The organism is Exiguobacterium sp. s160, assembly GCF_018617575.1.
Taxonomy (GTDB): domain Bacteria; phylum Bacillota; class Bacilli; order Exiguobacteriales; family Exiguobacteriaceae; genus Exiguobacterium; species Exiguobacterium aestuarii_A.
Genome location: NZ_JACSKK010000001.1, coordinates 827,467 through 1,023,278, shown reverse-complemented (window position 1 = coordinate 1,023,278; position 195,812 = coordinate 827,467). Strand labels below are relative to the sequence as shown.

Annotated in this window: 192 protein-coding genes, 1 tRNA gene, 1 other RNA gene, 2 pseudogenes, 3 riboswitches and 1 other annotated feature (1 of these 200 running past the window's edge); of the genes and pseudogenes, 145 read left to right on the top strand and 51 right to left on the bottom strand. The window is 49.0% G+C overall.

The annotated features are described in order from the left end of the window. The 5 genes from hag to KNO86_RS05225 form a co-directional block, all read left to right on the top strand. Positions 1 to 813, top strand: an 813-nt coding sequence (hag, locus tag KNO86_RS05245; protein WP_214693625.1) for a flagellin Hag, incomplete at its 5' end; no start/stop codon positions are given. A 380-nt stretch (positions 814 to 1,193) separates the two neighbouring features. Beyond that, a complete protein-coding gene (locus KNO86_RS05240; RefSeq protein WP_214693621.1) occupies positions 1,194 to 1,550 on the top strand; it encodes a flagellar protein FlaG in 357 nt (118 codons plus the stop codon). Positions 1,551 to 1,562: 12 nt separating this feature from the next. Then, positions 1,563 to 3,230: a flagellar filament capping protein FliD gene (gene fliD / locus KNO86_RS05235; protein WP_214693619.1), complete on the top strand. Its 1,668-nt coding sequence runs from the start codon at positions 1,563 to 1,565 to the stop codon at positions 3,228 to 3,230. Between the two features lie 14 nt (positions 3,231 to 3,244). Beyond that, the gene (gene fliS, locus KNO86_RS05230) at positions 3,245 to 3,619 is read left to right on the top strand and encodes a flagellar export chaperone FliS (protein ID WP_214693617.1); all 375 of its coding nucleotides are present in this window, start codon (positions 3,245 to 3,247) and stop codon (positions 3,617 to 3,619) included. Further along, the gene (locus tag KNO86_RS05225) at positions 3,619 to 3,969 is read left to right on the top strand and encodes a flagellar protein FliT (protein ID WP_251126895.1); all 351 of its coding nucleotides are present in this window, start codon (positions 3,619 to 3,621) and stop codon (positions 3,967 to 3,969) included. The genes fliS and KNO86_RS05225 overlap by 1 nt, the downstream gene beginning before the upstream one ends. Positions 3,970 to 4,011: 42 nt before the next feature. On the opposite strand, the gene KNO86_RS05220 is transcribed toward KNO86_RS05225, so the two are convergent. Continuing rightward, positions 4,012 to 4,389, bottom strand: a complete 378-nt coding sequence (locus KNO86_RS05220; protein ID WP_214693616.1) for a DUF3021 family protein — start codon at positions 4,387 to 4,389, stop codon at positions 4,012 to 4,014. Positions 4,390 to 4,547: 158 nt separating this feature from the next. On the opposite strand from KNO86_RS05220, the gene KNO86_RS05215 reads away from it, so the two are divergent. Continuing rightward, entirely contained in the window at positions 4,548 to 4,733 is a 186-nt protein-coding gene (locus KNO86_RS05215) for a hypothetical protein (RefSeq protein ID WP_214693614.1), read from the top strand. A gap of 135 nt (positions 4,734 to 4,868) precedes the next feature. Beyond that, a complete protein-coding gene (locus KNO86_RS05210) occupies positions 4,869 to 5,495 on the top strand; it encodes a hypothetical protein (RefSeq protein ID WP_214693613.1) in 627 nt (208 codons plus the stop codon). 104 nt (positions 5,496 to 5,599) lie between these two features. On the opposite strand, the gene KNO86_RS05205 is transcribed toward KNO86_RS05210, so the two are convergent. The 9 genes from KNO86_RS05205 to KNO86_RS05165 form a co-directional block, all read right to left on the bottom strand. After that, positions 5,600 to 6,148: a DUF998 domain-containing protein gene (locus tag KNO86_RS05205; RefSeq protein WP_214693612.1), complete on the bottom strand. Its 549-nt coding sequence runs from the start codon at positions 6,146 to 6,148 to the stop codon at positions 5,600 to 5,602. 1 nt (position 6,149) lies between these two features. Then, positions 6,150 to 6,650, bottom strand: a complete 501-nt coding sequence (locus KNO86_RS05200) for a DUF1572 family protein (protein WP_214693610.1) — start codon at positions 6,648 to 6,650, stop codon at positions 6,150 to 6,152. A gap of 106 nt (positions 6,651 to 6,756) precedes the next feature. Then, on the bottom strand, positions 6,757 to 7,422 hold the full coding sequence (locus KNO86_RS05195) for a DUF2225 domain-containing protein (protein ID WP_214693609.1): 666 nt from the start codon (positions 7,420 to 7,422) through the stop codon (positions 6,757 to 6,759). A 9-nt stretch (positions 7,423 to 7,431) separates the two neighbouring features. Further along, positions 7,432 to 7,875, bottom strand: a complete 444-nt coding sequence (locus KNO86_RS05190) for a YaaR family protein (protein ID WP_214693607.1) — start codon at positions 7,873 to 7,875, stop codon at positions 7,432 to 7,434. Positions 7,876 to 7,899: 24 nt separating this feature from the next. After that, positions 7,900 to 8,802, bottom strand: a complete 903-nt coding sequence (locus KNO86_RS05185) for a flagellin N-terminal helical domain-containing protein (RefSeq protein WP_214693605.1) — start codon at positions 8,800 to 8,802, stop codon at positions 7,900 to 7,902. Beyond that, positions 8,786 to 9,166, bottom strand: coding sequence for a flagellar export chaperone FliS (locus KNO86_RS05180; protein ID WP_214693603.1), 381 nt, complete (start codon positions 9,164 to 9,166; stop codon positions 8,786 to 8,788). Before KNO86_RS05180 ends, KNO86_RS05185 begins: the two co-directional genes overlap by 17 nt. After that, positions 9,163 to 9,453 carry an EscU/YscU/HrcU family type III secretion system export apparatus switch protein gene (locus KNO86_RS05175; protein WP_214693601.1) on the bottom strand — a complete coding sequence of 97 codons (291 nt, stop codon included), beginning with the start codon at positions 9,451 to 9,453 and terminating at the stop codon, positions 9,163 to 9,165. The genes KNO86_RS05180 and KNO86_RS05175 overlap by 4 nt, the downstream gene beginning before the upstream one ends. A gap of 9 nt (positions 9,454 to 9,462) precedes the next feature. Further along, the gene (locus KNO86_RS05170) at positions 9,463 to 11,178 is read right to left on the bottom strand and encodes a hypothetical protein (RefSeq protein WP_214693600.1); all 1,716 of its coding nucleotides are present in this window, start codon (positions 11,176 to 11,178) and stop codon (positions 9,463 to 9,465) included. Positions 11,179 to 11,252: 74 nt separating this feature from the next. After that, on the bottom strand, positions 11,253 to 11,747 hold the full coding sequence (locus KNO86_RS05165) for a competence protein ComK (RefSeq protein WP_214693598.1): 495 nt from the start codon (positions 11,745 to 11,747) through the stop codon (positions 11,253 to 11,255). A 272-nt stretch (positions 11,748 to 12,019) separates the two neighbouring features. Here KNO86_RS05165 and cspD point away from each other — a divergent pair, with 272 nt between their 5' ends. From cspD to KNO86_RS05105, 12 genes are all read left to right on the top strand, one after another. Further along, a complete protein-coding gene (cspD, locus tag KNO86_RS05160) occupies positions 12,020 to 12,217 on the top strand; it encodes a cold-shock protein CspD (protein WP_012726946.1) in 198 nt (65 codons plus the stop codon). Between the two features lie 303 nt (positions 12,218 to 12,520). Continuing rightward, positions 12,521 to 13,084, top strand: a complete 564-nt coding sequence (gene hpf, locus KNO86_RS05155) for a ribosome hibernation-promoting factor, HPF/YfiA family (RefSeq protein ID WP_214687196.1) — start codon at positions 12,521 to 12,523, stop codon at positions 13,082 to 13,084. Positions 13,085 to 13,223: 139 nt separating this feature from the next. Then, complete coding sequence (gene secA, locus KNO86_RS05150) at positions 13,224 to 15,746, top strand: preprotein translocase subunit SecA (RefSeq protein ID WP_214693597.1); 2,523 nt, start codon at positions 13,224 to 13,226, stop codon at positions 15,744 to 15,746. 55 nt (positions 15,747 to 15,801) lie between these two features. Beyond that, positions 15,802 to 16,902 (top strand): peptide chain release factor 2, encoded by a 1,101-nt coding sequence (prfB, locus tag KNO86_RS05145; protein ID WP_214693596.1) that lies wholly within the window; start codon positions 15,802 to 15,804, stop codon positions 16,900 to 16,902. Between the two features lie 61 nt (positions 16,903 to 16,963). Then, positions 16,964 to 17,821 carry a YitT family protein gene (locus tag KNO86_RS05140; protein WP_214693594.1) on the top strand — a complete coding sequence of 286 codons (858 nt, stop codon included), beginning with the start codon at positions 16,964 to 16,966 and terminating at the stop codon, positions 17,819 to 17,821. 108 nt (positions 17,822 to 17,929) lie between these two features. After that, a complete protein-coding gene (cccB, locus tag KNO86_RS05135) occupies positions 17,930 to 18,265 on the top strand; it encodes a cytochrome c551 (RefSeq protein ID WP_012726941.1) in 336 nt (111 codons plus the stop codon). 113 nt (positions 18,266 to 18,378) lie between these two features. Next, positions 18,379 to 19,986, top strand: a complete 1,608-nt coding sequence (locus tag KNO86_RS05130; RefSeq protein ID WP_214693593.1) for a BCCT family transporter — start codon at positions 18,379 to 18,381, stop codon at positions 19,984 to 19,986. Between the two features lie 354 nt (positions 19,987 to 20,340). Further along, positions 20,341 to 21,027, top strand: a complete 687-nt coding sequence (gene ftsE, locus KNO86_RS05125; RefSeq protein ID WP_214693591.1) for a cell division ATP-binding protein FtsE — start codon at positions 20,341 to 20,343, stop codon at positions 21,025 to 21,027. Further along, positions 21,017 to 21,919 (top strand): permease-like cell division protein FtsX, encoded by a 903-nt coding sequence (ftsX, locus tag KNO86_RS05120; RefSeq protein ID WP_214693589.1) that lies wholly within the window; start codon positions 21,017 to 21,019, stop codon positions 21,917 to 21,919. Before ftsE ends, ftsX begins: the two co-directional genes overlap by 11 nt. 23 nt (positions 21,920 to 21,942) lie before the next feature. Then, entirely contained in the window at positions 21,943 to 23,283 is a 1,341-nt protein-coding gene (locus tag KNO86_RS05115; protein ID WP_214693588.1) for a murein hydrolase activator EnvC family protein, read from the top strand. 101 nt (positions 23,284 to 23,384) lie between these two features. Then, positions 23,385 to 24,788 (top strand): S41 family peptidase, encoded by a 1,404-nt coding sequence (locus KNO86_RS05110; protein WP_214693586.1) that lies wholly within the window; start codon positions 23,385 to 23,387, stop codon positions 24,786 to 24,788. 43 nt (positions 24,789 to 24,831) lie between these two features. Continuing rightward, on the top strand, positions 24,832 to 25,971 hold the full coding sequence (locus KNO86_RS05105; protein ID WP_214693585.1) for a PDZ domain-containing protein: 1,140 nt from the start codon (positions 24,832 to 24,834) through the stop codon (positions 25,969 to 25,971). 68 nt (positions 25,972 to 26,039) lie between these two features. On the opposite strand, the gene glpK is transcribed toward KNO86_RS05105, so the two are convergent. Both glpK and KNO86_RS05095 read right to left on the bottom strand, forming a co-directional pair. Next, a complete protein-coding gene (gene glpK / locus KNO86_RS05100) occupies positions 26,040 to 27,557 on the bottom strand; it encodes a glycerol kinase GlpK (RefSeq protein WP_214693583.1) in 1,518 nt (505 codons plus the stop codon). A 28-nt stretch (positions 27,558 to 27,585) separates the two neighbouring features. Beyond that, a complete protein-coding gene (locus tag KNO86_RS05095) occupies positions 27,586 to 28,293 on the bottom strand; it encodes an MIP/aquaporin family protein (RefSeq protein ID WP_214693582.1) in 708 nt (235 codons plus the stop codon). 452 nt (positions 28,294 to 28,745) lie between these two features. On the opposite strand from KNO86_RS05095, the gene uvrB reads away from it, so the two are divergent. From uvrB to KNO86_RS05080, 3 genes are all read left to right on the top strand, one after another. After that, positions 28,746 to 30,716: an excinuclease ABC subunit UvrB gene (gene uvrB / locus KNO86_RS05090; RefSeq protein WP_214693580.1), complete on the top strand. Its 1,971-nt coding sequence runs from the start codon at positions 28,746 to 28,748 to the stop codon at positions 30,714 to 30,716. Further along, positions 30,717 to 33,590: an excinuclease ABC subunit UvrA gene (gene uvrA, locus KNO86_RS05085; RefSeq protein WP_214693576.1), complete on the top strand. Its 2,874-nt coding sequence runs from the start codon at positions 30,717 to 30,719 to the stop codon at positions 33,588 to 33,590. Positions 33,591 to 33,655: 65 nt separating this feature from the next. Next, a complete protein-coding gene (locus KNO86_RS05080; RefSeq protein ID WP_214693575.1) occupies positions 33,656 to 34,825 on the top strand; it encodes a DUF4097 family beta strand repeat-containing protein in 1,170 nt (389 codons plus the stop codon). A gap of 38 nt (positions 34,826 to 34,863) precedes the next feature. On the opposite strand, the gene KNO86_RS05075 is transcribed toward KNO86_RS05080, so the two are convergent. Further along, positions 34,864 to 35,220, bottom strand: coding sequence for a hypothetical protein (locus KNO86_RS05075; RefSeq protein ID WP_214693574.1), 357 nt, complete (start codon positions 35,218 to 35,220; stop codon positions 34,864 to 34,866). Between the two features lie 148 nt (positions 35,221 to 35,368). On the opposite strand from KNO86_RS05075, the gene hprK reads away from it, so the two are divergent. The 13 genes from hprK to KNO86_RS05010 all read left to right on the top strand — a co-directional run bounded on the left by hprK (position 35,369) and on the right by KNO86_RS05010 (position 46,232). Next, a complete protein-coding gene (gene hprK, locus KNO86_RS05070; protein WP_214693573.1) occupies positions 35,369 to 36,304 on the top strand; it encodes an HPr(Ser) kinase/phosphatase in 936 nt (311 codons plus the stop codon). Between the two features lie 2 nt (positions 36,305 to 36,306). Next, positions 36,307 to 37,125, top strand: coding sequence for a prolipoprotein diacylglyceryl transferase (gene lgt, locus KNO86_RS05065; protein WP_074033649.1), 819 nt, complete (start codon positions 36,307 to 36,309; stop codon positions 37,123 to 37,125). Further along, positions 37,125 to 37,775, top strand: coding sequence for a pyrophosphatase PpaX (gene ppaX, locus KNO86_RS05060; RefSeq protein WP_214693572.1), 651 nt, complete (start codon positions 37,125 to 37,127; stop codon positions 37,773 to 37,775). The genes lgt and ppaX overlap by 1 nt, the downstream gene beginning before the upstream one ends. Beyond that, positions 37,768 to 38,250, top strand: a complete 483-nt coding sequence (locus KNO86_RS05055) for an acyltransferase (protein ID WP_214693571.1) — start codon at positions 37,768 to 37,770, stop codon at positions 38,248 to 38,250. Before ppaX ends, KNO86_RS05055 begins: the two co-directional genes overlap by 8 nt. A 294-nt stretch (positions 38,251 to 38,544) precedes the next feature. Then, positions 38,545 to 40,017, top strand: coding sequence for a tetratricopeptide repeat protein (locus KNO86_RS05050; protein ID WP_214693570.1), 1,473 nt, complete (start codon positions 38,545 to 38,547; stop codon positions 40,015 to 40,017). 68 nt (positions 40,018 to 40,085) lie between these two features. After that, positions 40,086 to 41,039, top strand: a complete 954-nt coding sequence (gene trxB / locus KNO86_RS05045; protein ID WP_074033640.1) for a thioredoxin-disulfide reductase — start codon at positions 40,086 to 40,088, stop codon at positions 41,037 to 41,039. Positions 41,040 to 41,159: 120 nt separating this feature from the next. After that, positions 41,160 to 42,032: an RNase adapter RapZ gene (rapZ, locus tag KNO86_RS05040; protein WP_074033636.1), complete on the top strand. Its 873-nt coding sequence runs from the start codon at positions 41,160 to 41,162 to the stop codon at positions 42,030 to 42,032. Position 42,033: 1 nt separating this feature from the next. Next, the gene (locus KNO86_RS05035; RefSeq protein WP_214693569.1) at positions 42,034 to 43,029 is read left to right on the top strand and encodes a gluconeogenesis factor YvcK family protein; all 996 of its coding nucleotides are present in this window, start codon (positions 42,034 to 42,036) and stop codon (positions 43,027 to 43,029) included. A 34-nt stretch (positions 43,030 to 43,063) separates the two neighbouring features. Then, positions 43,064 to 44,017, top strand: a complete 954-nt coding sequence (gene whiA / locus KNO86_RS05030; protein WP_074033630.1) for a DNA-binding protein WhiA — start codon at positions 43,064 to 43,066, stop codon at positions 44,015 to 44,017. 84 nt (positions 44,018 to 44,101) lie between these two features. Then, a complete protein-coding gene (locus KNO86_RS05025) occupies positions 44,102 to 44,341 on the top strand; it encodes a CopG family transcriptional regulator (protein WP_074033629.1) in 240 nt (79 codons plus the stop codon). A 90-nt stretch (positions 44,342 to 44,431) separates the two neighbouring features. After that, complete coding sequence (locus KNO86_RS05020; RefSeq protein ID WP_074033625.1) at positions 44,432 to 44,947, top strand: DUF2179 domain-containing protein; 516 nt, start codon at positions 44,432 to 44,434, stop codon at positions 44,945 to 44,947. Between the two features lie 89 nt (positions 44,948 to 45,036). Then, complete coding sequence (locus KNO86_RS05015; protein ID WP_337874580.1) at positions 45,037 to 45,480, top strand: hypothetical protein; 444 nt, start codon at positions 45,037 to 45,039, stop codon at positions 45,478 to 45,480. A gap of 56 nt (positions 45,481 to 45,536) precedes the next feature. Beyond that, positions 45,537 to 46,232 (top strand): MerR family transcriptional regulator, encoded by a 696-nt coding sequence (locus KNO86_RS05010; RefSeq protein ID WP_214693567.1) that lies wholly within the window; start codon positions 45,537 to 45,539, stop codon positions 46,230 to 46,232. Between the two features lie 43 nt (positions 46,233 to 46,275). Here the strand turns inward: KNO86_RS05010 and clpP are convergent, their stop codons facing one another. The 3 genes from clpP to KNO86_RS04995 form a co-directional block, all read right to left on the bottom strand. Next, positions 46,276 to 46,851 (bottom strand): ATP-dependent Clp endopeptidase proteolytic subunit ClpP, encoded by a 576-nt coding sequence (gene clpP, locus KNO86_RS05005; protein ID WP_012726916.1) that lies wholly within the window; start codon positions 46,849 to 46,851, stop codon positions 46,276 to 46,278. A gap of 126 nt (positions 46,852 to 46,977) precedes the next feature. Continuing rightward, a complete protein-coding gene (locus KNO86_RS05000) occupies positions 46,978 to 48,873 on the bottom strand; it encodes a 3'-5' exonuclease (RefSeq protein WP_214693566.1) in 1,896 nt (631 codons plus the stop codon). A 137-nt stretch (positions 48,874 to 49,010) separates the two neighbouring features. Beyond that, a tRNA-Arg gene (locus KNO86_RS04995) sits at positions 49,011 to 49,083 on the bottom strand. A gap of 118 nt (positions 49,084 to 49,201) precedes the next feature. Here KNO86_RS04995 and KNO86_RS04990 point away from each other — a divergent pair. The 22 genes from KNO86_RS04990 to KNO86_RS04885 all read left to right on the top strand — a co-directional run bounded on the left by KNO86_RS04990 (position 49,202) and on the right by KNO86_RS04885 (position 71,003). Continuing rightward, the gene (locus tag KNO86_RS04990; protein ID WP_214693565.1) at positions 49,202 to 50,347 is read left to right on the top strand and encodes an RNA polymerase factor sigma-54; all 1,146 of its coding nucleotides are present in this window, start codon (positions 49,202 to 49,204) and stop codon (positions 50,345 to 50,347) included. Between the two features lie 5 nt (positions 50,348 to 50,352). Then, positions 50,353 to 50,610 (top strand): glutaredoxin family protein, encoded by a 258-nt coding sequence (locus KNO86_RS04985; RefSeq protein ID WP_251126893.1) that lies wholly within the window; start codon positions 50,353 to 50,355, stop codon positions 50,608 to 50,610. A 109-nt stretch (positions 50,611 to 50,719) separates the two neighbouring features. Next, positions 50,720 to 51,748 (top strand): sugar-binding transcriptional regulator, encoded by a 1,029-nt coding sequence (locus KNO86_RS04980; protein WP_251126892.1) that lies wholly within the window; start codon positions 50,720 to 50,722, stop codon positions 51,746 to 51,748. Between the two features lie 59 nt (positions 51,749 to 51,807). Next, positions 51,808 to 52,815, top strand: coding sequence for a type I glyceraldehyde-3-phosphate dehydrogenase (gap, locus tag KNO86_RS04975; RefSeq protein WP_214693563.1), 1,008 nt, complete (start codon positions 51,808 to 51,810; stop codon positions 52,813 to 52,815). A gap of 97 nt (positions 52,816 to 52,912) precedes the next feature. Further along, positions 52,913 to 54,097 carry a phosphoglycerate kinase gene (locus KNO86_RS04970; RefSeq protein ID WP_214693561.1) on the top strand — a complete coding sequence of 395 codons (1,185 nt, stop codon included), beginning with the start codon at positions 52,913 to 52,915 and terminating at the stop codon, positions 54,095 to 54,097. 18 nt (positions 54,098 to 54,115) lie between these two features. Then, positions 54,116 to 54,868, top strand: a complete 753-nt coding sequence (gene tpiA, locus KNO86_RS04965; RefSeq protein ID WP_034778525.1) for a triose-phosphate isomerase — start codon at positions 54,116 to 54,118, stop codon at positions 54,866 to 54,868. Further along, a complete protein-coding gene (gene gpmI / locus KNO86_RS04960) occupies positions 54,869 to 56,407 on the top strand; it encodes a 2,3-bisphosphoglycerate-independent phosphoglycerate mutase (RefSeq protein ID WP_214693552.1) in 1,539 nt (512 codons plus the stop codon). 36 nt (positions 56,408 to 56,443) lie between these two features. After that, a complete protein-coding gene (gene eno, locus KNO86_RS04955; protein ID WP_214693550.1) occupies positions 56,444 to 57,736 on the top strand; it encodes a phosphopyruvate hydratase in 1,293 nt (430 codons plus the stop codon). Between the two features lie 294 nt (positions 57,737 to 58,030). Then, positions 58,031 to 58,828, top strand: coding sequence for an aminoglycoside phosphotransferase family protein (locus KNO86_RS04950; RefSeq protein ID WP_214693549.1), 798 nt, complete (start codon positions 58,031 to 58,033; stop codon positions 58,826 to 58,828). Positions 58,829 to 59,059: 231 nt separating this feature from the next. After that, complete coding sequence (gene galU / locus KNO86_RS04945) at positions 59,060 to 59,941, top strand: UTP--glucose-1-phosphate uridylyltransferase GalU (protein ID WP_214693547.1); 882 nt, start codon at positions 59,060 to 59,062, stop codon at positions 59,939 to 59,941. A gap of 21 nt (positions 59,942 to 59,962) precedes the next feature. Then, complete coding sequence (locus tag KNO86_RS04940) at positions 59,963 to 61,171, top strand: glycosyltransferase family 4 protein (protein WP_074033967.1); 1,209 nt, start codon at positions 59,963 to 59,965, stop codon at positions 61,169 to 61,171. After that, positions 61,168 to 62,508: a glycosyltransferase gene (locus tag KNO86_RS04935; protein ID WP_214693545.1), complete on the top strand. Its 1,341-nt coding sequence runs from the start codon at positions 61,168 to 61,170 to the stop codon at positions 62,506 to 62,508. Before KNO86_RS04940 ends, KNO86_RS04935 begins: the two co-directional genes overlap by 4 nt. A gap of 48 nt (positions 62,509 to 62,556) precedes the next feature. Then, positions 62,557 to 63,444, top strand: a complete 888-nt coding sequence (locus KNO86_RS04930; protein WP_083600113.1) for a YitT family protein — start codon at positions 62,557 to 62,559, stop codon at positions 63,442 to 63,444. Positions 63,445 to 63,517: 73 nt separating this feature from the next. After that, entirely contained in the window at positions 63,518 to 63,742 is a 225-nt protein-coding gene (gene secG, locus KNO86_RS04925) for a preprotein translocase subunit SecG (RefSeq protein ID WP_012726902.1), read from the top strand. Between the two features lie 102 nt (positions 63,743 to 63,844). Beyond that, entirely contained in the window at positions 63,845 to 64,585 is a 741-nt protein-coding gene (locus KNO86_RS04920; protein ID WP_074033592.1) for an alpha/beta hydrolase, read from the top strand. Between the two features lie 15 nt (positions 64,586 to 64,600). Beyond that, positions 64,601 to 67,006: a ribonuclease R gene (rnr, locus tag KNO86_RS04915; RefSeq protein ID WP_214693543.1), complete on the top strand. Its 2,406-nt coding sequence runs from the start codon at positions 64,601 to 64,603 to the stop codon at positions 67,004 to 67,006. Between the two features lie 54 nt (positions 67,007 to 67,060). Continuing rightward, entirely contained in the window at positions 67,061 to 67,531 is a 471-nt protein-coding gene (gene smpB / locus KNO86_RS04910; RefSeq protein ID WP_214693541.1) for an SsrA-binding protein SmpB, read from the top strand. 49 nt (positions 67,532 to 67,580) lie between these two features. Then, positions 67,581 to 67,936: a transfer-messenger RNA gene (gene ssrA / locus KNO86_RS04905) on the top strand. 114 nt (positions 67,937 to 68,050) lie between these two features. Beyond that, positions 68,051 to 68,194: a hypothetical protein gene (locus KNO86_RS04900; RefSeq protein ID WP_012726898.1), complete on the top strand. Its 144-nt coding sequence runs from the start codon at positions 68,051 to 68,053 to the stop codon at positions 68,192 to 68,194. Between the two features lie 173 nt (positions 68,195 to 68,367). Next, positions 68,368 to 68,970, top strand: a complete 603-nt coding sequence (locus KNO86_RS04895; protein ID WP_214693539.1) for a hypothetical protein — start codon at positions 68,368 to 68,370, stop codon at positions 68,968 to 68,970. A 71-nt stretch (positions 68,971 to 69,041) separates the two neighbouring features. Further along, a complete protein-coding gene (locus tag KNO86_RS04890; protein WP_214693538.1) occupies positions 69,042 to 70,001 on the top strand; it encodes an HNH endonuclease in 960 nt (319 codons plus the stop codon). 537 nt (positions 70,002 to 70,538) lie between these two features. Then, positions 70,539 to 71,003 carry a GNAT family N-acetyltransferase gene (locus tag KNO86_RS04885; RefSeq protein WP_214693536.1) on the top strand — a complete coding sequence of 155 codons (465 nt, stop codon included), beginning with the start codon at positions 70,539 to 70,541 and terminating at the stop codon, positions 71,001 to 71,003. 90 nt (positions 71,004 to 71,093) lie between these two features. On the opposite strand, the gene KNO86_RS04880 is transcribed toward KNO86_RS04885, so the two are convergent. After that, complete coding sequence (locus tag KNO86_RS04880) at positions 71,094 to 71,594, bottom strand: hypothetical protein (RefSeq protein ID WP_214693535.1); 501 nt, start codon at positions 71,592 to 71,594, stop codon at positions 71,094 to 71,096. An 81-nt stretch (positions 71,595 to 71,675) separates the two neighbouring features. Beyond that, the gene (locus tag KNO86_RS04875; protein WP_214693533.1) at positions 71,676 to 71,864 is read right to left on the bottom strand and encodes a hypothetical protein; all 189 of its coding nucleotides are present in this window, start codon (positions 71,862 to 71,864) and stop codon (positions 71,676 to 71,678) included. A 135-nt stretch (positions 71,865 to 71,999) separates the two neighbouring features. Here KNO86_RS04875 and KNO86_RS04870 point away from each other — a divergent pair, with 135 nt between their 5' ends. After that, positions 72,000 to 73,412 (top strand): NAD-dependent epimerase/dehydratase family protein, encoded by a 1,413-nt coding sequence (locus KNO86_RS04870; protein ID WP_214693528.1) that lies wholly within the window; start codon positions 72,000 to 72,002, stop codon positions 73,410 to 73,412. Positions 73,413 to 73,440: 28 nt separating this feature from the next. Here KNO86_RS04870 and KNO86_RS04865 read toward each other — a convergent pair whose 3' ends face one another. Then, on the bottom strand, positions 73,441 to 74,094 hold the full coding sequence (locus KNO86_RS04865) for a hypothetical protein (RefSeq protein ID WP_214693526.1): 654 nt from the start codon (positions 74,092 to 74,094) through the stop codon (positions 73,441 to 73,443). A gap of 196 nt (positions 74,095 to 74,290) precedes the next feature. Here KNO86_RS04865 and KNO86_RS04860 point away from each other — a divergent pair, with 196 nt between their 5' ends. Then, positions 74,291 to 75,847, top strand: coding sequence for a SulP family inorganic anion transporter (locus KNO86_RS04860; RefSeq protein ID WP_251126891.1), 1,557 nt, complete (start codon positions 74,291 to 74,293; stop codon positions 75,845 to 75,847). Here the strand turns inward: KNO86_RS04860 and KNO86_RS04855 are convergent. Beyond that, on the bottom strand, positions 75,844 to 76,173 hold the full coding sequence (locus tag KNO86_RS04855; RefSeq protein WP_214693522.1) for a YolD-like family protein: 330 nt from the start codon (positions 76,171 to 76,173) through the stop codon (positions 75,844 to 75,846). The genes KNO86_RS04860 and KNO86_RS04855 overlap by 4 nt on opposite strands. Continuing rightward, positions 76,170 to 77,465, bottom strand: coding sequence for a Y-family DNA polymerase (locus KNO86_RS04850; RefSeq protein ID WP_214693521.1), 1,296 nt, complete (start codon positions 77,463 to 77,465; stop codon positions 76,170 to 76,172). The genes KNO86_RS04855 and KNO86_RS04850 overlap by 4 nt, the downstream gene beginning before the upstream one ends. Before the next feature lie 252 nt (positions 77,466 to 77,717). Here KNO86_RS04850 and secA2 point away from each other — a divergent pair, with 252 nt between their 5' ends. The 6 genes from secA2 (at position 77,718) to KNO86_RS04820 (ending at position 86,765) form a co-directional block, all read left to right on the top strand. Further along, positions 77,718 to 80,084 carry an accessory Sec system translocase SecA2 gene (secA2, locus tag KNO86_RS04845; RefSeq protein WP_214693519.1) on the top strand — a complete coding sequence of 789 codons (2,367 nt, stop codon included), beginning with the start codon at positions 77,718 to 77,720 and terminating at the stop codon, positions 80,082 to 80,084. Then, complete coding sequence (locus KNO86_RS04840) at positions 80,084 to 80,890, top strand: SLAP domain-containing protein (RefSeq protein ID WP_214693514.1); 807 nt, start codon at positions 80,084 to 80,086, stop codon at positions 80,888 to 80,890. Before secA2 ends, KNO86_RS04840 begins: the two co-directional genes overlap by 1 nt. A gap of 129 nt (positions 80,891 to 81,019) precedes the next feature. Beyond that, a complete protein-coding gene (locus tag KNO86_RS04835) occupies positions 81,020 to 83,305 on the top strand; it encodes a bifunctional 2',3'-cyclic-nucleotide 2'-phosphodiesterase/3'-nucleotidase (protein WP_251126889.1) in 2,286 nt (761 codons plus the stop codon). Between the two features lie 175 nt (positions 83,306 to 83,480). After that, positions 83,481 to 84,923, top strand: coding sequence for a carbon starvation CstA family protein (locus KNO86_RS04830; RefSeq protein ID WP_214693513.1), 1,443 nt, complete (start codon positions 83,481 to 83,483; stop codon positions 84,921 to 84,923). A gap of 95 nt (positions 84,924 to 85,018) precedes the next feature. Beyond that, complete coding sequence (gene trhA, locus KNO86_RS04825) at positions 85,019 to 85,690, top strand: PAQR family membrane homeostasis protein TrhA (protein ID WP_051829405.1); 672 nt, start codon at positions 85,019 to 85,021, stop codon at positions 85,688 to 85,690. Positions 85,691 to 85,847: 157 nt separating this feature from the next. Then, a complete protein-coding gene (locus KNO86_RS04820; RefSeq protein WP_214693511.1) occupies positions 85,848 to 86,765 on the top strand; it encodes a proline dehydrogenase family protein in 918 nt (305 codons plus the stop codon). Between the two features lie 15 nt (positions 86,766 to 86,780). Here KNO86_RS04820 and KNO86_RS04815 read toward each other — a convergent pair whose 3' ends face one another. From KNO86_RS04815 to KNO86_RS04805, 3 genes are all read right to left on the bottom strand, one after another. Continuing rightward, positions 86,781 to 87,353 carry a YcxB family protein gene (locus KNO86_RS04815; protein WP_214693509.1) on the bottom strand — a complete coding sequence of 191 codons (573 nt, stop codon included), beginning with the start codon at positions 87,351 to 87,353 and terminating at the stop codon, positions 86,781 to 86,783. A gap of 70 nt (positions 87,354 to 87,423) precedes the next feature. Further along, on the bottom strand, positions 87,424 to 87,972 hold the full coding sequence (locus tag KNO86_RS04810) for a YcxB family protein (protein WP_214693506.1): 549 nt from the start codon (positions 87,970 to 87,972) through the stop codon (positions 87,424 to 87,426). 123 nt (positions 87,973 to 88,095) lie between these two features. Continuing rightward, complete coding sequence (locus KNO86_RS04805) at positions 88,096 to 88,998, bottom strand: SDR family oxidoreductase (protein WP_214693504.1); 903 nt, start codon at positions 88,996 to 88,998, stop codon at positions 88,096 to 88,098. 214 nt (positions 88,999 to 89,212) lie between these two features. On the opposite strand from KNO86_RS04805, the gene KNO86_RS04800 reads away from it, so the two are divergent. The 6 genes from KNO86_RS04800 (at position 89,213) to gcvH (ending at position 96,267) form a co-directional block, all read left to right on the top strand. Continuing rightward, positions 89,213 to 91,624 carry a 3-hydroxyacyl-CoA dehydrogenase/enoyl-CoA hydratase family protein gene (locus KNO86_RS04800; RefSeq protein WP_214693502.1) on the top strand — a complete coding sequence of 804 codons (2,412 nt, stop codon included), beginning with the start codon at positions 89,213 to 89,215 and terminating at the stop codon, positions 91,622 to 91,624. Positions 91,625 to 91,642: 18 nt separating this feature from the next. Further along, complete coding sequence (locus tag KNO86_RS04795) at positions 91,643 to 92,815, top strand: acetyl-CoA C-acetyltransferase (protein WP_012726865.1); 1,173 nt, start codon at positions 91,643 to 91,645, stop codon at positions 92,813 to 92,815. 13 nt (positions 92,816 to 92,828) lie between these two features. After that, on the top strand, positions 92,829 to 94,613 hold the full coding sequence (locus KNO86_RS04790) for an acyl-CoA dehydrogenase family protein (protein WP_214693500.1): 1,785 nt from the start codon (positions 92,829 to 92,831) through the stop codon (positions 94,611 to 94,613). 89 nt (positions 94,614 to 94,702) lie between these two features. Then, the gene (locus KNO86_RS04785; RefSeq protein WP_214693493.1) at positions 94,703 to 95,434 is read left to right on the top strand and encodes a hypothetical protein; all 732 of its coding nucleotides are present in this window, start codon (positions 94,703 to 94,705) and stop codon (positions 95,432 to 95,434) included. A 47-nt stretch (positions 95,435 to 95,481) separates the two neighbouring features. After that, positions 95,482 to 95,835 (top strand): arsenate reductase family protein, encoded by a 354-nt coding sequence (locus KNO86_RS04780; protein ID WP_214693491.1) that lies wholly within the window; start codon positions 95,482 to 95,484, stop codon positions 95,833 to 95,835. Positions 95,836 to 95,883: 48 nt separating this feature from the next. After that, positions 95,884 to 96,267, top strand: coding sequence for a glycine cleavage system protein GcvH (gene gcvH / locus KNO86_RS04775; RefSeq protein ID WP_026825478.1), 384 nt, complete (start codon positions 95,884 to 95,886; stop codon positions 96,265 to 96,267). 46 nt (positions 96,268 to 96,313) lie between these two features. Here gcvH and KNO86_RS04770 read toward each other — a convergent pair whose 3' ends face one another. Further along, on the bottom strand, positions 96,314 to 97,369 hold the full coding sequence (locus tag KNO86_RS04770) for a PTS sugar transporter subunit IIC (RefSeq protein WP_251126888.1): 1,056 nt from the start codon (positions 97,367 to 97,369) through the stop codon (positions 96,314 to 96,316). Between the two features lie 180 nt (positions 97,370 to 97,549). On the opposite strand from KNO86_RS04770, the gene KNO86_RS04765 reads away from it, so the two are divergent. The 13 genes from KNO86_RS04765 to KNO86_RS04705 all read left to right on the top strand — a co-directional run bounded on the left by KNO86_RS04765 (position 97,550) and on the right by KNO86_RS04705 (position 110,042). Next, positions 97,550 to 97,807 (top strand): thioredoxin family protein, encoded by a 258-nt coding sequence (locus KNO86_RS04765; RefSeq protein ID WP_214693488.1) that lies wholly within the window; start codon positions 97,550 to 97,552, stop codon positions 97,805 to 97,807. 450 nt (positions 97,808 to 98,257) lie between these two features. Beyond that, a riboswitch (SAM riboswitch) is annotated at positions 98,258 to 98,364 on the top strand. A 77-nt stretch (positions 98,365 to 98,441) separates the two neighbouring features. Then, on the top strand, positions 98,442 to 99,470 hold the full coding sequence (locus KNO86_RS04760) for a methionine ABC transporter ATP-binding protein (protein ID WP_214693486.1): 1,029 nt from the start codon (positions 98,442 to 98,444) through the stop codon (positions 99,468 to 99,470). Continuing rightward, positions 99,460 to 100,122, top strand: a complete 663-nt coding sequence (locus tag KNO86_RS04755) for a methionine ABC transporter permease (RefSeq protein ID WP_012726857.1) — start codon at positions 99,460 to 99,462, stop codon at positions 100,120 to 100,122. Before KNO86_RS04760 ends, KNO86_RS04755 begins: the two co-directional genes overlap by 11 nt. Before the next feature lie 30 nt (positions 100,123 to 100,152). Then, positions 100,153 to 100,986, top strand: a complete 834-nt coding sequence (locus tag KNO86_RS04750) for a MetQ/NlpA family ABC transporter substrate-binding protein (protein ID WP_214693484.1) — start codon at positions 100,153 to 100,155, stop codon at positions 100,984 to 100,986. Between the two features lie 100 nt (positions 100,987 to 101,086). Continuing rightward, entirely contained in the window at positions 101,087 to 102,301 is a 1,215-nt protein-coding gene (locus tag KNO86_RS04745) for an MDR family MFS transporter (protein WP_214693483.1), read from the top strand. A 178-nt stretch (positions 102,302 to 102,479) separates the two neighbouring features. Beyond that, positions 102,480 to 103,241, top strand: a complete 762-nt coding sequence (gene sufC, locus KNO86_RS04740; RefSeq protein WP_214694014.1) for a Fe-S cluster assembly ATPase SufC — start codon at positions 102,480 to 102,482, stop codon at positions 103,239 to 103,241. A gap of 12 nt (positions 103,242 to 103,253) precedes the next feature. Next, a complete protein-coding gene (gene sufD / locus KNO86_RS04735) occupies positions 103,254 to 104,522 on the top strand; it encodes a Fe-S cluster assembly protein SufD (RefSeq protein WP_214693478.1) in 1,269 nt (422 codons plus the stop codon). 1 nt (position 104,523) lies between these two features. Beyond that, the gene (locus KNO86_RS04730) at positions 104,524 to 105,744 is read left to right on the top strand and encodes a cysteine desulfurase (RefSeq protein WP_031422927.1); all 1,221 of its coding nucleotides are present in this window, start codon (positions 104,524 to 104,526) and stop codon (positions 105,742 to 105,744) included. Further along, the gene (gene sufU, locus KNO86_RS04725; RefSeq protein ID WP_026825487.1) at positions 105,734 to 106,168 is read left to right on the top strand and encodes a Fe-S cluster assembly sulfur transfer protein SufU; all 435 of its coding nucleotides are present in this window, start codon (positions 105,734 to 105,736) and stop codon (positions 106,166 to 106,168) included. The genes KNO86_RS04730 and sufU overlap by 11 nt, the downstream gene beginning before the upstream one ends. Before the next feature lie 19 nt (positions 106,169 to 106,187). Then, positions 106,188 to 107,585 (top strand): Fe-S cluster assembly protein SufB, encoded by a 1,398-nt coding sequence (sufB, locus tag KNO86_RS04720; protein WP_047795116.1) that lies wholly within the window; start codon positions 106,188 to 106,190, stop codon positions 107,583 to 107,585. Between the two features lie 69 nt (positions 107,586 to 107,654). Continuing rightward, positions 107,655 to 108,089 carry a hypothetical protein gene (locus KNO86_RS04715; protein WP_214693476.1) on the top strand — a complete coding sequence of 145 codons (435 nt, stop codon included), beginning with the start codon at positions 107,655 to 107,657 and terminating at the stop codon, positions 108,087 to 108,089. After that, complete coding sequence (locus KNO86_RS04710; RefSeq protein ID WP_251126887.1) at positions 108,086 to 108,508, top strand: DUF6678 family protein; 423 nt, start codon at positions 108,086 to 108,088, stop codon at positions 108,506 to 108,508. The genes KNO86_RS04715 and KNO86_RS04710 overlap by 4 nt, the downstream gene beginning before the upstream one ends. A gap of 550 nt (positions 108,509 to 109,058) precedes the next feature. After that, complete coding sequence (locus tag KNO86_RS04705; RefSeq protein WP_214693474.1) at positions 109,059 to 110,042, top strand: L-lactate dehydrogenase; 984 nt, start codon at positions 109,059 to 109,061, stop codon at positions 110,040 to 110,042. A gap of 36 nt (positions 110,043 to 110,078) precedes the next feature. On the opposite strand, the gene KNO86_RS04700 is transcribed toward KNO86_RS04705, so the two are convergent. Beyond that, positions 110,079 to 111,461, bottom strand: a complete 1,383-nt coding sequence (locus KNO86_RS04700; protein ID WP_214693472.1) for an alanine/glycine:cation symporter family protein — start codon at positions 111,459 to 111,461, stop codon at positions 110,079 to 110,081. A 92-nt stretch (positions 111,462 to 111,553) separates the two neighbouring features. Here KNO86_RS04700 and KNO86_RS04695 point away from each other — a divergent pair, with 92 nt between their 5' ends. From KNO86_RS04695 to KNO86_RS04660, 8 genes are all read left to right on the top strand, one after another. After that, entirely contained in the window at positions 111,554 to 111,826 is a 273-nt protein-coding gene (locus KNO86_RS04695; protein ID WP_214693470.1) for an acylphosphatase, read from the top strand. A 203-nt stretch (positions 111,827 to 112,029) separates the two neighbouring features. After that, a complete protein-coding gene (brnQ, locus tag KNO86_RS04690; protein ID WP_214693468.1) occupies positions 112,030 to 113,349 on the top strand; it encodes a branched-chain amino acid transport system II carrier protein in 1,320 nt (439 codons plus the stop codon). Between the two features lie 105 nt (positions 113,350 to 113,454). After that, entirely contained in the window at positions 113,455 to 114,636 is a 1,182-nt protein-coding gene (locus KNO86_RS04685) for an MFS transporter (RefSeq protein ID WP_214693467.1), read from the top strand. Positions 114,637 to 114,647: 11 nt separating this feature from the next. Next, a complete protein-coding gene (locus tag KNO86_RS04680; protein WP_214693465.1) occupies positions 114,648 to 115,493 on the top strand; it encodes a DUF72 domain-containing protein in 846 nt (281 codons plus the stop codon). A 9-nt stretch (positions 115,494 to 115,502) separates the two neighbouring features. Continuing rightward, on the top strand, positions 115,503 to 116,849 hold the full coding sequence (locus tag KNO86_RS04675; protein ID WP_214693463.1) for a bifunctional metallophosphatase/5'-nucleotidase: 1,347 nt from the start codon (positions 115,503 to 115,505) through the stop codon (positions 116,847 to 116,849). A 48-nt stretch (positions 116,850 to 116,897) separates the two neighbouring features. Further along, a complete protein-coding gene (locus KNO86_RS04670) occupies positions 116,898 to 117,266 on the top strand; it encodes a YutD family protein (protein ID WP_074033531.1) in 369 nt (122 codons plus the stop codon). A gap of 163 nt (positions 117,267 to 117,429) precedes the next feature. Beyond that, on the top strand, positions 117,430 to 117,735 hold the full coding sequence (locus KNO86_RS04665) for a hypothetical protein (RefSeq protein WP_074033530.1): 306 nt from the start codon (positions 117,430 to 117,432) through the stop codon (positions 117,733 to 117,735). Between the two features lie 103 nt (positions 117,736 to 117,838). Beyond that, positions 117,839 to 118,510: a DUF975 family protein gene (locus KNO86_RS04660; protein WP_214693461.1), complete on the top strand. Its 672-nt coding sequence runs from the start codon at positions 117,839 to 117,841 to the stop codon at positions 118,508 to 118,510. A 42-nt stretch (positions 118,511 to 118,552) separates the two neighbouring features. Here the strand turns inward: KNO86_RS04660 and glpX are convergent, their stop codons facing one another. Next, complete coding sequence (glpX, locus tag KNO86_RS04655) at positions 118,553 to 119,533, bottom strand: class II fructose-bisphosphatase (RefSeq protein ID WP_047795127.1); 981 nt, start codon at positions 119,531 to 119,533, stop codon at positions 118,553 to 118,555. A gap of 158 nt (positions 119,534 to 119,691) precedes the next feature. On the opposite strand from glpX, the gene KNO86_RS04650 reads away from it, so the two are divergent. Further along, positions 119,692 to 120,135 (top strand): DUF86 domain-containing protein, encoded by a 444-nt coding sequence (locus KNO86_RS04650; protein WP_214693459.1) that lies wholly within the window; start codon positions 119,692 to 119,694, stop codon positions 120,133 to 120,135. A 4-nt stretch (positions 120,136 to 120,139) separates the two neighbouring features. After that, positions 120,140 to 120,919: a TIGR01457 family HAD-type hydrolase gene (locus KNO86_RS04645; protein ID WP_214693457.1), complete on the top strand. Its 780-nt coding sequence runs from the start codon at positions 120,140 to 120,142 to the stop codon at positions 120,917 to 120,919. A 19-nt stretch (positions 120,920 to 120,938) separates the two neighbouring features. On the opposite strand, the gene KNO86_RS04640 is transcribed toward KNO86_RS04645, so the two are convergent. Continuing rightward, complete coding sequence (locus KNO86_RS04640; RefSeq protein ID WP_012726833.1) at positions 120,939 to 121,166, bottom strand: NifU family protein; 228 nt, start codon at positions 121,164 to 121,166, stop codon at positions 120,939 to 120,941. Between the two features lie 128 nt (positions 121,167 to 121,294). On the opposite strand from KNO86_RS04640, the gene KNO86_RS04635 reads away from it, so the two are divergent. Beyond that, positions 121,295 to 121,582, top strand: coding sequence for a YuzD family protein (locus tag KNO86_RS04635; RefSeq protein WP_224861643.1), 288 nt, complete (start codon positions 121,295 to 121,297; stop codon positions 121,580 to 121,582). 227 nt (positions 121,583 to 121,809) lie between these two features. On the opposite strand, the gene KNO86_RS04630 is transcribed toward KNO86_RS04635, so the two are convergent. Then, entirely contained in the window at positions 121,810 to 123,240 is a 1,431-nt protein-coding gene (locus KNO86_RS04630; protein WP_214693454.1) for a S8 family peptidase, read from the bottom strand. A 243-nt stretch (positions 123,241 to 123,483) separates the two neighbouring features. After that, positions 123,484 to 124,539, bottom strand: a complete 1,056-nt coding sequence (locus tag KNO86_RS04625; protein ID WP_214693452.1) for an NAD(P)/FAD-dependent oxidoreductase — start codon at positions 124,537 to 124,539, stop codon at positions 123,484 to 123,486. Positions 124,540 to 124,637: 98 nt separating this feature from the next. Here KNO86_RS04625 and KNO86_RS04620 point away from each other — a divergent pair, with 98 nt between their 5' ends. After that, positions 124,638 to 124,874, top strand: coding sequence for a YuzB family protein (locus KNO86_RS04620; RefSeq protein WP_074033523.1), 237 nt, complete (start codon positions 124,638 to 124,640; stop codon positions 124,872 to 124,874). A gap of 202 nt (positions 124,875 to 125,076) precedes the next feature. Then, positions 125,077 to 126,288 (top strand): NupC/NupG family nucleoside CNT transporter, encoded by a 1,212-nt coding sequence (locus KNO86_RS04615; protein ID WP_214693450.1) that lies wholly within the window; start codon positions 125,077 to 125,079, stop codon positions 126,286 to 126,288. 40 nt (positions 126,289 to 126,328) lie between these two features. Here KNO86_RS04615 and KNO86_RS04610 read toward each other — a convergent pair. Both KNO86_RS04610 and KNO86_RS04605 read right to left on the bottom strand, forming a co-directional pair. Beyond that, positions 126,329 to 126,901: pseudogene (locus tag KNO86_RS04610) on the bottom strand (nucleotidyltransferase family protein). Between the two features lie 71 nt (positions 126,902 to 126,972). After that, positions 126,973 to 127,560, bottom strand: coding sequence for an ECF transporter S component (locus KNO86_RS04605; protein ID WP_214693438.1), 588 nt, complete (start codon positions 127,558 to 127,560; stop codon positions 126,973 to 126,975). A gap of 163 nt (positions 127,561 to 127,723) precedes the next feature. Next, positions 127,724 to 127,866, bottom strand: a riboswitch (FMN riboswitch). A 98-nt stretch (positions 127,867 to 127,964) separates the two neighbouring features. On the opposite strand from KNO86_RS04605, the gene KNO86_RS04600 reads away from it, so the two are divergent. Together KNO86_RS04600 and KNO86_RS04595 are read left to right on the top strand one after the other, a co-directional pair. Continuing rightward, positions 127,965 to 128,321: a HesB/IscA family protein gene (locus KNO86_RS04600; protein ID WP_074033519.1), complete on the top strand. Its 357-nt coding sequence runs from the start codon at positions 127,965 to 127,967 to the stop codon at positions 128,319 to 128,321. Between the two features lie 111 nt (positions 128,322 to 128,432). After that, positions 128,433 to 129,287 (top strand): NAD-dependent epimerase/dehydratase family protein, encoded by an 855-nt coding sequence (locus tag KNO86_RS04595; RefSeq protein ID WP_214693430.1) that lies wholly within the window; start codon positions 128,433 to 128,435, stop codon positions 129,285 to 129,287. Between the two features lie 39 nt (positions 129,288 to 129,326). Here the strand turns inward: KNO86_RS04595 and KNO86_RS04590 are convergent, their stop codons facing one another. Beyond that, complete coding sequence (locus KNO86_RS04590; RefSeq protein WP_074033516.1) at positions 129,327 to 130,304, bottom strand: NAD(P)/FAD-dependent oxidoreductase; 978 nt, start codon at positions 130,302 to 130,304, stop codon at positions 129,327 to 129,329. Between the two features lie 263 nt (positions 130,305 to 130,567). Between KNO86_RS04590 and KNO86_RS04585 the strand changes: the two genes are divergently transcribed. The 6 genes and pseudogenes from KNO86_RS04585 to KNO86_RS04560 all read left to right on the top strand — a co-directional run bounded on the left by KNO86_RS04585 (position 130,568) and on the right by KNO86_RS04560 (position 138,032). Next, a complete protein-coding gene (locus KNO86_RS04585; RefSeq protein ID WP_214693428.1) occupies positions 130,568 to 131,779 on the top strand; it encodes an NAD(P)/FAD-dependent oxidoreductase in 1,212 nt (403 codons plus the stop codon). Positions 131,780 to 131,906: 127 nt separating this feature from the next. Continuing rightward, positions 131,907 to 132,224, top strand: coding sequence for a YuiB family protein (locus KNO86_RS04580; RefSeq protein WP_012726819.1), 318 nt, complete (start codon positions 131,907 to 131,909; stop codon positions 132,222 to 132,224). Between the two features lie 104 nt (positions 132,225 to 132,328). Further along, on the top strand, positions 132,329 to 133,174 hold the full coding sequence (gene glcT / locus KNO86_RS04575; RefSeq protein ID WP_214693426.1) for a glucose PTS transporter transcription antiterminator GlcT: 846 nt from the start codon (positions 132,329 to 132,331) through the stop codon (positions 133,172 to 133,174). A 221-nt stretch (positions 133,175 to 133,395) separates the two neighbouring features. Then, a pseudogene (gene ptsG / locus KNO86_RS04570) lies at positions 133,396 to 134,895 on the top strand (glucose-specific PTS transporter subunit IIBC); the annotation flags it as partial. A gap of 136 nt (positions 134,896 to 135,031) precedes the next feature. Next, positions 135,032 to 137,071 carry a glucose-specific PTS transporter subunit IIBC gene (ptsG, locus tag KNO86_RS04565; RefSeq protein WP_214693422.1) on the top strand — a complete coding sequence of 680 codons (2,040 nt, stop codon included), beginning with the start codon at positions 135,032 to 135,034 and terminating at the stop codon, positions 137,069 to 137,071. Between the two features lie 127 nt (positions 137,072 to 137,198). After that, positions 137,199 to 138,032, top strand: coding sequence for an aldo/keto reductase (locus tag KNO86_RS04560; RefSeq protein WP_214693420.1), 834 nt, complete (start codon positions 137,199 to 137,201; stop codon positions 138,030 to 138,032). 50 nt (positions 138,033 to 138,082) lie between these two features. On the opposite strand, the gene ptsP is transcribed toward KNO86_RS04560, so the two are convergent. After that, the gene (ptsP, locus tag KNO86_RS04555; RefSeq protein ID WP_074033510.1) at positions 138,083 to 139,801 is read right to left on the bottom strand and encodes a phosphoenolpyruvate--protein phosphotransferase; all 1,719 of its coding nucleotides are present in this window, start codon (positions 139,799 to 139,801) and stop codon (positions 138,083 to 138,085) included. Positions 139,802 to 140,126: 325 nt separating this feature from the next. Between ptsP and KNO86_RS04550 the strand changes: the two genes are divergently transcribed. Next, on the top strand, positions 140,127 to 141,569 hold the full coding sequence (locus KNO86_RS04550) for a leucyl aminopeptidase (RefSeq protein WP_214693413.1): 1,443 nt from the start codon (positions 140,127 to 140,129) through the stop codon (positions 141,567 to 141,569). Between the two features lie 132 nt (positions 141,570 to 141,701). Continuing rightward, entirely contained in the window at positions 141,702 to 142,361 is a 660-nt protein-coding gene (locus KNO86_RS04545) for a DUF429 domain-containing protein (protein ID WP_214693406.1), read from the top strand. A 10-nt stretch (positions 142,362 to 142,371) separates the two neighbouring features. Here the strand turns inward: KNO86_RS04545 and ytvI are convergent, their stop codons facing one another. Continuing rightward, on the bottom strand, positions 142,372 to 143,505 hold the full coding sequence (gene ytvI, locus KNO86_RS04540; RefSeq protein ID WP_214693404.1) for a sporulation integral membrane protein YtvI: 1,134 nt from the start codon (positions 143,503 to 143,505) through the stop codon (positions 142,372 to 142,374). A gap of 85 nt (positions 143,506 to 143,590) precedes the next feature. Here ytvI and KNO86_RS04535 point away from each other — a divergent pair, with 85 nt between their 5' ends. Then, positions 143,591 to 144,373 carry a MazG nucleotide pyrophosphohydrolase domain-containing protein gene (locus tag KNO86_RS04535; protein ID WP_251126886.1) on the top strand — a complete coding sequence of 261 codons (783 nt, stop codon included), beginning with the start codon at positions 143,591 to 143,593 and terminating at the stop codon, positions 144,371 to 144,373. Positions 144,374 to 144,499: 126 nt separating this feature from the next. Continuing rightward, positions 144,500 to 146,413: an N-acetylmuramoyl-L-alanine amidase family protein gene (locus tag KNO86_RS04530; protein WP_214693400.1), complete on the top strand. Its 1,914-nt coding sequence runs from the start codon at positions 144,500 to 144,502 to the stop codon at positions 146,411 to 146,413. A gap of 103 nt (positions 146,414 to 146,516) precedes the next feature. On the opposite strand, the gene KNO86_RS04525 is transcribed toward KNO86_RS04530, so the two are convergent. Genes KNO86_RS04525 through KNO86_RS04515 form a run of 3 tightly spaced genes read right to left on the bottom strand, consistent with a single transcriptional unit; the run spans position 146,517 to position 150,310 of the window. Beyond that, positions 146,517 to 147,557, bottom strand: a complete 1,041-nt coding sequence (locus tag KNO86_RS04525; RefSeq protein WP_074033504.1) for a ribonucleotide-diphosphate reductase subunit beta — start codon at positions 147,555 to 147,557, stop codon at positions 146,517 to 146,519. Continuing rightward, complete coding sequence (locus KNO86_RS04520; RefSeq protein ID WP_214693399.1) at positions 147,514 to 148,020, bottom strand: flavodoxin domain-containing protein; 507 nt, start codon at positions 148,018 to 148,020, stop codon at positions 147,514 to 147,516. The genes KNO86_RS04525 and KNO86_RS04520 overlap by 44 nt, the downstream gene beginning before the upstream one ends. A 49-nt stretch (positions 148,021 to 148,069) precedes the next feature. Further along, positions 148,070 to 150,310, bottom strand: a complete 2,241-nt coding sequence (locus KNO86_RS04515) for a ribonucleoside-diphosphate reductase subunit alpha (protein WP_214694010.1) — start codon at positions 150,308 to 150,310, stop codon at positions 148,070 to 148,072. A 546-nt stretch (positions 150,311 to 150,856) separates the two neighbouring features. Between KNO86_RS04515 and KNO86_RS04510 the strand changes: the two genes are divergently transcribed. From KNO86_RS04510 to KNO86_RS04455, 12 genes are all read left to right on the top strand, one after another. Further along, positions 150,857 to 151,087, top strand: coding sequence for a DUF1871 family protein (locus KNO86_RS04510; protein WP_214693397.1), 231 nt, complete (start codon positions 150,857 to 150,859; stop codon positions 151,085 to 151,087). Positions 151,088 to 151,100: 13 nt separating this feature from the next. After that, positions 151,101 to 151,349, top strand: a complete 249-nt coding sequence (locus KNO86_RS04505) for a NifU N-terminal domain-containing protein (RefSeq protein WP_012726804.1) — start codon at positions 151,101 to 151,103, stop codon at positions 151,347 to 151,349. Beyond that, complete coding sequence (locus tag KNO86_RS04500; protein WP_214693395.1) at positions 151,346 to 152,146, top strand: glycosyltransferase family 2 protein; 801 nt, start codon at positions 151,346 to 151,348, stop codon at positions 152,144 to 152,146. The genes KNO86_RS04505 and KNO86_RS04500 overlap by 4 nt, the downstream gene beginning before the upstream one ends. 2 nt (positions 152,147 to 152,148) lie before the next feature. Beyond that, positions 152,149 to 152,643 carry an Lrp/AsnC family transcriptional regulator gene (locus KNO86_RS04495; protein ID WP_074033499.1) on the top strand — a complete coding sequence of 165 codons (495 nt, stop codon included), beginning with the start codon at positions 152,149 to 152,151 and terminating at the stop codon, positions 152,641 to 152,643. Then, positions 152,640 to 153,824, top strand: coding sequence for an aminotransferase (locus tag KNO86_RS04490; protein ID WP_214693393.1), 1,185 nt, complete (start codon positions 152,640 to 152,642; stop codon positions 153,822 to 153,824). Before KNO86_RS04495 ends, KNO86_RS04490 begins: the two co-directional genes overlap by 4 nt. A 58-nt stretch (positions 153,825 to 153,882) precedes the next feature. Next, positions 153,883 to 155,127, top strand: coding sequence for a lysine N(6)-hydroxylase/L-ornithine N(5)-oxygenase family protein (locus KNO86_RS04485; RefSeq protein ID WP_214693391.1), 1,245 nt, complete (start codon positions 153,883 to 153,885; stop codon positions 155,125 to 155,127). Positions 155,128 to 155,324: 197 nt separating this feature from the next. Next, positions 155,325 to 155,717, top strand: coding sequence for a S1 domain-containing post-transcriptional regulator GSP13 (yugI, locus tag KNO86_RS04480; protein ID WP_074033496.1), 393 nt, complete (start codon positions 155,325 to 155,327; stop codon positions 155,715 to 155,717). Between the two features lie 101 nt (positions 155,718 to 155,818). Further along, positions 155,819 to 156,811 (top strand): Gfo/Idh/MocA family protein, encoded by a 993-nt coding sequence (locus KNO86_RS04475; protein WP_214693390.1) that lies wholly within the window; start codon positions 155,819 to 155,821, stop codon positions 156,809 to 156,811. 74 nt (positions 156,812 to 156,885) lie between these two features. After that, positions 156,886 to 158,049 carry an iron-containing alcohol dehydrogenase gene (locus KNO86_RS04470; RefSeq protein WP_214693388.1) on the top strand — a complete coding sequence of 388 codons (1,164 nt, stop codon included), beginning with the start codon at positions 156,886 to 156,888 and terminating at the stop codon, positions 158,047 to 158,049. Positions 158,050 to 158,155: 106 nt separating this feature from the next. Beyond that, positions 158,156 to 159,508, top strand: coding sequence for a glucose-6-phosphate isomerase (locus KNO86_RS04465; protein ID WP_214693386.1), 1,353 nt, complete (start codon positions 158,156 to 158,158; stop codon positions 159,506 to 159,508). 99 nt (positions 159,509 to 159,607) lie between these two features. Continuing rightward, positions 159,608 to 160,081: an RNA deprotection pyrophosphohydrolase gene (gene ytkD, locus KNO86_RS04460; RefSeq protein WP_074033492.1), complete on the top strand. Its 474-nt coding sequence runs from the start codon at positions 159,608 to 159,610 to the stop codon at positions 160,079 to 160,081. Next, a complete protein-coding gene (locus KNO86_RS04455; protein ID WP_214693384.1) occupies positions 160,062 to 160,826 on the top strand; it encodes an alpha/beta hydrolase family protein in 765 nt (254 codons plus the stop codon). The genes ytkD and KNO86_RS04455 overlap by 20 nt, the downstream gene beginning before the upstream one ends. 25 nt (positions 160,827 to 160,851) lie before the next feature. On the opposite strand, the gene pckA is transcribed toward KNO86_RS04455, so the two are convergent. Continuing rightward, a complete protein-coding gene (gene pckA / locus KNO86_RS04450; protein WP_214693382.1) occupies positions 160,852 to 162,423 on the bottom strand; it encodes a phosphoenolpyruvate carboxykinase (ATP) in 1,572 nt (523 codons plus the stop codon). Positions 162,424 to 162,745: 322 nt separating this feature from the next. After that, positions 162,746 to 162,865, top strand: a riboswitch (SAM riboswitch). Positions 162,866 to 162,997: 132 nt separating this feature from the next. Here pckA and metK point away from each other — a divergent pair. Continuing rightward, positions 162,998 to 164,206 (top strand): methionine adenosyltransferase, encoded by a 1,209-nt coding sequence (gene metK, locus KNO86_RS04445; RefSeq protein WP_214693380.1) that lies wholly within the window; start codon positions 162,998 to 163,000, stop codon positions 164,204 to 164,206. Between the two features lie 43 nt (positions 164,207 to 164,249). Here metK and KNO86_RS04440 read toward each other — a convergent pair whose 3' ends face one another. Next, the gene (locus tag KNO86_RS04440; RefSeq protein WP_214693378.1) at positions 164,250 to 164,771 is read right to left on the bottom strand and encodes a hypothetical protein; all 522 of its coding nucleotides are present in this window, start codon (positions 164,769 to 164,771) and stop codon (positions 164,250 to 164,252) included. Positions 164,772 to 164,935: 164 nt separating this feature from the next. On the opposite strand from KNO86_RS04440, the gene KNO86_RS04435 reads away from it, so the two are divergent. Together KNO86_RS04435 and KNO86_RS04430 are read left to right on the top strand one after the other, a co-directional pair. After that, entirely contained in the window at positions 164,936 to 165,406 is a 471-nt protein-coding gene (locus KNO86_RS04435; protein WP_214693376.1) for a GNAT family N-acetyltransferase, read from the top strand. 88 nt (positions 165,407 to 165,494) lie between these two features. Then, positions 165,495 to 166,208, top strand: a complete 714-nt coding sequence (locus KNO86_RS04430; RefSeq protein WP_214693374.1) for an alpha/beta hydrolase — start codon at positions 165,495 to 165,497, stop codon at positions 166,206 to 166,208. A 30-nt stretch (positions 166,209 to 166,238) separates the two neighbouring features. On the opposite strand, the gene mnmM is transcribed toward KNO86_RS04430, so the two are convergent. Next, entirely contained in the window at positions 166,239 to 166,811 is a 573-nt protein-coding gene (gene mnmM, locus KNO86_RS04425) for a tRNA 5-(aminomethyl)-2-thiouridylate-methyltransferase MnmM (RefSeq protein WP_214693372.1), read from the bottom strand. Further along, complete coding sequence (mnmL, locus tag KNO86_RS04420) at positions 166,765 to 167,739, bottom strand: tRNA modification radical SAM protein MnmL/YtqA (RefSeq protein WP_214693370.1); 975 nt, start codon at positions 167,737 to 167,739, stop codon at positions 166,765 to 166,767. The genes mnmM and mnmL overlap by 47 nt, the downstream gene beginning before the upstream one ends. Positions 167,740 to 167,918: 179 nt before the next feature. Here mnmL and KNO86_RS04415 point away from each other — a divergent pair, with 179 nt between their 5' ends. The 5 genes from KNO86_RS04415 to KNO86_RS04395 all read left to right on the top strand — a co-directional run bounded on the left by KNO86_RS04415 (position 167,919) and on the right by KNO86_RS04395 (position 174,736). Then, positions 167,919 to 169,109, top strand: a complete 1,191-nt coding sequence (locus tag KNO86_RS04415; protein ID WP_243834736.1) for an MDR family MFS transporter — start codon at positions 167,919 to 167,921, stop codon at positions 169,107 to 169,109. Between the two features lie 39 nt (positions 169,110 to 169,148). Further along, positions 169,149 to 169,364 (top strand) — a binding site (T-box leader). A 39-nt stretch (positions 169,365 to 169,403) separates the two neighbouring features. Further along, positions 169,404 to 171,809, top strand: coding sequence for a leucine--tRNA ligase (leuS, locus tag KNO86_RS04410; protein ID WP_214693368.1), 2,406 nt, complete (start codon positions 169,404 to 169,406; stop codon positions 171,807 to 171,809). A 117-nt stretch (positions 171,810 to 171,926) separates the two neighbouring features. After that, complete coding sequence (locus KNO86_RS04405) at positions 171,927 to 173,054, top strand: hypothetical protein (RefSeq protein WP_251126885.1); 1,128 nt, start codon at positions 171,927 to 171,929, stop codon at positions 173,052 to 173,054. 17 nt (positions 173,055 to 173,071) lie between these two features. Further along, positions 173,072 to 173,584, top strand: a complete 513-nt coding sequence (locus KNO86_RS04400; RefSeq protein WP_214693364.1) for a pyrophosphohydrolase domain-containing protein — start codon at positions 173,072 to 173,074, stop codon at positions 173,582 to 173,584. Positions 173,585 to 173,743: 159 nt separating this feature from the next. Beyond that, complete coding sequence (locus KNO86_RS04395) at positions 173,744 to 174,736, top strand: DUF2268 domain-containing putative Zn-dependent protease (protein WP_214693362.1); 993 nt, start codon at positions 173,744 to 173,746, stop codon at positions 174,734 to 174,736. Between the two features lie 117 nt (positions 174,737 to 174,853). On the opposite strand, the gene KNO86_RS04390 is transcribed toward KNO86_RS04395, so the two are convergent. Then, positions 174,854 to 176,119, bottom strand: a complete 1,266-nt coding sequence (locus KNO86_RS04390) for a BaiN/RdsA family NAD(P)/FAD-dependent oxidoreductase (RefSeq protein ID WP_214693360.1) — start codon at positions 176,117 to 176,119, stop codon at positions 174,854 to 174,856. 143 nt (positions 176,120 to 176,262) lie between these two features. Here KNO86_RS04390 and KNO86_RS04385 point away from each other — a divergent pair, with 143 nt between their 5' ends. Further along, positions 176,263 to 177,960: a putative polysaccharide biosynthesis protein gene (locus tag KNO86_RS04385; protein WP_214693358.1), complete on the top strand. Its 1,698-nt coding sequence runs from the start codon at positions 176,263 to 176,265 to the stop codon at positions 177,958 to 177,960. Then, positions 177,960 to 178,670: a pseudouridine synthase gene (locus KNO86_RS04380; RefSeq protein ID WP_214693355.1), complete on the top strand. Its 711-nt coding sequence runs from the start codon at positions 177,960 to 177,962 to the stop codon at positions 178,668 to 178,670. The genes KNO86_RS04385 and KNO86_RS04380 overlap by 1 nt, the downstream gene beginning before the upstream one ends. Before the next feature lie 70 nt (positions 178,671 to 178,740). Here the strand turns inward: KNO86_RS04380 and KNO86_RS04375 are convergent, their stop codons facing one another. Together KNO86_RS04375 and KNO86_RS04370 are read right to left on the bottom strand one after the other, a co-directional pair. Continuing rightward, entirely contained in the window at positions 178,741 to 179,367 is a 627-nt protein-coding gene (locus KNO86_RS04375) for a DUF3885 domain-containing protein (protein WP_214693353.1), read from the bottom strand. 103 nt (positions 179,368 to 179,470) lie between these two features. After that, complete coding sequence (locus tag KNO86_RS04370; RefSeq protein WP_074033475.1) at positions 179,471 to 179,692, bottom strand: DeoR family transcriptional regulator; 222 nt, start codon at positions 179,690 to 179,692, stop codon at positions 179,471 to 179,473. Positions 179,693 to 180,000: 308 nt separating this feature from the next. On the opposite strand from KNO86_RS04370, the gene pepV reads away from it, so the two are divergent. From pepV to KNO86_RS04340, 6 genes are read left to right on the top strand one after another with little or no spacing between them, the layout of a single operon-like run. Next, a complete protein-coding gene (gene pepV, locus KNO86_RS04365) occupies positions 180,001 to 181,389 on the top strand; it encodes a dipeptidase PepV (RefSeq protein ID WP_371743045.1) in 1,389 nt (462 codons plus the stop codon). 59 nt (positions 181,390 to 181,448) lie between these two features. Next, on the top strand, positions 181,449 to 182,600 hold the full coding sequence (locus KNO86_RS04360; protein ID WP_214693350.1) for an MFS transporter: 1,152 nt from the start codon (positions 181,449 to 181,451) through the stop codon (positions 182,598 to 182,600). Positions 182,601 to 182,605: 5 nt separating this feature from the next. After that, the gene (gene thpR, locus KNO86_RS04355) at positions 182,606 to 183,181 is read left to right on the top strand and encodes an RNA 2',3'-cyclic phosphodiesterase (protein WP_214693348.1); all 576 of its coding nucleotides are present in this window, start codon (positions 182,606 to 182,608) and stop codon (positions 183,179 to 183,181) included. Next, the gene (locus KNO86_RS04350) at positions 183,151 to 183,990 is read left to right on the top strand and encodes an NERD domain-containing protein (RefSeq protein WP_214693346.1); all 840 of its coding nucleotides are present in this window, start codon (positions 183,151 to 183,153) and stop codon (positions 183,988 to 183,990) included. The genes thpR and KNO86_RS04350 overlap by 31 nt, the downstream gene beginning before the upstream one ends. Positions 183,991 to 184,009: 19 nt before the next feature. After that, entirely contained in the window at positions 184,010 to 186,175 is a 2,166-nt protein-coding gene (gene pulA / locus KNO86_RS04345; protein ID WP_214693344.1) for a type I pullulanase, read from the top strand. 50 nt (positions 186,176 to 186,225) lie between these two features. Continuing rightward, positions 186,226 to 187,020: a phosphotransferase family protein gene (locus KNO86_RS04340; protein WP_214693342.1), complete on the top strand. Its 795-nt coding sequence runs from the start codon at positions 186,226 to 186,228 to the stop codon at positions 187,018 to 187,020. 36 nt (positions 187,021 to 187,056) lie between these two features. Here KNO86_RS04340 and KNO86_RS14865 read toward each other — a convergent pair whose 3' ends face one another. Continuing rightward, a complete protein-coding gene (locus KNO86_RS14865; protein WP_012726769.1) occupies positions 187,057 to 187,167 on the bottom strand; it encodes a hypothetical protein in 111 nt (36 codons plus the stop codon). A gap of 138 nt (positions 187,168 to 187,305) precedes the next feature. Between KNO86_RS14865 and trmB the strand changes: the two genes are divergently transcribed. Together trmB and KNO86_RS04330 are read left to right on the top strand one after the other, a co-directional pair. Next, on the top strand, positions 187,306 to 187,953 hold the full coding sequence (trmB, locus tag KNO86_RS04335) for a tRNA (guanosine(46)-N7)-methyltransferase TrmB (protein WP_074033469.1): 648 nt from the start codon (positions 187,306 to 187,308) through the stop codon (positions 187,951 to 187,953). 105 nt (positions 187,954 to 188,058) lie between these two features. After that, the gene (locus tag KNO86_RS04330; RefSeq protein WP_251126055.1) at positions 188,059 to 188,568 is read left to right on the top strand and encodes a hypothetical protein; all 510 of its coding nucleotides are present in this window, start codon (positions 188,059 to 188,061) and stop codon (positions 188,566 to 188,568) included. A 39-nt stretch (positions 188,569 to 188,607) separates the two neighbouring features. On the opposite strand, the gene dhaM is transcribed toward KNO86_RS04330, so the two are convergent. The 4 genes from dhaM to KNO86_RS04310 all read right to left on the bottom strand — a co-directional run bounded on the left by dhaM (position 188,608) and on the right by KNO86_RS04310 (position 190,961). Then, positions 188,608 to 188,958, bottom strand: a complete 351-nt coding sequence (gene dhaM / locus KNO86_RS04325) for a dihydroxyacetone kinase phosphoryl donor subunit DhaM (protein ID WP_256441180.1) — start codon at positions 188,956 to 188,958, stop codon at positions 188,608 to 188,610. Between the two features lie 10 nt (positions 188,959 to 188,968). Beyond that, a complete protein-coding gene (dhaL, locus tag KNO86_RS04320; RefSeq protein ID WP_214693332.1) occupies positions 188,969 to 189,559 on the bottom strand; it encodes a dihydroxyacetone kinase subunit DhaL in 591 nt (196 codons plus the stop codon). Between the two features lie 19 nt (positions 189,560 to 189,578). Beyond that, positions 189,579 to 190,556, bottom strand: a complete 978-nt coding sequence (dhaK, locus tag KNO86_RS04315; RefSeq protein WP_214693331.1) for a dihydroxyacetone kinase subunit DhaK — start codon at positions 190,554 to 190,556, stop codon at positions 189,579 to 189,581. 102 nt (positions 190,557 to 190,658) lie between these two features. Continuing rightward, the gene (locus KNO86_RS04310; RefSeq protein ID WP_012726763.1) at positions 190,659 to 190,961 is read right to left on the bottom strand and encodes a PepSY domain-containing protein; all 303 of its coding nucleotides are present in this window, start codon (positions 190,959 to 190,961) and stop codon (positions 190,659 to 190,661) included. 138 nt (positions 190,962 to 191,099) lie between these two features. Between KNO86_RS04310 and KNO86_RS04305 the strand changes: the two genes are divergently transcribed. Beyond that, entirely contained in the window at positions 191,100 to 192,173 is a 1,074-nt protein-coding gene (locus KNO86_RS04305) for a M42 family metallopeptidase (RefSeq protein WP_214693329.1), read from the top strand. A gap of 153 nt (positions 192,174 to 192,326) precedes the next feature. Further along, positions 192,327 to 193,343 carry a PTS sugar transporter subunit IIC gene (locus KNO86_RS04300; protein ID WP_214693327.1) on the top strand — a complete coding sequence of 339 codons (1,017 nt, stop codon included), beginning with the start codon at positions 192,327 to 192,329 and terminating at the stop codon, positions 193,341 to 193,343. Between the two features lie 38 nt (positions 193,344 to 193,381). On the opposite strand, the gene KNO86_RS04295 is transcribed toward KNO86_RS04300, so the two are convergent. Then, complete coding sequence (locus tag KNO86_RS04295; RefSeq protein ID WP_214693325.1) at positions 193,382 to 193,714, bottom strand: hypothetical protein; 333 nt, start codon at positions 193,712 to 193,714, stop codon at positions 193,382 to 193,384. A 116-nt stretch (positions 193,715 to 193,830) separates the two neighbouring features. Between KNO86_RS04295 and KNO86_RS04290 the strand changes: the two genes are divergently transcribed. The 4 genes in view from KNO86_RS04290 to KNO86_RS04275 are tightly spaced (at most 54 nt apart) and all read left to right on the top strand, a layout consistent with a single transcriptional unit that may run on beyond the window. Continuing rightward, positions 193,831 to 194,142, top strand: a complete 312-nt coding sequence (locus KNO86_RS04290) for a thioredoxin family protein (protein WP_074033461.1) — start codon at positions 193,831 to 193,833, stop codon at positions 194,140 to 194,142. A 6-nt stretch (positions 194,143 to 194,148) separates the two neighbouring features. Then, positions 194,149 to 194,943, top strand: a complete 795-nt coding sequence (locus KNO86_RS04285) for a DUF1444 family protein (RefSeq protein WP_214693323.1) — start codon at positions 194,149 to 194,151, stop codon at positions 194,941 to 194,943. 54 nt (positions 194,944 to 194,997) lie between these two features. After that, entirely contained in the window at positions 194,998 to 195,612 is a 615-nt protein-coding gene (gene ytpR / locus KNO86_RS04280; RefSeq protein ID WP_214693316.1) for a YtpR family tRNA-binding protein, read from the top strand. 54 nt (positions 195,613 to 195,666) lie between these two features. Further along, positions 195,667 to 195,812 carry the start of a hypothetical protein gene (locus KNO86_RS04275; RefSeq protein WP_214693314.1) on the top strand. It continues 562 nt past the right edge of the window, so only the first 146 of its 708 coding nucleotides appear in the window; its start codon is at positions 195,667 to 195,669; its stop codon lies off the right edge, out of view.

The window sequence follows — 195,812 nt, the reverse complement described above, 5'->3', positions numbered from 1 at the left end:
ATGGAGAAACTGTCTTCAGGTCTTCGCATCAACCGTGCTGGTGACGACGCGGCGGGTCTCGCCATCTCTGAGAAGATGCGCGGACAAATCCGTGGTCTCGACATGGGAGCAAAGAACGCACAGGACGGAATCTCGTTGATCCAGACGGCTGAGGGCGCATTGAACGAGACGCACTCGATCCTCCAACGCATGCGCGAGCTTGCGGTTCAGTCTTCGAACGATACAAATACGGATGCTGACCGTGGAGAAATCCAAAAGGAAGTAGATGAGTTAGCAAAAGAAATTACTCGTATCGCTAACAATACAGAATTTAACACGAAAAAATTACTTGATGGTTCAGCAAGTACAGGTTCTGGTGTAACTGACGCGGCGGATTTAACATTCCATATCGGAGCTAACACAGGGCAATCACTTACACTTAAAATTGGTGCAATGGATGCTCAAACGCTAGGTGTTTCTGGGGCAGGTGGTGCAGCAGCTACAGCAGGAACAGCAGCAATCACAGTAGCTGGTATTGCGGTTAATACGCAAGGAACAGCTAATACTGCGATTACTGCAATTAATACTGCTATCGAAAAAGTATCATCAGAACGTTCGAAACTAGGTGCCACGCAAAACCGTCTCGAGCACACGATCAATAACTTGAGCACGTCAGCAGAGAACCTCCAGGCTGCTGAGTCACGTATCCGTGACGTCGACATGGCGAAAGAGATGATGAATTTCACGAAGAACAACATCTTGAACCAAGCAGCGCAGGCGATGATGGCCCAATCGAACCAACAACCGCAAGCTGTACTACAACTTCTCCGATAAGATTTATTCAACTTTTAAATAGTTTCGACCAAAATCCAGTTGAAAAATGTCCGTCTTTCGATGTTCGAATGACGGACATTTTTAATATTGTCTATAACTGACGAGTTATAAGCCAATAGAGCTCCAATAATGTACCTTTTCAAATATAGTTATACAGCTTCACTTTATATTAGTTGATTCAGAAAAGGCATAAAAGAATATTAAAAATAAACCTAAAAATAGTTATATGAGTTAATAAATATAAGTAACATAATTATACATACTAGATTGCTATTGGATTCTTTATACATAAATTTATGTTCATTTATTGAAAAAGTAAAAAGAAAGAAGTAACAAACCGATATACTCCATGAGAACAATTACAAGAGGAGTAGACACATATGAACCCGACCATTTCAGAAGTCCGGCTTCACCTACCTTCTTCCGTCTTGCCGTATGAACAAACGAAAAACGTGTTCGTTGAAGCGAATCAAGCAAAGCTCGCCGACGAAGGCATCGTCATTCTTCCGACGCCTCAACACGTCACCAAGTTAGAGACGGCCGTCGAGAAGGCGAATCAAGTGCTCGAACAACAACGTACGGGCTTGAAGTTTATGAAACATGAAAAATTGAACGACTACTATATTCAAATCGTGGATACAAACAACGAAGTCATCCGCGAAATTCCAAGCAAGAAATCACTCGATTTCTTTGCGGCGTTCATGGAGTTCAATCAACTCTTTGATGAACGGGTATAAAGGAGGATTCTCATGACGACACCGATCCGATTTGGCGGACTCGCCAGTGGAATCGATACGGATACGATTATTAAACAGTTGATGCAGGCCGAGCGTGTACCAGTTGATAAACTTGAACAGAAGAAACAAACAACGGAATGGAAGCGCGATGCGTATCGCGAAATTAACCGATCTCTTATGACTCTTCGAAATAGTGCGGTCGACTTGATCTTTAGTCGAAATTTTTATGCGAAGACGTCTAGTTCATCGGATGAGTCACGTGTCTCGGTTGTGGCAGGTCCATCGAGTGGGAATGCGGCACTTGAAATTCAAAGCGTAGAAAAATTAGCGACATCTGCTAGTCATATCGTTGAACTAAGAGATAAAAACAACAATTTGGTTACGCGAGATACTGCTGTGAAAGATTTGAATCTTGATGCGAGTACAAAAACGCAAACGATAACAGGAACTCCGACCGAAGTGACTCTCTCAACAAAACTAAATGATAGTGGGAAAATCTTCATTAATAATGTTGAAGTTGACCCGTCTAACTATACGTATGACTCAGCGACAGGCAAGGTGAATTTTTCAACACCTCTTGCTGACGGTGATGAATTAAAATTCGAATCTGGCTATAAAGTTGAATACATCAATAAGAGTGGTGGGACACCTTCTGAATTGACGGTCAGTGCCGAGGCAAAATTCAGTGATGTATTGACTCAACTTGGCTCAAAAAACACGAATTTTTCTACATTCTTTGATGATGCATCAGGTAAATTGGCACTCACTCAACGAAACACAGGTAGCGATTCAACGATTGCTTTCACAGGAGCTGCGGCAACATTCTTCCAAGCAAGTGTCACTGATGATATTAAAGGAGAAGATGCAGTTTTTAATGTGAATGGAATCGAACTGACAAGAAGTACGAATACCGTCACAATTGATAACATGACAATTACTTTGAAATCTGAATTTAAAGCAGTTGATAACCCTGCACCGGTTACACTAAGTGCTTCTACTGACACTCAAAAAATCTTTGACAACATCAAAGGTTTTGTAGATAAATACAATGAGACGATCGATCTCATGAACAAGAAGACACGTGAAGAACGCTTCCGTTCGTTCGCACCGCTCACACAGGCACAGCGTGATGAGTTGTCGGAAGACGAAATCAAGAAGTGGGAAGAGAAAGCGATGAGCGGGATGCTCCGTGGGGACACGATCCTTCGCGGAACGATGGACACACTTCGTAGCAAATGGTCAGGCGCGACATCTACTACGAATGACCTAGATATGTCTCGTTTATTCCAGATTGGTCTCTCGACCGGTTCTGACTTCACGAACGGTGGAAAGATCGAGCTGAATGAAGAGAAGTTAAAAGCGGCCATCGAGAAAGATCCGGAACAAGTGTATAAACTTTTCACGGATGAAAATACAGGACTTCTTCCACAAATCCGTGACACCGCGAAAAACTCACGTGAGACGATCACGCGTATCGCCGGTGCGGACGGTGCTGGTGCTCCGACGTATTCAATGGGTCGCGAGATGACGCAGATGGATACGCGAATCAAACGATTAAACGATTTATTGATTGATAAAGAAAATGCCTACTACCGTCGCTTCGCGGCGATGGAAACGGCGATGAACCAGGCGAACTCGCAAGCCGCTTCACTTCAACAGTTTTTAGGCGGAGGCATGTAAGAGGAGGAATTTAAATGGTAGCCAATCCATATGCAGCTTATCAAAACAATGCGGTCACGACCGCGAACCCACAGGAACTGACGCTTATGCTTTATGACGGGGCGCTCAAGTTCATGCGCCTCGCCAAGCTTGCGATCGACCAGGGCAACCCTGATTTGAAGAACATCAATATCCAAAAGACACAAGCCATCTTCCAAGAGCTTCGTCTCACACTCAATAAAGACATCGCCATCTCGGCGAACTTGGACTCGCTCTATGAGTTCATGTGGCGCCGTCTCGTCGATGCGAACGTCAAGAACGACACGACGATCCTCGACGAGGTACTCGATTTCACGACGGAACTCCGCGACACGTGGAAGGAAGCGATGAAACTCGCGAAGCAGTCATGATGCCGATTGATGAAATTATCTTAAAGACGCAGCGTCTGAAAGAGTTGCTGGCGCAAGTCCCAGAAGAGCCGACGTATGACACGTGGATGGAACAAATCCACGAGCTCTTGGACGACCGAGAACAGTTGCTGGCGGTGCACGGTCCTGACTTGGAGAAAGCCGATCAGACGGTCCTCCGGCAGCTCGTCGACGACAGTCAAAAGATTGCGCGTCTCATTGAGGCCGAACACCAGCGTCTCGGAATGACGCTCGGGACGGCCCGAATGGAACGGAAGACGGTCAAATCGTACGTCGACCCGTATGAAGACGTCGATTCCAATTTCTCTGGTCTATTCGACCAGCAGACATAAAAAAGCTCGGAGGCATATCATATGCCTTCGAGCTTTTGTGCGTTAAGAGGTTTTGACTTGGCGACGCATCCGAATGATGAAATAGGATATGGTAAACAAAATCAGCCCACTTACCGTAAAGTTTAAATAGAGACGGACGGCATCTTGAAGTGATGTGACCGGTGTAGACCCACCGAACCAAAGGAGTGGCAGGATTGTCACGTGCATGACGCACCAGTGAATGAAAATCTGCTTTTTGAACGACCATTGCCGGACTTCATAAATGACGCTCGTGAACCCGAGAAAGAAAGCGACCCCAGCGTAGACGAGCATGGCGTGTACGCCGTCCATACTTCTTGACCAGCCTTGATAGAGCGCGAGGATCGCGAACGGAAGCGACCATAAGAGACTCCGCACGACCCCTTTCTTCACTAATTGCATATGTATCATCCCTTTTTTAATCGTTATGAATATATACGAACATCATGCAAAAAGGTTTCAGAAAAAAACCGAGGATGAAATGACGTCTGTTTTCCGCTATAATCGGGTAAACATCATTGTAGCCGTTGCTTCTTTTCTGGAAAGAGGAGGGAAACGAAATGCGTGAGAAAGAGTCCAAACCGGTATCGTCACGGAAACGCCGTTATTTCGTCTATGGTCCAGAAGGAGCGTACGATGAGTATGTGGAACGGGACCCAAAACTCGAGGCGTATGTCGAGGACGATACGCCGCTTGAAGATCGTCCGGACCCATACGAAGAAGAAGAACTGAAATCAAGAGGATAAGTGTATATGTCAAGGTCCAATTGTGGACCTTGGCTTTTATTTTGCCTGGAACTTTTTCTTGTCACGGTACGGATTGCCAATTCGTTATATTCGTCTTAACACATCACTTGGATTGAGGAAAAGGGAGAGATGAAGATGAACATGAAACGATTTGGCTTACTAGTGGCGGTACCGCTCGCACTACTCGTCGGATGCGGGGAGGCAGATGAATTGAAGACGACGGTGACGGATACAGAAGAAGTGGCAGAGGCGGAAGCGAGTGCTCCGGAGGAGGCGACTGCTGAAGAGACGGACGTTCAAGAAAGTGAACTCGGGACGAACAAAATCTATATGAAAAACAAGGCACTCACGATTACGGAAACGATGGGACCGATTCAGTTCGCAATCGACAAAGTGCAGACGTCACGCCTCACAGTCGCGGAAGCTTATAGTGATTCATTCGATGGACAAGAAGAGGTGACGGTCGTCGCGATGAATATGTTGGTCGAGAACACGGTCGACGAGACGATGAGTTTCCATCCGAACCAGGCGACGCTCGTGACGAACACGGGGGAGCAGGTGTCTTCGGACTTATGGTTCTCAGATGACGTCGGTGGCGAATTTATGGGGAAAGTGAAGAAAGAAGGAAATGTGCTCTTCTTCGTGAAGGCGAAGCCAGAAGAGCTGACGGACTTGAAAGTTGTCATCGATGGACCGTTTAACGAGAACTTCGACAAAGTGGCGGAAGAACGCTACGAATATACGATCAACGTGACGAAATAAGATTAAGCGTGCCGAACGAGTGTCGGCACGTTTTTTGTATGGTCATTGAAGAATAAGACGAAATACAACGAACGGACCCATTTCTCTATGGATCCGCTTCATGATTAAACAGAGAGTCCGCTAGGTGGCTTCATATAAAAGAACAACCACCAAAATGCACTAATAAACATCACGCGCTGCAATATTCCCATGATTTCAGGAATACCGAACATCGCAATGGGGATGACGATCGCCACGGTTGTCATGATGAGGGCGACCCACCGTTGGGCACCACGAGACATCACGGTGTGTCCCGCTGCCAGCAATGTAAATCCAATCCCGGTCGTCGTCGCAAAGATGGAGTGCCATGTATCTTGCCAGACGATTGTCGTGATTCCATCTACAATTGGGGCGTGACGGAATAATCCTGTGAAACAGAGACTTATCCCAAACACACCACCCCAAACTCGGTAGTACCAGATGCGCGTTTGCCAGGTGACCAAAATGGCCATGAAGCCTAAAAGGACAAAAGTGATATTCATCACCCATGCAAAGGGAGCACCTTGTGATCCTAAGTGACTCGTCGTATGACGAACGATTTGATAACCGTCAAAACTGATCAGCGGAAGAAGGGATGTGACGAGAAGGAACGTCACAAACACGAAGATGCGCATCTCACTTCCGCTGATGCGGTAACGGGATCGACAACACGTCCCACTCGCTACCAGCAAATAGTTTCGATAGGTAAACGATCTGTCCGACATGATAGCCGTAATGCGACACTTGTCGCTCAATCGCATCGATCACGGAGTGGGCTTCTCCGCGAATCATGACGTTTTTCCCTAAATCCTCTGGTGTCAGGTCGGCCAAGACGTCGTCCAACAGTTGCCAACGCTCGTCCCACACCTGCATGAGTTCGTCCCGGGACAATTGTTGGTCCTCGAACTCGGCATCGCGATTCCGATCCGGTTTCTCGCCGTCCGTCGTCAAGAAGTCGGTCCAGCGCGACTTCATATTGTTCGCCATGTGCTGGATGATGAGGGCAAGGGAGAGTGTATCGGGCGCGAGCGTCTTGTGCAGGTCCTCGTCACTCACTTGGACGAGTGCGCGCTCTGCCAATTGTTTCTGACTTTTGAAGGTGGCGCGTACGGTATCGAGATATTGTGTTTCAAACATGAGAAATCCTCCTTTAGTATGTAAGCTATTTGTTTATACCCCATCATCGAACTTCTCAATGATGACCACGAAAAAAAGCGTAGGATTTAGCGTCCTACGCTTTCGTTTACGCATGTTCCAACCGAAAATCTTCCCAGTGCGTCCGTGCCTGATTCCGAATCCGCTCCGATACTTCCTTACTGCTGAGGAGAATCCCATACCAGCGACGCGCGTCTTCATAATAGTCGAGCGCAGCCGAAAGATCGGCAATCCGCAGCATGAGCTGGTCGTACGGCAGTCCGGTCCGAATCGGGTCCGTATATGCCTCTTGCACCTCATTGTATTTATCGAGTGTGCGTTGCATCCATTCCTTCTCAGACGCCGTATCTCCCATCAACCGATACATCCAGACGATTCGCATCCCGAGCATGGCGACAACGGACGGCTTTTGTCCGCTCAACTGGGCCGTCATAACGGCAAACTTATAAAGGAGGATGACGTGCTTGTTCGTCCGGTCACCTTTCAACACGTCCGGGTTCACTTGTTTGAAGTAATGCGTCTCGAGTGCCTCCCGGTTATGCTTTCGCACCTTGTCGAACGAGTCATGGAAGACGAGGTGACAATGATCGCAGACGGTCGGTTCATAGTAATACGGGTTCGGTCCATCATACGCCGTATATCCATCCTTTTCGACTTCGAGCGGACGGATGTGACGCGACAACACACGCTGGGTCTTGCTTTCCTGTAAACAATATGGGCATTTGACTTTCTTCAAAAACAAATGTTCTGCCATCTCGACACCTCACACATAGACGTTGACGAGCAATCCGCGAATCTCACCGACCTGGTCGAGGAGGGAGAGGCGAGAGGCTTCCCCTGAGATGACCTGGTCTGTCAGCGCGAGGAGTTTCTGGTCGACTTGTTCGACGACCTTGTAGATCTTCGCACGTCCCCGGCGGTTGAATCCGCGTTTGTCCTCGAGGCGGAGTGCCGCGTCAACGGCCTCTTTCATAAAGTCTTTGATCATTTTCTTATAATCTGCGAGCGCCTCGACCGTCTGGCTTTCGGCAAGCAACTCTCCTTGTTCCTGGATCGCGGCGATTTGACGATGGAACCGCTCGTGTTCGCGGTCTTCACGCTTTTGACCAATGACGTTTTGGAAGGAGACGCCGGGTTCGACCTCGGGGCGTTTCGCCTTACTTGAGCCGAGGAGCGATTGCGTCTCCATGATGCGACGAATGTCCATATGGGCAACCGTCCTTTCTTTAGGTTAGTTCAATAATTGTAACACGCCTTGCGGCAATGCGTTCGACTGCGCAATCATCGCCATGCCGGACTGATTCAAGATGTTCAGTCGGGCGAAGTCCATCATTTCACGGGCCATATCGGCATCACGAATTCGTGACTCGGACGCCGTCAAGTTCTCAGAACCGATGGCGACGACGCTGACGTTCGCCTCAAGCCGGTTTTGAATCGCCCCGAGCTTCGAACGTTCAAGTGATACACGGTTGATGGCCGCATCGAATTTCGCGATTGCTTCTCCCGCTTTGTCTGGCGTCAATACGCTGAGGGAGTAGTAAGAAACATCTGCTGTCGCTTGATCGTTGTCATGGTCGACAGGAGATAACGCTCCGCCTCCCGCTGTCGTCGTCGTGATGCCGAGCGCGTGCGAGCGCATGTCTTCGACGTTCAAAACGACGGCCTCGTTATTGCCGGCCCCGATTTGGAAGAAGAGCGTATTCGCGCCCTGCATGTATTCCCCGTTCATGATTTTCTTCGAGTTGAACTCGGTCGTCTCGGCGATTCGTGTCACTTCTTCCGTCAAGGCGTTGATTTCTTCTTGGACGGCTTTCGCATCGTCCTCGCTGAGCGTCCCGTTCGCCGCTTGGACTGATAGTTCACGCATGCGCTGGAGGAGGGAATGCGTTTCGTTCATTCCGCCTTCGAGCGTCTGCGTGAGCGAGATGCCGTCGAGCGTGTTGCGCTCAGCCATCGAGAGCGAGTCGAGGCGCATCCGCATCTTCTCGGAGATGGCGAGTCCTGCCGCGTCATCTGACGCCTTATTGATCCGGACACCGCTTGAGAGACGGTCCATCGTCTTCTTCATCGACGCCTGGTTCAACGAGAGTGACGTATAGGCCTTCAACGCTTGGACGTTATTGGTAATTTTCATAGCGGTTTCCTCCAGTCGGGACAGATTGTGTTTTCGCGCGTTCCATCGCCTCGCTCCACGTCTTGTCGAGGTCGCTAGCGAGCGTATGTAGTTCTGCGATTTTTTGTTGATCCTGGTCGATGATCGCCTCGACGCTGGCGTTCGCCATATAAAGATAGATTTCATCGAGTTGTGCCGCGATGATGCCACCGCCGTCATGAAGTCCTTGATGGAGCTTGACCAACAGCTCGCGCGCTTGGCGCAGGTGACGATTTCGTTCAGCGATTGTCGAGCCTTGGGCGCGTTCGTAATGATACGTGAGTGCGTGTAACATCGCCTGTGTCAGTTCTTCAGGCCTCATTTCATATAACTGGGTTGGTTTCATCTTGGTTCTCCTTTAATGGAATCGAGTTCTTCTATCAATAGCAACACTTCCGCCATCACGTCATACAGCTGCGGGGGGATGGCGTCCCCTAAGTCGAGGTCGAGCAGGTGTCCGAGCAAGGAATGGTCGTTCTCGACCGCCACGCCTCGGGCACGTGCCTCTTGTAGAATTTTTTCAGCGACGGCTCCCGTTCCACGGGCGACGATGACGGGCGCTTTGTCCGTCGATTCGTCATAGCGGACGACCGCGGCCGTCTTTCGTTTCGTCAAATCCATGCGTTGGTACATCGTGGCCTCCTAAATTCTGAAGTCATAGCCGGTCGTCGGTGTTACCGTAGGCTCATCGACAACGCGTTCGGCTTTCGTGAGCGGTTTGAACTGGGTCGTCACGCTCTTATAGCCGATCGTCTCGAGCGTCTGTTCGATCTTGCCGAGGAGCGGGCGGGCGAGTCGTTCGACCGTCGCATCGTCATGCTCGAGCGTGAGGCGGAGGTTCCGGTCTTTCGCTTCGAGTTTGACACCGATTTCGCCGAGCCGAGGCGTCTCTAAGCGGATATAGAGGACGCTGTTCTCCCAGTCGACGACGTCACCGGCCTCGCGGTTTTGGATATGGACGTGAATCCCGGTGTCGATCTCCTGTACTTTCGCCGGAAGGGCGAAGAGGAGCTGGTGGAGCTGCCCACCATCGAGGCGGTTGAGCGTCTGTTGGACCTGAAGGAATGACGCGAGTCGCTGCGCTTCGGGGTTCGTCGTGTCACTTCGCACCGATAGAGCGGACGTCGGCATGTTGTTCGCCTGTGCGAGCTGCGACTGTGCCTGGACGCGTTGTGTAACTTCCTGGACGTGCCGACCGGATAGTGTCGCATCAAGTTTCAGCGGCGTGACGCTCGGGATTTCTCCGGCGCGCATCGCACCGTGAGGGATATATTCAATCCGTGCCTGGTTCGGTGCGTAACGGAAGTCGTTCAACGTCGCCCGGACGTCTTTGACGAGTGCCGCGCTCTCTTGTGGCTTTGTCGAGAGTAACGACAAGGCGAGGTCGAGCTTCGCGGTCATGGCGACGAGTTGCTTTTCTTGCGTCACATCCGTGTGGAGGAGCGCGTCCGTTTTTTGGACGAGTTGCGTCAAGCGGGTCGAGACGGTCTCAAGCGCGGGGCGTGCCGTATGAGGATTCGTTTCGATGAGTGCTGAGACCTGGCCGAGTTGTTTCGTCACCGTCGCCTGTTCGTTCCGGAACGTGTTCGTCACGTTCGCGAGATGGCTTGTCACTTCCTTAACCATCACCTGTCGTCCGTTCACCGGAGGGATCGGCAACGGTTCGGTGCGCTCCATCTTCGGTGGGGTTGGGAAGTCACGGATGACCCGGTCGATCGTCTCCTGAGTCGGTGTCACCCGTTCGCTCACGGGACGTGACAAGTTGACGAGTTCGACGTATCGCTCTTTTTGAGGGTACGGCGCGTCTGGTGATGGTGGTGTGAGGAGTTGTCTCGCCTCACTTAATGAAAGGACTGCGATTTCTCGTGCGACCTCACGCGGGACAGTCGACGTGTCGAGCGTCTTTAGATGAAGGATGGCGTCGCGCATGTCTCCTTTAAAGGCCGTTTCGAGCAAGCGTACCGTGTCCTCGTTCATCGGCAAACGCCCGGACTGGAGCAGACGACTGACGGCGCTTCGGACTTCGGGTGGAAGGGAAGCGAGGAGCGTCTGGATCTTCGCGTCGAGCTTTGACGATGCAGGTGGTGCGGGTTCAAGCGTCTCTTCCTTTTGTGGAACGACGGTCGCGAGCAAGACGCCGTCCTGTTCGGCAAGCGTCACGTGGAACGGGTTCGTCTTCGGAAGCCCGTCTTTGAATGTGACATCGACTTCTTCGCCGTTGATTTTGACGATGGCGGAGTCGGGTCCTGTCTGTTTGACGAGCTCGGCCTTGTACGTCCGGTTCGTCTGGATGCCTGGTAAGACCGAACTGACGGCGGTCGCTTGGGCTTGAATTTGCATGTTTGTCACCTCGACCATAATATCGACCTCTTTTTCAAAAAATGAAGCAAAATAAACGAAAAAAACCTTCCGTCTTTTCGACGGAAGGCGTGTCATGTTTCAAGCGCTGGGCTCGCATTCAATTGTTGGAACCGGGCGACGAGTTCTCCTGTCGCTTTCAGTTGGTTCCGAAGGACGTACGGTGTCGCGTTCGTCTGGATTTGATGTCCATCTTTTGTGAGGACGAGGCCGTTCGGCTCCTCCTCGATGTTCAGTATGTCTCGAATATGGGACCAGGCATACCATTCACAATCGTCTCGCTTCGGAGACTTCGTCGGGAAGAAGACGAGTCCGGTTGTCGGTTCGATCACGACAGGGACTTTCCCTTTTACGCCGGCGACGCGTTTGGCGATGAAGATTCGTTCCTCGATCGAGCTGTTGTACTGGCGGCAAGAAAGTTGCAACAACTGGTACGGCCGGAGCGGGGTTGAAATCTCGGTGCCATCCTCGAGAATGATCCGTGACTGCTTCATAATGTCAAAGCAAGGGAGAATCGCCACGGTTCGCTTTGTGATGCGATATTTTTCCTCAGAATAGTAGGAGCGCATACGCTGCACCATCCTCCTCGTATTAGATTTTCAGGATCGGCTAAATGACAAACGGCACAAACCTAAATCATCCCTTCAATGATATATCACAAAAAATGTAAATTCAACAAGACAATATGAAAAGTAGGGAAATAGAATTCCAATGAAAGCCAAATGACGAAACGTTTACAAATATTTGAGAAAGTGTTTGTCACGCTTACAAGAAGGTGGTAAGATTAGCCGTAGAGGACAACCCTCTGTATTCTCCAATGGTGAAAGGAATGGATTTACACATGGTAGGTAAAGTAAAATGGTTTAACTCAGAAAAAGGTTTTGGATTCATCGAAGTAGAAGGCGGCAAAGACGTGTTCGTACACTTCTCAGCAATCCAATCTGAAGGCTACAAATCACTTGACGAAGGTCAAGACGTAGAGTTTGAAATCGTTGATGGCGAGCGTGGCCCACAAGCGGCTAACGTTGTAAAATTATAATTTCAAACCGTGAAGCCGGCTCCCTCGGGAGTCGGCTTTTTATTTTGTCTATATAATTAAAAAACGCGTTTAAAAATGGGTGGAATGGGTATTTTCTTTCTATACCTTTCGCTCGTTGTAGGAAATGTTGAATTCGGAACAAAATTGTCATTATTTTCTGATGATAACGTTTTCAAACATAGCGATTTCGGGGTATAATATTAGTGAACCACCTGGTTCCACTTTCTTTTAGAAATGAAGCAGGAGATTCCGTCTCGTTCGACGAATCATTGGTTCAAGCGGTTATTTTAAGGAGGAGTTCAGATGATTTATAACATTCGCGGCGAAAACATTGAGGTCACACCAGCAATCAAAGACTATGTCGAGAAAAAGCTGGAGAAGTTGACTCGGTATTTCACAACTCCTACGGATGCACAGACGGCTTACGTCAACTTAAAAGTGTATAACGAGAAACAAAAAGTGGAAGTGACGATCCCGATGCCGAACTTGTTGCTCCGTGCCGAGGACATCAACCTCGACATGTACGCGGCAATCGACCTCGTCGTCGATAAATTGGAACGTCAAATCCGTAAACACAAAACGAAACTCAACCGTAAAGGACGCGGAAAAGAAGGTGGCGTCGGCGAGTACTTCAAGTCCCTCGAAGGACCTGATGATGCACCGGCCGTCTACGATGAGGACGAGGCAGAACTCGAACTCGTACGTACGAAACGCTTCACATTGAAACCGATGGACACGGAAGAGGCGATTCTTCAAATGGACATGCTCGGTCACAGCTTCTTCGTCTTCTCTGACGCGGAAACGGGCAACACGAACGTCGTCTACCGTCGTAAAGATGGGAAGTATGGCTTGATCGAACCAGAATAATATACTTGACCTTACACGACCCTCCGGCTTCGGGGGGTCGTTTCGTTTTGCCTTTCCTTGAAAGGTGGCACCACTTCGGTTAAACTGTACATTAGGGAAAAAACATGCATTTTTTAGTGAGTGCAGAGGAGATATGAGTATGGCGAACTTTTTGAAAGAGTTATTTGCTCCACAGAAACGAGTATTGAAAAAAGCAGAGAAAGCGGCCGACTTGATCGAGTCGTTCGCCGAACCAATCAAAGCATTGTCAGACGAACAGCTTCAAGCGAAGACGGAAGAGTTCCGTGCACGCCTAGAGAAAGGTGAGACGCTCGACGATATCTTGCCAGAGGCGTTCGCGGTCTGTCGTGAGGCATCAGAGCGTGTGCTCGGCATGCGTCACTATCGTGTCCAGCTCATCGGGGGTTACGTGCTCCACAACGGTGACATCTCCGAGATGAAAACCGGTGAAGGGAAGACGCTCGTCGCGACACTTCCGGTCTACTTGAACGCGCTCACGGGCCGTGGCGTACACGTCGTAACGGTCAACGAATACTTGGCGAAGCGAGATAAAGAACTCATGGAGCCGCTCTATTTCGCACTCGGTCTCTCGGTCGGCCTTAACGTGTCGAACATGGACCGTGTCGAGAAGCAGGCGGCCTACAACTGTGATATCACGTACTCGACGAACAACGAACTCGGATTCGACTACCTCCGTGACAACATGGTCCTTTATAAGGAAGACCGTGTGCAACGCGAGCTCTACTATACGATCGTCGATGAAGTCGACTCAATCCTCGTCGATGAGGCGCGTACCCCGCTCATCATCTCAGGATCGGCTCAAAAATCGACGGAACTCTATACGCGTGCCGATGCGTTCGTCCGTACGTTAAAAGAGGAAGACGATTACACGGTCGACGTGAAGACGAAATCCGTTCTCTTGACGGACCAAGGGGTCGACCTCGCCGAGAAGTTCTTCGGCATCGACAACCTGTTCGCGATTGAGCACGTCGCGGTCAACCACCATGTCGGGCTCGCCCTTCGTGCGAACGCGGTCATGCATCACGACATCGACTATATGGTACGTGACGGACAAGTCATGATCATCGACCAGTTCACCGGTCGTGTCATGGACGGACGTCGCTACTCGGAAGGTCTTCACCAGGCAATCGAAGCGAAAGAAGGCGTCGAGATTCAGCGTGAATCGATGACGCTTGCGACGATCACGTATCAGAACTACTTCCGTATGTACGAGAAGCTTGCCGGGATGACTGGTACGGCGAAGACAGAGGAAGAAGAGTTCCGCAACATCTACAACATGCAAGTCGTGACGATTCCGACGAACAAACCGATTCTTCGTGAGGACCGCTCAGACCTCATCTTCAAGTCGATGGAAGGGAAGTTCAAAGCCGTCGTCGAGGAGATCGCGACGGTCCATGCGACTGGTCAACCGATCCTTGTTGGTACGGTTGCCGTCGAAACGTCTGAATACTTGAGCAAGCTCTTGACGAAGAAAAAGATTCGTCACGACGTCTTGAACGCGAAGAACCACGCGCGTGAGGCGGAAATCATCGAGAACGCCGGTCAAAAAGGCTCGGTCACGATCGCGACGAACATGGCCGGTCGTGGTACCGACATCAAGCTTGGCGAAGGTGTCATCGACCTCGGTGGTCTCTATATCATCGGGACAGAGCGTCACGAGTCACGCCGGATCGATAACCAGCTCCGTGGTCGTTCAGGTCGTCAAGGGGACCCGGGTAAATCCCAGTTCTACTTGTCGCTCGAAGATGAGCTCATGCGTCGCTTCGGAACGGACAGCCTCCAGAACATGATGGAGCGTCTCGGGATGGACGACACGCAACCGATCGAGAGCCGCATGGTCTCGAAAGCCGTCGAATCGGCTCAAAAACGCGTCGAAGGAAATAACTACGATGCACGTAAACAGCTTCTCGGTTACGATAACGTCATGGCTGACCAACGGAAGGTCATGTATAAAGACCGCTCGAGCATCCTCGAGAACGAGTCGGTCACAGACATCGTCCGTTCGATGATGGCGCAGACGGTCGAACTCGGTGTCGGTCAATATACGCCGATCGAACTTGTGCCGGAAGAGTGGAACATCGACGAGCTCGCGCACTGGGCGAACCAGACGCTCGCGCTAGAGCGTACGGTCGAAGGCAAAGACTTCTTCGGCAAAGAACGCGAAGAGATCATCGAACTCCTCATGGAGCGCGTGAACGAACAGTACGAGGCGAAACGTCAACTCGCACCGCCTGAGCGCTTCAACGAGTTCGAGAAAATCATCGTGCTCCGTGCTGTTGACTCGCACTGGATGTCTCACATCGACCATATGGATCAGTTGCGTCAAGGGATTCATCTCCGTGCATATGGACAGAACGATCCGCTCCGCGAGTATCAGGCGGAAGGGATCAACATGTTCGATGCGATGAACGCAGCCATCTCAGAAGAAGTGACAGGCTTCGTGCTCCGTGCCGAAGTCGGGGACAACCTCCGACGCGAGAAAGTCGTCGAAGAAGAAGTCGCCGTCTCAGGCAAGGAAGACGCACCGGTCAAGAAGAAACCGGTCCGTCGTTCGAAAGAAGACAGCATCGGCCGGAACGATCCGTGCTGGTGTGGGTCTGGTAAGAAGTTCAAGAACTGTCACGGTAGACAACAGGCTTAATTATTGAAGAGGCGGGTCCGCTCGCCTCTTTCCTACGGAAAGGTGAATCAACACTATGGAAATTTCAGATATTCGGAACGAACTTGAGGCAATGGCGAAGCGCCTCGAGAACTACAGAGCTTCGCTCAACTTAACGGAGAAGGAAGCACGCATCGCCGAGCTCGAAAACGAGATGACGTACCCTGACTTTTGGGACAACCAAGAGAAGGCGCAAAAAGTCATCGACGAGTCGAACGGCCTCAAAGCGATGGTCGACAAGTATCAAGACCTCGCGACGCAACATGAGGACGGCGAAGTGACGCTCGAACTCATCAAAGAAGAGCCGGATGCCGAGATGCAAGAAGAGCTCGCAGAGACGATTCAATCGCTCAAGAAAGAGTTCGATGATTTCGAGCTCGAGATCCTCTTGAACGGACCGTACGATGCGAACAACGCAATCTTAGAATTACACCCGGGTGCGGGCGGTACCGAGTCACAGGACTGGGCATCGATGCTCCTTCGGATGTATCAGCGCTTCGCAGACAAGCAAGGCTGGAAAGTCGAGACGGTCGACTACCTTCCTGGTGAAGAAGCGGGCGTCAAGTCGGTCACGCTCCGTATCGTCGGGCACAACGCGTACGGCTACTTGAAAGCAGAGAAAGGGATTCACCGTTTGGTCCGCATCTCGCCTTTCGACTCGTCAGGCCGTCGTCACACGTCGTTCGTGTCATGTGACGTCATGCCAGAATTCGATGACGACATCGAAATCGAAGTACGGACAGAAGACCTCCGCATCGACACGTACCGCGCGTCAGGTGCCGGCGGACAGCACATCAACACGACAGACTCAGCCGTCCGGATCACGCACGTTCCGACAGGCGTCGTTGTTTCATGTCAGACAGAACGTTCACAGATCAAGAACCGTGAGTCGGCAATGAAGATGTTGAAAGCGAAATTGTACCAACGCGAACTCGACGAGCAACAACGTAAGCTCGACGAGATCCGTGGAGAGAAAACGGACATCGGTTGGGGTAGCCAAATCCGTTCATACGTCTTCCACCCGTATTCGATGGTCAAAGACCACCGTACGAACCACGAGGTCGGAAACACAAGTGGTGTCATGGATGGCGACGTCATGCCGTTCATCGATGCTTACCTTCGTAAAACAAATATGTGATGCATGTGGCTCAAAGACTCCTGTCTTTGGGCCACGTTGTCTGTAAAGGAGAATTTCTTTAATGAAGCAAATCGTCAAAGACTATCTATATTTGTTGACGGGCTCGGTGTTTGTCGCCTCGGCCTTCAGCTTGTTCCTGTTGCCGAACAACCTCGCGTCGGGCGGGGTGAGCGGGATCTCGGTCATCACGTATGAACTGTTCGGCATCTCGCCGGGGGCGTTCCAGCTCGTGGCGAACGTGTTGCTACTTATCATCGGATGGGCCATCCTCGGTCTCGGCTTCGGCGTGAAGTCGCTCGTCGGCTCCATCTTTTTACCGGGTGTCATCCTCTTTTATGAGGCAATCGATGCGGGAGCTGCCGTGAACGATACGTTACTCGCCGCCATCTTTGGTGGAGTCGGTGTCGGTGTCGGCCTCGGACTCATCTTCCGAGGACGTGCCTCGACAGGCGGAATGGACTTGATCGCACAGATCTTACATAAGTTCACGCACATCCCGCTCTATCTCTGTATCGCCATCCTCGATGGCATGGTCGTCTTGACCGCTGCTGTCACGTTCTCGTTCTCGACCGGGCTCTATGCACTTATCGCGTTATTCATCACGGTCAAGATGATCGACTTTGTCCAGCTCGGGTTCACGCAGGACAAGATGGCGTATGTCATCTCGGAGAAGCGGGACTTCATCGTCCGAGCCGTCTTTGAGGAGCTCGACCGTGGCGCGACGGAGATTCAGGCGATCGGGGCGTATTCTCGTCTCGACCGTCCGATGCTCATGATCGTCGTCCGTCAGAGCGAGGTGAGCCGTCTGAAAGAGATCATCCGTCGGATTGACCCGGAGGCGTTTCTCGTCTTCAGCGAGGCGCACGAGGTGCTCGGACAAGGGTTCACGTCGGATAAACGCTATATCAATGTTCCGTAAGTTGTGGAATCTTTGTGTACTTTTCGTGAGATTAGGTTAGAAAGTATACGTGAACGGCTATAATGGTAAATGTAGGTCATTTCTACAACTTAGGAGGGGAACATGGTTATGAAAAAATGGATGATGGCCATCGGCCTCGGCGCCATGCTGACACTCGGCGCATGTGGCGGCGGCGAAGAAGAGGACACGTCGAGCAACGGGGATTCGGGCTCGAACACGGCATCGGTTGACGCGGAAGCGGTATACGCACAAAACTGTGCGGCATGTCACGGTGCGAACCTTGAAGGAATGAGTGGTCCGTCACTCGAGCAAGTCGGTGCTCGTCTGTCGGCAGAAGAGATTGAAAACGTCATTCGTAACGGTCAAGGCGCGATGCCTGCGAACGTTCTCGAAGACGATGAAGAGATCACGGCAGTTGCCGCTTGGCTCGCTGAGAAAAAATAAGACACGTAAGCATGAGGTGAATATTTACCTCGTGCTTTTTTGTTTGGGGTGTTATTGCTTGAGGAATTATTGTTAGGGTAGTAGTAGATGTTATAGAAATGGAGTGATGACAATTGAAGACGAAACTGATTGACTGGCCGACTTTTATCGGCTCGTTTGTATTACTGTTAGGGGTGACGCTACCGCTCATCTTCTTCCCAGAGACCGGTAAGGCCTGGGTCGGGGCGGCGAACGAATACATGACCTCTAACTTCGGAATGTTGTACTTAGCGATGGGATTAGGTGCATTCGGATTTTTGATCTTTATTGCCTTTAGTAAGAATGGCCACATCAAGTTAGGTCGTGAAGATGAAGAACCCGAATTTAGTACGTTCTCGTGGGCAGCGATGTTGTTTGCTGCCGGCATCGGGTCGAGTATCCTTTATTGGTCAGTCATTGAATGGGTCTACTATTATGAGGGACCACCGTTCGGATTGACACCAGAGTCACCTGAAGCCATCCAATGGTCGACGGCATACGGCATGTTCCACTGGGGTCCGATTGCCTGGGCAATCTATACGTTACCGGCATTGCCAATCGCCTATTTCTTCTATGTCCGTAAAAAGTCAGTACTGAAAGTCAGTGAAGCGGTACGTCCCGTGATTGGCAAATGGGCGGACGGACCACTCGGCAAATTGATTGATATCTTATTTATTTTTGGGTTATTAGGTGGTGCCGGGACGACGCTCGCGCTCGGGACGCCGATGATTGCCGAAGGGGTCAACGAATTGACTGGGATTCCGGTCACGCTCGGCATGCAAGCCGTCATCATGTTGATTTGTACCGTCATCTTTGCCGTCAGTTCATATATCGGACTGAAGGGCGGAATCAAAGTACTGAGTGACTTGAACATCTGGCTCGCGCTCGGGATTTTGACGTTCGTCTTCATCTTTGGACCGACACGCTTCATTTTGGAGACGACATTCAACGGGGTCGGGATTGTCATGGACAACTTCTTCCGCATGGCGACGTGGATGGAACCGTTCGGTGACTTCGGCGGATTCACGACAACGGGGTTCCCTGAGTCGTGGACCGTATTCTATTGGGCATGGTGGCTCGTGTACGCACCGTTCGTCGGACTGTTCGTCGCCCGCATCTCGCGCGGCCGGACGATTCGGAATATGATCTTCGGGACGATGGTGTACGGGACGCTCGGATGTATCCTGTTCTTTGGAATTCTCGGGAACTACGGACTATACCTCCACTTGAGTGGCACGTTCGATGTCGTCGGCTATATGGCGGCGAACGGACCAGCTCCGACCATCATCGCCATCATCAGCCAGTTGCCGTTCGGTAAGGTTGTCGTCGGCGTCTTCACGCTTCTCGCCATCATCTTCTTGGCGACGACGTTCGATTCATCGTCTTACATTTTGGCATCGGTCACACAGAAACATGTCGAGGACGAGCCGATTGTCTGGAACCGTCTCTTCTGGGCGTTCGCACTCGCGATCATGCCACTCACGCTCATGTTCCTCGGTGGACTTGATACGCTGCAGACGGCGAGTATCGTCGGTGGATTCCCGCTGATCTTTATCATGTTCCTCCTGGCCTGGTCGTTCGTCCGAGTGTCGAGTCGGGATATCCGAGCCTCCGATGATTATGAATCGTCGACGATCCATATCAAGTATCGGAAGCGGAAAAAGTCTCCGTTTGACGCATTGAAAGAAAAACCACATGACTAATTATTGACGATATCGTGAAGGGTGTTCCTACGGGAGCACCCTTTTTGAAGTGCGGTTTCAACTTTTTCTTACATATAGAGAAGGCGAGGTTCTTCGCGACATTTTCCCACCGAACTCAATCGAACTGAAACACTCCTGTAATGGTCTTTTAAAAGTTGGATTGATATAATTGTAGTCGCTTCAACTATGCCCTAGATGAATTTTTGACCAGGCGAACGTGAAAAAACGACACCTTGACAGGAGGAGTCGATTCCTGTAAAAAAGACTCTAGGCGAAATATACAGTAACTAAAACAATTGATTCAACTTCGTCATAGATGCATAAAAATATTTTAAAAAGGGTAGGGAATACGTTATGATTTCGATGCAAAAAGTCAGTAAAGTATATCCAAACGGCGTCGTAGCCATGGATGACCTCGATTTAGAGATTCGCGACGGCGAGTTCCTTTATGTGGTCGGGCCTTCCGGTGCCGGAAAGTCGACCTTCATGAAGATGATTTATCGTGAGGAGAAACCGACGGCCGGTCAATTGTTGATTGACGGACTAGATGTCGGAAAATTGAAGGACCGGCACGTACCGAAGCTACGCCGCCAACTCGGTGTCATCTTCCAAGACTTCAAGTTGCTTCCGACACTCACTGTCTATGAGAACGTTGCGTTCGCATTAGAAGTCGTCGGGGCAGACGCGACGTCGATTCGTAAACAAGTCATGGATGTGTTGAACCTTGTCGGATTGAAAAACAAGGCGCGCAACTATCCAGATGAACTCTCAGGAGGAGAGCAGCAACGTGTCTCAATCGCACGGGCAATCGTGAACAAACCAAAACTCATCATCGCCGATGAGCCGACAGGGAACTTAGACCCGGAAACGGCATGGGGCATTATGGAAGTGTTTGAAGAAATTCACCGCCGCGGAGCGACGATCGTCATGGCGACGCACAACCGTGACATCGTTGATAAGATTCGTCACCGCGTCATCGCGATTGAGAATGGGAAAGTAGTTCGCGATGAAGAGAAAGGAGCATATGGCTATGATGTTTAAGAGTGGATTGCGCCATTTGCGTGAAGGGTTCAAAGGAACACTTCGTAATGGATGGATGTCGTTCGCGGCGATCAGCGCCGTAACAATCACCTTGTTGCTTGTCGGTGTCTTCGCACTCGTCATGTTCAACGTCAATGAAATCTCGGACAACGTCGAGAACGATGTCGAGATTCAAGTGTTCATCACCCGGACAGCGGATGAGAACTCGGTAGAGAAACTCGGACAGAACATTGAACAGGTGCCGGGCGTCTCGACGGTCACGTTCAGCTCGAAAGAGGATGAATTGCAGAAGTTCCAAACCCAACTCGGGGACGATGCGGCAGCATACGGAACGGTTGAGAAAGACAACCCTCTCCATGCCCGTTATATCGTCAAAGCGCAAGACCCGACAGAACTAGAGGAAGTGGCCAAGTCGGTCGGTTCACTCGAAAATGTCGACGATGTGAAGTACGGAAAAGACTACATCGACAAAATGTTTGCTTTCTTCAACGGGATTCGCATCGGTGGACTCGCGTTGATCGTCGGATTGACATTGATGGCGATGTTCTTGATCTCGAACACGATCAAGATGACCATCTTCTCGCGTCGTCGTGAGATTGAAATCATGCGACTCGTTGGAGCGAAGAACAGCTTCATCCGCTGGCCGTTCTTTATCGAAGGACTGCTTCTCGGTATGCTTGGTGCTCTCGTCCCGATTCTCGTCATTTATTTCGGATATGACGTCGCATATAGTGCTTTACAACCATCGCTTGATCAATTGAATAGTGATATATTTAAGTTGATTGATCCATCGACGCTCACGGTACAAGTATCGCTCGTCTTACTTGCACTTGGTGCGTTCATCGGGATCTGGGGATCGACGACATCGCTCGGTCGCTTCTTGAAAATCTAACTTAAATAAGGAGGAGTTGGCGGATGAAACGTTCGCTTGCGCTAGGGTTGTGTGTATCGTTACTTGCCATGCCGGTCATGGCGACAGAGAAAGACACGTTAAAAGCTCGACAAGACCGACTGTCCAATGAATTGGAGGAGTCGAAAAAAGCGCAGGCCGAGACGGATGCCGAGCTCGAGGTCACCGAGGCAGAACGGGATGCCGTGCAGACGGAAATTCTCGTCGTCGATGACCGCTTGAATGATTTGAGTGAACAAATCGCGATTCAACAACACGAGGTCGATACGGCCCGTGAAGAGCTTGAGGCGACCCGCCAACAACTTTCCGTTCAGGAAGAATACTTGGAAAGTCAGAAGGAACTGTTGAACGAACGCCTTCGCGTCTTACAAGTGCATGAAGATTCTTCTTATTTACAAGTCATTTTTGAGTCCCGTTCCTTCGGCGATTTCGTGACTCGGGTCATGACGGCCCGCACGATCGCCGAGCAGGACCGGGAGCTCATACATAATTATATGAGTGAGATGGAACGTCTCGAGTCGTTAGAGACGACACAACGCACCCAGCTCTCCTTCATCAAACAAAAAGAGCGTGAGCTCGTCATCACGAAACAAGACCTTGACCGGACGGTTGAGAAGAAACGCGACTTATTGGTCGAACTGAACGAACAAGTCGAGCAGCTCGAACTCGAAAAAATGACGCGCAGCGAAGAACAAGCCGTCATGGCCGAACAGAACCGGATCATCAGTGAACAGCTTGAGGCAATCGCGACAGCTGAACGAGAAGCCGCTGAAGCGGCAGAACGTGCGAAGCGAGAAGCCGAGGCACGCGCAGCTGAAGAACGGGCACGCGCCGAAAGAGAGGCGCGGGAAGCGGAGACGGAAGTCGCGGCACCTGAAGTGACGCCACCGCCAGCACAGCCTGCTGAAACGCCGACGAACGTGTCCACCTCGACTGGATTCGTCCGTCCCGTTTCCGGTTACGTCTCGAGCCCGTTCGGTCCACGGAACAATCCGTTGACAGGTGTCCCTGAGATTCATAAGGGGATTGACCTCGTTAACGCCCAAGGAACACCGATCGTCGCGAGTGCGCCAGGTGTGGTCATCAAGGCGGCTCCGGCGACCGGATATGGGAACGTTGTCTTCGTCTCCCATGTTATGAACGGAGAGATTTGGACGACGGTCTACGCCCATCTGGATGCGATCACGGTCGGTGCCGGTCAACAAGTCGCAGCAGGGCAGACGGTCGGGACACTCGGCAACACCGGCTGGTCGACTGGACCGCATCTCCATTTTGAGCTACATCGAGGAAAATGGGCACCGGGACAACCGAATGCGATTGACCCAGCCCCGTATATTGGATACTGACTAAAGCGGACGCGTCCCAAATATGTGGAACGCGTCCGCTTTTCCTCTCGTTTTTGCTATACTAATGAAAAGACTTACAAAGAGAAATGAGGGACCAACCCGTGAAAAATTCAACCGCAGGACTACTCGCTGGCACAACGTTCGTGGCTGGGGCCGGTGCAGGCCTTGCGACGATGGCGTTTACAGACACATCACTTCCGATTCAGACGAATGCGGAAGGCTGGGATAAAGTCGACCAAGTGCGTGATTTGATTGAGGAACATTCGTTACAAGACATCTCGGAAGAGGATTTATTGACCGGTGCGCTCGATGGTATGACGGCAGCACTCAATGACCCGTATTCGGATTTCTTGGACGCGGAAGAAACATCGCAATTTACCGACTCGATTGAATCGAGTTTTGAAGGAATCGGCGCGACTTTGGAGAAGAAAGGAGAAGACATCTTAATCGTCGCTCCAATCAAAGGCGCTCCAGCCGAGGAGGCGGGTCTTCGTCCCGGTGATATCATCACGGCGGTCGACGGGGAGTCGATCGAAGGGATGGACGTTCAGGAAGCTGTCCAGCTCATCCGTGGGGAAAAAGGGACGACCGTCACGTTGACGATTCGCCGTGGCAGTCAGACGGCGGATTATGAGATCACGCGTGACACGATTCCGATTGAGACGGTGTTCTCAGAAGTGAAGGAGCAAGACGGTAAAAAAATCGGCTATCTTCAAGTGACGCAGTTCTCAGAACCGACGGCCGACGAGTTCCTTGAACAACTCGAGCAACTCGAGTCAGAAGATATCGACAGCTTGATCATCGACGTACGTGGAAACCCGGGAGGTCTCTTGCCGGCCGTCATCGAGATGTCGGAAGGATTCGTACCGACATCAAAACCGGTCGTTCAAATCGAAAATGCGGACGGGGACCGTGACGCACAGAATGGACGCGCCCGCGAAGCAAAGCCGTATGAGTTATTCGTCTTGACGGATGAGGGCTCTGCCTCGGCATCCGAGATTTTGACGGGTGCGATGAAAGAAGGGGCAGGTGCGACGATCATCGGGACGAAAACGTTCGGAAAAGGCGTCGTCCAGACTGCGTTCGATTTAGAGGACGGCAGCAACTTGAAGTTGACGACGAGCAAATGGCTCACGCCGGACGGGAACTGGATCAATAAAAAAGGGATTGAGCCGGACATCGAAGTGAAACAACCGGATTACTTCAATGTGACCCGAGTGTTGACAGAAGAAGAGTCACTGCAAGTCGGCGATTACGGCGATGCCGTCTCGAACTTGCATAAAATCTTGACGGGAATCGGTTATGAGCCAGGCGGTCAACCAGGATACTATGGCGACACGATGGCAGATGCCGTGAAAGCATTCCAGACAGACAATGGTCTCGAGGCTTCTGGGACAGTCGATGAAGAGACCGCTTCGGTGCTCGAATCGAAATTGCTCGAGGCGATTCAAGATGAGGCGAACGATGCCCAATTGAACCGGGCGCTCGAAGAAGCCGCAAAATAATGTTGAATGAAAGAAAGGATTGGACCGCGTGGAAGTTGTACGAATGAGTGTTACGGCTTTATTGACGTTGTTAGGTAGTCCGCTGTTTTGGGTGACGCTCGTCGCCCTTACATACATATCGATGACACGAGTCAAACGAGAACGAGCCATGTTTCGTTCGAGACGACGCTCGCCGAAATCGGAATGGAAGCATTTCATCTGGCCGAGTCTTCTTCTAGCGGTCCTCTCATCGGCCGCGACGATTCTACTTGAGACGACCATCACGTTTGAATGGGCCGTCTCGTTCACGGTGCTCTATACGCTCGTGGTGTTGACGATGCATCCGAGATTCTTCAATCCGGTGCTTCCACTCTTTGCCTTGTTCGCGGTCGTCATGTTGCGAGATGTCGTCTCTTACGGGGCGCTCAGTGATTGGGTGAGAGAGCTCGCCCGGGTCGATTGGACGGTCTACGCGCTCACGTTCGGACTCGTCACACTCGCGGAAGCGATTCTCTTGCGCTGGAACGGGTCGAAAGAGACGTCCCCGACACTGATTTTATCGAAACGTGGTCAGTTCATCGGGGGGCATGTCGTCAAACGCATTTGGTTTTTCCCGCTCGTCGTCTTCTTGCCACCGACATTCGGTCTCGACTGGCCGATGGTGCCGATCATTCTTCCGATTCCGATCGGTGTCAGCTTACTGTCGACTGGAGCCTTACCAGGGACGCTTCTCGCACGATTGAGCAACTATCGCGCGGTGCTCGCCTTGATCGCTCTCGGTCTATTCGGTCTCTCGTATGTATGGGAGATTCCGCATGTCGACTATGCGCTGTTCGCCTTGTTCGTTCTCTATGAGCTTGGGCTTCAGTGGATCAAACGAGAGAATCGGGGTACGACACCTGTCTTCATCAATGGGAATCGTGGGGCGGTCATCGTGGACACGCTTCCGAATTCACCGGGAGAGGCGATGCAGCTCATTCCGGGTGAGTCCATCTATAAAGTGAATGGCACGATCATCACGGGAGGGCATAGCTTTTATGAGGCGCTCCAGCAACATAAACCGTACATCAAGCTCGAGGTGTTGAATCTGAACGGAGATATCCGTTTCGTTCAACGGGCGATGTATGAGACCGATCCACACGAACTCGGTATCTTGTTCGTCGGGGAGCCGACGAGCCCGCGTGTCCGACTTCGTAAATTGTAAGAGTATCCTTCACGGGGTACTCTTTTTTTTGCATACGAAAAGGGCACCCGTGAGGATGCCCTTGCCACTTATACGTCAAGTTTTGATGGTTTGAATGCCATCGTTGCTTCGACCGCGTGTTGCCAACCTTTGTAGAGTGCTTCGCGATGAGACTCGTCCATGCTCGGTTCGAACTTCTTGTCGAGTTTCCATTGTTCTTTGACTTCCGCTTGGTCTTTCCAGAAACCGACGGCGAGACCTGCCAAGTAGGCGGCACCGAGTGCAGTCGTTTCACTTACTTCCGGACGTTCGACCGGTACATTGAGGATATCCGATTGGAACTGCATGAGGAAGTTGTTGCTGACGGCTCCACCATCGACGCGAAGTGTCTTCAAGTTAATTCCTGAATCGTTCTCCATCGATGTGAGGACGTCGCGTGTCTGATAAGCGAGTGATTCAATCGTCGCACGGACGAATTGTTCTTTCTCCGTTCCGCGTGTGAGACCGAAGATGGCACCACGCACGTCAGAGTTCCAATATGGTGCACCGAGACCAACGAAGGCAGGTACGACATAAACGCCCTCTGTAGATTCGATTCGCGTCGCATACTGTTCCGAGTCTTTTGCTGATTTCAACATACGTAATCCGTCACGGAGCCATTGGATTGCCGAACCGGCGACGAAGATCGAACCTTCGAGCGCATATTCGACTTTTCCGTTATAGCCCCACGCGATTGTCGTCAATAGACCGTGATCTGATTTAACAGCTTCTTCGCCGGTGTTCATGAGCATGAAGCAACCTGTACCATAGGTGTTCTTTCCTTCACCTTTTTCGAAGCACGTCTGACCGAACAAGGCAGCCTGTTGGTCACCTGCGGCTCCGGCGATTGGTACTTCGAATCCGAAGAAGTGATACGGAATCGTATTCGCATAGACTTCACTAGAAGGCTTGACTTCAGGAAGCATCGATTTTGGTACCGTCAAGATCTCGAGTAACTCGTCATCCCACTTCTGTTCGTAAATATTGTACATGAGTGTACGTGATGCGTTCGAATAATCTGTCACGTGTGCTTGACCACCTGAGAGTTTCCAGATGAGCCATGTGTCGATTGTTCCGAAGAGAAGTTCACCGTTCTCGGCTTTCTCACGAGCGCCTTCGACGTTATCCAAGATCCATTTGACTTTCGTACCTGAGAAGTAGGCGTCGATGAGAAGACCCGTTTTGTCACGAACCATGTCCGAGTGACCTGCCGCTTTTAGCTCTTCACAGATATCAGCAGTTTGACGTGATTGCCAAACAACCGCGTTGTAAACAGGACGTCCTGTTTCTTTCTCCCAAACGACCGCAGTCTCACGTTGGTTCGTGATCCCGATTCCTGCGATTTCATTCGGGTCGATATCCGCCGAACCGAACGCTTCCGCCATAACGGCGAGGACAGAACCCCAGATCTCATTGGCGTTATGCTCAACCCAGCCTGGTTTTGGGAAGTATTGTTTGAATTCGCGCTGTGCGACTGTGACGATTTTTCCATCATGATCAAAAATGATTGCACGTGAACTTGTCGTTCCTTGGTCCAATGCTAAAATATAACGTTTTTCTTTCGCCATATGTGATTTCCTCCTTCAAAATTATGTGTTAAGGGACGAGAATGCCGTAAACGAGTGCGGCGATGACAGCACCGATAATCGGACCGACAACTGGAATCCATGAATAGCCCCAGTCTGAAGATCCTTTTCCTTTGATTGGAAGAAACGCGTGTGCGATACGTGGCCCAAGGTCACGTGCCGGGTTGATTGCATACCCCGTCGTACCACCGAGCGAGAGACCGATCGAGACGATTAAGAAACCGACGATGAGCGGGTTGAGTCCGTCTGCGAATGTGTTTGCCCCGAATGACAACAATGCAAAGACAAGGACGAAAGTTCCGATAATCTCACCAATCAAGTTGTACGGTGTACTACGAATACCTGGTGCAGTAGAGAAGGTTGCGAGTTTCAAACCAGGATCGTCCGTTGCATCGTAATGCGGCTTGTAGTGGACATACACTAAACATGCCCCGATGATGGCTCCGATAAACTGAGCGAGGATGTAGAGTGGGACATCTTCCCAAGGGAATTCCCCTGCTGTTGCGAGACCAATCGAGACGGCAGGGTTGATGTGTGCGCCTCCGTAAATACCGGCTGCGTAGACCCCGATCATAACGGCAAGACCCCAACCCATGGTGATGACAATCCAGCCAGAGTTTTCCGCTTTGGAATGGCGGAGGACGACGCCGGCGACGACACCGTTACCGAGCAGAATCAATAGCATCGTACCGATAATTTCACTTACAAATGCTGACATGTGATACTCCCCTTTCTCCCTTATGCAATTTGACTTACCACTTCATTATATGCCCAAAATGTAAGCGTTTTAAAACGGTGTTTTTCAAAAATCCTACTTTTTTCCTACAAATGTTCACATTTACACCTGTAAACTTCACATAAAGAGTCAGATAGAGCGCGAGAAGTATATGATTTTGGCATCCCTTTTTAAAAATCATGGGAATTTCAATCGAATAGGAACAAGGTCCAGGATCCGACTTTCCGTGTTCTATGCTACAAAAACGATTGTGAAGCAATTCTCGAAGGATGAATGCAACAAGATTTGATGTTTCTTTTGAGACGGTAACGGAAAAAGAAATGATGATATATAAGAGAAAAGGCTTAAATCCGTATGCAAGCTAATAAGCGAATATTTGTTCGTGTCTATGGTATAATCAAGACACTATGAAATGAGAAGGTGAGGAGTATCTTATGGAATCGATTCCGTTTGCATTACAATCTGAATTTCAACCAGGAGGTGACCAGCCTGAAGCGATTCGACAACTTGTCGAAGGCGTCAATCGGGGTGATCGTTATCAGACACTCCTCGGGGCGACCGGAACAGGGAAGACGTTCACCGTCTCGAACGTCATCCAAGAAGTGAAGAAGCCGACACTCGTCCTCGCCCACAACAAGACGCTCGCTGGTCAATTGTATTCTGAGTTCAAAGAGTTCTTTCCGAACAACGCGGTCGAGTACTTCGTCAGCTATTACGACTACTATCAGCCTGAAGCGTACGTGCCTTCAACCGATACATTTATCGAGAAGGATGCGTCCATCAACGATGAAATCGATAAGCTGCGTCACTCGGCGACGTCGGCTCTCTTCGAGCGGGATGACGTCATCATCGTCGCATCCGTTTCCTGTATATATGGTCTCGGTAACCCGGAAGAATATCGCAGTCTCGTATTGAGTCTCCGCGTCGGAAAAGAGATGGGTCGTGACGAGATGCTTCGTAAGCTCATCGACATTCAATATGAACGAAACGATATCGACTTCCAGCGTGGACGTTTCCGTGTACGTGGGGACGTCGTCGAAATCTTCCCGGCGTCACGTGACGAACACTGCATGCGCATCGAATTTTTCGGGGACGAGATCGACCGAATCCGTGAGATGGACCCGTTGACGGGTGAAATCATCGCAGACCGTGATCACGTCGCCATCTTCCCGGCATCCCACTTCGTCACGCGTGACGAAAAACTGCAAAAAGCAATCGTCAACATCGAAGCGGAACTCGAGGAGCAACTCGAGAAGTTCCGTGAAGAAGGGAAGCTACTCGAGGCACAACGTCTCGAGCAGCGAACGCATTACGATTTGGAGATGATGCGTGAAATGGGGTATTGTTCAGGCATCGAGAACTATTCACGACACTTAAACTTGATGCCAGAAGGCTCGACCCCGTATACATTGATTGATTACTTCCCAGAGGACTTCTTACTCGTCGCCGATGAGTCACACGTGACGCTCCCGCAAGTACGCGGGATGTATAACGGGGACCAGGCACGGAAACAAGTGCTCGTCGACCATGGGTTCCGTCTTCCTTCTGCAAAGGACAACCGTCCGCTCAAATTCGATGAGTTCGAGAAGAAAGTCTCACAAGCGATCTTCATCTCGGCGACACCAGGTCCGTACGAGCTCGAACATACACCAAAGATGATCGAGCAGATCATTCGTCCGACAGGATTACTCGACCCGACGATCGAGATTCATCCGATCAAAGGACAAATCGACTACTTGATGGACCAAATCCGCGAACGCATCAAGCGAGACGAACGTGTCCTCGTGACGACGCTCACGAAGAAGATGGCAGAAGACTTGTCCGACTACTTGCGTGAAGCAGGAATCAAGGTCAACTATATGCACTCCGAGATCAAGACGCTCGAACGGATTGAAATCATCCGTGACCTTCGTCTCGGGAAGTATGACGTGCTCGTCGGGATCAACTTGTTACGAGAAGGGCTCGATATTCCGGAAGTCAGTCTCGTGACAATTCTCGATGCAGACAAGGAAGGGTTCCTTCGTTCCGACCGTTCGCTCATCCAGACGATTGGACGGGCGGCCCGTAATGCGAACGGACATGTCATACTGTTTGCGGACAAGATGACCGACTCGATGGCACGAGCCATCGAAGAGACGGATCGTCGTCGGACGATTCAACAAGCATATAATGAAGAACATGGCATCACGCCACAGACGATTCGAAAAGACGTCCGTGGTGTCATCCGGGCGACGGTCGAGGCCGAAGAAGAGGCACTCGAATCGCTCAGTACGATGAAGCCGGCCGAACGCGAGGCGGCGATTGCCAAATTAGAAGAAGAAATGAAGCAAGCGGCGCGCGATCTCCAGTTCGAGCGTGCAGCCGAATTGCGTGACTTAATCTTGGAGTTGAAGGTAGGGAATTAAATGGCTGAAAAGAAAAATGCGATTGTCATCAAAGGGGCACGCGTCAACAACTTAAAAAATATCGACATCGATATCCCACGTGACCAGCTCGTCGTCTTGACGGGCTTGTCCGGCTCCGGGAAGTCGTCGCTTGCGTTCGATACGATTTATGCGGAAGGACAGCGACGCTACGTCGAAAGTTTGTCTGCGTACGCCCGTCAGTTCCTCGGACAGATGGATAAGCCGGACGTCGATACGATTGAAGGCTTAAGTCCGGCCATCTCGATCGACCAGAAGACGACGAGCCGAAACCCGCGCTCGACCGTCGGAACGGTGACAGAGATTTACGACTATCTCCGACTCTTGTTCGCACGAATCGGAAAACCGGTCTGTCCGAACCACGGTATCGAAATCTCGAGTCAGACGATTTCGCAGATGGTCGACCAGGTGATGGAATTGCCGGAACGGACGCGACTTCAGATTTTGGCACCGATCGTGTCAGGTCGTAAAGGAACGCACGTCAAAGTGTTCGACTCGTTGAAGAAAGAAGGGTTCGTCCGTGTCCGCGTGAACGGAGAGACGATCGAACTGACGGATGAAATCGAACTCGATAAAAACAAGAAGCACTCGATTGAAGTCGTCGTCGACCGTCTCGTCGTCCGACCTGACGTCGAAGGGCGCCTTGCCGACTCTCTTGAGACAGCATTACGCCTTGCCGACGGACGTGTCATTATCGACAAAATGGACGGGACCGAGCTTCTATTCAGCGAACACCACGCTTGCCCGATTTGTGGATTCTCAATCGGAGAACTCGAACCACGTATGTTCTCTTTCAACTCACCGTTCGGGGCTTGCCCGACGTGTGACGGACTCGGGACGAAACTAGACGTCGACCCAGAACTCGTCATCCCTGATCCATCGAAGACGTTAAAAGAAGGGGCGGTCGCTGCATGGCAACCGACGAGTTCGCAATATTATCCGCAACTGTTGGCGGCGATGTGCCAGCACTTCAATATCGATATGGATGTACCATTTGAACGTCTGTCGAAGCGTGACCAAGACCTCGTCTTGAACGGATCTTCGGAAGAGTCATTCCTCTTCCGTTACGAGAACGACTTCGGTCAAGTCCGGACGAATACAATCTTCTTTGAAGGGGTGCTCCGTAACATCGAGCGCCGCTACCGAGAGACAACGTCCGACTACATCCGTGAACAGATGGAGATGTATATGGCGACGCACGCCTGCCCGACATGTCACGGCTATCGTTTGAAAGAAGAGTCACTCGCCGTCAAGATCACGGGCCAGCACGTCGGACAAGTGACGGAAAAGTCGGTCGTGAACGCACTCGCATTCTTCGAAGGGCTGAATGAACAGCTCAGTGAAAAAGAGATCGCCATTGCCCGCCTCATCTTGCAGGAGATTCGAGAGCGACTCAGTTTCTTGAATAACGTCGGTCTTGACTATTTGACGCTGTCTCGTGCTGCGGGAACCCTCTCAGGTGGGGAAGCTCAGCGGATTCGACTTGCGACGCAAATCGGTTCTCGTCTCACAGGTGTTTTGTACGTCCTCGATGAACCGTCAATCGGTCTTCACCAACGAGACAACGATCGTTTGATTGCCACGCTCAAACAGATGCGAGACATCGGCAACACGCTCATCGTCGTCGAGCATGATGAAGATACGATGATGGAAGCCGATTATTTGATCGATATCGGACCGGGTGCCGGGGAGCACGGTGGACAAGTCATCGCTGCCGGCACGCCGAAGCAACTGATGAAAAACAAGAACTCGCTCACGGGTCAATACCTTGCCGGGAAGAAGTTCATCCCGCTCCCGCCTGAACGGAAGATGCCGGACGAACGATTCTTGAAGATCGTCAAGGCGGAAGAGAACAACTTGAAAGATGTCGACGTCTCGATTCCGCTCGGGATGTTCGTCGCCGTGACGGGTGTATCCGGTTCTGGGAAGTCGACGCTCATCAACGAGATTCTCTACAAATCGCTCGCACACAATATGAACCGTGCCAAAGCGAAGCCGGGGAAACATAAGAAGATTGAAGGTCTTGAGCATATCGATAAAGTCATCGATATCGACCAATCTCCAATTGGGCGTACACCGCGTTCAAACCCGGCGACGTATACGGGCGTCTTCGACGACATTCGTGACGTCTTCGCCTCGACGAACGAAGCGAAGATGCGCGGCTATAAGAAAGGGCGTTTCAGTTTCAACGTGAAAGGCGGACGCTGTGAAGCGTGCCGTGGGGACGGGATCATCAAGATTGAGATGCACTTCTTGCCGGACGTGTACGTGCCATGTGAGGTCTGTCACGGGAAACGTTATAATCGTGAGACGCTCGAAGTGAAATATAAAGGGAAGACGATTGCCGATGTCCTCGATATGACGATTGAGGAAGGGCTCGAATTCTTTGACAAAATTCCGAAAATCAAGCGGAAGATTCAGACCATCTATGACGTCGGTCTTGGCTATATGAAACTCGGTCAGCCGGCGACGGAACTTTCCGGTGGGGAAGCCCAGCGTGTCAAACTCGCCTCGGAGCTTCATAAACGTTCGACCGGGAAGACGATTTATATTTTGGACGAACCGACGACAGGTCTTCATGTCGATGACATCGCCCGCTTGTTGAAAGTGTTGCAGCGCCTCGTCGAGAACGGGGACACGGTGCTCGTCATCGAACATAACCTCGACGTCATCAAGTCAGCCGATTATTTGATCGACCTCGGACCAGAAGGCGGGGACGGCGGCGGACTCATCGTCGCGACGGGAACGCCGGAAGAAGTCGCCGAAGTGTCTGGGTCGTATACCGGCAAGTATTTGAAGCCGGTCCTCGAACGAGATGCGGCTCGCGTGAAACCAAAAGCAGGAAAAAAGAAATAAGTATAGAAATGGTGAGAAACGGGAAGGTAATTGACGTGCAACCAAATTGAAGGGGGAAAACGAACGTGAAACAAGAAATGCGTGAACTGATTCTCCAGCAAGTGAAGGAAGGCAAGTTGACAATCGAGGAGGCGATGACGCAACTCGAGCGTCTCGAGCGCCTCGAACCAGAACAAGTCCAGGCGTTAGAAGATCGACAAGACACGGAAAAGGTGGATGCCTATTCGGTCGAATCGCTCACGACGAAATTGACGTCTGCGGTAGAAGGACTCGTCACGAAGCTTCGTGACAGCGACTTCTCCTTCAGCTCGAACTTCGGGCCAGAAGTGACGTATTCGAAATCATTCCCATTCACGGGTAGCGACATCTCACTCGATCTCTTCAACGCATCGGCGACCATCGTCTCGTCAGATGCAGAAGATTGTGAGCTCATCGTCACCGGTCGTCCGCTTCGCCAACAAGACGCGGACAAAGCGCTCGAACAGTTACAATCGGCGGTCAAGCATTCCGTCATTGGGGACCGTCTCGTCGTCTCCTTGCGTGACAAGCTCGTCCGGGCCCACGTGGAACTGTACGTCCCACATCACCATTTCAACCATCTTCATATTCAGACGTTGAACGGGGAAGTCCGTGCCGATGGTTTGGACGTCGAGAACGTCCGCGTGCAAACGGCGAACGGTCGCGTCGTCCTACATGAAGTACACGCGTCTGAACTCCTTCTCAATACCGGAAACGGGACAGTCGAGGTGGAAGGGGTCGAGGCAGAACTCGTGCACGTCCGTACCGGAAACGGGGCCGTCATCGTCGGAGGGAAGTACGATAAAGCATCCCTCAAAACAGGGAACGGTAACATCCGCGCGGAACTCGCGACAGCACGTCCTGCCAAGTTCGAACTCGCCTCGCTCGCCGGAAACATTCGACTCGTGTTGCCACACGGCGTCGAGGTGGAAGGCGAACTCGAGACGAACTTCGGGGGACTCCACTGCTTACTCGACGAACTCGAAATCATTCGTGACCGAAAAGACGTTGCCCAGCGTCGTCTCGAATTCTTGTCCGGTCGAGGTCAAACGCCTCGCATCGAAGTCGAAGCGGGTACACGTACCGGTACGATCGATTTGGAACATGGATCGGTGTATACACCGTCGACTTTCCTTGAGGAAGAACAGACGGAGCCGTCGGATCCGGTCGATCCCGTCGACCCAGCCGATTTGAACAATCCGTTCCATCAACAATAAGCAAATCCCGAAGGCAGCGCCTTCGGGATTTTTTTTGATTATAGATTCATTTCATACTCCATCTGTTGCCAATCCATCATCTGTGTATCAAACAGCGTGAACGCACTGACTGCGAAGACGATAAAGAGAACGGGACCTGCAATCAACAAGATGATACCGAGTAGTCGCATCGATTTCGAGCGATTCCAGTAGAAGATGATGGCGACAATCATCGAGATGAGCGCGCCGGATAAGAAGAATCCGATGATATTCAAAATGAACAAGAGCAAGACCGTCTCGTTTTTCGTCGCCGCATACTCTTTCCACATATCGATCAATGACTTGATGATGTAGATGAGCGTCCCGATTCCGATGACGAGCGCGATGAGCACGACAATCCAAAACAACGCATCCATATTTTCACCTCCTCTAATTGCCTATACCCTTCCTACGAACGCCATGTATGAAAGTTTCAACAATTTTTTGACACGTTCTTCATCACTTCCCTAACGCTTCCGAGAAAGAGCTATGATACAATAATGAGCGTGAAAGGGGCAGATACTGATGCAAAATATCGTACGTACAGCTCAAGTCGTTGAGCGTTTTAAACTTCAAGTCATTGCGGGAGAAGAGGGCCTTCATCGTCCGGTCGCCACACCTGACCTTAGTCGACCAGGACTCGTCCTCGCCGGTTATTACACGCACTATGCGAAAAATCGTCTTCAAGTGCTCGGGAAGACGGAGTTGACTTTCTATGCGAGCTTATCGGAAGAAAAGCGTCGCGAGCGTGCCCGTATTTTATGTACGGAATCGACACCTGGGATTTTAATCACACGTGGATTTGATATTCCGACAGAAATCGAAGAAGAAGCGGAAGCGGCAAACGTCCCACTCATGCGGACGAATGCGGTGACGACGTCAATCGAGTCGCAAATCACGAACTTCCTCGAGATGGAACTTGCACCGATGACAGCGATGCACGGCGTCCTCGTCGATATTTACGGCGTCGGCGTTCTCATCAAAGGACAGAGTGGTGTCGGAAAATCGGAGACCGCGCTTGAACTCGTCAAACGGGGGCACCGTCTCGTCGCCGATGATTCGGTCGAGATTCGTCAAACGGGCGACCAGCTCCTCGTCGGTTCAGCACCGAAGCTGATTCGTCACTTGCTTGAGATTCGTGGAATTGGCATCATCGATGTCATGACCTTGTTCGGCGCAGGTGCGGTCCGGTCACATAAGAAGATCAGTCTCATCGTCAACTTAGAGAACTGGGACGCTGGAAAAGTGTATGACCGCGTCGGGCTCGATCACAACACGATGAAAATCATCGACAGTGAAGTCCCGCTCCTCACGATCCCTGTCCGCCCAGGTCGAAACTTGGCGGTCATTATCGAGGTCGCAGCGATGAACTATCGTCTGCAAAACATGGGCATCAATACAGCTGAAGAGTTTGCGGAACGTCTCGCGAACGCGATTCAGGACACTGAAGGAGACTTGTGATCATGGTAGAACCGACATTTGATCGTGTAGCGTTTGAAATCGGGTCTCTGCCGATTTACTGGTATGGTATGATCATCGCCTTCGGAGCAATGCTCGGACTCGTCCTTGCCCTTTACGAAGCGAAGCGCATCAACTATGATTCGGAACGACTCGTTGACGTCGTCATCTGGTCAATTCCAATCAGTATCATCTTTGCGCGTATTTACTACGTGACGTTCCAATGGGATTACTACTCAGAGAATCTCGGACAAATCATCGATATCCGTCAAGGCGGGATTGCCATTCACGGTGCCATCTTCGGGGCACTCCTTGTCGTCATCGTCTATTGTATGCGAAAATCGATGTCGTTCTGGAAAGTTACAGATATCTTGGCACCATCACTTCTCCTCGGACAAGCCATCGGGCGCTGGGGGAACTTCATGAACCAAGAGGCCCATGGCGGCGAAACGACGCGTAGCTTCTTACAAGACACGCTCATGCTACCGGATTGGATCGTCAATCAGATGTATATCGACGGGGCATACTATATCCCGACGTTCCTCTATGAAAGTGTATGGAACATCATCGGGGTCATCCTCCTCGTCGCGTGGCGCATGATTGGAAACCCACGTCGCGGATACATCTTCTTGTCGTATCTCGTCTGGTATTCGATTGGTCGCTTCTATATCGAAGGACTTCGAACGGATAGTCTCATGTCAGGCGATTTGCGTGCGGCCCAAATGGTGTCGATCGCCTTGATCCTCTTCGGTATCGTCATGATGGTCCTTCGCCGTAACGCGAAACGATACAATGACCCATCAGAGAAAGGATTGTTTGATTAATGGATACGCTCTTATTTGATTTAGACGGTACATTACTCGATACGAACCCGCTCATCATCGCCAGCTTCCGTCATACGTTCGACTATTATTTCCCGGAACATACGTATCGGGATGAGGACATCTATCGCTTCATCGGACCGACGCTCGAAAAGTCGTTCCGTGAATTGAACGAAGCAGAATGGAAAGAGATGCAGGCGTTCTATCGGAGTTTCAACATCGCCATGCACGACCAACTCGTCGCAGAGTACCCAGGTGTCATCGAAGGCTTATATCGCCTTCATGCGAAAGGATACAAAATGGGCGTCGTCACATCGAAAGGCCGTCCGGTCGTCGAACGTGGCCTTCGGTTGTTCAAAATTGACCACTTGTTTGATGTCGTCGTGACAGCGGACGATGTCGAGAATGAAAAACCGCACGCCGAACCAGTCGAACGTGCTCTTCAAGCGCTCGGTTCTTCTCCGGAGCGAGCGGTCATGGTCGGTGACAACGATACGGACATCTTCAGTGGGAAAAACGCTGGGACGAAGACGGTCGCTGTCGGGTGGGCACTAAAAGGTCGCCCATTCCTCGAGTCACTCGAGCCGGACGTCATCATCGACTCGATGGAACATTTCGAGGCATGGCTTGACGAGGTCAGCGTTCATGCGTAAGACGAAACGGTTTCGTATCGACGGACCGAACCCGCTTTGGCAGATGTATCGGACGATTCGTTTCCTACGTGTCTTCAAAAACACAGCGGTCGTGCTCGTCGGGCGTTACTTCCCTTCTGTGAAGGCGAAGCGGTGGTTGTACCGGACGTTTCTCGGGATGAACATCGGAGAGTATAGCGCTCTCGCCCTCATGGTCACGCCGGACGTCATGTTCCCGGAACGGATTACCATCGGTCGGAACACGGTCATCGGATTCAACTCGACGATTCTCTGTCATGAGTATCTCGTCGATGAGTATCGAATCGGAGATGTCATCATCGGAAATGAAGTCTTGATTGGAGCGAACGTGACCATCTTACCAGGCGTGACGATTGGCGACGGTGCCGTCGTCGGTGCGGGCGCGGTCGTGCATCGCGACGTCTTGCCGGGAGAGCGGGTCGTCGGTTCGAAACTCCAGTCGCTGACACATATTTGACACAATTTTTCGCAAAATGTTTTTATGCCTCTTTTGTATAGAGACACGAAAGAATACTTGAGCGGTATCACTTTTTTTAAAAGGGATGCCGCTTTTTAATGGGAAAATGAGTCGAAATGACTGAATCATATTTTTGCTCAAAAACAATTTTTGAACCTAGTAAAAAATATTCATTATAGAGGGAATATAGTCGCAATTTTTTTTAACTTTTTCAGTTGCCCTCGTTGTTCGAGTGCGGTATTCTTATCCCTGCAACTAAAAAAAGATTTAGAGATGATGTGGAGGATTTAGAATATGGAAGCGAACTATGAAGCAGTAATGACGCTACCCGAACCAGAATCTCCGCTCGCTGCGGAGCTCCACTACTATAGAGGTCGTCGTGCGTTACGGGAAGGTCGCCTAGATGAAGCGACTTTTTTCATGGCTGAAGCGACAGCGGCAGCCACGCATCGCGTCGACTATCATAAACAGTACGCAGAACTGTTATTTGAAGTAGGGGAGGTCTACCACGCCAATGACGTGTGGAAACGAGTATTAGAGCTCGACGAGACCGCGACAGAGGCGCTCTATCATTTAGCGAGCAACTGTGCCTATGTCTCTCAATACGAAGAAGCGGCGAACTATGCATCTGAATATCTCGCACGTGACACGAAAGGTCACTACGCGGAAGCTGTGCAATCCCTTCTCGAACTAATCGAACTCGAACAAGAGCTCGAGGACGAGGAAGAAGACGAATTGATCACATGGCATTCAGAAGCGCAGCGTCAAATCGACAAAGGACGGCTATTTGCGGCAAAGGCGACGCTCGAGCGTTTAATCGGGCAGTATCCATCGTTTTGGCCGGCCTATAACAATCTATCCGTCGTCAGTTTTTACCTCGGCGACGACCAAGCGGCGTTTCGGACGCTCGAGTACGTGCTCGATCAAAATCCGGGCAACTTGCATGCGATCTTGAACACGATCCTTCTATTGCATGAAGCGGGACAATCCGAAGCGGCGATGCAATTATCGACGCCACTCACACGTGTTCGTCCACTCCAGTTTGACTTACGTTATAAATTGGCGACGACACTCGCGCTCGTCGGTCATTATGACCATGCGTATGAAGAGTTACGTCTATTGAAAGAACGCGGGTTTCGTGGTGACGCATTGTTCGGGCATTGGCTCAGCGTGTCTGCCTATAAGACAGGACGATTAGAAGAGGCAGCCACCTACTTGAACAAAGATGAGATGAAACGGTTCGAAGAGAAGCAAAGTTTCGATATTCGGGAAAACCTCGAGTTTCGTTCGGCGCTCGTGCAAGGTCTTCGTCAAGAGACGGACTTGGCTCGGGTTGAGATCATTCGAATCATTTCTAACCTGAAAGACGATGAGGCGTTTGAAGCGCTCGCACTGACGAACGCCGTGACGGAGAACGAGACGGTCCGTGCGTTTGCGGAAATGTGTCGTGCCGACCTTTGTCAGCAACCGTTCCAAGGAGACGTTCGTGTCAAGCGCGCCTTTGACGCTCTCGTCCTTGCGGAAGCGCATGTTTCGGAAGCCGAACGGATGAGCTTAGAAGGTGATTTTTATGAACGATTTGCTATGCTTCTGTTATCGGACGAAGCATTCATGGACGTAACGGCATCGGCCGCTGCGCTCGTCTGGATGTTTTATACGAAACGAGACGCCTTGATTCTCGAGGACTGTGCGAACGCCTTCCATCTCCCAGTCGACACGTTGACGGAGACGGTTCGTTCGTTCAAACGGACACTCGAACAAGCATAAAGATAGACGATACCCATACAGGTTTCTTATACTAAAGGCAATCAATATTTTGCAGAGGTGGAATCAACATGACAGAAGAAAAAATTTATGACGTCATTATCATCGGTGCCGGCCCTGCCGGAATGACCGCTGCGCTATATGCTTCACGTGCGAATCTTTCAACACTTATGATCGAACGCGGAATTCCGGGTGGTCAGATGGCCAACACGGAAGACATCGAGAACTACCCAGGATACGACAGCATTCTCGGTCCTGACTTGTCTCAAAAGATGTTCGACCATTCGAAAGCGTTCGGTGCGGAGTATGCGTATGGGGACGTGCAAAGCATCTCGGATGAAACAGAATACAAAATCGTGCATGCGCACAACCGCGACTATAAAGCGCGTGCCATCATCCTCGCCTCTGGTGCTCAGTATAAGAAAATCGGTGTACCGGGTGAAGAAGAACTCGGAGGCCGTGGCGTATCGTACTGTGCGGTATGTGACGGAGCATTCTTCAAAGGCAAAGATCTCTTCGTCATCGGTGGTGGCGACTCAGCTGTTGAAGAAGGTGTCTTCTTGACACGTTTCGCGAACAAGGTGACGATTGTTCACCGTCGTGACGAGCTTCGTGCTCAAAAGATTCTTCAAAAACGTGCGTTCGACAATGAGAAAATCGATTTCATTTGGAATCACACATTGAAAGAAATCACAGAGAAAGACGGTAAAGTCGGTGGCGCTCGTCTCGTCAGCACGGTTGACGGCACAGAGACAGACCACGAAATCGACGGCGTCTTCATCTATATCGGCATGAACCCGATTACTGGATTCGTCCAAGACCTCGGGATCACGAACGAGCAAGGCTACATCGTCACGAACGAGGCGATGGAAACGAAGATTCCTGGAATCTTTGCTGCCGGTGACGTTCGTGACAAAACGCTCCGCCAAGTCGTCACGGCGACGAACGACGGATCGATTGCCGCTCAGAACGCTCAGCACTTCATCGAGGGGCTCCTCGAATCGTTGCAAGAACAAAACGCATGATTCAAGAAGGTAGGACTGCGGGGAACCGCGGTCCTTCTCTTTTTTTCGGACGTTCGTTATACTAGATGGAGAGAGCTACACACACGGCTCGGTTGTCAATTTTAAGGGGGCGTCAGCGAGATGGAAGATTTTAAAGGATTAGAAGAATTGATCATCATCAGCGGAATGAGCGGGGCTGGGAAGTCGGTCGCGATGAATAGTTTCGAGGATCTCGGCTATTTCTGTGTCGATAACTTGCCACCGGTTCTTTTGCCACAATTGATTGATGTCATCAGCTCGGTCCGACCGAAAATCGCGGTCGCCATTGATACACGTACGAGAGATTTTATTGATAGCCTGTTCATCGTCATCGACGATTTAGAAAAGAAGAACGTACACCCACATCTTCTGTACTTAGAGACGCGTGACGATGTGCTCGTTCGTCGCTACAAAGAGACGCGACGCTCACATCCGCTCGCACCAGAGGATGCGCCACTCGTCGGCATCCAGATGGAGCGCGAACTGTTAGAAGGGTTCCGCGACCGTGCCCATACGCTTTATGACACGAGTGACTTAAAGCCGCAGATGCTGAAGGACCGTATCTTGCAACAATTCAACGAGGAACGTATCCCGTTCACGGTCAACTTTATGTCGTTCGGATTCAAACACGGGGTCCCACTCGATGTGGATTTACTATTCGATGTCCGCTTTATCACGAACCCGTTCTATATCCCTGAGCTTCGACCGCTCACGGGTCAGACGACGGAAGTGCAAGACTATGTCATGTCACACCCGGAAGCGCGGGCGTTTTATAAGAAGTTGATCGATATGCTCGAATTCCTGCTTCCACAATATAAGCGGGAAGGGAAGACACAGATTGTCGTGGCGTTCGGTTGTACGGGTGGGAAACACCGCTCGATCACGTTCGCCGAGAAAGTGTCGGAGCATTTCGCGGAGCGCTACAACGTGAAGACGGTCCACCGTGACCTTGCCCACGCGACGAAGGAGAAATGATATGAGACGAGACCGGAAAGTAGTGGCCATCGGTGGGGGGACAGGTTTGTCCACCCTCGTCCGTGGCTTGAAGCATTATCCGCTCGACATCACCGCCATCGTCACGGTCGGGGACGACGGAGGCAGCTCAGGACGCCTTCGTGACGAATTTCATATGTTGCCCCCAGGCGACATCCGAAATGTTATCTTGGCCCTGTCAGAAGTCGAGCCGTTGATGGATAAAATCTTACAGTATCGTTTTGACACGGGGTATGGCCTAGAAGGTCACTCGCTCGGGAACTTGATGCTGACGGCGGCGACGCATATTTGTGAAGGCTCTTTCGTCAAAGCGATTGACGTCATGTCGCAGCTCTTGAACGCACAAGGGAAAGTGTTGCCGGTGACGGAGACGCTCATGACGCTCGCGGCGGAGTTTGAGGATGGGACGATCGTCAAAGGCGAATCGAAGATCCCACTCCATCAGCAGCCAATCAAACGCCTGTTTTTACTCGAAGAAGGCATCAAGCCGGCCCCAGGGGTCGTGGAAGCGATCGAGTCGGCAGATGTCATCGTGCTCGGTCCCGGGAGTCTCTATACGAGCATCATCCCGAACCTACTCATCCCAGACGTGCGAGAAGCCATCGTCCGTTCACAAGTCCCGGTCGTCTACATTTGTAACGTCATGACACAACCGGGCGAGACGAAGGGCTATGACGCCATGAAACATTTAAAATCCATCGAAGCTTATCTCGGGAAGGCGTCGATTGATACGATCGTCGTCAATAACGAGCCAATCGATGAAGAATATTTAGAGCGTTACCTCGAGGACGGATCGGAAGAGGTCCGCTTCGACCGGAAGAAACTCCGAAACTATGGAACGAACGTCCTTGCGGGAGATATCGTCGATTACAATCGAGATTATATCCGTCACGACTCCGACGCCATCGCTGGACTCGTCATGCAACGAGTACTTCGGATCAAGAAGCCACGCTCGTTCCAACAGTTAGAATTGAAATAAGAATCGTTTGAAAGACAGAAAGGAGGGGGACTCGATGAGCTTTGCATCAGATGTGAAGAAAGAACTGACACAACTTGAAGTGAATGACGCCGAGGCGAAAGCGGAATTGTCGGCACTCGTTCGGATGAACGGGGTCATCTCGCTCGCCCTAGGACGAGGCATGACGCTCGACGTCTCGACCGAAAACGCCTCGATCGCCCGTCGGATGTATTCGTTGATGAAACGTCTCTACGATCATCCATTAGATTTGTTCGTACGGAAGAAAATGCGTCTGAAAAAGAATAACGTCTACATCGTCCGTGTGTCACAGCACGCGGAGACGATGCTCCGTGACCTCGAGATTCTCGGGGAACATTATGAGATGATCCGGACGTTGAACTCGGATATGACACGAGACGAGAACTTGGCACGCGCCTACTTGCGTGGGGCTTTCCTCGCCGGAGGATCCATCAACCATCCGAAGACGTCGTCGTATCACCTCGAGGTCTACAGCTTGTATGAAAACCATAACCAGGCGCTACGCGATCTGGCGAATCGGTTCGATTTGAATGCGAAGACGCTCGAGCGGAAAAAAGGACACATCCTTTATATGAAGGAGAGCGAGAAAATCTCCGACTTCCTCAAGTTGATTGGTGCGACACGGGGGATGCTCGAATTTGAGGATGCACGCATCATCAAGGACATGCGCAACTCCGTCAACCGTCTCGTCAACTGTGAGACGGCCAACTTGAACAAGACGGTCGGGGCGGCGTTACGCCAAGTCGAGAACATCAAGTTCTTGGAGCGGACGGTCGGACTCGATGTCTTGCCGAAAAAACTCCGGGAAATCGCCGAACTGCGTGTCACGCACCAAGACGTCTCGTTACAAGAACTCGGGGAGATGCTCGAGTCAGGACCGATCTCGAAGTCTGGAATTAACCATCGACTTCGCAAAATTGACCAAATTGCCGAGCGTGTGCGGAGCGGCGACGAGATCGCCTCATCGTGACGCGGTTGCACCAAAACCATTCTTCCTATATAATAAGCAACTGGAATAGGTTTACTGAATAGGAATTAAAGGAGCTTCATCACTATGTCGAATGAAAAGAAAAGATTATCGCTCACGATTGACGCTAAGCTCGACCAAGTCATCACGGAGCGCGCAAAAGAAATCGGAATTCCGAAGAGTGCACTCGTCACGTTCGCAACAAGCCTTCTCTTGAACCAGCTTCGTGCAGAAGAATTGTTGAACGGAGATAAGAACGCGATCTACGAAGTGATTCGTAAAGACTATGAATTGCTCACGAGCGTGAAAAATCTAGATACGAAATAATCAGGTTGACTTCGGTCAGCCTTTTTTAGTTGCATCTCACTCTGAAATTTGGAATAGTGGTGGTAATGAATTTGAACGGAGGTCGATCGAATGGGTCAAATCTTACTCATCCTATTGCTACAACTTATCTACGTCCCGGTGCTCACGCTCCGGACAATCATGCTCGTGAAAGGGAAGACTGTCATCGCGGGTCTGTTTGGGACGCTTGAGACACTCATTTACATCTTCGCACTCGGAATTGTATTCCAAGATTTGACGACGCTCGGTATGATCGTATACGCAGTCGGATTCGGGCTTGGGATTTTACTCGGTGGCTACGTCGAACGTAAACTCGCCATCGGCTACAACATGATCCAAGTTCACACGAAAGAATATCCGGCAGAGCTCATTCAACAGATGCGTGACAATGGTTACGGGGTGACGCATTACCAAGGACAAGGTCGAGACGGTGTCCGTTATCGTCTGGACGTTTTGGCAGCCCGTACACGGATGAAAGAATTGCGTGAACTTGTCGAGAAGCATGAGCCGAAGGCGTTTCTCGTCGCATTCGACCCGATCGACTTCAAAGGCGGCTATATGATGAAAGGACTGCGTCGTCCGAAATGACGCACAAGACTCACGGAAGTGGGTCTTTTTTTGTTGGAGTAGGGATTTTCCTGCACGATAGGGAATGAGTGAGGAAAGGAGATGAGACCGTGAAGCGTAATCGGCGTTTTTGGATTGTATTGATTGGGTTACTTGTCGGTGTGGGGGTGATTTATGTCGCCGTGTCTTGGTTCGGTGATGGGGACGACCCGGTCAAACCGCCGCTGCCGACGGTTCGTGTCGGCTCGGTGACGGCGGAAGTAGAACAATCGACGTATTGTTGGGAAGCCGGCAGTCGTGCGACGTGCGCCGACTATGGCTTGCCGGAAGCGGATGACCTGCAACTCATCACGGTCAAACCGGGTGACGCGATTGACGTTGTCTACCATGCTGACCCGATGGAATCGAGTTTCTTTCAGATTGAAGACGGAGAACTCGTCCAGGCTGAACCGGTCGTACCAGACGAACCCGGCATTTATCTATACGAGGTCGGCGGGGAATGGACGCAGGGCGACAGTCGATACGTGTTCGGTGTTAGGGTACCCGAAAACTAATGGTTGACCTGCCTCTTAGGGACGGCTGTACAGTGAAGATAGGAGGTGGGAACACAGTGATTCCGATTGGAAGAGTGGCGCATGTGACCGGATTGTCGGTCAAAGCCATCAAATTTTACGAAGGGCGCGGGTTGATTCGACCGACACGATCGGGCAATCAGTATCGGATGTACGGGATGGAAGAGATTCGACGCTTGAGTGAAATTAAACGATTACGTCAAATCGGGCTCAGTTTAGAACAGATTCAGTCTGGACAGTCTGTTGAGACGTTGCTTGAAACACGGTTATGTGAAGTTAGGACGGAAATTGAACAGCTTCACCGAATCGAAGGACAGATTCGGTCGATGCAGTCAGGAGGGAATGACATGAACATTCGATACGAAACATTGCGTGAACCGATTACAGTCTACGGATACGCGAGTACGTTAGAGGACATCCCGCGCGTGTGGGAGAGGCTCCAACCGGAATTGACGACGGACGAGTCATACGGCGTCTGCCTCCCGCATGAGAACGGGTATGTGGCTGGCATGACGAAGTCCGTGAGTGGGGAAGAGGCGCGACAAGTCGAATTGACCGAGGGGAACTATATCGTCGCGACAGTCGAAGGGGGCATCCCGATGATTCCTACGACATACGAGCAACTGTTGAACGTTTCGGACGTGACGCTCCGTGATGCGGTCGACTTTGAACGCTACATTCACGGTCAGGCAGGGGCGGATGACATAATCGAAGTCTGGATGCCCATCGAATAGAAAAAGACGTTTCCCGATTGATCGGGAAACGTCTTTTGTATGATTAGCGTGTCATGACTTTGTCGATGAGACCGTAGTCTTTCGCTTGGTCAGCTGCCATGAAGTAGTCACGCTCTGTGTCGCGCTCGATGACTTCAAGTGGCTGTCCAGTGTTCTCTGCCATGATTTGGTTCAATTTCTCACGCATTTTAATGATACGTTCTGCGTGAATCTTAATGTCTGACGCTTGGCCTTGTGTGCCGCCGAGCGGTTGGTGAATCATGATTTCCGCGTTCGGAAGTGCGAAACGTTTTCCTTTTTCACCGGCTTGGAGCAAGAAGGCACCCATCGATGCAGCCATTCCGATACAAATCGTCGACACGTTCGGCTTGATGAAGTTCATCGTGTCGTAAATCGCCATACCCGCTGTGATCGAGCCACCTGGGCTGTTGATGTAGAGCGAGATGTCCTTTTCTGGATCCTCAGCTGCGAGGAAGAGAAGCTGTGCAACGATTGAGTTCGCGACGTTGTCATCAATCGCACTTCCGAGAAGGATAATACGGTCTTTGAGCAAGCGTGAGTAGATGTCGTACGCGCGCTCCCCACGGCCTGTCTGTTCGATAACTGTTGGAATTAACATTGAATCTGCCTCCTTTATGTAGGTTGTAAGTTCATCATACCTGTATAGTCAATGTTGGTCAAACAGAAACCCTTTCTAGTCCTTATTCCACGACCCTCGATGTGTAAAACGTCTCAAGTGCTGACGTTACCCATTTAATTTTGGACGAGCTGGTTTGATTACCTGACTTGATTCGAAATAACGAGTGAAGATGGAGTTGCCTGAATACGATAAGAAGAGATATTCTTTTGCACGTGTCATTCCGATATAAAGGAGCGACACTTCTCGCTCGACATCTTCTTCATATTTGAATGGCATATTGTCAACGTTGACGATGAAAACGGCTTGAAAATCAAGACCTTTACTGCTGTCGATTGTACTGATTTTTACGCACTGATCATCTTTTGAGAAGGTACGTTTCGTCTCACTGCTCTCTGTGATCCAAAAGTGCTTGATTTCATAGTAGTTCAGTGCACGTTGTAAGGTGTCGACATAATGCATCGTCGAAAACTTTTGGACACGATATAGGATCAACATTTCAGAATAGGGGACTTTTTTCTCCTCATGTAACTTTTTTATTTGCCGGGCAACGAGATCTGCTTCTTTGAAGAAATGATCACATTTAATAACGGCTGGTTCAGGACCTCTTCGAAGCGTACTCTGAGGAGCAATGATTTCCCCATCTAATTCTTTCGTCACAACTTTATCTTTCAAAGAAGAGTTGGATTGATAGAATGACCAAGCGAATGACACGATTTGAGATGTGTTCCGATAATTGATATTTAAAATTTTGGATCTTCCTCGGAAGTCGAGACCCGTGTCCTGTACATAGCTACGTTTTCGCTTATAGATAGATTGGGCACGATCTTCAACAAGCAACAGCGATTTTGTTTCTGGATTCAAGACTTCACTGGCGAGTTCGAGCCATTCGGGTTCGAAGTCTTGTCCCTCATCAATCAAGATGGCATCGTATGAAGGAAGGATGATTTCTCGTTTTCTTAACTTCTCAAGTGTCGAGGAAATCCTTCTCTCTGAAATATGTAAATCATTCTGCAACCATGCATGGAAATTTCGTACTTCGATCAAATGGCTTTTACGTTTTACTAAAGGATCAAAATCGAACAAATCATCCGGTTCCAGCATCATTTGTTGCACCATCTGCTCGATAAAACGGGCTAGCGAGATATTGTAACATAGGATCAAAATCTTCCATTCAGGATGTTGCTTGGATAACAATTTGGCGCGACTTGCTAAAATAAGAGTCTTTCCACTACCCGCCACACCTCGAATCAAACGATTTTGGTCGCCGAGTTGTTTGGCCAAATTTTCTTGATGCAGGTCCATGGCTCGGATGTTGTGAAGGGACAATAAGAGCTGATCCTGATAAGGGGTGACTTTTTTGAACTCTGCGCTGATTCGAACTTCTGGGAATAGATGATAACGAATCGCATCGATCTCTTCTCCGGTTAATGGTTGCTTTAGGCGATAAGGAACAGTGAACATGTTCAGAATTTTTTCGATGAGGATTTCCTCTGAGAATTGTGGGTCATCAGGATTGATTTCATCACGCATGAGTGACAAACAAGGATCGATGACTTGATAGAGTCCATGGCGAATACAATCATCTTGTGTCAGTCGTGTAAAAATAACGCCTGATCCATAAGGGAATTTTAAGGTCGTTGCATATTTTCCTTCGTGCTGAATCAGGTTTTGATCTTTCTTTAGGACATCAGTTAGTTTGAACATATTTTCACGGGCTTGTAGAAATGGACTTTTCACTTTCTTTTGAGATTCGTTTGCAGGAGTGATGATCCATTCATCGTTGTTCAGTTGGTAGAGCGTAGAGCGAGTATAGTCTTTCACCTCTAAAACGATTAATCCTAAGTCGGGTCCAATGATGACGAAATCTGGCCTTCTGCCGTGTATATTGGGTTCGAAGTAAACGATGTAATCATCTGGGAGGTAGCGCTTCAATGTGCGAAAGACAAGTCGTTCTCCTGTTGTTGCGGATGAACGAATCGTCTCTGGAACAGTGTGAGCCATTTACTAACACCCCTTTTTCAATTCTTTAACTTAAATATACTATATAAAGGATAATTAGAAGTGTGCTGGTTTAAAATTGAAGTAGAAAACATAAAAAAGGACGAAGACCTCATTTGGCCTTCGTCCTTTGCATTTGATACACCCGGAGAGATTCGAACTCCCGACACCTGGCACCGGAAACCAGTGCTCTATCCCCTGAGCTACGGGTGCATGTGTGTGACACGAATTTATTATACATTTGTTTTATTAAAAAAGCAATCCTGTTCATTATCCTTTTTTGAGCGTGAGTGGAGCGGGTTCGTTACAATAGAGAAGAGGGGGGAGAACGATGCAACGGCAAGAACAAAAACAGGTACAACAGCAACAGATGACGCAAGACCTTGTGCAACGGCTACCGGTGCTCGAGGCGGACCGTCTCGCGCTCTCGTTTCGTCTCGCACGTTTGGCGCGACATAATCCAAACATTCATATCGGGAGTGGGGACCTCGGTTGGGTAGCGGATGCGGCGAGCGCGTTCGAAGAGAAGTTGTTCAAGCAAATTCGAGAAGGAAGCGGCAGCGATTCGGAGAAAGAGCTGAGACGACAGCTCGTCCTCTTGCTCGACCATCGGGGATTATTGCCGGATTCGAATGATGTGTTGGCGGAGCGGTTTGGTGTCGACGTGACTCAAATCGAACAGGCGAGACAGGCACTCTTATTTCTTGAACCGACGGGGATCGGGGCGAGAACGGAACGAGAGTGTCAGTACCGCCATGCGATTGAACATGAGGACCCGCGCGTCGTCGATGTATTTGATGCGATCGAGAGTGGCGTGAGCCAAAAACAGGTGGCGAGCGTGCTCGCGATTTCAGATGAAGAGCTCATCCGTTTAGAGCGAATTGTCGCGACACTGCCAAAGCGTCCATTATTATATGAAGAAACGGGTCACGTCTTTCCGGAAGTCGAAGTGCGATATGAAGATGGAGAACTAATCACAACGTGGCTCAGCCCGGAACTTGACGCGGCGCAAGTCGGCAATGACCGCGAGGCGAAATGGTGGATGACGTCCCTTGCGATGCGGAACGAGACGTTACGTGAGATATGGGCTGTCATCGCGTCACGTCAGACCGAGTGGTTGAAAGGAGAGCTCGTCCTCAATCCGCTGACCCGGCGGACCGTCGCGCAACAAATCGGCAAGCACGAATCAACAGTCGGGCGTGCCATTCAAGGGAAGTTTGCTAAGACTGAAGGCGGGATCATGGAATGGAAACACTTTTTCGTAAGGTCGACGAGTCATGGACATTCACCGTTCATGATCAAGCGGACACTCGCAGAACTGATTCAACGAGAGAAGGCCCCACAAAGTGATCAGGCACTCGCAAACGAACTCGGTCGATACGGCTATCAAGTGACGAGACGGACCGTGACGAACTATCGGGAAGAGCTTGGATTTGGCAACTCGCGCGAACGCGAGCGCCAGTTATGGAAGGGATGACGAAAATGAAACTAACTTTATATAAACGTGACAATTGTTCGCTCTGTGACGAGGCGCTTGTCATGCTCGAATGGCTACAGGAGGATTACCCAATCGAGCTCGAACAGATTGATATTACAGGAGATGAGGGTCTCGAGGCGAAGTACCTCTTCGAGATCCCTGTTCTTATACACGAAGGAGAAGTCATCAGTCAAGGGCGATATGATGACAACAAAGTTGAAGATTTTGTTAAGTATACGCTTACATCGAAAAAAAACGTTTGAAGGGGTTGCCAGACGGAAAAGTGATTGATAAGATGAACTCGTAGCGGTGGGACGCAAATAAAAAAGTGGGACAAAAGTTGTCCACACTGAAAGTCGAGGGGGTAAGAGCATGATCCAGCAACTGATTCACGTTCAGAAGCAAATTGTCCCTGACCTGCTCGATACGCTCCGACATCGTTACGATATCTTACATTATGTCCGCTTGATGCAGCCGATTGGCCGCAGGACACTCGCAACGAGTTTGGGACTGACCGAACGGGTACTCAGACGAGAAGTCGACTTTTTGAAAGACCAAGGTCTTCTTTACGTCGCTACTCAAGGAATTTCCCTCAGTGAGACGGGACGAAACGTCTTACGGGACTTGCACGAGATCATGGGAGAACTTCTCGGGATCTCAGAAGTGGCAAGAGAGCTCGAAGAGAAATTAGGGGTTCGCCAAGTCGTCATCGTATCGGGTGATTCAGATGAAACATTCTGGGTCCAGCGCGATATCGGACGGGCAGCGGTCACGCAGTTAAAAGCGCGGCTCGCACCGGATGATAACGTTATTGCGGTAACGGGTGGAACGACGATGGCATCGGTTGCGGCGATGATGTCGCCCGATAAAAAAGAACGCCCGATGCATTTTGTGCCCGCACGCGGGGGACTTGGAGAAACGCTTGAACTTCAAGCGAATACCGTCTGTTCACGCATGGCGGACCGGGCCCACGCAGACTATCATCTTCTACATATTCCGGATGAAGTGTCACAAGAAACATTCGACCGGATGGTGGAGGAACCTAGTATTAAAAATGTACTGGAAATGATTAGAGCGGCGCGAATTGTGGTACATGGAATTGGTGAGGCAGAAACGATGGCAAAGCGCCGTCACGCATCACCGGAGCATTTGCGGATGATTGAACGGCATGACGCCGTCGCCGAAGCATTCGGATATTATTTCAATGCGGAAGGCGAAATCGTCCATCGCGTCAAGACGGTCGGGATCCAACTCGAAGAGCTGGATGACATGGATACCGTCATCGCGGTTGCCGGAGGGAAATCGAAGGCACAGGCGATTGCCGCTTATGCGAAACACACGTCGAACATCATCCTCGTCACAGACGAAGGTGCGGCGAAAGAATTATTAACTTGTTATTAAAGAGTTGACCCCCCGTTGGCTCTTCAATAAATAGCTTCTACCCTAAGGAGGAAATTAACATGGCAGTAAAAGTTGGTATTAACGGATTTGGACGTATCGGTCGTTTGGCATTCCGCGAGATCATCAAAAACGAAGGAATCGAAGTTGTTGCAATCAACGACTTGACAGACACGAAGATGCTTGCGCACCTTCTCAAGTATGATACGACTCAAGGTCGTTTCGACGGAGAAGTTGAAGTACACGACGATCACTTCCTCGTAAACGGAGAGAAAGTTATCACGCTCGCTAACCGTAACCCTGAAGAACTTCCATGGGGAGACCTCGGTGTAGACATCGTTCTCGAATGTACTGGATTCTTCACTTCTAAAGAAAAAGCTGAGCTTCACTTGAAAGCTGGCGCGAAGAAAGTTGTTATCTCGGCTCCTGCTACAGGTGACATGAAGACTGTTGTTTACAACACAAACCACGACATCCTCGATGGTACTGAAACAGTCATCTCAGGTGCTTCTTGTACAACAAACTGCTTGGCGCCAATGGCTAAAGTACTTCAAGACCAGTTTGGAATCGTTGAAGGTCTCATGACGACGATTCACGCTTACACTGGCGACCAAAACACGCTTGACGCTCCACATGCGAAAGGTGACTTCCGTCGTGCACGTGCAGCTGCAGCGAACATCGTTCCTAACACAACAGGAGCTGCTAAAGCAATCGGTCTCGTAATCCCTGAACTTCAAGGGAAACTTGACGGTGCTGCACAACGTGTACCAGTTGCTACAGGTTCACTCACTGAGCTCGTAACTGTACTCGACAAGCAAGTATCTGTTGACGAAGTAAACGCAGCGATGAAAGCAGCAGCAAACGAGTCATTCGGTTACACTGAAGACGAAATCGTTTCTTCTGACATCGTTGGAATCACATACGGTTCACTCTTCGACGCGACTCAAACAAAAGTTATGACAGTTGGCGACAAGCAACTCGTTAAAACAGTTTCTTGGTACGACAACGAAATGTCTTACACTGCACAATTGGTTCGCACAGTTAAGCACTTCGCTAACATCGCGAAGTAATTTCGTGAACTAAATAGAATCAAATAGGAGCGGAAACAAGAGATTGTTCTCCGCTCTATTTATGAAATGACACGCACGACATATGGAGGCGAAAGTTATGAACAAACAGTCTATTCGTGACATCGATGTAAAAGGGAAACGCGTCTTTTGCCGCGTTGACTTCAACGTTCCACTCAAAGATGGCGTCATCCAAGACGAAACTCGGATCCAAGCCGCACTTCCAACGATCAAGCACTTGCTTGACGGTGGTGCGAAACTCGTCCTTGCGAGCCACCTCGGCCGTCCAAAAGGCGAGAAGAACCCTGAGTTCTCACTTGCTCCAGTAGCGAAGCGTCTCGCTGAGCTCCTCGGAAAAGATGTACCGCTCGTCGAAGAAGCATACGGTCCGGTCGCAGAAGAAGCGGTCACTAACCTCTCTGAAGGCGATGTCGTCGTTTTAGAGAACGTTCGTTTCTACCCAGGTGAAACGAAAAACGACGCTGAACTTGCAAAAGGATTCGCAGCACTTGCTGACGTATACGTCAACGACGCGTTCGGCGCGGCTCACCGAGCACACGCTTCAACTGAAGGGATTGCACACCACGTGGACACAGCCGTTGCAGGTCTCTTGATGGAAAAAGAACTTGAAGTTCTCGGTAAAGCTCTTTCTAACCCAGACCGTCCGTTCACGGCGATTATCGGCGGGTCGAAAGTAGCGGACAAGATCGGGGTCATCGACCACCTTCTTGACATCGTTGACACACTCATCATCGGTGGCGGACTCTCGTACACGTTCTCGAAAGCACTCGGGCACGAAGTCGGAACGTCACTCCTTGAAGAGGATAAGCTTGACCTCGCTCGTCAATTCATGAAGAAAGCAGAAGACAAAGGCGTGAAATTCTTGATGCCTGTCGACTGTGTCATCACGAAAGAATTCGGCGAAGAAACGTATGTCGGCCCAGTCGATATCGACTCGATCCCAGCGGATCACATGGGTCTTGATATCGGACCGAAGACAGTCGAACTTTACGCGGATGCGATTCGCGAATCGAAACTTGTCGTATGGAACGGACCGATGGGCGTATTCGAACTCGATAAATACGCAAACGGAACGAAAGGTGTCGCTCAAGCACTTGCGGATAGCGATGCATATTCAATCATCGGTGGTGGCGACTCAGCCGCTGCAGCAGCCAAGTTTGGTCTTGCTGACAAGATGAGTCACATTTCAACTGGTGGTGGCGCGTCACTCGAATTCATGGAAGGCAAGAAGCTTCCAGGTGTCGAGGCGCTTAACGACAAGTAATTTAGAGGAGGGTTATCGATGCGTAAACCGATTATTGCAGGTAACTGGAAAATGAACAAAACACTCTCGGAAGCTGTCGCTTTCGTAGAGGAAGTTAAAAACAACATCCCGTCTACTGACAAAGTAGATGCAGCGATTGGTGCTCCGGCACTTTTCCTCGCACCGATGGTAGAAGCAGCTAAAGGGTCAAACTTGAAGCTCGGTGCACAAAACATGTACGACAAAGATAGCGGTGCATACACTGGCGAAATCAGCCCAGCTATGGTCGCTGACCTCGGCGTGACTTATGTCATCCTCGGTCACTCAGAACGTCGTGAGTACTTCGGCGAATCAGATGCGTTCATCAACAGCAAAACGAAAAAAGCGTTCGAACACGGTCTTACGCCAATCGTTTGTGTCGGTGAAACACTTGAAGAGCGCGAAGGCGACAAGTTCGAAGAAGTCATCAAAACACAAGTCGAAGGCGGTCTCGCTGACCTCTCTGCTGACCAAGTCAAACAACTCGTCATCGCGTACGAGCCAGTTTGGGCAATCGGTACAGGTAAATCAGCAGACGAAGCTGACGCACAAAGCTCTTGTAAGTATGTTCGTGACGTGGTGAAAGGTCTTTACGGCGAAGACGTAGCGGCTGCAGTACGCATCCAATACGGTGGATCTGTAAAACCTGAGAACATCAAAGAGTACATGGCACAAGAAGACATCGACGGCGCACTCGTCGGCGGTGCTTCACTCGAAGCCGCTTCGTTCCTCAAATTGTTGGAGGCGATTTAAATGGCTAGACCAGTCGCACTCATCATCTTAGATGGTTTCGGGATGCGTGATGAATCGTTCGGTAACGCGGTCATGGCTGCGGACAAACCGAACTTCGATCGCTACTGGGAGCAGTATCCACATACGCTCTTAAACGCAAAAGGCGAGTACGTCGGTCTTCCAGAAGGACAGATGGGGAACTCGGAAGTCGGTCACTTGAATATCGGTGCCGGTCGAGTCGTCTATCAGTCACTCTCACGCGTCAACAACGCAATCCAAGACCGTTCGTTCTTCGACCGTCAGGCGATGAACCATTTGGCAGGACATGTGAAGAAACATGACTCGAGTCTCCATATCATGGGCCTCGTGTCGGATGGCGGGATTCACTCGCATATCAAACACATGTATGCCGTCGTTGAGTTCGCAAAACTCCACGGCATCGAAAAAGTGTACATTCACGCCTTCACGGACGGCCGTGACTGTGATCCGAAGTCAGGTGCTGGTTTCCTCAAGGAAACTGAAGAAAAGCTAGCTGAACTCGGTGTCGGTCAAGTCGCTAGCGTGTCTGGTCGCTACTATGCCATGGACCGCGACAACCGTTGGGAGCGCGTCGAGAAAGTATATGACGTCCTCGTAAACGGAAAAGGTGAAGTCGGTACGGACCCAGTCGAGGTTCTCAAGAAGTCGTATGAGAACGATTTGACGGATGAGTTCGTCTTACCGACAGTCATCGAAAAAGATGGAAAGCCGGTCGCGACGATTCAAGACAACGATGCGATCATGTTCTTCAACTTCCGTCCGGACCGAGCGATTCAGTTGTCGAAAGTGTTCAAAGAGAAATCTGGATTCGAAGGCTTTACACTCTCTGACAAACATCCTGAGAACCTTCTTCTCGTCTCGATGACGAAGTACTCGGATGATATCGACACGGACATCGTCTTCCCACCGGAAGATTTGAAAAACACACTCGGGGAAACACTCTCTGCGCAAGGATACAAACAGCTCCGTGCCGCAGAAACAGAGAAGTACCCACACGTCACATTCTTCTTGAACGGACAAAAAGAAAAACCATTCGAAGGCGAGGATCGTCTCCTCATTCCTTCACCGAAAGTTGCGACATACGACTTGCAACCAGAAATGAGTGCGTACGAACTCACAGACGGCTTGCTCGAGCGTATCGAGTCGGATGAGTATGATGCATACATCATCAACTTCGCGAACCCGGATATGGTTGGTCACTCAGGTAAGCTTGAGCCGACGAAGAAAGCGATCGAAGCAGTCGATGAATGCCTCGGTAAAGTAGTGGACGCATTACTTGCTAAAGGCGGCGCGGCCATCATCACAGCAGACCACGGGAACGCAGACATCGTCACGAACCCAGACGGTTCGCCGATGACAGCGCACACGACGGAACCTGTTCCGTGCATCATCACAAAAGAGGGAGTCGAACTGAAACCAGTTCTCGAAGGCGCACTTTGCGACCTCGCCCCAACGCTTCTCGACCTTCTCGGTGGAGAGCAACCAGCTGAAATGACTGGTTCATCAATCGTTACAAAATAATACAACTATTTTTCATACGAAAAGGAGCGATTTTTCATGTCAATGATTACAGAAATTTACGCACGCGAGATTTTAGATTCACGCGGTAACCCATCAGTAGAAGTAGAAGTCTTCACAGAAGACGGCGGTTTCGGCCGTGCCCTCGTCCCATCAGGCGCATCAACAGGTGAGCACGAAGCAGTTGAGCTTCGCGATGGCGACAAGTCACGTTACCTCGGTAAAGGTGTCTTGAAAGCAGTTGCAAACGTGAACGACACGATTGCACCAGAACTCATCGGCTACGATGTTTTCGACCAAAACGCAATCGATGCGAAAATGATCGAACTCGACGGTACAAAAAACAAAGGTAAACTCGGCGCAAACGCAATCCTTGGTGTTTCAATGGCAGCAGCACACGCAGCAGCAGACGAGCTCGGCCTTCCACTTTACACGTACCTCGGTGGATTCAACGCGAAGACACTTCCAACTCCAATGATGAACATCATCAACGGTGGTTCACACGCGGACAACAACGTTGACTTCCAAGAGTTCATGATCATGCCTGTTGGCGCGCCAACGTTCCGTGAAGCGCTCCGCATGGGTGCAGAAGTATTCCACGCCCTCAAATCAGTTCTTTCTGGTATGGGTCTTAACACAGCAGTCGGTGACGAAGGTGGTTTCGCACCAAACTTGAAGTCTAACGAAGAAGCAATCACAGTAATCCTTGAAGCAATCGAAAAAGCTGGTTACAAAGCTGGCGAAGATATCTACCTCGCTATGGACGTTGCGTCTTCTGAGTTCTACGACAAGTCGACTGGCAAGTACGAACTCGCTGGCGAAGGCAAGTCAATGACAACTGCTGAGCTCGTAGACTTCTACGCTGAGCTCGTTGACAAGTACCCAATCATCTCAATCGAAGACGGTTGCGACGAAAACGACTGGGACGGCTTCAAATTGCTCACTGACAAAATCGGTGACAAAGTTCAGCTCGTTGGGGATGACCTCTTCGTAACGAACACGGAGAAACTTGCTGAAGGTATCGAAAAAGGAATCTCGAACTCGATCCTCATCAAAGTTAACCAAATCGGTACGCTCACAGAAACATTCGACGCAATCGAAATGGCTAAAAAAGCTGGTTACACAGCTGTTATCTCACACCGTTCTGGTGAAACAGAAGATGCGACAATCGCGGACATCGCTGTTGCGACAAACGCTGGTCAAATCAAAACAGGTTCACTTTCACGTACAGACCGTATCGCGAAATACAACCAACTTCTCCGCATCGAAGACATGCTCGGCGATGTAGCGAAATACGACGGCATCAAGTCGTTCTACAACCTCAAAAAATAATTGATTGTTTCAGGCTCGCCAAATGGCGGGCCTGTTTTTTTGTGTGGAATAACCGTTTAATCGACGGTGGGAAAACTGATTGGTCGTCAACCCGTCTTGCGGCACCGATGCTTTCTGCAGGCAATCCACGGAGCCTCCTCGCGCTTATGCGCTTGCGGGGTCTCCGCGAGATTGCTTTCCTGCAAGAGTCACGGTTCCGCTTCGACGGGCACGAAAGTTCTGTATCCGCCATTGAGACCTCGTGCCGTGCTGTATACTGAACGTGACTGATAAAGAGTAGGGAGAGATTATTGGATGGACCAATCGAATGAACAAGAAAAAAGATTGAGTGGCGGGAACGTGTCGACTGTTTATAAAAAGGGGAATTATGTCTATCGCACTCAAAAGGAAGGCAGCGAGCGTATTCATCGATGGTTACGTCACTTGGAGGCAAAGCAACTTTCCGGAGTGCCACGCTTTATCGGAATCGATGATCGAGGAAGAGAAGTGTTAACTTACTTGGAAGGAGAAACCGCAGACTATCCGTTAAAGTCTTATATGTGGTCCGATGAGGCGATTCAAGATGTTGCACGACTGATGAGACATCTGCATGATGCGTCGACAGATTTTGAATGGTCATCGGAGTGGGCACCGATTGACAACACGCCTCAACCGTTAGAGGTCATTTGCCATAATGACTTTGCCGTCTACAATACGATTTTTCATGAGGGAAAAGTATCAGGGATCATCGACTTTGATTTGGCTGCGCCAGGTCCGAGAGCTTGGGATATCGTCTACGCGCTTTACACGTTCGTCCCGCTCAGTCGCCGGCATCAAGCTGAATCAGGAGAAGTCATCTATTACGATGCGATTCGAGATGAAAAGTCGTATCAAGAACGTGTTTCATTATTCTTAAAGGCGTACGGTTGGGACGACCCTAAGGAAGACTTATTTGAGATGTTGCAGTTACGCATCGAGGCACTCTGTCTGTTGATGAAGCGGAAAGCCGCTGAAGGGGATATCGCCTTCCAAAAGATGATGGATGAGGGGCACTACGATCATTACCAAGAAGAACTTCGTTTCATTCAAGCACATGGTCAGAAGTGGTTCTGAAACGATGTAGGAAGGGAATAGATTAGTGAAGCACAAATGGAGAGGCGTTTCTCATGATGATGCTAGGGATTCTTCTCGTCATCGGTCTGATCACATTTGGGGTGTGGTATTATCTAAAAACGAAGCGCGACGACGATTGGTCATGACTTTTTTGTCATGACCTCTATTTTGTGTCAGCGCACACAAAATTTGGGTATACTCATTACATAACGAGTAAAGGAGCCAATGCTAATGACACGAGTACGTAAAGCCATCATCCCAGCCGCCGGTCTCGGCACCCGCTTCCTACCAGCTACGAAAGCCATGCCAAAAGAGATGTTGCCGATCGTCAACAAGCCGACGATTCAGTTCATCGTAGAGGAAGCAGTCGCTTCAGGAATCGAAGACATCATCATCGTCACGGGTAAGAATAAGCGCGCCATCGAGGATCATTTTGACCGTGCGCTCGAGTTGGAGCAAAACTTGGAGTCAAAAGGGAAGACCCGCTTACTCGAATCGGTCCGACACTCCTCGAACTTGGCGAACATTCACTACATACGCCAACAGGAGCCAAAAGGTCTCGGTCATGCGATTTGGTGTGCTCGGAAGTTTATCGGGGACGAGCCGTTCGCTGTCTTGCTCGGAGATGACATCATTGAATCCGACGTGCCGGCGACGAAGCAGTTGATTGACCAATATGAGGCGCATGAACGCTCGATCATCGGTGTGCAGCGTGTCCCGTATGAAATGACGAACCGATATGGTATAATTGACCCGCTTGCCGTCGAAGGGAAGCTCATCCCGGTGCGGACGTTCGTCGAGAAACCGCCCGTCGGTGAGGCCCCATCGAACTTTGCCATCCTTGGTCGCTATGTGCTGACACCGGACGTCTTTGAGGCGTTGTCAGGGCAAGAAGCAGGGGCAGGAGGCGAGATTCAATTGACGGATGCGATCGCACGCTTGAATGAGGCGCAGACGGTCTTTGCTTACGAATTTGATGGTCGACGCTATGACGTCGGGGAACCGATTGGATTCGTCGAGACGACGATTTGCCACGCGCTCAGCGATCCTGATTTAAAAGATGACGTCCATGCCTTGTTAAAACGGCTCGTGGACGAACTTGATCAACAGTAAGGTGTGTTATTTTTGAAAACAATGCTCATGGTGTGTCAAAACTATTATCCGGAGATCGGCAGCGCCGGCAACCGGATGCAAAACATTACGCATTTGATGAAGCAGCGCGGGTATGAAGTCGAGGTCATCACGGCCGCTCCTTCGTACCCGAGCTTTGATATGTATCAGGACGACCGTTTCTGGAATGACCGGGAGCTGAACGACCAACCGTTCATCAAACGACTCATTACGAAGAAGCGGAAACATACGTCCAACATGGTCAGCCGTCTCTTCTTGTTCCTCGAACAGATGGTGAAAGGGATCGGGTCCGTCCGTCAGTTAAAATTGAAGCCAGACGTCGTATTTGCGACGACCCCTTCTTTTTTTATGGCGTTTGTCGGGGTATATGCGAAACGGAAGTATCGTGTCCCCCTCATTTTAGACGTTCGTGACCTTTGGCCGGAATCGGTGAAAGGGGTCGGCGTGTTCAAGCACGACTGGGTGCTCGCGCCGGCATTTTGGCTCGAGAAGCGACTGTATCGTGCAGCTGACGAGGTCATCATCAACTCGGAAGGCTTCCGTAGCTATCTGCGTCAACGCGGTGTCCCGAATGAGAAGATTCATTACATGCCGAACTCGATTCGGGAGTCGGAACGAGCGCTTGAGCGGACGATTCCGCCGGACGACCGGATGGAGATTCTATATGCCGGAAACATGGGTCTCGCGCAAGATGTCTCGCTCTTACTCGAACTCGCCGAACGGTTCCGTGACGAACCGCGGATTCACTTCAAACTGATTGGTTACGGGTATCGGAAAGAAGAGTTGAAGCAGACGATCAAGGAGCGTGGTTTCCAAAACTTCTTGTTCCTTGAAGCGATGCCACGGACGGAGGCGTTTCAGGCGATTAAAAATGCGGACGTCGCCTTTGTCAGCCTGATCGAGCAAGAAGTGTTTGATACGGTCATCCCTGGGAAACTCATCGACTATATGGCGGTCGGCAAACCGATTGTCGCAGCAGTGTCAGGCCATGCGGCGAATGTCATTGAAGCGGCCGAAGTCGGATTCGTCTCTCGGAAACGGGATATCGATGAAATCGAGCGGATTCTCCGCAAGCTCCTCGACCGACCGGACCTTCGGGAGGCGCTCGGGGCGAACGGGATTCGTTACGTCAAAGAGAATTTATGTTGGGAAGAGAATATCGACGTGTTAGATCAAGTCGTACAACAGTTAGTGATGGAGGAAACACAATGAAGTCAGTATGTATGTTTGTATGGAACCATTTTACGAATGATGCGCGCGTTCTTCGCGAATGCTCGGCACTCGCCGAGGCAGGTTATGAAGTTGATTTGATTGCGCTTCAGGACCCGAAAAATAAAGAGTTACCGAAAGAAGAGATACGTCCGGAAGGTTTCCGTGTCATCCGCGTGAAGCGTCAGCCATCGATTCTCGTCAACGCGCTCAAGTTCGCGAAGAAGACGTATCAATGGGTGAGCGAGAAACGGACCCGTCAAATCGGTGCCGGACTCGTCGGTGCCGGCTTGTTCCTACTCGCACCGTTCACGATGCTCGCTCTCGGGGCAGCGGTCGGGACAATCTTGTTGCCGCAAGTGCGTAAGCAAATCGTCAACGCGAGTGCGATGCTCGAGATGGTGTTCACGTCGACGAAGAAGTCATACGACTTTTATCATGCGAACGATTTGAACACGCTCCCGCAGGCACTCCTCGCCGGAAAAGTGTTCAACAAAGGTCGAATCGTCTATGATTCGCACGAAGTACAGACGGACCGTACCGGTTACGGCTACATCCAAAGTAACCTCGAGGGATGGCTCTTGCCGTTCGTCGATACGATGATGGTCGAGAACCATACGCGCGCGGCACACAACGAAGAGTTATACGGGTTCTATCCGTACGTGCTCCACAACTACCCGTTCTACCGTCCGCTCGACTTCTCGCTCCGTAAGGACTTGCATGCGCTCCTCGACTTGCCGAAAGACGAGAAGATTCTCTTGTACCAAGGTGGGATTCAAGCAGGGCGCGGTCTCGAACAACTCGTGCTCGCGGCGAAAGACTTCAAAGAGGGTACGCTCGTCATGATCGGGGACGGGAAGCTCAAACCGACGATTCAACAGTTGATTGAGACGGAAGGCGTCGGCGACCGTGTCAAGATGATTGACAAAGTACCGGTCGAAGCGTTACCTTACTATACGATGAACGCCTACTTAGGCTTCCAAGTATTGAACAACGTCTGCTTCAACCACTACTCGGCGTCGTCGAACAAATTGTTCGAGTATTTGATGGCCGAAGTACCGGTCGTCTCATGTGACTTCCCTGAAATCGAAAGGGTCGTTGCGGGGAACGATGTCGGGGTGCTCGTCGACTCACACGATCCACAATCGATCGCAGACGGCGTCAACCGGATGATTGAAGACCAAGCACTCTATGCGCGTGTCAAAGAGAACACGAAGACCGCGCGTGAGAAATATAACTGGGATTTGGAAAAAGAGGCACTCTTGAACGTCTACGCGAACGCAGCGGAGCGCAAGTTGCCGATTATGAAAGACGGTGCGCCAAAGCCAGTACAATCTTAAGACTGCGGCTTTGGCCGCGGTCTTTTTTATATGGAAGGAGGACAATTTATGAAACGTCAACAGCAACATCTATTGCGTCAACAAGTATGGCGCAAGCTACAAACCATCTCGGTGAAGGACATCGCCTGGATCATCGCGGGCTCATTCATTCTCTCGTTCGGGGTCAACTACTTCACCGTACCGAACGATTTCTCGGAAGGTGGCCTGCTCGGGGTCACGATCATCCTGTACTACGTGTTCGGCTGGGACCTCGGGCTCACGTCGATTATCGGGAACGGGATTCTCTTCATCGTCGGCTATAAGCTGCTCGACCGTCGGACAATGGTCTATTCGGTCATCGCCGTCGTCGCGACGTCATTCTTCCTCAGTCTGACGCACGACTGGGGCAGCCCTGCCGAGGACAAACTGCTCGCGGCCGTCTATGCCGGAATCATGATCGGGGTCGGGATTGGCATGGTGCTCCGTGTCGGTGGGACGACCGGAGGGGGCGTCATCATCGCCCGTCTCATGGAGCGTTATCTCCACTTGAGCGTCGCCGTCTCGATGTTCATCATCGATGCGATCGTCGTCGCGACATCTGGCTTCTTCTTAGGGGAACAAGTCGTCCTCTATACGCTCATCGCCATCATCATCGGCTCGTGGGTCATCGATCTCGTCGCAGAGGGACTCAACATCCGCAAGGCCGTCACGATCATCAGCGACAAACAAGAAGAGCTCGCCGTCGTTTTGACGGAGACGCTCGGTCGATCGGCGACAATCATCCATGGACATGGCTATTACACGAAGCAAGATAAGAACATGTTGTATATGATCGTCGACAAACGTCAGATCGCACCACTCAAAAAAATCGTCCAAGTGACGGACGACCGTGCCTTCGTCGTCATCCACCAAGTGAAGGAAGTCATCGGGGAAGGATTCAGCTACCCGTCCCGATAATTTGAATGCTGGTGTTTTGACGATAACTTCTATATAATAAAAGGCGTGTAAATAGAAGGAGGAACTGACTACTATGCAAACGATCGCTACAATCAGCCTACTTGTCGTGGCTGTCTTATTGATTGTCGTCGTACTGCTCATGTCAGGTCGGTCGCAAGGTCTTGGAGCGATTGCAGGTGGCGCGGAGCAGTTGTTCGGACGCCAGAAAGCGCGCGGCTTCGATGCTGTTTTGAACCGAACTGCAGCTGTACTAGGCACTTTGTTTTTCATTTTAGGATTACTAGTCGCATCATTATGATGATAAGGCTGATCGTTCTCGATTTTCACGTGAGGCGGTCAGCTTTTGTTTTTTCGATTTATTTTTTGGGAATAATGTAGATACGAGGAGATGACAGATAAAATGAAAGTGACTGCACCAAAACCGTTCTTCTTCGAGGGCGGAAAACGTGCCGTGTTGATGTTACATGGCTTCACTGGATCGAGCGCGGATGTCCGCATGCTCGGTCGCTTCCTTCAAAAAGAAGGATACACATGTATGGGACCGATCTATCGTGGTCATGCCGTCCCACCGGAAGAGTTACTCCAATATGGACCAGAAGACTGGTGGGAAGACGTCTTGAACGCCTACCAGACACTCGTTGACAAAGGCCATGAGGAGATCGTCGTCTGCGGACTATCGCTAGGTGGCGTGATGTCACTCCGTCTCGCCGAGGAGAAAGACGTCAAGGCGGTCATCCCGATGTGCGCGCCGACTGGAATCGATGCCGAGGACCGCTTGTACAAAGGAGTCCAGGCATATGCCCGAGAATATAAGGGTAGAGAAGAAAAGTCGCCGGAACAGATCGAGCAGGAGATGGCAGAGTTCAAACCAATGCCAACGCTAAAAGACCTCCGTGCCTTCGTCCGCGACACGGCGTCGAAGCTCGAGGACATCTTCGTCCCGACACTCGTCGTCCAAGGCGCCAAAGACAACATGATCGACCCGGAATCGGCGAATCAAATTTACGAGGCGGTCAACACGTTCCAAAAAGAGTTGCTCATTTATGAGAACTCGGGACATGTGATCACGCTCGACAAAGAAAAAGAGAAACTGCACCAGGACGTGCTCGATTTTCTCGAAACGTTAGACTGGTCAGTCTAAGAAGGAGGTGTCACGTTGAATTTACGTGACCAATTACTAGAGATCTTACAGGCGAGCGAGAAACCGCTCTCTGTCGATCAACTGACCGAGCGACTACAGCTCGCGTCGACGGATGACTTCAAAGAACTCATCCGCACATTGAATGCCCTCGAGGAAGAGGGTGCCATCGGCCGGACGCGGACGAACCGTTACGGGACGCTCGCCTCGCTCGGCCAAGTCGCGGGGATCATCTCGATTCACCAGCGCGGATTCGGCTTCTTGTCGGTCGAAGGGGAAGCGGAAGACGTGTTCTTGCCGCCCGACCAACTGAAAGACGTCTACCATGGCGATACGATCCTCGTCAAAAAACGCGAGGACAACCGTGGCAAGACAGAAGGAATTCTCTTGAAAGTATTGAAGCGCGGACTCTCGGAGTTCGTCGGGACGTATACGCTCCCGAGCGGTCGACTCGACCAGTTCGCCTTCATCGAGCCGGATGACAAGCGCATCAACTTCTGGCCGGTCGTCAACCCGGACAAATCGCTCGGTGCCGTCGACGGACATAAAGTCGTCGTGCGCATCACGAAGTATCCGGACGGACGCTTCGCCGGTGCCTGTGACGTCGTCCGCATCATCGGACATAAGAACGACCCAGGCGTCGACATCTTGTCGATCGTCTATAAACACGGTATTCCGACGGAGTTCCCGGAGGACGTGATCGCGCAGGCGAACGCGGTGCCGGACGAGGCGGATGAGAAAGACTTCATCGGTCGCGTCGACCTTCGTGACGAGACGATCTTCACGATTGACGGCGAAGATGCGAAAGACTTGGACGATGCCGTCCACGTCAAAAAACTCGATAACGGGAACTACGAGCTCGGTGTCCATATCGCCGACGTCTCGCATTACGTGAAAGAGGGCTCGCCGCTCGACGTCGAGGCGCTCGAGCGCGGGACGAGTGTATATCTCGTCGACCGTGTTATCCCGATGTTGCCGCACCGACTCTCGAACGGGATTTGTTCCCTCAACCCGCACGTCAACCGCTTGACGCTAAGCTGTGTCATGGAGATCTCCCCGCAAAACGGGAAGGTCGTCAGCCATGACTTGTTCCCGAGTGTCATCAAGACGACGGAACGGATGACGTATACGAACGTCCGTGAGATCATCGAGCGCGATGACGAAGAGACGTTGAAAAAGTACGAGCCGTTCATCGGTGAGTTCGACCTCATGGCCGAGCTCGCGGAAGTCCTTCGGAAACGCCGTAACTCACGCGGTGCCATCAACTTCGATTTCGCCGAGGCGAAAGTCGTTGTCAACGAGGAAGGGAAGCCGGCGGATATCGTGCTTCGTCCACGTTCGGTCGCCGAGAAGTTGATCGAGGAGTTCATGCTCGCGGCCAACGAAACGGTCGCTGAACACTTCCATAAGATGGACGTGCCGTTCATCTATCGTGTCCACGACAATCCGAAACCGGACAAGCTCGACTTCTTCTTCGACTTCGTCGCAAACTTTGGCGTTCACATCGAACGCATCAAAGGACAGACGGTCGAACCGAAGACGCTTCAAAAAATCTTGAAGGCGATCGACGGTGAACCGGAAGAGCCGGTCATCAGCACGATCATGCTTCGCTCGATGCAACAGGCGAAATATGATGATGTCTCGCTTGGTCACTTCGGACTCGCGACGGACTTCTATACGCACTTCACGTCACCGATCCGTCGTTATCCGGACTTGATTGTCCATCGTCTCATGCGCACGTACGTCTTCAACAACGATTTGTCGGAGAAGACGATTGCGAAGTACGAGGATCGTCTCGGGGCGATCGCCGAACAGGCATCGAAACGGGAACGTCGTTCGGTCGACGCAGAACGCGAGACACAGGCGCTCAAGAAAGCCGAATACATGGAAGCCCATCTCGGTGAAGAGTTCGATGGTGTCGTCGCCGGCGTCACGAACTTCGGGATGTTCGTCGAGCTTCCGAATACGATTGAAGGGCTCGTTCGTCTTCAGTCGATGGATGACTACTACCACTTCGACGAATCGCAGCTCATGCTACTTGGGGAGCGGACGAAACGTCAGTTCCGGATCGGGGACGCCGTCCGTGTCAAAGTCGACGCCGTCAATCTAGACGAGCGGACGATTGACTTCACGGTCGTCGGCATGCCGAAACGGGAACCATCGACGCGTCGCCAACCGACGACGATTAAAGCAAAAGGCGGTCGTCCGAAGAAGGATGAGAAAGACCGTCGTGGCGGTCGCGGTCGGGACGACAAGAAAAAGCGTGGCAAACCAGGAAGACCTGGGAAGCCGGGCAAACCAGGCGAGAAACCGAAACGTGACGGGGAGAAGTCGTCTCAAGGCCGTTCGGCACTCGACTTGAAGAAGAAAGACAAGCACAAACGAAAAGGCGACGCCAAACGAGGTGCGAAGAAGCGTCGCTGACGGGGAAGGGCTCGTCCCTTCCTCCGTATCTTGTAGATAAAGGACTGAATGTGTATGGCCAAGAAGAAAGATTCGAATGCACTCGCCCAAAACCGCAAGGCATCCTTTGATTACGCGATCGAGGATACGATTGAGGCGGGTATGGTGCTCACAGGGACGGAGATCAAGTCGGTCCGTCAATCGAAGATCAATATCGCGGATGCGTACGTCCGGTTCGACGGGGGCGAGGCGACGCTTCACAACTGTCATATCAGCCCGTTCGACCAGGGGAACCGCTTCAACCATGAGCCACTCCGCGTCCGAAAGCTATTGTTGCATAAGAAACAGATCAATCAGCTTATCGGAGCGTCAGGGCGTGACGGCTACACGATCATCCCGCTCAAAGTGTATATCAAGAACGGGTTCGCCAAGTGCCTGCTCGGCGTCGGAAAAGGGAAGAAGAAGTACGACAAACGCGAGGACTTGAAGAAGAAAGATGCGAAACGTGACGTCGACCGTGCGATGCGCGATCGGCAAAAATACTGACAACGAATCCTGATTGTGGTATATTAAATATAGTACCAATTACCACCCCGGGGACGTTATGGATTCGACGGGGGTAGGTCGGTCGTATGTGGCGTGTCGAGGGGTCGGCCTCGTTAAAACGCAAACGCCTATAACTGGCAAAACTAACACACAACTCGCAGCAGCCTAAGTGCCCTGCGGATCCTGACATCCATCGCTTGTGTGGATGACTTTCAGGGTCTCAAACTAAGCAAGCTACGCTTCAACCTCGCCGTCTGAGGGCGCGAAGAAGAGATGAAACAGACTGGATGCGACAACGCCTGTTTATCGGCAGTGTCACATCGAGATTCAATAGATAAACTACACACGTAGAAGCATACGTTACGATGCCTTCGGACGCGGGTTCGACTCCCGCCGTCTCCATTTTGAAGCAGTCTGTAACGACTGCGATCAATGATTTTCATGAAGACCTTCTAATTTCATTGAGATTAGAAGGTCTTTGCTTTTGATTGAAGCTATAAAGAAAGGAAGGTGAAGAGCATGGGGAAATATCAACTAGACACGAGAAGCAAAGTAGCTGCGGCAAAGTATCAAGACGGGAAAAAGCCGACAGTCTCGAACAAGAAGGAACGATTGAACCAGCTTCGTGAAGCGTATTTGCAGAAGCAACAAGAGAAAAAGTGATTTGGTGAAGGATTATTGAGTGCCTGCTCATTAATCCTTTTTTATGGATAGCGGAAACCGATTATTAGGTTTTTGAATGGATTCAAGGGATTGAACATTCCTTTGTTGAATAGAAACTACGAGTTGTTTTTTGAAAATCGTCATGAAATTTACATATCAAAGGAGAATTCCTCATGTCTAAAAAATCGACGGAACTTATTGTGAATGGAGTCAAAAAATATGGTCCGACTGTAGGAAAACTTGCATTAAAACATAACAAAGAAATCATTGGGGCTATAGGGTCAATCAATTTAAAGAAACGATTTAATAAATCCGATGATCTCGATCAAAGCCCTAAAAAAGCCAAGAACAAGCATCCGCGAAAGCAACGGTATCAGTACTATTTAACCGAAGTGACTCCTATGCTAGACACTCGAAATCGAGATGAGTTGTTCCAATATAGACTAGAAGTGGAGCAATGCATTCAACAAATCAAAATGGAGCAAGCACAAGACATCGTTATCAAAAAACAGATTCATGAGGGACGAATCAAGGAGTGGGAGGCCATTTTATCTCACATCGTGAGCCAAATGACAATCAAAGACTATATGGAATATTTAAGACTATTCAACAATCCAGAGTATCAAAGTGAATATTTCGCAGGCTTTAGAGGGGATGTAGAGAAATTTAAAAAACTGAATACGGTCGAACAGTATGATGCGCTCGTTCAGTATGTTCATGAAAAAACAATGATTGATATCGAACAAATCAAAAGAGAGTTTTCTGCTCCTGTATGAATCACCGTGATCCACTTCCTATCTGTATTCGTTATAATCAATAGTGCAACGAATAGATGGAGGTGAAGCCATTGGGATGGGATTTAAGTGTCGCTGAGGCAAAAAATACGTATTTAACCGAATCTGACTTATGGCGCTTTACGCAACAATTTCTGATGAACGCTTCTCACACGACTACGTACAAACATGTATTGATGAAGGCGTTACTTGAATGTACAACAGAATTAAATGAATCAGGTGTCGTGTCATTCCATCAGATTGCTAAACATGTGACGAAAATCTATTGGAATCTCATTGTGACACATGGTTTGACACAGATGAATCAACTAGGAAAGCAGAGCGCTGTTGAAAAAGCTATGGTCTCCTTTCAGAAAGAAAATGACATCCCACGAGATTGGAACTTCGACCGCTTACCAGAACATCAACAAAGTCAATTGATCCGGAACGTGAATCAATTTTATAAAAAATACGTATATGGTTCTTTCTATCGCTCATTTAACGAAACGATTTACTCCTTTAATCGAAAAGAAGAGTGGATTCAGCTCGTTCCGGTGTATGTTGTATTTTTTGAAAAATACAAACGCATTCTAATGAACGTGACAAACTATCAGTTAGCCGTCTTCTTAGAGAAGTACAATTCACAAGATGCGATGAAACGGATCTTGAGTAAGCTGGAGTTTGTGTCTGTGCGTCAATCGCTTGAAGAGTTTAAACAAATTTTATTAAGCCACGGTCATTCAACGTGTTTTTATTGCTTAAAGCCGGTAAAACAGATTCACGTTGATCATTTCATTCCGTGGTCTTATATACAAAACGATGTCTTATGGAACTTTGTTCTTGCATGTCCGACGTGCAATACAAGCAAGAATAATCGATTAGCGAAGATTGATTATCTTTATACTTTGGTAGAACGAAATCATGAACTGCGTACGTCAGAACATTTGTCTACATACAAAGAGTCAAAACTCATTCATTTGTATCATTACGCTGTTCAAAATGGATTTGAAAATAGTTGGGCACCGAAGACGTGAAAAAGTCGAACCTTATCAATTAGGTTCGACTTTTGTTTAGTATTCATTATAGTCAGACACTAGAAAATCTAAAATGAATGAACGAAGAAGATAATGTATTTATGTCTGGACGCGTATTAAAAAGAAATAAGGTAGCGAATTGATAAAAAGGATTTGTGATTGTGAAAATTTGAAAAAGACATACGATAGAGGCCGATATGGGAGCGGATCCGATATGCTATTCGGTCTGTCAATACAAGATAGAGATGGATGTCTTCACGATTTCTGACGCACTGAAGAGTGATTTCCATGAATGGGTTAGTCGATTCGGAGAATAGATTGACGTGAACGTCCTTACAAGATGGAAAATCAAGGAGGAACAACATAATAGTGAAGGCGACTTTTTTCGAAAAGTTTGCAAGTTGAGTTTGGTAAAGCTTATGAAATTAAATTCACTCCTATAGCATACGTTAACTTTACAAAAATCTTAGCTTGATTAAAAATATTTATTCCAAAAATTGTATGTTACACTAAAGGAAAACGATTAGGGGTAAACAGATGACCATTCATTTTGACAAGATGACGGAACAAGAAATCGCGAATTATGTGACTTGGTTGATTGACGATTATGCAAAAGATGTGGCACGAAACTATCAACTTCCGATGGTATTGGCGCAAGAGGAATCGACACAATTGATTCACGACCTCTTCCCAGATAATCGCCCCGGGGAAGGGCAGACCGTTGTTCATGTGATGAACGAAGACACTCGTGTCGGGATTTTGTGGTATGCGTTTCAAGCTGAATCGAAACGTGTTTTCATTTATCACATTTTGATTGAAGAGACGTACCGTGGACAAGGATACGCGACAGCAGTGTTTGAGAAACTTGAGAAAGTCGCCTCAGAAGAACTTGGTGCAACATCCATTGGATTAAGTGTATTTGGTACGAACCCAGACGCACAGCGATTGTATAAACGACTCGGATTCCAAGAAGCGTCCATCGCCATGAACAAACAGTTATGAGAGGACTCTATATTTAACGTTATTTGAGTGGCGGCATAGATTTATCGTTTTAACAATAATCCCACCTTCCAATTGGATAGTGGGATTTATTCAATCCAACACTCGGTTGACCCAGCGTTTGAAAAAAGGTTGTTCCGATTGTGTCACACTATGATTATCAAGCTCGACTTCTTCTATTGCCTCATTCGGAGATCTCAATTGAATCGTCATCTCGTCACCAAGCCCAGTCGTTACACCGTTTTGGAATGTAAGATGTCTCGTCACATATGCATTCGCATATAAGAAACCGCCTTTTTCCTCCACTTGCACATCCTGAATTGTATATTGGAACTGCTCGACCCAATCCCGCTGACCGAGGACGAGTCGAACGAGATCATCTTCGTGCGATAGTTTCGTTCGCTCGATATCTTCGAGCGGGGTATGTGCTTCAATTGCTACTCGTTGCGCGTCTAAGATGTCTTTGAAGTGATGTGTCGCAGCTTCTGTCGTCCATGCAGCGGATCCTGTCTTTGACTCTGTCGCATAGTGGAAAAGAACAAACCCAATCAAGGCGAATAACGCCATGGCACTTACTCGTTTGAACTGTTTCATCGTCGTGTTCCCTCCACATGAATTGAAGTCTGTTGGTTACCAATCTTATAACGGGTGATATCGATTTATTCCACTGCTGGTCTATCGACCCGTAATTTGATCAAACCAACTTGCGACCAAGTCCGCGCTGCCATCTTGGAACATAAATATGGATACTCCGATCATCACAAGCCCGACTAAAATCAGTCCACCTTGTTTCGCCCTACTTGCAATCCCTCGCACGACGAAGATCATTCCTAACCCAAGAAGAAGAAAATACCAGAAACCCATGAATACCCCTCCTTTTTCTAATTATTCTCATTTTATTACGAATCGAACGGGCAGGCTCTACATACTTAGACTGATTTATCTTTTCGAAAAGACGGGTACATTACCTCTATGTGAAAATGAAGGGGAGTGAGCTTTATGCGGAAAACGATTGTCATTGCGGGGGCGAGCGGCTATATCGGCTCGAACGTGATGGAGCAGCTAAAAGAAGAGTACGATATCATCGCGTTGTCACGATCGACGAAGAATAAAGAAGATGAAGCCCATATCACATGGCGTGCGTGTGATTTATTTTCATATGAGGCAACAAGAGAAGCATGTGAGGGAGCGGACTACGCCATGTTCCTTGTCCACTCGATGATTCCGGACGGCGGCTTGACGCAGGCGACGTTCGAAGACATGGACGCACTCATTGCGGACAACTTCGCCCGCGCGACGAAGGCGAACGACATCGAGCAGATCGTCTATTTGAGCGGCATCATTCCGAAACAAGAGAAGACGTTGTCACGTCACTTGAAGAGCCGACTCGAGGTCGAACGCATCCTCGGCGGACAAGGCGTACCGGTAACGACGATTCGGGCGGGGCTCATCATCGGTCCGGAAGGTTCGTCGTTCCCGATTTTAGCGAAGCTCGTCAAGCGGTTGCCGTCGATGATCTTGCCACGCTGGACGAAGACGGAGACACATCCGATTGACATCCGTGAAGCCGTTCAGGCGCTCATCTCGGTCGTCGGTGCCGAGTCGCTTTATGATCGTCATATCGATATCGGGGGTCCCGAGGTGATGACGTATCGGAAGATGATCGAACAGACGGCCGAGGTTATGGACAAGCGTCGCGTTCTGCTCGACTTCCCGTTCCCGACAATCAAACTGTCGCGTCTGTGGGTCATGGCTGTCACGGGTGAACCGAAGGCGACCGTCTATCCGCTCGTCGAGAGCATGGGGCACGCGATGGTGGCGGAAGATACCGTCGAAGGCATCGGGCAGGGAGAGATTCCATTCAAACAGGCGGTCGAACATGCCCTTGAAGAAGAGAAGAAACAGTCCTCGGGCGGCAAGAAGAAAAAGCAGCCGAAGTCATATACGGTCCGCTCGATTCAGCGGTTCGGTCTGCCGGAAGAGAAGTCGGCAATTTGGATGGCGGACACGTACTTTGAATGGCTCGGTCGTTTTATGTATCCGCTCATTCAGACGACAAAAGAAGACGATGATTGGGAGATCGCGCTGCTCGATCCGTCATTCGTCGCGCTTCATCTATCACTTGAACGAGAAGCGACGGATGATATGGCATCCTTTGCGATTGACGGGGGGAAGTTCGTCAAATTGAGTGAAGAGGATAAGACGGGACGTCTCGAGTTTAGACGATTACCGGAGTCGGATGAAGGGCTCGTCGCCATCCATGAGTTCGTACCAGCACTTCCGTGGTGGTTCTATACGAAGACTCAGGCGAAAGCCCATCTCGTCGTCATGTGGCTGTTCGGGCGTCACGTGAAGTTGCTGGCGAAAGACGCGGAAGACGGTGATCAAGTCGTGGGGGCTCCGACGAATTGACGTGAGGCGCATCGAAAGGTGCGTCTTTTTATTTTACTTTGATGATGTCAGACGCTACCGTCGGAATGTCATCTCCATTTTGAATGATAAGATAGACGTGTTTTGCTTTAAATGGAGTGTCGTACATGAACTTTGCTAAGTCCAAGAGAGAGGTATCAAATTCATTGTGAAAGATGACGGAAAATTCAAAAGTAGATACTTCAAATAATAAAGATGCATGTGTATAATCCTTTTTGGATTTTTTCAGCATGTTCTTTTTTGTTTCTTCAATATACGTTGTTGCTTGTTTTTTTAGCTGTTCATAACTTTTTAACCTGGAGCTCCACATACCATGTTCATTTAAAGCGCGCGCAATTTCCACTTCTCGTGGTCCGTTTATGTAAGAACTCACTTCGAATTTTTCTTCAATCCCATTTGTATGCAGTAGGACAAAGTCATAATTTTGATTTCCAATGATGACTTTCGCTTTAGCGTCTTTTGGAAAATAAGGTGAGAGAGAGAATACATAGGCTGGTACGAATTCCTCTTGAAACTCTTTGAACTTGCCTATGCGTAACCTCGAAATCTCTAAAGCCGTGCGATCATCTTTAAGAGCCTGAATCACCTCTTCAAAATAACTTTTCATCTCAGTCGGTGTACGATATTCAGACAAATCCTTTAATATGGCAAACTGTTCTTCCATGAATCATATCTCCTTTGTTACAACAAGTAATATCAGTTCAACGATTCTAACTTTTTATCAGTGTGTGTCTAATGCCTATTGTACCATCTCATTCTTTTGTACATTCTGTTAACGTTTTTCTCAACCCGTTTACAAGCCCTCTTTCCAGGCGTACACTAAACTCGTTTTTGAACTGATTGGAAAGAAGGAATGTATGATGCAAGACTCACTCTCCACACGTGAGATGTGGCAAAAAGACATCTCGGCCGGGATCACGGTCGGTGTCGTCGCCATCCCGCTCGCCATGGCATTCGCCATCGCCTCAGGGGTCCCGCCGGTGTATGGGCTCTACACGTCCATCTTCGCTGGAATCCTCGTCAGCCTGTTCGGGGGTTCGACGTTCCAAATTGCCGGGCCGACGGGAGCGTTCATCCCGATTGTCTCGGGTGTCGTCCTCGCATACGGATATGAGGGATTGCTCGTCACGACTGTCCTCGCCGGTGTGTTACTGCTCCTCATGAGTGTGCTTCGGGTCGGACGGCTCATCCGCTTCATGCCCCGTGCCGTCACCATCGGCTTCACGGCAGGAATTGCCGTCGTCATCTTCGTCGACCAACTCGATGAGTTGTTCGGGGTCACGTTTGAGAAGGCGCCACATTTTCACGAGAATCTGCTTCGTCTCGGTCAGGCGTTGCCCGAAGCATCGATGTGGCCGATTGCCATTGCCGGGATCGGCTTCTTGACGCTTTGGCTCGTGCCGAAGCTACCGTTCCGTTTACCGCTCTTACTCATGGCGATGCTCGTCCCGACGTTCGTCAGTCTCCTCATCCCAGGTACAGTCGCGACGATTGGAAGTGCCTACGGCGGCATCCCGAGCGGACTGCCGGAACTCAACTGGCTCGCCATCGACGTCGACTTGATCAGCACGCTCCTTCCGTCTGCGTTCGCCATCGCCTTTCTCGGTGCGCTCGAGTCACTTCTTTCGGGAACGGTCGCCGATGGGATGACGGGGACGAAGATGAAGCCGGACAAAGAACTGTTCGGGCAAGGGCTCGCGAACGTGATCACGCCGTTCTTCGGTGGAATCCCCTCGACAGGTGCCATCGCTCGGACGGCGACAAACATTCAGGCGGGAGCGGTCAGCCGACGCGCCGGCGTTATCCACGGAATCACGGTCCTCGTTGCGGTCCTCGTCCTCGCACCGTTCGCGAGTTACGTGCCGCTCGCCGCACTCGCTCCGATTTTGATGCGTGTCGCCTGGAACATGTCCGAGCGTCATCACGTGATGGCGATGCTACGTCATCGTTCATCCGAGTCGCTCGTCCTCCTCGTTACGCTACTATTGACGGTATTCGTCGATTTGGTCGTCGCCGTCGAGGTCGGGGTCATCTGTGCGCTCGCACTCTTCGCGAAGCGGATGGCGGATACGATCGACGTGCGTGAACGGACAGAACGTTATGTCACGCGGGACGGACAAATCGTCTTCAGTGTAGAAGGTCCCCTCTTTTTCGGTGCGGTCGAGCTGTTCGAGCACGTCCTCCATCACATCCATCGGGAGCCGAACGTGTTCATCTTCAACTTTCACCGCTGCCCGGTCATCGACGTGACCGCAGTCGAGGAGTTGCGTCGTGTCGTCACCGAACTGAAAGCGGCCGACCGTCACGTCATCTTCGCGCATCTGTCGCCATCGGTCCGTGCGACGCTTGCTCACTATGGACTACTCGACGGGATCGAGACGTTTGAGACAACACAAGAGGCGATCGAGGCGTCTTAACGAACGGACAAGATCTCTCCGAATGGGACGCGCCGTACTTCACCGTCGAACAGTTCGACTTCGCGCTCGGCATAATAGATGGCGTGGACATAGCCGCGCATGCTTTTTGTCAAGCCGTCCACGAACAAGGTCACCTCGACCTGGTCGCCTTCACGGATGGCCCGTTCGAGCTCGGTCTGCCAAAGATAGAGGAGCTGTTCGTCCAAGTCGGGCAACTCGATCTTTTGGATTTGTGCATAATAACGTTTCAGTAGGGCGACGTGCTCGGGCATGAGAAATGGGATCCATTTCAACTCACCCCGGTCACGATAGCGGGTCTTGCTCATGAGGAATCGCCTCCTTGTTTGTGTCCGCCAATTAAGCGTTGGCGCGTCCGGAGCGGACTGTCTTTCAGTAAGCTTGAGGCCGGTCGGATCGTGCCGCGACCGAACCGGACGTTCAAACCGTCAATCAAATCGAGGAAGTCGATCCGTTTCGCCTTCGCCCATTCGTCTTCGAAGAACGACAATTGGACGTGGTCGCTCCGTGGCTCGAGTTTGCCGAGGGCGACCGAGACGTAACGGACGGCTTCCGTCTCTTCCCAGCCATCTAAAAATAGTTGCAACAAGATGGGTAAAAATTCTTGCTCGTCCGCTGTGAAGCGGGGGAGCTTCTTTTGTTTACTGAATCCACCTCGGTCGCTTGTCCGCGTATAGCGTACCCCGAGATGAATCGTGCCCCCGACGAGTCCCGCTTGCCGGGTCCGCATCCCGACTTCGACCGCGATTGCTTGTAGGACGAGCCGGATTGAGGAATACGTCGTGTAGTCTTTCATGAGCGTGATCCCGTGTCCGATCGACTTCGGTCGCGTCCGTTTCGCCCCGAACAAGGAACTCGCCGGCAAGATGGTCGGTGACTCATCGATGCCCCAGGCGTGATGCCAGAGTTCGGCACCGATGACGCCGAATTTCTCATGAAGTGACTCGAGGGGGTAACGGGCCAAATCACCAATCGTGAAAATGCCGAGCCGCTGCAGGTGGACTGCCATCTTCGACCCGACGCCCCACATCTTCTCGATTGGGGCCGGATGAATCAGTCGCTCGACGTCTTGGAGAAGACACGTGACGACACCTTTCTTTTTCGCATGCAAGTCGAGAACGAGCTTGGCGAGGACGTTGTTCGGTCCGATGCCGATCGTCACAGGAATGCCCGTATAGCGAAAAATCGTCGCGCGCATGAGATGGGCGACGTGCTCGTCACTTCCGAACAACCGCTCCGTCCCCGTCATGTCGACGAGCGTCTCGTCAATCGAGTAGACGCGAATCGCTTCGGGCGGGGCGAACTGATGGAGGATGTGGATGATTTGAATGGAGACGTTCAAGTAATGACTCATCCGTGCCTCGGCATACAAAACGTCTCGTCGTTCGTGCCACGGGAGACGGTCAATGTGGAAGCGACGCGACCCGGTCTTGATGCCGAGTTGCTTCATCTTCGGGGTCGCCGCGAGGACGAGCGCCCCGCTGTCCTGTAGATTCGAGAGGACGACGAGCTTCGTGCGGTAAGGATTTTTGTTGCGCGCGGCACACTCGCAACTGGCATAGAACGAGACGCTGTCGATACAAAAGATTCGTCTGCGCATCGTCACCACTCCTTCTAACGAACAAATGTTCTGTTTTTCTCATCGTAACACGGTCTCACGCCGTCTCAAATAGTGAATTGAAAATATTTTTACAAAGACTTTTTGAAAATTAACCAAAATTTATAGTTTTTTAACATGACAAAAACCAACTTTTAGGAAGTTTTCGTAAAAAAATCTCCGAATTCACTCGATTTTCGTTATAATAGACGAGTATGTAACAGATGAATTGACAGAAAGATGGAGGCTATTAGTGTGATCCAATTTGTAAAACAATTAACGAATGATCAAAGCCGGCGTTTGAAAGCGTACGAACGACGGGTCGCGCGAATCAACGAATTAGAGACAAAGATGCAAGCACTCTCGGATGACGAGATGCGTACATATACGGAGACGCTCAAGGCACGTCTCCTAGATGGAAAGACAGTCGATGACATCGCCGAAGAAGGGTTCGCCCTCGTTCGCGAAGCATCGGTCCGCGTGCTCGGGATGCGTCATTACGATGTCCAGCTCATCGGTGGATTCGCCCTTCTCGAAGGGAATATCTCGGAAATGCCGACAGGGGAAGGGAAGACGCTCGTCGCCGCTTTGCCGAGTTACGTCAAGGCGCTTGAAGGAAAAGGTGTCCACGTCATCACCGTGAACGATTATTTGGCGAGACGTGACGCCGAACAAATCGGTAAAATCCATGACTTCCTCGGTTTGACGGTCGGCTTGAACGTGCCGGACATCGAACCGGATGAGAAGCGTGCCGCGTATCAGGCAGACATCACGTACGGGGTCGGGACCGAGTTCGGGTTCGACTATTTGCGTGACCACCTCGTCGGGAAACCGGAAGAGCGCGTCCAGCGCCCGTTCCATTTCGCCCTCGTCGACGAAGTGGACAGCATCTTGATCGATGAGGCGAAGACGCCGCTCATCATCGCACAAAAGGACCGCTCGCACATCCGCTTGAAACAGCTCGCACAACAAGTCATCTCGAACTTTGAAGAGACGGACTATGAAGTCGATTTGGAATCGAAGGCGGCCTCGTTCACCGAAGCGGGAATCACTAAGATCGAAGAGTTGTTCGCCATCGACAACTTATTCAGTGCGTCGCATCAGGTGCTCTATCACTATCTCGTCCAGGCGCTCCGTGCGAACGTGTTGTTCGAACTCGATGTCGACTATATCGTTCGTGACGACAAGATCGAGCTGATCGACTTGTTCACGGGACGCATCATGGAAGGACGTAGTCTCTCGGAAGGATTGCATCAGGCGCTTGAGGCGAAAGAAGGCGTCACGATCACCGAGGAGAACAAGACGACGGCGGAGATCACGATCCAGCATTACTTCCGCATGTATCCGCTCGTCGGCGGGATGACGGGGACGGCACAGACGTCACGCCAAGAGTTCTTGAAGACGTACAACATGGACGTCGTGCAAGTGCCGACGAACCGTGAACGGAAACGAATCGACCATCCGGACCGTATCTTCATGACGATCGAACAGAAGTATGCGGCCGTGACGGAAAAAGTCGACGAATTGCATGCGATGGGACGTCCGGTCTTGATCGGGACGACATCGATCGCGCAATCCGAGGCAATCAGTAAACATTTGAAAAAGAAACGGATCAAACATGACGTGTTGAATGCGAAGACGGTCGCACAAGAAGCCGATATCATCGCTGACGCCGGACAATTCGGGAAAGTGACGATCGCGACAAACATGGCCGGACGCGGAACGGACATCATGCTCGATGCGAAGTCGAAAGCAGCAGGCGGACTATTCGTCGTCGGGACAGAACGTCATGAGTCGCAACGTGTCGACAACCAGCTTCGTGGACGCTCTGGACGCCAAGGTGACCCAGGGGAGACCGAGTTCTTCGTCTCGCTCGAAGATGAGATTGTGAAACGATATGCCGCGCAAAAACTAGAGCGCGTCGAGAAGAAACTGAAACCGAACGCGACAGGTGAAATCTCGTCAAAAGAAGCAATCGATGTGGTGGAATACGCCCAGACGACGATTGAAGGAATCGGCGTATCGATCCGTGACTACTTGTTCAAGCTCGATGACGTCTTGAACGAACAACGGAACATCATCTATACGATTCGCGACCAGGCCGTCAATGCCGATGCGGATGCCATCACGAAAAACGTGCTCAGCATGATGCGTCTCGCCCTTGAGAACAGTATCGACATGCACGTCTCGGACGAACTTGTTCCGGAAGAATGGCCAGTCGCCGAATTGAAAGAAGACTTGCGCTATTTGACGATGCAAGAGCCGACTTGGTCGAATGACATCGCGGATACGTACGAGTTGAAAGAAGCGTTGAAGGATTGGATGGAAGAAATCATCCAAAAAACAGAAGCGCGCCTTACGCGAGAAGACGTCGTCTTATTCACGAAAGAGTCGCTCCTTCGCGCCCTTGATACGAAATGGACGGACCATTTGACGATGATGAGCGGGTTGAAAGAAGGAATCGGTCTACGGAGCTATGCCCAAGAAGATCCAAGTCGTCTCTTCAGCAAAGAAGGGTTGGACATCTTCGAACAGACGTATGTCAACATCGCCCGTGACGTGACGGTAGAACTATGCCAGCTCGACCTGTACTTCGTCGAGACGGCAGAGGAGGAAGTGTAATGTTAGGATTTCGTAAGCGAAAACAAATCGAGACAGGCAAAACGGAAGAAGGGCGTCAGTTGACGCTCGTCTTCGATGATGAGATGGGAATCCCGAAAGAAGATGAGTACGTCTTCCGTTATCATGCGAAACGACTCCCGGCACTCCTCGACAACCAGCTTTCAATCGAACTGTTGAGCGCAGAGTCGCTCGGTCAGGACTTGTCGATTGTCGCGTTGTTCCGCAACACGCTCCCGAGTTCGTTTGAAATCAACGAACTTCCGGTCTTGTTGCTCGACGCGAACAACATGCCGCTCGGACGAAAAGTGTTGGAACGTTCGGCGCTGCCGAACTTCGAGCCGTGGACGAGTAAGCCCGTCTACCTCGATTTCCTTCAAGATGAATTGTTTGGAGAAATCGACACGTCATCACCACTTCGTCTCGTCTTCCAAATGAACCCGATTGACGCGATCCAAGCCATCTCACGCGAGGCGATGGAACAGTTCTCGGCAGGGGCGTGGCAACAAGTGATGCGCACGAACGTTGCGACTCCACCGGTCGGAGAAGACGAGTTTAACATGATGCTCGTCGCCGTCGAACAAGATGAGACGCGTGTCACAACGACGCTCCTTCTCCGAAACGGCTATGCCCACGATTTAAATGTGAAACAACTCCCACTCGAACTCATGAGTGGAGAAGAAGTTGTCGGTCTCACGACAATCCGTCTCGAGAACCCGGTCCACAGCAAACATGCCTACCCGATTTCCGTCACGTTCGAGAACGTGGAAGGGGACGGCCCGTTCACCGTACGGATTAAACGCTCATAAGACGAAAGACCTAATTTCTGTAAAGGGAATTGGGTCTTTTTTATACAAAATTTTAATAGAAGGTCAACGAGGCTGGTGTTATATTGAGTATGGTTAGACACTTATCAACCAGACAAAGGGGGCAATCACATGAAAAGTGCATGGAAATGGTCGATCGCGACCGCGCTCGTGTTACCAACCGTTTTACCGCTACAGGCACCAAACGTTTTGGCAGAAGTCGACGAGGATATCGTCAAGCTCCGTTTCTTAGAGACGACAGACTTACATACGAACATCACGAACTATGACTACTTCCAAGACAAGGTCGACAACACGATCGGGTTGACGAAAGTCGCGACACTCATCAATGAACATCTTACGGCCGCTGGGGAATCGAACACGTTCTTGTTCGATAACGGCGATACGATTCAAGGGACACCGTTTGGCGACTACGTCCGCGAGCTTCAAGCGGGCAAGAATGAAGCGTTCGAGCATCCGATGTATAAAGCGATGGCAGCACTCAACTATGACGCCGTCACACTCGGGAACCACGAGTTCAACTTCGGGCTCGAATTCTTGTACAACGCGATGGAAGGATCGAAAGGGAAGCTCCGTTTCGTCAACTCGAACGTCAAAGACTTAGAAGGCAACCCGATCGTCTCGAAGTTCAACGTGGATGGACAAGAGGTCCAAATCATCGAACGGACGGTCACGGACACAGACGGGGAAACACATACAATCAAAGTCGGTGTGTTCGGTGTCGTGCCGCCGAAAATCATGTCATGGGATTCAGGGAACCTACAAGGCCGCGTGACGGCAGAGGACATCATCCCATCGGCACGTGAATCGGTTCAAAAATTGAAAGACCAAGGAGCAGACGTCGTCGTCGCGCTCGCGCACTCAGGCATCGGCGAAAGTGCGGCACTCGCGGACGAACAACTCGACAGCGAAGAGAACGTCGGATATGCGCTCACGAAGATTGATGGGCTCGACATGGTCATGACGGGGCACCAGCACGGTCGCTTCCCGGATGCGAAAGGTATGTTCGCGTCGTTCCCGAACGTCGATATGGCAAAAGGGACGATCAACGGCAAACCGGTCGTCATGGCGAACAACCAAGGGAAAGACCTCGGCGTCATCGATTTCGAACTCGAACTCGTCGACGGCAAATGGCAGATTCTTGACGCATCGGCCACGCTCGATACGGTGACAGCTGATACGGCGGTCGACCCGACAATCCAGGCGTTGATCGAAGACGACCACTTGGCGACAATCGACTACATCAACCAGCCGATCGGTCAGATTCAAGACGATATTCAAAGCTACTTCGCGCTCGTCCGTGACGATGCATCGGTCCAGTTCGTGACGAACGCACAGAAATGGTACGTCGAGAAAGAACTCGAGACGAACCCGGAGCTTTCACCTTATAAAGGTCTGCCACTCTTGTCGGCAGGGGCACCGTTCAAAGCGGGCGGTCGTGAGTTGACGGACGCGAGCTATTACACGAACATCCCGAAAGGTCAAATCGCCTTGAAGAACGTGGCGGACCTATATGTCTATCCGAACACGCTTGAAGTCGTCAAAGTGACAGGGAAAGACGTCATGGACTGGCTCGAGATGTCAGCGGGAGCATATGACCAAATCGAGACAGATGGGGAAAACCTCCTCAACCTCCAGTTCCGTAGCTATAACTTTGACGTCCTTGACGGTTTGACGTATGAGATCGATGTCACAGGTCCAGCGAAGTTCGATGTCGGTGGAAAGCTCGTCAACGAGAACGCCAACCGTGTGAAGAACGTCGAGTATAACGGTCAACCGATCACGATGGACCAAGAGTTCTTGGTCGCGACGAACAACTATCGTGCCGGTTCGTCTTCGTTCCCGGGTCTCGGTGGCGGGAAGAACATCGTCTATCGCTCAGCGTATGAGACACGTAACGTCATCTCAGACTATATCGTCTCGAGTGGCAGCAACTTGGACTATAAAGCCGACAACAACTGGAAGATTGTCGCGGACGCGAAACGTTCTGTGACATTTGAGACAGCAGATGCCGGCAAGCAGTACTTGAACCTTTACGAAGGCATCGAAGCGACAGACGCGACTCGTGCGGACGCAGCGGGTCGTCTCTTCCGGACGTATACACTCGGTCTCGAGCCGACAGCACCAGAGTTCGTATTGACCCTCACGGTAGATACGATCAAACCGGGCTCAAAACGCGTGACGGGGATGACGGCTCCGGGAGCTGACGTGACGCTTCGCGACGGCAAGCGTGTATTGGCTGAGACAGTCGCAAGTGAGAACGGGGAATATGTACTGTCTGTCAAACCGCTCAAGCTTCGCCAAACAGTCGAAGTCGTCAGTGAAAAAGACGGTCAGACGAAGTCAGAAATGAAAGTCGTCGGTGCCGGCCACGTCGGTGAACCAGCGCTTCGTTAATTGGAAATGAGCTTCCTGAATGGGGGCTCATTTTTTGTGGCAAAAACGTGAATGAAAACCCTTACATTTCATGAAGTCTTCTTGTATAATCAATCATGTAATCGGTTACATGACAAATGTAAACCGAAGAGCTGACGGGGATCAGCTACATATGGACGGAAAAGGGGACTGACAGATGATTACATTCTTTGTCGCACTCGTACTACTTTTGGTCGGGTATTTGGTATATGGTCGTTACGTCGAGAAGACGTTCGGCATCAAGGAAGAGCGGACGACGCCCGCTTACGCTTCCCAGGACGGCATCGACTACGTGCCGATGGGTAAAAAGCGGAACTCGATGATTCAATTACTGAACATCGCCGGTGTCGGACCAATCTTTGGACCGATCATGGGGGCGCTCTACGGACCGGTCGCATTTCTTTGGATCGTCTTCGGGTCGATTTTTGCCGGGGCGGTACACGACTATTTGACAGGAATGATTTCCCTTCGGAATAACGGGGCACACTTGCCACAACTAGCGGAGAAGTTCCTCGGACGCTCGCTCCGTCATATCGTCAACGGATTCGCACTTTTACTTCTCTTACTCGTCGGAACAGTGTTTGTCACGTCTCCGAGTAACATGATCAACAACTTGTTTGATGGAAACGCATCGACGCTCATGTTCGTCATCTTCGGCGTATTCGCCTACTATATCTTGGCAACGCTCCTCCCGGTCGATAAGATCATCGGGCGCATCTATCCGTTCTTCGGGGCACTACTCGTCGTCAGTGCCATCGGGATTGCGGTCAGCTTGTTCGCACAAGGCTACCAAATCCCAGAAATGACATTGACGAACATGCATCCGGACGGCTTGCCAATCTGGCCGCTCCTCTTCTTCACGATTTCGTGTGGGGCGCTCTCTGGCTTCCATGCGACACAGTCGCCGATCATCTCGCGGACGACGATGAAAGAAAGCAACGGCCGTGAAATCTTTTACGGTATGATGATCGCCGAAGCCGTCATCGCCATGATTTGGGCTGGGGCTGCGATGGCCATCTTCGAGCCAGGTGAATTGCTCGGACTCATCAACTCAGGGACGCCGGCACTCGTCGTCCAAGAAGTGGCGACACTCATGCTCGGTAGCATCGGTGGGACGCTCGCGATTCTCGGGGTCATCGTCTTGCCAATCACATCAGGCGACACGGCATTCCGTAGCGCCCGTATGATTATCGCGGACTACTTGTCGATCGCACAGAAGAAGTTCTCGTCACGCCTCTGGATCGCACTTCCACTCTTCGCGATCTCATACGTGCTCACGAACATGGACTTCCAGATGCTTTGGCAATACTTCAACTGGGCGAACCAGACGACAGCGGTCATCGCACTGTTCGTCGGGGCGATGTACCTGTATATTAAAGGAAAGAACCATTACATCGCGCTCCTTCCAGGGACATTCATGTTGTATGCGGTCTGGTTCTATATTTTGACGGCACCAATCGGATTCAAGCTGGACGGGGTCCTTCCGTATGTCATTTCGACACTCGGGACGTTGACGCTGCTCGTCTTGTTCCACAAGCGGGCACGCGCGATGCGGGCTGCACAAATGGAATGTGACGTTCCGGTGAAAGAAGTCGCATAATCTCGACACGGGCTAATCGGTAGCCCGTGTTTTTGTTTGCGTTCAAATCGGGAAATGTCCATACTAGAGGGAACAGTTATGGAAGGTGGGAGCATATGAAACAAGAACAACTTAAAGAGATGCTCCATGCCGACACGCTCGGGGAAGAGATCGCGAGCGCGATCACGCACGGCTTAGGAGTCATCTTCAGCATCGTCGCCCTCGTCTTACTCGTCATGAGTGCGACGGAAAGTGGGAGCACGTGGAACGTTACGGCGGTCAGCGTGTTCGGGGCATCGATGATTTTACTCTACTTATTCTCGACGCTCATGCACGCCATCCCGCATCCACGAGCGAAGCGGGTGCTACAAGTGTTCGACCACGCGGGGATTTACTTACTCATCGCCGGAAGCTATACGCCGTTTGCCCTTGTGACGCTTCATGGGACGCTCGGCTGGACGTTGTTCGGGATTGTATGGGGTGTGGCGATTCTCGGAATCGTCTGGAAACTGTTTTCGACCGGGAAGTATATGTGGGTGTCGAATGTGACGTATCTCGCACTCGGCTGGATCTGCATCATCGCCATCCGTCCGTTATATGAATCACTCGGTCATCAAGGGTTCATGCTTCTCCTCGCGGGAGGGATCGCCTATTCGGTCGGAATCGTGTTTTATGTGTGGCAAAAACTGCCGTTCAACCATGCGATTTGGCACTTGTTCGTCCTAGCGGGAAGTGTGTTCATCTTCCTCAGTATTTTGCTCTATGTCGCACCTTCGACAAGCCTATAAGACAGCCGTCCTACGGGGCGTCTGTCTTTTTTGAAAAGTTGGGAAGAAAGTGCTGCAAACGGTTACAAAAATACAGACGAATTGACGTTTGTGTGTCATAATAATTGCAGACATCATCATAGAGATAGATGGGTGTAAAAGTAAGGGGGAAAATCAGATGGAAAAAGTGTTGCGCGATGGATTTATCTACATGTCACAAAACAAAACACTCAACAGTTTGGCAAAGAAATATGGCCTACGATTTGGTGCATCACGCTTTGTAGCAGGGGAAGACTTTAAGGCATCCGTTCCGACGATTCGCGAACTCAACGCGAAAGGGTTGTCGGTCACGGTCGACCACCTCGGGGAATTTATTAAGACGGTCGAAGAAGCGAATATGAATCGTGACGAAATCATTCGTGCGATTGAAATTATGGCAGAAGAGCAATTAGACGCCTATATGTCCCTTAAATTGACGTCACTTGGATTCGATATCTCAGACGAGTTGATTGAAGACAACATGCGTCAAATTCTAACGGTCGCACGAGAAGTAGGGGTCTTTGTGGCCATCGATATGGAAGATGAACAGCGTTGTGAGAAGACGCTCGAATTGTTCAAGAGGCTGAAGGGTGAATTTGACGGTCTCGGAACGGTCATCCAGTCGTACTTGTATCGCTCGGAAGATGACATCAATCACCTCGCACCGCTCAAGCCGAACCTCCGGATCGTCAAAGGGGCGTATAAAGAGCCGGCGACGGTCGCGTTCCCTGAAAAGGAAGACGTGGACCATAACTATGTGAAGCTCGTCAAACTCCATCTTGCGAACGGGAACTACGCATCCATCGCGACACACGATGACCATATGATTGACGCCGTCATCGAGCACGTCAAAGAAAACAACATCCCGCTCGACCAGTTCGAGTTCCAGATGCTATACGGCATCCGCGTCGAGCGTCAACTCGAGCTCGTACGCCAAGGATACAAAGTCCGTGTCTACGTGCCATACGGTCGTGACTGGTACGGATACTTCATGCGCCGCCTCGCGGAGCGTCCGGCAAACGTGGCGTTCGTGTTAAAAGGAATGGTGAAGAAATAAAACAAGCACACGAGTTCACGTTGAACTTGTGTGCTTTTCTGTGTGTAGATGTTTTTCGAGTATCCGATCGATTTCACTTTGTTCGACTTCGGTAATCCCATCTTTCATTTTCGGGATAATCAAAGCTTCATCCTCTTCATAATAAAGGAAGCGATACGACTCGTCTTGATATACGCGAAGAATAGATGTCCAAGGAACTTGTGTCGTACGGTGGATACTACCGCGAACGGCTTGCATTTCGACGTGAGTTTCAGAAAACTGAAGCTTAATGTCTTTTGGCCAAACGTTCTGTTTTTTGAGGATGCGACGGATCTGCCAAAGGTAGAGTGGGGCATGTAAATCTTTAAACAACGGTCTAAGTAATAGGGCGAACAACATCCCAATTCCAAATGTGATCAACAATCGGGTCATCGTCGATTCGAGATTAGGAAATAATAAGATTGTAGCAATGAACCCAAGCGCGAATAGCGGAATATTCATATATTTCAACCATACGCTGCGAATTCGTTTATGTTGATCAGAATGGTGAATCATGTCGTTTTGGAAAGCTGAAAAATCTTCAAGCGTCAGTTTGTACGTGGTGACCATAACATCTGCTCCTTTGTAGTTTGTCATATGCATGTATGTCTAGGGAGTATTGAACCTTGAATATAGTTGCTTAGAGAGTGATATTTAAGTATTTTTGTAACAAGTGATTGATGGTTGTTTGATTAGTCTCACGCAACTTTCGCTTCGGTATAATAATTGCTTCCGTCGCTTCGATGTATAGATAATAGTTGGTTTCGTCTTCACTTACTCTTTCAATTGCTTTCCATGAGACTCGAACCTGTTTATTGACGGCGTTGTGGAGAGAGTTGACTTCAATTCCGTTCTCATAAATTGATAATGTCAAGTCACGTGGCCATTTCGATTCCTGTCGAAATATGGAACGTAATAGTTTCAGCCTAATTGTAAAATGCACTTTCTTGAAGAATGGGAACAAGAGAAGCGGTGCTACAACAGCGGTACCGACAGCGAGTATGAGGATGATGGCGGCGGACATTGTTTCAGGTAACAAGGTGATTGCGAGGGCAAATCCATAAAAAGCTGTCAGCAACATGAGTACAATCGTGATAAGTAAAGATTTCCGTTTTTCCGAAACCGAGTTTTCAATAAGATTTTTTTGTAGCATGAAAAAATCATTTTTTGTCAATTGATAATGAATCATCTATCACTAACTCCTTCCTTTCATCTGATTAACGAAGTAATATCTGTTAACCACTGTATCATGTAGTGGATTAATTTCCCATAAAAACAGACTCAGTACCTGATGACTGAGCCTGTTTCAAAATTATCCATTAATCACTGTACCACCATTGACATGAATGACTTGACCACTGACATACGTCGAGTCATCGCTTGCAAGATAGACGTATGCCGGTGCGAGTTCGGCCGGTTGCCCCGGACGTTTCATACCGGAAGAGTCCCCGAACGATTTGACCTTCTCCGCATTGAACGTCGATGGGATGAGCGGTGTCCAAATCGGTCCCGGGGCGACCCCGTTGACGCGAATCTTTTTGTCTGCCAAGTTTTTGGCGAGCGAGCGAGTGAACGCGGTGATGGCGCCTTTCGTCGATGCATAGTCGATTAGCTGATCGTTTCCTTCATATGCCGTGATCGAAGTTGTATTGATGATGCTCGCCCCTTCTTTTAAATAAGGGAGCGCGGCTTTCGTTAAGTAGAACATGCTGAAGATATTCGTGCGGAACGTCTTCTCGAGTTGTTCGTCCGAGATGTCGAGGAGTGATTCCCGCGGATGCTGCTCGGCGGCGTTATTGACGAGGATGTCGATATGACCGAACGTCTCGAGCGTCTCCTCGACGATTCGTTGACAGAAGGAAGATTCCCCGAGGTCTCCTTGCAGCAAGAGGCAGGCTTGGCCCAAGTCTTCAATCCGTTCTTTCGTCGCTTCCGCATCCTCGAGCTCGTTTTGATCCTTATAGACGATGACCGAGTTCGCACCTTCATGGGCGAAGAAGATGGCGACCGATTTCCCAATCCCGGAATCCCCGCCGGTGATGATCGCGACCTTGTCTTTTAACTTGTCACTTCCCTTATAGTCTTCCCGTTCATAGATGGGGAAGGGCTCCATCTTCGAATCGATTCCTGGTTGGTGCGCCTGTTCTTGTGCGTCCTTTTTAAACGACTCAAAATCCTTTCGACTACCTGAAGTGTTCAGACGATTATCGCGCATGCGTACATTCCCCTTTCTGAATTTGACTCTTTTTGTCTATACCACATCGATTGAAAACTAATCGTTCAATCAAAAAATGGAATGAAATTGAAAAATGAACGCTTGCGAATGAATGTTCATTCATTTATGATAGAAGAGTAAACACGATGGTGATTGCGATTTTTTTTACGCGTGAAATGAATCACTATTCATTCTCATTTTAGGGGGGAACACTATGACGAGTCACATCGAACAATCAACCGACCTCCGTTTGACGAACTCAATTCGTTTTGCGGTCGTCATCGGTTCAGGAGTAATGGGGGCGGGGATTGCGGCTCACTTGGCGAACGCGGGGATTCGTTCGCTCATGCTCGACATCGTACCACGTGAATTGACAGCAAAAGAGGAAGCGAAAGGGTTGACGCTCGAGTCACCAGAAGTACGAAATCGCATCGCCTCAGAAAACCGTCAGAAGCTATTGAAACAAAATCCGGCACCACTTGCGACAGCCGACCATCTCAACTTCATCGAAGTCGGGAACTTAGAAGATGATTTAGAGCGTTTGAAAGAAGCGGACTGGGTCATCGAAGTCGTCGTCGAGCGCCTCGATGTGAAGCAACAGCTCTTCGAGAAGATTGCACCTTACATCCGTGAAGATGCGATCCTCAGCTCGAACACGTCAGGGATTTCCATCGAAGCGATGGCAAGTGCCCTTCCGGAAGGATTGAAATCACGCTTCCTCGGAACGCACTTCTTCAACCCACCGCGCTACTTGAAGTTGCTCGAACTCATCCCGACGGAGAAGACAGCACGCCCGGTCATCGACTTCATGTCACGCTTCGCGGAAGACCGTCTCGGGAAAGGTGTCGTCGAAGCCAAAGACACGCCAAACTTCATCGGTAACCGCATCGGGACATACGGTCTCCTCGTCACGTTCGAAGAGATGCTCAAGCAAAACGCGTCAATCGGAGAGATGGATTCGATCACAGGTCCACTCATCGGTCGTCCGAAATCAGCGACGTTCCGCACACTCGATGTCGTCGGAATCGACACGTTCGTCCACGTGGCGGGTAACGTCTACGAGACGCTCGAAGCTGGGGAAGAGAAGGACACGTTCGACGTCCCTTCAGAAATGAAGCAACTCGTGGAAAAAGGCTGGATCGGACAGAAGGCCGGTCAAGGCTTCTATAAGAAAGAAGGAAAGGTCATTCAGGAATTGAATCTTCAAACGTTCGAATACGAACAATTGAAAGCGATTACAGGTCCTGAACTTGATCAAATCAAATCACTTCCTGGTTCGAAAGCGAAGTTGAAAGGTGCCATCTTGAACAAAGGTCGCGTCGGACAACTGCTCTGGCCAATCACGGCGAAGACGCTCGCTTACTCGGCACGTCTTACTGGTGAAATCGCAGACACAATCATTGCGATTGACGATGCGATGAAGTGGGGCTTCGGTTGGAAATTCGGACCGTTCGAAATGTGGGATGCACTCGGTGTTGAAAAATCAGTCGAGCGTATGAAAGCGGAAGGTTACGACGTCCCGGCATGGATCGATGAGATGCTTGCTGCAGGCAACACGTCATTCTATAAGGGAGACCAGTATTACGATAAAGCGTCGAAGGCGTATGTCGAGAAGACCGTCAACCCGAAAGAATTGAAACTCAAGCCACTCGCAAAATCAAACGGCATCATCTTAGAAAACGGTGGGGCACGCCTCGTCGATATCGGCGATGACGTCGTCGCACTCGAATTCACATCACCAAACAACGCAATCGGTGTCGACATCATGCAGATGATCGAACAGTCGATTGACCGTGTCGAGCAAGATTTCAAAGGAATGGTCCTCGCGAACGACGGCAAGAACTTCTGTGTCGGCGCAAACCTTGCGATGATGCTCATGGAAGCAGAAGACGAGAACTGGTACGAACTCGATTGGATCATCAACAAGTTCCAACAAGTCGTTCAAAAGATTCGTTACTCGGGACGTCCGGTCATCGCCGCACCATACGGCATGACGCTTGGTGGCGGAACAGAAATCAGCTTACCGGCAGCACGTATGCAAGCTGCGCTTGAGACATACATGGGTCTCGTCGAAGTCGGTGTCGGTCTCATCCCAGGTGGGGGCGGAAACGTCAACACGTATCGTCGTCTCCTCGAACAGACGCCAAAATCGATGCAAAACATCGAGAAGGCTGCACAACAGACGTTTGAGAACATCGCGATGGCGAAAGTATCGAAGTCGGCATTTGATGCGAAGACACTCGGTTACCACCGTGCGGTCGACGGGATCTCGATGAACCGTGATCACTTGACGTTCGATGCGAAACAGACGGTACTCGAACTTGCCGATGGGTATACGGCACCTGTTCGTGAGAAATTGCCAGTCGTCGGTCAAACGGGTAAAGCGACGCTCGAACTCGCGGCGTACGAAATGTTCTACGGCGGTTATATTTCAGAGCATGACTTGAAGATTGCGAAGAAACTCGCACATGTCATCAGTGGTGGCGATTTGGCATACGGTACGCTCGTCGATGAACAGTACTTCCTCGACATCGAGCGTGAAGCCTTCTTGAGCCTCATCGGGGAGCCGAAGTCACAACAACGGATGCAACATATGCTCGTGAAAGGCAAACCACTACGGAACTGATAAAGGGGGACAAAACAGATGAGGGAAGCAGTCATCGTAGCCGGCGCACGGACGCCGGTCGGAAAAGCAAAACGCGGTTCGTTCCGTAACGTTCGTTCGGACGAGCTCGCGGGATATGCCATCAAGGCAACGCTTGAGCGTTCAGGATATAAAGGCCCGATTGATGACGTCATCATGGGTTGTGCGATGCCAGAAGCGGAGCAAGGGATGAACATCGCTCGCTATGCGGCGGTCCGGGGGGGACTGTCGCACGAAGTTCCAGCGATCACCATCAACCGCTACTGCTCGTCAGGTCTTCAAGCCATCGCAGATGCGGCGGCAAAAATCATGATTGGTCAAGCAACGGCAATCATCGCCGGCGGTATGGAGTCGATGAGCCAAGTACCGATGGGTGGTCACGTCATCCGTCCAAACCCACACATCATGGAGACGGCACCCGAGTACTACATGAGCATGGGTCACACGGCAGAGCGTGTCGCGGCTGAATATAACATCTCGCGCGAAGACCAGGATGCGTTCGCTATCAACAGTCACCAAAAAGCGGCTGCAGCGATCGCGGGTGGCAAGTTCCAGGAAGAAATCGTTCCTGTGACGGTCATCGAGCACGTGCTCGGTGAAGACGGTAAAGTCGCAGAAGTGGAGAAAGTCGTGAAGCATGACGAAGGTGTCCGTGCCGATTCGACAATTGAAGCACTCGGTAAACTTCGCCCAGCTTTCAAAATCAAAGGTTCGGTCACGGCGGGTAACGCCTCACAAGTGTCAGACGGAGCGGCAGCAGTCCTCGTCATGGACCGTGAAGAAGCAGAACGCCAAGGGTTACAACCGATGGCGAAGTTCCTCTCGTTCGCAGTCGGCGGTGTCCGTCCGGAAGTGATGGGGATCGGTCCAGTCGTCGCCATTCCAAAAGCACTCGAAATGGCTGGCGTGAAGTTAGAAGAAGTCGGATTGTTCGAGTTGAACGAAGCGTTCGCGAGCCAATCACTCGGTGTCATCCGTGAACTCGGAATCGATCCATCGAAAGTGAACGTGAACGGTGGCGCTATCGCCCTCGGTCACCCACTTGGCTGTACAGGAGCAAAACTTTCTGTCTCGATCTTGCATGAGATGAAACGACGCAATGAGAAGTATGGGGTTGTCACGATGTGTATCGGCGGCGGAATGGGCGCGGCTGGTGTCTTCGAATTACTTTAAGGGGGAATCGGATATGGAACGTACAGAACATGAATTGATTAAAGGCGGTAGCTTTGTCATTGACGCACTCGATGCAGAGCGTCTCTTCACACCAGAGGATTTCTCAGATGAGCATAAGATGATTGGCGACACGACAGCGGGGTTCGTCGATGACCGCGTCATGCCGGTTCTCGAGCGCATCGAGAAACACGAGTTCGACCTCTCTGTCGAATTGTTGAAAGAAGCGGGCGAGCTCGGTCTCCTCGGAGCAGACGTTCCAGAAGAGTACGGCGGCTATCAACTCGATAAAATCTCTTCTTCGATCATCACGGAGCGTTTCGCGAAAGCTCGTTCGTTTGCACTCAGCTACGGCGCACACGTCGGAATCGGGACACTCCCGATCGTCTTCTTCGGATCAGAAGAGCAAAAACACAAGTACTTGCCGAAACTTGCGACGGGTGAATGGATCGCGGCTTACGCGCTCACGGAGCCAGGCTCAGGGTCTGACGCCCTCGGTGCGAAAACGACGGCTGTCTTGAACGAAGCGGGCACGCACTACGTCTTGAACGGTGAAAAGCAATGGATTACAAACGCTGGCTTCGCGAACGTCTTCGTCGTCTACGCGAAAATCGATGGCGACAAGTTCAGTGCCTTCATCGTCGAGCGTGACTTCAAAGGAGTCTCAACTGGCGCAGAAGAGCAGAAGATGGGGATCAAGGGATCGTCGACACGTACGCTCATCCTTGAAGATGTCGAAGTACCAGTCGACAACCTTCTCGGTGAAATTGGAAAAGGTCACGTCATCGCCTTCAACATCTTGAACGTCGGTCGATACAAACTCGCAGTCGGAGCAGTTGGGTCTTCAAAACGTGCGTTCGACCTCTCGGTACAATATTCGAACGAGCGCAAACAGTTCAAGACACCAATCAGCCAATTCCCGCTCATCCAAGAGAAATTGGCAACGATGGCAGCCAACATCTATGCGATGGAAAGCTCAGTGTATCGTACGGGCGGCTTGTTCCAAGATAGCCTCGACGCACTTGGTGACGAGAACATGCGCGACGGATCAAAAGTCGCACAAGCGATTGCTGAATATGCGATCGAATGCTCACTCAACAAAGTATTCGCTTCTGAAACGTTCGACTACGTTGTCGACGAAGCAGTTCAAATCCATGGTGGATACGGATTCATGGCAGAGTATGAAGTCGAAAACCTCTATCGTGACTCACGCATCAACCGCATCTTTGAAGGAACGAACGAGATCAACCGTTTGATCGTTCCGGGTACACTTCTCAAGAAAGCGATGAAAGGTGAATTGCCGCTCCTCGCAGAAGCACAAAAACTTCAAAAAGAGCTCATGAGCTACATGCCGCAAGAATTGGACGGCTCACCACTCGCACGCGAGAAGATGCTCCTTTCGAACATGAAGAAGATCAACTTGATGGTCGCAGGTACAGCGGTTCAGAAGTATCAACAAGACCTTCAAAATGAACAAGAAATCTTGGCGAAGATTGCAGACATGATCAGTGCTATCTATGCGCTTGAAGCAGCCATCGCTCGTACAGAAAAAGCGATTGCACGCACAGGCGAAGAGAAGAACACGCTCAAAGTCCGCTATACAGAAATCTTTGCGGAGCAAGTGTTCAAACAAGTCGAACTCATGGCGAAAGAAGTATTGTATGCAGCGGCGTCTGGTGATGAGCAGCGCATGCTTCTCTCGGCAATGAAGAAGTTCAGCCGCTACCAGCCAATCAATGTGATCGGGACGAAGCGTGAAGTCGCTGCGAGCCTCATCAAAGCGAACAAGTTTATCGTGTAATTCAATCGACAGAAAGGGTGGACCGGACGCGGTCGGCCCTTTCTTTTTGGTCTGTTCGCCACGTACAATAGAAACGAGGGGGAAAGACGATGAGAACACGCGATAGATTGCTTGAACGAATGGAACGAATCGGAGAATCGGTTGCCGCACACGAAGGGACGCTGATGCTGCTTGCATTAGGGTCGATCGGACAAGAGACGGAGCGGTTGGATGATTACTCGGACCTCGATTTCTTTTTAATTGTCGAGGACGGGCAGAAGGCACGCTTTATCGACCGACTTGACTGGCTTGAAGTCGAGCCGCTTCATTATCAATTCCAAAACACGAAAGATGGGCACAAGATCATGTATCATGACGGCATCTATGGTGAGTTCGCTGTCTTTGAAGTACATGAACTCGCGACGATCGCCTATACACCAGGACGGGTCGTCTGGCGACGGGATGAAGCACTCGACGTGTTCGCGTCACCACGTCTCGAGATCGCGCGTGAAGCGACGGCTTACTATTATGAAGAAGCGTTGACGAACCTATATGTCGGCTTGCTTCGGGAACGTCGGGGCGAGACGCTCGCCGGATTCGAACTCGTCCAAGTCGCGGCCGTTCAAAACGTCTTGAAGGCGCTCGGTGGGCAAGGGGACCCGTTCAACCCGACACGTCGGGTTGAGTCGAGATATCCACAAATGATTTCTTTCTTGATGGGCGGGGTATTAGGATATGGCAAGTCGGGCGTCGCGGCGGCGGTCATCTTACGTTTTATCGAAGAGCGACATTCCGTCAATCCGACGATGAAGCGAGAAATCGAACGGTTGCTTGAGACGTGAATTGATTTCTCTAGATGTGCTACATTGATGAGAGAGGTGATGAACAGATGGTGACACTATACGGCTATCCACCATGCAGTACGTGTAAAAAAGCAGAAAAATGGTTGAAAGAGCAAGGCGTCGAGTATACATACGTTCATATCGTCGAATCGACACCGACGAAAGAAGAACTCGCCGAGCTTTGGAAACAATCGGACTTGCCGCTTAAGAAATTCTTCAATACGAGCGGGCAAGTCTATCGAAACGAAGGCATCAAAGACAAGCTACCAAATCTATCAGAAGACGAACAACTTGAGCTATTATCAAGCAATGGTATGCTTTTGAAGCGTCCAATCGTCACAAATGGTGAAAAAACGACGGTCGGATTTTCAGAAAAGTCCTTTACGGACGTTTGGGGCTAAGTGCTATAATACAGATGTGAGTCTAATTTATTTGAGGGGGAAGTTAGGATGAGCAAAGTACCAGCAAATTTACGTTATTCAAAAGAACATGAGTGGGTAGAAGTGAACGGAACGAAAGCCCGCATCGGCATCACGGATTTCGCACAAAGCGAACTAGGGGATATCGTGTTTGTGGAACTCCCAGAAGTTGACGGTACAATCCTACTCGACGAGCCATTCGGTTCAGTCGAATCAGTGAAGACGGTCTCTGAGTTGTATGCGCCAGTATCTGGACGCATCACAGCAGTGAACGAAGACCTTGCCGATTCTCCAGAACTCGTCAACGAGTCACCGTTTGAAAATGCATGGATGGTCGAAGTTGAGTTGACGGAAGAGTCAGACCTCGACAAACTCATGTCTGCAGAAGAATATGAAGCGATGATTCAAGGATAAGTAAAACCGGCCTCTCCTAATTGGAGAAGCCGGCTTTTTTTTATGTTCACTCGAAATCGAGTCGGTAATGGTCCGATTTGACGAGCGTCGCCCGTTCGAACACACGATAGAAGAAAATCCCGAGCCCGACTGGAATAAGCCCGAACAAGACGATCACAAGAAGCACGTTGAACAAGGCGAACCCGCCCGGCATGAGATGTAGCGCGTTTACCGGTCCGATGAGTCCAGATACGCCAAACCCTGCGCTGATTGGAGTTCCTTCGATTCTTAATATACCAGCGAGCGCAACGAGGATGGCCGCATTCGCCAAAATCGGAAGCATCATAATCGGGCGGCGGACGAAATTTGCCATTTGAATCTTCGGTGACCCGAGGAAGTGGGCGATCGATGTCCCGGTCGCGTTCGCCTGCCAACCTGCGATGGCGAGACCGAATCCAGCGGCAACGACGCCGAGGTTTGCCGCACCAGCCGCAACGCCTGATAGACTGATGGCCGTTGCAATCCCGACAGTCGAAATCGGCGAGACGATGATGAGCGAGAACGCCATCGCAATCAGGATGCCCATGAGAACCGGTTGAAGATCCGTCATCGTCATGATGAGGTATCCGATGTATGTCGTGATCTGTGAGATATACGTCAATAAGAAGGCACCGATGCCGCCTGCGACGACAATGACGGTCATCGGCATGACGATGACCGTATACGTCTTCAAGTGGGGAGCGAGCTTCATGACAAGAATCGTAGCGATTGCAGCGGTCACACCGGCTGTGATTACGTCACCGATTCCGGCCATCACGAACGCACCTTCATTAATTCGAACGGCGCCACTGCCGACATAGGTTGCGATGGCAATCGTTCCAGCCTCTAAAATCGATCGACCGAACTGCATCGCGACGGCAAGACCGATAATGGCCGGGAGGAGGCGCATCGCAATCGTCGTCGCATCCAATATGAATTGAAGAGACGGAAAATAAGGGAGTATAGCTTTCGTGAGTTCGCCGAGCAGCGCGCTCGGGATGAGGGCGATCAGAATCGCCATACTGAGACCGTTTAAGACGTTCATCGTAAATTGCTTTGTCGTACCTGTTGCTTGTTCCGTCATCATTCATTCACCTGTCCTTCTTCTTTGCTGTTATGTACAAAAGCGATAAAGTTAGAACCCATATTATTCCTATCAGACAGAAGAGTCAAGAGAATCATTGAAAAATTCTGAAATTTAACGAGAGCACGATTTTTGAACGGGACTCGAACGACTATTATAATGACAAGAGAGGTGAGAAAAATGATTACAGACGGATACTTATATATATACGCCCCAATGTGTGGTACATGCGCTGTCGCGGAGAAAATGTTGACGGTTGTCGAGGCGGTCGACCCTGAAATTCAGATTGAAAAGCGCGATGCGAACTATATCCCAAAAGAACTTGAAGCTTATCAGGTGATGAGCGTCCCAGCGCTGTTAAAGCTTGAAAATGGCGAGGTTCGGGATCGTCTTTACGCTTTTCAAAACGTTCAACACGTCCTCTCTTTCGTAAAGTGAGAGAGGAACATTAGAATAATCTGAAAATTTTAAATAATCAGTTGACACAGAAAGTTCACGAATGGTATATTCATTACAACATCTTACTTGAACACAAAATAGGACGCGATATTCCCGACATCAAGACGTTTTGGTGAAGCCGCTGCTACCTTTATACGAATACACGTCAGTCTTCCCTTCGATTGTCCCCCAAAAAAATCAAGCGAAGAAAGACGTTCCGTATAATCGCACGGTCCAAATCAAGATCGAGTGATGATTGGTGAATCTCCCCCATATAAGGATGTAAATCTTGAACGGGCAAAAGATTTTCATCTATGGGCTGTCCTTCCGTGACTCAAGGTGCTACGTTCTGTGTCGTCCTCGGACGGCACCTTTTTTTGATTTTTTTGAAAAAATGATTTGACAGCAGAAAAAGCTGTCGCTATGATAAAGCTAATCGAATACACAACACTCTTATCAAGAGAGGCTGAGGGACTGGCCCTATGACGCCCAGCAACCGCGGAGCAATCCGAAATGGTGCTAATTCCAGCAAGGTGAGAAACCTTGAGAGATGAGAGCAATCGTTGTCCGTACGATAAAGTGCGCACGTTTGCTCAAACGTGCGCGCTTTTTTTGTTGTCAGGAGGGAAATGTATTGATTCAATTACGAAACGTCGCCAAATGGTTCGATACGAAGAATGGTCGTGTCCAGGCGGTGGATGATGTATCACTAACGATTGATCGCGGTGAAATTTTTGGAATAATCGGATATTCGGGGGCGGGGAAGTCGACGCTCATCCGATTGCTCAACCGTCTCGAATCACCGTCTAGCGGTGAAATCGAGGTCGCCGGGAGTGAGCTCACGAAGCTCAGCCCGAAAGAATTACGAGGGGTTCGAAAGAACGTCTCGATGGTCTTCCAGCACTTTAACCTTCTGTGGTCGCGCACGGTCGCAGAAAACATCAGCTTCCCACTCGAATTGATCGGGGTACCGGCAAGTGAGCGGAAGCGTCGGGTTCAGGAACTCGTCGAGCTCGTCGGATTATCAGGTCGTGAAGACAGCTATCCGTCACAATTATCCGGCGGTCAAAAACAGCGAGTCGGGATTGCCCGCGCGCTCGCTACCAATCCAGAGGTGCTCCTCTGTGACGAAGCGACAAGCGCGCTCGACCCGAAGACGACGGATTCGATTCTTGAACTGCTCGTCAGCATCAATAAGAAGCTCGGATTGACAATCGTCCTCATCACGCATGAGATGCACGTCATCCAAAAGATTTGTCATCGCGTCGCCGTGATGGAGGCAGGGAAAGTCGTTGAGACAGGTCAAGTCTCTGACGTGTTCCAACATCCGGAGCAGCCAATCACGAAAGAATTCGTGAAACAAATCGGGGCAGTCGACGATCTATCGCTCACGTTCGAACATTTGAAAGCACGCTATCCGAGTGGGCAAATCGTCAAATTGAAATTCTTGAACGAAACGGCAGAACAACCGATTTTGTCTGACGTCCTTAAGACGCACGACATCGGATTCAACATCATCGGCGGGAACGTGACCCAGTCACAAGTCGGTGCGCTCGGCACGCTATTCATCCAATTGATTGGGGAAGCACGAGAAATCGAACGCGCCATCGCGTCGATTCGTTCGCAATCAGTAGAAGTGGAGGTGGAAAGCGATGTTTCCTAACGTAGACTGGCAAATCATGATGGAACAGACATGGGAGACGTTGTACATGACGCTCGTCGCGGGTGTCGCGACGTTTGTGATTGGACTCGCTTTAGGTTTGATTCTTTATATTACAAACGAATCGCTATTATTGAAGAATCGTCCAATTTACGTCTTCGTCAGCGCGATCGTCAACGTGTTCCGTTCGATCCCGTTCATCATCTTAATCATCTTACTCATCCCGTTCACGTTGTTCCTGCTCGGTACGATGCTCGGTTCGACGGCGGCGCTTCCGGCACTCATCATCGGAGCTGCACCGTTCTACGCCCGTATGGTCGAACTTGCCCTTCGTGAAGTCGACCGCGGCGTCATCGAGGCAGCGGAATCGATGGGCGCGACGAAATGGCAAATCATTTATAAAGTCTTGATTCCGGAAGCGCTTCCGGCAATCGTTTCAGGACTCACGGTGACCATCGTTGCAATCGTCGGTTATACGGCGATGGCCGGTGTCGTCGGAGGCGGCGGACTCGGGAACTTGGCCTTCTTGGAAGGTTTCCAACGCTCACAAAACGACGTCACGTTCGTGGCGACGGTGCTCATCTTGATCATCGTGTTCGTCATCCAGTTCATCGGTGACCGACTCGTCACAAAAATTGATAAACGTTCAGCTTAATTACACATACACCATTTGGAGGGATTCATAATGAAAACTTGGAAAACAGTACTCGGATTGACAGCTTTATCAGCATTCACAGTTCTCGCGGCTTGCGGCGGAGAAGAGGCAGAAACAGGTTCTGGCGATGAAAAAACATTGATTGTCGGTGCGTCGAACGTACCGCACGCTGAGATTTTAGAGCACGTACAAGAAGAATATGAAGCAAAAGGCTACAAACTCGAAATCAAGAAGTTCCAAGACTACGTGCTTCCGAATAAGACGCTCGCAAGCGGTGAGCTCGATGCGAACTACTTCCAACACGAGCCATACCTCAAGTCACAAATGGCTGAAAACAAAGACTATAAATTCGCATCTGCGGGTGGCGTTCACATCGAGCCAATCGGTGTGTACTCACAAAAATACAAATCGCTCGACGAACTTCCTGAAGGCGCAGAAATCATCATGAGTTCATCGGTCGCTGACCACGGACGAATTCTCACGATGCTCCAATCAGAAGGTCTCATCACACTTGCTGAAGGCAAGACGGTCGATGCGACAGTCTCTGACATCATTGACAATCCGAAAGACTTGAAGTTCAAAACAGACGTTGAAGCAGCACTTCTTCCGACAGCTTACAACAACGGAGAAGGCGATGCGGTCCTCATCAACACGAACTACGCAATCGACGCAGGTCTCAACCCACTTGAAGATGCCATCGCACTTGAAGGCGAGGACTCACCATACGTCAACCTGATCGTCACACGTGAAGGGGACGAAGAAGATGAGCGCGTCAAAGCACTCCTCGAAGTATTGACTTCTGAAGAGACACAACAGTGGATCTTAGACGAATACAAAGGTGCGGTCGTACCGGTACAACAATAAGCAGTCTCGACTCAGGGGTCATCCCCTGGGTCTTTTTTTGTCTAGTGTTCTTTCATAAAGAGAAGTACACTACATATATGAAAGAAAAGGGGGGATTTGGATGAAGCTCAGACAGATTCATCCACTGACGTGGGGCGTCCTGTTCGGGACGTTTTTTGCACGACTGGCGACGTTTTTCGTCATGCCATTTTTTGCGATCTATCTGGCCACGCTCGGCTTTTCGGCGAGTGTGATTGGAACGATCTTTGCCGTGACGGCACTTTCGGGTCTGTTCATGAGCTTCTTTGGGGGGACACTCTCTGACCGATATGGGCGAAAACAGCTCATGTTGATTGGCATCGTGCTCAATGCCGTCACGTTCGCTGGTCTCGCGCTCGCGACCGAACTGTTTTGGTTTTATATGTTATCGATGTTGATGGGCATGTCGCGATCTTTCTTAGAACCGGCTTCGCGGGCACTCATCAGTGACACGACGCAGGCAGACCAACGGGTCATCGTCTACAACGTCCGTTACTTCATGATCAATATCGCCGCGGCCATCGGGCCACTCTTGGCGGTCGTCTTATCGCTCACCGGTGTAAAGACCGCATTCTTTGTCGTGACGGCAGTATACATATTGTATGGAATCATCATCTCGATCCTGTTTTATAAGTATCCGTTTGAAGAGGGAGACGGGGTCAAGGCACGGCCACGTTTGACGGAGACGTTTCGCGTCCTACGAGACGACCGGACATTCCGTGCGGTCATCATCGGAATGATCTTTGCAATTATTGGTTACAGTCAATTCAATTCGACACTTCCTCAATTCATCGCATTAAGCGACGGGTTAGAAGACGGTTCGAGATTGTTCGCTTACTTATTGACGACGAACGCAATCACGGTGCTCATCGTCCAATATCCAATTATGCGTTTCGGAATTCGTGTCTCGCCGATCAAGTCACTCTTCTTCGGCATTTCGACGTTGTCGTTCGGTCTTTTATTGATTGGGTTTGCGACAGTTGAATGGGTACTCTTTGTGGCAATGGCCATTTTCACGGTCGGCGAAGTGTTGATGTTCACGATGACAGATGTATTGACGGATGAACTGGCTCCCGAACATTTACGGGGAACTTATTTTGGGGCGATGGGATTGACGTCACTCGGTCAGACAATCGGACCGATTATCGGTGGGGTGTTACTCGATACGTTTGGCCAATCATCGCTTCCGGTGTTCGGAAGTTTGGCGGTGTTGACGGGATGTGGTGCCTTCTTCTTCGCGGCTGCTGTGAGGGAGCGGAAAGCCGTCCTCGCACTTGTCGAAGAGAATGCCGGATAATGTCTTGATTTCCTACTATTAGCATTCTCAACTTTTATCATTCTATTGAGAATGAATTCTAAGGTGAGTCGCTTGAAATAAAAAAATGACTAGTCTAAGATTAGAATATATCTAATCTACGCCATTCACTATGGCGAGAAAATACGGAAGGGGTATCCGAATGTCTAACGTACCACAAATGAAAATTGATGACCTCCGCGTCTCAATCGAAGGAAAAGAGATTGTCAAAGGTCTTAACCTAGAAATTAAAGGTGGCGAAATTCATGCCATCATGGGTCCAAACGGGACTGGTAAATCAACACTCGCATCAGCACTCATGGGTCATCCACTTTATGAGGTCACTGGGGGAAGCGTCGAATTAAACGGCGAAGATGTCCTCGAGATGGAAGTCGACGAGCGCGCACAAGCAGGGATGTTCCTTGCGATGCAATACCCGGCTGAAATCAGCGGTGTGACAAACGCAGACTTCTTGCGTTCAGCAATCAACTCACGTCGTGAAGAAGGTCAAGAAATCTCGCTTATGAAGTTCATCCGTGAACTCGATGCGAAGATGGAACTTCTCGAAATCCCTTCAGAAATGGCACACCGTTACTTAAACGAAGGATTCTCAGGTGGTGAGAAGAAACGTAACGAGATTCTTCAAATGATGATGATTCAACCGAACATCGCCATCTTGGATGAAATCGACTCAGGTCTTGATATCGATGCGCTTAAAGTTGTCGCAAAAGGTGTCAACGAAATGCGTTCAGAAGAGTTCGGCTGCTTGATCATCACGCACTATCAGCGTCTCCTCAACTATATCGAACCAGACTTCGTACACATCATGATGGAAGGTAAAATCGTCATGTCTGGTGGCAAAGAACTCGCACAGCGACTCGAGGCAGAAGGTTACGACTGGGTGAAGCAAGAACTCGGAATGACAGTAGACACAGAAGCGTAAGGAGGCTGTACGATGACCGTACAATTTGAATTGGATGCACAAGCGTTGTCGGCACGTGCAGAAGCGCTCGGCGGACCAGCATGGATGGTCAACCGACGTAAAGAGGCAGCAGAACTTGCGCCGACACTTGCTTTGCCAAAAGTTGAAAAGATTAAGATTGATAAATGGGACTTCGCAGCGGGTGATGTCAATCTCGAACCGAAAGACGGTTTGACGGCTGACATCGAATCACTTCTCGGAGACCACCGGACAAACGTGCTCGTTGAACGCAACGGTCATGTCGTCTATAACGAATTGTCGATGCCAGAAGGCGTCTTGTTCATGGGAATCAAAGAAGCGATGGAGCAACATCCTGAGCTTGTTGAGAAATACTTCATGACGGAAGGCGTACGTGTCGATGAAGAACGTCTTTCGGCGTTGAACGCTGCCCTCACAAACGGTGGGGCGTTCATCTACGTACCGAAAAACACACAATTGAAAGATCCGCTTCAAGCCATCTTCACGATGGAACAGGCGAACGGTGCCCTCTATCACCACACGATCCTCGTCGCTGACGAAGGCAGTGAAGTGACATACATCGAAAACTTCCTCTCTGGTACGAACGAACCGCACACGGTCAACGTCGTGACGGAAGTATTCGCTGGAGAGAACGCGAAAGTCGTCTTCGGTGGTGTCGATCAGCTCGCTGAATCAGCCCTCACGTTCATGAACCGTCGCGGTGTCGTCTATGCGAACGGTCGCCTCGATTGGGCGCTCGGTCACATGAATGACGGGAACTCGGTCGTCGAGACGAAGACTCACCTCGTCGGAGACAACACGTATTCGGATACAAAAGCTGTGACAATCGGTCGCGGTGCACAAAAACAAAACTTCAACATCCGTACCGACCACTTCGGAAAAGCATCTGAAGGGTTCATCTTGATTCACGGTGTCCAAAAAGACGCAGCCACTGCGATTTTCAGCGGGACATCGATGATTCACCACGGCGCGTCAAAATCGAACGGTGTTCAAACAGAGCGCGTCTTGATGCTCTCTGAAAAAGCACGTGGGGATGCCAACCCGATTCTTCTCATCGATGAAGATGATGTTATGGCAGGTCACGCGGCATCAGTCGGCCGTGTCGATGATGTTCAATTGTACTACTTGATGAGCCGTGGTTTGTCTCGCCAAGAGGCAGAGCGTTTAATCATCCACGGATTCTTGACGCCTGTCGTCGAAGAACTCGCAATCGATTCGGTCAAAGACCGTCTCCGCGAAGTCATCGAAGGGAAAGTACGTTAAGATGTTGAACGCCTCGATTCGTGAACAGTTTCCGATTTTAGATCAGGAAATCAATGGACACCCGCTCGTTTATCTTGATAGCGCGGCGAGCTCACAAAAGCCGCTCGCTGTCATCGAGGCGATCGAGGACTATTATCGTCGCAATCATTCGAACGTGCATCGTGGCGTCCATACGCTCGGGACGCAAGCGACGGATGCGTATGAAGGAGCACGCGAACGCGTCCGTTCTTTCATCCATGCGGCGGTTCCTGAAGAAATCATTTTCACACGTGGGACGACGACGGCCATCAACTTGGTCGCATCGAGCTACGGAGATGCAAATGTCGGTGAAGGCGACGAAATCGTCCTCACTCCGATGGAACACCATGCGAACTTGATTCCGTGGCAACAACTTGCCAAGCGCAAAGGCGCGACGCTTCGTTACGTCGAACTCACGCCGGACGGACGTGTCACACTGGATGCCGTTCAAGCCGTCTTATCGGACCGGACAAAAATTGTCGCGATGAGCCACGTCTCAAACGTGCTCGGTACAATCAATCCGATTGCCGAAGTCGCTCGACTCGCGCATGAGAAAGGTGCCGTCATGGTCGTCGATGCCGCACAAAGTGCACCGCATCGTAAACTGGACGTTCAAGCGCTCGACTGTGACTTCCTTGCCTTTTCTGGACATAAGATGCTCGGACCGACTGGAATCGGTGTCTTATACGGGAAGAAACAACTTCTCAAAAACATGGAACCGGTCGAGTTCGGTGGCGAGATGATCGACTATGTCGATTTGTATGAATCGACGTGGAAAGACATTCCGTACCGCTTCGAAGCGGGAACACCAATCATTGCTGGGGCGGTCGGACTTGCGGCAGCCATCGATTTCTTAGAAGAAATCGGGCTTGAGAACGTCGAAGCACACGAACGTGAACTCGCGTCTTACGCGATCGAGCAGATGAAAACGATTGAAGGGATCGAGATTTACGGTCCTGAAGATCGCGTCGGTCTCGTTACGTTCAACTTGAAGGACGTGCATGCGCATGACCTCGCGACCGTTCTCGATATGCAAGGCATCGCGGTTCGTGCCGGTCACCACTGTGCACAACCACTCATGCGTCTTTTGAAGCAATCATCGACGGCACGGGCGAGCTTCTATTTGTACAACACAAAAGAAGAGGTCGACCGTTTCATCGAGGGATTACGTCAAACGAAGGAGTATTTCAATTATGAGTTTTAATAATCTCGACATGTTGTACCGCCAGGTCATCATGGATCACTATAAAAACCCAAGAAACCGTGGCGTCATCGAAGATGGCGTGACGGTGGACTTGAACAACCCGACATGTGGGGATTCGCTTCGTCTTCAACTACAAGTCGAAGACGACATCGTCAAAGATGCGAAGTTTGAAGGAGAAGGCTGCTCGATTAGTCTCGCCTCGGCATCGATGATGACCCAAATCGTCAAAGGAAAAACAGTAGAAGAGGCGCTTCAACTCGCTAACATCTTCTCTGAAATGGTTCAAGGCAAAGAGTACGACACGGATACGTTTGACCTCGGTGATATCGAGGCGCTCTCAGGCGTATCGAAATTCCCGGCTCGAATCAAGTGTGCCACGCTCGCGTGGAAGGCGCTTGAAAAAGGAGTAGACGAGGACGCGTAAGGAGAAGGAGGAGACCGATATGGCAAAGAACATGCCGGAAATTGGCGATTATAAATACGGCTTCCATGATCGGGACGTTTCGATTTTCCGTTCAGGCCGCGGCTTGACGACAGAAATCGTAGAGACGATCTCGCGCATGAAAGAAGAGCCACAATGGATGCTCGACTTCCGTTTGAAGTCGTTGGATCACTTCAACAAGATGGCGATGCCGACATGGGGCGGAGACCTCTCGGCACTTGATTTCGACGAAATCACTTACTATGTCAAACCATCTGAAAAGACAGAACGCTCATGGGATGAGGTACCAGAAGAAATCAAACGTACGTTTGACAAGCTCGGTATCCCAGAAGCAGAGCAAAAATACTTGGCAGGTGTCTCGGCTCAGTATGAGTCTGAGGTTGTCTACCACAGCATGCAAGAAGACTTCGAAGCCAAAGGTGTCATCTTCAAAGATACAGACACAGCACTCAAAGAAGACGAAGAAATCTTCAAAGAGTACTTTGGTAAGTTGATTCCGCCGACAGACAACAAGTTCGCGGCCCTCAACTCAGCTGTTTGGTCGGGTGGCTCGTTCATCTACGTACCAAAAGGTGTAAAACTCGAGCAACCGCTTCAAGCCTACTTCCGTATCAACTCGGAAAACATGGGTCAGTTCGAGCGTACGCTCATCATCGTCGACGAAGGCGCATCGGTTCATTACGTCGAAGGATGTACGGCACCGGTTTACACAACGAACTCGCTTCACTCAGCGGTCGTTGAGATCTTCGTCAACAAAGATGCATACTGCCGTTACACGACAATCCAAAACTGGGCGAACAACGTCTACAACTTGGTAACAAAACGTGCAGTCTGTGAAGCGGGTGGATCAATGGAGTGGATCGATGGAAACATTGGATCGAAACTCACGATGAAATACCCGGCTGTCATCTTGAAAGGGGAAGGCGCACGTGGGATGACACTCTCGATCGCCCTCGCTGGTAAAGGGCAGCACCAAGACGCTGGAGCGAAAATGATTCACCTCGCACCGAACACGTCTTCGTCAATCGTCTCGAAATCGATTTCGAAACAAGGCGGAAAAGTATCGTATCGTGGAATCGTCCACTTCGGCCGTAAGGCGAAAGGCGCGCGCTCGAACATCGAGTGTGACACGCTCATCATGGACAACGAGTCAACGTCAGATACAATCCCGTACAACGAAATCTTGAACGACCAAGTGTCGCTCGAGCACGAAGCGAAAGTCTCAAAAGTGTCAGAGGAGCAACTCTTCTACCTCATGAGCCGTGGAATCTCGGAAGAAGAAGCGACAGAAATGATCGTTATGGGCTTCATCGAGCCATTCACAAAAGAATTGCCAATGGAATATGCGGTCGAAATGAACCGTCTCATCAAGTTCGAGATGGAAGGTTCGATTGGATAATCGTGACTTTGAAACCAGCGAAGCGAAGCTTCGCTGGTTTTTTGTATAATGAAATAAGGAGGCGATAACGTGACCCATCGATTTTTAGTAGAGAGCCGAGAGATTTATTCATTCATGAATCCCATGCTTATCATTTGTCCGAGATGTGGGGGACAGGCTGATGTGTGGGAGAAGAATGATGAGGTGCGCCTCAGTTGTCTTCATTGCGGTCATTTGCAAATGAAGGAGAGCGGTACGAAGTACGTCGGAGAACCAATCGATGTTCATTTTGGTTTGCCGCTATTTTTACAAACAGGTTGTTGTGGTCATGTGTTATGGGCTTACAACCGTGAACACCTCAACTATATTAAGGATTATATCGAGGCAAAAATTCGGACGAGCGAGGGAACGAACCGTAGTCTCGAAAGTCGATTACCCGCTTGGATGAAACGCAAGCAGAATCGTAAAGAAGTATTACGAACGATTGAAAAATTAGTGCTTATGATAGAAGGTTCAACAGCATGAACCGACGAGAAGAACTGCAATACATAGAGAGACACCAATTGACATCGGTAATGAACGAGACAAAATGGCAACGTCTCAATCGAGCTGTCTCTGAAGCGTTGACGTATGCGCCGCCGTATCAAATGAAATACTTAGGGGAGGATACGTTATTTCCAAGTGATTTGTTATCCGAGTATGAAATATCGTGGGGAGAGTGGGATGAGATTTGGCTGGAATCCCGTTTACGCTCAATCGAATGGATTCGTTTGCGACCAAGCGTACTGCTCTATAAGGGAGTGATTCTTGACCCAGATGTTTGTGATATGTCCACCGAACTCATTTCAATTTTAGAGAGAGAAAAAATTCCGTTCATTCTGGAAAGTGAGACGATTCAAATTTTTGGTTATGTTCGGAATACAGGAATCTTTGAATCGAAGTAGGATATTTAATAAATAAAAGTAGTCATAACGAATATCGTTGCTTATGGAGGTTATATTGAAAAAAATTTTATTTATATTTCTTTCGTTTATTTTTTGGTGGATTTTAATTGATGAGTTAATTTTATTCATTCCAACTAAAAATTTTGCACTACTGTTTCTTTCAGCTCTTTTTTGGGCTCCAGTATTTTCTGTTTTTATTACATTTTTAAGTGTTTATTACTTTGAAAAGCTCAGTAATCCCAAATTGTACTGGAGTATTGTGGCAACATATTCATTTGTCTCATTATGGAGTATATTAAAAATTGTCCGTATTTTATATTTTTAAAAATCTTTGAAGTAAGATCTTAACATTGCTTCAAAACAGTGAAAAACCTCTGACTAAGTTTAGGTTATAAAAGAGAAAAGGCGAGTGACCCGATTGATGCTGGGTCACTCGCCTTTTGTACAATAAAATTTAATGTATTCGTGTATTTTTCATGCGGCTTTTGTCGTTAAAGATGGAAGAGTCGGGTATGCTAAAAAGAGAATGATATAGAAAGGAAGGATCTATATGACACGTATTCCGCATAAAGATGATATTGACCCGAAAGACATCACTCGCATCGCCGTCATCGGTGCCGGTTGGGTCGGGGTCAGTTTTGCTTATCAATTGTCAACGGCAGCCCTTTGTGAAGAGCTCGTCTTAATCGACTCGAATCATGCCAAAGCAGAAGGGGAGGCAATGGACCTGAATCATGGCATCTCGTTCGCCCCGACACCGGTCCGAATTTGGGCAGGGGATTACTCGGATTGTAAAGACGCAGACATCGTCGTCATCACGGCAGGTGCGGCGCAAAAACTCGGTCAAACGCGGATGGACCTCGTTGAGCAAAACGCGAAAGTCGTCCGCACCGTGACACAAGACTTGATGAAGAGTGGATTTGACGGCATCTTAGTCGTCGCGACGAACCCGGTCGATGTGATGGCACACGTCGCTTGGAAAGCATCGGGTCTACCGAAAGAACGTGTCATCGGGTCAGGGACCGTCCTCGATACGGCGCGACTCCGTTACAAGCTCGGAGACTATTTCGAACTGTCGCCACGAAACTGCCACGCTTATTATATGGGGGAACATGGCGATACGGGATTTGTCGCATGGAACAACGCGCGCATCTATGGAAAGAGTATCGATGAACTGTTGGCAGAGAACGAAAAGTATCAGTTCGAGGATTTGGAATCCATCTATACAGACGTACGCGACGCTGCTTATCAGATTATCGAGTATAAGAGTGCCGCCTATTATGCGATTGGGGTCGGCTTGTTACGTATCATTCGGTCCATCGTTCGAAATGAAAACTCCGTCGTCACGATTGGGGCTCATTTAGAAGGCGAGTATGGGGCGAGTGACGTGCATATCGGTGTACCAGCCTTGATTGACCGGAGCGGCATTCGCAAGATCATCGAGATTGAATTGACGGACGAAGAACAACAGAAGTTTGATGCCTCGGTACAAGCCATCAAGGCTGGAATCGAGAAAGTCGAACCAGCATCCTAAAAAAAGATCCGACTGCACAAGCAGTCGGATTGTTGGTTAAGACGCCTCTTCTTCGGCGATATCTTTCTTATAGTACTTCTCGGACGTGAAGAATTCGGTCGTTAGTCGCTTCACTTCGCTACTGAGTAACAATACGGCAATCATGTTCGGGATGAGAATCATCGCGAGCATCAAGTCGAGGAAGTTCCAAATCATTTGAGCGCCTCCAATCGAACCGATAACGATGGAGACGATATAAACGGCCTTCATGATTTTTCCTGCCGTCAAACCGAACAAGTACTCCGCCTGACGCGAGCCGTAAAAGATAATGACGATGATTGTCGAGAGCACAAAGAAAATAAGGGAGATGGTGACGAGTAAACTTCCCGTATACCCAAAGTATTCACGGAAGGCGATCGTTGTCAATGCTGCTGGGTCTTCCATTGCCCCATCAGCCGTCCAAACGCCTGAAGACAAGACGACGAAGGCTGTCGTACTACAAATGATCAACGTATCGATGACGATTCCGATGACCGCCCAGAATCCTTGGCGCACCGGGTGATCCGTCTGTGCAGCGGCATGGGCGATTGGTGCCGTCCCAAGACCGGCTTCATTCGAGTATAGACCGCGGGCGAAGCCCCAACGAATTGTTTCGGCGACTGCGGCTCCGGCGAAACCACCGAACGCGGCCATCGGCTCGAACGCGTAAGAGAAAATAAGACTGAGCACGTTTGGAATCTCAGACAAGTTCATCAACACGATGATGAGTCCGGCTCCGACGTAGACGAGCGCCATCCCAGGAACGACGATCTCGGTCACTTTCGCGATCCGTTTCAGACCACCGAAGACGATGATGCCGACAAGAACGGCAACGATAATGCCGGTGATGAGTGTGTTTCCGTTGAACGTCTCACGGACTGCGGAGCTGACGGCGTTCCCTTGTACCATGATACTCGGGATGAGTTCGATCATGAGGGCGAAGGCGAACCAAGTCGCAAGCCATTTCCAACGAAGTCCTTTTGATATGTAGTAAACAGGTCCACCGACAAATTCGCCGGCGTCATTCTTTTCACGATAGTGTACGGCCAGTACGCTCTCCGAAAACTTGATGGCCATGCCGATGATGGCAATGACCCACATCCAGAAGATGGCACCCGGTCCCCCGAACATGATCGCTGCAGGTACACCGATGATGTTCGCGGCCCCGACTGTTGAAGAGAGCGCTGACGTTAAGGCTTGTCTTGGGCTTATGTCGCCTTCACCTTTTGGTTTTTTAAAGATGCTGCCGAACGTTTGCTTGAATATGTAGATCGGATAGCGAAACTGAAAGAAACCAAGTTTAATGGTAAGAAACACACCGGACAAGACGAGTAACGAGATGATCGGCACGCCCCAAAGCCAATTCGAAAAACTCGTGACGATATCGATAACTGCATTCATATAACCACTCCAATTCCATTATTTTACTTAAATACTGTTTCCTAAAGTAAGGACCTCTAAACATCTTTGTCAAAATAAAGGAGGAATATAGAATGAGAGTCGCCAAACATTTGGTCGTATCTGGACGTGTCCAAGGCGTCGGGTTTCGATACTTTTCACAAGAGACCGCTCGCCAATACGGAATCAAAGGATGGGTTCGAAACTTGAATGACGGAACGGTCGAACTTCATGTAGAAGGCACACATGAAGACATCGAGTCATTTCAAAAAGCTTTACAAGACGGAAATCGTTTCGTCGGCGTCGAGCGAATTGATGAAGCGAAGACAGACGATCAAGGATTCCGGAAGTTTGACATTCGTTATTAAACGCTTACATTCTCCTTCATATCGAAGGGGATTTTTTTGTGAAATCTACATTTCAAAAAATTAAACCTCGAATTTTGGAGATGGGGTGGTCAAACGATAGGAAGTGTGTATAATGAAATAGACCAAGCGATATATTGTCAGAAAATTTAGTTATTATTTTTTTGTTAATTCGTTCGGAATATCAAGTGTATGGAGGTAGTTGTATGAAAAAATCGACATTGTTCCCGTTAGCGTTTACGATTTTTGCTTTATTCTTTGGGGCCGGGAACTTGCTGTTCCCACCAGAGCTCGGCGCCTTGGCGGGGGAAAACCTCGTACCGGCGATGATCGGGTTCGTCATTACGGGTGTCGGTTTACCGCTTCTTGCTTTGTTCGCAGTCGCTCGGGTCGGCGGCGGAACAGACCAAATTGCTCGGTACATTCCTAAACGTCTCGCGCTCGTCTTGACGGGATTGATGTACGTAGCCATCGGGCCATTCTTCGGAATCCCACGTACGGCCGCTGTCACGTATGAAATGGGACTTGTTCCGTTTCTCGACGCACCTTCAACTTTGACACTCGCGATGAGTTCGACCGTCTTTTTCGGGTTGACGTTCTTCTTGACGCTTCGTGCTCAAAAGTTGATTGAAGTCATCGGACGAATCATCACACCAATCCTCTTGTTCTTGCTCGCAGCGATTGGAATCACGAACCTTGTCGCTCCACTCGGAGAGCCAGGAGCTCCAGCAGAAGGGTTTGAGACATGGGTTGGCGCACTCGGTCAAGGTTTCCAACAAGGTTATTTGACGATGGATGTATTCGGGGCCCTCGTCTTTGGGGCAATCGTCCTCGTCACGTTGAAAGCCAATGGATTGAGTGACCAAAAAGAAGCGTCTTCACTCCTTCGCTCTGCAGGGATGCTCGCGGTTACCTGTTTGATGCTCGTCTACATCTCGCTCGGATCAATCGGTGCGAATATGACGGTCGCAGAAGGAACAACGAGTGGCGCAAGCCTTCTCCAAGCGTTCGCTGGTACGTCATACGGACAAGTCGGAATGCTCGCTCTCGGGTTAGCGGTCTTCCTCGCTTGTTTGACGACAGCGGTCGGACTCATCTCGGAGTTTTCACGCTTCATCAGCAATCAATTTGATTCACTCAAATACCACCATGTCGTCATCGCGACTACATTGTTCGGCTATTTGATTTCACTCGTCGGATTGGGCACGTTGATCCAAATCGCGGTCCCACTGCTCACGCTTCTCTATCCGGTCATGATCGCGCTCGTGCTCGTGTCGGTGACAGAACGTCTTCAACGCAACCCTGGTGTGGCGATGAAGGCTACAATCTACACGGCACTCGTTCTTTCGTTGTTTGAAACGTGGAACGGCATCCAGCCGTCTGCGGTCACGTCTTGGATCTCAAGCTTGCCAATGGCGGAAATCGGTCTTGCTTGGGCGGTTCCAACGATGATTGTCTACGTGATCACACTCCTTCTTCCGAAGGGTGCATCGCAAGAATCACTTGCTCAGTCACGCATCTCATAAGTCTAGCCCATCCTTTGGTTAAGGATGGGCTTTTTTCTGTCTTATTGTTTGCCCATATGTGAGCTCAAACAGTAAAATGGAAAGATGAAAAGGAAGTGACATGCGTTGACAACAAAACAAAAAAATCAATTGGCGATCCTCATGTTAAATATGTTTATCGCCGTCGCCGGCTTCGGGATTATCATCCCGATTATTCCGGATTACTTAAAGATGATTGGCGAAGGGGGAACCGCTGCCGGATTGATGATTTCCGTATTCGCGGGTGCTCAGCTCGTCATGTCACCGATTGCGGGGAAATGGGCAGATGTTTATGGTCGTCGCTTGATGATTATTTTAGGTCTCATCGGATTTACCATCTCGATGGGCGTCTTCTACCTATCGGATAATTTAACAATCCTGCTCGTGTCGCGTGCCATTGGGGGAGTCGGGGCCGCGTTATTGATTCCGGCCATCTTTGCCTATGTCGCGGATATCACGACGCTCGAACAGCGAGCGCGAGGAAACAGTTATATTTCCGCGGCAATGTCATTAGGAATTGTCGTCGGACCAGGGATTGGTGGATTTTTTGCCGAGTTCGGGCTAAAGACACCACTACTCGTCTCAGCAATCGTTTCGTTCATTGCTGTCATTTCATCCGTTCTTCTTTTAAAAGAACCGGACCGTGCTCCTTACGTGGCACCGAAAATAAAGGAATCATTACCGACACAATTGGTCATGTCGACACGTAAACCATACTTCTTCGTGTTATTGATCAACTTAGTCATGGCGTTCGGACTCATGGCGTATGAATCAGTGCTTGGATTATACGTCAGTGAAATGTTCAGCGCGACGCCTCAAGAGATTGCGATCATGGTGACGGGAACGGGCGTTGTCAGTGTCATCGTCCAACTGTTCGCGGTAGACCGTTTAGTCGAGTTGATGGGAGAGGTCAAAGTCGTTCTCGCCTTCATCGCGCTCGCGGCGTTTGGTTTCTTATTATCGCTCTTCGCGGGAACGTATATGTTGTTCTTTGCAGTGACACTCGTCATTTTCTTGTCGACGTCGATCTTGCGCCCGGTATTGAACACGCTCGTCTCAAAACTTGCCGGAAACGAGCAGGGACTCGCGATGGGGATGAACAACGCCTATATGAGCATCGGAAATATTTTAGGACCGACACTCGCGGGTATTGCGTTTGATATTGATATGCGCTATCCGTTCATCATGGGGCTGATCTTGTTGCTCATTACGTATACAGGCACATGGAACTGGTCGAAACGGAAAGCGACCGTCATTTCGGAGTCATAAAGGAGGACGCTATGATTTACGTTGGTGTGACTGGGTGGGGTGACCACGATCTGTTATATACGACCCCAGAGGAACGAAAACATAAACTATCGACGTACGCGGGTCATTTCCCGACCGTTGAAGTCGATTCGACATTTTATGCGATACAGCCCGTGAAAAATTTCGAGAAGTGGAATGCTGAGACGCCGGACCATTTCCAATTTGTCGTCAAAGTTTCCCGGGAAATGAGCGGGCATGACCGTGAACCGAAAACGCCACTTATTGAATTGTTTGAGCGTTATCGTGTTTCGGTTGACCCATTGAAACAGGCAGGAAAGTTACGTGCCGTACTCGTCCAACTTCCGCCTTGGTTCGACGTATCGAAACCACATCTCGACTATTTGCGAACACTCCGTGCCGAACTCTCTGATTATGAGATTGCCATCGAGTTTCGTAATCCGACTTGGTTCTCTGAAGCGTTCCGGGACCGTACGCTTCAATTTTTAAAGGAACAGCGATTCATCAATACGATTTGTGATGAGCCCCAGACGAAAGAGAGTAGCATTCCGTTCGTGCCGGTCGTGACGCACCCTGAGGTAGCCGTCGTTCGATTACATGGACGTAATACATCAGGTTGGCTCAAAAAGCCGGGCATGACGAGCCAAGAATGGCGGCACGTCCGTTGTCTATATCGCTATAGCGAGGAAGAACTTCAGGAACTCGCCGCCTCGCTCCGCGAGATTGACCGTGAAGCGAAAGATGTGTATGTATACTTTAACAACAACTCGGCCGGGGACGCGGCTCCGAACGCCAAACGTTTGATTGAAATTCTTGGGCTCGAATACGAGCTTGCACCTAGACAAATTAGTCTGTTTTAGAAGGAAGGGATGGCCGTGACGAAACTTACTATTTTTCATTACAATGATCTTCACTCAAAGTTCGACCAATGGCCGAAACTTGTTTCATTTCTAGAAGAACGTCGCACAGACGATACCCTCTACTTTGATTTAGGGGATCATGCCGATCGCACACATCCGGCGACTGAAGTGACGCGTGGGAAGTTGAACGTTCGCTTACTCGAGCGACTTCAACCGACGGCCGTCACGATTGGAAACAATGAAGGCATCACGTTTCCACACGATTGGTTAGCCGAGTTATATGAAGAGGCGACGTTCCCGATTTTGCTTGGGAATGTGTATGAAGCAGACGGGTCGCGACCAGATTGGGTCGAAGAAACCCTTGTTCTTGAACGTGATGGGTTAAAAATTGGCTTATTTGGTGTCACAGCTCCTTATGAAGAGTTGTATCCCGAACTTGGTTGGCAAATCGAATCGCCTTACGAAGCGACAAAGCGAGCGCTAGAGCGGTTGGCACATTGTGATGTCATCATCGCACTCAGTCATCTCGGTTTCTTCGGGGATGAACGATTAGCAGACATGTATCCTGACATTGACGTCATCCTCGGTGCCCATACGCATCACGTTTTAGATGAAGGCGTGACGACGAACGGAGTGCTCATTGCACAAGCCGGAAAATATGGGAAGTATGTCGGGGAAGTGACGCTGACGCTCGGTGAGTCAGGAGTCGTTTCAAAAGAAGCTCGCCTCCACGAACTGTCACAGCAATCAGATAGTCCAGATACGTTGGCGTTGTTAGATACAGAAGGGGCAGATGCCGAACGCCTCCTCGATATCACGATTGCAGAAACGGAAGGATATGCATCTGATTGGTTCGGGCATTCTCCGCTTGGTGAGTTGCTTGTAGAGGGGATGGTCGAATGGTGTGCAGCCGATGTCGGGATCATTCCGTCCGGAGTCGTCCTAGACGGTCTTGCTTCAGGAAAAGTCACGCTAAACATGTTGCATCGGATCTGTCCACATCCAATCAATCCATGTGTCCTGACGCTTGACGGTAAGACGCTCGAACGATTTTTACATGACGTAAACGAGGAAACGTTCACGAATATGCACGTCAGAGGTCTAGGGTTCAGAGGCACCGTACTCGGCGAGCCGAGTTACTATCAAATCGAACAGCGGGACGGTCAGTACTATGTCATGGGAGAAAAGCTAGATCCGAATCGGACATATCGCGTCGCGACGGTCGATATGTTGACGTTTGGACCGCTCCTTCCATACTTAGCAGACCAGCCGAAGCGATATTTCATGCCGGAATTACTACGGGATGTGTTGCGAGAGACGATTGTCGCTCGTCATGAGGTCATTCGAAAAGGATAGAGCCGTCATAGCGGGACATGCTATGATATTAGAGTGGAGGTGGGAGCGATGATTCGAGTGAATCGCCACGGATATACCGTTTTAGAAGAGAAGCGCGACGGATTTGATGAAGAAGCGTTTATCGCACGGTATAGTGACGTGCTTGATAAATACGACTATATTGTCGGTGACTGGGGACACGGACAGCTACGTTTGAAGGGGTTCTATGAACCGCAATCAAAGTTAGCGACGTATGAGAACCGGATTGATCACGTGATGGACTATGTATACGAGTATTGTAATTTCGGATGTCCTTATTTCGTTCTGAAGAAAGAGACGGACATTAACGAAGAAGAGAGTGGTCCTGTCTTTGGTGGAACGAAGCAGAAACTGAAGTTGAAGCGGAAGTTCAACAAAACTGAAGAGACGAATGCGTAAAGTGCTGAGCAATCAGCACTTTTTATATTTCTATATTACAGTTAATTTCCAAATATTTCGTTTAGGTAAAAAGTCATGACTTCGAGTTTAAGGGTTGGAAAAATGTGATAAATTGTCATTAAGGATACCTACGTAGTTTTGGTTTTTAGAGTGAGGTGATTGGATGCAACATGTACAAACGACCGTCGGGGATCGGGATGATGTCCATAATCGAATTCATAATCTCGGACTAGGGATACTAGCCATGTTCTTTTTTGGCTTTCATATCATGATGACCTTTTATTTTACGGCGGCAGTCATTCTTTTTGAACTCATTCATGTGTTGATCGTCCGTCGCTTTGAATACAGCCACTCTTTTTTACGGAGTCGCGTTTTCAAAGTTACATCTCACCTAGCGTTTTCGCTCGGAGTCCTCTTGTTGATCTTATCCATGTCTCAGTTCTTTTTAGGTAACGTAATGATTCGTTAAGCGGAAAGGGAAAAATCCTTTCCCTTTTTTTATGTTTTTTTGAAACGTCCTTCAACCTTTTCACGTACACTGTAGAGAAGACTATAAAAAAGGATGGGTTACAATGAGATCTGAATGGAAACAACATGCACGACAAGCGATGAAAGGAAAATGGTGGCTCATGGCTGGGTTGGCGCTCTTGTTCATGATCATCAACGGGATTCCACAAGGATTTGCTCCAAGTGTGGACCCAAATTCTACAGAGCCACTCACATCGACAGACGTCACGTTAAGTTTTGTGTCGAACGTGCTTCAAATCTTGATTGCGCCACTTGCCATCGGTTGGTCATGGCTCGCGCTTAACGTATCACGCGGAAATGGTGCATCACTCTCGACATTGTTCAAGCCGTTCCAAAAACGTTATGTGAAACATGTCATCACGTCTTTCGTGATGGGTGTGTTCCTCGTATTGTGGACGTTATTGCTCATCGTACCTGGAATCATCAAAGGATTCTCGTACTCGCTTACGCCGTATATCTTACGTGATCAGCCTGAGCTTTCGGCACTCGAATCGATCACGGAATCGCGTCGTCTCATGGACGGGCACAAGATGGAAGCATTCATGCTCTTCTTGTCGTTCTTCGGGTGGTTCCTCGTCGGTATTTTGACATTAGGGATTGGGTTCTTCTTCATCGGGCCTTACTTCTCGACAACGTATGCGACGTTCTATGACTCGATTCGCGACAATCAAGTTGGTTCGGACGAGCCGGTACACGGAACGGAACAAGGATTCTAATCAACAAAACGCCTCGCTCATTTTATTGAGCAAGGCGTTTTTTTAGGCGTTGACTTCAGTTTTTTGTAAGTATGGCTTCAATGACAAGTGATGTTCAGCCACGACTTTACGAATCGTGCGTGTCTTCGAGCGCATGACGAGTGACGTCGTCTCGACGATATCATCCGTCAAGAACTTGACGCCATCGAGCAACTCACCTGACGTGACACCCGTTGCAGCAAAGATGCAGTCGTCGCTCTTGACGAGGTCGTCGAGCGTGAGGAGTTGAAGTGGGTCTTCAATTCCCATTGAGATGACGCGAGCTGATTCCTCTTCGTTCATCGGATGTAGACGGGCCTGCATGTCTCCACCAAGCGCTTTGACAGCAGCGGCTGTGATGACTCCTTCAGGAGCTCCACCTGTACTGATGAAAATATCGATTGGGTTCGATTTGACGGCAGCAGCGATTCCCGCAGACACATCGCCATCTTCGAATAGCTTGACGCGTGCGCCGACATTCATGACGGCTTGACGAAGATGTTCGTGGCGGTCACGGTCTTGCATGATGACCGTTACTTCTTCGATACGCTTGTTATTATATTTCGCAGCTTTTTCAATGATTGACTCGAGTGGTTCGTCGAGTGAGACTTTCCCTTTTAAGTTTGGACCGACGACAAGCTTGTCCATGTACATATCTGGTGCGTGGAGGAGGGCACCTTCATCAGCAACGGCGATGACGACCATCGCATCTCCAAGGCCTTTTGCGACAATGGATGTTCCTTCGAGTGGATCGACAGCGATGTCAACTTTCGGGCCGAATGTCGTTCCGAGTTTTTCCCCGATGTAAAGCATTGGAGCCTCATCGAGTTCACCTTCTCCGATGACAACTGTCGCGTCCATGTTGACCGTTCCAAGAACTTCTCGCATCGCTGACGTTGCCGCATCATCGGCCTCGTTCTTTTGCCCGCGTCCAATCCATTTCGATGATGCGAGTGCTGCTGCTTCCGTTGCCCGTACGATTTCTAATGCTAATTCACGTTCCATAGTGTTGTACCCTCCACGTTATCTCTATTCAATGTGTTATACTTTTTACGGCTTAAATCCGTTGATTAGTGTATCACAATTTTATAAATGATGTAAATAGGACAGATTCTTTTCTCCTGACCGAAAAAAGATTAGTATTAACAGCAGGGGGGATCATCATGTATTTTGTGAATAGAGAGAAGATTAATCAGACACTGGAACAAATGGAGACGATGTTAGCGCATACCGATCAATTGACGGGGGATGCGTTCACGGTGGAACTTGCGAAACAGCGAATGGCCGTCCTTCTTATGGAAGGTGTCATCGATGTTGGGAACTCGATGATTGACGGATTCATTATGCGAGATCCGGGCAGTTATGAAGACATTGTCGAGATCTTACTGGATGAGCGCGTACTCGATGAGACGACGGCGAACGCGACGAAAGCGCTCGTCGGATTACGTGCCTACTACGTTCGTGAGTTTGTGCACGCCGATGCATCAAAATTTGATGAGTGGGTGAAGACGTCGAAACAAGACTTCACGGCGTTCTCCGAACAAGTTCGTCACTACTTAGAAGTCGAGCTTGGACCAGTGTCCGCATTCTTACCAGAAAGCGAGTGATTGGATGGAACCGATTAAAGGATATTTGTTTGATTTAGACGGCACGATGTATGCCGGTACAGAACCCGTTCAGGCAGCGGTTGATTTCGTCAACGAATTAGAAGCGACGGGCGTTCCGTATTTGTTCGTCACGAACAACGCATCGATGACGCAACAACAAATCGCGGATAAATTGATTGCGATGGGCGCAAACGTGAAGGCGGAAAACGTCTTGACGAGCGCGATGGCGACGGCTTTTTATATTGAGAAGATGTCGCCAGGAGCAACCGTCTATATGATTGGGGAAGACGGACTTCGTCTCGCGTTAGAGTCTCGCGGTTTTCATGTCACAGACGAACCGAAGGCGGACTACGTGGTCATCGGACTCGACCGACACATCACGTATGAGAAGTTGGCGCGAGGCGCAATCGCCATCCGTTCGGGGGCTCGATTCATCTCGACGAATGGGGATATCGCCATTCCGACCGAACGTGGATTTTTACCGGGGAACGGATCACTCACGTCCGTGTTGACCGTGACGACGGAGAAAGATCCTTTCTTCATCGGAAAGCCGGAACCGGTCATGATTGACATCGCACTCGACATGATTGGGTTGAATAAAGAAGATGTCGTCATGGTAGGGGATAACTATCACACAGATATTTTATTTGGAATCAATGGTGGCATTCGTACACTCCATGTGAATTCAGGTGTACATGGACCGGCATTTATCCAAGAACAAGAAAAACTCCCAACCTATATGGTCGAGAGCTTAGATGAATGGAAGCATGAAAAAAAGGGATGACGAATGTCTCCCTTTTTGCTTAGAATACTTGTTCTACTTCGACGATCCCTGGTACTTCTTCGATGAGCGCACGCTCAATACCGGCTTTTAGCGTGATTGTTGAAGACGGGCAGCTGCCGCAAGCACCCATCAAACGGAGCTTGACGATGCCTTCTTCGACATCTACGAGTTCGACGTCTCCGCCGTCACGAAGCAAGAACGGACGCAATTTATCGAGCACTTCTTGGACTTGATCAAACATTTCCATGGTATCTACCCCTTTCTCGTTCTACTTTATTCTAGCAAGTTTGAGAGTGTTTCTCAATCATTTACGCTGAGCGTTTCATCATCGAGTAAGGGAAGGATTTTGTATAATGGTTTTGAGGGGGAATGAAGATGAAAATTACGGTATATGGGGCTGAAGTTCAATGTGCAAGTTGTGTCGGTGCACCGAGTTCGACCGAGACGTATGAATGGTTACAAAGTGCACTCGGGCGAAAGTATCCAGAGCAATCCTTTTCGTTCGAATACATCGACTTCGAACAAAGTGAAGACGAGTTCGCCCAGGCACTTAAAGAGGACGAATGGTTTTATCCGCTCGTCTTGCTAGACGGGGAAGTGATTGACGAAGGCGTCGTTCAGTTGAGAAAAGTATATGCGGCGATTGAAGCGAAGCAATCATAAATGAGTATTAAAGACAGACGGACCATGCGAATGCAAGGTTCGTTTTTTGTTTACCTATTCTTCCGAAAACGAAATATGAGGATTTGTTTTATCAGTTTTACAAAACTAGAGTACTTGTTGAACACTTTACCTGATGAATTGGAATCAAAAAAAAGACGAACCAGGTCGTATGATGCGACGTGGTTCGTCAATCAGTGAAGTCGAGCGAAGCGCTCGATTTTTTTCGGTTAAAGAAGTTGGAACGAAGACGTCGCTGAACCAGCTGTGTAACCAGTTAGCGTCGCGTCAGACTTCACTTGATACGTACCGCGTTGTGACCAAGAATTCGTGGAGAGTGTGAACGTGATCGCTCCTGAAGCATTCGTCTTGCCTGTACCGACGAGTGTCGCGCCGTTCGGTAGTGTGACCGTCACATGGACATCGGCGTTCGCGACCGCTTGGTCATTCGAATTACGTACTATTGAAGAAATCGAGACGACTTCACCCGCGTAGTAGTATGACTTTGAAGTCGATACTGTCGTCGTGAGTGCTTGTACCGGTTGTGTCGTACCACCAGAAGTAGGGGCTTGGACGAGTCCATTTCCGAACCAAGTGTCACGACCTGCCGTACCGAGGTCAATCGAATCTTGCGATAATTTCGTACGGAGTTGCGTGCTCGATAACGTTGGGAAGGCTTGCTTCATGAGCGCAAGGTTACCTGCAACGTAAGGTGTCGCCATCGATGTCCCGCTCATTTGACCGTAGCCGCCATTTGAGAGGGTTGAATTGATGCTGACACCAGGTGCCGCGACTTCGACTGTGCCACCTGTCGCTGAGAACGAGGCACGGTTGTTGTTGATATCCGTCGCAGCGACTGCGATTGCCGAACTGTAGCGTGCTGGGTAGTTGACGAGATCGCCTGACCCATCGGTACGTCCGTTGTTTCCGGCTGCCGCAACGACGAGGATGCCTGCGTTATTCGCACGATCCACGACTTGTTGGAGTGTCGTCGAGGGGCTTGTCGTCCCAAGACTCAAGTTGATGATGTCCATGTCATTTGTGATTGACCAGTCAATGCCGGCGATGATGCTTGATAGACTACCACTACCGTTCGCCTCAAGTGCTTTGACGGCATAGATGCTTGCCTCATGAGCGATTCCGACCGTACCGATGCTGTTGTTACGGGCTCCGATAATCCCGGCGACGTGCGTACCGTGACCGTTATCATCGGTGTAAGAACTCGTGACCGTACTAAACGAGGCACCACCAGCAATCGTTAAGTCAGGATGAGCGGAGATACCCGTATCGACGACGGATACTTTGACACCTTTCCCAGTGAACCCACTTTGCCAAGCGGAAGGAGCTTGAAGTTTAGGGATTCCCCAATCCTGGCTTTGGTTCTCGATATGTACCGTTTGATCGACTTCCACGTGTGCGACATGCGGGTTATTCTTCAGTCCGTTCAAGGCAGCTTTCGGAACTTCAAGTGCTGCTGCAGGAATATTCGAATACTGTTGTTTAACTTCCATGCCTTCAATCGAGAGCGGAATTTTCTTTGCCGATTCTTTGAAGACGACGAGAACGGGTTCTTTCTCTTTGTTCGGGGCGGCTTCCGCGCCTCCTGGGACGGTTGATAAGACGAGCAATGATGCAAGGACGGTGCTACAGATTTTCTTCAACTTGTTTCCTCCTTTAAGGTAGTAGGCAAGATGACAGGATGTCGTACTGACGTGTTCATAGAGTAACAAGTATTTCCAACGGATAGAATATGTCGATGGCATTAAAAATCTGAATATTTAGATAAGGATACAGGGGATTCAGATACAAGACTTTTGACTCAAGAGGACGTAACGGTAACAGAAAATCGGTGATGCGGTGCATGAAAAAAAGCGAATCGACCCGTCAGGTCCATTCGCAATTGTTTACTTGATGACTTTATGTTTCCAAAGAATTCCGGACTTCAACAAGCGGGCGACTTTGCCGGTGAGTGATTGTTTCCCCATGAACACCCCGAAGCCTGCTTTCTTACCGAGGGAACCGAGCGTCCCTTTCAATTTGATGTCTGGTAACTCTGGATAGGCAAGTCCTTTCCATTTACAGAGGAGCACTTGAACGATTTGTTCCGCCTGAGCTTCGGCGAGCTGTCCGGACGGTGCGTATGGCAAGCTTGCATTGTCTCCGACGACAAATACGTCCGGTAAGCCTGGTACGAAATGATGTTCCGTCAGTTTGACACGTCCGCCTCCATCAAGCTCCCATCCTTGATTGCGTACGACAGCGACCGGTTGAATACCGGCTGTCCATACGGTTAAGTCGGAAGGGAACAAATCTTCATGGTTCCATAAGCCATCGGCATCGACGCGTGTAATGTTGGCGTTGTTGATGACTTCGACCCCATGCTCTTCGAACCAAGATTGGACATACATGGAGACACGATTGGATAAGAACGATAGCACCGAAGGTCCACGGTCAAACAAGCGAACCGTCAAATCAGGACGACTCTCGCGTAGTTCGCTTGCGAGTTCGACGCCGGATAATCCGGCTCCAACGACTGAAACGACCGAGCCAGGTCGTAACCCGTTGATCGCTTGCTGTGTTTTTCGTGATTCTTCAAGTGTTTGAATACTGTACGTGAACTCTGCTGCCCCCTGGACGTTGTGATACTTGTCTTCACAGCCTAATCCGATGACGAGGTCATCATACGGTACTTTTTCTCCACTCGCGAGAAGAACCATCCTGTCTTCCGTATCGATATCCGTGACTTGTCCGTATATGTAGTCAATTTCTTCCGGAAAATCGATGCGAATATCGCGGTCCGAGACTGTTCCTGCAGCGAGCGCATAATACTCTGTTTTTAATCCATGATAAGGTAAGCGATCGACGAGCGTGACCGATACGTCCTTCAACTGATGTCCAAGAACTCTTTCGATGACACGCATACCCCCGTAACCGCCCCCTAAGACGACTAATTTGCGCATAATAATCCCCCTTTGTTACTCTTCAACTGTATCATGTTATAATCTGCCGTAGAAGAACCATTTTCCGATAATTCACGTAAAGAAAGACGGTGACATATATGATGAATCCAATCATCGAATTTTGCGCCTCGAATTTAGCGATGGGCTCACAAGTGGCCCGAGCGAAATTAGAGTCTGACCCTGATCTCGATGTGGTCGAATACGGCTGTACAGGCTACTGTGGCGTCTGTTCCCTCGACCTCTTTTGCCTCGTCGACGGGGAAGTCGTGACCGGTGAAACGCCGGATGAGTTGGTGACGAAGGTGTATGAAAAAATAGAAGAGATGGCATGGTAAAAAGTTTGAGGGATGACCTCAAACTTTTTTATTTCACCCGTTGCATTTTAAAAAGAGGGATGTTATATTCTAAGAGGTTCGAATGTAGGTTGTCTGACGTTTAACAACGAGAAAAAGAAAGCGTTTCAAACGGTAGGGCACATCTCTTTTCGGGTATGACACATATAATAGCTTTGTTTAATATGAAAGGAGCACAACATCAATGAAAATCATGAGTGTGGTTGGTATTTTGGCACTAATTGCAATCGCTTACATCTTCTCTACCAACCGTAAAGCCATCAAATGGCGCACGGTCTTGGCAGCGTTCGCTGTTCAATTTACGTTTGCTTTCCTTGTCCTGTATACGTCTTGGGGACGCAAAGCACTTGAAGTACTTTCTGAAGGCGTTCAAGCTGTCTTGAATACAGCGAATGCTGGGATCAGTTTTGTTTTCGGTACGGCAGTAGGGGGAGACAACTTTGTCTTCGCTTTCCAAATCTTGACGATTATTATTTTCATGTCATCATTAATCGCGTTACTTTACTACCTTGGCGTCATGCAGTGGGTCATCCGTATCCTCGGTACGGCACTCGCGAAAGCATTAGGAACGTCACGTAAAGAGTCACTTTCGGCTACAGCAAACATCTTCGTTGGTCAAACGGAAGCACCGCTTGTCATCAAGCCTTACCTTCCTACGATGACACAGTCTGAGCTCTTTGCAGTCATGGTCGGTGGTCTTGCATCGGTTGCTGGTTCTGTACTTGCTGGATACGCAGCACTTGGCGTACCACTCGAGTACTTGCTCGCAGCGAGCTTCATGGCAGCGCCAGCAGGTCTCTTGTTCGCGAAAATCATCGTTCCTGAATCAGAAGAAGTCGATGACAACATTGAGATTGCTGAAGATGAAGAGAATAAAGCGGCAAACTTTGTCGATGCAGCGGCACGTGGTGCGTCTGACGGTCTCTTCCTCGCATTGAACGTCGGTGCGATGCTTCTTGCATTCGTGTCATTGATCGCCCTTGTCAACTTGATTTTAGGTGGAATTGGCGGATGGTTCGGCTTTGACGGATTGTCACTTCAATTGATTCTCGGTTATGTGTTCGCACCACTCGCGTTTGTCATCGGTGTACCGTGGGCAGATGCTGTACAGTTCGGTAGCTTCCTCGGTCAAAAACTAGTCTTGAACGAATTCGTTGCATTCTCTGAGTTTGCACCAATCATCGGTTCTGGAGAATTGTCAGCGCGTACAGAGGCGATGACTGCATTCGCACTTTGTGGTTTTGCTAACATCTCATCACTCGCGATTCTTCTCGGTGGTCTTGGTGGTATGGCACCAAACCGTCGTGGTGACATCGCACGTATGGGTGTCCTCGCGATTCTCGCAGGTACGCTTGCAAACTTGATGTCAGCTACTTTGGCTGGACTTCTTCTCTAATTAGTATAACAAAACGCGATCACTTCGGTGGTCGCGTTTTTTAGTATAGGGATGATGTATACAATTTGACGTTCGGCCATTGAGCTGGCCAATTTTTTTGAGCCATTCGTTTCAAGTAGATTGGATGTTTTGAGGTGCTTGTTTCAAAATATGGTGTAGGTCTAGCTTGTAGTGTGAGAAGGTCTTGAACGCCATAGGGTGCTGAGAGAATGAGCTCACCGTCTACATTGAGACGTACCCCGATTGCGGTCACCGTCTCGGGGAAGTGCGCTAGCGCATCGACCGATGACGTATATGGTGGCAAATGGTTCACATGATGCATCCTCGCTTGGTTTTTTACAGACCAAGGTACGCTCGGGTCGAGTTGATTCAACACCTGTTCTAATTCTTTTTCGATGGATTCTTCTGACTAAGTAGGGTCGAAATAAATCACATCGACGTCGTCCGTTTGGGTCGGTGCATCGTATCCATGATGATGGTCCCATATTTTTGCGCGAATATAGCCCGCGCAAATCCACCAGTCGGGCAGATGAAGGGTAGCAACGGTGCGAAGAAGGTTCATAAGTTTTGCATCTTGTTGTAAGAAATCAATCAAATCCTGCTCGTGTTTCATCAATCAAACTCCTCCTGATCAATCAGATTGAAAAAAAGCACCTAGGCAACGCCTAAGTGCTCGTATATCGATTATGCTTGAAGTTGTACGCGCTGACGTTCGATCCACGGCTTCAATTTCAAGAAGAGTGGAACGAAGAGTGCGCTGATCAAGATCGCTTTAATCAAGTTGAACGGTAAGATCCCGTAAAGGACGAGGTCCGTCTTCACGGCCGGATCGGCCATGTCTGCCATTCCGAAGAAGAAGGCATAGGCTGGCAAGATGACGAGATAGTTTAAAATGGCGAGGCTGAGTGCCATCGTGATTGTACCGGCGAGTAGTCCAGAAGCGAGTGCTTTGTTCGTCTTCCGTTTGTGGTAGAACCATGCGACCGGGTACATGAATGCGACACCTGCGAAGAAGTTTGCGACCTCTCCGACCGGGACACCGCCACCGTTAAAGACATAGTACAAGACGTTTTTCAATCCGACGACCACGACACCTGCGAGTGGAGAAAAGACGATCCCAGCAATGAGTGCAGGAATGTCACTGAAATCCACTTTGAGGAATGGCGGTAAAAATGGGAGCGGGAAGTTGAATAGCATGAGTACGAACGAAATCGTCCCGAGCATCGCCAAAGTCACCATAGTTGTCAATCGTTTGTTGCGCGTAGTTTTCATCAGAATCTCTCCTTTAGGTCGCTCCTCGATGAATGGCACCCGTCGCATATAAAAACCCGATTGCAATGAAGACAATCGGGAGAGTTTACGCGCATACGAAATAGATGTTTTCCGAGGTGGAAAAGTCCACGTCAAAGAAAACATCCGGATATCGGTCGGATGCCGCCATCTTCTCCCATCCAGACTGTACTGTCGGCTTTCGAATCTCACGAAATCAGCAAGCAACGCCTTGCTCGCTCACGGGCTGAGAAGAATAAATTCTTCAATACCGCCGGTCGGGAATTTCACCCTGCCCCGAAGATGGAACGATTTAATTTTTTTTGTTACAGTTTAGTTATACAAGATAATGCACAAAACTACAAGTCAATTGACTTGAATTGAAGATAAAATGAGGAGGAGTTCAGATGATTCATTTGACAGAATCAGCAGCACTTCAAGTACAAGAGATGATGAAACAGACCGAACGCCCGGATGCACAATATTTGCGAGTAAAGGTCCAAGGTGGCGGATGTACAGGACTTTCATATGGAATGGGCTTTGATGAGGAAAAGACGGATAAAGATATTCAATTCGACCATCACGGCGTCCGCGTCATCGTCGCAGAAGTCGATCACGGGGTCGTCGATGGGCTCGAGATTGACTACAAGCAATCGATGCTCGGTGGAGGATTCACGATTAAAAACCCGAATGCCATCGCCACGTGTGGCTGCGGTTCGAGTTTCCGTACGGCAACGAACGCCGGTACACCAGGAGAATGTTAATTATTTTAGACTATGGAGCGCCATAGTCTTTTTTTGTGCGATTCGACCAGTTACGGAACGTCGGGGAAAGGGAATGTAGGGAAGAGAATCGTATTGAAGGGGGCTAGGGTGATGAGGAAAGTATTGATTTTTGGAGGATCGCGCTATTTCGGGAAACGACTTGCCTTGCGACTCGCGGAGGCGGGGGACGATGTGACGATTGTGACAAGAGGCCAACTACAAGTACCAGAAGACGAAGGGATACGGTCCATTAAAGGAGACCGACAATCGGTCGCGACGATGAAAGACTTGGCACGAGAACGGTATGACCTCGTCTACGACAATATTTGCTTTACCCCGTATCAGGCAAAAATCGCCTCGGATGCGTTCATGGACAAAGTCGGAAAGTATGTCCTGACGTCTACAATGTCGGTATACGCGCCGGGACCTGATTTAAAAGAGAGTGACTTTAATCCGCTCCATTATGAATATCATCTAGAAGCCGAGCATGACTACGGACAAGGGAAGCGAGAGGCAGAGTCGTTCTTCTTCCACCGGGCTTCGTTCCCAGTTGCGACCGTACGCTTACCGATTGTCCTCGGACCAGATGATTATACAGATCGACTCAAGTTTTATGTGGACGCGATTCGCAACGAGGAACCGATTGTGTTGCATCGTCCAGAAGCGAAAATGGGCTTCATCTCGAGCGCGGAAGCAGCAGCATTTTTAGAATGGGTGGGACGTGCGAACGTGACTGGACCCTTCAACGCTGCGAGTGACGGTCTCATCTCCATGGGTGCTTTAATGGAGCGAATCGGGCAACATGTCGGAAAACCTGTCCATATCATAAAAGATGGGGAGTCGTCCCCATATGATTCGGACGTCGACTATTACATGTCGATTGCTGAAGCGAAAAAGGCGGGCTTCGTGTTCACGCAACTCGATGACTGGATTGACCGGGTCATCATTCAAACGATGCGGAAATGAAAAAATCCTCTGTGGACACAGTCCACAGAGGATTAATCATTATTTCCCGGCAAATACAGATGTCGAGTGTTGCGGGTGACGGGCAGTCGGATCCACAAGTTGCTTCACTTGGTTGATGGCAATCGGTGCTTCACCGAAACCTGTTGCGATCAGCTTCACTTTTCCTTCATATGTGGCGATATCACCGCAAGCAAAGATCCCGGCAACTGTTGTTTCCATGCGTGAGTCGACACGGATTGTGTTCTTCTCAAATTCCATTCCCCAATTCTTGATTGGACCAAGAGATGACACGAATCCGTAGTTACAAATCAAATCATCAATCTCAACGATTTTTGACTCGCCGTCTTTATCCGTCAATTCAACAGATTCGATGTGTGTCTCACCTGAGAGTGACTCGATGTTGTACGGCGTAAGGACATTAATCGTCGATGCCTTCATTTGTTCGACCGTGTGTTCGTGAGCACGGAAACGGTCACGGCGGTGAACGATGTGTACTTCTTTTGCGATGCCTTCGAGCATGAGTGCCCAGTCGACAGCAGAGTCGCCACCACCGGCAATCATGACGCGGCGATCACGGAATTTCTCCATGTTATCGACAAAGTAATGAAGGTTTGCGTAATCTTCGCAACCGTCAAGACCGAGTGGACGAGCCGAGAAGGCACCGTTTCCGGCAGTGATAATGACCGCTTTCGTATGGTACTCTTCTTTATTCGTCGTCAAAACGAACGTGCCGTCCTCGAGACGTTCCACCGTTTCAACGGTTTCGCCGAGGCGGTAGTCTTGCTCGAATTGATCAGCCTGTGCTTTTAATTGATCAATCAAATCCTGTGCTTTCACTTTCGGGAAACCAGCGATATCATAAATATATTTTTCAGGATAGAGCGTTGACAATTGACCGCCGAGTTGCGGTAAACTTTCAATCAACGTCGTATCGAGTTGGCGCATGCCTGCGTAAAATGCGGTGAACAATCCAACCGGACCTCCACCGATGATGATTACATCTTTCGTCGTCTTCATCGAATTCCTCCTCAAAGCGTATACATTTATTATAGAGAGTTTATTGAATTAAATCCATTCAGTACAAACATGCAACACTTTCAAAAAAAATTCAAGAAGATAAGCTTTTTCATTGAGAATTCAAATTAAAGAGCGTACAATGAAACAGAAGCAATTGTGAACAGATGTTGAACAAGAATGGGCTTTATTGTGAACATCTATGTGAAGAAACACACAACATAGTTGTTCAAAAAAACAAAACTTTAAACAAGGTGGAAATGAACATGAAACGACCTAACATTGTTATTCTTGGCGCGGGCTTTGGCGGACTCATCACAGCCGTCAACCTTCAAAAGACACTCGCTGCAGGTGACGCGAACATCACGCTCATCAACAAGCATGATTATCACTACCAAACAACTTGGCTTCACGAACCAGCTGCTGGAACGATGAACCCAGACCAAGCACGCATTTACATTAACGACATTGTGAACCCGTCACGTGTGAAACTTGTCAAAGGGATCGTCGATCGCGTCGATACTGCTGCGAAACAAGTCACGCTTGAAGATGGTTCTGTCGTCGAATACGACTACGTTGTCATCGGCCTCGGCGGTGTACCGGAAACATTCGGTATCCCAGGCTTGAAAGAAAACGCCATGACAATCAGCTCATTGAACAGCGTTCGTAAAATTAAAGAGCACATCGAGTATTCATTCGCTCAATATAAAACAAACGGTTCTTCTGACAGCTCGTTCGTAACAATCGTTGTCGGTGGTGCTGGATTCACAGGAATCGAATTCCTCGGTGAAATCGTCAACCGAATCCCAGAGCTTTGCAAACAATATGACGTACCACGCGAAGCTGTTCGCATCGTCAATATTGAAGCAGCGCCAACGGTTCTTCCAGGTTTCGACCCAGAACTCACAACGTACGCACAGAAATGGTTGGAGCGTAACGGTGTCGAGATGAAACTCGGTAACGGAATCAAAGGTGTTGAGCCAGGTGTCGTTACGTTTGGTCCACTTCAAGGTGACACGACGGAGACGATTCATGCCAACACGATCATCTGGACAGGTGGCGTAAGTGGTAGCCCGATCATCGAAAAATCAGGATTTGAAGCGGTTCGTAACCGTGTCATAGTGGAAGCGGACAACCGTGCACCAGGTCACGACAACGTCTTCATTATCGGTGACTGCTCGGCAGTCATGGACCCTGCTTCGAACCGTCCATACCCACCGACGGCACAAATCGCAACACAACAAGCGCACAACGTTGCGAAAAACATCGCGGCACTCATCAATGGCAAATCGACTTCGAAGTTCACTTACGAGAGCAAAGGGACAGTCGCTTCGCTCGGTCATAACGATGGAATCGGAATCGTCATGGGTAAAAAAATCTTCGGTCGAAACGCTTCATTTATGAAGAAAGTGATCGACAACAAACACTTCATCGAATTGAAAAAATACGGACTCGTCCTCAAAAAAGGAAAGTTCTAATTTTCGATTAACGTACGGCTCGTTCTGATTCAGAACGAGCTGTTTTCTTTCGAAATTGTCATAGGAAGTTCTTTGACCACGTCGGTCGAAATTTTGTATAATGGAGAGCGGACAAGGGGGGCATCACATGCATATTATCCAAGCAGTCATTGGGGCCGTTTTATATATGACGATTTTTTTCAGTATCGGCTTCATCTTGAATATGTTACTTAAAAAGACATGGACACTCGTGTTCATTTATCCAATTTTTGTCATCATGATGATTGATAATGTCAAACTTTCGAGTTACGTGACCGAGACGTCAACTGCACTCACGGGAATCTATGAAGGACTCGTCGGATTGCAACTTCTCGATTTGTTCATGCTCGGTTTCGGGTTGCTCGGAGCAATCTTGGCTGGCGTGACGATTCGTTTCTTACGGAAGAGCGGTTATTCAATGTTTTAAATGGCGACAGAAATGTTCGCCTTTTTTGTTTTGTCCCTACTTTTTTAGGGCATGAACCGATATACTAGATAGCGAAACGATTTTTAGTAAGGGATGCGATGCGAATGACATTACCGATGTATACGATCAAAAAAGTGTTGAATAATAGCGTTGTCATTTGTCAACATGATACGGATCCGGAAGTCATTCTACTCGGGAAGGGGATTGGCTTTGGCAAAAAACCAGGCGACCTCGTCGACCCGGCCAGCGTCCCGGAGAAAGTGTATCAACTGACAGATAAAGAAGAACAGTCGCAGTATCAAGAGCTCGTCAAACATGTCGATGAGGATTTTATTGCGTTCATGCAAGAGATCGTCGGCTTCATCGAGACGAGTACGGGTAAAAAAGTCGATGAGCACATTCATATCGGCTTGACCGACCATTTGTTCTTCACGATGAAACGAATCGAGCAAGGGATGGAAGTGACGAATCCGTTTTTACTTGAGACAGAATCACTTTATCCAAACGAATTTGCGCTCGCGGAACGAATCGTCGATATGTTCCATGAACGATTGAACGTACTCCTACCGGATGCGGAGACTGGATTCATTGCCCTCCATATTCACTCGGCGACGACGTTCAAAAATGTTCTGGAAGTGAATCGTCATAACCAAATCATCGGCCAAATCGTCCAGACGATTGAGAGTCGTTTGAACGTAAAAATGGACCGAACTTCACTCGATTATAAGCGCTTACTTCGGCACTTACGGTACGCCGTTGAGCGGGTTGCGACGGGTGAGATGGTCGAGGCACCACAAAAAATTGAAAAGGTGTTGCGCGACGAATATCCGCTATGCTATAGTACTGCTTGGGAGCTGATGGGCATCATGGAACGCGAATTAAAGCGTCCCGTCCCACGAGGTGAAGCGACATATTTGACGATGCATCTCCAGCGCCTAACAAGTAGATAAATGATACCACGTGTCTTACGTGTTACTGATTCGATCAGGCATGAGTAAGGAGTGGAACGTTATGTGATTTCTCCATTGGGAGAGGTCTACGTTCTATCCTTATTCATGCCTTTTCTGTTTTTATAAACGTGATTTATGAAAACGTTTAGATACGTCGGTTGTCTGACATCTACACCGCTATCATATTGTTTATACGTACTTAAAAAAAGGAGGAAATGTTGATGTTTAAGCAGATCTTTGGTGTTCTTCAAAAAGTCGGTAAAGCACTTATGCTTCCTGTTGCGATCTTGCCGGCAGCCGGTCTTCTTCTTGCATTCGGTAACGCAATGCAAAACCCACAACTTACATCACGCGCCGATTGGTTAACAAACGACGGTATCGTGAAATTCGCTCAATTGATGGAGCAAGCGGGTGGAATCATCTTCTCGAACTTGGCGCTCTTGTTCGCAGTCGGTGTTGCCATCGGTTTAGCAGGTGACGGGGTTGCTGGACTTGCAGCAATCGTCGGATTCTTGATCATGAACAAAGTGATGGGTGTTTGGCTCGAACTCACACCTGAAGTGTTAGCTCAAGGTGACCCTGCTTACGCGAACGTACTCGGTATCCCAACACTCCAAACAGGGGTATTCGGAGGGATCATCATGGGTCTCATCGCCGCATGGGCCTATAACAAGTACTTCAATATTGAATTGCCACAGTTCCTTGGTTTCTTCGCTGGTAAACGTTTCGTTCCAATCGTAACAGCAGTTGCAGCAGTCGTTGCTGGTTTCGTCATGCTTTTGATCTGGCCACCAGTACAAGATGGTTTGAACGCATTCTCAAAAATCATGTTGGAAGAAAACCGTACATTCGCAGCGTTCGTCTTCGGTTTGATCGAACGTTCATTGATTCCATTCGGTCTTCACCACATCTTCTACTCACCGTTCTGGTTTGAATTCGGTTCATACACGGATGCAGCGGGTAACGTCGTTCGTGGTGACCAAGCGATCTTCTTCGCACAAATTCGTGACGGTGCTGAATTGACGGCAGGTACGTTCATGACTGGTAAATTCCCGTTCATGATGTTCGGTCTTCCTGCAGCAGCACTCGCAATGTACCATGAAGCACGTCCTGAGCGTAAAGCGGTTGTCGGTGGTCTCTTGGCTTCTGCTGCCCTTACATCGTTCTTGACTGGTATCACAGAACCAATCGAGTTCTCATTCTTGTTCGTAGCACCGCTTCTCTTCGCAGTACACGCAGTATTCGCAGGTCTTTCGTTCATGACGATGCATATCTTGAACGTTAAGATCGGGATGACGTTCTCAGGTGGTTTGATCGACTTCTTGCTCTTCGGTGTTCTTCCAGGTCGTACGGCTTGGTGGCTCGTCATTCCAGTCGGTCTCGTGTTCGCGGTTGTTTACTACTTCGGATTCCGCTTCGTTATCCGTAAGTTCAACCTTAAAACACCAGGTCGTGAAGATGAGGTTGTTGAACAATCAACAGCTACTGGTTCAGAACTTGCACAAGATATCCTCGTTGGTCTTGGTGGCTCGCAAAACATCAAGCACCTCGATGCATGTATCACACGTCTTCGCGTCGAAGTAAAAGATAAGAACCAAGTCAACAAAGATGAGTTGAAACGCCTTGGCGCATCTGGTGTCCTTGAAGTTGGTAACAACATTCAAGCAATCTTCGGACCACGTTCGGATGCATTGAAATCAGAGATTCAAGCAGTTATCGCTTCAGGTAACGAAAAGAAAGCAAACTAATCATCATCTAGACCAATCCTACGGGGTTGGTCTTTTTCTTTTATATGAAACGGTTTCATCCAAACGTTAGAGGGAAAAAGTAAGTATTCTGACAAAGGAGGGAACCATGATGTGGAAGAAAGTGTTTGGCGTTTTACAACGGGTCGGGAAAGCACTCATGCTTCCGGTTGCGATCTTACCGGCAGCCGGTCTTCTCTTGGCGTTTGGTACCGCATTCCAAAACCCGGACCTTGTTGAATTGCTCCCGTTTCTGGCAAATGACTCACTTGTCCTGATTTGGCAAGTCATGACAGATGCCGGGGACATCGTCTTCGCAAACTTAGGGTTACTGTTTGCCGTCGGGGTCGCGATTGGCCTGGCGAACGGGGATGGGGTTGCTGGTCTAGCAGCCATTGTCGGTTATTTGATTATGAACAAAGTTATTAGCACGTGGAACGGGATTACCGCGGAAATCGCTCAAGGCGACCCGCAGTATGCGTCTGTTCTCGGTATCCCGACACTCCAAATGGGGGTATTCGGGGGTATCATCGCAGGTCTTGTTGCAGCTTATGCGTACAACAAGTATTTCAACATCAAGTTGCCAGATTTCTTAGGATTTTTTGCCGGGAAGCGGTTCGTCCCGATTGCGACGGCCGCATTCAGTTTGATTATCGGGATTGCGCTCGCGTATATATGGCCACCGATCGGGAATGCGATCAATACGTTCTCAAGTACGGTCATCGAGGCAAACGTTGCCTTATCAGCATTCATCTTTGGATTGGTAGAACGTTCCTTGATTCCGTTCGGTCTTCACCATATTTGGTATTCTCCGTTCTGGTTCCAATTCGGGGAATATACGAACCAAGCTGGTGATCTCGTACAAGGTGACCAACGGATCTTCTTCGCGCAACTACGTGACGGCGTCGAGTTCACAGCTGGTACGTACATGACCGGGAAATTCCCGTTCATGATGTTCGGGTTACCTGCTGCCTGTCTCGCCATGTTCCACACGGTTCCGAAAGAACGTCGGAAAGACGTCGAAGGTCTCTATTTCTCAGCTGCCCTCACGTCATTCTTAACAGGTATCACAGAACCAGTCGAGTTCTCATTCGTCTTCGTTGCACCACTTCTCTTTGGAATTCACGCTGTCTTTGCAGGTCTCTCCTTCATGACGATGCATCTACTGAACGTCAAGATCGGGATGACATTCTCTGGCGGTCTCATTGACTATCTTCTCTTCGGAGTCTTGCCGAACCGAACCGCCTGGTGGCTCGTCATTCCGGTCGGACTCGTCTTTGCGGTCATCTATTACTTCGGATTCCGTTTCGCCATTACGAAGTTTGACCTGAAAATCCCTGGACGTGACGTTCAGACCGGCGCGAAAGGGGACAAAGCCGGTATTGGGGACGACTTGCCATATGAAGTGCTCGTCGGACTCGGTGGTCCTGAAAACATTAAACATTTAGATGCCTGTATCACGCGACTTCGTGTTACGGTCAATGACGTCAAACAAGTCGACAAAGACCTCCTGAAAACACTTGGTGCTGCTGGTGTCCTTGAAGTAGGGGATAACATTCAGGCCATCTTTGGACCGAAGTCGGATACGCTCAAATCACAAATCGCGACCATCATCGAAGGTGGCGAGTATAAACCGAAAGAAAAAGTTGAAAAAGCGGTGATTACACCGGAAGCGGCTGAACAAGCTGATCATCGCTTCCTCGCTCCGATGTCGGGTGTATTGTTGTCACTCGATGATGTGCCAGATCAAGTCTTCTCTGGTCGGATGATGGGAGAAGGATTTGCGATTGAACCAAGTTCGGGTCAGGTCGTTTCGCCGGTGACGGGTCAAATCACGACATTCTTCCCAACGAAACATGCGATCGGTATCTTGGCTGACGATGGACGTGAACTACTGATTCATGTTGGTCTCGATACGGTCAATTTGAAAGGGGAAGGATTTACTGCGAAAGTAGAAGAAGGTGCTCGAGTCGAAGCGGGAGACGTACTTCTCGAAGTCGATCTCAATGCGATTCGAGATAAAGTACCTTCACTCATCACACCGATCATTTGGACGAACGGAGACGGAAAAGTCGTCGTCGTACCGTTCGGTGAGACGGTCGTCGCAGGTGAAGCGCTCGACTTTAGAGCCGATGACAGAGGTCCAGAGTAACCAAGTTTCACACGCCGCTCCAGTAATGGAGCGGCTCTTTTTGTATAGTTACTTCAATGTGCCTTATTCCGAAAAGTGAGAATCCCTTTTATAGTGAAGAAGAATTCTCACGAAAGAAGGGGTACAAATGAAACAATCTGTAGAGTTGAATCACGGTCAGAAAGCCATTCCTACCACCGGACTTGGCGTCTTCAAAGTAGAGGACGGGGATACGGTCATCGATGCTGTCGTGGAAGCGATTCGTCAAGGATACCGCCACATCGATACGGCAGCTGTTTATGAGAACGAGGAAGGTGTCGGAATCGGAATTCGAAAAGGAATGGAGATGGCGAATATTTCCCGGGATGATTTGTTCATCACCTCAAAACTTTGGAATGCCGATCAAGGGTATGAATCAGCCATCGCTGCGTATGAAGCTTCACTCGAACGCCTCGGCTTAGAACAATTGGATTTGTATTTGATTCATTGGCCGGTGGAAGACAAAATTGTTGACTCTTTTCGCGCCCTTGAACAATTGTATCGCGAAGGACGTGTCGGAGCGGTCGGAGTGAGCAACTTCCAGATTCATCACCTTGAGACATTGGCTGCAAATAGTGAACTCGTTCCAGCCGTGAATCAAGTCGAGCGGCATCCGTTGCTTCGACAAACGGAATTAGCATCGTATATGACTGAGCACGGCATTGTACCGGTTGCTTGGGCACCGCTCATGCAAGGTGGATTGTTCGAAGAGCCGACGTTAGTTAAAATCGCGAAAGAAGTGGAGCGTTCTGTCGCTCAAGTGATATTGCGTTGGCACCTTCAGACAGGATGGGTCATCATTCCGAAATCGGTCAAAGCGCATCGCATCGAAGAAAACTTCAGCTTGCTTGATTTTGTATTGAACGAAGATCAAATGGAACGAATTGATGCACTCGACCAGCATAAACGTGTCGGTCCAGACCCAGACGACTTCGATTTTTAAATAGGTATGTAAAAAAGTCCTTCTCTCGCTCGAGAGAAGGACTTTTGGTGTTATTTTTTGATGTCAAACTTTTCGCTAAGGAAGTTCACGACTTCTTCAGCTGTGTCCATGTTGAGGACTTCGTTGACGATCGATTCTGTTTCTGTCTTCGTCAAGCGCTTCACGAGGCTACGTGCACGGAGGACGCTTGAAGCTGACATCGAGAATTCATCGAGTCCAAGACCGAGAAGGATTGGAATCGCGAGCTCTTCTCCAGCCATCTCTCCACACATACCGACCCATTTGCCAGCTTTGTGTGCTTCTGTGATGACGTTATGGAGAAGGTTCAAGATGGCAGGGTTGAACGGTTGGTACAAGTAAGATACTTTTTCGTTCATGCGGTCAGCCGCCATCGTGTATTGAATCAAGTCGTTTGTACCGACTGAGAAGAAGTCGACTTCTTTTGCGAATTGTTTAGCCATGACAGCTGTTGATGGAATTTCAACCATCATCCCTGTTTCGTATTGACCGACTTCGATTCCTTCTTCTTTCAACTTCGCTTCTTCTTCAAGAAGAATAGCTTTCGCTGCGCGGAACTCCTCAAGTGTCGCAATCATTGGGAACATGATCGCGAGGTTACCGTGAGCTGATGCGCGGAGAAGGGCACGAAGTTGTGTGCGGAACAAATCTGTTTCCTCGAGGCAAAGGCGAATCGCACGATAGCCGAGGAACGGGTTCATCTCTTTCGGGAGGTCGAGGTAAGACAATTCTTTGTCGCCACCGATATCGAGTGTACGGATGACAACTTGCTTGCCTTCCATACCTTCAAGAACCGTTTTGTATGCTGTGTACTGCTCTTCTTCTGTCGGGAATGTTTCAGAGTCCATGTACAAGAACTCTGTACGATAAAGACCGATTGCATCTGAACCGTTTTTCAAGACGCCTTCTAAGTCGTTTGGCGTTCCGATGTTCGCTGCAAGCTTCACTTTATGACCGTCAGCAGTGACAGACTCTTCGTTGACGAGTTGCTTCAACTCTTCTTTGTAAGCTTCGAAATCAGCACGTTTGCCTTCGTACTCTTTGACGAGGTCTTCAGAAGGGTTGACGAACACGTCACCTTCCGTACCGTCGATGATGACGAGGTCACCGTTTTTGATTTCTTCAAGGGCCACTTTCGTACCAACGACCGCTGGAATTTCGAGTGAACGTGACATGATGGCAGAGTGTGATGTACGTCCACCGATGTTTGTCGCGAACCCTTTGACGTATTTACGGTTGAGTTGTGCCGTGTCTGAAGGCGTCAAGTCTTCAGCGATGATGATCACTTCTTCTGAGATCGATGCAGGTGTCACGAATGTCACCCCAAGAATGTGTGCCAAAACACGTTTTGTCACGTCACGAACGTCAGCTGCACGTTCGCGCATGTATTCGTTGTCCATCGATTCGAAAATCATGATCATTGTCTGTGCGACTTCATCAAGTGCTTTCGCAGCGTTCATGTTTTCGCTTTCAATTTTATCGTTCACTTGCGAAACGATTTCTGGGTCCTCAACGATTAAAAGGTGAGCTGAGAAAATCTCGGCTTTGTCTGGACCAAGTTCACGAAGCGTGTGCTCGCGGATTTCTTCAAGCTCCGTTTTAGATTGTGCGATTGCATCTTGGAAACGTGCCTTTTCTGCAGCGACATCTTCAATCTTGTGTGTTGGGATATCGAATGAAGGTGTCTCCATGACGAATGCTTTTGCAACTGCAATCCCTGCAGATGCACCAATACCTTTAATGTGTGACATAAGCGTAGTCCCTCTTTTCAAAGAAATAGTGTACTTTCCTGCCTCGTTACTTCATACCCGAAAAGAAAAAAGAATTAACGAGAACGAAGAAAGTTAAAGTAGCAACGGTCTACGACTAGGGGAAGCCTCGACCAGTCAAATTGGCCTCACTTCATGATGAAGAGAAGCCCGATTGCGTACTTTCTTATCCTATCATAAAATAAAACAACGTCACAACGAGGAGATAGCCCACGAATTCGAAGATTTCTTGACTCTTACGCATACTATTTCATTATTTTGGAGAAGTTCGCTATGCTTACCATATATAAAGAAGGGAAGTGGCAAGATGTATCAAATTGCTCAATTAAATTGGACAGATTCATATGACACGATGATTGTTGGAATCGGTGCGGCCGATTCAATCGACGAAGGGCTCGACACATTGTTCGGTGGACGAGTGAAAGCACTCATTCAATCAGGAGACCTTTCGACGAAAACAGGAGAAGTGACGTTATTGCCGACGTTCGCCGGGGAAACGGCACGCGTCTTGTTTGTCGGACTTGGACAACGAAACGACATCACGACAGAGAATGTACGGAACTGGTTCGGGAAAGTGGCGAAGCTCGTCCACGCGCGTGGATTGAAGGACGTTGCAGTCGCACTCGACACGTTTACAAACGACGCGGCTCGCATTTTCGCAGAAGCATTTGAAATGGCGACGTATGCTCATCCTACATACAAGTCAGAGCCGAAACAAACGGTCGAAGAGCCAAACATCACACTTCTTGGGGATGTGTCACAAGAAGACATCGATGCAGGTGTCGCTTATGGGAAAGGGGTCAATGTCGCCCGAACGTTGACGATGATGCCGGCTAATATTTTGACAGCAGAGACGTTGGCGGATTATGCGGTAGAATTAGCGAAACGCCATGATTTCAAATACCGAGTGTTAGAAAAAGAAGAAATGGAAGGGCTCGGAATGGGTGCACTCCTCGCCGTAAACCAAGGCTCGACGATCCCGCCGAAATTGATCGTGTTGGAATATCGTGGTGCAGAGGAAGAAGCTCCGATTGCGGTTGTCGGAAAAGGCGTCACGTTCGATACAGGTGGCTATTCAATCAAGCCGAAAGACGGCATCGTCGGAATGAAAGGCGATATGGGTGGTGCGGCTACTGTCCTTGGACTATTCGAGACACTCGGACGCACACGACCGAATAAAAACGTCATCGGAATCATCGGTGCAACAGACAACATGATTTCAGGCGATGCCTTCAAGCCGGATGATGTCATCACGGCGATGAACGGCAAAACGATCGAAGTACTCAACACAGATGCGGAAGGGCGCCTCGTTCTAGCGGATGCTGTTACGTTCGCGAAAACGTATGAGCCAACAGCAATCATCGATGTGGCTACACTTACAGGTGGTGTACTCGTCGCGCTCGGTACGGACGTGACGGGCTGTCTGACGAACGATGATACCCTCTATCGCTCACTCGAAGAAGCGAGTCGCGAGACGAATGAGCTCGTTTGGCAAATGCCATACTTTGATGTGTTCATCGACAAAGTGAGAAAATCAGAAGTAGCCGACTTGAACAACTCCCCAGGTCGTTTCGGGCATATGATTTTCGGTGGAGCATTTGTCGGCGAGTTTGTCGGCGATACACCGTGGCTTCACCTCGATATCGCAGGAACGAGCGAACGTGCGGCAGCGAACGACCTCGGCCCGAAAGGCCCGACTGGTGTCATGGTCCGAACGCTTGCACGGATGATTGAAACGTGGGAGCGCTAAGAGCGCTCCTCTTGATCGGTTTGGCGATTCTGTGTGGCTTTGCGTATACGGTTTGGCCGAACCGGATCTGGTTAGGATGTACAGTATTTTTCGCCGTGTTCGGCGTGTTGATGATGTTACAGGAGGTACGACATGGTAGGAGTAGGAATTGACGGCGCACGCGGAGGCTGGGTGCGCATCACATACGATAGCATTTCCTTATGTTTGACGATTTCAGAAACGCTAGAGGAGTTGCTCATTGACGGCGCAATGCATTTCGTGGACATGCCAAAAGATTTAGGGACGGTCGACCATCCGAGTCGAGTGTGTGACGCGTGGATGCGGAGCCAACTCGTCGAGCGGAAATCGTCCGTCTTTACCCCGCCGATTCAAGAAGTGCTTCATGAAAAGACATACGAGGAAGCGAACAAACAAAGTCGAATGTTGATCGATAAAGGGCTTAGCAAACAGGCTTGGCATTTGGTTCCGCGTATCCGTGAGTTCCAGCAGGTGTTAGCGGAGGACGTTTATGAATCTCACCCAGAAGTATGCTTCTCGGTCATGATGGGGCATGAGGCAAGTCATTCGAAAAAGACAGTCGAAGGGCAGGATGAACGAATCGAGTTACTTCGAAAATACTCGAAAAGCACTCCGTGGAAATGGAAAATGTCGAACGTCCAAATCGATGACATTATTGATGCTTGCATCTTAGCAGTAGCCGCCTATGAAGCGGGGACGAGTGGTCTTTCGTTACACCCGGCTGAAGCGAATGAGCCGAAAGTAGCTGTACCTCAAATGAAAGAAGAGCGATGAAATGTTGATTTCATCGCTCTTTTGCTGTCGTAGCGGTCGGACCGACGACGAACCGCCACATATAGTGAAAGACTTTGGCGTTGTATAAAGCCTTCAGCAGAACGGCGAGTACGGGACCTAAGATGAAGCCGAATACACCGAATAGTTTTAGACCGACGAAAATCGAAATGAGTGCGGCAAGCGGATTCAACCCGATGTGGGAACCAACAATCTTCGGTTCAGCCAAGTTTCGTTGAACGATGACGATGATGTATAGGACAATCAATCCGATGGCGACGAACCAATCGCCCGATACTGCGGCATAGGCGGCCCACGGAATGAGTAGTGTACCGACACCTAAATAAGGTAAAAGGTCGAAGAACCCTGCGAGTAAAGCGAATGAGAGCGGATTGTCGACTCGGAGAATGAACATACCGACCAGTACGATTCCGAAGGTGATGGAAATGAGCGTCAGTTGTGCTCGAACGTAACCGAATAAAGCGGACTTCAGGTTGATCATGACTTCCTCGAACTCTTTAAAACCTTTGCGTTTATTCAGGCGATTTAGAGACGTCACGTATGAGGGCCAGTCTTTTGTAATAAAGAACCAGGCGAGCACAATGACGACGACAAGCAGCAGGACGAGTGGGAGTGCTGCCAACATGCCTTGTAGGACACTTGCCACACCACGGGATAAAACACCGATTGCGGCCGCGAGTTGGACACCGAGCTCTGTGATGCCGCCTTCTAATGAAGTCGTCTGTCCAGGATTCAATTGTTGATAGCTCTCGTACGCATCGTTGACGAGTGGTGCAATCTTTTCGTTGAACAAGCGCTGGACATATTCAGTGAACGTTTGGATTTGTTCAGGAAGTCGCTCCGCTGCGATTGTCGCATAATGAATCAATTGGATGATGACGATGGTGATGATGCCGACGACGATACTGAGGACGATTAACAACGAGATTAGTGTCCCGAGCGCACGCGGCATGTTGGTTTTTCGTTCGAAAAAATTGACGAGTGGAACGGTCAAGAGAGATAAGAGTAGGGCAAACACGAAAGGATACGTATATTCGAAGAGGATGTTCAGTACCCATGTAATCAAAAATAAGCCGATTACGACAAGTACGAACCGAAGCAGTTGCCAAAGTCTTACCGAAGACATGAAAAACCCACCCTTTCCGGACAGTTAGATTGAGCATAGTATATCATGTAGACGGTAAATAAAGCAGAAAGATAGGTGAATGAACATGAGAGAGATTCAACAAAAAATTGATACGATGATTCTTCATTTGGGAGGCTACTGGAGACCGTTATCGGGGCTGGCACGATTGTTAGAAGAAGTAGGAGAAGTGGGAGGAGCGATGCGGAGAGGAACAGCGGAGGAGTTAAAAGAAGAACTGCTCGATGTGCTCGTCATTTCCACGTGTCTCGCGAACCAGTATGCCATTTCACTTCAACAACCAGAAGCGAATGTAAGAGAAGTGACGAAAGAACAGTTATATTTTCAAATCGTAGAAGAGGCCGGAGAAGTGGCGAGGATATTGAATGCTTACGAAGGAGATAAAAAGCTGAAGCCGAATCGCCAAGGAGAGTCGTTACAGCTGCATATCGAGCAACTGCAACGTGCTGTGATTTCTTTAGGGGAACAGTGCAACTATCAATTGTTTGACTCATTGTATGCATTGATTGATGAAAAATCCACACGTGACTTCGGGCGTTTTGATCATACACCGGATCCGATTACGGAAGCTTCCGTCAGAACCTATGTCACGTATCAGTCTGGACGCTATTGGGGTGGAATTGATCCTAAACCTTTTGAGCGATTTGACCGATATATGGAGAGAGAGAAACATGTAGAACGTTTTTTGAAAATTGCTCATATTGAGGGGCTTGATGGATTTGTGATTCAACAATCAAAAGATGGTCTTTTATATGAAGATGCTTATGAATATCGGATTCCTGAAACCTTTCATATTGTAGAAGAAACTTACGAAAATCATCAATTCTTAGTCATTAAACCCCAACAATAAAAACATTTACCTTTTTATCAAAAACATTCATCTTTTTTTCAAATATTTACTTTTTTTAAAAAAGCATTATGCTAATATGAAGTTGTTGTTAGTAGGAAATGCCGCTAGAAGAAAGGAATATTTTGGATGAAAATGAAGCTTGTAAAAATCGCACTCATCTTAACGGTTCTCTTATTTGGAATGCAACTTCCTTCAGTTGAAGCCGCAACGTACGATGGGGAGACGACTGTGAATTTGAATATTCGTTCAACACCAAGTTTGAGCGGGACAGTCGTCAAGACATTGCCGAAAGGCACGAAAGTGAAATACGGGACGTATAATCAGTCCTGGCATAAAGTGTATGTCGATAGTCGTACATATTATGCATCGGCTCAATACATCCGCAAACTTTCTTCTCCTTCGAGTTCGTTGACGACTCAGTCAGCAACTTCAACAGGTGTGACAACCGAAAACTTAAACATCCGTGTCACATCACATCGTGCAGCCAGCATTGTCACGACGTTGAAAAAAGGGACAGAAGTCAAGTATGCCGTTCATAACTCTTCATGGGCGAAAGTCTATTTGAACGGAAAGACATACTATGCTGCGAAGATGTACATTGCACCAAAACTGACAGATGCAACAGTGAACCGAACGGAAGGTTACGCAAACCGTGAAATGAAATTGTTTGCGATGCGGAGTCAAAGTTCGGTTGTGCAGAAGGTGTTACCGAAACATACAGTCGTCACTTCTAGCAAATACAACTCGAGCTGGTCGACCGTGTATATCGGGAGCGCGACATATTATACGCCGACAGCGTGGATTACGCCTGGATCGCTCAAGCCACAGATTGTCAAAGAAAATGGTTATGCAAACCGAGAATTAAAACTTTTCGTGATGCGAAGCCAAAGTTCTAGCGTAGCGAAAGTATTGCCAATCAATACTGCAGTCGTTTCAAGTAAGTACAATTCAAGTTGGTCGACCGTGTATATCGGGAATGCGACATATTATACACCGACAGCTTGGATCTCAACTTCTAAAACGGAAACACAACCACCTACAACAACGGAACCAAACGACGGATTGACTCAGGGATATGCTAACCGAAACGTCAACTTGTTCGGAAGAACGCATCAAAGTTCGCCAGTGCAACTTGTGCTTCCGAAATACACAGCTGTATCATACAAATCGTATAATGGAAGCTGGTCGACGGTTCACATCGGGTCGAAAGTCTACTACACGGCAAGCTCATGGTTGACTGCTGGGAAAGCTCCGGCTGAGCCTGAAGCGGCACCGAAAGGAACGGTATATATTAACACGCCAGGTGATGTGTTGAATGTTCGTTCTCAAGCGAGTCTTAACTCAAGCGTAGTAGGGAAACTCGATCATGGCACGGCTGTCGCTTATTATGGGACGGTAAATGGTTTCCACAAAATCAAATACAATGGAAAAGATGCTTACGTTTCTTCAGCTTTCGTCACAGCATCGAAACCGAGTGAATCTTCTGGAGCTGTCATCGTTCTTGATCCTGGACATGGCGGGAAAGACCCAGGGGCACTGAACGGTTCGCTCTATGAAAAGACGATTGTATTAGATGTATCACAACGTGTGGAAGCCTACCTTCGTTCGAAATACGGGTATACAGTTCGTCTGACACGTTCGACAGACGTTTACTTGACGCTTGATCAACGTGTCGCTGCAGCGAAGTCATTGCGTGGTGACTTGTTCGTCAGTATGCACGTCAACGCAGCAGGTTCATCAGCAGCAAAAGGATTGGAAACATTCTATTCGACACGTTCGGCTCACAGTGCACGTAGTAGCGTGTTGGCTACGAACATTCAAAGTAACCTAGTCGGGAAGATGAGTGGGATGTCAAACCGAGGTGTGAAGACGGCAAACTATTACGTCATCACGTATAATACGATGCCATCGGCTCTCGTTGAGCTCGGATTCATTTCTTCTCCAACGGATTTGACGTATCTTCGCAGTGACGCATCTCGCCAGCGTATGGCAGAGGGTGTTGCGGAAGGAATCGCTAAATACGTACAAACTTATCATTAATTCGAAAAACCTTAGACGAACGTGTCTAAGGTTTTTTGATGCATCAAAAAAAACCGAACCATATAAAAAACCGAACCATGTAAAGGTTCGGTTGAGAAGAATTTTACAAGTCGTCGAAACCGTTCGCGTCTGTCACTTTCGCATACGAACGCGATTTTTGTTCGAAGAAATCAGATTTTGTTGCGTTGAGCGAGTCGTCTGAGTATGCACGGATCCAAGGCATGACATCTTCGTCATATCCTTCGTACAAGTCGTTCAGACCGATTACACGTAAGCGTTTGTTTGCCAAGTATTTGACGTAGTCACGCATCTCACTGACGTCGAGTCCATCGAGGTCGCGAAGGACGTATTCACACCACTCGATCTCAAGGTCGACGGCCTCTGCCATCGTATCGTATACGAATTGGCTGAACTGTCCGTCCGCATCAATCTTTGGATTTTCAGTCAATACGGCACGGAGCAACTGGCTGATGAAGTAAGAATGTTGCATCTCGTCACGCTGAATATAACTGATCATCGTTGACGTCCCGACCATTTTTTGATGACGGGCCAAGTTATAGAAATAGGCGAAGCCAGAATAGAAGTTGATGCCTTCCAAAATGACCGAGGCTACAAGTGATTTTGCGAAATTCTCTGCGTTTGGCGTGTCGCGGAATTCTTCATATAAGTCCAGGATGAATTGGTTACGTTTCATGACCATCTCGTCGTCTTTCGCAATATCAAAGATGCGATTTTGTTCAGCGAGTGGGACAAGGCTTGATAAAACGTAACTATACGATTGATTGTGTACGACTTCCTGTTGCGCGATGACGGCAAGTACGGCGTGCACGGATGAGTCTGACGAGAACATTGACGACTCGAGGATATATCGTGTCTGGACAGAGTCGAGAATTGATAACAGCCCGATGATTCGCTTGAAGGCATCTTGTTCACGTTCAGTTAGTTGCGGCCACTGTTGCATGTCTTTCGACATCGAGATCTCATCTGGGATCCAAAAGTTTGAAAGCAATTGCTTATAAATCGTATAAAACTGAGGATATGCGATATCGTTCCAGTTCACGATTGAGCTTGTTTCGCCGCCGATGATGGCGGTTGCCCGGTTAGGATGTTTGGGCGACAATAATTTGATTTTCTGAATCGACATGATGCATGACTCCTTCTTCTACATTCTGAGCCATCCGTTCTGCCCAGTGCTGGACGTTGAACGGTTGGTTGCGAGGGGACTGCTCGATTTTAAGCAGTTCACCTGCGAGTGGGATTCCGTATTTTGAAAGGTGGTACGCCATCTCATCGACCGCTCGACAGAAGTGAACAAACATTTTGTCACCCGTTCCGAATACGGCTGCCTGACGAATCGGTACATTCAATTCTTTCAGTACGAGACGGAACGTGTCCTTCATTTCATCCGGCAAGATGCCATCTGCCCATGTGTAAGACCCGAAATAGACGAGGTCACACGATGCGAGAGACTGGGCTTCCCGGTATCCGACCCGATCTGCGTCGTAGCGGACAACGTGGTCACCACGATGATGGTGGGTCGACTCGATGAGCGTTGCCACTTCTTCTGTGTTTCCGCTCATCGAATGACAAATGATTGCAATGTTCATGTCGTTAACCACCTTTCACTAAAAACGGACTAATGATGAATCAAACAAGTTATGAGGCACAAGACTCACATTCATCTACTTCAACGGTCGTTGAACGTGTGTAATAAATCGATTTCATACCGAGAGACCAAGCTTCTAAGTGCATCGCGAGAAGCTCTGTCGCTTTCACATCGTTCTTCACGTACAAGTTGAAGCTGATTGCTTGGTCGATGTGACGTTGGCGCGATGCGTTTTGACGGATGCTCCATAGTTGATCGACTTCGAAAGCTGATTTGTAGAACCAGTTCGTCTCAGGTGTCAAATCTGGCACCGTGACCGGAATCTTGTAGTTTTTCTTCTCTTCTGAGTAGACTTTCTTATAGACCGGGTCAATCGACGCGGTACTACCCGCAATGATGGCGGTCGACGAGTTCGGTGCAACAGCCATCATATAGGCGTTACGGACACCGTTTTGGTGGACGGCTTCTGCAAGACCATCCCAATCCAAATCGTCGTGCGAGCGATAGTTCCGGCGCTTGAAGTATTCACCTGTATGCCATTCCGATCCTTCGAAGACGCCGAACGCGCCTTTCTCCTTCGCGAGCTCCATCGAAGCTTGGATCGTGAGGTAGGCAATCTTCTCGTAAAGTTTCTCCGCGTATTGAACGGCGTCGACCGATTCCCAGCGGATTCCCTCGAGGGCGAGCAAATGATGCCATCCGAATGTGCCGAGACCGACCGCGCGATACTTCTGGTTCGTGATCATCGCCTGTGGCACTTCAATGGTGTTCAAGTCGATGACGTTGTCGAGCATACGCATTTGAATCGGGATTAGGCGTTCGAGCACGTCCGCTTTCACCGCACGGGCGAGTGCGATTGAGCTCAAGTTACAGACGACGAAATCACCTGGTGTTTTCGTGATGACGATTTTTCCGTCTTGTGTGTACTCTTCTTCAATCGTCGTTGCCGACATGTTTTGTGCGATCTCTGAACAGAGGTTCGAGCTATAGATCATACCGGCGTGTTTGTTTGGGTTTGCCCGGTTCACGGCGTCACGGAAGAACATGTACGGCGTACCTGTCTCAAGCTGTGAGCGCATGTAACGCTTCACGAGGTCGATGGCAGGTACGGTCACGCGTGATAGCTCAGGCGTATTGACGCACTCCATGTATTTCTCTGTGAAGCTGCCGCCGTTCTCCGTTTCGTCGAAGTAGTCCTCAAGGCTATATCCCATCACCGTGCGAATTTCATGCGGGTCGAATAAGTGCCATTCACCGCGCGCTTCGACCGTACGCATGAAGAGGTCCGGTAAACAGACTCCCGTGAACAAATCATGTGTCCGAAGACGCTCGTCCCCGTTGTTCAACTTCGCATCTAAGAATTCGAAGATATCTTTATGCCAGATGTCTAGATATACGGCGATTGAACCTTGGCGCATGCCGAGTTGGTCGACAGAAACGGCCGTATTGTTCAATTGTTTCATCCAAGGAAGGGCGCCGCTCGAGACGCCTTTGAATCCTTTGATGTCACTTCCGCGTGAGCGAATTTTGCCGAGGTAGACACCGATTCCGCCACCACCTTTCGAAAGTGTCGCCACATCGGTGTTAGAGTCGTAGATGCCGCGAAGCGAGTCGTCGACTGTATCAATGAAGCAAGAGCTGAGCTGACCGTATGATTTACCAGCGTTCGATAACGTCGGTGTCGCGACGGTCATATAGAGGTTTGAGAGCGCCCAGTACGCTTCTTCGACGAGTTTGAGGCGTGTTTTCTCATCCTCTTTTTGCATGAGGGTCATCGCGATGACCATGAAGCGCTCTTGTGGAAGCTCGTATAAATTCTTCACATGATCGCGGCCGAGGTAACGGTCCGATAACGTGCGAAGTCCGATGTAGGTGAAGAGACGGTCGCGAGACGGGTCAATCAATGTCTCGAGGTGGTCCATATCTTCTTTTGAATACGTATCAATTAGTGCTGAAGTGAAGATGCGTTTTGATGTCAACGTCTCGATCAAGTGATGGAAGTTGCCGTAGCGCATCGACGCATCATAGCCACGATTGCGTGCCGCCTCGAGATACAAACGGTTCAGATACATCTCAGTCGCCACGAACGTCCAGTCCGGCTCTTCGGCTTTCAACATATCGAGCGCATGCATCGTCAATAAGTCATATACTACATCTTGTGTCAGCGTCTTCGTCTCGAGCGCCCGAATCGCGCGTTCCTCGTAACGCTGTACACTTAAATGAGGATACCGTGTTTGGATAGATTGAATAAGAGAAGAAACATCAGCAAGCGTTGGTGCCGCTGGTAGCATCGTCTCGTGGTGGATAGGGGATGTCAAAATCGATCACTCCTTTAATAGATGTAGACGTTATGAAAGTATAATAAGAACTTCCTAACCTGTCACAATAATGTGTCAACGACCAAAATAGCTGTTAACTATATATTGACACATTTTAATCTTTTTAATCATAAAACACCTATATTTAGTTTTTCAATCCTTGACATTCGCGAATGTGTGAGTCGCTCTTTTGCTTTTGTTCGAAAAGGGCTTCATGACCCAATTTGAGACAGAGAAATGAGATGAAAAATTTTTATGAATTCTAATTGCACAGTTTCTCACAAAAAAATGAATTCGATTTCATCTTCTAAGAAGGATTGTTTAAACCTCTATGTAGGCACGAATGTATTGTATTTGACGCCGCTTATCAAAATACCTGCCTGAATCAATCGATACTAGATATAGTGTTCCAATAAATCGTGATGGGCGAATCAATTTGTCAAGGCTGGTATCCGAACAAAAAGTAAGGTAGATTGATGAGGTAGGACATGGATTTCAACGAAAAGAAGGGTTTAACAAGTGCGTACAGAAGACTTATTATTAACATGGGACCCGCTCGGTTATGGAACAGGTTCATACGGACCAGAGTTCGATGAGGTGATGGTGGCATTAACCTATGTCGAATCTTCAGAACAATTGACCGATGTGATTCGCCGTACGCTTCTTGAAGCGTTCGATGAGTGTCCCCCTGAAGAAGAAATCATAAAGATGGCGCAGCAACTATTCGCGTCGTCATCTTGCCAACTATAAGGAGGAAGAATTAATGTTACGAATTGATCCAACACCAAACCCGAATGCTATGAAAGTCACACTTCCAGAAAACGTATTCGGCGCAAAAAGCCAAAGTGTGAAAGCAGGAGAAGCGACAGATCAGCCGCTCCTTGCGAAACTTGTCGAGATTGAAGGTGTCGAGAGTGTATTCGCATACGGCGACTTCGTAACCGTTTCAAAAGAGAATGGCGTGAGTTGGGAAGCAATCCTTCCACACGTTGAGACGGCATATCGCGGATGAACCCGACTGTCTCAATCGTCATTCCAGCGTATAAGCGCGAAACGGAATTGACGGAGCTGCTTGAAAGCTTAACGGTCCAAACGTTTCAGCAGTTCGAAGTCTTGGTCATGAATAATGAAGGGCCGCCAAAACAGCATATTTTGGCGCCTTTTTTGAATCAATTGGATGTGCGTGTCATTGAAGTCGGGGAGAACCATCACGTCCGTGCGCGGAATCGTGGCGTACTCGAAGCAAAAGGTGACGTCATCTTACTGTTAGACGATGATGATTTGCTTATGCCGACTCACCTCGAGGACGGTTTGCACGATCTTCAAGAAGCGGACTTCGTCTATACGGATGCCGAGCTATTCCGTTTTACATGGGAAGGCGGTCGTCGAGTAGTGACGAACTGGGAACCGTTCGCATATGACTTCGACCGTGAGCGGATGCGAAAGGACTCGACGTTCATCCCGTCCGGTACGATGTATCGCAAATCAATCCATGACACAATCGGTCTCTTCGATGAAGATGTCTATAATTATTGGGACTGGGATTTCTTCTTGAGGGTCATGAAGACGTTCACCGTGTCCCATCCCGCTCGAGCGACGGTTCTCTACGCATTCAACGGGACGGACAACTTATCGGCAAAACAAGACGAAACGAGACGTCGTTATTTTGACCGCTTTTGTCAGAAACATGGGCTGACAGACATGGGGATGAAGAATTTCCATATGGTCCAAGAGGAACGACGTCCATACGTGAGACAGACAGAGAGAACGTTCACAGGCGTGCTACCTGGTCGGACGGAAGGAGAATAAGTATGTATTCATCAAAAGAACTTGAACTATTAGAGTTGTTAGAAGAAAAGGGCTATTTGGAGACGAAGATGTTAGCTGATTTGTTGGCGCTCGATGAAGAGACGATTGAGTCGATGCTCGAGAAGTTCAAACAAGATGGGATTTTGCTTGGTTTCCGAGCGATGGTCAATTGGCAAAAAATCAACCGGCATGATGTCACGGCGTTTATCGATGTCAAAGTTGCGCCGAAACGAGGACGTGGATTTGATGATGTGGCAGAGCGTATTTATCGCTTCCCGGAAGTGACGGCCCTTTATTTGATGTCAGGTGCCTACGATCTCCAAGTCGTCATTCAAGCGAGCTCGCTCCAAGATGTGGCTTCGTTTGTCTCTGATAAGTTGTCACCGCTTGACTCGGTCTTGTCGACGACGACACACTTCAAATTGAAGACGTACAAGCACGACGGGATTTTGTTCACCCCACAAACTGAAGACAAGCGGTTGAACATCACGCCATGAAGTCATTATCCAATCAAGTTGTCTCGATGAAACCATCGGGCATCCGCCGCTTCTTTGATTTGGCGCAGACGATGGAAAATGTGGTTTCTCTCGGGGTGGGAGAACCGGATTTCATCACGCCTTGGAACGTACGAGAAGCGAGTTATGTTGCACTCGAACAAGGATATACGGCGTATAGTGCCAATGCAGGACTCATCGAATTACGAGAAGAGATTGCTACTTATATGAAAGAACGATTTTCAGTCAAATACGATCCGTCATCGGAATTGATTGTGACGACAGGTGCCTCACAGGCGCTCGATATCGCATTCCGTGCCCTCCTGAACCCAGGAGATGAAGTCATCGTCGTCGAACCTGCCTTCGTATCTTACGGACCGCTCATCGAGATGGCGGGTGGGAAAGTTGTGCCTGTCGCCTGTCGTCCTGAAAAGGGTTTTCGCCTTGACCGCGATGATGTCGAGCGCGTCATCACCGAGCGGACGAAGGCGATTCTCCTCTGCTTCCCGTCCAACCCGACGGGAGCAACGATGAACGCCGACGAGCTCGCGCAAATCGCAGAACTTGCGACCAAGTATGACCTTTGGGTTGTCAGTGACGAGATTTATGCAGAACTTTGCTATGACGAGCCGTTCACGAGTTTCGCGACACTTCACGATATGCGAGACCGGACAATCGTCATCAATGGTTTCTCAAAAGCGTTCGCGATGACGGGATGGCGCCTCGGTTTCACTTGTGCCCCTGAAGTCGTGACGCGGGAAATGTTGAAGGTGCATCAATATGGCATGATGTGTGCACCGACGCTCGTTCAATTCGGCGGACTCGAGGCACTTCGTTCACGTCATCAACACGTACCGAACATGGTGAAGAGCTATCGTCAACGTCGGAACTATTTTATTCAGGCGCTGAATGAGGCAGGTCTCCAGACACACGTGCCGGGTGGAGCTTTCTATGCCTTCCCGTCGATTCGACACACGGGGTTGACGAGTGAAGAATTTGCGGAACGTCTCTTGCTTGAAGAACGGGTCGCCGTCGTCCCAGGGAACGCCTTCGGTGAGAGTGGGGAAGGGTTCGTGCGAGCGAGCTATGCGACGTCGCTCGAACAGTTACAAGAAGCGATTCGACGCATCCATCGATTCATGCAGCAATTCGAAGTCACAGTAGTCAAGGACTCTCATTCGTGAGGGTCTTTTGCCGTTTTAGCGATATAATGAGAGGGAAAAGACGGGCGAGGTGAAGAAAATGAAACAAGTTGACTTTGTTGCAATCGGATGTGGGCCGTATAATCTTGGATTAATGGCTCTCGCTGAAAAAACATCATTACGCGGGATTTGCTTTGAAAAGCGGAAGGAAATGATGTGGCATGAAGGGATGCTCATTGAAGGGATGACGATGCAAACACATTACTTACAAGATCTCGTCACGCTCGCGGATCCGACCAATCCATCGAGTTTCTTGAACTACTTGAGTGAGATGGGGCGTCTCCAGACGTTCATCACGCAAGAACAAGATAAGATTCCTCGGACGGAATACAATCGATATTTGCGTTGGGTCGCAGAACAGCTGTCGACCATCTACTTCAATCACGAGGTGACAGATGTGTTGGTCGAGGAAAATGGTTTTCTCGTGACGGTCGAATCAAACGGTGAAACGACTCAAGTTCAAGCTACACATGTTGTTCTTGGAACTGGGGCAGAACCGTTTGTACCAGAAGGTTTTGAACAAGTGATCCATACGAGCGAGTATTTGACCTATCGGGACGTCCTTCGAGATCGTTATCGCGTCGCGGTCGTCGGCAGTGGACAGAGTGCGGCAGAAGTGTTTCTCGATTTATTCCGTGAAGCGACGGATGAACAACGTGTCGACTGGATCACACGTTCTGATCATTTCGAGTCGCTTGAAGCAGGAAAGCTCGGGGACGAGATTTTTAGTGTGGACTATGTCGAATATTTTCATGGTTTGTCTTACGAAGCACGTCAAAAATTGCTTCAATCATTTGAACGTTTCCGCCATGGCGTCAACCCTGAGACGATGACGGCGATTTATGAGGCGCTCTATCACCGGACTGCAGAAGGTAAGCCGAAGCGAGCAGAGATGCTGACGCAAGTCGAGGTGGAATCCATTTCCTATGACTGGTTGAAACATCGCTTGAAAGGGACGCAACGATATACAAACGAAGCGGTCGAAAAGGAGTATGACCTTGTTGTCGTGGCAACCGGATATCGTCCAGTCATTCCGGCGTGGGTCGAGAAGCTCCCGATTGTCTGGGAAGCAGAGAGTGAGTGGGCTGTTCATGATACGTACGAAGTGGTCATGAGCGAATCAATAAAAGGGAAACTATTCACGCACACGAATTTGGAGCATTCCCACGGACCCGCTGCGACGAATCTAGGGATGGCCGTCTATCGAAATGCGGTGATGTTGAACGAAATGGCTGGAGAAACGGTCTATCCGATTCGCCATCAAAAGCCGTTCACGACCTTTTGAACAAAAAAAGGGCTAGGCGAGTCGCCTAGCGGAATCAGGGGGGAATACTTGAAGTCTTGCTTGATTTGTATTTACCCCGCGCTTCGACTTTAAAACATATCAACACGTCAAAAATAATCTTTTTTACTAATTTGTACACTTTATCGAAAAAAGTATGTTATAGTAAGTTGATGAATTTAGCATAGGAGTTGTTTGTAATGGCAAAATACGAAAAAGATCAAGTATTAACAGGTAAAGTAACAGGAATTCAACCTTTCGGTGCTTTCGTAGCACTCGATGACGAGACTCAAGGTCTTGTACACATTTCAGAAATCTCACACGACTACGTAAAAGACGTAAACGATTACGTTCAAGTTGGTCAAGAAGTTGAAGTGAAAATCCTTGAAGTGGACGAAGCTTCTAAAAAGATCAAGCTTTCAATGAAAGCGACTCAAGAAGCTCCAAAACGCGAGAAGTCTGCGAAGCCAGCTCGTCGTGCGCCACGCCGCAACGAAGCATCTTCAAACTTCAAGCAAGAAGAAGCTCCAGGATTCACAGTCCTCAAAGACAAACTTGAAGACTGGATCAAAAACACAAACTTCAAGAAGTAAGTGTTCCAAGGTGACCCGTTCTAAACGGGTCACCTTTTTTGTGTTTTACAGGAATCGATGGGGCTTATGACGAAACTGTAATTCGAATAGGGGGAGATTAGATGAAGATTGGCATCATTGGAACGGGCGGGATTGCGACGAGTGCTCACATTCCGAATTATGTAAAAGCAGGGGTGGATGTGGTAGCGGTCATGAACCGCACACGGGCGAACGGTGAACGTGTCGCACGTCAGTTTAACATCCCAAACGTCTATGAAACGGTCGAAGAGATGCTCACGCACGAACAGCTCGATGCGGTCAGCATCTGTACGCCGAACGCCTTACATAAAGAGCAAGTGCTTCTTGCACTAGAAGCGGGATGCCATGTGCTTTGTGAGAAGCCTCCTGGCATATCGGAAAATGAAGCGGTGGAGATGTTAGAAGCAGCGAAACGAGCGGGAAAGACGCTCCATTATGGATTTCATTATCGGCATCGTGCCGACACGGTTCTCCTAAAACGGATGATTGACGCAGGAGAGATGGGGGACATCTATGCGGCAACGGCACTTGCCCTTCGCCGACGCGGCATTCCTGGATGGGGCGTGTTTACGAACAAAGAGCTTCAGGGTGGAGGGGCACTACTCGATATCGGCGTCCATATGTTAGATCTCGCGCTTCACTTGATGGATTATCCGGAACCGAAAGAGGTTGTCGGTCACGTCGGACAATATTTAGGGAACCGTCCGGGTGTAGGCTTGATAGGCAAATGGGACCATGAATCGCTGTCTGTCGAAGACACGGCGAGAGCGATGATCACCTTCGATACTGGTGCTTCTTTGTTGCTCGACGTCAGTTACATGGCCAATGTCGAAGCAGAAGATACGATGCGTGTCGAGTGCCGTGGAACGAGCGCCGGGGCAAGTCTATTCCCGCTCACGCTCCATACTGAAAAACATGGGGCACTGTTTGACGAACGACCTGCCTATTTGACTGAATATGATCCGTATGAACGTCAAATTCAGCTGTTTCTCGAAGCGTGCCGAAAGGAACCGAACTATCGGCAAGCAGAGGAAGCGGTCATACTCCATCGCATCATCGATCGCATTTACGCATAAGCACGATACTTTTCATTCTTTGAAAACAGGGTATATAGTGTACGTGTTACATATTTCTACGAGGAGGATGAATCATGCACAACTTTGAATACAAAAATCCGACGAAACTGATCTTCGGTACACATCAGGTCGAAACATTATCGAAAGAACTTGACGCGCTCGACGCGAAGAAAGTGATGCTCGTCTATGGTGGCGGAAGCATCAAAAAGAACGGAACGTACGATGAAGTCGTGGCTGAGCTTGAAAAGGCAGGCATCTCATATGTAGACTTCTCTGGCGTCGAACCGAACCCGCGTATTGAGACAGTACGTCGTGCGGTCAAATTTGCACGTGAAGAAAATATCGATGCGTTGCTCGCAGTCGGCGGAGGTTCCGTCATCGACTGTACGAAACTGATTTCAGCAGCGATTCCTTATGAAGGGGATGCATGGGACATCGTGCTCCGTGAACATATCCCGACAGAGGCGGTACCATTTGGGACGGTCCTCACACTCGCGGCAACAGGATCAGAAATGAACTCAGGATCGGTTATCACAAACTGGGAAACACAAGAGAAGTTCGGTTGGGGTCACCCACTCGTCTTCCCAACATTCTCAATCCTTGACCCACGTTATACAGTCTCGGTTCCAAAAGACCAGACGATTTACGGTATTGTCGACATGATGAGCCACTGTTTCGAACAATACTTCCACCCGAACCATGCGCCGGTACAGGAACGCATGACAGAAGGTGTCTTGAAAGCAGTCGTTGAATCGGCACCGAAACTCGTGAACGATTTGGAAAACGTCGATTTACGTGCCATCATCTTGTTCTCAGGTACGATGGCGTTGAACGGCGTCCTTCAAATGGGTGCTGCTGGGGACTGGGCATCGCACAACATCGAGCACGCAGTATCGGCTGTCCACGATATCCCGCACGCTGGTGGTCTCGCGATCCTCTTCCCACGTTGGATGGAGCATGTATTGGATGAAGACAATGCTGCCCGTTTCGCCCGACTCGGTACGGAAGTATTCGATGTGGAACCAGGTGAAAACGACTTGGAGACTGGAAAACGTACAATCGAGGCGATTCGTGCATTCTTCGACCAACTCGGTGCACCAAACTCACTCCGTGACTACGATATCGATGAGTCGACATTCGATGCGATTCTCGATTCTGCGATGAAACGTGGCGCATTCGGTCGTTTCCGTACACTCGAACGTGAAGATGTCGCGCACATCCTTGAACTCAGCAAATAAGGCAATTTATTGCCTATTTTGCAATAATGATTGAACGAATCTAGCGTTTCCGTTTATGATGGGTCATGTATGGCTCTTTTACGAGCGATTTAAAGGAGGAAATGACATGTCAACTGTACGTTTCGATTATTCAAACGCGCTCTCATTCGTAGGGAAGCACGAAATCGACCAAATGCAAGAAACGGTAAAAACCCTTCACTCGGTGATTCACGAGCGGAGCGGTGCCGGAAGTGATTTTCTTGGGTGGGTCGATCTTCCGACCGAATACGATCAAGACGAGTTCGCACGAATCAAAGCTGCGGCGGAACGAATTCGCGAGAATTCAGACGTTCTCGTCGTCGTCGGAATCGGAGGATCTTACCTCGGTGCCCGTGCAGCGATCGAAATGCTTCAACATTCGTTCTTCAACGTATTGTCAAAAGAAGAGCGCAAGGCACCACAAGTATTCTATGCGGGCCACAATATCTCTTCAACGTATATGAGAGAGTTGCTTCAAGTACTTGAAGGCAAAGACGTCTCAATCAACGTCATCTCAAAATCAGGAACGACGACAGAACCTGCGATTGCATTCCGTGTCCTCAAGCAGTTCATGGAAGATAAGTATGGTCAAGAGGGAGCGCGTGAGCGGATCTATGCAACGACAGACCGTGCCCGTGGTGCACTCAAGACACTTGCGGACGCAGAAGGATACGAGACGTTCGTGATTCCAGATGATGTCGGTGGACGTTTCTCAGTCCTCACGCCAGTCGGACTTCTTCCGATTGCCGCTGCAGGAATTGATATCGATGCGTTGATGGAAGGGGCACGCGACGCACAAAACGCCTACAGCTCACCAGAATTGGCTGAAAACGAAGCGTATCAGTATGCGGTCGTACGTAACGCCCTTTACGCGAAAGGCAAATCGATTGAGATGCTCGTCAACTATGAGCCAGCTCTTCACTATGTGTCAGAATGGTGGAAACAGCTTTACGGTGAATCAGAAGGAAAAGACAACAAAGGGATCTTCCCGGCGGCTGTCGACTTCTCGACGGATCTCCACTCGATGGGGCAATACATCCAAGAAGGTCGTCGTGACTTGTTCGAGACGGTCATTCGTGTGAAAGAAGTCCGTCACTCGATGAACGTCCCAGAAGACGCTCAAGATTTGGACGGTTTGAACTTCCTCGCAGGCGAAACGATTCAGTTCGTGAACGACAAGGCGACGGAAGGAACACTCCTCGCACACACTGACGGCGATGTACCGAACTTGGTCGTCGAATTGCCAGAGATGACACCGTATCACCTCGGTTACTTGTTCTACTTCTTCGAAAAAGCATGTGCGATGAGCGGATACATCCTCGGGGTGAACCCGTTTAACCAGCCAGGCGTCGAAGCATACAAAGCGAACATGTTCGCGTTACTCGGAAAACCAGGGTATGAAGAACAAAAAGCAGAGCTCGAAAAACGTTTGAATCAATAAGAAAACGAATCGGTCCGCGCGTCGGACCGATTTTTTTGTTTGAAACTGGGTGAAGACAAGGTAAAGTGAGAGTAGACAGGGGAAAGAAAGGGATGGACTATGAAGACATTCAAGGATTACTATCATAATCAAGTCGAGTTAAGCTTCACCCATTATCCGTTCTCAGACACGCCGCTCCACGTCTGGGTCGTCGCCCGATATGAAGACAAGTGGGTATTGACGAAGCATAAACAGCGCGGACTCGAGTTTCCAGGAGGGAAAGTCGAGCCAGGAGAACACGAGGACGATGCCGCCATCCGGGAAGTGTATGAAGAGACCGGTGGAGTCGTCAAAACGTTACGATATTTGGGACAGTACCGTGTGTTAGGTAGAGGTGATACGGTCATCAAAAACATTTATTATGCGGAGATTGAGCGATTCGAGGATCATCCCGCCATTGACGAGACAGATGGGGCTGTCCTGATCGATGCCTTGCCGGATAACTTATTGCGCAATCCACGCTACAGCTTCATGATGAAAGACCGTGTCCTACCAGAAACGATGAGGGTTCTCTATGATCAAAAACTGGTTTGACCGAATCGATGTGTTACCACCTTATGCGGGTTACCGGGTAACGCGAGGATGGTACACGACGACAGATGGGGAAGAGGTCGTAGCGTATTCGATTGAGCCGAAACGTTCAAACGGCCAAGTGTTGATGTACTTACGAGGAGGAACGGCGCGAATCGGGGATGTCCGTTTACCTCGTCTCATGCAGTTTGCATCGCGTGGCTTTCATGTCGTCGCCCCGGTCTATCGTGGCAATCACGGAGGGACGGGAAAAGAAGATTTTGGAGGAGAAGACTTAGAAGACGTGCTCTCGCTATTCGACCGTGTCCACATGAGCGGGCGACCAATCCACGTCCTCGGCTTTTCAAGAGGGGGCATGATGGCCCTCTCGCTCGCTTCTGAACGACCGGTCACGACGGTTACTTCATGGGCTGGCGTGACAAACCTCGAGTGGACGTATGAAGAACAGCGTTCGATGCGGAAGATGTTGCGTCGGATGACGGGTGGGGACCCCGAATCCGCAGAATCTGCGTATGTCGACCGTTCTCCGCTTTACAAGGAATGGGTCGCCCCGACACTGCTCATCCACGGTACGGACGATGAACAAGTTCGCTTACGTCATGCGACGGCCGTCGCTGAGAAATTAGGAGAACAGGCAGAGTTTTGGGTGCTCCCGTTCGGTCACCAGCTCCCGTTTTGGGATAAATGGGAGACGACCGAACAAGCGATGGATTGGATGTTGCGACAGGAAAAAGCACTGACTCGATAAAAAAATCGAGTCAGTGCTTTTGGTGTTAGATGACGAGTGGTCCGGCTGCGATGACGGACTCACTTGCTTTCGTGAAGCGATTGAAATTTTCTTTAAATTTCATGGCGAGTGCTTTTGCCTCTACGTCGTAGCGAGATGGGTCGCTCCACGTATCTCGTGGATTGAGCACGTCACTCGGTACACCATCTATGGCTACAGGAATCTCGACATTGAAGATGTCGTGCTTCATCGTCTCTACATCACGAAGCTGACCGTTGACGGCGGCATTGACCATCGCACGCGTATAGGCGAGTTTCATACGTGAACCTTCGCCGTATGCTCCACCTGTCCAGCCCGTGTTGACGAGGTAGACATCCACATCGTGTTCTTCAATCAATTTACCGAGCATATCCGCATAACGTTCTGGAGCGAGCGGAAGGAACGGTGAACCGAAGCAAGTTGAGAACGTCGCTTGTGGTTCTGTGACTCCACGCTCCGTACCAGCAAGCTTAGACGTATAACCAGACAAGAAGTGGTACATCGCCTGTTCTTTCGTCAACTTGCTGATTGGTGGCAAGACACCATACGCATCGGCCGTCAAAAAGACAATCGTGTTCGGATGACCGGCACGTGATGGGAGCATCGCGTTGTCGATAAATTCAATTGGATATGCCGCACGCGTATTTTCAGTCAAGGAAATGTTCTTGTAGTCCGGTGTACGATCTTCATTCAATACGACGTTTTCAATCAATGAACCGAAGCGGATCGCATCATAGATTTGAGGTTCGTTCTCACGCGACAAGTTGATCGTCTTCGCGTAGCAACCGCCTTCGATGTTGAAGACCCCATCCGGTGACCATCCGTGCTCATCGTCTCCGATTAAGTGGCGCTGTGGATCAGCTGAAAGTGTCGTCTTCCCAGTTCCCGACAACCCGAAGAAGAGTGCCGTTTCGTTTGCATCGTTGACGTTTGCCGAACAATGCATCGATAAGACGTTTTGCTCAGGTAACAAGAAGTTCATGACGGAGAAAATTGATTTTTTAATTTCGCCACCGTATTCTGTTCCCCCGATCAGAATCGTGCGCTTGGCGAATGAAACGAGAATGAACGTCTCTGAATTCGTACCATCTACTGCAGGATCTGCTTTATAACTCGGTGCATAGATCACAGTGAACGGGTCGAACGCACCTTTCGTTGGCCATTCGCGTAAAAACAGCTGTTTTGCGAACAGACTATGCCATGCATATTCCGTAATGGCACGGACCGGTAACGTGTAGTGCTCATCGGCACCAGCAGACGCTTCGAGGTAATAAAGTTTGTCTTTCTTTTCTAAATGGTTCAGTACTTTGTCGAGAAGTGCTGAAAACTTCTCTTCCGCGATCGGTTGGTTCACTTTTCCCCAATCGACAAGGTTGTTGCTGACTTCATCTTGGACGACGAATTTGTCTTTCGGTGACCGTCCGGTAAAAGCACCGGTGCTGACAGATAAAGCCCCGTCTTTTGTCAGTACACCTTCCCCATTTTGGATGGCTTCTTCCACCAGTTCTGGAACCGTCAAGTTCCGTTTCATGTCGGCACCATTAATTAATTCTTCGATTTTCAGGAGCGTTGTCGCCATCCTGAATCCCACCTTTCCCCTAAATAGATGTGGATGAAATCCGCATACTTCCGCGATTACGATTAATCAGTATGACATTTTTAATTATATGTGACACACTAATTAAACACAAGCGTTTCTTCTCTTTAAGTAAGCGCTTTCTTACAAAGACAGTTTATCACATTCTCTTATCACAAGGTGTTAAAAAACAGAAACGAATTAAAAAAATGTTTGTCGATTCACAAACAGAAATGTTTTGCAAGTCGGTGAAAACTTTTACGAATTCGTCCGATTCCCTTGACATAATCGAGTGTCATTTATATGATGGTTTTCGTAACGGATACTCTTATTCTGAGCGGTGGAGGGAACAAGGCCCTACGAAGCCCAGCAACCGTCCGACATGAAGTCTTGTGCGGAAAAGGTGCTATCCTGAAGCGAAGCCATTAGCTTCGAACGATAAGAGGGTAAGGAAGAACGATTCAACCTTTCCCCATGTATGTCATCGGGGGAGGTTTTTTTCATTACCGTCCCAAAGCAACGCGTAAGGGGAACGAGTACCGTCCACATATCACCCTTATTATAGGAGGTTTTTTGAATGTCAAAATTGAACCGTCGACTTTTTACTTCAGAGTCGGTTACTGAAGGACATCCAGATAAAATTTGTGATCAGATCTCTGACTCGATTTTGGATGCCATTTTAGCGGAAGACCCGAATGCCCGTGTTGCGGCAGAAACGTCTGTCACAACAGGTCTTGTACTCGTAGCTGGTGAAATCACAACGTCAACTTACGTGGATATCCCGAAAGTTGTCCGTGAAACAGTCCGTGAAATCGGATACACACGCGCGAAATATGGTTTCGATGCGGAAACATGTGCCGTCTTGACGTCGATTGACGAGCAATCAGTAGACATCGCGCAAGGTGTCGACCAAGCTCTTGAAGCACGTGAAGGTCAGATGACTGAAGAGGAACTTGATGCAATCGGTGCAGGTGACCAAGGTCTCATGTTCGGATATGCGACAAACGAGACTCCAGAACTCATGCCGCTTCCAATCTCATTGGCGCACAAATTGTCACGTCGTCTTGCAGAAGTTCGTAAGAACGGTACGCTTGCTTACCTTCGTCCGGATGGAAAGACGCAAGTAACGGTTGAGTACGATGAGGACAACAACCCTGTTCGCATCGATACAATCGTCATCTCGACACAACATGCAGAAGAGATCACACTCGAGCAAATTCAAGAAGACTTGAAAAAGTATGTCATCGAAGCAGTCATCCCAGCTGAACTCATCGATGCTGAAACAAAATACTTCATCAACCCGACTGGTCGCTTCGTAATCGGTGGACCACAAGGAGATGCAGGTCTTACAGGACGTAAAATCATCGTCGATACGTACGGTGGATACGCTCGTCACGGCGGTGGCGCATTCTCTGGTAAAGATCCTACAAAAGTTGACCGTTCAGCAGCATACGCAGCTCGTTATGTAGCGAAAAACATCGTTGCAGCAGGACTTGCGGATAAAGCAGAAGTTCAACTCGCTTACGCGATTGGGGTAGCACATCCAGTATCAATCGCTGTCGACACGTTCGGCACTGGTAAATTGAGCGAAACAGAGCTCGTTGAACTCGTTCGTGAGAACTTCGACCTCCGTCCAGCAGGCATCATCAAGATGCTTGACCTTCGCCGTCCAATCTACAAGCAAACAGCAGCTTACGGTCACTTCGGTCGTACAGATATCGAACTCCCATGGGAGCAAACAGATAAAGCAGCAGTTCTTGAAGAAGGCGCGAAGCGTTTCGCGTAATCAACAAAAACGACCTTTCCACGGAAAGGTCGTTTTTTTAGGTTCAAGTCGTTGGTGGTGTCTGTTTATGATCATTCGATGACGAATCAGTTGAAGTGGTTTCTTGTCCAAGCGCGGTATCCTTCGCTTCGACGACTTTTTCACCGATGTCTTGTAAATCAGATTTGGCTTCTTGGGCCGTCTCGACGATTTTATTGACGTCTTCTTTGACTGTATCGACTTCTCCGACAACTTTTTCATATACGTTTTGAACGTCTGTTGAGACTTCCTGAATCTTGCCGGAAGCGGTCTTCACCTGTTCAATCACTTGAGATGCTTTCCCGGCTGGGTCTTGTTTGACTTCATTCACGATGCCACCGACCGAAGATTTTGCATTCGTAAGCGATTGTTTCGTCTGCTCCCGATTCGAGGAGCTAAGTAAGGCGAGGAGACCACCGACGAGGGCACCGAGTAGCATCCCGGTCACAACGCTGATTTTTGGACCCCCTGCATCCAATTGATCAAATTGACGGTTCGGATTCTCTGTTTGTTCGATTTTCGGGTCATGCTCTAATTTTGGTTCCATGTTGTTCCACTCCTTCATGTGATTGGCATTGCTAGTCTTATACCCTAGTCGATTGCGGACATAACGTTTTCTTATGAATCGTCACGAAAAAGAAACGAATGGCAGGATAAAAAAGTGACGATAGGGAATGATACAAATAGATTGGCCAAAAGGGGGAAGCTGTCATGAACATGAGGGAAGCAGTTCCAAAAGATGCAGCATTAATTCGAACGATTGCACTTGCGACGATTTCAGAGGATGATTTGAATCGTTTGAAAGCGATGGAGCGCGCCTATCGACAAGAAGAGATTGTTCGAGCGATCAGTTCGAGTGAAGAAGCACGAGAGCAATACTTTATCGTCGGCGAGTTCGAAGAAAATGTCATCGGTTTTTGTCATGCCATCGATCGCGGTGACATGTGGGAGATGCTTCGTCTTTATCTTCACCCTGATTATCACCGAAACGGATATGGAGCAGCTTTTTTAAACTATCTCCAATCGAAAAAAGAACAACCGATGGAAGTGTACGTTGAAAATTCAAATGACCAAGCGATTGCGTTCCTTTTGCATCAATCGTTTAAAGAAGTGAATCGGGTCCAAGAAGAGGTATACGACCAGCCGATGGAACTCATTCATTTACGATATCATCCGAGCTAAGCCTCCAGACGGATTTTCTTCAAACATCAGTTGCGGCTGATGTTTTTTTGATACAATACACATAGTCCATAAATGAGGTGACGGCAGCATGACATATGAAGAAGTACGAAAAGGGGTCATCGTCATCGTGTACCCGCTACAGTTCACGTCTCGGATTAGTGAGAACTTTATTCGCCGACTCCAAGACGAGTACGAAGTAATTGTCGTCCGTGACCAATCGGTCGGATTGACGGCAGATGACCATAAACAGCTCATCAAGCGAGCGTTGCGTGAGGCAGGGCAATACAAACTACCAATCCACGTCGTGGCATTCAGTCTAGGGGCACTTTTCACGAACCGACTCTTGCAAGAGTATGATGTGCCGCTTGGGAGTTTGACGTATATCTCTCCTTTATTTGATTGGCATGCCACTCGTCAAATCGGCGGATTGAAACAAGTCGTCGCGAGTGCTGTCGACCGTTTCCGCCCAGACCTACCGCTCGGGATGATGACATTCACTGGTGGAGGCGAGGAATCGTCACGCTTCGGTGAGATCACGTATGCGCAATATCGTGAGATTGAAGAAGAAATCGTGGAACATCAAGAAGAGAAGAAGCACTTACCACGACTTCCGCTTGCTTGTTTCTATGCACCGGACGATCAATTTGCAGACGTGAAGTTGACGTTAAACGTCTGCCGGAAGATTGGTGGGGATCAAGTGTACATCCGTCGGTTGGAAGGATTCCCGCATTTTGGATATGAACGTTTGAACACCAAGTTTGCGGAGACATTGATGACGTTTTATGAATTGATTCAAGAATGACAGAAGGCGACTCGAATGAGCCGCCTTTTCTTATGCGCGTTTTTCAATCGCCACGATGAATGGGGGATGATTGATTTGGTTGATGAAACCGTAGCGGAGGACGCCGGCCTGTTTTTGATCGAGCGACTCCACATAATGAAGCACTTCATCCCGTTCGACTTTTCCGCTCTCATGCCCATGATAAATGACGATGACGATGATGCCACCGACGGTCATGACCTCTAATAATTGAGATAATGCGGCAATCGTCGTATTCCCATGTGTCGTAATGGATTTATCGCTTCCTGGTAAATAACCTAAATTAAAGACAGCAGCGGTGATAGGACGTGTCTCATTCGCGACGACCGCTTGAACCGTGTCGTGACTATCATGAATGACGGTCACCCGTCCATCGAGACCAGCTTCCTGTATACGTGCGCGTGTGGACGTGACCGCTTCTGACTGGATATCAAAGGCATACACATGACCCGCTTCACCAACTGCATTCGCTAAAAACAGCGTGTCGTGTCCGTTTCCGGCGGTCATGTCGATGGCGACATGTCCTTCTTCGAGGTGGTCATGTAATAATTGTTTTGCAAACGGTAGTACTCTCATTAATCCCATACATCTCATCCTTCTTTTTTCCTTGGAAAGAATCTCGTCGTTCCAATTCTGCACGGATCTTGTTTAACACCTGCATCTTGTGACGACTCCATAACGGACCAATCAATAGGTCAGGTGGGCCGTCCCCGGTCAAACGATGAACGATGACCTCGGGAGGTATACATTCGAGCTGATCACAGACGAGAGAGACATAGTCATCTTCCTCCATCAAGTCGAGTAGGCCTTTTTCGTATTGACGGGCGAGCGGTGTATGTTTCAAGACGTGAAGTAAATGGATCTTGATTCCTTGTATGTCCATTTTAGCAACTTCTCGGGCTGTGTCGAGCATCATCTCGAGTGTCTCACCGGGTAAACCGTTGATGATATGAACACAGACACGGATGTTGTGGCGTCGTAGTTTTGCAAGACCGCTCAAAAATGTCTCGTAGTCATGTCCGCGATTGATTTTTTTCGCCGTCGTGTCATGGATGGTCTGAAGGCCGAGCTCCACCCAAAGCGACGTTCGTTCATTTAATTCTGCTAAATAAGCGACGACGTCGTCTGGCAAGCAGTCCGGACGTGTCGCAATCGAGAGACCGACAACGCCTTCTTCTTGAAGTGCAGGTTCGTACAACTCACGTAACCGTTCGACCGGCGCATACGTGTTACTGAATGCTTGGAAATAAGCGATGTAGTTGGCGTTCTTCCACTTTCGGTGAAGACGGGCCTTCACTTCGGCAAATTGAACGGGAATCGGATCGCAAGCATTTCCTGCAAAGTCACCACTTCCGTCGTCTGAACAGAACGTACATCCTCCCTTTGAGACGCGCCCGTCACGGTTCGGACAGGTGAATCCGCCATCGAGCGGGACTTTGAACACCTTTCCTCCATATTCTCGGCGATACGCCTCGTTCAATGTATGATATCGGTTTTGACCAAATGGATTCATTCAACATCTCTCCTTCCTTGCTCATGCTATCACAAATGAAAAATGACAAAACTTCATAATAAGTAATTTTTCTTGACACTTCTTTGGCATTCGTTTAGGTTTGATAAGGAAATCTTGTCGATTCGGCCATTTGTGCCGATTTTTTTTGATGTGAAAGAGGAATGAAAGGAGGACTTGGTGTGAACAATAAAATGCCAATTTCGGTATGGATTCTAGTCATTGCGATGGCGCTCAATACAACGGCGGCGTCTTTTTTATGGCCATTTAACACACTGTATATTCATGATTTTTTAGGTGAGTCGATGACACTTGCTGGGGTGGCACTTCTTGTGAACTCCGCACTCGCAATCGTCGGAAACTACATCGGGGGGACATTATTTGACCGAATCGGTGGAAAGATGACGCTCATGATTTCTGTCGGTTTGTTGCTTGCGAGCTCACTCGGATTTTTACTGTTCCACGCCACGTTCTTCGGCTATTTGGTGTGGCTTGGTATGATTGGGTTCTCAGGTGGACTCGTCTTTCCGACCGTTTACGCGTTTGCGGGACTCATCTGGCCAGAGGGTGGACGCCGTTCGTTCAACGCGATTTACGTTGCGCAAAACGTAGGTGTCGCACTCGGTACGGCAATGAGTGGTCAAATCGCGCGTTTGAACATCGAGTGGATCTTTTATGCGAACTTCTTCTTGTCGGTCTTATTTGTCGTGGTCCTTTTATTTGGACTTCGCTACTTGAAAAACCCGGCACGTCCTGTCGTTCAGTCACAGTTAGAGGCAGCCGCCACGACCCTCTCGAGCGCAACGATGAAGTCGATGTGGTATGTCGCCGTCGGTTACGCCGTGCTTTGGTTCGTGTACGTTCAGTGGCAAGGGACGATTGCCGTTCATTCGAAAGACCTTGGTGTCACAATCAGCCAATATTCACTGCTTTGGACGGTGAACGGGGCGATGATCGTATTCGCACAGCCGTTACTCAACCGTGTCTTACGACAGTTTGAGGACGACTTAAAACGTCAATTGATTATCGGGGCCTCTATTTTCCTCGGTGCCTTCTTGATCGTGCCGTTCGCTGGCGGATTTGGCATGTTTATGGTCGCAATGGTCGTCATGACAATCGGGGAAATGTTCGTCTGGCCAGCAGTCCCGACGATTGCAGCAAAACTTGCCCCTCCTGGTAAGGCGGGACAATATCAAGGGCTCGTCAATATCGCAGCATCAGTCGGCCGGATGATTGGGCCGACATTGTCCGGATTTGTATATGACATGTTCGGTATTACTGCAGTCTTCGGCATGCTTCTTCTACTCGCTACGTTCGCCCTTACTCTATTCGTCATTATGAAAGACATTCGCGTCGCTGAAAAATCAAGTTGACGTTGAATTTCAGAATGGGCTAAAATAGACTACGATGAATAGCAAGCGATGAAGAGGATTAGTAGCGAACGTTCCGTTTCAAAGAGAGTCGATGGTTGGTGTGAATCGATAAATGGAGGTCGTGAACTCGCCTTGGAGCTGTTTTCCTGAACCGAGTAGGGAAAACCGGGGTTACGCCTCGTTATCGGCGTCTCAAGTGGCAGCAATGCAACATGGGTGGTACCGCGGAGAGCTTTCAAGCCTTTCGTCCCATTTTCGGGGACGGAAGGCTTTTTATTATGCAGAGGAGGAAGAATGTTGAGCTATTTTAAACATCAAGAAATCGAGCCGAAATGGCAAAAGCGTTGGGAAGAGAAAGACGCATTCAAAACGACAGAAGACCCGGAGAAGGATTGTTTCTACGTCCTCGATATGTTCCCGTACCCATCAGGTGCTGGCCTTCACGTTGGTCACCCGGAAGGTTACACGGCGACGGATATCATCGCCCGTATGAAGCGGATGCAAGGATATAACGTCCTTCACCCAATCGGCTGGGATGCGTTCGGTCTTCCTGCCGAACAATACGCACTCGACACAGGGAACGACCCACGCGAATTCACAGCGCGTAACATCGAGACGTTCCGCCGTCAGTTGAAAGAACTCGGTTTCTCGTATGACTGGGCCCGTGAAATCAGCACGACGGACCCGAAATACTATAAATGGACACAATGGATCTTCACGCAATTGTTCGAGCGTGACCTTGCATACGTCGACGAAGTTGCCGTTAACTGGTGCCCGGCACTCGGTACGGTCCTTGCGAACGAAGAAGTCATCGACGGCTTGTCAGAGCGTGGGAACCACCCGGTATACCGTGTCCCGATGAAACAGTGGGTGCTTCGCATCACAGAATACGCGGAGCGTTTGCTTGAAGACTTGGAAGGTCTTGACTGGCCAGAGAGCGTAAAAGAGATGCAACGCAACTGGATCGGGAAATCGGTCGGTGCCGAGGTCGACTTCAAAGTCGACGGTCACGACAAGATTGTCACAGTCTTCACGACACGTCCGGACACACTTCACGGAGCGACATATGTGACGCTCGCACCAGAGCATCCGTTCACAAAAGTGATCACAACACCTGAACAATCAACAGCAGTTGAGGCTTACATCGAGGAAGTTTCGAAGAAGACGGACCTTGAGCGTACAGACCTTGCGAAAGAGAAGACAGGAGTATTCACGGGCGCTTATGCGATCAACCCGGTAAACGGTGAGAAACTTCCGATTTGGACAGCAGACTATGTCCTCTCGACATACGGGACAGGTGCAGTCATGGCCGTTCCTGGGCACGATGAGCGTGATTATGAGTTTGCGAAAACGTTCGACCTCCCGATTCGTGAAGTCGTCAAAGGTGGAAACTTGGAAGAGGCGGCTTATGTCGAAGACGGGGAGCACGTCAACTCAGGTAGCTTGAACGGACTCAATAAAGCCGATGCAATCAAGACGATCATTGAAGAACTCGAAGCTGCTGGTACAGGTCGTGCGAAGACGACATACCGTCTTCGTGACTGGTTGTTCAGCCGTCAACGTTACTGGGGAGAACCGATTCCGGTCGTCCACATGGAAGACGGAACGATGAAGACGGTACCGGTCGAAGAGCTTCCGCTCGAACTTCCAATCATCGATGAAATCAAACCGTCTGGTACGGGTGAGTCACCACTTGCGAACGCAGAAGAGTGGTTGACGTACACAGATCCTGTCACGGGGGAAAAAGGTCGTCGCGAGACGAACACGATGCCACAATGGGCAGGTAGCTGCTGGTACTATATCCGTTACATTGATCCAGATAACGAAGAAATGATTGCGGACCCTGAGAAACTTAAGCGTTGGCTTCCAGTCGACTTGTATATCGGTGGTACGGAACATGCCGTTCTTCACTTGCTCTATGCACGTTTCTGGCATAAAGTCCTTTATGATATCGGTGTCGTCCCGACGAACGAACCGTTCCAAAAATTGTACAACCAAGGTATGATCCTTGGTGAGAACAACGAGAAGATGTCGAAATCTCGTGGGAACGTCGTCAACCCAGATGATATCGTGAAGTCACACGGCGCGGATACACTTCGTCTTTATGAAATGTTCATGGGCCCACTTGATGCGGCAATCGCATGGTCAACGAATGGACTTGACGGGGCACGTCGCTTCCTCGACCGCGTATGGCGTTTGTTCGATCAAACGAACTTTGCGGACGTGGCACCGACTGCCGACTTTGAACGTACGTATCATCAGACGGTGAAAAAAGTCACTGAAGACTATGAAGCACTTCGCTTCAACACAGCAATCTCTCAGTTGATGGTCTTCGTCAATGAAGCAAACAAACAAGAGACGTTGCCAAAATCGCAAATGGTCGACTTCATCAAGATGCTTTCACCTGTTGCTCCACACTTGTCTGAAGAGTTGTGGGAGAAGATGGGCATGACGGAAGAGTTGACGTATGCGGCTTGGCCGACGTACGATGAGTCAAAACTTGTGAGTGACACGATTGAAGTCGTCATCCAAGTGAACGGGAAACTTCGTGCGAAAATGCACGTTTCGCGTGACGCATCAAAAGAAGCGCTTGAAGCGGAGGCACTCGGCAACGAGCGTGTCCAAGAGTTCACAGAAGGTAAGACGGTTCGTAAAGTCATTGTCGTCCCTGGAAAACTCGTCAATATTGTAGTAGGGTAATCGAAAGAATGTGTGACATTGTCGCACATTCTTTTCTTTTTGGTGAGGTCATTTTCTTTTACGGTCGGTTTTGATACACTAAAGGGCGATACTGAAGTAGAAGGGGACGACATGTCCATGAAACGTTCTTATGTGCTATACACGACACTATGTGCTGTCGTGGTCGGCGTGATCCTTTGCTATGTCTTTGTCTTCTCTGATGAAGAGATTCAGCGGCAGGTCGCCTCGACATTTGAAAAAATCGACATTCAAACGAGTCATCAAACGGCATCCCTCCCACCTGTGGAGGCAGCACAAGATGACGAAGATATTGATACGACCGATGCGCTCGAGCAAATCAACCAGATCGATGAAGTGTACTACAGCGATACGATTGGGGCTTATCTCGTGCTTACCGAGCAGGCTGAGTTTTTCGAAGTGAGCGGGAACGGCACACGCGTCAACTCAGTGCTTCAACTCGAAAATACGGGTCAGGCGCGCCTCGATGACTTTATCGGGATGCGGATGGTCGAAGAGAACCTCGTATATGCGGTGACTGCAAACGGGACACTCATCACGATTGAACGGGAAGAAGGACGCTGGGTCGAACGACCGCGTAAACAAATCAAAGGTCTCGTATCGGAAGACCGAATCTTTGGTCTCGGCTATGACCGAGAATCGAATCGTCTCTTCATGATGAATCGATTAGCAGACACGCCGGACCTTGAGCTCCTCTATATTGAAGAGCGTGAAATCGAGCCGGAAGTGCCTGCGGAAAACGAGCCAGAAGAATCGACAGAGTCTGATGATAATGTTGAAGGCACTGAAGAATCAACAGAAGAAGCGACGACAGAAAATGTCTCGACGAATGACAATGTCTCTAGTGAGACGGCCGCTGCGGAAGAAGAGGCACCTGAGAATGAGCAGGATACGCCAGATGAGGCAGTCGAGGAAAAAGAACCGGAAACGGAATGGATGCTCGATTCGCGTCAAGCGTTATCGGCTGACGGGATGAGCGCCTCAATCCAGCAAAAGTTTGAGCGATTCGAAGGCGTTGGGCTTGTCGAGCGACAAGGCCGAATATACGTGCTCGACTCGGAAGAGCTCGTCCTCTATACGGTCAACCCGGAAGAAGGTACCATCAACGGTCAGATGGTGACACCTCGCGTGTATGACTCGACCGGCATGTTTTTACAAGACAATGAAATCTTTGCAATCGTCCATCCGGAAGTATTCGATTTGGATGCATTCGTTTCCGTGGACTGACAATGGGGGAAGAACAGATGAGCAAACGTTACTTTTTTGAAGAAGTGAAACAATTCCATGAGACTTTCGGACATCCAGGAGCAAAATCTCCGCAACCGTTGACACTTGATCGTGCGACAAAACGATCGGTTTGGACGGCAGAGGAAGCGGTCGTTGAATTTTTACACCAATCGTCACAGACTGAAGAAGAGTTCTTACAGGCCATCGAGCAATTCCAAGAAGGCTTCCAAAAAGCGGTCCAAAAATCATTACAAGACGCACCACCGTCAGATGATGTGGAACGCCTCGTTGGTCAAGGGGATGCGTTAACGGACGCGTTATATTTTGTGATGGGCAGTTTCGTTGAACTTGGACTTGATCCGGTGCCGTTGTTTGAAATCGTCCAGCGTGCCAATATGGCGAAGCTTGGACCGGACGGGAAACCGATTTTACGCGAGTCGGACAATAAAGTCATGAAACCTGAAGGATGGATGCCGCCCGAGCCGGAGCTCGAAAAAGAAGTGCGTCGTCAAATCGCAGGGAAAGAATAATCACAAACGGCTTGAGCCCTCATTAGAAAGGGTTTGAGTCGTTTTTTGTTGTGAAGGTCATAATGACATCATGGTATTAGATGAGATTAGGAAGGTCATGAGAGTAATTAATGGTATAATTTAACATAAGCAAGCGAACGATGAATATTAATCATTGAGATGGAGGTCATTCAGCTGAAAAAATTATTCGGTATTCTATGTTGTAGTTCAGTACTTCTGTTAGCATCATGTAGCAATGATGAAAAAACGTCAGAATCTAAAACGTCTGAGCCTGACGTTTCAATCGAAACGATAAAAATCAACGAAGAGAATGAATTGACAATCGTCCCACTTTACACCCAATACCAACAATATTTGAATGCATCTCTTGAAACAACCGATGCGGAGGAGAACAAACAGAACTTCAAGAAATATGTATTAGATTACATAGGAGAGGTCGGAGAGGAAGAAAAAATCGATACATCCATATTGAAAACTGATTTTTCACTAAAGCCGACTCCTCATAAGCAACAATTGCTAAAGCAACTGGATACGTTGATCAATCAGCATGATGAGATTAAAGAGATTATTGCATCGACATACGCAGATTCAAATCAAATCTTTCCTAAAAAGAAAGGTACGGTGTTTGTTGCCCCGTATAATCCTGAATTTTTCTACGATAGTGAACCGTTGAAAGGTGTAGCAGGAGCAGCGTACAAGGACGCATTCATCTTGTTTCTCGATACAGATTTTGATAAAGGTGTGCTAGCCTATACGACGGCTCACGAGTATCATCATCTGATTGTTCAGAATCACCCTGGGTTCCGTCTTAAAACAATTCTCGATTCTGTCATCATTGAAGGAAAAGCCGATACGTTTGCTGATCATATCGTCAAAGATGTGACTCCCCCGTGGAATGTAGAGATTGATGAAGCGACCATGGAACACATCGCGAGCCGAGTGAATGATTATGAAACAACCTATACCGATTTTGCGGTTGGTAATTATCAAAAAGATATGCCACGTTGGAGTAACTATATTCTAGGGAGGGATGTGCTTCATGACTATTTGACGGCGCACCCAGAGCTGTCAATTCCCGAATGGACCTTCAAAGAAGATCATGAGCTTTTAGAAAAATACAAGTATCGAGATATGATGGAATTGGAAAATTAAGTTGAAAAAGAATGTTAAAAGGCTTGACCCTGAATGAGACAGGATCAAGCCTTTTGATTGTACATATATGCTTTAGTGATCACGATAGAACGCAGATGATGCGTCGGGCCGAACCCTTTACCGCTCTGTCGCCAGTTCAGCTGCGTGCGATCCGGCGCAATGTCCTGTCGTGAAAGCGGCCGTGATGTTGTAGCCACCTGTGTATCCATGAATGTCGAGCACTTCACCGGCAAAAAAGAGACCTGGTGCTTTCTTTGACATCATCGTCTGTGGCGCAACTTCCTTAACCGAAACGCCACCACCTGTGACGAATGCCTTGTCAAAGTCGAGTGTCCCGACGGCGTGCATCTCAAACATTTTCAAACGCGTTGCGAAATCAATGACGGATTGCTTCTTCAACTGACTCGCGTCTTCTTCTCCAAATGCGAGCTCTTCTAACAACAAGTCAAGAAGTCGCTCGGGGATATAGCCTTTCCATACGTTTTTAACGGCACGCTTCGGTTGGCTCTGCACTTGGTTCCACAATTCTTGGACGAGCGCATCTCGTGATGTGTCCGGGAAGAAGTCGAGTGACAAGAGGACGACTTGTTCTTTGCTGCGCTTCCGCTCTTTGATTGTGTACTGACTGCAACGGAGCGCGATTGGACCTGAGATCCCGAAATGGGTAAAGATCATGTCACCTTGGTGCGTCTTGATCGCTTTTCCTTTTTTGCCATGCACCGTCAACGCGACGTCACGTAACGATAATCCTTGAAGTTGTTTCGTTCCGATGAATGAATCATTCAATTTGATTGGCACTTCTGTCGGGAATAGCTCCGTAATCGTATGCCCAGCTTTTTGTGCCCACGGATAACCGTCACCTGTCGACCCGGTATGAGGGACGGATTGTCCGCCGACCGCGACCACACAAGCTTTCGCTTCAATCATTTCACCGTCCATCAACTCGACCGCATGAAACTCGTTTTCTTCATTAAAATGTAGTGTTTTGACTTCTGCTTTTTTTCGAATCTCGACACCGAGGTCTTCAATCGCACGAAGCAACGTGTTGACCACGTCTTGTGCCTTATCGGTCACTGGGAACATGCGCCCGTTGTCTTCTTCTTTCAGCGGGATGCCGAATCCTGTGAACAGGTCGATGATCGATTGGTTGTCGAACTGAGCGAGGGCGCTATATAAAAAGCGGCCATTCCCAGGGATGAACTGAATCAATTCATCGATTGGTTTTCGGTTCGTGACGTTACAACGCCCTCCACCTGAAATCGCTAATTTCCGACCGAGTTTAGATCCTTTATCAATCAACAAGGTCGATGCGCCGCTCTTTGCAGCTGCATAAGTTGCCATAAGTCCGCTTGGACCTCCGCCGATGACGATGACATCTTTCATGTAAAATCTCCTCATTTCTTCATCTATATGATTAGTAAAATTATCGTAACTTTATTATCCGTAACAGTAAGAGTATAATGAGAAGCGGTTGTTTTGTAAAACCGAATTCATATGAATAGTTGATTTATAGATGGAGGTGCCTCATGTCATCAAGCGCCAAACAAGATTCTGGAAGAGCCTCCTTCGTCAAAGGAACGCTTCTTTTATCGGCGGGAAACTTGATTTCCCGGATGTTAGGGCTGTTGTACACATTCCCGTTCCAAGCGATGGTCGGGATTGCCGGAGTGACGTTGTATCAAGCAGCATATACGTATTACGCAATCATGATCTCCATATCGACGGCAGGGATCCCTGTTGCCGTCTCGAAATTTATCGCCAAATATAATGCGCTAGGGGAATATGGAACGAGTCAACGATTGTTCCGACAAGGAATGAAGCTGATGCTTGCGACCGGTGTCGTCGCTTTTTTATTACTCTTTTTTGCGGCACCATGGCTATCCGAGCTGATGGTCCGAAATTCGGAGAACAATCAGCAATACATTGACTCGCTCACACTCGTGACGAGAAGCGTCAGTTTTGCGTTACTGCTCATCCCGGCGATGAGTATGGTTCGTGGTTATTTCCAAGGACATCAAGACATGGCTCCGACGGCAATCTCACAAGTCGTCGAACAAATCGTGCGCATTCTATTCCTTCTCAGCGGGACGATGCTCGTCTTGTTCGTCTTTGCGGACTCTGACTTCATTCGACCAATCGCGAATGCTCTTGGGGGAACGCAATCCGTCGAGACGACTGAACTGAATGGATTGAAAGTCATTGCCGTCACGATTGCGACGTTTAGTGCTTTTGTTGGGGCAATCGGTAGTTTTGTCGTACTCATGATGTACTGGAAGCGTCGAAAAGACATCCATCGTCAGACGGATAATCCAGCGGGCACACCTGTCCGTTCGATGAAGTCGTTGTTACTCGAGTTGCTCAGCTACTCAATCCCAATCGTGATGGTCGGGGTATCGACCCCTCTCTATCAGCTGATTGATCAGTTGACGATGGTCAATACGTTACTCAGTTCGGGTGCGACCGTATCCGAAGCGACATCGGCTTATGGATTCTTGACCGGAAACGCACATAAGATTGTATTGATCCCTGTGTCGATTGCGGCGAGTGTCTCGATGGCGACCATCCCGCTCGTGACCCGTTCATTTACGACAGGAGATATGCTGAAAGTACGAAATCAAGTCAATCATATTTTCCAAGTCTCGTTCTTTGTGACGATTCCTGCTGTCATCGGACTCGTAGCTCTCGCGGAACCATTGTTTGGGACGTTGTTCCCGGGAGACCGTGAAGGATGGGTGTATTTACTTCATTATGCACCGAGTGCTTTCTTCTTAGCCTATTACTCGGTTGCGGCTGCGATTCTCCAAGGGATTAACCGTCAGTACTTCACCATCTTTGCTACATCGATGGGTCTGTTGGCAAAACTCGCCCTGAACGTGCCGTTCGTCTATTGGCTCGGTGGTATCGGTGCGGGTTATGCGACGATTGCTGGATACATTGTGGCGATCGTGCTCATGGTATGGATGATTCAGCGGTCTCTACATTTCCCATACAAGCAGTTGCTTCGTCGGACCATCTTAATGTTCTTGATGGGGGCGGCGATGTTTGCGGCTGTTTACCTTTCTCTTCTCGTCACGTTGCAAGAAGAAGCGAGTTGGGGAAATGACATCTTTGCGACAATCGTCGGTGTCATCGTCGGGATTCTCGTATACGGATATCTCGGCTGGCGCAGCCATCTTGCAGGGAAATTATTAGGGAAACGCTTTGAATATCGGAGGAACGGATAATGCGAATTGATAAATTGCTATCGAACATGGGATATGGATCACGAAAAGATGTAAAAATCCTATTAAAACAAGGGGCAGTACGAGTCGATGATGCACCTGTAAAAGATGCGAAACGACACGTTAACCCAGAATCAGAGCGAGTCACGGTGTTCGGGGAAGTCGTTGAATATCGTCCATTCATCTATTTCATGATGAACAAGCCTGAAGGGGTCATCAGTGCGACGGAAGATCAAGTCGAGACGACAGTCATCGAGTTAATTGATCCGGAGTATGCCCATTACGACCTCTTCCCGGTCGGACGTCTCGACAAAGATACGACGGGACTTCTCCTCATTACAAACGACGGCGCGTTCAATCATGCACTCATGTCACCTCGTAAACATGTCGACAAGGTATATATCGCCGAAGTCGATGGGGAGATGACGGCTGAGGATATCAAGACGTTCGCGAACGGAGTCGAATTAGAAGATGGATATACGACGAAGCCGGCCCGACTCGAGATTTTGAGTCGGAGCGGACGTCGCTCTGTCATCCGTCTCACATTATCTGAGGGGAAATATCATCAAGTGAAACGAATGGTCGCGGCGGTAGGCAAACACGTCGAGCGATTAGAGCGTGTTCAAATCGGGGATCTTGAACTCGATGAGACGCTCGAGCTCGGGGCATATCGTGAGTTGACGGAAGAAGAAGTTCAATTGTTTCTTCAATAATTAATGAGGTGAGAGGGGATCTGTCCAATTGGGCGGATTCTCTTTTTGTATAAAAAGCTCTAATTTTCGATCATATCTTTTTGAAAATGGCATCAAAATCAGCACGCCAATAGTTAACTAACCAGTCGTTGTATTTATGATATAAAGGGACTAATGGTTCAACTTCATTTGAACTTATGGTACAACCTCGATCATCATACATATGAAAAACGATGTTCTTTTCAGTGCTTATAAAGTATACCGTTTGTCCAATCGAAGGTTCTCTTCCTTGCTCGTAATTTCCTATACCTCTAAGGATTTTCTCGTAAGAGATTGACTTTATCTGCGAGGATACAAATTTCGCTTTATATTCATGTTTGATTTCTATAATTTCCCCTGTTTTTTCGTCTATATCTTCATCTAATTCGAATAACGTTTCTTCTTCAATCTGTTGCTTCATGAATAAAGCATACAAATATTCGGGAGTGGTATTCCCGAACATGATGTCCTCTGTTTCGTTCCAATCCTTGATAAAGACATGGATGTAATCATCAGATTGAAACACTTCCTCGAACAATGTTGTCACTCTTTTTACCACCTGCTCTATTCTCTCATCCGTTCCGTTTTTATACGGTTCGCCGAGTTCGAATCTTAGATGGACTTCTCCAGATAGGTTTGGAAAATGATTATCTATGTACTTCATTATTTCTTCTTTCACATCATCACCTCATCTTGAACATTTGATACAATCCAAAATCACAAGACCTTCTTTCATAAAAAAGAGACCTGAACATCAGGTCTCTTGAATCTACATATACGTTTCAATTTGCCGTCTTGAGTGAACGTTTCGATGAAGTCCACGTGCCACGGCTAGGGCTCTCCACAAGATTATTGTACTCAAGCACGTTCAAATCACGTTGCACAGTGCGCGACGTAATGCCGAACTCTTCTACTAGTTCTGAAGTGGTAACTGTCTCCCTTTCATTGATGAACAAATAAATGGACTTGATGCGCGTTAACATCCGATCTGTTGAGCCTTTCATTGGATAACCTCCCAATGTGTAGAATAATGATAAACCATACCTACAGACGACAAAATGAAATATAAAATTGTTATTTTCTAAAATTACACCTTTAGTATACCGCTCCTGTACAAAAATGCAAGCAGAAAGCACGAACAATCTGTTTGTAAAGATTTGATTATGAACGTAAATGTCGAATGAAGATTGTTTTTTTGTGTTTAAAACGAGGTCAAACACGAACGAAAAAAACTTTTCTAAATGAATGTTCGTCTTTCATTCATTTGGATATACTAGTAAGGGAGAGAACATTCGCAAAAGGGGAGATGAACATGAATTGGAGACAAGAAGTCGACAATCGTAAAGATGCATTTTTAGAAGATTTAAAAGGATTACTACAAATCCCTAGCGTGCTCGATGAATCAAAAGCCGCACCGAACATGCCATTCGGGCCAGAGGTTCGAAAAGCGCTCGATTACATGTTTGAGCTTGGTGAGCGAGATGGCTTTAAAACGAAGGACGTCGGTGGATATGCGGGACACTTGGAGTATGGGGATGGTGAGGATATCGTCGGAATCTTATGTCACCTTGATGTCGTCCCTGCAGGTGAAGGATGGACGTATGGTGCGTTCAATCCGACGATTACATCGGACGGAAAAATCGTCGCTCGCGGAAGCAATGATGATAAAGGACCATCGATGGCTGCATACTATGGTTTACGCATCGTCAAAGAGCTCGGGTTACCGCTCTCGAAACGTGTCCGCCTGATCGCAGGTTGTGACGAGGAGAGCGAATGGCGCTGTGTCCGCGAATACTTTAAACAAGAACAGATGCCGACATACGGCTTTGCACCAGACGCAGACTTCCCGATCATCAACGCAGAGAAAGGGCTATATGACGGTGTGTTGACACAACTTCCGATTCAACGGGCACCAGAGTCGGCGTACCACCTCCTATCGTTCACGAGTGGGGAGCGTCCGAACATGGTTCCGGACTTCGCGAAAGCTGAATTGAAGACAGACGAGGTACTCGAAGAAAAGTTCGAGGCTTATCTTGAAAAATATGAAGCAGACGGGACATGCGTGTATGACCGTGGGACATATACGTTCACGATGAAAGGGAAAGCGGCACACGCGATGGAACCGGATAACGGGATCAACGCGGCATACGTCCTCGCTGGATTCTTGTTGCACCTTCCTCTCGATATTCAAGGGGAACGCTATATTGAACTCGTTCGTCATGTGTTTGCCGATTCTCGCGGGATTTCACTCGGGATTGAGGCGAGTGACGAGACAGGTGATTTGACGATCAACGGTGGTGTGTTCCGCTATCACGAAGATGAGCGCACGGCTACGGTCAATATTCGATACCCTTATACGGCGAAGTTTGAAGAGCGGTTGCAAAACCTACGTGAAATCGCGTTGTCGCTCGGTTTCGAATTGAAGACGCGTCAACATATGCCACCGCATCACGTGGCTGAAGATCATCCGCTCGTGAAGACGCTCGCTAGTGTGTACGAACGTCAGACGGGGGAGCATGCGAACTTGATGGCAATCGGTGGGGGAACTTACGCCCGTTCACTCGAGGCGGGTGTCGCATTCGGTGCATTGTTCCCAGGCGCTAAAGATGTGGCGCATCAGGTCGATGAATACATGGAGATAGAAGATTTATTACGCGCTGCAGCGATTTATGCTGAAGCGATTTACGAGCTCGCTAAATAAGAACCGTGGAGAGCTGACTGATGTAGTCGGCTCTCTGTCCTTTAGGAAGGAAGTTATCATTGAATTCGCAAAAAAGATTGTTTCAATCTGTATATGTCGCCATTTTCTTCGCACAAGGGGCATTGATCCCTTACATGGCTCTATATTTTTCACAAGATCAATTCGGACTGAGTCCTAGTCAGGTCGGAAATATCGTGGCCATTCTTCCCATTCTTTCGATTGGTGTACAACCACTTTGGGGAATGTTGACCGACCGCACCGAGCGGGTGAAGGCGTGGCTCATGTTAGCGATGTTAAGCGCAGCCCTCATTTCGTTTACATTTTTAGTGGCGACTTCATATGTATGGATTGTGATGCTCATGGTGATTTGGTCTGTATTCCAATGTGCACACATTCCGCTCGTCGATATGATGACACTCGACTATACGACACGTTCAAAAGTGGATTATGGAGCGATTCGTTTGTATGGGTCGGCAGGTTTTGCCATCGCGGTGTTTGCGATGGGGTGGATTTCCGATACGACGTGGGGCCTTGCTAGTACGTTCGTATTAAGTGCCGTCCTACTGATCCTCGGAAGTGTGTTCGTCCGAATGATTCCGGAAAAGAGCTCGATTCGTGACGTCACGTTAGCTCCGATCTCATGGACAGCTGTATGGAATAAGTCTTTCTTATTCTTTCTGCTCGGGGGCATGCTCGTCTTCGGACCAATTTATGCGAACAACTATTATTTTGGATTGTACGTGACAAGTAGCGGGGGATCGACGACGCTCGTCGGAACACTATTCCTCGTCGCGGTTTTGTTTGAAATTCCCTTCATGAAAGTGGCATCACAATTTGTAGAACGCTTCGGCAGTGTCCCGGTACTCGTCGGGGCGGCACTCATCTCGGCCATGCGAAATGGAATCCTTGCATTAGAGCCGCCCATTTGGGTCGTTTGGCTTCTGGCGATCGCACAAGGTCTCGTCGTCGGACTTTTAATCCCGGTCGCGCTTCAGTTCGTCCGGAAACTTGTCGACCGTCAAGTCTCTTCAACGGCAATCGGTGTTTACATGGCGTTGACTTCAGGACTTGCGACAGCGGGATTCAACAAGTTGAGTGGTACAATCATCGAACTCGATGACATCATCGGCGTATTTTGGATGTATACGATTGTCACGGCAATCGGGGCAGTGATTTGGATTGGACTGTCACGTCGCGCACTGAAAGGATGAATCAGATGAGCACGCATTATTTTATTGCGATTCCAATCGAAGCGGCCGAACTCGCCGCTGTGCAACAAGCCATCTTACCGTATTACTCGTATCGGCGAATTTATCGACCGGACGAGTTTCATTTGACGATACAATTTTTATGGGGGATCGATGGTGAAGAGCTGGATGAAGTGAAAGAAATCACTAGAAGAATCAGTCAAGAAACCCTTCCGTTCACGTTGACGTTTCATGCCATCGACCATTTCGGGAGAGCGGACCGTCCACGCGTGTTGACGATTGTACCTGATGCGTCAGATGCTCTTCAGCGATTTGCGACGGACCTTCGTCAAGAGCTCGTCGCAATGATTCCAAGGTTAGACCGAAAAACGTTCGTCCCTCATGTCACTCTCGCAAAAAAGTGGGACAAAGGGGAACGGATTGCTTACGTGCCACCCGAGTTCAACGTGACCGAGTCGGTGGAAGAAGTGATCCTGTATGAAGTGCAGCCGAATCAGACTCCGTCCTATAGGGCGATTGAAGTATTTCCGTTAAGACGGCCAGAGGAGGACATATGGCAATCCCGGTTAAAATTTTTGACGTAATCTCAAAATATGAACGTGATGTATTAGATCAATACAATCGCTATTTAGAATATGTAGAAACCGATACGGCCCGACTGCAGCGTCTTCATGAAAACAATCGACTGAGTCCGGTCGAAATACTTGAGATCGACCGGCCGTGGTGGAAATTTTGGGCGAAGTCGGAACGGATTGAACTAGAACCGAAACCACTCGCCGAATCACAGTATCAGAAATTACTTCGAGAGCGCCGACACATTCAAAAACTGCAATTTGCTTGTGAAGGGGTGCTTGAGGCAGATTTACCACATTTGGCATTCACGAGAGATTTTGCATATCGCGTGATGCGTTCCGAATGGAATGAACGACACTTCTTCTTTTATCGTCCCGTCATTGAGTGGAACGGTGCGACCGTTGAATTAAGTCATGTCCTTGTCGGTCCGACTCATCTCTATATCGTAGAGTGGCTCGAGGGAGACCGAAGCATCTATCACATATCGAAAGAGAAGACGTGGGTTCATCAACCGCTGAAAGGGGAAAATACTCGTGTAGTGAACCCGCTCATTGCGTTGACACGCACCGAAGAACTTGTTCGACAAATTGTACCGAACTATGCGGGTGTCCTTCAAAAAGTCGTCATTGCAGCAGATGGTTATTTTGATAATGTTCCGAGCGTTCGAACGACGCATTATGTGGGACGAAATGAGTATAAAGAATGGATGAAACAAGTGAATGGGCGCGCACCGATTGTAAAAGCGCAGCAAGTTCGCGATGTCGCTACATTGTTAGAAGTGACAGCCAAGATGCCGTTTCGTCAATTTATGGATCAGTGATTGAGAGGAAGGGACGCATATGCATCATACACCAGATCAAAAGACGGCCTCGCATGTAACGATTGAGAGCGCGTCTTTCGTATCATTTGAGACCATACAACTTGAGATTGTGCGCGAATATGAATCCGTTCCAGTACAAATTGAACAGAATGGACGCCCGATCGACTACATGGTCGAACAACAACATGTGACCGAATCAGGGATGATTGAACAAATTCTGCGACTATATGAACCTATTTCTTTAGAGATGATGTATACGGTGTTTCATCCGGGACAAAAGACGACGGTCATCGTTCCACGAGAAATTGTACGCTCCGAAGAGTTCGAGCGTCGGTTCTCATATGATGGACCACTCGGTGTGTCATTTACACCACACGGGATGGAAGTGACCGTATGGTCGCCTGTCGCACTCTCGATGTGGATTACCGTCCATGACGACATGAACCACCGTGAACTCGAACGCTTCCATATGCATCGCGGTTCTCGCGGGGAATGGAATGGAGAAGTGCCAAAAGCGTTCGAAGGGATGCTATATCGTTTAGAAGTAAAGACGCCCGTCGATACAAGACAAGTCGTTGACCCTTATGCGAGAGCCGTTAGCTTGAATGGAGAGTACGGGGTATTGATGGATGTGGAACGATTTGTGAATGAACAAGTCGAACAAGCTCCGCGTCCACCTCTTTGGAAAGCGACCGATGCCGTCATTTATGAACTGCACATCCGAGACTTTACAAGCCACCCCTCATCGTTGAGCCAACTGAAAGGTCTATATGGAGGGGTGAGCGAAAAGGGAGTTCAGACGAAAGGCGGTCACAGTGCAGGACTTGATTATATAAAAGAACTTGGTGTGACCCATGTCCAATTGTTACCCGTTCATGATTTTGGAAGTGTCGATGAAGCGACACGCATGCCGTATAACTGGGGTTACGATCCGATTCATTGGTTCAGCCTTGAAGGAAGTTACGCCTCTAGCCCGGATGTACCGATGAGTCGGGTATTCGAGTACGCGTCACTTGTCGCGGATCTTCACCAGTCAGGTCTTCGTGTCGTCACAGACGTCGTGATGAATCACATCTATATTCGTGAACATTCACCGCTCGAGGCCCTCGTCCCTTATTATTATTTTCGGTATGAGCATGACGGGACGGTCGCAAACGGGACCGGTGTCGGAAACGATACAGCATCGGAACGTTATATGATGCGGCGAATGATTGTCGACTTCGTCTCATACTTTGCGACAACTTATCGAGTGGACGGATTCCGTTTCGACTTGATGGGAATCCATGACGTCGAGACGATGAATCAGGTACGAGCCGCCCTTGATAAAGTTGACCCGTCCATCCTTGTGTATGGAGAAGGGTGGGACTTGGCGACACCGCTCGGGCAGTCCTTAAAGGCGACTTCGCAAAATGCAGCCCGAATGCCTCGTATCGGACACTTTAACGATATGATTCGAGATGCCCTAAAAGGTTCGACCTTCAATGACCGAGAACGTGGATTCATTTCAGGAAATGAGTGGCGAGAATGGGAGCTCCGTGAATGTCTGACTGGGGCCGTCCATATACCGAACGTGACGGTCGGACGTTTCCCGAGTCCGACGTATTCAATCAACTATGCCGAAGCCCATGACAATTATACGATTTATGACAAATTACAGTTGTCGTGTGAAGGGGTTGATGAAGCGACTCGCCTCGCAATGCAGCGGCTCGCCAATGCGGTCGTCATCACGTCTCAAGGGATTCCGTTTATCCATGCGGGTCAAGAGTTCGGTCGAACGAAGCATGGCGTAGAGAATAGCTATAATTCACCAGACCACATCAATCACTTCGATTGGGACTTACGCGATGCACGAATCAGTGAGATCGAGTATGTGAAGACGCTTTTGAAACTGCGACGACTGCATACGTGTTTCCGTTACGATTCACGTCAAGAAGTCATCGACCATTTCACATTCCTGCCGTCGCCGCCTGGCGTCATCATTTATGAACTGACGGCGAGCCACTCGTATGACGCTTGGCAGCGGGTACGCGTATATATTAATGGAACGTTCGAAAAACTGTCATTCGAAAGCGATGCGAAATGGAACGTCTACGTTCAGGGGGAGACTGCCAGCCTCATCCCAATCGAAAGAAACCCGTCACACATTCAAGTCGAGTCGTTGTCAATGACGATTCTCGCGTGTTAAGATGTTGATTGTATCTCTTTAATTTCAAGTAAGATTTGAGCGTGATGAATATGTATTCAGATATAGTCGGTGCGCTCGGTAAAGAGTGGACAGTCGCTTCTGCCGGAGGTATTACGGGCGAAGCGTATGTAGCGACGACGCGCCAACAGAAGATTTTTGTGAAACGGAACTCTTCTCCATTCTTGGCGATTCTTTCAGCGGAAGGAATTGTTCCGAAACTTCTTTGGACAAAGCGGATGTTTAACGGGGACGTATTAAGTGCCCAACAATTTATTGAAAGCCGCGAACTTTCACCAGAAGATATGAAGCGACCAGATGTCGCGGCACAACTCGGAAAGATTCATGATTCGAAAGAGCTATTATTCATGTTACAACAATTAAATCACACACCGGTGACGCCGCACTTGTTGCTTCATCAGTGTGAGGCATACGAACAAGATGAGACGGATCCTACGATTGGAGAGGCGATTCAATGGTTAAAACACCATTTGCCTAAAGTCGACGAGCAAGAGTTCGTCGTATGCCACTCTGATTTAAATCACAACAATTGGATTGAAGATGAAAACGGTCTTCTCTATTTGACGGATTGGGACGATGCGATTATCGCGGACCGTGCCTTTGATTTGGCTATGGTAGTCTATAGCTATGTCGAAGAGACGGAATGGGAGCGTTGGTTCACGCATTATGGGGTCGAAATTTCGAGTGAGCTTCATAATCGAATGCATTGGTATGCGATTGCCCAAACGATTTTAACGATTTATGGGGAACGAAACGATGCAGCACGAACAGAAGGTTTTCATGTACTGCGCGAATTGATCGATGAGGCGTATGAACGAATCAATTAAAAGGGATGGCTGAGTGCCACCCCTTTTTGAATGTGTTTAGATGTCGTCTGGATTCATGAAGTAAGCCCAAACGAACGTTGCGATGACGCCTGCGAAAAACGTAAGTGGAGCCGCATAAAAAATTAAGAATTGATCTAATGTACTCATCGTATCTAACCTCCTTGTGAAGGATGATTCACGTTCATTAAACTATGATTTCGTGTATAATCGCAAGAGGACTGCTCGTACGGAACGTGCATATTCCCATTAAACTTGAACATTTGATGAACGAAAGGTAGGATTTTCATGCGTTTACGACATAAGCCTTGGGCAAAAGAATATATGGAAGCTCAAGAACACGTATTTATTCAACATCCTGAACAATTAAAAGGGAAGTGGGACGCCGAGTTCGGCAATGACCACCCACTCTTTATCGAGGTCGGTTCAGGGAAAGGACAATTCATTTTAGGGATGGCGAAACAGCACCCGGACGTGAACTTTATCGCAATCGAACTATTTGAAAGCGTAGCTGTCTCAATCGTTCAAAAGCTCGTCGAGACGCCGATGCCGAACGTGAGAGTACTGACGGTTGATGCGAAGCGACTCGTCGAATACTTCGAAGCTGGAGAAGTCGACCGCGTATACTTAAACTTCTCAGACCCGTGGCCGAAAACACGCCATGCGAAACGTCGCTTGACGTACAAGACATTTTTAGCGACATATGAAGCGATTCTTCCGAAAGCAGGGGAGATTCATTTCAAGACAGACAACCGCGGACTCTTTGAATATTCTCTTCAAAGCATGAGTCAATACGGGATGTTCTTCACAGAAATTTCACTTGATTTGCATGTAAATGAACCGGAAGATAATATTCGAACAGAGTATGAAGAGCGCTTCAGTGCGCTCGGTCAGCCGATTTATCGAATGGAAGCTGTATTCCGTCCGAAAAATTGACACGCTTTTTTCTTATTTTAATAGTATTTTCTTCACACTTTTTTCTTTCTTCTTGGTACAATAGGAATGACGCTAAACTGGAATAAGAGAAGGGGGAACATGGGGATGTTGAAAAAAGCATGGGCAAGCCTGCTTGCAGTAATCTTCATTCTAACAATCGCACCAATGAATACCTCAGCGAACGAAGCGTTCTTAGACGCACTCGAAGAGGATTTGAAAGCGACGCATTACGATTATAAAGAAGGAACAGCTGAAATCATCAAAGAAGAGACGCTTCGCCATTCAAATGGCAACGAAGTGATCGCGGCTGTCGTAGAACTCGATACGATTCGTGATGGGATCTTCATCACACGTAAAACCGAGTACCATTACTTTGATGCGACAGACAACAAAATCCTTTCATCAGCAGACCTCGTAGAAGTTGAAGGAGCAGCCGAATTCGCAGATGCGAACATCGATATGCTCGGTCATGAAATTGTCTACTGGTTGCCGGTATTGGTATTGCTTCTATTGATTGCGATTCCAGCACTCATTTTGTTCTTGGTCGTACCACGTTTCTATTCAACAAGCTCATATATGAATGCCGTATATGAAAAGAATGACAACCCACGTTAAGATATAAAAGCACCCCGTTCTTCTGAACGGGGTGCTTTTTCATTGTTGCTTCAACTGTTCGACGATATCTGTGAGAGACATGTCGTTTCCTGAGGAAACCGAAGCGATGAATGCACTTTCGACAATCGGACCGTCGAAAAATGCGACCTCTTTACTTCCTTCGTACATGTCGATGGCAAGTTCGGCGTTCATCGTCGCCGAACCGATATCGCTGAGAAGAAGCGCTTCCCCTTCGACTTGGTCGAGTGCCTCCAAGATGCGCGTGACGTCTGTTCCAATCGAACCGTCTTCGAGACCGCCGGCTAGATGGATGGGGACGGATGGCGCCATCTCTTTCATGAGATCTTGGATCCCTTCCGCAATTTTTGCACTGTGCGAGACGATAATCAATTCGACGATGTCAATCGACCTCCTTCATAATCGCGGCTAACAGAATCGAACTGGAGAGGGCACCCGGGTCGACCGTCCCACGCGAATTTTCACCGAAGTAGGAAGCTCGACCTTTCGTTGCCACCATATCTTCCGTTTTTTGCACAAGTTCGTCTAACTGTTGTTTGTAGTCGTCCCCTTGTTTCACATGTTCGAGGAACGGGTCCCAAACGTCGACCATCGTTTTCTGACCGACTTCTGACTTTCCACGCGCTTTAATCGAATCGGAACCTTCTTGGAGTGCTTCTTTGAGAAGGTCAAAGTCAGCTTCGGTCGCATCCCCGAACTTGGTCGCCATCTTGACGAAAGCAGAACCATATAATGGACCAGCCGCACCGCCTACTTTCGACATCAGAGTCATGCCTACTTTTTTACTGAGCGCACCGAGAGAGTCATACTCCTCATCTAAAATGGAAGAGACCGCGTCGAAACCACGGGACATGTTAATCCCGTGATCTCCGTCCCCGATGGCACGGTCTAAATCTGTCAGTGTGTCTTTTTGGTCTTCAATCCCGACTTGTGTGTCGCGTAACGCTTGCTTCATCCGATCAATCGTCAACATAAAACAAACACCTCATTCATCAAAGTTTAAATCCAAGTGCTTCCGATGGAGCATCTAGATAAGTGGTCATCTCATCATCAAGCGGTAACAGGGTAATCGAGAATCCGTGCATCTCGAGTGACGTCATGTAGTTGCCGACATATTTCCGTTTCAACGTATATCCAGCAGCTTCGAGTTTTTGCGCGACGAAATGATATGTCACATATAGTTCGGACAATGGAGTCCCGCCCATTCCATTTACCATGACGGCGACTTCGCCAGGCTCAACTTCTTTTTTCAAATGACTGAGAAGATCATCGACGATTTGGTCGACATCGCTCGTTGGTTTACGTTCGACACCGCGCTCCCCGTGAATCCCAATCCCGATTTCCATCTCTTCCTCGTTCAAGTCAAAACCAGGCTTTCCACTCACTGGCATGTAGCAAGGCTCTACCGCCATCCCCATTGAGCGGACGTGTGATGCGACTTTTTCCGCAATCGATTTAACTTCCTCAAGTGATTTACCGCTTGCTGCAGCGGCACCTGCGATTTTATGAACGAAGACGGTACCGGCAACACCACGACGGTCTTCCTTGTTTGAAATCGCGACGTCATCAGCGACGACAACATGGTCGACTTTAATCCCGTCTCCTTCAGCCAATTCGGCGGCGAGTTCGAAGTTCATGACATCCCCCGAATAATTTTTGACGATCAACAAGACACCGTTGCCACCGTCAGCTGCTTTGATTCCTTCAAGCACCATGTCCGGAGTAGGGGATGTGAAGACTTCCCCGCAAACTGCCGCATCGAGCATGCCGTCTCCGACATAACCGGCGTGTGCCGGTTCGTGTCCGCTACCACCACCCGAGACGAGGCCGACCTTACCGGATTTTGCACCGTTCGCCCGACAGATGACATTGAATCCTTCGACACGACCGTACAGTTCAGGATGGGCATGGACCATTCCTTCTACCATTTGCGATACGAGTTCACTTGCCTCACCGATTAGCTTTTTCACGCGAGATCACTCCTTTTTTAAATTGAAAACTACCAATTTCAATTTTCCACTCTTTCGCTGTAACTAAACAAAAAAACCGACGAATCATTCGTCGGTTTCGTGTCATGCATATTCGAGTAAAGCGCCAGTCTCAGAGTCGACTGTGAACTCATACGTTTTTTCTTCGTCGTTCTCAAGAACCGAGATTCCACCTTTGTAGACATCGTATTCACGACCGTCATACGTGTAAATCTCAGGTGATGCAGAAATCCATGCCCCTTGGACATGACCTTTCGCTGAGAAAGCACGTTTTGTGTACTCCAACGCGTTTTCTGCAGATAAGCTACGTTCATCTAAAGCCTTTTTCGTCATAAGTGCGGCAATGACGGCAACCCCGATTCCAATAAACCAATACCTTTTTTTCATATGACTACCTCCCCTTGAACTATGGCTATCATGTACATCGTACCAAAACCTGTACCCGAATGGAATGAAAAGCATTCGCATCCTATCAAAACTTTTGTATATAATGAGACAAGAACGGTTAAGAAGGGATGATAAAAGATGGATCAAAAGACGAGAGACTTATTCAAGACGTTAACAGAACTACCGGGAGCTCCGGGGTTCGAGTCAGAAGTTCGTCAGTTCGTACGTGAACGAATTGAACCGCACTCAGATGAAATCGTCACGGATGGCATCGGATCAATTTTTGGGAAACGTGTCGGGTACGAAGCGGGACCTAAAGTAATGGTAGCCGGTCACATGGATGAGGTTGCCTTCATGGTGACACGCATCACGGAGAATGGCATGTTATACATACAACCGCTTGGCGGATGGTGGAGCCAAGTGCTCATGGCACAACGTTTTGACATCATCACTTCGAACGGGAAAATCCCAGGCGTCGTCGCTTCGACACCGCCTCACTTACTTGGACCAGATGCGATGAGTAAACCGATGGACATCAAACAAATGTTCATCGATATCGGTGCGGATTCAAAAGAAGAAGCAGAATCATGGGGAGTGCGTCCGGGTGTTCCTGCAGTACCATCGAGCGCATTTACACCACTTCATCACCCGAAAAAAATTATGGCGAAAGCATGGGACAACCGTTACGGTGTCGGTCTTGCTGTCGAATTGTTAGAAGAGACGACAAAAGCAGACCACCCGAACATCTTGTTCTCGGGTGCTACCGTACAAGAAGAAGTTGGATTACGTGGAGCGCAGACGGCATCTGAATTGATTCAGCCAGACGTGGCACTCGTACTCGATGCTTCACCGGCGAACGATGCATCTGGAAGTAAAACGGAGTTTGGACAACTCGGTGAGGGTGCCTTGATTCGAATTTTAGACCGGGTCATGGTCATGTCGCCTGAAATGCGTGACTTCTTGCTCGACACGGCTTCTGATGAAAATATTAAGACGCAGTATTTCGTCTCTCCAGGCGGTACGGATGCTGGACGCGTGCATATGAGTGGAGAAGGTGTACCGACAGCCGTTATCGGTGTCGCATCACGCTACATCCATACACATGCTTCGATTCTTCATACAGACGACTACGATGCGGCGAAAGCGTTACTGAAAGCGTTGGTCAAACGACTTGACCGTTCGACTCTTGAAACACTCCGTCCGTCTCGCTAAACGTACATGCCGTTCACTCATATTTTTGAGTGGACGGTTTTTTTTATGTAGATGTTCTTGCTATTTCAAGAAAACACCTTATACTGATAGAGGTGTTTATACATGTTATTTACTTATGTAAAGACACCTGTATGATTGTAAGGAGGATCTCACATGTTCAAGAAAAAAGGAATCTCACTTAGCCCGTCTGTTTATTTTGTGACGGCACTTAGTTATATGGCATTAGGGTTGTTCAGTACATTGATTATCGGCTTGATTATGAAGACGATTGGTGGTCAGCTTGAAGGGACCGCTCTTGCGGGAATAAGCGCGACGCTCGTTCAAATTGGGGACGTGGCGATGAGCCTGACGGGTCCAGCTATCGGGATTGCGATTGCTTATGCCCTTGAGGCGCCGCCTCTTATTCTATTTTCTGCACTCGTTGTCGGGACGTTCGGATATGAGTTTGGACCTGCCGGTAGTTACGTCGCCACGCTTTTAGCCGTTGAGGTATCAAAACTTGTATCGAAATCGACGAAGCTTGATATTTTGGTGACGCCATTTACGACAATCGCAGTCGGTTTCTTCACAGCGACATATATCGGAAAATATGTGGGGATGTTCATGACGCAGCTCGGTAGTTGGATTGAGTGGGGGACGGAGCAACAACCATTGTTCATGGGAGTCGTCGTAGCGACACTCATGGGATTGGCATTGACTGCGCCAATTTCGAGTGCGGCCATCGCTTTGATGCTTGGGTTGAATGGTATTGCGGCTGGTGCCGCGACGGTCGGATGTGCAGCTCAAATGATTGGGTTTGCGATTACGAGTTATCGCGATAACGGAGTCGGCGGAGCGATTGCGCAAGGAATCGGTACGTCGATGCTCCAAGTCGGGAACATCGTGAAAAATCCGTGGATTCTTTTACCCCCTACATTAGCTGGGGCTGTCCTCGCACCAATTGCGATTCTATTGTTTGAATTAGAAAGTGTGGCAGCCGGGGCAGGGATGGGGACGAGTGGACTCGTCGGACCGATTGTCATGCTTGAAACGATGGGCTTTAGTTGGTACACATTTATCATTGTCCTCGGCTTCCTAGTCATTGGACCTGCTCTGTTAAGTTATGCGGTCTATGCTGTATTGAGAAGGACTGGACGCATTCAGCCGAACGATATGAAAATTGACTATTAAAAAAAGGCGCCGTTTGAAGCAAACGGCGCCTTTTCGTGTCATCCGATACCGAATAAGACTTTGACAGAATCAACCGTTTCGCGAGGGACACGGAAGCTGATGAGGAACAGTAGAAGGACGATCACATAAATCGGGATCAAATATCGTTTTCGTACAATCGGTAAATGACGGGCGAGTTGCTTGAGCCACTTTTCGAGGACATAAATGACGGCGAAGCCCACAACAAGCCAAATCAAGATCTCGAGTCTCGTTTTATCGGTATCAATAAATAAATATCCATATCGCAAAATGGCGAGCATCCCAAAGACACCGACCATCTGTTCGAGCGGATGTTTCATTTCAGGATTCAATTTTTCTCGTGTCAATTTCATATGGTTTCACCTGTTTCAACTAGTTTCGGCTTTGATTATAACAAACAGCAGAGCAGAATGTGTGACAGGACTTATGCTATTATAAGTGAGGAAAAAGCAAACAGGAGTGGTTAATCATGAAACAACTATCAACAATGGCAGAATATACAGAAGCAAAAGAATCAAAAAGTATTTTCATGTTCTCGGCAACATGGTGTGGAGATTGCCGTTTCCTCGACCCGTTCATGCCTGAAATCGAACAGAAATTTGAAGACTGGACGTTTTATTACGTCGACCGTGATGAGTTTATGGAACTCGCGCAAGAGCTCGATATTTTTGGTATCCCAAGCTTTGTCGCCTTTGAAAATGGAAAGGAAATCGATCGCTATGTCGGTCGCGAACGGAAGACACCGGAACAGGTCGAAGCATTTTTGAATGGATTAGGGTGACCCTATATGGAACGGAATGAGTTAAGACGTTATTTAGAAGCGAATTTCAAAGAGGACTATCGCACATCTTATGACCGCGAGAATGAGGTGTTGCGCGTCGAACGGAAAGCTGATCGCTTTGGTGTGAATATTCGACTCGCACCAATCGTCGCGAAAGCGAAAACGCGGGGCAAAGTGGCAGTCGATGAAGTCATCGAATATATTGAGTCGGCAATGAAGGCGGATGATCAGATCTCACTCGCTGGAAAATTAGATGCCATCTATCCGGTCATTCGTTCGAACTCGTTTGCAAAGACGACGAAAAGTGGGGAGCCGCTTATTTTCAGTCCGCATACGGCGGAGACTGCCATCTTTTACGCGCTCGATCGCGGGAATGGCTATCGTTTGATCGAGGAGAAGCATGTGTCCGGTGATTTGACGCTTGAAACGATTGAGCGCATCGCCCGGGAAAATGTCAAAAAACTTCCGACCGAGATGAAACAAGATGAAGTTGCCGGCAACCCATTCTACTTTTTATCGACACGAGACGGCTACGAGGCATCGCGCATTTTAAACGATGATTTTCTTCGAATGATGGAGCGCCGAGTTGAAGGGGATATGCTCGTCGGTGTACCGCATCAAGATGTGATGATCATCGCCGATATCCGAAACGACCAAGGGTATGATGCGATGCAACAATTGATGTTTGACTTCTTTACGAATGGTCGTGTCCCAGTGACTGCACTCGCCTTTCATTATGAGGCAGGGCAACTTGAACCGATTTTTATTGTCGGAAAAAAGACCCCGCCATCGAACACATAATCTGATAAAATAAGTGAGATGAGTTTGAAAGAAGGGACGTAGGAACGTATGCAAATGAATGTGTTTTATAACCGAGAAGGAATCGGCGATGTACTCATGGTGTTACTAAAAGAGGGAGAACGTCACCATCAATCTGTAGAACGAACAGGTGACGTTGCCATCGTCAAATCTGAAGATGGAACCGTTAACGGATACAATTTGTTTCAAGCAAGTAAGCACTTTGACGTCACAGGTTGGAACGGTCCAGTTGATTTGACAACGGAATTAGTTGAACAGGTACAAGCTGTCTTGAAGGAACATGGAATTGACGAAGACTTCTCATGGGTAGATGTGACACCGAAGTTTGTCGTCGGTTATGTGGAAAGTGCGGAAAAACATCCGGATGCTGATAAGTTATCCGTTTGCCAAGTTCAAATCGATCAAGGCACGGTTCAAATCGTATGTGGCGCACCAAACGTCGCGACTGGCCAAAAGGTAGTCGTAGCCAAACCAGGAGCGGTCATGCCGACCGGTTTGATTATTCGACCATCGGCACTTCGCGGAGAGAGCTCGCATGGCATGATTTGCTCGGCGCGTGAATTAAATCTTCCGAATGCCCCGCAAGAAAAAGGGATTTTAGTATTAGATAACGAATATGAAGTAGGTACAGCATTTGAAATCGGTCGCTAAACTCGACCGATTTTTTGTTAAATATGGATTGAGTGAAAAAGCGAGGAATCAAGTATGGATGCATATGAACGTTCATTGAAACAACAAGCAGATCGAATCAAACGAGAGCTGTCGAGAGAAGGACAGCCGGTCTCACCACCCCCGAAGGTAGATATCACCGATGAATTCATTCCGACTGATGTTCCTTCACCTATTTACGG

Coding starts and splice junctions, on each gene's coding strand:
- KNO86_RS05240 (WP_214693621.1), top strand. CDS start 1,194: ATGAACCCGACCATTTCAGAAGTCCGGCTTCACCTACCTTCTTCCGTC.
- fliD (WP_214693619.1), top strand. CDS start 1,563: ATGACGACACCGATCCGATTTGGCGGACTCGCCAGTGGAATCGATACG.
- fliS (WP_214693617.1), top strand. CDS start 3,245: ATGGTAGCCAATCCATATGCAGCTTATCAAAACAATGCGGTCACGACC.
- KNO86_RS05225 (WP_251126895.1), top strand. CDS start 3,619: ATGCCGATTGATGAAATTATCTTAAAGACGCAGCGTCTGAAAGAGTTG.
- KNO86_RS05220 (WP_214693616.1), bottom strand. CDS start 4,389: ATGCAATTAGTGAAGAAAGGGGTCGTGCGGAGTCTCTTATGGTCGCTT.
- KNO86_RS05215 (WP_214693614.1), top strand. CDS start 4,548: ATGCGTGAGAAAGAGTCCAAACCGGTATCGTCACGGAAACGCCGTTAT.
- KNO86_RS05210 (WP_214693613.1), top strand. CDS start 4,869: ATGAACATGAAACGATTTGGCTTACTAGTGGCGGTACCGCTCGCACTA.
- KNO86_RS05205 (WP_214693612.1), bottom strand. CDS start 6,148: ATGCGCATCTTCGTGTTTGTGACGTTCCTTCTCGTCACATCCCTTCTT.
- KNO86_RS05200 (WP_214693610.1), bottom strand. CDS start 6,650: ATGTTTGAAACACAATATCTCGATACCGTACGCGCCACCTTCAAAAGT.
- KNO86_RS05195 (WP_214693609.1), bottom strand. CDS start 7,422: ATGGCAGAACATTTGTTTTTGAAGAAAGTCAAATGCCCATATTGTTTA.
- KNO86_RS05190 (WP_214693607.1), bottom strand. CDS start 7,875: ATGGACATTCGTCGCATCATGGAGACGCAATCGCTCCTCGGCTCAAGT.
- KNO86_RS05185 (WP_214693605.1), bottom strand. CDS start 8,802: ATGAAAATTACCAATAACGTCCAAGCGTTGAAGGCCTATACGTCACTC.
- KNO86_RS05180 (WP_214693603.1), bottom strand. CDS start 9,166: ATGAAACCAACCCAGTTATATGAAATGAGGCCTGAAGAACTGACACAG.
- KNO86_RS05175 (WP_214693601.1), bottom strand. CDS start 9,453: ATGTACCAACGCATGGATTTGACGAAACGAAAGACGGCCGCGGTCGTC.
- KNO86_RS05170 (WP_214693600.1), bottom strand. CDS start 11,178: ATGGTCGAGGTGACAAACATGCAAATTCAAGCCCAAGCGACCGCCGTC.
- KNO86_RS05165 (WP_214693598.1), bottom strand. CDS start 11,747: ATGCGCTCCTACTATTCTGAGGAAAAATATCGCATCACAAAGCGAACC.
- cspD (WP_012726946.1), top strand. CDS start 12,020: ATGGTAGGTAAAGTAAAATGGTTTAACTCAGAAAAAGGTTTTGGATTC.
- hpf (WP_214687196.1), top strand. CDS start 12,521: ATGATTTATAACATTCGCGGCGAAAACATTGAGGTCACACCAGCAATC.
- secA (WP_214693597.1), top strand. CDS start 13,224: ATGGCGAACTTTTTGAAAGAGTTATTTGCTCCACAGAAACGAGTATTG.
- prfB (WP_214693596.1), top strand. CDS start 15,802: ATGGAAATTTCAGATATTCGGAACGAACTTGAGGCAATGGCGAAGCGC.
- KNO86_RS05140 (WP_214693594.1), top strand. CDS start 16,964: ATGAAGCAAATCGTCAAAGACTATCTATATTTGTTGACGGGCTCGGTG.
- cccB (WP_012726941.1), top strand. CDS start 17,930: ATGAAAAAATGGATGATGGCCATCGGCCTCGGCGCCATGCTGACACTC.
- ftsE (WP_214693591.1), top strand. CDS start 20,341: ATGATTTCGATGCAAAAAGTCAGTAAAGTATATCCAAACGGCGTCGTA.
- ftsX (WP_214693589.1), top strand. CDS start 21,017: ATGATGTTTAAGAGTGGATTGCGCCATTTGCGTGAAGGGTTCAAAGGA.
- KNO86_RS05115 (WP_214693588.1), top strand. CDS start 21,943: ATGAAACGTTCGCTTGCGCTAGGGTTGTGTGTATCGTTACTTGCCATG.
- KNO86_RS05105 (WP_214693585.1), top strand. CDS start 24,832: ATGAGTGTTACGGCTTTATTGACGTTGTTAGGTAGTCCGCTGTTTTGG.
- glpK (WP_214693583.1), bottom strand. CDS start 27,557: ATGGCGAAAGAAAAACGTTATATTTTAGCATTGGACCAAGGAACGACA.
- KNO86_RS05095 (WP_214693582.1), bottom strand. CDS start 28,293: ATGTCAGCATTTGTAAGTGAAATTATCGGTACGATGCTATTGATTCTG.
- uvrB (WP_214693580.1), top strand. CDS start 28,746: ATGGAATCGATTCCGTTTGCATTACAATCTGAATTTCAACCAGGAGGT.
- uvrA (WP_214693576.1), top strand. CDS start 30,717: ATGGCTGAAAAGAAAAATGCGATTGTCATCAAAGGGGCACGCGTCAAC.
- KNO86_RS05075 (WP_214693574.1), bottom strand. CDS start 35,220: ATGGATGCGTTGTTTTGGATTGTCGTGCTCATCGCGCTCGTCATCGGA.
- hprK (WP_214693573.1), top strand. CDS start 35,369: ATGCAAAATATCGTACGTACAGCTCAAGTCGTTGAGCGTTTTAAACTT.
- lgt (WP_074033649.1), top strand. CDS start 36,307: ATGGTAGAACCGACATTTGATCGTGTAGCGTTTGAAATCGGGTCTCTG.
- ppaX (WP_214693572.1), top strand. CDS start 37,125: ATGGATACGCTCTTATTTGATTTAGACGGTACATTACTCGATACGAAC.
- KNO86_RS05055 (WP_214693571.1), top strand. CDS start 37,768: ATGCGTAAGACGAAACGGTTTCGTATCGACGGACCGAACCCGCTTTGG.
- KNO86_RS05050 (WP_214693570.1), top strand. CDS start 38,545: ATGGAAGCGAACTATGAAGCAGTAATGACGCTACCCGAACCAGAATCT.
- trxB (WP_074033640.1), top strand. CDS start 40,086: ATGACAGAAGAAAAAATTTATGACGTCATTATCATCGGTGCCGGCCCT.
- rapZ (WP_074033636.1), top strand. CDS start 41,160: ATGGAAGATTTTAAAGGATTAGAAGAATTGATCATCATCAGCGGAATG.
- KNO86_RS05035 (WP_214693569.1), top strand. CDS start 42,034: ATGAGACGAGACCGGAAAGTAGTGGCCATCGGTGGGGGGACAGGTTTG.
- whiA (WP_074033630.1), top strand. CDS start 43,064: ATGAGCTTTGCATCAGATGTGAAGAAAGAACTGACACAACTTGAAGTG.
- KNO86_RS05025 (WP_074033629.1), top strand. CDS start 44,102: ATGTCGAATGAAAAGAAAAGATTATCGCTCACGATTGACGCTAAGCTC.
- KNO86_RS05020 (WP_074033625.1), top strand. CDS start 44,432: ATGGGTCAAATCTTACTCATCCTATTGCTACAACTTATCTACGTCCCG.
- clpP (WP_012726916.1), bottom strand. CDS start 46,851: ATGTTAATTCCAACAGTTATCGAACAGACAGGCCGTGGGGAGCGCGCG.
- KNO86_RS05000 (WP_214693566.1), bottom strand. CDS start 48,873: ATGGCTCACACTGTTCCAGAGACGATTCGTTCATCCGCAACAACAGGA.
- KNO86_RS04990 (WP_214693565.1), top strand. CDS start 49,202: ATGCAACGGCAAGAACAAAAACAGGTACAACAGCAACAGATGACGCAA.
- KNO86_RS04985 (WP_251126893.1), top strand. CDS start 50,353: ATGAAACTAACTTTATATAAACGTGACAATTGTTCGCTCTGTGACGAG.
- KNO86_RS04980 (WP_251126892.1), top strand. CDS start 50,720: ATGATCCAGCAACTGATTCACGTTCAGAAGCAAATTGTCCCTGACCTG.
- gap (WP_214693563.1), top strand. CDS start 51,808: ATGGCAGTAAAAGTTGGTATTAACGGATTTGGACGTATCGGTCGTTTG.
- KNO86_RS04970 (WP_214693561.1), top strand. CDS start 52,913: ATGAACAAACAGTCTATTCGTGACATCGATGTAAAAGGGAAACGCGTC.
- tpiA (WP_034778525.1), top strand. CDS start 54,116: ATGCGTAAACCGATTATTGCAGGTAACTGGAAAATGAACAAAACACTC.
- gpmI (WP_214693552.1), top strand. CDS start 54,869: ATGGCTAGACCAGTCGCACTCATCATCTTAGATGGTTTCGGGATGCGT.
- eno (WP_214693550.1), top strand. CDS start 56,444: ATGTCAATGATTACAGAAATTTACGCACGCGAGATTTTAGATTCACGC.
- KNO86_RS04950 (WP_214693549.1), top strand. CDS start 58,031: ATGGACCAATCGAATGAACAAGAAAAAAGATTGAGTGGCGGGAACGTG.
- galU (WP_214693547.1), top strand. CDS start 59,060: ATGACACGAGTACGTAAAGCCATCATCCCAGCCGCCGGTCTCGGCACC.
- KNO86_RS04940 (WP_074033967.1), top strand. CDS start 59,963: ATGCTCATGGTGTGTCAAAACTATTATCCGGAGATCGGCAGCGCCGGC.
- KNO86_RS04935 (WP_214693545.1), top strand. CDS start 61,168: ATGAAGTCAGTATGTATGTTTGTATGGAACCATTTTACGAATGATGCG.
- KNO86_RS04930 (WP_083600113.1), top strand. CDS start 62,557: ATGAAACGTCAACAGCAACATCTATTGCGTCAACAAGTATGGCGCAAG.
- secG (WP_012726902.1), top strand. CDS start 63,518: ATGCAAACGATCGCTACAATCAGCCTACTTGTCGTGGCTGTCTTATTG.
- KNO86_RS04920 (WP_074033592.1), top strand. CDS start 63,845: ATGAAAGTGACTGCACCAAAACCGTTCTTCTTCGAGGGCGGAAAACGT.
- smpB (WP_214693541.1), top strand. CDS start 67,061: ATGGCCAAGAAGAAAGATTCGAATGCACTCGCCCAAAACCGCAAGGCA.
- KNO86_RS04900 (WP_012726898.1), top strand. CDS start 68,051: ATGGGGAAATATCAACTAGACACGAGAAGCAAAGTAGCTGCGGCAAAG.
- KNO86_RS04895 (WP_214693539.1), top strand. CDS start 68,368: ATGTCTAAAAAATCGACGGAACTTATTGTGAATGGAGTCAAAAAATAT.
- KNO86_RS04885 (WP_214693536.1), top strand. CDS start 70,539: ATGACCATTCATTTTGACAAGATGACGGAACAAGAAATCGCGAATTAT.
- KNO86_RS04880 (WP_214693535.1), bottom strand. CDS start 71,594: ATGAAACAGTTCAAACGAGTAAGTGCCATGGCGTTATTCGCCTTGATT.
- KNO86_RS04875 (WP_214693533.1), bottom strand. CDS start 71,864: ATGGGTTTCTGGTATTTTCTTCTTCTTGGGTTAGGAATGATCTTCGTC.
- KNO86_RS04870 (WP_214693528.1), top strand. CDS start 72,000: ATGCGGAAAACGATTGTCATTGCGGGGGCGAGCGGCTATATCGGCTCG.
- KNO86_RS04865 (WP_214693526.1), bottom strand. CDS start 74,094: ATGGAAGAACAGTTTGCCATATTAAAGGATTTGTCTGAATATCGTACA.
- KNO86_RS04860 (WP_251126891.1), top strand. CDS start 74,291: ATGCAAGACTCACTCTCCACACGTGAGATGTGGCAAAAAGACATCTCG.
- KNO86_RS04855 (WP_214693522.1), bottom strand. CDS start 76,173: ATGAGCAAGACCCGCTATCGTGACCGGGGTGAGTTGAAATGGATCCCA.
- KNO86_RS04850 (WP_214693521.1), bottom strand. CDS start 77,465: ATGCGCAGACGAATCTTTTGTATCGACAGCGTCTCGTTCTATGCCAGT.
- KNO86_RS04840 (WP_214693514.1), top strand. CDS start 80,084: ATGTTAGGATTTCGTAAGCGAAAACAAATCGAGACAGGCAAAACGGAA.
- KNO86_RS04835 (WP_251126889.1), top strand. CDS start 81,020: ATGAAAAGTGCATGGAAATGGTCGATCGCGACCGCGCTCGTGTTACCA.
- KNO86_RS04830 (WP_214693513.1), top strand. CDS start 83,481: ATGATTACATTCTTTGTCGCACTCGTACTACTTTTGGTCGGGTATTTG.
- trhA (WP_051829405.1), top strand. CDS start 85,019: ATGAAACAAGAACAACTTAAAGAGATGCTCCATGCCGACACGCTCGGG.
- KNO86_RS04820 (WP_214693511.1), top strand. CDS start 85,848: ATGGAAAAAGTGTTGCGCGATGGATTTATCTACATGTCACAAAACAAA.
- KNO86_RS04815 (WP_214693509.1), bottom strand. CDS start 87,353: ATGGTCACCACGTACAAACTGACGCTTGAAGATTTTTCAGCTTTCCAA.
- KNO86_RS04810 (WP_214693506.1), bottom strand. CDS start 87,972: ATGATTCATTATCAATTGACAAAAAATGATTTTTTCATGCTACAAAAA.
- KNO86_RS04805 (WP_214693504.1), bottom strand. CDS start 88,998: ATGCGCGATAATCGTCTGAACACTTCAGGTAGTCGAAAGGATTTTGAG.
- KNO86_RS04800 (WP_214693502.1), top strand. CDS start 89,213: ATGACGAGTCACATCGAACAATCAACCGACCTCCGTTTGACGAACTCA.
- KNO86_RS04795 (WP_012726865.1), top strand. CDS start 91,643: ATGAGGGAAGCAGTCATCGTAGCCGGCGCACGGACGCCGGTCGGAAAA.
- KNO86_RS04790 (WP_214693500.1), top strand. CDS start 92,829: ATGGAACGTACAGAACATGAATTGATTAAAGGCGGTAGCTTTGTCATT.
- KNO86_RS04785 (WP_214693493.1), top strand. CDS start 94,703: ATGAGAACACGCGATAGATTGCTTGAACGAATGGAACGAATCGGAGAA.
- KNO86_RS04780 (WP_214693491.1), top strand. CDS start 95,482: ATGGTGACACTATACGGCTATCCACCATGCAGTACGTGTAAAAAAGCA.
- gcvH (WP_026825478.1), top strand. CDS start 95,884: ATGAGCAAAGTACCAGCAAATTTACGTTATTCAAAAGAACATGAGTGG.
- KNO86_RS04770 (WP_251126888.1), bottom strand. CDS start 97,369: ATGACGGAACAAGCAACAGGTACGACAAAGCAATTTACGATGAACGTC.
- KNO86_RS04765 (WP_214693488.1), top strand. CDS start 97,550: ATGATTACAGACGGATACTTATATATATACGCCCCAATGTGTGGTACA.
- KNO86_RS04755 (WP_012726857.1), top strand. CDS start 99,460: ATGTTTCCTAACGTAGACTGGCAAATCATGATGGAACAGACATGGGAG.
- KNO86_RS04750 (WP_214693484.1), top strand. CDS start 100,153: ATGAAAACTTGGAAAACAGTACTCGGATTGACAGCTTTATCAGCATTC.
- KNO86_RS04745 (WP_214693483.1), top strand. CDS start 101,087: ATGAAGCTCAGACAGATTCATCCACTGACGTGGGGCGTCCTGTTCGGG.
- sufC (WP_214694014.1), top strand. CDS start 102,480: ATGAAAATTGATGACCTCCGCGTCTCAATCGAAGGAAAAGAGATTGTC.
- sufD (WP_214693478.1), top strand. CDS start 103,254: ATGACCGTACAATTTGAATTGGATGCACAAGCGTTGTCGGCACGTGCA.
- KNO86_RS04730 (WP_031422927.1), top strand. CDS start 104,524: ATGTTGAACGCCTCGATTCGTGAACAGTTTCCGATTTTAGATCAGGAA.
- sufU (WP_026825487.1), top strand. CDS start 105,734: ATGAGTTTTAATAATCTCGACATGTTGTACCGCCAGGTCATCATGGAT.
- sufB (WP_047795116.1), top strand. CDS start 106,188: ATGGCAAAGAACATGCCGGAAATTGGCGATTATAAATACGGCTTCCAT.
- KNO86_RS04710 (WP_251126887.1), top strand. CDS start 108,086: ATGAACCGACGAGAAGAACTGCAATACATAGAGAGACACCAATTGACA.
- KNO86_RS04705 (WP_214693474.1), top strand. CDS start 109,059: ATGACACGTATTCCGCATAAAGATGATATTGACCCGAAAGACATCACT.
- KNO86_RS04700 (WP_214693472.1), bottom strand. CDS start 111,461: ATGAATGCAGTTATCGATATCGTCACGAGTTTTTCGAATTGGCTTTGG.
- KNO86_RS04695 (WP_214693470.1), top strand. CDS start 111,554: ATGAGAGTCGCCAAACATTTGGTCGTATCTGGACGTGTCCAAGGCGTC.
- brnQ (WP_214693468.1), top strand. CDS start 112,030: ATGAAAAAATCGACATTGTTCCCGTTAGCGTTTACGATTTTTGCTTTA.
- KNO86_RS04680 (WP_214693465.1), top strand. CDS start 114,648: ATGATTTACGTTGGTGTGACTGGGTGGGGTGACCACGATCTGTTATAT.
- KNO86_RS04675 (WP_214693463.1), top strand. CDS start 115,503: ATGGCCGTGACGAAACTTACTATTTTTCATTACAATGATCTTCACTCA.
- KNO86_RS04670 (WP_074033531.1), top strand. CDS start 116,898: ATGATTCGAGTGAATCGCCACGGATATACCGTTTTAGAAGAGAAGCGC.
- KNO86_RS04665 (WP_074033530.1), top strand. CDS start 117,430: ATGCAACATGTACAAACGACCGTCGGGGATCGGGATGATGTCCATAAT.
- KNO86_RS04660 (WP_214693461.1), top strand. CDS start 117,839: ATGAGATCTGAATGGAAACAACATGCACGACAAGCGATGAAAGGAAAA.
- glpX (WP_047795127.1), bottom strand. CDS start 119,533: ATGGAACGTGAATTAGCATTAGAAATCGTACGGGCAACGGAAGCAGCA.
- KNO86_RS04650 (WP_214693459.1), top strand. CDS start 119,692: ATGTATTTTGTGAATAGAGAGAAGATTAATCAGACACTGGAACAAATG.
- KNO86_RS04645 (WP_214693457.1), top strand. CDS start 120,140: ATGGAACCGATTAAAGGATATTTGTTTGATTTAGACGGCACGATGTAT.
- KNO86_RS04640 (WP_012726833.1), bottom strand. CDS start 121,166: ATGGAAATGTTTGATCAAGTCCAAGAAGTGCTCGATAAATTGCGTCCG.
- KNO86_RS04635 (WP_224861643.1), top strand. CDS start 121,295: ATGAAAATTACGGTATATGGGGCTGAAGTTCAATGTGCAAGTTGTGTC.
- KNO86_RS04625 (WP_214693452.1), bottom strand. CDS start 124,539: ATGCGCAAATTAGTCGTCTTAGGGGGCGGTTACGGGGGTATGCGTGTC.
- KNO86_RS04620 (WP_074033523.1), top strand. CDS start 124,638: ATGATGAATCCAATCATCGAATTTTGCGCCTCGAATTTAGCGATGGGC.
- KNO86_RS04615 (WP_214693450.1), top strand. CDS start 125,077: ATGAAAATCATGAGTGTGGTTGGTATTTTGGCACTAATTGCAATCGCT.
- KNO86_RS04605 (WP_214693438.1), bottom strand. CDS start 127,560: ATGAAAACTACGCGCAACAAACGATTGACAACTATGGTGACTTTGGCG.
- KNO86_RS04600 (WP_074033519.1), top strand. CDS start 127,965: ATGATTCATTTGACAGAATCAGCAGCACTTCAAGTACAAGAGATGATG.
- KNO86_RS04595 (WP_214693430.1), top strand. CDS start 128,433: ATGAGGAAAGTATTGATTTTTGGAGGATCGCGCTATTTCGGGAAACGA.
- KNO86_RS04590 (WP_074033516.1), bottom strand. CDS start 130,304: ATGAAGACGACGAAAGATGTAATCATCATCGGTGGAGGTCCGGTTGGA.
- KNO86_RS04585 (WP_214693428.1), top strand. CDS start 130,568: ATGAAACGACCTAACATTGTTATTCTTGGCGCGGGCTTTGGCGGACTC.
- KNO86_RS04580 (WP_012726819.1), top strand. CDS start 131,907: ATGCATATTATCCAAGCAGTCATTGGGGCCGTTTTATATATGACGATT.
- glcT (WP_214693426.1), top strand. CDS start 132,329: ATGACATTACCGATGTATACGATCAAAAAAGTGTTGAATAATAGCGTT.
- ptsG (WP_214693422.1), top strand. CDS start 135,032: ATGTGGAAGAAAGTGTTTGGCGTTTTACAACGGGTCGGGAAAGCACTC.
- KNO86_RS04560 (WP_214693420.1), top strand. CDS start 137,199: ATGAAACAATCTGTAGAGTTGAATCACGGTCAGAAAGCCATTCCTACC.
- ptsP (WP_074033510.1), bottom strand. CDS start 139,801: ATGTCACACATTAAAGGTATTGGTGCATCTGCAGGGATTGCAGTTGCA.
- KNO86_RS04550 (WP_214693413.1), top strand. CDS start 140,127: ATGTATCAAATTGCTCAATTAAATTGGACAGATTCATATGACACGATG.
- KNO86_RS04545 (WP_214693406.1), top strand. CDS start 141,702: ATGGTAGGAGTAGGAATTGACGGCGCACGCGGAGGCTGGGTGCGCATC.
- ytvI (WP_214693404.1), bottom strand. CDS start 143,505: ATGTCTTCGGTAAGACTTTGGCAACTGCTTCGGTTCGTACTTGTCGTA.
- KNO86_RS04535 (WP_251126886.1), top strand. CDS start 143,591: ATGAGAGAGATTCAACAAAAAATTGATACGATGATTCTTCATTTGGGA.
- KNO86_RS04530 (WP_214693400.1), top strand. CDS start 144,500: ATGAAAATGAAGCTTGTAAAAATCGCACTCATCTTAACGGTTCTCTTA.
- KNO86_RS04525 (WP_074033504.1), bottom strand. CDS start 147,557: ATGTCGATTCAGAAAATCAAATTATTGTCGCCCAAACATCCTAACCGG.
- KNO86_RS04520 (WP_214693399.1), bottom strand. CDS start 148,020: ATGAACATTGCAATCATTTGTCATTCGATGAGCGGAAACACAGAAGAA.
- KNO86_RS04515 (WP_214694010.1), bottom strand. CDS start 150,310: ATGCTACCAGCGGCACCAACGCTTGCTGATGTTTCTTCTCTTATTCAA.
- KNO86_RS04505 (WP_012726804.1), top strand. CDS start 151,101: ATGTTACGAATTGATCCAACACCAAACCCGAATGCTATGAAAGTCACA.
- KNO86_RS04500 (WP_214693395.1), top strand. CDS start 151,346: ATGAACCCGACTGTCTCAATCGTCATTCCAGCGTATAAGCGCGAAACG.
- KNO86_RS04495 (WP_074033499.1), top strand. CDS start 152,149: ATGTATTCATCAAAAGAACTTGAACTATTAGAGTTGTTAGAAGAAAAG.
- KNO86_RS04490 (WP_214693393.1), top strand. CDS start 152,640: ATGAAGTCATTATCCAATCAAGTTGTCTCGATGAAACCATCGGGCATC.
- KNO86_RS04485 (WP_214693391.1), top strand. CDS start 153,883: ATGAAACAAGTTGACTTTGTTGCAATCGGATGTGGGCCGTATAATCTT.
- yugI (WP_074033496.1), top strand. CDS start 155,325: ATGGCAAAATACGAAAAAGATCAAGTATTAACAGGTAAAGTAACAGGA.
- KNO86_RS04475 (WP_214693390.1), top strand. CDS start 155,819: ATGAAGATTGGCATCATTGGAACGGGCGGGATTGCGACGAGTGCTCAC.
- KNO86_RS04470 (WP_214693388.1), top strand. CDS start 156,886: ATGCACAACTTTGAATACAAAAATCCGACGAAACTGATCTTCGGTACA.
- KNO86_RS04465 (WP_214693386.1), top strand. CDS start 158,156: ATGTCAACTGTACGTTTCGATTATTCAAACGCGCTCTCATTCGTAGGG.
- ytkD (WP_074033492.1), top strand. CDS start 159,608: ATGAAGACATTCAAGGATTACTATCATAATCAAGTCGAGTTAAGCTTC.
- KNO86_RS04455 (WP_214693384.1), top strand. CDS start 160,062: ATGATCAAAAACTGGTTTGACCGAATCGATGTGTTACCACCTTATGCG.
- pckA (WP_214693382.1), bottom strand. CDS start 162,423: ATGGCGACAACGCTCCTGAAAATCGAAGAATTAATTAATGGTGCCGAC.
- metK (WP_214693380.1), top strand. CDS start 162,998: ATGTCAAAATTGAACCGTCGACTTTTTACTTCAGAGTCGGTTACTGAA.
- KNO86_RS04440 (WP_214693378.1), bottom strand. CDS start 164,771: ATGGAACCAAAATTAGAGCATGACCCGAAAATCGAACAAACAGAGAAT.
- KNO86_RS04435 (WP_214693376.1), top strand. CDS start 164,936: ATGAACATGAGGGAAGCAGTTCCAAAAGATGCAGCATTAATTCGAACG.
- KNO86_RS04430 (WP_214693374.1), top strand. CDS start 165,495: ATGACATATGAAGAAGTACGAAAAGGGGTCATCGTCATCGTGTACCCG.
- mnmM (WP_214693372.1), bottom strand. CDS start 166,811: ATGGGATTAATGAGAGTACTACCGTTTGCAAAACAATTATTACATGAC.
- mnmL (WP_214693370.1), bottom strand. CDS start 167,739: ATGAATCCATTTGGTCAAAACCGATATCATACATTGAACGAGGCGTAT.
- leuS (WP_214693368.1), top strand. CDS start 169,404: ATGTTGAGCTATTTTAAACATCAAGAAATCGAGCCGAAATGGCAAAAG.
- KNO86_RS04405 (WP_251126885.1), top strand. CDS start 171,927: ATGAAACGTTCTTATGTGCTATACACGACACTATGTGCTGTCGTGGTC.
- KNO86_RS04400 (WP_214693364.1), top strand. CDS start 173,072: ATGAGCAAACGTTACTTTTTTGAAGAAGTGAAACAATTCCATGAGACT.
- KNO86_RS04395 (WP_214693362.1), top strand. CDS start 173,744: ATGGAGGTCATTCAGCTGAAAAAATTATTCGGTATTCTATGTTGTAGT.
- KNO86_RS04390 (WP_214693360.1), bottom strand. CDS start 176,119: ATGAAAGATGTCATCGTCATCGGCGGAGGTCCAAGCGGACTTATGGCA.
- KNO86_RS04385 (WP_214693358.1), top strand. CDS start 176,263: ATGTCATCAAGCGCCAAACAAGATTCTGGAAGAGCCTCCTTCGTCAAA.
- KNO86_RS04380 (WP_214693355.1), top strand. CDS start 177,960: ATGCGAATTGATAAATTGCTATCGAACATGGGATATGGATCACGAAAA.
- KNO86_RS04370 (WP_074033475.1), bottom strand. CDS start 179,692: ATGAAAGGCTCAACAGATCGGATGTTAACGCGCATCAAGTCCATTTAT.
- pepV (WP_371743045.1), top strand. CDS start 180,001: ATGAATTGGAGACAAGAAGTCGACAATCGTAAAGATGCATTTTTAGAA.
- thpR (WP_214693348.1), top strand. CDS start 182,606: ATGAGCACGCATTATTTTATTGCGATTCCAATCGAAGCGGCCGAACTC.
- KNO86_RS04350 (WP_214693346.1), top strand. CDS start 183,151: ATGGCAATCCCGGTTAAAATTTTTGACGTAATCTCAAAATATGAACGT.
- pulA (WP_214693344.1), top strand. CDS start 184,010: ATGCATCATACACCAGATCAAAAGACGGCCTCGCATGTAACGATTGAG.
- KNO86_RS04340 (WP_214693342.1), top strand. CDS start 186,226: ATGTATTCAGATATAGTCGGTGCGCTCGGTAAAGAGTGGACAGTCGCT.
- KNO86_RS14865 (WP_012726769.1), bottom strand. CDS start 187,167: ATGAGTACATTAGATCAATTCTTAATTTTTTATGCGGCTCCACTTACG.
- trmB (WP_074033469.1), top strand. CDS start 187,306: ATGCGTTTACGACATAAGCCTTGGGCAAAAGAATATATGGAAGCTCAA.
- KNO86_RS04330 (WP_251126055.1), top strand. CDS start 188,059: ATGTTGAAAAAAGCATGGGCAAGCCTGCTTGCAGTAATCTTCATTCTA.
- dhaL (WP_214693332.1), bottom strand. CDS start 189,559: ATGTTGACGATTGATCGGATGAAGCAAGCGTTACGCGACACACAAGTC.
- KNO86_RS04310 (WP_012726763.1), bottom strand. CDS start 190,961: ATGAAAAAAAGGTATTGGTTTATTGGAATCGGGGTTGCCGTCATTGCC.
- KNO86_RS04305 (WP_214693329.1), top strand. CDS start 191,100: ATGGATCAAAAGACGAGAGACTTATTCAAGACGTTAACAGAACTACCG.
- KNO86_RS04300 (WP_214693327.1), top strand. CDS start 192,327: ATGTTCAAGAAAAAAGGAATCTCACTTAGCCCGTCTGTTTATTTTGTG.
- KNO86_RS04295 (WP_214693325.1), bottom strand. CDS start 193,714: ATGAAATTGACACGAGAAAAATTGAATCCTGAAATGAAACATCCGCTC.
- KNO86_RS04290 (WP_074033461.1), top strand. CDS start 193,831: ATGAAACAACTATCAACAATGGCAGAATATACAGAAGCAAAAGAATCA.
- KNO86_RS04285 (WP_214693323.1), top strand. CDS start 194,149: ATGGAACGGAATGAGTTAAGACGTTATTTAGAAGCGAATTTCAAAGAG.
- ytpR (WP_214693316.1), top strand. CDS start 194,998: ATGAATGTGTTTTATAACCGAGAAGGAATCGGCGATGTACTCATGGTG.